The sequence below is a fragment of the Rhizobium cauense genome (assembly GCF_019511525.1).
Taxonomy (GTDB): Bacteria; Pseudomonadota; Alphaproteobacteria; order Rhizobiales; family Rhizobiaceae; genus Rhizobium; species Rhizobium cauense.
In genome coordinates this window covers 284465-515150 of record NZ_JAEUAT010000003.1, presented here as the reverse complement: position 1 = coordinate 515150, position 230686 = coordinate 284465, and the positions used below count along the sequence as shown (strand labels likewise).

Genomic DNA, 230686 nt, shown 5'->3' with positions numbered 1-230686 from the left:
CGAACATGAGAAGCGAACTGGCGGGAAGCACGACGAGAACTGGCCGGATTGGTACTCAGAATACATGACCGCGGAGCAATCCGGTTCAGAGCTTCCGACCTGACATCTACTTTGCAGTCCGGTCTCGACCCTTCTCGGAGTCCGCAAAGAGTTTTCGGTATTCGGCTGTCGGGAGGCCACCCCAACCCCAGTTGTCGAGATCGACTTCTTCGATGACGACATAGGTGGACTCGAGAGGCTTGTTCAGGACATCGAGCATGACCTGGCTCACTCCGGCAATTATCCGGGCCTTTTCTTCCGCGGTTACCGAAGTGCGGTCGGGCGTCGTGCCCTCCCGGGTAACCTGAACCGTGACGATAGGCATCTGTCTTTCCTTTCATCGATTGTCCGAGATGGACGGGCGCCGATCGAATCTGATCGGCACCCCTCCACCCGTTACCAGCGACCAGCGTTTTGCCCGCCATCAACATGGAGGATCTCTCCGGTAACGAAGCTGGCGTTCTCCAGATAGATCACCGCATCGACGATATCGCTGATTTCGCCCATGCGACCGACCGGATGGAGAGATGACATAGCGGCATGCGTTTCAGGCGCGTGCATCGGAGTCTTGATGATGCCGGGTGAAACGGCATTAACGCGAACGCCCGTTTTGGCGAACTCGATTGCGAGCTCTTGCGTCACCGAATTCAGACCACCCTTGGTGAGCGAGGCGAGCGCCGCTGGCACGCCAGCGATAGGCTGGTTCACGAGGCTGGTCGTGATGTTGACGATATGGCCGGAACCCTGCTCGAGCATGACCCGCGCTGCGCGCTGAGTGATGTGAAAGAAGCCGGAAATATTGACCCCGAAGTTGTAGTCGAAGTCTTCCTGGGTGAAATCAACGAACGGCTTCGCCGTAAACACGCCTGCATTGTTGACCAAGGTGTCGATCCGGCCGAACCGATCGATCGCCTCACGTACCGCGCGTTCCGCGGTTTCAGCCTTCGCAATATCTCCCGCGACCGCATGGATACCAGAGTCGGTGCTTGGTTTGATCGAGCGGGATGTAGCGACGACGTTATAGCCGCGCTCGCGATATGCCTTTACCAAGCCTTCGCCAATGCCCTGTGAGGCACCGGTGATGATGACAACCTTCTGTTGACTGCTCATGATTTGCATCCTTTCCAAGTGCTCGGCCATTTTCCGGCCGTGCCTACGCTCTCGGCGTCGGTGCATTTGATTTAGATGCAATTGGCATTCGGGAGAATTGCCGTCGCAAGGGCGACAATCAACCGATTTTCGGCATAATTTGCGCCATGGCTCCGGAGTCTGCGGCGATCTTCGAGAGAGCTGCCTTTAGTTTTGGACCTGCGAAATCGACGAAAGCCCGAACCTTCGGTACGGAAATTCTTCCCTGCGGGGTTAGGAGATGGACCGGCAGCGCCAATGGCTCGAACGCGGGTAGTATTATCTGGAGGGCTCCATCTCGGACCAGTTCCGCTACGTGATATGAATAGAGCCGTGTTATCCCCATGCCTTCGGCGGCCGACGCCGCGGCCGCACGCACACTGTTCACGACATACCGCGGCGAGAAATGTACGGTTCTGGGGATCGTCGCTTCGCCGACGGGGCTGAAGCTCCAGGAATCGATCCCAAAATTCGAGAATGCAATGATGTCGTGCCCCAGGAGGTCGGCAGGCTCTCGAATTGCCTTATGATTTGCAAGATAGCCCGGTGACGCCACGACGACCCGCCGGACGTCTCCTCCGATACGGGTCGTAATGTGCGTTGAGTCCGTGAGGTTGCCTATGCGGAGCGCAATATCGACCCCTTCATCGACCAGATTGACGAAACGGTCGAGCATCAACAGCCGGACGGACACGCTCGGATGCTGCTGCAAGAATTTGTCCAATATCGGTCGAAGGACTTCCTCCCCGAGGATGGGAGGCGCCGAGATTGTCAGCACGCCGCGTGGCGACGACCGCTCGCCGCCTGCAATGATGTCGGCCTCTTCAAGGTCGAGCAGAACCCTGCGGCAAACCTCTACGTAACGCTGTCCGGCCTCGCTGAGCTTGAGACTGCGCGTAGTGCGGTGAAGAAGTTCGACGCCCACGTGCTCTTCAAGCAGACCTAGAGCTCGGCTGATCGCGGTAGGCGAACGCTTCAACTTCCTGGCGGCCGCAGCTAGACTGCCCTCCTCTACAGCGGTGACAAAAACCTTCATCGCATCAATGCGATCCATTACTCGGCTCCGGCAGATGGTTACCCTTTCATCCTTGCAACAGATGCCGAAGCAAAACCAGCGTCGACAACCACCATTCATCCGATACCATTAGACAATAGACAGCAGAAACCCAAAGATGCATGCGTTGGGCGCATAGGCTTGGAATGGCGTGCGGATGGACAACGATTGCAGCCAGATAACATCGGGATTTTCGATACGACGAGGCGTCCCGTGACGGCGACGCACCATGGCCACATCCGCTTGGCTGGCGCGAGCCTTGGTCGCCATCGGCACATTTGCGCATTTTTCCACAATTCAAAGGAGGGCTTTGAGATTCTCGGCCCGTTCATCCTTGATGGCCTTCGTTGCGAACACAAAGCTGTCCATCTTGTGAGCGCGGACAAACGGGAAGACCATATCACTCGCCTGCGGTGCGAAGGGATCGACACCGACGCGTCGCAGCTCACCGGGCAACTCGAAATTCGGACTACAGTCGACGCTTATCTCAAGGATGGACTATTCGACCAAGATCGAATGGTGGAAGAATTCTCCGCAATGGCGAGCGGTAACGCAAGCGGTGCGTTTCCATTGAGCCGTATCGTATGCGACATGGATTGGGCGGCCGACACTCCAGAGCATCTTCAGGACCTCATCGAGTTCGAATCCCGGGTCAATGAACTATGGGAGCAACACGACGACATTGTTGTCTGCGTGTATGACCTCGCCAGATTTGACGGCGGGACGGTCGTGAACATCATGCGAACGCATCCACTTGTTTTGATCGGCGGAATTCTCCGAGAGAATCCATTCTACATCCCGCCGACGCAGTTCCTCGCGGAACTGAGCGAGAGGCGCTCGGAAAAAGGGGGGCAGTCGGCAGCTGCTGAATAACGATATGCCAGACATGGTCATGGTCGCGTCGGAGAACGAAAGACTACGGCGTTGCATGAACAATATCCTGAGTATTACGGCGCTCCCGGCGGTATGGACTGGGGGGAGCGTCAATGAGATTTGTACTGCCCTGCTTGATGGGTTGAGGGCGATCCTGGATGTCGATTTCTTGGTTCTCAAGGTCGGCAGACACGAGGAGCAAGATGCAGTGCTGATGCAGCGTCCCGATAGGGGATCGGTCCGCGAAGCGTTCAGTGACTTGTTGAGGACTCTAGGGACGAGCGTAGCTGACTGGCCCCGTGAGGCCGAGGTAGAGCGAGATGGTTCTACATCGAGGGTGCTGATCGAAAAGATAGGCATGAATGGCAGGGCGAGAGTTCTTGTAGCCGGATCGACTGCAGCATCCTTCCCCACCGAGGAGGATCGCATCGTTCTTCACGTTGCCGCCAGTCAGGCTGCCGTCGCCATCGCAGAAGCATTGCGGTTTCGCGACGACACCCGCGCCTTGGCCGCGCGCGAGCTAAGCAAGGTCGTGGATGCTATTCCGGTGATGGCTTGGTCGACCCTGCCCGATGGCGAGGCGGATTTCTTCAACGAGCACTTCCTAACCTATCTCGGAATAACGAGCGAACAGGCCGCAGGATGGGGATGGACGGCTTCGCTCCATCCTGACGACTCTGGGGCATTGCAGACCGTATGGATGCAACTGCTCGCTTCTGGAGCGCCGGGGGAAACCGAGGCTTGGCTCCGTCGCTGGGATGGACAGTATCGATGGTTCCTGTTCCGCGCCAATCCGGTATACGGCGACGACGGATCAGTCGTTCGGTGGTACGGCACCAACACCGACATTGATGATCGGAGACGGGTTGAGGAAGAGTTGCGCCGCAGCGCGGCATTGATGACACAGGCGCAGCGTCTGACCGTGACGGGGAGTGTGTGGTGGAGACCCGCAACCGAAGAAATATACTGGTCCGACGAGGCATACCGGGTGGCTGGGCAAGTGTCGGGGATCTTGCCCAGCATGGAAATGATTTTTGACCGCTGCCATCCCGAAGACTTTCCGATCGTCCGGGAATCAATCTCAAACGCGATAAGCCGCGGCGAGAACGTCGACATCGAGCATCGGCTCGTCATGCCAGACGGCGCCACAAAATATGTCCATGTGGTCCTGCAAAATATCGGTGCCGACCCCGCGGATCCGGAGTTCATCGGTGCCGTCGCCGACATCACGGATCGGAAAATCGCCGAGGAAAATCTGCGACGAAGTGACGTTCTGCTGAGCGAGGAACAACGAATTAGCCGAACCGGAACGTTCTCTTGGAAAGTTGACACTGACGAGATCACTTTCTCGGACGAGCTCAACCGAATCTTCGGCTTCGAGACTGGTCGTGTGATCGACTTCGAGGGCATAGGTCAGAGGGTCTATGAAGAAGATCTTCCGCTGCTTGCGACCAAGATGGCTGATGTCAGGCAGGGAGGTGACAATCCGGACTACGAGATCCGCCTTTTCGTTGATGGCGAAGTAAAACATGTCCGGGTGGTTGGACGAATAGTGCGGCACCTCGACGGCAGCATGGAATGCATCGGCGCAGTTCAAGACGTCTCGGCTCAGCGAATAGCGGAAATGGCCCGCGACAAACTTCGTACCGGAATCGCCCAGCTTGCCAGGGTCACGAGCCTTAGTACCATGGCGGCATCTATTGCCCATGAGGTCAATCAGCCTTTGTCGGGCATCATCATGAATGCGAGCGCATCCCTCCGCATGCTTTCAGCGACCCCGCCAAACATTGACGGGGCGGTCGAGACGGCGAAACGGACGATCCGCGATGGCAATCGGGCATCGGACGTGATTATGCGCCTGAGAAACCTATTCAGGAGAGGAACGGCGACGGTCGAGCAGTTGGATCTCAACGAAGCCATCCGCGAGGTTATCGGGCTGCTGTCCAGTGACCTGCGGCGGGGAAGAATTCTACTGATCGAGGAACTTTCCGATCCACCGCCATTTATCCTCGGAGACAGGGTTCAACTACAGCAAGTAGTAATGAACCTCCTTCGTAACTCGATCGACGCAATGATCGATACTGCCCAAACGCAGAAGAAGATATTCATTCGCACGGGCGTGGGCCCGGACGAGGTCAGAGTTGTGGTCGAGGACCATGGGGTCGGTCTCGAACTAACTGACGTGGAGCGGCTGTTCGACGCATTCCACACGACCAAACCCAACGGTATGGGAATAGGGCTGTCTGTGAGACGCTCGATCATCGAGGCACACAAAGGAAAAATGTGGGCCGAGGCCATACCTTCTGGTGGCGCGATATTCGGCTTCGCTTTACCGTTCGATAAGGACTCGGTCGACAGACCATCGCCCCCGGGAATGAAGACATCATGAAGACGCAAGAGCCGCTCGTTTCAATCGTGGATGATGACGAGTCGGTCCGAGAAGCCTTGCCCGACTTGATCCGCATATTTGGCTTCGACGTCCGTGCGTTCTCGTCAGCTGGCGAGTTCCTTGCGTCCGAATGGTTGAAGAAGACCGACTGCCTCGTTCTGGACGTTGCCATGCCTGGTATGTCCGGCCCGGAATTGCAGGAAGAACTTGCCCGGCGAGGCGAGAAGATTCCCATCGTCTTCATCACCGCGCATAAAGATGAGAGCGAGCGAATTCCGCTGCTTCAGAGCGGCGCCGTAGATTGCCTGTTTAAACCATTCAGCGACGTTGCATTGCAAGACGCACTTGATCGAGCATTGCGCTGATGCGTCGTTACTCTGCGCCCCCGCCACATCCAACACCTTAGGACAATATACGAAAGGTTGTCGAAAACGTACGCTGTCCAAGCAAGCCGAGCTCGAAAGGACAGTCATGGAAGCGGGGCTCGTTGGAGTTCTCGACACTTTGCCGGGTATGGTGTTCAGCATCAACCCCGGTGGCGTCATCGATTTTGTAAATCGGGCGCTCGCGGATTACATTGGCATTCAATTTCAAAGCGAAAAGGACTGGAATTGGCCGATCGCCATCGAGCATCCTGATGGCTCGACATTCCACTCGAAACTCCGATCGATGTTGGATCAGAGCCAACCATTCCAGATGGAGGTTCCCCTCACCTTTCCAGACGGGGTTAGCCGCTCGCTTCTTCTGCGCTGCAACCCCATGAATGATGGCGCGGCCGAACGGCGATGGTACGGCATCGCTACTGAGTGTACCGTGGATAGCCGTCTCCGTGACAAAAACGACTTTCAACGTATCGTGGACAGCATTCCGGTACCGGTGGCGGTGACGACGCCCACAGGCGATGTGGAGGCTCTCAACAATCCGGCTCTCGACTACTTTGGCATGGCACTGGAGGAGTTGAAGAACTGGAAGGCGACGGAAGTCGTTCATCCGGAGGACCTCCAAGCGACCATTGAGGACCAACTAAATGCGCATCTCACTGGGACATTTTACAACGTCGAAAGTCGACACCTGCGCCACGATGGAATCTATCGCTGGCACAACGTTCTCGGTCTCCCACTTAGAGACGTCGACGGCACAATACTGAGATGGTTTCATCTCCTGGTCGACGTCGACGACCGCAAGCGCGCGGAACTGGAACTAGCCGCGCGCGAACGCGAGGCGCGATTGGTCCTCGAGAGTATTCCCGCGGGCATAGGCGTTATCGGCATCAGTGGCGAGGTTGAGACGATAAACGGTCCGCTTCTGCGCTACTACGGACGCACGATCGAAGAGCTTCGGGATTGGGCTAACACGGACGTCGTTCATTCCGATGATATGCCAAGGATGATCGATGCAGTCGATCGTGCCGTTACGTTCGGTCAGCCCTACGATCTCGAGGTTCGGCTCCGAAGGGCAGACGGGATCCATCGCTGGTTCCAGGTTACAGGTTCCCCACTGATCGACGATGGTGGACGGATCGTTCGCTGGTACGCCTTGCACGTCGACATCGACGATCGCAAGCGAGCCGAAGAGGCACTTGCCGAGCGCGAACGGGAATCAAGGTTCATAGTCGACGGCATTGCCGGGATGATCGCCATTTTCTCGCCTGATGCGAAACTCATCGGCGGCAACCAACAGATAATTGACTACTTCCGGCGCCCAATTGATGAGCTCGACAACTGGGCCACTAACGGTATCACTCATCCAGATGACCTACAGCTGTGCATCGACAGCTTCATGGATTCCATTGAGACTGGGGAGCCGTATGACTACGAAACCCGGTTCTTGCGCCACGATGGGGTTTGGCGATGGTTTCAACTCAGGGGTCTTCCGCTCCGCAACACCGACGGTGAGATTATCCGCTGGTACGGGCTGTTGACTGATATCGATGATCGGAAGCGAACGGAGGAGCAACTTAGACGCAGCGAAGCATTCCTGGCGGACGCACAGCGTTTAAGCAAGACTGGCAGCTTCTCACTGCGACTGGAGACCAGCGAGATTGTTTGGTCGGCAGAGACTTATAGGATATTTGGCGTTGATCCGGCCAACCCCGTCACCCTTGAAACTGTGCTGTCGCGGTTGGATCCTGAGAGCGTGCTCAAAGTTTGCAGCGTGATCGAAACTGCTCGCGCAGGAAATGGCGACTTTGACTACGATATCCGGCTTGTAATGGCGGATCAGTCCATCAAGCATGTTCGTGTGCTCGCACACAGTGAAAAGACCAAGGACGGCGAGCAGGAGTTAACTGGAGCGGTCCAGGATGTCACAGAGAGCCGCAAGGCGGAGGAAGCAATAAACGAGGTCCGTTCAGAACTTTCATACGTGACCCGGATAACCAGCCTTGGAGTGCTAACCGCCTCCATTGCCCACGAAGTAAACCAGCCCTTGGCTGGAATCGTGACTAATGCGAGTACGTGCCTTCGTGTCCTCAACACCGAGCCCCCCAACCTCGAAGTGGCCAAGGACACGGCTCGGCGCATGATCCGCGACGCCAACCGCGCTGCGGATGTCATCGTCCGGTTGCGAGCGCTCTTCAGTCGTAAGCCGCCGTTGATCGAACCCGTTGACATGAACGAGGTCGCCACAGAGGTGATAGCCCTCGCATTCAGTGAGATCCAGCGAGCTCGGGTTTCGGTCACAACAGAATTCGGCAAGGCACTCCCCACCGTCGCTGGCGCGCGAGTACAGCTGCAACAGGTGATCATGAACCTGCTTCGCAACGCTATCGAGGCAACTTCAGCCGTCGAGGGCCGCCCGGCCCGTATCGTCATTAGAACGGAAGCCAGAGACGTAGAGGTCCGTTTGATCATCGAAGATACCGGGATCGGCTTCGGGATGGATGGTACAAAGCGGATCTTTGATGCCTTCTACACAACCAAGCCCGATGGAATGGGCATCGGGCTATCCGTCAGCCGCTCTATTATTGAAAGTCACAGTGGTCGCCTGTGGGCACAGAGCAATGCCTTGCACGGAGCGACAGTCGGTTTCTCCGTGCCGATCCACTTACCCGGGCACGAAGTTGAAGGTGCTGAGCCAGATGGTCCGGATGCTCCACGAGAGAATCCGGAAAGGGGGGAGCGATGACGAAGCGGAAACAAATCTCCGTGGTTGATGATGACGAGTCCGTTCGAGAGGCACTGCCAGACCTTCTCCGTTCGTTCGGATTTGATGTCCATACCTTCGGCTCGGCCGAAGCCTTCCTGCGTGCTGACGCCTTCGCATTCAGCGATGGCATGATACTCGACATTGCCATGCCAGGCATGACCGGACCCGAGCTATTCAAGGAGCTTACGAGGCGGGGGAACCAGGTTCCGACGATATTCATCACTGCGCTCAAGGATGAGGTCCTGCGGACCCGACTAATGAAGGACGGCGCTGTAGAGTGCCTGTTCAAACCATTCGGCGATGAGGAACTTCAAGTGGCACTGGCAGCGATAGACTAGATTGGTCACGTTCGCAAAGTGGGTGATCCGCAAAAGGCACAGCGATAAGCCTCCTGCTTCAAAATGATGTAATTTCAGGTATCGAGATGGGCGCGGATCGACCATGGAACCGGATTTCGGCGAAATCTTAAATGCAATTCCAAGCATCGTGTTCACTGTCGGCGCAGACGGACGCGTTGATTTCGTTAACGGGCGGTGGGAGGAATATACGGGCCTGCGATGGTCGGCGAGAGACCGTTGGCGATGGGAGGAGGTCGTCGAACCTGATGACCTCCCAGTTCTATTGCGTGCAAGCAGCGAGGGCTCGAGCCGTCGTGAAGTTCGCTTGCGTGGCTCGGACGGCAACTTCAGATGGTTTGTGATCGACTTCAGGCCACTCAGGACGCCAGCTGCCAGCAGCCCGAAGTGGTGCGCGATAGCCACCGATATCCAGGATCAACGAACAGCGGCCGAAGCGCTCTTTGAGAGTCAAACGAAGCTTCAGCTGATCGTCAACTCCCTTCCCGGCTTGATAATCGTCCTCAGATCTGACGGATCAGTCGAGACCGTAAATGACCAGTCCTTGCGTTTCTTCGGCTACGATTTTGCTGAGCACCAGCGATGGCAGACGAACGACATCATCCATCCGGACGATCGGGCGCGAGGTGTCGCGAAGTTTGCCGAAGCTGTCGCCATCGGCCAGTCTTACGAGGTGATCGAAAGGTTGCGCCGCTATGACGGCGTCTATCGTTGGTTCCAAATCCGTGGAAACCCTGTTGCGGAAGACGATGGTACGATCGTGCGATGGTACTTCTTTCTCAACGACATCGATGACCGCGTGCGCGCTGAGAAGGCCCTGGCTGAAAGCGAACGTGAGTTTCGTCACATCGTCAACATGGTGCCGGGGATGATCATACTCTCGAGACCGGATGGCACTCTGGACGGAAGCAATCAGCAACTCCTCGATTATTTCGGCATAACGCTGAACGAAGTCCAGGACTGGGCAACGAATGGCATCACCCATCCCGACGACGTGCAGATCAATATCGACACCTTTATAGGTTCGCTGAAGAGCGGTGAGCCCTATGACTACGAAAGCCGCTATCGGCGCCACGACGGCGTTTTCCGCTGGTTTCAGGTTCGTGGCCAGCCTCTTCGGGATGCCGAAGGCAGCATCGTGCGCTGGTACGGCCTGCTGACGGATATAGATGATCGCAAGAATGTTGAAGAGGAGCTGAAGCGTAGCCAGGCCTTTCTGGCTGCGGGCCAAACAGTGAGCAGCACCGGAACATTTTCCTGGAACGTGCAGACAGACGAACTTCGCCTTTCCGAGGAATGGTTGAAAATCTTCGAGCTGGAGGGTGAAGAGGTAACACTTGATAGAATCAGGCAGCGGGTTCATCCCGATGACTTGGCGTTTCTGGCAGAAAAAATGAGTTCGGTTCGGGAGGTTGGGGGCACTCTCGACTATGAGCTCCGATTGGTGAATCGCGATGGCACGATCAAGCACATCCGGGTGATCAGCCAAGCGATCGACCATCAGGACGGACACAGGGAGTCGCTTGGCGCCATTCAGGACGTAACGCAAAAGCGTCAGATCGAGGAGGCAACCGACCAGCTTCGAGCGGAACTGGCACGGCTGACAGGTTTTCTCAGCCTTGGGCAGATGTCTGCGGCGATCGCTCACGAAGTCAACCAACCGATATCGGGGATCCTCACCAACGCGAGCACCTGCCTGCGAATGCTCTCGACGGATCCTCCTGACGTGGCAACGGCATTGGAAACTGTCCGACGGACCATCCGCGATGCCAACAGGGCGACAGAAGTCATAACAAGGCTTCGCGCCCTGTTCGGCAACAGAGCCATTAGCTTCAAGGAGCTCGATCTCCATGATGCAGTCAGAGAGGTCACGACGCTGCTCGCCAGCGAGCAGAGAAGAAGTGGCGTGGTCATTCGCACCGCTTTCGCGCCAGATCTTCCTTTGGTGAACGGAGACCGAGTGCAATTGCAACAAGTCGTCAGCAACCTCATCCGCAACGCTATCGACGCGGTCAAAGAGGTTAGAGATCGGCTTAAAATGATTGAGATCTCGACCCGACTGGACCAAGAGGGATTCGTGATCCTAGCTGTTGCCGACAATGGCGTTGGTATCGATACCGATTTTGCCTCACGGATATACGAACCATTCTACACGACGAAAGCAGATGGAATGGGCATCGGACTTACAATTTGTCGGTCGATCGTCGAGACCCACGGCGGCAAGCTGTGGATGGAGGCCAACACTGGACCCGGTGTTACAGTCCACTTCTCGGTCCCAACATGTGCGGTTAAGGGCGAAGTGTCATCTGCCTCCAAATAGACACCGCTACCGATACCAAAGTGTCGTCCATACCATCGTGCAATAGTGGCAACGCTCCAAAGATGTGACGCTCCTCCGGGCTAAAACGAGCAACATCCCAGGAGGATGCCATGTCGCAGATACAGGCACAGGTTACCCGTCGAACTCTTCTTGCCGCTGCCGCGACGGCAGGCGCAGTGGGGATGATTCCCCAAGCTTTTGCCGCCAGCCAGGCTCCGGCCATCAGGCCGTTCAAGTTCAGGGCTTCCGATGAACAGCTAATTGATCTCCATCGCCGGGTGGCAGCCACCCGTTGGCCTGACGAGGAAAACGTAGCAGACGATTCCCAAGGGGTGCGTCTCGAAACGATAAAGAAGCTCGCGAAGCATTGGAAACATCATGACTGGCGCAACGTCGAGGTCCGCCTTAACGCGCTTCCGCAGTTCACCACGGAGATTGATGGTCTCGACATTCACTTCATCCATGTGAAGTCGAAGCATGAAAACGCGCTACCGATCATCATCACCCACGGGTGGCCGGGCTCCGTGATCGAGCAGCTGAAGATCATCAAACCCTTGACCGATCCGACCGCCTACGGGGGCACCGAAGCAGACGCCTTTCACGTCGTTATTCCATCCCTACCCGGTTATGGCTTCTCCGGAAAGCCTCGGGAAACCGGATGGAACCCGCCGCGTATTGCGAAGGCTTGGGCCGTGCTCATGGAGCGTCTGGGATATACCAAGTACGTCGCCCAAGGCGGTGACTGGGGTAACGCGGTGACTGAACTCATGGCCGTCCAGCAGCCCCCAGGCCTCCTTGGCATACACACCAACATGGCCGCCACCGTTCCCGCCGAGATTTCGAAGTCCCTGGCTGCAGGGACACCCCCGGAAGGCTTGTCTGCCGACGAAAGGCGGGCGTGGGATCAGCTCGACGATTTTAACAAGAATGGCCTCGGCTACGCGATCGAGATGAACAACAGACCGCAGACGCTCTACGGCATTGTGGATTCGCCGATCGGTCTGGCAGCCTGGATGCTTGACCATGACATCCGCAGCTATCGCATGATCGCGCGGTCGATCGACGGAGAGAAGGAAGGTCTCTCCCCTGACGACGTTCTCGACAACGTAACCCTTTACTGGCTGACTAACACGGCGATCTCGTCGGCGCGTCTTTACTGGGACAACGCACATCACCCGAGTGGCGGCTTCTTTGATCCGCGCGGCATTAAGATTCCGGTCGCAGTCAGTGCCTTTCCGGACGAAATCTACCAAGCGCCCCAGAGCTGGGCCGAGAAGGCATATCCGAAGCTCATCCACTACAACCGCCTGCCGAAAGGCGGCCACTTCGCGGCCTGGGAGCAGCCCGAGCTGTTTACTTCGGAACTCCGCGCCTCGTTCAAGTCGCTTCGCGACCAGATCTGACCAAGCGGCGCGGACCGTCCGCGCCCACCCCTCTTAGCCTCGCCAACTCAACAAGGAGAATGACTATGCGTGAAAATCAGATTGTGGACTCCAGCTTCACCGCCATCATCAACGCCCCGATCGAGAAGATCGACATCCCGGCATGGTGCTTTTCGCTGCCGGAAAAGGAATACCAGGGTTGTTCGCCTGCTCACATTGCGGCTGGGTTCACGACTGCGCCCGACGGCACGCGGATGTCGATCAACGTCGAGACGATCGGTGGCAGCCTGATGGTGCAGCACTATCACGAGACGCTCGGCGAGAAGACTCATCTCATCCTCGACTCCGACTCCGACGTCTTCACTCCGACGGGGCGCGTGGTCATTCACGTTACCTGGGAGCTAAGCGTGAAGGCGCTGGACAAGAACCGTTGCGAATTCACGAACCGGGTTCAGTCCTTCGCGACCGACGAAATGATGGCGGGGCTCGACCGCCAGGGCATTCCGTTCGAGATCTTCAAGACCCAGCGGCAGCCGATGTCGATCGCTCACAACAAGGGCGAGACCCCGCTGTTCGCCGCGAGCATCGAACGCTTCGCACTTCGTCAGAACCCCGCCAAGGCAGCCTAGCCCGGGAGACCGTCATGACCCATCTGACCGTTCCGTACGATATCGCGAACACTGGCCTGCTGGTTGTCGACCCCTATAACGACTTCATCTCCGAGGGCGGCAAGATCTGGCCCCGCATTCAGGCCGTCGCAGAAGCAAACCACTGCGTCGAGCACATGGCGCAGATCCTGCAGGCGGCGCGTGATGTGAAGATGCCTGTCTTCTTCGCCATGCATCATCGCTTCCGCGAGGGTGACTACGAGAACTGGAAATACATAGCGCCGATCCAACGTGCCGCCTGGCACCGCAAGAGCTTCTCATATGGCACCTGGGGCGGCGAGTTCAGAGCGGAATTCGTTCCAGTCGCTGGTGAGAGCGTTGCGCAGGAACATTGGTGCTCCAGCGGATTCGCGAACACCGACCTCGACAATCTCCTCAAGCGCCGGGGGATCCAGCGGGTGATCGTGATCGGCCTGATCGCGCACACCTGCATCGAAGCGACTGTCCGGTTTGCGGCTGAGCTAGGATATGATGTGACTGTCATAAACGATGCGGTGGCCGATTACTCGGACGAGATGATGCGGGCGGCGCTCGAGATCAACATGCCGAACTACGCGAATGCCATCATCTCTACAGAAGAGGTCCTCCAGGCGATTGCCTCGGCCGCAGCGCCTGCGGTTGCTGCCGAATAAACGGCTGCGCCCGCTGTTCGCTCGGCTGACACCAAGCGTATCCCTAACGTAAACTAACGGAGCATAAGATGGATCAGCAATCCAAAGTCCTCTATACGGCAAGAACCCATGTCAGCGGAGGCCGCGAGCACGGTGTAGCCCAAAGCTCCGATGGTCAGCTCGATCTCAAGCTCGGCGTGCCCGGCACTCCGAGGCCCGGAACAAACCCGGAGCAACTTTTTGCAGCCGGGTGGTCTGCCTGCTTCGAGAGTGCCATAGGCATTCTCGTCAAGCAGAAGCATCTCAAGCTCTCGGGTGAAGTGACCATCGATGCCGAGGTCGACCTCAACCTGTCCCCAATAAGCGGATACTCCCTCATAGCGCGCCTAGCTGTCAGGATACCCGGCGTGGATAAGGACGTCGCGCAGCAGCTAGTCGAGGAAGCGCATGCGATATGCCCCTACTCGAAGGCCACACGCGGGAATATCGCGGTCACGCTCACGGTTGTTTGACGACGACTCCTCACGAAATTGCGAATATCGCTGGCGCTCTCCAGCGCTATTTTCACTAATCATGCAACGTCAGCGGACGCGTCGCGGCTTCATTTCATGGCTGGAGAGAACAATTTCCCAGGTGATCAAATTTTCGAATTTCGCAATGTTTTCAATGGCATGGTTCATCGTTTGGGCAAGATGTGGGTGCGCGTGTCATCTATTGCAAGGACGATGCAACGAAGCGCACCTACTCTCAGATTGGATTGGACGAACGCCGTAAGATTGCCCGTTGGAGAACGATGTTCCCGATCTCAATGGCTACACAAGCTCGCCACGCCTTGAAATTCGTGATTACTATAAATGGAATTACTATAATCGAAATTATGTTAGCGAGTACGTTTCATTTGGTTGAGGATGCAACCCGCTGAAAGGCAGGTTTCCTTTTCCGCCCGCCCAAGGCCGAATTAGAGAGGATAATGACCTGAACATCCCCTGATCGAGCTCGTCAGAGATGCGGTGGACTCTGCGTCCTCGACCACTCGTATGGGACTGCGCTGCTGGATGAGTGAGGTTAGGTAGTTGCGAAAACCCTGATCATGTCGAAGCTCACTGGGCGGCGGCGATCCAACGCAAGGCCGTCGCGGATTTCCATAATATGCTCACGCATCAGCGCGACCGCCTTTTCAACCCTGCCCGCCTCACAGTGCTGAATGAGGTCTTCGTGATGGTCGTGCCAACCGGCTAACCCCGTTTGATTTTCGAAGAGATTGACTATCAAGCTGGTGCGGGCAACGAGAAGCCTTACCTGCTCCGCAAGGACTCGATTTCCTGACAGTTGGGCCATTTTCACGTGAAAGCCACCGGAGAGATGAATCGCTTCGCGCACGTGGCCTTGGGCTCGGAGCTTGTGCTCCTTCGCGATATTGTCCCGAAGACTTGCCATGACCCTGGGGTCTGCAGCTCGCGCGACGGCCTCAGTCGTCCCAGCCTCAATTGCAACTCGCGCCGCAAACACGTCCAAGGCTTCCTCGGTATCTGGTGCGGCTACGTAGGCGCCGCGGTTCGGAATGAAAAGAACCAGCTTTTCCCAACTCAGTCTCTGTAACGCAGCAGCAATCATCCGCCGTCCAACACCAAAGGCTTCGACAAGCGCCATCTCGGTGAGCTTGGTTCCTGGCAACAGACGTTGATCGACGATGGCGTCGAACAAATGCTGATATGCGTCGTCCGCGTCATCAGTCTGAGGCCGGTTGCGGTCGTTCATAATGCCTACCAGTTGTTTGTTCTTCTGGCTCATCTTTAGCCTCTCAGATGAAACTGCGCTCACTGGATTGTGCACAATCTTGCGCACAGGTTGGTTTCTCGGACTTTTGCAGCTTGGCACAGGCCTTGCAAAACCTTTCTGCGACAACAGCAGGAAGGGAACAGACATGAATAGCTTTACTACTTCGAGACGCGTCCTTTTGCAGGTCGCGCTGGCCACACCATTCATCATGAAGGCGAGACGAAGCCTTGCCGCCACACCCGTGAAGTTCTCATTTGCGGTGCCGTTCGACGGGTCGATTTCCATGTACCTGCTCGCTCAGCAGAACGGCTGGTACAAGGAGGCCGGCTTGGAATGCCAGTTCGACACCAGCGGCGGCTCCGGCGAGGCAGCCTCACGCACTGGGTCAGGCGTTTACGACGGGGGCACCGTCGACATCAACAACTTGGCGGAATTCAACTCGAAGAACCCCGACGCGGATGTCCGCGCCGCCTACATGATCTACTTCAAGAGCCCACTTTCAGTCGCTACCCTCAAAAAATCCGGAATTACCAAGCCAGCCGATCTGGAAGGACGTACGATTGGTGCGGCCGCTGCCGACGGCGCGTATCGGCTCTTTTCCACCTACGCCAAGGCCACCTCGCTCGACGTCACTAAGATCAACTGGAACATGGTCGGTTTGCAGCTGCGCGAAGCGACCCTCGCGGGCGGTGATGCGGATGCCATTCTCGGCTTCGATTCAACCATCTACTTCGGCCTTCAGAAGGCGGGGGTCGCGGCTGACGACATTAACCTCCTCTACTATTCGGATGCAGGCCTTGATCTCTACGGCAACGCCATCGTGCTTTCTAAGAAGTTCCGCACCGAAAACCCTGAAGCGGCCAAGGCCTTCATCGCAGTCAGCGCTCGCGCCTATCAGGCAGCGATCGCCGACCCTTCAGCGGCGATCGCGGCGCTGAAGGCCCATTCGCCACTCATCAAGGCGGATCTCGAAGAGCAGAAGTTGCGATGGCTTATTAAAAACCAGTTCACTACTGACGAAACTCGTAAGAACGGCATGGGTGGCGTCGATCCGGCACGCCTTTCGAAATCGATGGAAGCGGTTGCTGCAGGTTTCGGCCTGCCTTCCGTCCCGAAGCCCGAAAGCCTCTTCGATCCCTCCTTCTTGCCCTCGGCAGATCTCCGGAAACTGCCGGCATGACCTTCGACTTGGTAATCCGCGGTGGTACGATCGTGACCGCTTCCGACGTAACGAAAGCCGATCTTGGCGTGAGAAACGGCCGTATCGCGGCCATCGCGGAACATATCTCGGAAGGTAACATGGTCATCGATGCCGGTGGGCGCCTGGTTCTGCCCGGTGGTATCGACGCTCACTGCCATCTTGATCAGCCGCAGGCCCCCGGCCTTGCCGCCAAGGGCGCCAAGATGGCGGACGGTTTCCGATCAGGAAGCATCAGCGCCGCCTTCGGGGGAACGACGACCATCGTTCCCTTCTGCGTCCAGCATCGCGGCGAGTCCCTAACTGCCGCGGTTGCCGACTACCATCGCCGCGCCGAAGGTCAGTCGGTTACAGACTATGCTTTCCATCTGATCGTGAGCGACCCGACGCCGGCAGTGCTTGGCCAGGAGCTGCCCGCGCTGATCCGGCGCGGACACACCAGCCTCAAAGTGTACATGACCTATGACGCTATGCAGCTCAGTGACCGCCAGATCCTCGACGTCTTCGAAACCGCCCGGCAGGAAAAGGCTGTTATGCTCATCCATGCAGAGAATCATGAGATCATTGGCTGGTTGGCCGACAGGCTCGAATGCCAGGGCCGGACGAAACCCGTGGCGCACGCCACGTCGCGTCCCCTTCCAGTCGAGCGAGAAGCGACGCACAGAGCCGTAACGCTAGCGGAGATCGCCGGCGTGCCATTGGTAATCGTCCATGTTTCGGGTGGCGAACCCCTCGAAGAGATACGCCGTGCGCGGGCTCGTGGTCACGTCGTCATCGCCGAGACCTGCCCGCAATATCTCCTTCTCACTGAGTCCGATCTGGAGATGCCAGGTATGCTCGGCGCAAAGGCGATGTGCAGCCCTCCTCCGCGTGACAGGGAGGCTCAGGCAGCATTGTGGCGCGGAATAGAAGACGGCACGATAGAAATCTTCAACTCCGATCATGCACCCTATTGCTTCGACACCGATGGCAAACTCAAGGCCGGGCCGAATCCTTCATTTCGCGCCGTCGCGAATGGCATTCCCGGACTGGAAACCCGCCTGCCAATCCTTTTCAGCGAGGGTGTCGTCAAGGGACGTATCGATCTGCCCCGCTTCGTGGCGCTGACCGCCACCAACAATGCAAAGCTCTATGGCCTTCATCCACGCAAGGGAACGATCGCTGTTGGCGCCGACGCAGATCTCGCAGTCTGGAACCCAGAAAAACGCATGACCATCACCAACGACATCCTGCACCATAATGTGGACTACACGCCGTTCGAGGGCATGGAGGTCCAGGGATGGCCTGAAACCGTCGTGAGTCGCGGCCAAGTCATCGTCCAAGACAATAAGTTGATTGGCAAACCTGGCAGAGGACGGTTCCTGGCTCAGGACTCGTCGTCCGCGTGGAAGACACGGGAGATCAGTGCATGGATCTGAGGATCAAAGGAAAACGTGCGTTGGTTCTGGGAGGCAATCGCGGCATGGGTCTCGCGATTGCCACAGCGCTCGCGACGGAGGGCGCCGAGGTCCTGATCGCCGGGCGAGACGAAGCGGCGCTCGCTTCTGCAGCCGCCGAAATCAGCGCTGCGGGAACTTTTGTCGTCGATCTTGCCGACACGACTAACCTTGCTGGCTTCGCGGCGGACGTTGGCGACCTCGACATCTTGGTCAACAATACGGGCGGCCCACCGTACGGCGGTGCGATCGGGCGAGACATGTCAGATTGGGAGGAAAGCTTCCGGGCGATGTCGATGTCCGTCATCCGCCTCACCGATCTCTTCCTGCCAGCTATGCGTGCCCAGAACTGGGGCCGCATCGTAACGGTCGTCAGCACGGGTGCCGTGCAGCCGATACCGGTCCTAGGGATATCCAACACCATTCGCGCCGGTCTGATCGCATGGTCGAAGTCAATCGCTCCCGAGGTGGCGAAGGACGGCGTGACGGTGAACGTCCTCATGCCTGGGCGCGTTGCGACGGAGCGTGTCGCTATGACCGACGGGGCGACGGCAGAAAGAGAAGGCGTCTCCGTGGAGACAGTCCGCCAGCGATCGCTCGCGCAGATCCCGGCCGGCCGTTACGCCGAACCGGAGGAAGTCGCGTCCGTCGCCGCCTTTCTTTGCAGCTACCCGGCATCCTACGTGACCGGCAGTGTTTATCGCGTGGACGGAGGATACGTGCGCCATGTCTGACTCTCTAGTAAGGCCAGCGATCAAGCTCACTCACAAGGCCGCCATTTTGGTACTGAACGCAGCGATTGAGACCGCAGAAGCCATGGGAGTGCCGCAGTGCATCGCCGTGGTCGACGAAGGCTGCAACCTGATGGCTTTCGCACGGATGGACGGCTCGCGCGTGCTGTCGATCGAAAGCGCGACGCGCAAGGCGATGACGGCAGCGACCACCGGTCAGCCGACCGGTGGCATATCGGCGGACAAGGCACTCCTACTGGCGGAAGCGACGTCGGGACGGATGACAAACCTTCTCGGCGGATTGCCTCTTATCGTTGACGCTCAAATCGTGGGCGGCATTGGCGTCGGCTCAGGCACGGGAGAACAGGATCTGGAGATTGCCAAAGCGGCTGTGCATTTCCTTGAAGGTGTAATCGGCGGAGCCCAGAACAGATGACAGTCAACGTCGCTCAGACAGAGGCAGGAAACGCCAAAATAGCGCAGCTTGAGAATGTAAGAGTTCGCTTCGGTAAAGGCGATAGCACTTTCCTTGCGCTGGATCGGACAAACCTGACCGTCCGGCAAGGTGATTTCGTGGCCATGGTCGGTCCGTCCGGCTGCGGCAAGTCGACGATCCTGAAATTGGTCGCGGGTCTGTTGCGTCCAACCGAGGGCGTCGTGTTCGTGGCCGGTCGCGAGTTGGGCGCAGAACAGATCGGCATAGGAATGGCGTTTCAGAACCCAACGATGCTGCCTTGGCTGACAATCCGCCAGAACATCATGTTGCCCCTCAAGATCGTGAAGCCATATGCCGAAACCTACCAGCGAGATAAGGATACGGTGTTCCGCGAGCGTGCAGATGCTCTGCTTGCCAAAGTGGGTCTTGCCGGTTTTGGTGACCGCCGTCCATGGGAGCTGTCCGGCGGCATGCTTCAGCGCGCCAATCTGTGTCGGGCCCTAATTCATTCGCCGAAACTGCTAATGCTCGATGAGCCGTTCGGCGCGCTCGATCAGTTCACCCGTGAGGAGCTATGGGCAGTTCTGCAGGACCTGTGGATTGAGACGAAGCCAACCGTCTTCCTCGTCACGCACGACCTCAGAGAGGCTGCGTTCTTGGCGAGCCGTATTCTGGTCATGAGCGCCCGGCCAGGGCGCGTAACGCAGGACCAAACGGTGGACTTCCCTCGTCCCCGCAATCTGGAAACGACGTTCAAACCGGCATTCACCGACCTGACCAACGATCTTCGGCGCCTCATCTTCGCTGCGCGTCAAGGTACGGAGGGCTCTGCATGAGACTTAACCCGAAAATTGTAGAAATAACAAAATCCGGTTCTTTTATCGTCTTTCTGTTCCTTGCATGGGAACTGGCCTGCGTCATCTTCCATATCAGCCCGATCGTCCTTCCTCGGCCGAGCGCCATCCTTTCAACGCTCATAACCGAAATGCCGGCGCTCTGGCCCCACATCCTCCAAACGCTTGCCACCACAATGGTGGGTTTCTTGCTTGGGGTAGTGATCGGCGTGGCGCTTGGCGTTTTTGTGGGCATGTCACGCACTGCCTACAACACCGCCTACCCGCTTCTGGTCGGATTTTCGTCTGTTCCGAAGGTCGCGGTCGTGCCGATCTTCGTCCTTTGGTTCGGCTCCGGCACGGTTCCCGCCATTCTGACTGCGCTTACAACCTGCATCTTTCCGATAGTCGTCAACGTCGCGACAGGATTGGCGACAACTGAACCGGAAATGGAAGATGTACTGAAAGCGTTAGGTGCGACACGTTCACAGGTACTGCGGAACGTTAGCTTGCCGAGGGCCATGCCTTACTTTTTTGCATCCCTTAAGGTGGCTGTGACCCTGGCCTTCGTCGGAACGGTTCTCTCAGAAACTGTCGCCGCGAACCGTGGCATCGGGACCGTCATGATGATGGCTACCTCAAGCTTTGACGTACCATTGGCTTTCGCGGGATTGTTCGCTCTCGCCTTCCTGGGCATCGTGCTCTACGCGGTCTTTGCACTGCTAGAGCAGCGAGTTTGCGGGTGGGCCAATCGAAAGCAGGACTTTGCCGTCGTGTAGTTCTTGAAGAAGCCCTCCGCCGTCGACGGTCTACAGAGCGCGGGCCTTGGAGTAGTTTTTCTCCAACGAGGCAGCATGCAACCTCTCTCCCGATATTGTCCATCGAAGGTGCCTAGCCGCGAGCGGCTTACGCCGACGTTTCCCAAGGATTGATCACGGAGGCATCGGTGTCTTCGAAGTCCTTGACGTTGCGTGTGACAAGGATGAGGTCGTGAACGATGGCGGTCGCGGCGATCAACCCGTCGATATCGCCACGGGGCCGGATTGCCGCGATGCGGCCCCATTCGACTGCGATTTGGTCAGTTATCGGCAAAATGCGGTCACGATGGTTGTGGCGCAGTTTGCGTAGCCATTCGGTGAGGTGCGCGGCAGTCTTCGGATCCGACTTTTGTTTGAGGGAAATGCCCCGCATAATCTCCCCGAGTGTGAGCACACTCAAGTGGATGCTGAGCGGATCGACAGAGCGGAGCCAAGACACGGCTTGCGACGTCCCTCGCCGAGCCTCCGAGACAATGTTTGTGTCAACCAGATACATCAGAAGGCCAAGTCGCGGCTTGGTGTCTTGGTACGTACATTAACCTCATCAGCGAGTTGATCGTCCCAAGTGGGACCTTCAAGCAGATCATCGACCAACGTCGGCCGGCCAGCGCGTAGGGCGTCGTAGTCATGAGCGGACAGCACGACGGCGGTTCGCTCGCCGCGCAGCGTGACAATCTGCGGCCCCTCATGGCGCGCCTTCTGCACCACCTTCGAGAATTGGTTCTTGGCGTCCTGTAGTTGCCACTCCATGGCTCGCACTCCATCCTAGCTAGACAGTCTAGCTATATATCCCTGTTTGCCTGCCATTGAAAGGGTCGATTTACCAAGCAGCCGATCGGAGACCTGGGCGCAATGCCGCACGATCGGCAACCTCACGCCATGGAATTACGGCCAACCGAAAATCCGATCCTGCGGTCTCCAGGCGATCGATTAGCGAGGAAATCTTTTCTATTTAGTGATGGGACAATTGGGTCAGAAGATACCGCCCGAGGTTTTTGTGCCGCATTTGCGCGAGGATAGGCGATCCCCTATCCTCTTAAAAATTGCATAAATGCACCCGGGTTAGCTTCTCTCTCCAAAGTTAGAATGTCCTGACTCCGCAAAGTAAGAATGTCACGCTCCCTTTTTTGATGAGGCGGAGATTGGCGATGGGGTTGGCAGCGAGGGGCGAGCGTGACCAGCAGCGGACGGATGGAGCTTGAATTGCGTCGTATCGGGTGGGCGTTTCTCGCTTTTCTCCTCACAATCCTCATGGTCTTAGCCGCTGCTTGGGCCTCACTCGCTTTGTGGTACCGCCTTCCCGCCACCGAGTTCGCCAGGGGCTTTGCTGCCGGGCTATTCGCTCTACTTGGGGTGTTCGCAATCATTTCATTGTTTGGCCGGTGGCGCTTCAAAGCCATCGTCATATTCGCAGCGGCGCTCGCACTGGTTCTGATCTGGTGGAACACGATCAAGCCCGCCGAGAACGCATCGTGGGCACCCGATGTCGCTCGACAGGTCACAGGTGAATTTAACGGCGACCTCCTGACACTAACAAATGTGCGGGACTTCGATTGGCATAGCAATACTGACTTCTTGGAGCGATGGACCACGCGCTCCTATCATATGAGCAAGCTCCAGACGGTCGACCTTTTCATGTCGTATTGGGCTGGACCAACAATTGCCCACGTAATTTTCAGCTTCGGTTTTGAAGGTGGCGAGCAGCTTGCCTGGTCAATCGAAGTGCGTCGCCGGGTTGGCGGTGCATTCTCGCCCGTCGCCGATTTGTTCAAAAGCAATCCTTTGGTGATTATCGCAGCAGACGAACGGGACGTGGTCGGCGTCCGTTCAAACGTCCGTGGCGAAGACGTCCAAATCTACCGTCTGAAAGCGTCACCGGAACAGGCGCGTGCGCTCCTTCGCGAGTATGTTGCCGACGCCAACGCCCTTGCCGCGACGCCGGTGTTCTACAACTCACTCACGAGCAACTGCACAACGACGGTCGTTAAAATGATGCGTGTGGTTGGAGCCACGGTTCCATTCGATTGGCGCCTCATCGTCAATGGCTATCTCCCGGACTACGCTTACGATCATGGGGCTTTGGATACGTCAGCGTCGCTCGCTGAACTTAGGGCCGCCGCTCATATCGACCAGCGGGCGCGGGTCGACGCACTGTCGCCGGACTTCTCAAAGTCGATACGCGTCGGCGTACATTCGCCGGCGCCGGCGTTTCCACAATAAGCGAACGACGGCCGCTGTTTTGATTTCGCTCGGAAGCTGCAGACGCTCCGACAGGAGAGTGGCTTCACTTTGGCGGCGACGCAGGTTGGCTAGTGAGGTGAAACTCTCAGCTCGAGAGTCGTGCTTCTTGGACCGCAGCTAAGTATGATCGCCCAAGTTTCTGGCCCGCGGTTAGCGATGGAAGGTAAGATGGATGGTGCCACTCGGTGCCGTTTCAGATTTGACTTCGTAACCCGCCTCCAAGCCGCGCAGATCATCCCATAAGCGCACGCCGCGACCGAGCAGGATTGGCGCAATTGCTACATGAAGGCGATCTACAAAACCTGCTCTTAGAAAGTCACGAACGACAGTTGGCCCGCCGCCGATCCGCACATCTCTGCCGTTCGCCACCGCAACAGCCTGCTGGAGCGCATCAACTGGAGTGGGATTGAGGAAATGGAAAGTGGTGCCACCAGCCATCTCGATGGAGGGGCGAGGCTTGTGTGTGAGAACGAAGACCGGAACACGGAACGGCGGCTCATCGCCCCACCAACCACGCCAGTTCGGATCGTTTGGGAAATTGTGGAGCCCGAACATGCCCGCCCCCATAATCTCGGCGCCCACGTCGGCGAAGTATTGCCTCGCGTAGTCGTCATCCACGCCGGTGGTTCCGGCTCCACTAGTATCCTTGAGCACGCGCTCACGGAAAGTTCGCGTTCCCACATATGCGCCGACTAGGCGCGGCCAGTCCTCCCCGAACGGGACTTCGGGCGTTTGATCGGTCGTTGTCGCGAAACCATCGAGTGAGATCATGAGATCGACGCGAACAGCCATGGAGCTCTCCTTGCGAGGGGTTGTACCTGGCTGTCCAGCCAGGGGTCGATACTAAGGTAGGTGCCTTTATAAATGATTGTCACACTAAGGCAAGTGCCTTATTGTCCTTGACCGTCGCCCCAATGCGTCTTAACAATTCGCATGCCCTATCATTCGACCCCTCTCGACCTTGCCTTTCACGCACTAAGCGATCCGACCCGTCGTGCGGTCGTGTCACGGCTTGCTGACGGCGAGGTGCCGGTCAGCGTTCTGGCCGAGCCATTCGACATGGCGCTGCCCTCCTTCGCCCAACATCTCAAGGTGCTTGAAGACTGCGGACTGATCGCCAGCGAGAAGCGTGGACGTAGCCGCTGGTGCCGGTTGGTACAGGCGCGCTTTGACGAGGCGGCGGACTGGATGATAGCGGAGCGGAGGCGCTGGACCGACCGATTGGATCGGCTGGAGCTGTACCTGGACAAAGCGGGAGCGGATGATGAAGACCACGGCAACCCTGTTTGACACCTGGTCGCTTGATCGAGAAATTGTGCTGGTGAAGCTGCTCGATCACCCGCGCGAAAAGGTCTTTGCTGCCTGGATGGACCCCAGGGCGCTTGCCGAATGGTACGGTCCAGCCGGTCTTAGGATCGAGAGCCATGAGGCTGATATCCGTGAGGGTGGGCTCTGGCGGTTCGACATGGTGGGTGTGTTCGAGGGCCAGGAGCAGCGCTTCCCGAACCTTATGCGCTTTCTTAAGGTCGTGCCGAACGAGCGGATCGTGATGGATTATGGCACGCCCGATCCGGACGACCCCGACCGATTTCGCGTCACGGTGACTTTCGATGAGCAGGCCGACGGAAAAACAGTGCTGACCTTGCGTCAGCTCCACCCCAGCCCAGAACGGCGTCGGACCGTCATCGGCTTTGGCGCAGTCGAATACGGACTGCAAACCCTGGATGGCCTTGCGGCCTGGCTGGACCGCTGAGCGTTGGCGTGTCGCTCACCTGTGACGTAGTCCGCTTCATTGGTTCGCGTTCGCGAGGGCGTGACCAATGCGGTCCGGATCTATCCGGATGCGATTTCGTCACCCGAGATCGATGTATGGCGACGATCGACCGGTAGGATTTCAGTCAGACCGAGTCGCGCTGGGTTCGCAGATTGGAGACAACGCGTCGGTTCTGCACCTTGCAGGAGCGACTCGTGCAATCACGGACTTCGCGATCATTGCCGTAGCCCTTGGCCCATACGCGACTAGGATCCACGCCCTTCGAGACGAGATAGCTCATAACCGCATCGGCGCGCCGCTGCGATAGCGACGTCATTGCGGAGGCGGATCCTGAATCGTCGGCAAATCCCTGGAGCTTGACCAGCCACTGCGGATTGCTGTTGAGCCAGATTGCCTGCTTATCCAACGTTGCTTTGGCGACGGAGTCGAGCGTGGCCGAATCCTGCGCAAAGTAGGTCCGGCGACCGACGTTCAGAATAAAGTCCTCTTCGGTGCCGGCCGCGACGTTCTCGAAGCCAGGCGCCGGATCGTTGGTTTGCCCGGTCATCGGCGGGGCGGCGGGTTCCTCAACCTCAGCTATATCAGTGGTGCTGCAGGCGACCAGCGTCAGGAGCATCGCCGCAGCAGCGAGCGACCTCGAATATCTAGTCAAAACAGACATCAAGGAATTTTCCTCACTCGACTGGGGTTGCTTGGGCGGCATTTTGAGCCTGATCCGCAATATGGGGCAGTACTTGTACCGCCGTGCCGATTGGGCACCGCTGATAGAGATCGATTGCATCTTCGTTGAACATGCGAATGCAGCCGCTGGAGGCATCCTTGCCGATGCTGCCTGGCTCCAGAGTGCCGTGGAAACGATAGCCGGTATCGACACCGTCGCGGAGCAAGTACATGGCGCGCGGGCCAAGTGGGTTCTTCGGAGATCCGCCGTCAACCGATTCCGGTAGCTCCGGGTGGCGCTGGCGCATCTCTGGCGGTGGTGTCCAGCGCGGCCAAAGTGCTTTCTGGTCGATCGTGGCCCGGCCATACCATTTGAAGCCCTCGCGGCCAACACCGACGCCATAGCGAATGGCCGTCTTGTTCTCCATGATTAGGTAGAGAAAATGGTGCGTCGTATCGACGACAACGGTGCCAATTGGCTCGCTGCTGAAATATTTGACAACCTGGCGGTGCCACTTCCTGTCGATCTTGGCAAAGTTCGTGCTTCGGAATGTTACGCCATTGTCGACGGTCGTGCCGGAAAAATAGGAGGACGCTGCAGCAAAACCCGGCTTCTGCACCGCCAACGTGCCGACCGAAGCCAAGCTACCGAGCATAATTTCCCTGCGCGTCCACCCCATCGGCATCCCCTCGAAAGCCAAGCAGCGAAGCCCTCATGTAAAGCAGATTTTTCGTAACCGACAAGATTAAATTGTAGATTATCCTGTTCATACACGGATATGCCGCTAGTAGCTTGTCGTTTGCGCTTTGCCTGCAAATAGGCGAGCACTGGCCGCGGCACCAACGACCGACGTCACTGCATCCGCTCGATGACGCGTGTCGTTGCGGATGGGATTGTTAGCGATGAGCGCGCAGTCTTCAGCGGATCGAGATCTCTGCGACGTGTGTGCTTCATCTGAGCGACCGCCAAGTCCGCCGTCTTTGCAGCGGATGTGCAGTGACAGTGCGGCGTCGAGCCGGTACAAGGCGATCGGCCGGCCGCCAATAACCGGATCAGCGACGGTGCTTGGGATGATGTGGTGACGCTTGTTCGCGAACGCTATACGGACTTTGGGCCGCCCTTGGCGACCGAGGGCTTTGCCGAGCGCGACCGATTGGGTATCGCGTTCGCCGACGTGCGGCTTGAAGTCGGATGCCGGCATTGGGCTGTCGCGCGAGTAATTGATATGGTCGTCAGGATATAAGCTGGAAGTGGCATTTTTTGCCCATTCGGTGTTCGACAAGGACCAATTTGGGGCGTGCGGTGATCGCCGAGAATACGCGGCTCGGCGGTGTGCTGCGTGCTAGCGAAAAAGTCCGTAACAGGGTCTGCGTCCAAGCTGATACGGTTGTTGAATACGAGCGGCATAAGGTGGCGTCGTAGGTCCATCCAGGTCGTGAATCGCTCTCCACTATAAAGCCGTAGTTGCGTGTTTTTGTTCTGGCTGCGGGCTCGTGTTCAAGCGGTTGTTCTGATTGCACATAGGCTACTGCACTTTTGAAACATCGTCCGCGCTTAGCTTTATGTTCCCTGAAAATCTGAAGGAGACAGCTATGAGACGCGCGATCGTAGTCGGAATTGCATTATTTTCTTCGGCGCTGGTTGCGCCTCAAGCTATGGCGCAGACGAAATTCGGCTCGGAGGCTGGATGGGACATTATGGTCAAGCCAGACATGGGGCCTGGATGCTTGATCACCAAGGCAAATGCTGACGGTACACAGATTCAGATGGGCATCGATGCAACAGGTGCAATGCGAGGCTACATGGCCCTCTACACGAAGGCTGACGCCAAAGTCACCGCAGGCGAGAAGCTTCAGGTTCTGTTCGATGTCGATGGCGAGCAATTTAAGGGAGAAGCCAAGGGCCAGGTCATGGATGGTTATAGAGGAGCATTCGCGTGGGTCACCAACGCGGACTTTATCTATGATCTCGCCAAAAAGAACGCGGTGACAATTACGCCACAGGGAGGCTCTCCAGTCGTTGTCAAGCTGGCTGGCACCGATGCCGCTTTCAAGGCGTTGAGGGCCTGCCAGGCTGCACAGTGATATTGGTCGGTGCGCCCAGACGGGATAACGGCTAACACGTTGCGATCGTTCGTTGCTGATGGGGCAACAGTCTCGCGAGTGGTGCTAAATCATCTGTCACTTCAATCAATGGAGTGGCAGATGGTGCGGTATGCTCCAATAGGTGCGGGTGGGTTTTCAGCGCCGAGATGCGGGCGGAAAACCTTCTCGCGGCGACCGTCCGTCAGCCGTGCCGATTGATTCAGGCCGAGTTTCATCTTCGAGTGAGAGATCTTCTTCAACGTAGCAGTGGATCCTTTACATACCACCTTTCTTGATAACCGCATCAACGATGTAACTGGGCCGGCGGATTAGGTTTGCAGCGGATTTCTGTTGCAGGTTGCAGCCGACCGTCGACAATTGTGGGGGGTGCGCCAGGTCTGCGCGCTGGCGGTGTTGGCGTCGTTCCGGGATCGTTTCGGTCATTCGCCCGACTGGACGCTCTAGAACGAACCATGAGATTAGCTTGCGTGGCGCAAATTGGCCTTAAAAAGGCGCGGAGTGAACATCCCTTTCCTAATAAGAAAATAAAGTCCGCGTCAACGAAAGAATACGCGCGTGAATCGCGCGGGGAACGCACTAAAATGACCCCGTCGGAGTACAGGGCGGCGCTGGCAGTCATGGGTTTGACGGCCAGCACCGTGGAAGAGCTTTTTGGTGTTGATCAACTTACCAGCCGAAGATGGGCGGCGGGCGAGCAGGCGGTTCCGCGCGCGGTAGCCCTTAGTTTGCTGCTGATGGCTTCAAACAGTATTCCGGTGACGCAGGCTCTCATCTTGGCTGGAAGCCCACGGTATCTTAAATCTGCTTGAACGTGTCGGGCTGTCAGCTCTCAGTAGCTGCAAGGGCGGTCATTGTTGAAACCAAGCGCACAAGCTGAATTTAATGGAAGACTTCCATCCCGCTGCGAAGTCTGAGTTGTGCAGCTGGCTGCGATCGTCAGCAGGCTGCTCAGGGCGGCAGTCAGTGCGAGGCGACGAATTCGGTTCATCTGACTTTCTCCTTCGGCGGATCAAGCATCGGTCGATCCCAACCCCGCAACTCTACCACGCCATTGCAGCGCTGGGCGAGCGGCAGCGGTTGCCCCAATAGTTCGGTCGCAAACGGATCGTGAACACGTGGAGCCAGGATCAATGAACTCTGAGCCGCATGGTCGCATGCGGCTCAGGAGTAGTCGGCCAACTGCTGTTGGGCAGTGGTATTGCCCTACCCGATCGACATCAGGCTTGCGTTACCACCGGCTGCAGCGGTGTTGATAGATGTCGAGACCTCTTCCAGAAGCCAGTTGAGGCAATAGGCGTCCGGATTGCGTTCGAGCTCAGCCGTTGAAGCCGACTGCGTCAGCAGCAGTGGACCGGGCATCGCTGCGATCTTTTCAAGAATGGCGGAGACGCGATCTCCTTCTCCTTCGATGAGGGCGCCCGCCATCGGTTCCGTCCCGGGGGATTGATCCAGCCAAGAGATACGCTGTGCAACACTGGTCGGCAGCCCGCTCAACTTCTTTCGCAGACTGTCGTCGCCTTCGATAGCAGCGCGATTGCCAGTTGCAAGAACCGCCGACAGTTGGTGAAGCAGGCCGGTCACGGAGTGTGGGGCGCACAGGATCGTCCCACGGGCATGCAGCGCGTAGAGATTGCGTTCGCCGACCGGGCCGGCCAGTTCGACCTGGAGGCCGAGAGCCGACTGACTGCCGAGATGCCGCGCCATTTCGGCGTTGTCTGCAAGCCCCTGCTGGTCCAGCCACTTCGCAAAGTCCGATAGAGCGGGATCGCTGTAGACGGAGCTGTGCTGCGGTGGGATTGGCGGCGTTGTTACGAGCCGTCCGAGGTAAAGCGGGCCTCCGGCCTTCGGACCTGTGCCCGAGAGGCCGCGCCCTCCAAAGGGCTGCACGCCGACAACTGCGCCGATCACGTTGCGATTTACGTAGAGGTTGCCGGCCCTCACCTGGGCGGTCACATTGGCGATGGTCTCGTCAAGGCGTGTATGGAGACCGAATGTCAGTCCGTAGCCTGTGGCGTTGATCTCGTCGATGAGACGACCAAGATCCTGGCGTCGCCACTTGATCACGTGCAGAACAGGCCCGAAGACTTCGCGCTTCAGTTCTGAGATTTTGTTGATTTCGATAATGGTCGGCGCGACGAAAGTTCCCAATTTGGTCGCATCCGGCAATTCGACACGTTCGATGGCGCTACCGGCGCGGCCCATCGCGGCAACGTGCGCCTCGATGATGTCCTTTGCTTCGGAGGTGATCACCGGACCAATGTCAGAAGCCAGTCGGTTGGTGTTGGCGATCGACAGCTCGCGCAATGCACCCTTCAGCATTGTCAGGGTGCGGTCGGCCACATCTTCCTGCAGGCAGAGAATGCGAAGTGCCGAGCATCGCTGTCCGGCACTATCGAAAGCAGATGCGATCACGTCGCCGACGACCTGTTCGGCAAGCGCAGACGAATCGACAATCATGGCATTCTGGCCGCCGGTCTCCGCGACCAGCGGTATCGGCTTGCCATCCTTTGAGAGACGCTTTGCCAGTTCGGTCTGAATGATCCGAGCAACTTCGGTCGAGCCGGTAAACATGACGGCGGCGGTCTGTGGTGCTGCCACGAGTGCCGCCCCTACCCTGCCGTCGCCGGGCAACAGCTGGACAACGTCGGCGGGAACGCCGGCATCATGCAGGATGCTAACCGCTTCAGCCGCGATCAGGGGTGTTTCTTCGGCGGGTTTGGCAAGAACGGGATTGCCGGCGACCAGTGCTGCGGCGACCTGCCCGGTGAAGATGGCTAGCGGGAAGTTCCAGGGGCTGATGCAGACGACTGGTCCAAGTGGCGCGTGCGACGGGCCGAGTGTGCGGCGGGCTTGCTCGGCGTAGTAGCGCAGGAAGTCGATCGCCTCGCGTACCTCGGCCACAGCGTTGAGCAGAGATTTTCCGGCCTCGCGGATGATCAGGCCCAACAGCGTCTCCATCCTTGCCTGCATGATGTCTGCGGCCCGATCGAGCAACGCTGACCGTTCAGCGGGAGCGACTGTTGCCCATGAGGGTGCAGCTTTTAGCGCGGTCGCTGCCGCGGCGGCCGCTTCCTCCGCGGTAGCCTCGCGCACAATGCCGACCGCATCCCGGTTGTCGGCGGGGTTAAGTACCTGGCGCGAGCCCGCTCCAGTCTTGGTCTGACCGGTTGGAGCTGCTGTCCATGACATCGTTGCACTCGCCTTCAACGTCTCCGTCAGCGCCTGCAGAGACTCTTCGTTGGAGACGTCGAGGCCGGCGGAATTTTGCCGTTGGCCATAGAGTTCGGCAGGGAGCGCGATCTTGTCGTGCTTTTGACCGGGTACCGGCATCTTCGCGACGATTTCGACAGGATCGGCGACGAGCTCGTCGACCGAGACGGTCGGGTCGGCAATCCGGTTGACGAAGGACGAGTTGGCGCCGTTTTCGAGAAGGCGCCTGACAAGGTAGGCGAGCAAGGTTTCGTGGGTGCCAACAGGCGCATAGATGCGGCACGGTCGGTTGAGGTTCTGCCGACCGACAACCTCGTCGTATAGTGGTTCACCCATGCCGTGCAGGCATTGAAACTCGTATTTTCCGACATGATAGTCGCTGCCGGCCATGTGGTAGATGGTGGCGAGCGTCTGCGCGTTGTGGGTCGCAAACTGCGGGAAGACCGCGTCCGTGGCGGCAAGCAGCTTTTTTGCGCAAGCAATATAGGACACGTCGGTGTAGATCTTGCGGGTAAAGACGGGGAAGTCCTCCAGGCCATCAAGCTGCGCGCGCTTGATTTCTGCATCCCAGTAGGCGCCCTTGACCAGGCGCACCATGATCCGCCGGCCGGCACGGCGAGCAAGGTCGATGATGAAGTCGAGTACGAAGGGGCAGCGCTTGCCGTAGGCCTGGACAACGAAGCCCATGCCGTTCCAGCCGCCAAGATCCTCATCCAGGCAAAGCGTTTCGAGGATATCAAGCGACAACTCCAGCCGGTCGGCCTCCTCCGCGTCGATGTTGAGGCCGATGTCATAGGACTTGGCGATGAGCGCCAGCGCCTTTACCTTCGGCAGCAGCTCGCTCATGACACGTGCACTCTGGGCTCGTGAATACCGCGGATGCAACGCGGAGAGCTTGATCGAGATACCCGGACCTTCGTAAATGCCGCGCCGGTCCGAAGCCTTGCCAATCGCGTGGATCGCCGTTTCGTAGTCCCTGTAGTAGCGTTCGGCATCCGCGCCCGTGGTCGCCGCCTCGCCGAGCATGTCGTAGGAATAGCGGAAGCCTCGCTGTTCCAGGGGCTTGGCCCGCTGCAATGCCTCGTCAATCGTTTCGCCGGTGACAAATTGCTCACCCATCATGCGCATTGCCATATCGACGCCGCGCCTGATGACTGGTTCGCCGCAGCGCGCAATCAGCCGCGTCAGAGCTGCTGACAGACTGCGATCATTAACGGTCGACGTGAGCTTGCCGGTTACCACCAGTCCCCAGGTGGCTGCGTTGACGAAGAGCGAACGGCCACCACCGAGATGTGCCTTCCAATCACCTTCTGCAATCTTGTCGCGGATCAGCGCGTCACGGGTCGCGGTATCGGGAATCCTCAGCAGCGCTTCGGCGAGACACATCAGTGCAACGCCTTCCTGGCTCGAAAGCGAATATTCATGGACGAGCCCCTCGACGCCTGTCCCCCTGTGCTTGGCGCGCAGCGCCTCGATGAGCTTGCGGGCGGTTGCCGTTGCGCCGAGCCTGACCTTGTCCGGAACTGACGCCGCATCGACAAGGCGCGGGACACATACCGTCTCAGGTGTGCGGTAAGCCGCGGTTATTGCGCGACGCAGATCACTCTGCGGGCGAACCGCCGGCGCGAAACCTTCGAATGGATTTAGGGCGCTGTGTGATTCATTGGTGGTTTCGTTCGCCACCGCGTCGTTGGTGATCGTCATGTCTCTTGCTCCGGGTCAGGATGATTGCAGAACATAGCAGATCTATTGAGGTAATTTCTCTTGATAATGGCCATGACGGTGGCTATTTGACTAATATAGGCCAATGACGAAGAGGATATCATCGGTATCATGGCAAACGGCAGGGAAATTGACCAGTTCGATTACAGGATCATCGAGGCTCTTGTCGCGGACGGTCGCATGTCCATTACCGACCTTGCGAAGAAGGTCGGTCTGTCCAACACGCCCTGCCAGGTGAGACTAAAGCGATTGGTCGAAGATGGCTATATCTTAGGCTTCCGCGCTATCGTCGATGTAAAGAAGCTTGGCAGGAATCATGTGGCCTTTACGGAAGTGAAGCTGTCCGACACTCGGGAGCATGCGCTCAAGGCCTTCAACATAGCTGCGCGAAAGCTGCAGGAGGTTGAAGAGTGCCATATGATCGCTGGGGCCTTCGACTACCTTTTGAAGATTCGCACGTCCGACATTGCCAACTACCGTCTGGTCCTCGGTGAGAAAATATCGACGCTTCCTTTCGTGGCCAGCACTTCGACGTTTGTTGCCATGGAAGCTGTCAAGGAAAACGGTGCCTGACTGGACGCAATCGTAGTCGGCTAACGGGCCGACCCCGTGGCTCGCAATCCCTGCTGGGTCTCTGGCATATTACCTATTTACAACTAACATGTTAGTCTGCTACGTCTGACCTATTGATTTGGGAGGATTGATTTTGAGTGAGAAGTTCGGGCTTTCTGTTGCGCTGACCACACCATTCGATGGCAAGGGCGAAATCGCCATCGATGTCATGATCGCGCAGGCCAAGCGAAGCCTGACTGCGGGATGCAAAAGCGTCACGCTCTTCGGCACCACCGGGGAAGGGTCGTCGATCGGCACGCTAGAGCGCGAACGGATCATCAACCAGTTCCTCGATACGGGGATTGCGCCCCATCAAATCGTTGTGGGTGTCTTGGTAGACGCGGCCGAGGACGCGGCTGCGCAGGCCGGCTATGCCCTTTCCAAAGGTGTGCGGAACATCCTGCTTGCGCCTCCTTCCTACTTCAAGAATGTCAGCGACGACGGTCTTTTCACATGGTTTTCCGCCGTGTTTGCCATCCTTGGTGACAAGGCTCGCGATGTCATTGTCTACAATATCCCCTCCGTGACGATGGTGCCGCTGACAGTATCGCTGATCGGGCGCCTGCGTGCTGCATTTCCTTCGGTCGTCACTGGCATCAAGGATTCCTCTGGCGACTGGCCGTTTACTGAAGGGCTTCTAAAGGAACATGGCGATATCGCCATTCTGATCGGCGATGAGCGCCATCTCGCAAAAGGCGTGCGCCTCGGTGGTCAGGGCGCGATTTCCGGAATGGCGAATTTCCTGCCTGCCGAAGTCAAGGTAATGGCGGAAGAAGGCATGGATGATGTTCGCGTCGAGGACTTTGTCGCCGAGCTTTTGAAGTATCCGGTGACCGCGGCCGTCAAGGTCATGGTTGCTCGCCTTACTGGTGAGGACGTGTGGCTTTCTGTTCGGCCGCCGCTCGTTTCGATTTCCGCGGAGGGACAGGCGCAGCTTGCTCTTGCCTTCGATGCGCTTTTCCGCTCCAAAGCAGCATAGGCGTCATGTACGAGGGGGAGGCAATGGACGGGATGGACGAGCAGCCGACGCTGCGGGAAAAGGCGTATGAAAGCTTCACGCGCCACCTGCTGGCTCGTGACGTACGTCCGGGTCAATTCGTCTCCCAGCGACGTCTCGTAGAGTTGACCGGATTGACGCTTGCAGCGATCCGCGAACTTATCCCGCGTCTTGAGGCCGAAGGATTGATCAAGACAGTTCCGCAGCGGGGTCTGCAGATCGCTCATATCGACCTGAACCTCATTCGGGAAGCCTTCCAGCTTCGGCTCTTTCTGGAAAAGGAGGCCGTCGCACTCTTCACCCAATCTGCATCCGATGAGACGGTGGCGGGACTCATCAAGCAGCATTGCGACATTGCCGATGCCATCCTGAACGGCGACGGCTCTCACGAGCTGGAAGTGCGCGCGCAGGCCGTGGACTGGGGTATGCATGACGCTTTTATTGACGCCCTTGGTAATACCATCATCTCGAACGCGTATCGCGTCAACTCAATCAAGATGCGCTTGATTAGCCAGGAGCGCTTTCGCATCGACGGGCGAGTCGGCCCGGTCATGGGAGAACACCTGAAGGTCTTGGAGGCGATCGAGAGAAGATCAGCGCAGGACGCTGTTACCAACCTTGCCGCCCACATCAATCACGCGAGGGATCGCGCACTTAGGATCTAGTTGACAACAAGCCGGCGATGAGGAGATCGGCGGCAACAAGAGGAGGAGTTACATGCCATCATCATTCTTAAATCCGACCCGACGCGGCTTTCTCGCCGGTACCGCGGCTCTTGGCGCGAGCGGGCTGATCGGCATCCGTCCGGCAGCGGCCGCCGTTGACTGGAAGCGGTTTGCTGGGACCACGCTCGAGGTCAATTTGGTCAAGAGCCCACGCAGCGAAACGCTCATCAAGTATCTTCCCGAGTTTGAAGAACTGACCGGGATCAAGGTCAATGCGGAGGCCACGCCCGAGCAGCAGCAGCGGCAAAAAACCACCATCGAATTGAGCTCAGGCAAGCCGAGCTTCGACGTGGTGCACATGAGCTATCACGTCCAGAAGCGACAGTTTGAGAAGGGGGGCTGGCTTGCCGATATCAGTGGGTTCCTCAAGGATCCATCACTGACGGATCCATCACTGGTCGAGAGTGATTTTGCCGAAGCCGGCATGACCTTTGCCAAGGATTCTGACGGCGTTTTGAGGTCCCTGCCCTTCTCGGTCGACTACTGGATCGTCTACTGGAACAAGGCGCTCTTCGAGAAGAAGGGACTTTCCTATCCAACCTCCTTTGATGAGTTGGTGAGTGCGGCCGAGGCGCTGACCGATCCCTCGACCAATACCTACGGTTTCGTTGCTCGCGGTCTAAAGAACGCCAACACGCCGGTTTGGACGACACTGCTGCTTGGCTACGGATCTAGCCCGCTTGGCCCTGACGGCAAACTCCGCACCAATTCGGACGAGGCCGTTGAGGCCGCCAAGCTCTACCAGCGCCTGATGACCAAGGCAGCACCTCCCGGCGTTTCCGGCTTCAACTGGGCAGAAGCGCAGTCGGCCTTCCTGCAGGGCAAGATCGGCATGTGGCTTGATGGTGTCGGCTTCGCTCCTCCGATCGAGAACCCCGAAAAATCGCGTGTGGTTGGCCAGGTCGGTTATGGCATCATGCCGAAGGGCCCAAAGGCGCAGGCAGCGGCGACAACCGGAGATGGCCTCGGTGTTGTGGCTGCGAGCCAGAAGAAGGAGGCCGCATACCTCTTCTGCCAGTGGGCAATCTCCCATGACATGGGTGCGCGCCTGCTTCAGGCCGGTGCCGGTGTTCCGTTCCGTCAGTCCGTGCTCGAAGACCAGAAGGTTCGTGAGGGCGTCAAGATGCCGGCTGCCTGGCTCGATGCCGTCGCAGGTTCGGCGAAAGTGTCGCAACTTGCCTTGCCGATCATCATTCCGGTCACGGAGTTCCGTGATATTTATGGGGTTGGTCTCACCAACATGATCGGTGGCGCCGATCCAGCCTCAGAGCTGAAGACTGCCACAACTCAGTTCGAGCCGGTTCTGGCACGAAGCGAGGGATAATGGCCTCAGTGAGCATGGAAACCGCAACCGCGGTCAAAGCCAAGGCAAAGCAGGGGAGCAAACCGGGTCGGTTTGCTCCCAACTACTGGCCGTTCGTCATTCCCGCCCTGGTCGTCGTGGCGGCTGTTATCGTCTTTCCATGGGTCTTTACCCTCTGGATGAGCGTCAACAGCTGGACACTCGGGCAGGCACAGGTCTTTGCCGGGTTGGACAATTACCTCCGCTTGGCGACGGACATGCGCTTCTGGGATTCGTTGTGGCATACCGTGCTCTATACGACCTTGTCGGTCGCAGCCCCCCTATTCCTGGGGACACTGGCTGCGCTCATCTTTGATGCGCAATTTCCCTTGCGCGGAATACTGCGCGGAATATTCGTGATGCCGATGATGGCGACGCCTGTCGCCATCGCGCTTGTCTGGACAATGATGTTCCATCCACAGCTTGGTGTTTTGAACTATCTTCTCTCTTATATCGGAATAGGCCCGCAGGAATGGATCTACAATCAGACGAGCGTCATTCCGTCACTTGTGCTCGTTGAAACCTGGCAATGGACACCGCTGGTCATGCTGATCGTGCTCGGCGGTCTGGCGGCAGTGCCACGCGAACCGTACGAGAGTGCGGAAATAGACGGCGCCAACGTATGGCAGAAGTTCCGTTACCTCACCCTGCCGATGATCGCGCCGTTTCTGATGATTGCTGTCATCATACGCAGCATCGACGCGGTCAAGAGCTTCGACATCATCTACGCGATGACACAGGGCGGACCGGGCACGGCATCCGAAACGATCAACATTTATCTCTACAACACAGCCTTCTCTTACTATGACATTGGCTATGGTTCGGCGATGGCCGTCATCTTCTTCATTCTCATCGTGGCACTCTCCTTCGTCCTCCTGATGGTGAAGCAGCGTGCCAACTGGTCCGATGGGGGGGCAGGTTAATGAAGCGCAAGGCAATCGATCGCATCGGGCTCCTTTTCGTCGCCCTGGTCATGGTCTCGCCAGTCATCCTCTTCTTCCTGTGGATGATCTCATTATCCCTGAAGTACGAGATCGACAACGGCGCCTATCCGCCGATCTTTATTCCGGAGCGCTTCGCCTGGACCAATTACCTCAAGGTTTTCGAGGAAAACAACTTCTTCCTCTACCTGTGGAATTCGGTTCTGGTCACTGGCGCGGCAACGCTCCTGGCGCTTGTGATCGGGGTTCCCGCCGGCTACGGCATCGCTCGTCTTAAGGCCGAGAAATCGGCTGTCGTCATCATGATTGCCCGCATGACGCCCGGCCTCTCCTTCCTGATACCGCTCTTCCTGCTGTTCCAGTGGTTGAATTTGCTGGGCACACTTTGGCCCCAGATCATCATTCATCTGGTGGTCACCGTTCCGATCGTGGTCTGGATCATGATCGGTTATTTTGAAACAACGCCTATGGAACTCGAGGAAGCAGCAAGCATTGATGGAGCGACGCCCTGGCAGGTCTTCCGCCTTGTGGCGCTTCCGATCGCAAGGCCGGGCATTGTCGTGGCATTCATCCTGTCGGTGATTTTTTCCTGGAACAACTTCGTCTTCGGCATTGTCCTTGCAAGCCGTGAAACGCGCACGCTGCCCGTCGCGGTCTACAACATGCTGTCGTTCGAACAGGTCAGTTGGGGACCGTTGGCCGCTGCGGCCCTGATCGTAACCCTGCCAGTCCTGGTTCTCACTGTCTTTGCTCAGCGCCAGATCGTTGCCGGTCTGACGGCAGGTGCCGTGAAGTGATGCAAGGGGACGTTGCGAAAGAGCAGTCGACACGGCGGCGCCACGTCCTGTGCGTGGGAGCAGCGGTCCTCGACACGCTTTTCAGGGTACGGATCATGCCGACGGGTCAGGGCAAAGTCCTGCCGTATGAGATGCTGCAGATCGCGGAGGGCATGGCCTCGAGTGCCGCCTTTGCAGTTGCCAGACTTGGCGGGGAGGTCAGTCTCTGGGGAGCTGTTGGGGACGACGAGATCGGAAAGCGCATCGTCGACGATCTATCTGCTGCGGGTATCGATACGGTCGGTATGAGGTGTGTCACGGGCGCTCGCTCGGCGGTATCGACGATCCTGATCGACGACAATGGCGAGCGCCTCATTGTCCCCTTTTATGATCCACGGCTGCATGAGCTGACGGAAGCGGTTTCGAGCGTGGATGTTTCGGCTTTCGATGCAGCCCTCGTCGACGTTCGATGGCCGGAGCTTGCTCGGCAGACTTTGATTGCGGCGCGTGAAGCAGGCAAACCAGCAGTTCTTGATGGTGACGTCGCGCCGGACGGCGTAATCGAAATGCTGGCACCTGCAGCCAGTCACATCGTCTTTTCTCAACCAGCCGCCGAGCGCCTGGCGGGCAGCGTCAATCCCATAGAGATGGTCCGGCTTTTGAAGCAGCGGTTCGGCCATGCCTTTGTCAGTGTGACGCTTGGAGAAAAAGGGTCCTACTGGTTTGATGACGACAGGGCCACTATCCGACACCTCGAGGCGCCGCGCGTCAAAGCCGTGGATACATTGGCGGCGGGCGATATCTTTCATGGAACCTTCTTACTGACACTCGCCGAAGGCATGGCGATCGACGATGTGATGCGTCTCTCGTCAATGGCGGCCGCAATCAAATGCCAGATATTTGGCGGGCGCATCGGGGCGCCCGATCGAGGGGAGCTCGAGAGTGCCCTCCTCGCTTGGCCTGCCAAGGCGGTCGATGTTAGCGCAGCTGTGAGATCGAGATAGCGTTCAGGGGCAAGCGGCCTTGGAACGGTCATGGTGCACCGCTCAACCGATGGTTCGCCACCGCCCGCTGAGGGAGGCAAAGGGTTAGGCGAATGCGAATGCATCAGGCTCATCAATGGCTAAGAGAAGGGCAGCGCGTTGCCGCAATCGCCGAGCGCCTGGGCTATGATTCAGAGGCTTCGTTTAGTGGAGCATTCAAACGGATCATAGGCGCTTCACCGGTTACTTTCAGGAACCGTGTAGCGAGCCCTATGCATTAGCGAGTTGCAATATGCGGCAATTGTGGAATACTACATTAAGACGAATTTTCGTCCATTATCCCGGAATGGTTTCGGAGCCTTCCCAGTCCTCCGAGACCTAAACTCGTACGGCCTAAGCCGAAGTCGGTTTCGGCCGTACGTGTCTAATACCTCAATCAACCGAATGGTCAGCTCGCCAACAATAGGGGAAATTCTATATTTAATACGAGTAACCGGCGGTCACTTTTGGAAGGTAGGCCGAAGCATGTCAAACATCTCGGTAACATCGGATTTTGTCTCGGAACTCGCTCGCGCGGTAAATCAAATTCACCTGTTGACGCTCGAGGAGCGGAAGGGGTTGGTCGCTCGCGGGATCAACTGCATCCATGAGCTGAAACATGCGCTTGACACTAGTGGAGCCGATACACCCATGGCATCTCGTACGTTGAGGGATATTGAGACGCTGATCAGTGAGATGGAAGATACTCCCGACGAACTCGTGGCCGCTGCATTCCTCGTTTTGTGCGAGCAGATCAACAGGATGCTCTCAATCTGTGAAAGCGTATCTGAGACAAAGAAGAGGTAGTCGTGATGCGGGTTTGCGCGGTTCCGGTTGGGTCCGCTCCCGTTCATTCATGCCCAGGCTACCACCAGCGAGTTGATTCCGGGCCTCAAGATCGGCGCTTGCTATAGGCTAACTACGTTCTGCAGTTCGCGGACCAATCACTTCCAAACGCCTTAGACCACTGTTATGTTAGCGACCGTGAATTAACGCTTGCGACGGTATTGGATTTGGGGAACCTTCCTTCAGGAAGTCGAACAACCGTCCCGCCATTCTGGATCATAAGGCTCGTGGTATTCTGCTGCGTCCCCATTGTCGGTGCCTTTGCACTGTGGAGCGCAGGCTATTGGTATTATCCCGTCACAGACAAGACTTATCCGGTTTACCACAATGAGGCCCTCTCCTCTCAGCCGCCTGGCGATGCAATTGCCGAGGATGTTGGCCCACGATCAATAGAGTTCAATCTCGCACGCCTTTTCGAGGCCCCAATGCCTGAGCTGACCAGCCAGTTCATGCGCACGTGGCGGATCTCTGGACCCCAAGTCTGTGCAGCGTTTCGAGACGCCGGTATCGAGGCGACAGAGTGGCGCGCCGCTTCCATGCGCAGTGTGAGTTGTGAATGCTACTTTCAACGCATCTACGAACGTGACGAGATTCGTCCTCTACGCTCGACCTTCCTGCGCGTTCGCGGCAACGCGTGGGGTGAGGTTCTTGAGATCAGTGGCAGAATTGTTGGGCCCACAACAGATGATCAGGGAAGCCTCGATCCGTCCGTCATGCGCATCTTCAATGTTCTCGTCAGCCAAGCAAAATGGGGAGACTTCCAGGACACGCTGGTCCCGATCCAGAAGCTTATGGATGTCCGATCGGAGCGCTTCGGTGCAGCTTTCGAGTTCACACGGACACTGAGCCAGGAAAAGAGCTACGATTTTGCCCTGGTCCTTTCCCAGAATTCCAACGAGCAGTCTCGTACGAAAGCTTATTTCTCCAAGGAGAGATGGATGGCCAATCCTAACTACACGCGGAGACGTCCTGTGCTTCAAGTGGAAACGCCGTGAGAGTGACCTTCCCAGTATGAGGGTGTTGCGGAAGGTCTCGTCCGCTAGCGGTGCCGATTTTATGGGTGACAGGGGCATTCTTCTCTGTCACAAGAAGCCGATGAGAGACAGGGGCGCCCGCCGGAAGGTGGGCTGAGAAGAACCCTTTGAACCTGAACCGGATAATGCCGGCGGAGGGAGTCGCTCGGGACTTGCGCAGCCCGCAACGGTCCCCGCGCCTTTCTTCTCCAGCTGAAAGGCACGCAATGGAAGATCAAATCTCGCCAGGATTGCTGTTGCGCGAATTGCGCTCGCAACCACCGTTGGTCCATTGCATCACCAACTTCGTTGCGATGAACATCGCTGCCAATGTGCTCCTTGCTGTCGGCGCGTCTCCTGCCATGGTGCACGCTGAGGAGGAGGCCGGTGAGTTTGCCGCGATAGCTGGCGCCCTTACAATCAATATCGGTACGCTCTCGTCGGGCTGGATGCGCGGTATGGAAGCTGCTGCCAGCGCTGCCAGGGAGTGCGGCAAACCTTGGGTTCTCGATCCGGTCGCCCACTACGCTACAGGCTTTCGTCGTGCAGCCGTTGACCGTTTGCTGGAACTCGGTCCGACCGTCATTCGCGGCAATGCCTCCGAGATCATCGCGCTTGCAGGTGGCAGCAGTCGTGGGCGGGGTGTCGATAGCCACGATGGCGTTGAGCAAGCGGAAGAGTCCGCTCGGTTGATCGCTAGAGCACATGGAGCGATTGTTGCGGTAACCGGCGTCGTGGATTTCGTGACCGACGGATTGCGCGCAGCTCGCATCGCGGGAGGTTCTGCGTGGATGCCGCAGGTCACCGCGCTTGGCTGCTCGCTGACCTGCGTGGTCGGTGCCTTTGCAGCCGTCCGACCTGAAATGCCCTTTGAAGCAACGGTTGCAGCACTTGCAACGTTTGCTGTTGCCGGGGAGACGGCGGCCAGCAGGGCCGATGGTCCGGGTTCGTTTTCCTGGCGGTTCCTCGATGCTCTTGCCGCACTCGATGTCGCTTCTCTCGATCATCAGGCGAAGGTTTTCGCGGCATGAACAGGCTCGATCTGTCCTTATACCTCGTCCTCGACCCGGGTCTCTGTGCCGCGTTCGGCATGGTCGAGACGGCGCAGGCCGCGGTTGCCGGTGGGGCGACTGTTGTGCAGTTGCGCGACAAGCTTGCCGACACAGCACGGATGATTGAGACCGGGCGCGCCATCAAGGGGGCGCTGTCGGGTACCGGCGCGCGCCTTATCGTCAATGACGACGTGGAGGCGGCGATCGCTATCGACGCTGACGGACTGCATATCGGTCAGGACGACATAAATCCGGTCACGGCGCGACGGTTGATCGGGCCTGACATGATCCTTGGCCTCTCGGCCGAGACCGAGGCATTGGCCGCCGCAATCGATCCGTTGATCGTCGACTATGCCGGCTTGGGGCCGGTTTTTGCGACACCAACCAAGCCAGACCACAAGCCCGCGCTGGGGTTTGAGGGGCTTGCGCGGTTGGTACGGGCTTGCCCGGTGCCGTCAGTCGCAATTGGCGGTTTGAACGCCCGCCACGCGCGAGACGTCTTTGCTGCGGGCGCACAGGGCCTTGCCGTTGTCTCGGCCATTTGTGGCACACGCAATCCCTGCGGTGCAGCCCGTGAGATCACTGAGAGCATTGGAAAGGCAAGAGCATGATCCGCAATGTGCTGTCGATTGCAGGTTCCGATCCTTCAGGCGGAGCCGGCGTCCAAGCCGATCTCAAAGCGCTTTCCGCGCGCGGTGTTTATGGCATGGCAGTGCTGACCGCCTTGACCGTCCAGAACACGCAGGGTGTTTCCGGTGTTCACCTCGTACCAGCCCGCTTCGTTGCGGATCAGATCAGGGCTGTCTTTGCCGACGTTAAGGTGGATGCAGTCAAGATCGGTATGATCGCGACGGCCGAGATCGCCGATGCTGTCGCCGACGCCCTTGCGCCCCACCAAGATGTTCCAATCGTTCTTGATCCGGTAATGGTTGCAAAGGGTGGAGCGGCCCTTCTCGACGTTTCAGCGGTCGACGTACTGACCCGGCGCCTTTTGCCCCTCGCGACGCTTTTGACACCGAACCTGCCCGAGGCTGCCGCACTGCTGAAAGAAGAAGCTGCCGAAAGCCGAGGCCAAATGGCGGATCAGGCCGACCGCCTACGCGGATTCGGGCCGGTGGCCGTGCTCGTGAAGGGAGGACACCTTGGAGGCGTTGAGAGCCCGGATGTGCTGGCGACAGTTTCGGGTGTGACATGGTTCGATGCCAAGCGGGTTCCGACCGCAAACACACATGGAACGGGGTGCACGCTTTCGAGCGCGCTTGCTGCGGAACTGGCAAAAGGGGCGTCTCTTGAGGAGGCTGTTACCCGTGCAAAGGCCTATCTTGCCGGCGCGGTTGCCCATGCCAGTGGACTGAGGGTCGGGTCCGGTCATGGCCCCGTCCATCATTTCCATGCACTCTGGTCAGAACGATCGGTCTAGCGCGCAGCCTCGGCTGCCTAGCGAAACGTTCAGCATCAGGATTTAACCGCTCCTGCCGTCAGGCCCGCGATGATGTGCTTTTGCGCCAGGAAGAAGACGATAACCGTAGGCATAATGGTCAGGGTGATAAAGGCGAGTACCAGCTGCCAGGCCGTTCCGAACTCACCCCGATAGACCATGATGCCGAGAGGCCACGGATACATTTTCTCCGAGTTCAGCATGATGAGCGGCAGAATATAGCTGTTCCAGCTGCCGACGAAGGAGATGATGCTGACGGTGGCGATGATCGGACGAGAGAGGGGCAGCGAAATGTGCCAGAAGAACCTGATATAGCCGCAACCATCGACGATCGCTGCCTGGAACAATTCTTCCGGAAGGTTTCTAAAATAGTTTCTAAACAGCAGAATGCTCATCCCAAGGCCGAAGGACACCTGCGGCAGGACGACACCCCAGTAGGAATTCAACAGTCCAAGGTCCCGGATCCTGATGAACAGCGGCAGGATAGCCGTTGCGGCCGGGAACATCAGGCCGATAAGAAAGTAGTTCAGAAGGAAATCAGAGCCGAAGAATTTCACATGCGCGAAGGTGAAGGCGGCCATGGCCGAGACCGATACCGTTAGGCAAACCGTCAAGGTGGCGATGATCAGTGAATTCATCATCTGCCGCCAATAACGGTCGCCAAAAAGGATGTCGGTATAGTTTTCGGGGTGCCAGGCAACCGGCAGTCCGAAAGGGTTGGTGCGCAGGTCGCCGAGATCCTTGAAGCCACCCAGTGCTGTCGTCATCAAAGGGACAAGCACGATTGCGGCAATGATCGTCAGCGAGACGTAAAGGTAGATCTTTGTGCCGGTCGGAACCCGGGATGTTGATGCCATGTCAGTCATTGCGCATGAATATCCGTTTGTAGCCAAAGGCGAGGGTCACGCAGATGACAAAGAGGACCACGCCTACGGCACTGCCGAGACCGACCTGCATGCGGGTGACGCCAAAGTTGAACAGGAAGGTGACCATGGTCTGTGTCGCATTGAACGGACCACCGCCGGTCAACGGCATGATGAGGTCAAAAAGCTGCAATGAGCCAACGACGGCAAAGAAGACGGACAGGCGGACCGTGGAACCGAGAAGGGGTAAGGTGATGAAGCGGAACCGCTGCCAGCCGCTTGCGCCATCGATCTCGGCCGCCTCGAGGACACTTTTGTCAAGCGACTGCAGGCCTGCAATGAAGAGCATCATGTGGAAGCCGAAATACTTCCAGACGATCACGGCAAGCACTGCATAAATCGCCAGGTCCTTATCTGCCAGCACATAGGGGGTTTCAACACCGATCAGATGGGCGGCCGAAGCAAATAGGCCATAGTCGCCGTCATAGACAAAGCGCCAGATCAGACCGGCTGCGACCTCCGCGAGCACGTAAGGCAGAAAGAAGATCAAGCGGAAAATGACGACGCCGGCGATCCTGTGGGCGAGCATCATGGCCAGCCAGATAGCCAGCGGAATTTGAATCAGGATCGAGATGAAGATGATCAGGGCATTGTTTTTCAGCGCCGTCAGGAAGGCGCTGTTCTTGAACAGCACCTCGAAATTCCGCATTCCGACAAACTGTGTCGGCAATCCGTAACCATCCCACTTGTAGAGGCTATACCAGGCCGCCTCCCCCATCGGCAGAATGACAAATATCGTAAACAGCAGCAGCGCTGGCGGGAGAAACAACAGCAGAACCGGCAGGCGCCGCGCCAGGCTTGGATCCTTGGTCCGCACCGGCGCCTTTACGGCCGGGCGCGCCCGGATGGCGCTCGTTTCTGTGATGGTAGTCATTGCCGATCCCTGTTGCATTGCCTCGAAAGGCGGCGCGGAAGCGGTTCCGCGCCGCCGTGGTCCAGATCAGAGCTGATCCTGCTCGAAGGCTTCCTGGATTTGCTGAGCACCCTCGGCGGCGCTCATCTGTCCCGATACGATTGCAACAGAAACATCGTTGACCACACGGCCGACGGACGGACCGAGATCCTGATCGAAGAAGTTCTGATGCCAGGTTGAGTGCGCGAGCTGTTCGGCTGCCTGGTGCATCAACGGATTGGTCACCCCGTCGTCAGCACCGACGGCGACGGGGATGAGCATGCCGGCCTTGGCCATCTCACGCTCGTTCTCGGCATTCGTCAGATAGGCAAGAAAGTCGAGGGCCTCAGGTGGTGCCGTCTTCGTAACGGCCCAACCGTTCAGACCACCCAGGGTGTCCGTCACTGTTCCAGCGCCGCCGGAGACTGCCGGGAACGCGAAGCGACCGATGTTTTCTGGATCAAGGCCTTTTCCGTCGCCCGAATTGGTACGCTGGTTGGCAGCCGTGTTTTCGAACCCGAGGATCATCGCAGCCTTGCCGTCGCCAAAGACGCCAAGAGCTTGTGGCCAGGTCGCGCCGAGATAGCCGGGTTGGAAGGGTTCAAGTTTGCCCAATTCGGCAAGTTGCTCGCCCGCCTTGATGATCGCGGGATCGTTGAAGCCCTCGCCCTGCCCGTTCTTGGCCGCGTCGAAGACCTTCTGGCCGCCATCACGCATGACAAGATAGCTCCAGTAGAAGTGGATCGGCCATTTTTCGCCGCCGCCGCCAGCGATCGGTACGATGCCTGCATCCTTAAGCTTCTTGACGGCTGCGAGGTAGTCGTCCCAGGACTTGATGGATGCTGCGTCGACACCGGCCTTTGCAAACATCTCCTTGTTATAGAAGAAGGAAACTGTTCCCATCTTGTAGGGCACAGCGCCAATCTTCCCGTCAAAGGTCAGGCCGTTGATGGATGCCGGATTGTAGCTCTTCAACCACGCGCCATCCTTGGCATTCATCGCGTCTGTAAGGTCCATGAGCGCACCTGTTTGAAGCTGCTGCTTCAAGACGCCGCCACCCCAGCTGAAAAACAGATCCGGGGCATCGCTCGACTGTAGCAATGTGGGAAGCTTGGCCTTGAAGGCCTCGTTCTCCAGGAACTGCATTTCGATCTTTACGCCGGGGTGTTCGGTCTCATACTTGTCTGCGATCTTCTTCCAGACCGCGAGATAGTTCGGGTCGATCTCAAGATGGAGCCACTTGACGGTCGTGTCGGCCGCGGCACTTCCTGCGGCAATCAGGAGCGCCAGTCCGGTCGCCGCTGAACGTGCGATGAAACGGCTGCGCAACAAGGCTTTCGCCCTCATATGATCAAACATGATTTCTCCTCCAAAAAAGGGAAAAATCGTCCTCTTCAATTTTTTCCCTTATGCGGATTAAATCATCGGGAGGTTTCGCAGAATGTCAACTCCCCTTGGTGAAATTGGTAGATTCGCCTTGACAGAGGGGGTTGCTGGCGCGCTATTTAATTCGCATACCGTTGAAAATATCAGTCGCCGCAACTCGCGGAAAATGGAAGAACCCGGCAACACCTCATGAAGACCGCAGATCCGGAATTGATGCGCGCGATCAATCGCTTGAACGTGCTGGATACGATCCGCCGTCATGGGCCGATTTCCCGGGTCGAGATCAGTGAACGCACGCAGTTATCAACGACGACTGTTTCCGCCATCACTGCCTCTCTGCTCGATGACGGCCTGATCCTGCCTCGCCACGAGGGTGATATCCGCAACGAAGCGGCCCGTGGGCGCCCGCGTGTCATGCTTGAACTCAATCCGGATGCTGCGCGCGTCGTGGGTGCCAAGATCGCAGCCAACCGCCTGGTATTCGTGGTGACCGATTTTCGTGGGGATGTGCTCTCCAACCTCACCCTGCCTATCCGGATCGATCGTCAGCCAATCGGAGTTATTGCAGACTTGGTCGAGGACGGTGTGCGTCGGTGCGTCGTCGACGCCGGTCTGTCACTTGAGGACGTGGACACGGTTTGCCTTGGCCTTCCCGGCGTCATCGAACACCGAACGGGTCATATCCGCAGCAGCCCCATATTTCGTGACACAAACGTCGATTTTGCCAGCGAGATGACAAGCCGGCTCAATACACCGACGATCGTCGAAAGCGATGCACACGCAATCACGCTTGCCCACCATTGGTTCGGGAAGGCCCGCGATCTCGAAGATATGGTGGTGATTTCGCTGGAGCAGACGCTTGGGCTTGGGGTTTTGCACGACAATCAGCTTTTCCGAGGCGCCGGTGGGCTCAGTCACAATCTCGGGGATCTGGTTCTTGGTATGGGACCGCGCGGCATCGTGCGGCTGTCGAGCCAGGCCGGCGAAAGCGAAATCCTTGGCGAACAGCCCGTTGGCGGACGCTTTGCAGAGGCGATCCGACTGGGACGCGGCATGACGCATGCTCAGGCGCTGATCAGGGCAGAAGACAGCGGCCTGATCAATGCAGCGATCCGCGCGGGTGAAGCGGTCGGGGTTGCTATCGCCAATATTGTCACCCTGTTTGCGCCGCCGCGCGTGATCATTGTCGGGTCCAGCCTGGCACTTGGCGAGCCGTTTCTCGACAGCCTGCGCAACGCTTTCGCTCTTGCCATTCCGCCCTCGCTGAAGGGCGTTGCCGAACTCGTATTCGACGACTCGACAGACAATTTCTGGGCTCAGGGGGCCGCCGCGGTAGCGCTTTACGAGCTCTACGAGTCGCCCTGGAACACCACCGGCCCAGCGCTCTGAGCCACAAAATCACGACATCCAACGGGAGGAAATCATGGAACGAGTCGGTATCGGCATCATCGGGTGCGGAAATATTTCTGGCGCTTATCTGAAGGCGATGGCGTCCTTTCCCATTCTTGATGTTCGAGGGGTGGCGGACCTCAATCATGCGCTTGCGGAAGCAAAGGCTGGCGAATTCAATGTGCCCGCAAAAAGGATCGAGGAGCTTTTTGCTGATCCGACAGTCGAGATCATCGTCAATCTGACAATCCCGAAGGCGCATGTTGCGGTTGGTCTTCAGGCCCTCGATGCCGGCAAGCACGCCTATTCCGAGAAGCCACTCGGTATCACTTTCGAGGAAGGAAAGAAGTTGGCGGACGTCGCCAAGGCCAAGGGCCTTCGCATCGGCGCGGCCCCTGACACGTTCCTTGGAGGCGGACACCAGACGGCTCGCGCCCTCATCGATAAAGGCGTCATCGGCCAGCCGGTTGGCGGCACGGCAACCTTCATGTGCCCTGGGCACGAACGATGGCACCCTAACCCGGCCTTCTACTACGAGGTTGGTGGTGGGCCGATGCTCGACATGGGCCCGTACTATATTACCGACCTCGTCAATCTTTTCGGTCCAGTAGCAAAGGTCGCTGGCTTTGCGGTGAGCCCACGAAAGGAGCGCGTTATCACCAGTGAGCCAAGAAACGGCGAGCGCATTCCCGTGCATGTTCCAACCCATGTTGCTGGTCTTATGGCTTTTGAGAATGGGGCAGTGGTGCAGATCGGAATGAGTTTTGATGTTGCCGGCCACAAGCACGTGCCGCTGGAGATCTACGGCACTGAAGGCACTTTGATTGTTCCGGATCCGAACCACTTTGGCGGCGATGTTGAATTGCTGAAGAAGGGTGGTGTTTTCGAGCAGCAACCCCTGACGGCGCCTTATGCCGATGGGAACTACCGTTCGATCGGTGTGGCTGATCTCGCCCATGCGATCCGTTCCAACCGTCCGCATCGCGCCAGCGGCAGTCTGGCACTGCACGTTCTCGAAGTTATGGAGGCTTTCCATACGGCTTCCGAGACCGGAAGAACGGTTGACATAACCACACAAACCGAGCGGCCGATGCCGCTGTCGGAATCGCTCGTCGACGGCCGCTTGGCCAAGTAACCATCTGGAGGAAAATATGCGGGAAGCACTTATCGTCTGGGGCGGCTGGAGTGGCCACGAACCACAGGAGTGCGCGGCTATCATCAAGGACATGCTGGAAGAGGACGGCTTCAAGGTCTATGTTGAACATACGACCGAAGCGTTCGCGGATCCGTCGGTCCATGACCTCAGCCTCGTCGTACCGATCGTGACGATGTCGAAGATCGAAAAGGAAGAGATCAAGAACCTTGCGGCGGCGATTGAAGGTGGTGTCGGCATTGCCGGGTACCATGGCGGCGCTGGTGACAGCTTTCGAGAGTGCGTCGAGTACCAGTTCATCATCGGCGGGCAATGGGTCGCCCACCCGGGTAACATCATCGACTACATGGTCAATATTACGCGGCCGGACGATCCGGTCATGGAAGGCATCACTGACTTCCCCTATACCTCTGAGCAATATTACATGCACGTCGACCCGTCGAACGAGGTGCTTGCAACGACGAAGTTCACAGGCGACCACGCCTATTGGATCGATGGTGTCGTCATGCCAGTCGCCTGGAAGCGCAAATACGGCAAGGGGCGTGTCTTCTATTCCTCGCTCGGTCACCAGGCAAAGGAATTTCTCGTGCCAGAAATGAAGGCGATTTTCCGGCGTGGTGCGAACTGGGCGGCGCGCTGACAGCTGGATAGCTAAAGGCACCTGTGCCATCGCGCCCAGCCTCTAACTGAAGAGGCGAACTGGTTCTTGAAGCCAAACCGCTTGTGTTGAAAAAGGTGCAAGCGGTTTTCTTCTCCGGAGACGTGCCATCAATCGCGTTGTCTGCCATCGCTCGCAACAGCCGGCTGGTGACCGAGGCCCGAATACCCGTTTCGCGCCCCCCGCATCTCGGACATAGCTTGCCGATCAGATCTCGAAGCGTCTCCAGTCCATTGGAGGAGCCATCCACAGCATCACGAGCGAACGTTGCTTTGAGAGGGGGTGCGTGCGATGCAAGCGCGAGGAGTCTGCGTCCAGCGGGGTCACTTGTGCGCAAGCACTGTCGTACCCGATGTGAATTGAAGATCGTAGAAAATCCTCACGGACAGGACAACACCAGCGATCAGGACGACGACCCCCGCACCTTCAAACGGGGTGGGCCAACGTTCATGCGCGATAAGTCCGCCCACCACACCGAAAGCTGTTTCGGAGACGATCAATTGCGCGGCCAATGCAACGGGCAGTGTTCGTGACGCGATGTTCCAGGCCCAAACCCCGCATACTGTTGCAAGCAGGGCCAAAGATGTTCCCCAAACATATAGATTGCCAGCAGCGCTCCAGCCGAAACCCAACATCGGAAGCTGGAAGAGGTCCATCGCGGCACCGACAGGATAGAAGGCCAGCATCAAGACGCCGCCGCTGACCAAAATCAGCGCCGTCCATACGCCGTTGGGCATTTCTGGTCGGGCGGCCAGTGCTCCCTGATTGGCGAGGGCAAACCATACCCAAAGCCCTACGGCCGCGAGTGCGAGCGGCACGCCAAGCCACAATGAACGGACAAAATTCAATCCTTCAGCCGTGAAAGCCGTACCGTTGACGAGAAAGAGGCCAGACAGCACCAGCACCAAAGGGATCACAAGGGATCGCCATGGCAGTGATCCCTGACGCTGATTGCCAATGACCATCAAAACGATCGGCACAAGACCGAGAAAGGCCGGAGCGACGACCGGGCCGGCAAAGATGGCCGCTCCCGTCACGGTCAGGAAATAACCAACCATATCCGATGAAGGCGAGCCAGACGGCCTGCAGGTAGTTCCGAAACGTGAGATGACGCATGACGCGTTTTTCCGAGAACAGAATGCAAAGGCCGACAAAGGCTGAGACAACATGGCGAACAAGGGCAAAATCGAAGGTGGAAAACTCACCGATGATGATGGGGACAACGAAGTTCAGCGAAAAGGCAAAGGCCGCAAAGAGAGCAGCGAACACACCAACGTAAAAGTGCCGGTTCATCATGGTCACCCCTTTTGAAATTGCATCGCCAGAGTTTGACCTCCGCGACGCCCGACGACGTCGGTTCGCAATCAAGCGAGACCTTGAGGTCGGGCGAGTGGCAAATTACCGGCCGCACGCATTGGCCGATACCCAGCCAAAATGAGAACCACCCTCTCGTGGCTCGTCGGTGGGATCAACACGTCCGGGCTCCGCCCCGTCGGAAGAATCTTGGCGCGCAAGTGCGTTACGGCAAATCAGAAGGCTGAAGGGCTCCCCAGTGAAGGCGGAGAGTCCGCGTTAGGCCGTGACCAGTCATCCGGGGAATAGTTGATATAGCTTAGAGGCCGCTCGCCAAATACGCAAGAAACCTCCGCAGTTTGCTAGATCTAGCAAGCCCACGGCAGCATCGCCAAGCCCTATATGACCCGTGTGCAGGGGGTCATGCCTGCGTTTGCCCCAGCAGTTCCGCCAATCGTTCTTGCCAATGCGGATTAAGCCGTCTTAGCGGTTCTAAGGTATCGCCTGGCGGGTTCTCCATTTCGCTCATCAGTTCGTGCGATGATCTTGCCTCTGCAAGGCGCCCGACAGCCACATAGCAGCAGGCTAGCGTTTCTTGGACCGGCCGCCACGCGGGGCGCACCTTTCGGGCTCTCACCGCAGCAGCTAGCGCGTTGGTTCCGTCGCCTGCAAACAAGTGGGCCAGCGCCAGAAAATTGAGCCAAACGAAGTTCTGTGGGTCGTTGGCATTCAACATGAGGCCATGTTCTAGTGATGCAATGGCACTGGGTGCACTACCCCTAAAGAGCTCCGCCATTCCCAAGACAAGGTGGCCAAGCGCGAAGCTCGGGCTGATTTCGATCGCCCTTTCGGCGGCAAAGATCGCCTGTTCGGGTGCATTCGCGTACGCGCTGCAGATCGCCAACGCGTAATGAGTGTACGGGTTCTTTTCGTCGAGCCGAACTGCCGCCAAGGCGGCGTCCAATCCTTCCCTGATGTCCTCGGGAGGATGCTCGCTCCATCCATAGGCGACGATGCCTGCGCTCACGCGACCAAGCCAGAGATGGGCTTCGGCAAGTTCGGGGTCAAGCCGACACGCCTCCCTGAATAGTTCTCGTGCCACTAGGTGGGTCTGCTGGCCAACGTGGTGGAAATGCCAGGTCCCCTGCCGCACTATCTCCCACGCCGTCATATTTCCAGTGTGCCGCGCCGCCGCGGGGAGTGACGCCGTCTTTAGCAATTCTGGCTCAATCGCGCCTGCGATCCTCTCCGCGATGGCGTCTTGAACTGAGAATGCCTCTTTCATTTCCACATCATAGCGTTCGGCCCAGAGTTCACTGGCCGAGGTGGTCTCGACCAGTTGAGTTGAGACCCGAAGGCGACCTCCAGAGCGGCGCACGCTTCCTTCGAGCACATAACCGACACCCAGTTCTTGGCCCACCTGCTTGGCGCTGACAGACTTGTTCCTGTAGACGAAACTTGAATTACGCCCGATCACTCGAAACCACCGAAATCGCGTGAGTGCAGTGATTACGTCTTCGGTGATGCCATCCACCAGATACGCTTGTTGCTTGTCATTGCTCAAATTGGCAAACGGGAGGACCACAATCGATGGCCTGCCGGAATTTACGGGCGAACCGGGCGACGCCGCTGGCGGATCAGGGGCAGCAGAGTGCAGGCTCTTCACCCGGCCGGCAAAGCGATATCCCGTACGAGGTACCGTGGCGATCCAGTGGGGCCCCTCCGGTTGGGGGCCTAGCATCTTGCGCAAGGCGGCGATCTGAACCGAGAGATTGCTCTCCTCAACGATAGCGGCGGGCCAGGCAGCCTCCATCAGCGCGGATTTGCTGACGACCTGCGTCGAGGCCCGCACGAGCGCGTGCAACAGCAACAAGCCCTTATAGCCAATTGCCACCCGCCGCCCTTCACAAGTCAGTGTGCCGCATTGCATGTCGAGAATGAACGCCCCGAACTCGAACCGCTGCGGAGCGACGCTCTCGGCCACCGCCTCTTTGGAAGATTTCAGAACTTTTCGCCCTCCCATTAAGGACTCCAGTTGGTCTTTTTGTGATCCTTTGCGCAGGTCGACCAGACTATCACAGGGGAGATCAAAATGACGATTTCAAAAGAACGAACCGATGCAGGTCCAGGCCTCTCGGGGGGCAAGGCCTTGGTATCCAAAGGGGACGCGGGATACCGAGCTGAACAGGGATCCGATTACCTGCCTGGCGTCAGTGCGGAGTCAGTTGGCTCAACAGCACTGTGGCTCGGTATCGCTACGATCCCGCCTGGGAGACGCACCAAGGCGCATGCGCATGAGCGTCACGAGAGCGCCTTCTACATGTTGAGCGGTGAAGGGTTGGAGCTGTGGAGTGGCGACGAACTCCAGCACCGCGATGTTATGCAACCAGGAGACTATCTGTATATACCCGCGAACGTCTTGCACGTGGCCGTCAATCGGGGAACCCAACCCGCCGTGTTTGTCGGGGCGCGCAACGAGCCAACAGCGCAGGAAAGCGTTGTTCTTTATCCTGAAATGGATTCCCGAGTGCCGTGACAGAAGGGAGACTGCTTGGTGGGTTAGCAGTCATCCGGTGCTAATCCCTTGCATTCAACTGTATCCATCAAGTTTGCAAACGCAAAAGCGAAAGGCTGTTCGAGGCCAGACCGGTGGATCGCCCTCTGTGAGACAGACGTAGCTAGTTGTTCGTATTGCTAAAGCGCCGCGTAGCTACGCCAGAGAACGTAGAGGCTGACGCAAAGTATCACCCACCTGAAGACCTGCGCGAGGACGTTCCTGTAATTTGCCAGTCGCGTGGCGGCAATCGTGCCGACAATACCACCACCAATGCCACCTAGAATGAAGTAGCCCGCAGTCAACCAGTCGACAAAGCCCGACGCGGCATAGTTCACAGCCGTCGCCAATCCGAAAGTGCCAACCGCAAGCAGCGAGGTCCCAATCGCGTTTATGAGGGGCATGCCCGTTGCGACGAGGAGACCGGGGACGATAAGGAAACCGCCCCCTATTCCGAAAAGGCCGGAACATCCGCCGGCAAAAAGCGCGATCAGGCTTGTCTTTCCGTGTGCCCGTATCGTCAGCGACTGCGCCGTCACGCCCGCTTGGCTCCTCGTCCTTTTCATAATGAAACTCACGAGCATCATCAGGAGGCCAAACATGAAAAGCAGGCTTTGGCCGTCGATGAGTTTCCCCAGACTGGACCCCAGGTAGGCACCGAGACATCCGGCGATCGCAAAAATCAATGCGCATCGCCACCAGACATGACCCTTCAACGCATGGCCGGCCAAATTGAGATACGCGTTGGCCGAAACAGCGAGAGCCCCTGTGCCAATCGCCGTGTGAACATCGCGCATTCCGACAACATACACCAGCAACGGCGTTGCGAGGATTGATCCGCCTCCCCCGAGCAAACCGAGAATGCAGCCGATCAGCGATCCTGAGCCGAGAGCGAGCATAAGTTGGGGGAGAGTGCCATCCACGTTGTTACGCGCCCCACGCCGATCCCGACAATGCATTGAGGGGGATTTTTAGATAACGACGGCCGTTGTCCTCGGTCGGCGGCAGTTCCCCTCCCCGGATATTCACCTGCAGCGCGTGCAAGATTAGCTTCGGCATGGGCAGGATCCTGTCGCGGGCTTCGCGCAAGCTGATGAAGTCGCTTCGCGATTGGCCGGCGACATGCGGGTTATTCCTACGCTGCTCTGCAACCGAGCTTTCCCACAGGGCCTGACGTCCTTGCGGCATGTAATCATGGCCGGTGAAGAGGCGTGTCTCTTCCGGCAGGTTCAGGATGTTCTGGATCGACTGCCACAGGCTTGCTGCGCTGCCACCTGGAAAATCAGCGCGGGCGGCCGCTATCGGGCATGAAAAGCGTATCATGGATGAAGGCTGCGTTGCCAACGACGTAGGTAATCGACGCCAGGGTATGGCCGGGCGAATGCATAACGCGAACGTTGAGCTCGCCGATACTGAAAGTGTCGCCATCACAAAAAAGCCGATCCCATTGCGAACCGTCGCACGCGAAATCATGCCAGTTGTAGATATCTTTCCAGATCTGCTGCACTGCCGTCACATGCTGACCGATCGCTGTCGGCGCTCCGGTCTTTGCCTTGAGAAAACTGGCCGCCGAAAAGTGATCTGCATGAGGATGAGTGTCTAAAATCCATCCAAGCTTCAGGTCGTTTTCCTCGATGTAGTCGAGGATGATCGTCGCATTGGTCGAAGCAGTCGTGCCGGACTTCTCATCGAAATCAAGCACCGGGTCGATGATGGCGCATTGCCTTGTTTTCGGGCACGACACGACATACTGGATGCTGCAAGTGCGAGGGTCGTAAAATCCCGCGACCTCAGGCTTTTGCATAGGTGCTGCCCTCTCGTGCTCCTCCACGCGCAAAGAAGATCGCGCGGCTCGGATCGACGTCGTAATCCTTTTCGAAGGTCGTCGCGTCAGCAGCGATAGTTGCTACTGAATCGAGAATGAACTGCACCTTCTCGTCTGGTAGCAGCACACTAAAGTTCAGCCGTACAAAGCCGGGCTTCTTTAGTTCGTCTCCCGAGAGAATGGCCTGTCTGATCTCTTCGGATTGCTGTTCATCAATCGAGAGCAGTCGGTGGACATAGGGCCCGGCACAAGCGCAGCCACCGCGCGCCTGGATCCCGAAGCGATCACTTAGCATTCGCGTCACCAGTTGTTGGTGCACGTAGCCGCCTTTCCCGTTCCTCACTCTGAAGGAAAAGATCGGCAGCCGATCGATATTGGACAGACCGAGCAACTCCAGTTGTGGGAGGTCCTTCCATGCTTTGAAGGCACGTCGTGCAACGTCGTGATTGCGCCTCGTCATCGCATCAGCCCCGATCGCATCCTTGACGATGAATGCAAGGGCCGCGCGGATATCACCGACCACGTTCGGCGTGCCGGCTTCCTCGCGGGATTCGAGACTGTCGCTATAATCGTGCGCTTGCGGTGAGACGAACTTCACCGTACCACCACCCGGCCACGTCGGTTTTCTCATCGAAAGTCCGGCGCGCCGAAGGATCAGGATTCCGGAGGCACCTGGACCACCGATAAACTTGTGCGGCGAAACAACGATCGCGTCGATTTCCGCATCAGCGGCGGGTGACATGGAAATCGGCACATAGGGGCCGGCCCCCGCATAGTCCCAAATCATCTTTGCGCCATGAGCTTTGACCATCGCAGTAATCGCCGCAACGTTGCTGGTGATGCCGGTGATGTTTGATGCGGCGGACAGCGTGCACACCGTCAATTCGGCATTGCCGTCCTTCAGCGCATCTGTCAGCAGCGACAGGTCAGGCCCGCCCGATGGGCTCTCGGCGATTTCGACAACCTCAGCACCACTTTCTCGCCAGGGCAGAATGTTGGAGTGATGCTCGTAAGGGCCAACAATAATGCGAACGTGCTTACCTGCCGAAACCGCCTCGGTGATGCCATACAGATTGATGAGGCGATTAATGCCAGACGTCGCGCCCGAGCCCGTGAAAATCACCGCATGTTCTTCATTCGCCCCGCAGAATTCCGCGATCGTCGCGCGAGCTTCCCGGCGCATACGGGTCATGAACGCTCCGCAGTAGGAAGCCTCCGTGTGACTGTTGGCGTAGTAGGGGAGGATGTCTTCCAGAATGAAACGTTCGATTTGGTGGAGCGCACGACCGGATGCAACGTAGTCTGCATAGACCATTTCCTTCACCCCGTACGGGCCGGCGATCTTCGCGTGCGATCCGACGAGTCCCTCCCGCAGGTCGTCCATCACGCCGCTCCGTTTCAAACTCCTGCGAAAGCTGGAAATTGGGGATTCGGTTTGTCGTGTCGCAGGTGGTGCAAAGTCCACGATCGTTCTCCTCGGCCTCGTGCGTTGACACCGATCGTATCCTCCTTCACGTTCAATTGAATCACCTAATTTTTACGAGTTCTTACGAATGTTGGGTCAGATGAACGAAGAACATACCAAGATAGACGATTTTGATATGAAGATTCTGAGTGCGATGCAGCAAGACGCCAATCTTTCTCAGCGCGATCTCGCGGAGAAGATCGGCTTGTCTCAAAATGCCTGCTGGCGACGACTGCAGCGGCTGCATTCAATTGGCCTGATCAAAGGCGCACACTGCGATATCGATCTCCAGGCGTTGGGGTTTGACCTGACTGTCTTCGTGATGATCCGGACTCGCCACCATTCAAAGGAATGGAGCGAAGGGTTCCGCGCGCATGTCGAGGGTCTGCCGGAGGTGATCGATTTTTATCGGATCGGTGGAGATTGGGACTATCTGATCAAGGTCATCACCAAAGGCATGTCCGGCTACGACGCATTTTATCAGAAGTTGATCACGAACTTCGACCTTGCAACGGTCACAGGCTTCTTTTCCATGGAAGCGATCATCAACAATCGGCCGGCCGATCTGAGAAAACTGACCTCCAAGGCCCCGGGGTCCACCCGGCCGAAACCTACCCTGACGCGTGACCGCCTCTAGTGCCTCAGCAAACACCCGAATTCTTCCGCGAGCGTTAAGTTCTCACCGCAAATGCGCGCTTTGGGGGAAGCAAGCAGCAACATTTTCGGCCGGATCAGGAACGCCATTTTGCGGAAGGCATAGGCAATGCGTCCCGCTCAGCCCGCTTCTCCTCGATACGACTTGCCTCCCTGAAAACGGCGGGAAGGTGCCGCCAACCTCCTCGTCAGAACCGTCATGGCGTGGGGGGTGACTAGATAACGAATTCCTCCGCGTACGTCTGTGGCTCAGCAACAACCGTAACCTCTACCGGAATGATCCAGTTGGCCGCGTAGCTCTCGGAGTCGGAGCGCTGGAGGTCGGGCTGCACGGACCCCGCCTCATCGATCGCGCGACATCGCAGTGTGTATCGCCCCACTTTCTCAGGGGTCCACACATACTCCCACAAGCGCCATGCAAAGGGATGTTCTGTTTCAAGGAGCCTTCCCTCGCGCCAGCCGCTGCCATCTCCGGTGCACACCTGCACCTGACGGACAACAGCCTCTCCACTCCAAGCTGCTCCGAAAATCCGATACGGTCGGCCGACGATGAGATGCGCCCCCTGTACGGGACGCGCGATCTGCGCTTTGACCTCCATCTCCGCAAGGGGGACCAGTCTTGGCTCCCCGAGGCTACGCTCCCAACGGAAATAGTCGCGTGCCTGCCAGTAGCCAAGGAACGGTCGCTCCACAACCGTGATATGAGTAATCCACTTCACCCAAGCCATGCCGAACCAGCCACCCACGACCGCGCGTAGCGGGTAGCCGTGATCGCGCGTTAACGGTTCCTCGTTCATCGAATAGGCAAGGATCGTGCTGTCAGCGATTGCCTTCTCAAGCGGTAAACTACGCGCAAAAGCGATGGGGCCGGGAGAGGCCGTTTTCTTGTTCGTGTCGACGATTCCACTGTCTGCGCCTGCGAGCAGAACCTCACATGCGGTTCGCTTAACGCCCGCCATTTCCAAAATCTCGCGCAGACGAACACCTTTCCATGCGGCATTGCCGACCGCGCCGTTCTGCCACTGCAACCCCTCCTTCGGCGGCACATAGTAGACGCGCCCATTCCCTGCGCACTCAACAACGGCGGTGAGGGTCGTGCTGCGCATCGCCTTGATGGTGTCGAGGTCAAGCTCGATCGGCCGCTCCACCGCTCCGTCAACCCGCAATCTCCAGTCTCGCGCATCGAGGTCCGGCGACGGGAAATGGTTTCGCACGAAGAACAGCCCGGTTGGGATCAGCCAGTCGGAGAGCGACGCAAACGGAAACTCGATGTTCGGTGGGGATTTCTGTCGAACTATTAGACTGGGCTGCTCTGGTGTCGGCATCGCTTTCGTCTCCCCTTCCAAGAGCACAACCTCGGCTCTCGCTCGCGAATTCCGGTTTGATCACACCGCCCCTCGCCGTGCGTCTGTAGCGTTAGGCCTTTGGCCGCATCCTAACACATACCACACGTTCCTCGGATCGCCGTCTAACGGCAGCAAGCCGCCCCCAGTCCGGCCGTTCAGGCCATGCGCCGAAGCTCCTGAAAGCCGCTTCGCTGCAGTAGGAAGCTTCGGAACGCGTACTCATCGCTCGCCAGCGAGATTGAACTCTGATCTTGGAAATGGGCGCCTGGGCAACGCTGGGGATACCGGTCTTGGGCTGTTACCAGACGGCAAATGGTCATGCGCTTCTATCATCAAAGTCGTGCAGATTTCCATATTTCGATCTTCAAGGTAACATTCGCAGGCGCATTGGGCGCGACACAGGAGATGGCTGGTGACCCGCGTGCAAATTTCGCAGGACGTCTGACATGGGCGCGACCTCAAGCCGGAGACCCACTGGTGTGCGGCAATTCCTTGACCTTGTGCAGCAGCGGGAGTGGATAGCGGGCGAGATCGAGTTGCCGGACGCGAGCGACCGCGTAGAGTCTCTTGAACAGCGTTTCAAGTATGTCGCTCGATTTGAGAAGCTCCGTACCCGCCCGCAAGCAGGGGCAGCCCTGGAGATTCTCGGGCTATACGGTCCAAGCTGTATTCCGATACTGCGCAAGACCGAGCGCTATTACTGGTCGGTGTCCTGTCTGCCGTCGACTTCGGACAAACCGCTCATTCGCGTCAATGCGAGCTGGATGGAGCTTTTCACGCTCTATGCCAAGGGTGACGATATCAGCGCCCGATTCATCGTGCACCTCTCGGATTTCACTACAGATCGTTCAGCCACGCCGAGCCGAGTGGACGAAGCTTTTCTCGTGCAAAGCGTCGTAGAGGCAGAGGACGTCAGTTATTTCTTCCCGCGTGGTGAGGACATTTTCGGCATCAATGTGCGTGGCGCTGGGTCGATCCGCAAATTCCTCGCGAGCCGCCGCGTGGTGAGTGCCATTCGCACGTTCAATCTGACGCATATGAACCGTGGGCGGAACGCCTATCAGGCGAGCCACTGCTACAGCGTGGCCGACTACATGCAGGCAGATTGAAGGGTTTGTGCACGCCATTCGACGTCGCAGTGCCACTTCGCGATGCCCGCGCCCGCATACCAAGCGGCTTTGCGCCCTCATCTCGGCCGTTGAGGTGAGCTGCCGTCGCCTGAAAGCGAACAATGCCATCGCAGGGGTAACCTGGGACGATTGTTGTTCAGGCACTACGGGTGGAGAAGACCAGCAACATATTGTTGGTAGGCATGTCGATCGTCTCGCGGAGTTTAAGTCCAGTGGCCCCACCCACTTGCTCAAGGTCAGCGATATCACGCAGGCCCCAGGATGGGTTTTTCTCCTTTAGAGCCGCATCGAAAGCAGCGTTCGAGGGAGCATTGTGTGCGCCGTCGCGCATGAATGGGCCGTAGAGAACAAGAAGCCCACCAGTGCGAAGCAAACGGCCGGCTCCTGCGAACAACCCTAAGCTTGCTGCCCATGGCGCGATATGGATCATATTGATCGATACGATGGCGTCAAAACGCCCCGTCTGTTCGACGCCCCATCGTCCTGAGCACACGTCGATATCCAGCGGTGCCAGCACATTCGTCAGCCCTGCGAATTTGATCCAGCTTGAGGTGCTGGTGCGCGCGTCGGCATCCGGATCGCTTGGCTGCCAGGTGAGGTTGGGCATTCCTCCCGCAAAACACACGGCGTGCTCGCCGGTCCCGCAACCAATCTCCAGTACGGCGCCATGTGTTGGAAGGACACGTTTCAGGGCCGCGAGGATCGGTGCCGAATTTCGGGCAACGGAAGGCGAGAACATGCGCTGGTCGGCGCTTACGTCGCGCAGTTCCAGCGCAACAGGCGAGCGGTCATCCTTTTCTGTGGGCATGGGTCGTGAATCCCTTTGGGCGATGTCTCCCACCCTATAGCTGAAATGGTGGGAGAGAAACCAAGGATTCCGGACTTCAGAAGGCTGCGTCAGCGATTGTCCCTCCTGTCACATCTCTGGCAGGCCGGCCTTTCGGAAACCGTCGACAAAGTGGTCTCGTACAGATGCATCACGCAGCGGTTGGGAGCCGACCCAATGGCCGATAGTGAAATGAGGGTGGGCGATCAGGAACAACTCTGCTTCTCGGCGCGCCTCCTCAAGGTGGCCCAACTGCGCAAGCGCAGCTGCCAGGAATTTGCGAGAGTTGGTACGGTATGTGTCTTCCCTACGGAGCGTCGCTGTTGCCGCCTCATAGTCACGCGCAGCATATTGCGCCTGCCCGAGATGACAAAGATACCAGCAGGTTGGATAGGGATTGAGCCGCAGAGCCTTTTCGATCTGCGCTACTCCGTCGGCAATCCTGCCGTCCAGCACGGACATGTCCGACATGGCGGCCCAGGTGTCGGCGTGGTTGGGGTCCAGCTCCAGGGCCTTGGCGAAGGCGGCCTCCGATTCCTCCCATCGGCGCTCATAAGCCAAAATCGTCCCCAGAACGTAATGGCAGCCGGCATCGTTGGGATCAAGGTCGACCGCCCTCTGCGCGAACGCCACCGCCATCCGACGATTAGGATCTTCGGGCTCGCCGAAGTGGGTCCAAGCAAGCCAACGGTTATAGGCGAGTAGACTGAGCGCCTCTGCATAGGATGGCTCGAGCTTAACCGCGCGTTGGAGCAGCATATAGGCCTCACGCTCAGTTTGCGGCGACTCTTCCGTCAGACGGCGGGCGCGCACGCACAGATCGTAGGCCTCAAGGTTCGTCGGCCGATTGCGCTGGGCCGGGATGGTCAGACGGCCTACGAGGGCCTCAACTATCTTGGCGTTAACTTCATCCTGTAACTCGAAAACATCTTCCACCGTCCTGTCAAACCGGTCGGCCCACAATTGCTCACCGCCAAGCGTGTCGATCAATTGGGCCTTGATGCGGATACGGCCCATTGCGCGTCTGGCACTCCCCTGGAGGATGTAGCGGACGCCGAGGTCCTGGGCGACCAGCCGTATGTCAACCGGCTTGCCCTTGTAGCCGTTCACGGAATTGCGCGCGATGACGAAGAGGCCAGCCGTTCGGGAAAGATCGATGATCAAGTCCTCGGTCAGGCCGTCCACGAAAGGCGCGTCCGCTTCATCCCCGCTCATATTCGTGAACGGCAATACAGCAATCGAGGGACATTCGGGCAGCGGCAATATGCTCGGCAGCGCATCTGGCCAATGCCACACGTGCACGGGGCGAGACAGGTTCTTCAGGTAGCGCTCGCCTCCATCAATGAACCGGTCATCAATCTTGCCGATGATCTCGCCGTGAACATTGGCGGAAATGCAGATACCTCCGGGTGCGGCCTGCGTCTCGAGGCGTGCCGCGACATTGACGCCGTCGCCGAGGACGTCGGAACCGTCGTCAACGACATCTCCGAGATTGACGCCTACACGCAAAAGCATGCGCCGGTCTCCGGAAACAACAGAGGCGGCCCGTTGCATTTCCAATGCTGCTGAAACCGCACGGACCGCGCTAGCGAACTCGATCAAGAATCCGTCGCCCATGATCTTGAAGATGCGGCCGTTGTTGCGCATCACCGCCGGCTCAATAATGCCAGAACGGAGTTCCTTGAGGTTCGCCAGCGTTGCGACCTCATCAGCCTCCATCAGGCGTGAAAATCCCACCACATCGGCAACGACGATGGCAGCAAGGCGACGCTGAAGAGATTGATCCGTCATAAGAGGACAAGCCTAACGACTGAGTTAGCAAGTTATTGTTCAACTGCGGGTGAGTCAACAAGCGGTAAAAGAAAGTGTGCAGGCGATCTCCACCTTCATCGCCGCAGATGGAGCGCGCAGGAAGTTTAGCTTAGTTCGCAAGGTCCCGGCAAATATCAGCCTCAGTTTCCCGCCAGCAGGTTTCGAGTCCCCACCAAGGGTTGAGCTCGGTTATCGTTAGAATGGCGTCCGGGGCGGCTGGGGCAACCTCGTATAGTTCGAATATCTCCAGCAGCGATCGTTCGCTGGCCTCATGCAACTTTTGCCGAACGGCCGGAAGCCGCAACATAAGGCGGGCTCTCCCGCGATTCGCTGCTTCCCTATCAATAGAATCCTGCGCCATCGAGCGTACCCCTAGAGGAAACATGGCAGCGCCGATCGCTACATGGAAGTCAGAGGCCTCCTGTCCGCAATGGGGCCGTAAGCAGACCTCCACGTCATGGGCTATGATGTCCGCTTTGGTGGTTGGGTGTCTTCCCAGTGGACGGTCGGCCATTGGCCCCAACACGGACAACTGGCGACCTTGGGCCCGAACGACTACTTTGCGCCCCCATTTCGGTCGTTGAACGAACCATGGCGTCCGCTCGAAAGCGGACAGCCGAACAACTGGACGAGGTGGCATCTTTTGCGCCCGCATCCCGGACATAGCTTGCACCCCAGCAAAATCCCATAAACGGACATCTCGGCTGCCAAGAGCTGCCATACCTAGACGCTGGCCGCGTTGATCGCTTCTGAGAGGGCGACGGGCGACTTCTCGCCGCCATTGCTCGGTCAACGGCGACACACATCGCGGCCCGGCCGCGTTCGGGATCCAAGGAGACGCCATGATCATCGCACCATTGGCTGACAACATCGCTGACCGTCTGAAGGTCGTAGTCATCCAACTCAACGAAATTGAGGAGAGACATAGCGGGTGCTCCGATTCGGCAAGAGCACGTATCAGCTCCCAAGCGGTCTCAGCCGATAGAATGGAACCGATGGCGACATCATACTCTGAGCTCGGAGCTTAGCAACGAACGCCTAACCCCGTCGCAGGGAATTTGACGATCGCGCCAAAAGGCTCCATTCATCCCGACAGTTCACCTCAGCACTAATGTCTTCGCTCATGCGATTTCCAACGGCTACGCGGTACACTCCTCGCAATGCCCAACGAACGAGGCAGTATCGATCGCAAAAGTGAACAAGCCACTGAGCGCTCGATTTCGTAGAACAGAATTCGCCAGGAGCGTTGGTGAGATGGCCTAGGCTTTGCATCTTGATCAGCGGACTCGCCAATAAAAAAAGGCCGGGGCGAAACCGCACCGACCTTCCTCCCATCGCTACTCATACCAGTGCCAGTACATCCGTGGTCAAAAGCGGAAAGCGATTGCGGCAAATTGCGAGCGGCAGACACGTTCCAGCGCTCATCAGCAATGCCGATGAGAGGCATATAGGCACTCGATGCATGAAACACAAGCACAATTTTTGGTTTTGTTCGCCAAGTCTGATAAAAATAAAAATTGCATGAATTACATTGCATCCGGAGCCGCGCTCAGGCATCGTCATTTCTTCAGCAGCCAATGTCACGGGCGCTGCTGCATTAGGGCTCAGAGCCCTTGCCCCAAATTGAAGGAGGACCAATATGTCTTCCGAGTTCGGCTACGTCTTACATTCCAGAGACCTCACGATGCTGCAAAGCGTCTTGGATGCGGCTGGATACAGTACTGCCAGTAGTGTTGCTCATCCTGAGCGATACAACGTCGCAGCGAAGCTGCTTTTTGAACGTTTCCAACACGGGATGACCTCCGCCGACGACCTATCCAGGGAACTGGAAAGGCATTTTGGCGGGGCGATTTCGGCAATATCTCCACCAAGCTTCGAGCGGACGCGCGCCTCCATTCAGGGGCGGCCTGTCCGGTAGAAATTCCTGGATTGTAGAATTTCTCTTCCTTCCCGATGCAGCAGGCCGATGGCATGGAACATCGCGCTAAGGCGGGGGTTGAGTGAGTGGATCGCACGGGTGAGGAATGTTTCTCCCTCATGTCGTACGCTTGCTAACTGTGGGATCCACTATTCTTGAACGTGGAATCGGAGACCCTGTGTCGGTACCGGGTTGGCTAGTCTTAGTCGTTGAACGCAACCGGGTGCTGCATACCGTTGCATCCGCAGAAGAAGCCCTTGATATGCTTTATGCGAATTGGCCGGTGACGAACGGTCGCGCCTTCTTCTCGGCAATGCAGGCCTGTGCTGGCACGGCGGCGGGTACAGTATCCCAGGGGGAAGCGCAGTCAGCATTTCTCGCAGCGGCTCTTGATGCGCGGGTCGTGTTTCGAACCGCCTAACCCAGGCCCTCGTTTTGGGATCTGTGTGCTCAAATAGCAGTATCGTCCTGCTTCTCGACGATCGAACCGAGGTGACCACTCCGCGACCGGCTACCCAATCTTCCCCTTCATTGCGGACTGCCTATGCCTATTTATCTGGAGACGGAAACAAAGCTCGGTGCCGTCGATAGTGAACTCCCACACGATTGGAGTGCGGCCATGTTAGGACACAGATGGGAAAAACCTCTCGTGCTGGGAGACAGCCGCATTCGTATGTTGTCGGCTCCCCGGAGGAGGCATTGACCTGGCTCATTCATGAACCGAACCAGAGTGCGGCCAAATGGCAGCGAGCATGGAAAGCGTGCCAAGCGGTCGTTGAGGGTCGGATGAAAACCGAAGACGCCAAGTCCACTGTTCGGCTCGCGGCTGCGCGCTGAGTCAGTCACGCACCTGGTGGCTGGCGTGAGCGCCAAAACGATAAGCTTTGACATTTCCCGTCTTACAACTTTTGCGGTCCATTACTCGCTCCGGATCGAGTGCCCATTAGCTCCAGCGATATTGTGAACACATCGGGGAGCGGCGCAAAGGCAGGCGGACGTCAGCTAGGGGTCGATCCCCGACCTTGGCGGCAAAAGCCCCTATGTCCTCCCAGCAGACGGTCCGAAAGCGGCCGCGTGAATCCTTGATCTCACGCTTTTTCCTGAAGGCCATGATGGCCGAAAGGAGAACTAAAATGGGTATTGCACAATACGATCCTGCCGCAATGGGCCGACCGGCCTGGAACGCCTGCCGAAAAGTCGGCGTCAAGAAGCCCTTGAAACAGCGCAGATTTGGGCGATCCGCTTCTTGCTAGACCGAGAGGGGCGCATGAGAGATCGCGCGCTGTTTGATCTCGCGATCGATAGTAAGCTCCGGGGCTGCGATCTAGTTAAGATCAAAATTGGGACTCTTGTCACAGGTCAAGAAATTCGAACCCGCTCGAAAGTGGACAGCCGAACAACTCGACGAGGTGGCATCTTTGCGCCTCGAAACAGTGATTGCTACTTGGCCGCCTTGTTGGCCTCTTGCTGAAGGCGCTTAGCCCTTAGCTGCGCGGTCTTCTCATTCCTCGCTTCGACGACAGGGTCGATTTTAGGGTCCTTACCGGTACGGGAAAGGAATTGTGTCTGGGTCAACCCAAATTCCGTTTCGGCGCGTTCTCGGCTCTTGCTCATCCGTTCATTCATTGCTGGGTACCTACCGTTAGGAAGTTAAAACGCGCGGCCTTCCGGCTGCTATCTAAAATCAGCCCGTTTAAGAACGATCAGGTTTTTGGGTTTTGACGTATATACGCGCTCCGCCACGCCAATAATTCTAGCTCGAAGGCTGTCAAACGCCGCGAGATAGGCTTGTTCCGATGTCGCTATCTCGCACGGTCCTTTCGCCAATACGTCGATGTCGACGAAGAAGCGAATTTCGAACATGCCATCGTGGCCGAGGAAGCGAACCCGCCTAGCGGACTCGTCATAGCTTCTGGCTCGGTTGGGAAACTCAATTGCCACGGAAGACCTCCCAATCTTCTGGTCGCGCAACACGCGTTGCCGACAAAGTGCCAAACCACTTCACAGTCGAGGCTGCTACATGCGGGGGCCGCATTTTAAACGCCCCGCGCTTACCAGAGGACACCCTTGAACGTGACATAGACGATGAATGCGAGGCTGATTGCCGGTGTCGATTTGACGAGAAAATCCACGTAGCAAAACCGTAGAGCGGATCGCACTAAATTGTCCGTGGAGAAAATAATAGTAGCGGAAGACATACCGTCCTCCCATGTTGGGGCTGGAACGCTTTCTGCGTCCCCACCCGGCAGCGCCCGTTTCAGAAGCTGCCGATGACTTGCATATGGTATGCCGGCAGAACAATTGCAATGCCCATCTGCATACTTGGTCGCCAGAACGAGAGGGCACCCGTAATCATACTCCGCCTTCGGCAAAAATCTCTATCAGTTGGTGGGCGATGGTGAGCCGAATTGACTCGCTATTGTCCTGCTTATGTGAGCAAGTGCTTATGCCCGGTCTAGTTCTGTTCCTGGGATCGACCACTGAGCTTTTTGGAGTCCGCTTCCCACCCCTTAGCGGACTCCTTCTGTCGATGATGGGGAAGTGGTGCTAGGTGAGGCGTATTTGCCCTTCAGACCAGCGACGGCTCTTTAGTCATCCCAGGCGTCCTGGCTGATTGATAGCGAATGCCAAGTCACCCTTGTCGGCCTAAAGAGCTGCGAATGCGACCATAAAAGTGTACATTTAATGGCGAGGACTTCGCCGCGGTGAAGGCGATACAGAGGTCAACGTTGGTGCCACCCGAAAAACGGCTCGCCTTCAATCTCTCCAAGCGAGCCGCCAATATATTACTGCCGTAGGTCTATTTGCGTCCCCCTCCCGGACGGGATTTGCCACCTGCTCCACCTGCTGTCTTGGCGTCAGCGGCCTGCCCGAAGTTTGTGCCTCCTAAATGACCCCCGCCGCTCGTATTCGCGACTTGGCGTTCTGTTCTGCGCTGGATCTCAGCCGCATCGGTTTTGCTCATTCGAAATTCACTTTTCGTTGGAGGAGTGATCGCTGCCGGACGCAGTCCGGAAGACAAAGATCGATTTTGAGAGAAAAGGTCTGCTTGACGCCAAGTGGCGCGAAACGAAGCTCGACTAGCAAACTCGATGTGGCACGCTGAGCCGCCATTGTGTTTAAACAAAGTTCGCGGTCAGCGGACGCGCTAACAAAAAGGCCGGGGCGAAACCGCACCGACCTTCCTCACATCGCTACTCACACCAGTGCCAGTACAACCGTGGTCAAAAGCAGAAAGCGATTGCGGCAATTGCGAGCGACAGATGCTTCCCAGCGCTCATCAGCAATGCCGATAGCGATCATGTAGGCACTCGCTGGATGAAACGTAAGCGCAATTTTTGGTTTTGTTCCGGAAGTCTGATGAAAATAAAAATTGCATGAATTGCATTGCGTCAGGAACCGCGCTCATGCATGCGGTGTTAAGCCCGGAACGGAGGGCACCTCGCCGCTTTCGCCAGGACGGTCCGCTAGTATCATGATCAATGCATCGCGCTCCGGCCCAAATGGGCGCTGCTTCAAAAACGAACTCAGGGTAGTTGTTGTCTCATGACCGCCCGACGACGGGTTCCCGAGGTGAACAACGACCTCTGTATGGGTCACCTCATCGTGGCCCAAGAACCACCGATCACCATTCGTGCTTGAGGCGAATTCTCTTAGATTTTCCAAGTTGACGCTCCTTCTTTGAGGAGGAACTAAGACTCTGCAGCGGAATTACCAGCAGAATTCTTGCAGACGCATTCTCCTGCCATGCAGGTTGTCCTAGAACCGCAGGCGAGCAGTCCCAAACTTCAGTTCGTCGGCGTGTCTCTTTCCCCAGCTGACCTCCGTTGTACTGGTTGAACGCATGCTCAAATCGTGATGTCGTTCAACTTCTCGGCGATTGAACTGAAGCGGGCACCCAGAGACCGACGCATTTCCTGCCTTTCATGCGTGCTGCGAGCACCCATTTATCTGAAGGTGGAACGAATACTCGATGCCGCGATAGTGAATACATTGGAGTGCGGCATGCTGGTACATCGATGGGGAACGCCTCTCGTGTTTGGAGACAACCGAATTCGTATTGTTGTCGGCTCCCCGGAGGAGGCATTGACCTGGCTCATCCACGAACCGAACCAGAGTGCGGCCAAATGGCAACGAGCATGGAAGGCGTGCCGAGCGGTCGTTGAGGGTAGGATGAAAACGGAAGACGCCAAGTCCGCCGTTCAGCTCGCGTCGACGCGCTAAGTCATTCGTGAGCGTACGCTGTATGGTCCGCTCCGCTTACTAGGCTCGCCAATTTCGATGATGCGGACCTCAGGCGGCTGCCGGGTCGAGGTCCGGCAGCCGCCTCTGCTTGATACCATCTCGACGGCTGCGCGTGTTTGGCGCTCGCTGCTGCGCGCGCGTGCATTCTCCATTGACCTGGGCGGCGGCAGTCAAACCGGACGCCGCTATAGCCCCAAGACCGAAACGGCAACTGCTGCATAGAGATCCGATCTCAACATCATCTGTCTCCTATATCGCCAAGCGGAACGCAACAACGAGCAAGCCGCAGTGGCAGAGACAAGCAGGAGCAGGTAAATGGAAGTACGTTACGGTAAACGCATGCGTAAACGCGGGTTCTGAAGTTGCTTAGGGGGCAGATTCGGACATCGACTCCGAATACTTGGATTTCCGCATTCGTCTGTGATGTCCTAGGACCGGACGTCTGGTGCCGGCCCTAATTTGGACGTCTCTCGTTGGTGAACTCACCACGTCTGTTGGGCGCAAAGCAGGCATCCCGAGCCCACCAAACGGGCTCGCAGAAAGCAGCGTTTTCGGAGCCGTCCTACCTTCGGGTTACCAGTGACGTTAGGAAAATTCCCCATTTTGGTTAGGTGCTGGGCGATCGGTCGGCATTTTACCAGGATGGCGGACTAACTCTCCAATCTGCTCAGCCATAGCGGCTGAGATCCAGTCCTTCTGTCGATATCTGGGGCCTGGTCTTGTTAATGAGATCCGTTAGCAAACGACCAGAACCGCATGCCATTGTCCAGCCAAGCGTACCGTGCCCGGAGTTGACGTAAAGATTATCAAGGACCGTCTTGCCGATGATCGGTGTTCCGTCGGGCGTCATCGGGCGCAGCCCACACCAGAACTGGGCCTTGCTTTGGTCCCCTGCTCCGCCGAACAGGTCCTCAACCGAATGCACAAGTGTTGCTTTACGACTGATCGGCAAGTCTCTGTTAAAACAGGAAATTTCGGCCATGCCGCCGACTCGTATGCGATCACCGAGGCGGGTGATAGCAATCTTGAAGGTCTCATCCATAATCGTAGAAATGGGCGCGCGGCTCTCATCGACGATGGGGATCGTGATTGAGTATCCCTTCACCGGATATATGGGGACCTTCAGCCCAAGCGGCTTCAGCAAGATTGGAGTGAAGCTGCCGAAAGCGGCGACGAAGACATCACCGTCGAATGTGCCCTTCGAGGTTTCAACTGCAGTGATCCGTCTGGTTTCGATGCTCAGCCTTTTTACGTCAATTCCGTAAGTGAAACGTGTGCCGAGCAACTCGGCGCGCCTGGCGAGTTCGTTTGTGAACTTGAAACAGTCCCCGGTCTCGTCGTTGGGCAGCCGCAATCCACCAACGATCTTGTGCTTCACCGGCCCAAGTCCTGGCTCGGCTGTGACACATTGCGTTGCGTCGAGCACTTCGAACGGCACGCCGTCCCTGGCAAGAACCTCAATGTCCTTTGTGATCGACTCGAGCTGGTCCTCGTTGCGGAAGAGCTGCAGGGTCCCTTTTGTCTGTTCGTCGTAGGGAATGGCGGTCTCGCTGCGAAGCTCGATCAGACAGTCGCGGCTGTATTCGGCAAGCCATGCGGGTCTTGTTGATCGCGTATCGTGCTGAGGTGCAGTTGCGCAACATCGCCGCCATCCAGGCCCAGGTGGCAGGGTCAAATGTTGGCCGAACGATCAGGGGCGCGTGCTTCATGAAAAGCCATTTGATGGCCTTCCGAGGAATGCCCGGCGCCGCCCAGGGCGACGCGTATCCCGGAGAGATCTCGCCCGCGTTGGCATAACTTGTCTCCAGCGCCGGGCCACTCTGGCGTTCGAATACCGTTACCTCGTGTCCTGACCTTGCAAGATAGTAGGCGGTCGTGACGCCGATAACGCCAGCTCCAAGAACGATGATCTTCATCACAAACTCCAGGAGAAAGATGCCGGATCGAATTGGTATCGGAGGTAGAAGTAACGATATCGGGGCGCAACTTTTGTGGTAGATGATATCGGCGATACGGCCAGGCTCCAAGTCTCAGGTCGTGCCTCAGGATGGTCTATTTGCCCTTCGTTTCATGAAAACCAACAACAGCGGCAGCAAGCTTGCAGCTTTCAGATCGCACCGGCTGTCTTTCACTCGTCCCGCTACTCCGAAGCTGATGATGCGTCGACAACGCGGTTGTTGACCCGATCCGCAGCCGGTCAGCGATTATGGCTAGCGGCAGAGCGTTCGCCTACGTCATTAAGATGCAGGACGGAAAGGGTTCCGAGTGCTAGCTTGACATATGTGGGGTTGGAGTTGGGCGTCGTATGTATGACTTTTGCATCATAGGGGGTGGGATCGTCGGAATGGCGGTCGCCATGGCGCTGCAGGAAAAGGTACCCGGCGCCACCATCGTCGTCCTGGAGAAAGAACCCGATCTTGCCAGTCACCAGACGAGCCACAACAGTGGCGTCATCCACGCCGGGATTTATTACGCTCCGGGGTCACTAAAGGCAAAACTGTGTCGCGAGGGCGCCGAGGCAACGAAACGCTTCTGTATGAAGAACCAGATCCCTTTTGAAACCTGCGGAAAGTTGTTGGTGGCGACCAACGAGGATGAAATGCAGGGCATGGAGGCGTTGGAACATAGGGCAGGAGAAAACGGGATAGGATATACGCGGTTGACGACGGCGCAGTTGAGAACAGACGAGCCCAATATTGCCGGTCTCGGCGCGCTCCTTGTTCATTCCACAGGTATCGTTGACTACGCTGTTGTATGTCGAGCCATGGCACGAACCGTCGAGGAGCGAGGCGGTGAAATTAGAAGTGGTGCCGCCGCCAGGGCCATTCACGAGCATGAAAAAGGTGTCCGTGTCGAATGCGCGACCGGGGTTGTCGAGGCTCGCAGACTGGTGGCGTGTGCGGGCCTGCAGTCCGACCGTGTAGCTTTGATGGCTGGCTTGAAGATTGATCATCGTATCGTACCGTTTCGGGGCGAATACTACCGACTGCCTCAATCCATGGCGAAGGTCACACAGCGTCTGATCTATCCAATTCCGGATCCCGACCTGCCGTTCCTTGGCATTCACCTGACGCGAACGATAGACGGCGGCATGACTGTGGGTCCGAACGCGGTGCTTGGGTTTGCGAGAGAAGGTTATGAGAAGGGTAGCGTCGCACCGGCGGACGTTAGCAGCATGGCAACGTTTCCCGGTTTCTGGAAGATGGCGCGCAAGAACTGGCGGTCAGGCCTATCCGAGTTTGCGAACTCCCTGTCACGGCGAACCTATCTACGTGAGTGCCGGAAATATTGTCCATCATTGACAATTGATCATCTGCAAAACCCGCAGGCCGGCATTCGCGCGCAGGCGGTCATGGCCGATGGAAGCCTGGTTCATGACTTTCTCTTCAAGCAGACTGATCGAATGCTGCACGTGTGCAATGCCCCATCCCCCGCAGCGACCTCCGCCATGCCCATCGGCCACATGATCGTCGATCGGTTGTTTGATGGCAGCATCACACAGACCGCTGCTTCAACGTCCCTTAAAGAGGCTTGAATGTGGTCCCCAGGGAGCCTGCCCGGCTTTGGTCAGCATCGAGGCGGGAAAGGCCGATGTGTCACCGTCGCCTATGCAGGAATACGTTGGATAGCTACCGAAGGTGGTCTGACACCTGAGCGCTCCGTCTGTTGCGGATCCTAGGAAACGGAAACGGGCTTAGAGCGAAATCGACCGACCGTCATGGGATCGGCCCTTCTGCAAAGTTGTGGGGCCAAGCCCTTCATGATCAGTTCGGCATCAGCGACAGCCATGGCGCCGAGGGCATAAAAGGCGTCGCGCGTTCCCCCGGTTCTGTGGGCAGAGAGAAGAATGCCAGGCGTCGAGCGGATAGGGTCGTCGCTGGCAACCGGTTCTTCTGGAAAAACGTCCGTTGCAACAAGGATATGACCTGTCTCGGCAGCCCTCACCATGGCCGGAAAGTCGACGACAGCAGCTCGGCTCATGAGGAGGAACGCCGCCCCGCGCTTCATCAAGGCAAACTCGCGCGCGCCAATGAACGCCTGATTGTCACTGGTAACGCTGGCGAACACGAAAATGACCTGGCTCTCGCTCATCAATTCTTCCAGTGTTGCAGGAGCGCAGTCAGCCCTCGTGATTACCTCCGCTGGAAGCCACGGATCAAAAACGCGGACGAAGTTCTTGAATGGCCTGATGAGATCTCTGAACTGGCGACCCAGATCCCCGAAGCCGATGATGCCGATTGGCGCGCCGGCAAAGCGGAACGTTGTTTTGTTCCCCGCCAAGCCATATTGCTCATTGCCTGCCCGAAATTCGCTGTCGGCCTGTGTAATCCCACGCGCAAGGTCAAGCGCCATGCCTAATGCGGCTTCTGCGACCGGAGGGGCGAACGCTGCTGCTGGAGTGATCACCCAAATCCCGCGCTCAACACACGTCTGGTAGTCGACATTCGGTAGAAAATTCGACTCGACATTGATGATTGCCTTCAAGTTTCGCGCCCTGTCCAAGCGCTCTCTCGGCATGTCGGTCTGGCCGAAGATCAATACGGTGTCAGGAAGAAGTTCCTCGACCTGTTCGGCAGGCATTGGGCGATCTTCTGAGATGACTACCCTTCCGAGCCGCTCAAGGCGATTGCGCACGTCGGGTTCCATGATCAGATCAACGATCCGCGGCAACGGATCGACCAAGACGACGCCACGTGTCATGTATGCCTCTCAACAACGGCCTCAGGTGCACCTATTACCCAACATGCGGGTTGAAGTGTCAACGCGTCCGGTCCTCCAAGCACCAAACTGCCTTCATAAATTATCCCGTCCCGTCTATCGCGCGCTGTGCCCTTTCAGTGCTAGCCTGCGGCAAAAGAAGAATGCCGGAGGATGAAATGACGAAGAAGACGCTTGGTGACTGGCAGGCACTCGCTGAAAAAGAGCTGCGCGCTGCGCCCGATGCGCTTGTCTGGAACACGCCCGAGGGTATCGACGTCAAGCCGCTCTATACGGAGGCTGATATAGCAGGTGCCGAGCACCTGGGTTCGCTTCCCGGCTTTGCACCCTTTACCCGCGGCCCGCGCGCGACAATGTATGCTGGGCGCCCCTGGACAATTCGCCAGTATGCCGGTTTCTCCACTGCTGAAGCTTCAAACGCCTTCTACCGCAAGGCACTTGCAGCCGGTCAACAGGGTGTCTCGGTTGCTTTCGATCTTGCGACGCACCGTGGTTATGACAGTGATCATCCGCGCGTCGTCGGGGACGTTGGCAAAGCAGGTGTCGCAATCGACAGCGTCGAGGACATGAAGATCCTGTTCGACGGAATTCCGCTCGAGAAGGTCTCGGTCTCGATGACGATGAACGGCGCAGTCATTCCCGTTCTGGCAAGTTTTATTGTGGCCGGTGAGGAACAGGGAGTTCCCCGTGCCCACCTTTCCGGAACCATACAGAATGACATTCTCAAGGAGTTCATGGTTCGCAATACCTACATCTATCCCCCCGAGCCCTCGATGCGGATTGTTGCGGATATCATCGAATATACGGCGAGGGAAATGCCGAGGTTCAACTCGATTTCGATCTCGGGCTATCATATGCAGGAGGCGGGTGCGACCCTGGTGCAGGAGCTTGCCTTCACACTCGCAGACGGGCGCGAATATGTGCGGGCTGCACTCGCCAAGGGCCTTGATGTCGACGACTTCGCCGGTCGCCTCTCCTTCTTTTTCGCGATAGGAATGAATTTCTTCATGGAGGCCGCCAAGCTGCGGGCAGCACGTTTCTTATGGACGCGTATCATGGAAGAGTTTCAGCCCAAGAAGGCGTCATCATTGATGCTGCGTACACATTGCCAGACCTCGGGCGTGTCGCTGCAGGAACAGGATCCCTACAACAACATCGTCCGGACAGCCTTCGAGGCGATGTCGGCAGTGCTGGGCGGTACACAATCGCTTCACACGAACTCCTTCGACGAAGCGATCGCCTTGCCCACCGAGTTTTCGGCCCGCATAGCCCGCAACACACAATTGATCCTGCAGCATGAAACCGGTGTCACGAAAGTCGTCGATCCGCTTGCAGGCTCTTACTATGTGGAGAGTTTGACAAAGGAACTTGCTGACAATGCATGGGCGCTGATCGAGAAGGTCGAGGCACTCGGTGGCATGACAAAGGCCGTCAATGAGGGGCTGCCAAAGCGGCTTATCGAAGAAGCGGCTACGAGACGCCAGGCGGCGGTCGACAAGGGCGACGATGTGATCGTCGGAGTAAACAAGTATCGGCTCGAAACCGAGGAAGAGATCGAGATCCTGGCGATCGACAATGCCGCAGTGCGTAGCGCTCAGATCAAGCGGATCGAGGAGACAAAGCGCCGACGTGACAGTACTGCCGTGCAAGCGGCGCTAGAAGCGCTTGCCGCAGTCGCCAGCAGCGGTAAGGGAAACCTTCTTGGAGCAGCCATCGAGGCTGCGCGCGCACGCGCGACAGTTGGCGAGATGTCAGATGCCATGCGCCGCGCCTTCGGTGACCACGCGGCCGAACCCGAGGTCATCAAGGATGTTTATGGTCACGCCTACCGCGATGAGCCGGAACTTGCCGTGTTGAAGAACCGGATGACAGATGTTGGCAAGATCCTCGGCCACAGGCCAAAGGTGATGGTCGCCAAGCTCGGTCAAGATGGCCACGACCGTGGCGCAAAGGTGATCGCCTCCGCGTTTGGCGACATCGGATTCGATGTCCTTGCCGGACCGCTCTTCCAAACTCCAAAAGAAGCGGCGGGCCTTGCTGTCGCCAGCAAGGTGCATGTCGTTGGCATGTCTTCACTGGCTGCCGGGCACAAGACGCTAGCCCCCCAACTCGTGGACGAGCTAAAGGCGCTGGGCGCAGAAGACGTGATTGTCGTCGTTGGAGGCGTCATTCCCCGGCAAGACTACGAGTACCTCATGGAACACGGCGTCGCAGCCGTGTTCGGCCCGGGTACGAATGTTCTCGATGCGGCGAACTCGGTCCTCGACCTGCTTGAAGGGAAGCGACGAAACCGCTGATCTTCGAGCAGTAGCGGCGCTTGCGAAAGGCGAATTTTCACCGCAGTACGTTCGTCATAATGGATAGCGAAACTTCTGGGTTGTTGGACGCGCACCGGGGCCGCCACTCGCATAACAAATATCACCTAGGACTTTCCCAAAAACTGCGGAACATGAAAATCAATTTCATAGTTCCAACTTTTTTCGGGATTCATGTTGACGGGTTCGAATTTTTGTCTCAACTTGACGAAAATAAATTACGTAAGTGGGAACGAGAATAGCATGAAAGTGGGAATTATCGGGCTCGGTTTCCGGCTCGGCTACCTTGGCTACGTCTTTAAGTCTGTCGATGAGAGCTTCGAGATCGTCGGTTATGTCGATCCCGATCCTGCGGGCCTTCCTGGCCTTTTGGAGAAAGGCATATCCGCCGGTACCGCATATGCCTCCCCCGAAGAGCTGATCGCTAATGAAAAGCTCGACCTGCTGATGATCGGTTCTCCGAACCACATGCATCTCGACCACATCCGCCTCGGTCTTGAAAGCGGACTGAAGGTTTTCTGCGAGAAGCCGATTGTCACGACCATTGGCGAGAGCATCGAGCTGGCGCGACTGATGGCGAAGTTCGGACACGAACGTCTCATGGTTGGCCTCGTGCTGCGCTACTCCTCTCTCTACAAGGACCTGCGTGCCATTCAGGCGGCGGGAAAGCTTGGCCAGATCGTTTCGATCGAAGCCTCCGAGCACATTGAGCCTTATCATGGTGCCTTCTTCATGCGCGACTGGCGCCGCTACGAGCGCTATTCCGGCAGTTTCATGCTCGAGAAGTGCTGCCACGACCTCGACCTCTACAATGGCGTCGTCGGCGCGCGTCCCGAACGCGTTGCGAGTTTCGGCGGCCGCAAGAGCTTTACGCCGGTGAACGATCCGGCGCGCGAAGGCATCAATGATCTCGAATTGTTCCATCGCAAGCCGAGTGGCTGGATGGGCTCCGACAAGGTTTTCGACAGCGACGCTGACATCATCGACTACCAGGTCGCGATCGTCGAGTATGCGAACGGCGTCGGCATGAACTTCCATACCAACCTCAACGTCCCCGATCAGTTCCGCCGCTTTGCCATCATGGGCTCGCGCGGGATGGCTGAAGGCGACTTCGTGCGCGGTTATCTTGATGTGCATGAGCAGTTGACCGGCAAGAAGGTGGTCGAGAACAAGTACGTCGCGACCGAACTGTCCCAGCACTATGGTGCTGACGAACAGATGGCCGCGGATCTTCTCGAAAGCGTGCGTACCGGGACCGAGCTTCCTGTCTCGACGCTCAATGCACTTGAGGCCGGTATCCTTGCGCTGTCCATGGACGAAGCGCGGATGAAGAAGGCGGTCGTCGACCTGCGCCCGGTGTGGGACAGGTTCGACGAGGCGCTACACGCAAGAGCGGCTTGAGGAGGACGGCAAGATGGGCGTCCAACGCAACGCAGTCATCTTCGCCTGGATCCTTCTCCTTCCGGCAGTCCTCTACGTCGCAGTGATCGTTGCCTATCCGCTGGTCGACACGTTCATCCTGTCCTTCACCGACGCGTCGCTGAAGAGGGTGACGAACTGGGTTGGCTGGGCGAACTACCAGAAGATATTCAACGAGACCTTCGCCGAAGTCATCATCCGCACCTTTGTGTGGACGTTCTTCTCCGTCTCCATAAAGATGATCATCGGCGTCTTCGGCGCGACGATGCTGAACTCTGCGGTTCCCGGGCGAGCACTCTTCCGGGTGCTGACGATGCCGCCTTGGATCGTCCCGATGGCTATTGGAATTTTCATGTGGGGCTGGATGTACAACGGCCAGTTCGGGATGATTTCCGGCATGCTTCAGCGCTTTGGCTTCGTGGACGCGCCGGTTGCTTTTCTTGCTCAGGGGTCAACGGCGTTCTGGGCGACGATCATCACAGACGTCTGGATCGGTGTTCCGCTGGTGACGCTCTATATGCTCGCGGCCATGCAGGCTATCCCACAGGACCTATACGAGGCTGCCTGGACCGATGGGGCCGGACGCTTCTATCGCTTTCGACGCATCACCTTGCCGTTGATCGTCCCTTCGATGATCACGATGTCGATGCTTTCACTGATCGCGACATTCAACTCGTTCGATATCATCTGGATCCTGACGCGCGGCGGCCCGAGCGGTGAAACGACGACGATGATCATTGATACCTACCGCACCGCGATAGGCTCGAACAAATATGGCGAGGGTGCTGCGCGTGCCGTGTTGATCTGCATCTTCCTGTCGATCTTCTGCGTCTGCTACTTCCGTCTGACCAGCCGCGTGGCTTCTGGAGGCAAGCGATGAAACAACCCCCACAGCTGATCAATCGCTATAAATGGTATGAGATCGTTGGCATCTATGCCGGGATACTGGTGTTCCTGACCTTTGTACTGGCGCCGTTCGTCGAGGGCTTCCTGGTCTCGCTCAAGCCGCTCAGCCAGCTCTTCTCCTCGCCTTATCGGTTCATTCCCGAAAACGGTTCTTTCGAGGCGTACCGGACCATGTGGATCAGCGTGCCGGGCTTTGCGCGCTACATCTTCAATTCGTTCTTTATCTCGACGGTCGTGACGGCCGTGGTCCTGGTACTTGTCATACCCGCCGCTTATGCGTTCGCTCGGTTCGAGTTCAAAGGTGCAGGATTGTTGCTAGGTGCCTTCCTGGCGGTCAACATGTTTTCGGGGGCGGTGCTGCTTATTCCGCTTTTCCGTCTGATGCGGTCGCTCGGCCTGCTGAATACCTACTTTGCAATCATGGTACCAGGCGTTGCCTTCCTGATCCCGTCGGCGATCTGGCTGCTCAGAACCTACATGATGCGCATTCCGCGTGAATTGGACGAGGCTGCCTTCGTCGATGGGGCAAGCCATTTCTATACGCTTCGCCGCGTCATCCTGCCGATTGCCATGCCCGGGATTATGGTGGTTGCGATCACTACCTTCATCGGCTCGTATGCCCAGCAGTTCATTTTCGCTCTCACCTTCAATTCCAAGACCGAATATGCGCCGCTGCCGGTTGGGCTTTTTGCCTACTTCGGCCGCCAGGAAGTGGTCTGGAATGAGCTGATGGCTGCAAGTTTCGTCGGCATTGCGCCGGCCATGATCGTGATTTTCTTCCTTCAACGGTATCTCGTCAGCGGGCTGACTGCTGGCGCGGTGAAACAGTAAGTCAACCACCAGAGAAAAACGGGAGCAACTACGTGACGATTCAATTCAAGACGGGGCTGATGGCCCTTGCGCTGCTCGGCTCGACCGCGCTCGGCGCCATGACAGCACACGCCGCTGACCAGGAAATCAGCTGGATCTATTGCGGCGACAAGATCGATCCGATCCACGAGAAGTATATCAAGGAATGGGAAGGCAAGAACCCAGGTTGGAAGGTGACACCCGAAGTCGTCGGCTGGGAACAGTGCCAAGACAAGGCCACCACACTTGCTGCTGCCGGCACGCCTGTTGGCATGGCCTATGTGGGTTCGCGCACGTTGAAGGAATTTGCCCAGAACGAGCTCATCGTTCCGGTGCCGATGACCGAGGACGAAAAGAAGAGCTATTATCCGAACATCGTGGATACGGTGACCTTCAACGACACCCAGTGGGGCGTGCCGGTCGCCTTCTCGACCAAGGCTCTCTACTGGAACAAGGATCTCTTCAAGCAGGCTGGTCTCGACCCGGAAACCCCGCCAAAGACCTGGGCTGAAGAAATTGCCGCCGCCAAGGCAATCAAGGAAAAGACCGGCATTGCAGGCTACGGCCTCCCGGCCAAGACCTTCGACAATACGATGCACCAGTTCATGCATTGGGTTTACACCAACAACGGCAAGGTTATCGACGGCGACAAGATTGTTATCGACAGCCCCGAAGTCCTTGCGGCACTTCAGGCCTATAAGGACATCACGCCTTACTCCGTCGAAGGCGCAACCGCCTACGAACAGAACGAAATTCGTGCGATCTTCCTTGACGGCAAGGTTGGCATGATCCAGGCAGGTTCGGGTGCCGCCGCCCGTCTTAAGGACACCAAGATCAATTGGGGTGTCGCGGCGCTGCCGCTCGGTCCTTCGGCAAAGGGTGAAGGCACTCTGCTGATCACCGACAGCCTGGCCGTGTTCAAGGGAACTGGCGTCGAGGACAAGGCGATCGAATTCGCAAAGTTCATCACCTCGCCAGGTCCACAGGGTGAGTACGAGCTCCAGGGTGGCGCGGGCCTGACGCCTTTGCGTCCGTCGCCAAAGGTTGACGAGTTCGTCAAGGCCGATCCTTCGTGGAAGCCGTTCATCGACGGTATCGCTTTCGGCGGTCCCGAGCCGCTCTTCACCGACTACAAGGGTTTCCAGAACTCGATTATCGAAATGGTCCAGTCCGTCGTGACAGGCAAGGCCGAACCGGCTGATGCCCTCAAGAAGGCTGCCGGCGAGATCGAAGCGTTCAAGTAAGCCTTTGTGGGGATCGCGGGCGCAACAACCGCGATCCCTTCTACTATCGCATGCAGTGCCGCAGTGGTGGCGACCGGAGACAGGTTTTGGGACAGCTTCTTCTCAACAAGGTTCAGAAGTCTTACGGCGACTTCGAAGTGCTCAAGGGTGTTCAACTTGAGGTCAGGAACGGTGAGTTCGTGGTCTTTGTTGGTCCATCTGGCTGTGGCAAGTCCACGCTGTTGCGCATGATAGCCGGTCTCGATGCCACGACTTCAGGCGACATCGTCATCGATGGTCTCAGGGTCAACGATCTGCCTCCGGTCAAGCGCGGCATTGCAATGGTGTTCCAGTCCTATGCGCTCTATCCGCACATGTCGGTGTTCGAAAACATCGCCTTCCCGCTGCGTGTGGAAAAGATGGAAGAACAGAAGCTGAAGGCCAAGGTGGAGCATGCCGCGCGCATTCTTCACCTGGATCAGCGCCTGCAACAGAAGCCCGGCATGCTTTCGGGTGGCCAACGTCAGCGCGTGGCGATTGGCCGCGCGATCGTGCGGGAGCCCAAGATCTTCCTGTTCGACGAGCCACTCTCAAACCTTGACGCGGCATTGCGCGCCGACATGCGCATCGAACTTGCCAAGCTTCATCGGCAGCTGAAAGCGACGATGATCTATGTCACGCACGACCAGATCGAGGCCATGACAATGGCCGACAGGATCGTCGTGCTCAATGCGGGCGAGATCGCGCAGACCGGTGCTCCCCTCGAGCTCTATCACAAGCCTGCGAACATTTTCGTCGCCGGCTTCATCGGTAATCCCAAGATGAACTTCCTGCCTGTCAGGTGCACCGGTGTCAGTGATGCCGGCGTCGAGATTGACTACAGAGGGCAGAAGGCCGTTATTCCGGTTGCGCCACGTCCGGATGCTGTTGGCAAGCCGCTCACACTCGGAGTGCGCCCCGAGCATATCCATATTGGTTCGAGCGATATCACGTTCACCGTTACGCCGAGCGTCATCGAGCGCCTTGGCGCGCAAACGGTTGCCTACGCATCGCTTGATGGCGAAGGTGAGAATTTCTGCGCGACCCTGCCAGGAAGTGCCGGCGTTCGTCCGGAACAACCGTTGGTGGCCGGGATCAACGTTACTGACTGCCACCTGTTCGACGAGGCAGGCATCGCTTTCGAACGGCGGGTGGAACTGACGGATATCGATATGAACCTGCTCGACCCGACGGCGGCAGCCTGACTGGTCGACGCAGTCAGGCCAGCTCCTCAGTAAAGAGGATAAAAGAGCCTGTTGGCGGGGTATGAGTATGCGCCCCTATCCACTATCCCCAATCGATACAAGCAGCTGCGAAGTGCCGTGACGTGCCAGGGGTGGGCAGGATAGGGCGAACCCCGATAATTGGCTTCGGGCAAGCAATAGCGATATGCCCTGTCGTACCGCGCCAGTAGTACCTGACTGGAATCCATCCGAACGCCGTGATAGGTCTGCCATTGCGCCGGCGGCTCGGCCGCCGAGATTGCCAACAGACTTGCCGCTACTCCCAATACCACTGAGATTCTCATCGACATGACCTCCCGCGTGCCCAATGCGCGCGTAAAATAAGATGCTTTTCAATTAGCTAAGGTCAAGGGGGATACGCCAAAGGAAGGCGCATGGAGCGGGGCTTCGAAGCCATGCTGCGCTCATAATTGCATTGAAGATAAGAGCTCCGGGTTGGCCAATGCCGTCCTGGTAGACGGCATTGGCTCTATGCAAATGGTGGCTTCCTAAAGAAAGAGGCGCGTACTCCTCGGTAGCCCCCGACATCAGCGCTGGCTGTTAGTTGCCAGGCTTGTTTTTGATGGCCGCATCGATCTGCCGCTTGACTGCATCCAGATTGAAGGATGCCGGGTCTTGCATCGGCGGGTAGTCGACTGCGGTGAGTGCCAGTTTCCCCACTTCCTGCTGGACGCTGACGAAGCGCCAAAACTCACGTGCAAAGAAGTCATTCATGTAACCCCCACCCAGATCATTGAGGCTCTGTTGACCAATCGAGGGTGTCCGCTCGAATGGATCCTGCCGGATATTGACCATGGTGGGCATGTCCGTCGTTACCTTTCCGCCGGGCCAGCCCTGAGGCTGTTGGAAGAACTGGAATTTGAAGTTGTCGATCCTGATTGCGCCTAGAGCAGGGCCGGCAAAGTAGAAGAATTCATGCCGCGCGGACGGCGATTTTCCGAGCAAGAGATCCATCTGATTGTAGCCATCAAGGTGGTTCTTGTAGGTTCTGTCGCCCCATTTCACACCATTGAGCAATTGGTCAGTGATCTCCGTGTTGCCAGCTGCTGCTACGAGCGTCGGGAACCAGTCCAGAGCCGAGAATATGCCATTTTCGACTGTGCCCGGCTTGACCTTGCCTGGCCAGCGAATGATGGCGGGTGCACGGAAGCCGCCTTCCATTACAGTACCTTTGGTGCCCTTGAACGGTGTCATACCACCGTCGGGCCAAGTGAACACTTCCGCCCCGTTGTCGGTCGTGAAGATGACGATGGTGTTCCCGGTCTCGCCCGCATCTTCCACGCATTTCAGGAGGGATCCGACACTGTCATCCAACTGTGCCACTCCAGCTTCCTCCAGCCCGTAGTTCGTGTCGCTGTTCATCAGGGCCTGATACTTGGGTGACAGGAACGTCCAGACGTGCATGCGTGTCGTGTTATGCCAGACGAAAAACGGCTTATTATCTGTTTTGGCCTTATCCATGAAGTCGCACGATGCCTTGACGAGCACCTCGTCAAACGTGCCCATGTCGTACTTGGCCTTGGGCATGACGTCATGCATGTTCGGCACATTGGACATGTCGGGGTAAGGTGCCAGTGGACCTTCATCGATGATCCGTTGCTTGCCGATCTTGCCCCAACGCGGCTGCTCATTCGTGTCGTCTGTGTCCGTTGCAAAGCTGTGGACCAAATTCCGCGGTCCCACTTTGTCTCGGTAAGATTGGTCATTCGGGAACGAATACCAATAGGGGTCCGACATGGCATCGAGGTGATAGAGGTAACCAAAGAACTCATCGAAGCCGTGCAGTGTCGGCAGATACTTGTTCAAATCACCAAGATGGTTCTTGCCGAACTGGCCAGTGGCATAGCCCTCGTTCTTTAGCGCTGCGGCGATGGTAATGGCCTTGTCGGGCATGCCGACATCAGCTCCAGCCTGACCAACGGTCGTTAGGCCGGTGCGCAATGGAATTTCTCCCGTGATGAAGCTTGCCCGGCCCGCAGTACAACTTGCCTCCGCGTAGTAGTCGGTGAACATCATGCCCTCGGACGCCAGCTTGTCGAGGTTGGGCGTTTTCCCAGACATTATTCCTCGATGATAGGCCCCGAGGTTGAACCAGCCGACGTCATCGCCCATGATCACAAGGATGTTGGGCTTTGGTTGTGGCTGCTGGGCGGTTGCCTGCATGGGGAGCGCGGATGTCAATGCGGAAGCCAATAGACCAAAGCAGAGATTTCTCATGCTGTTCATGGCGTGTACCCTCCGTTCAATCACCCTGGATTTTGATCGGCCCCTCAATGCCAGAGGCGGCCCCCTCCGGAAAAAATCCATGGAATCACGTGGCATGCCCGCCGGAGTGGGCTGGATGGAAGTTTATGCTGCTTCGAATAGTTCGCCCTAGGGTGGCGATGGTTTTCGCGCCACCTAAGAGCGGTGGCTGGCGATAAAACACGCGCTTGGACGCGCCCGCCTCAGAGATCGACGGTCGTCCAGCGCGAGTATCGCACATCCTGGCTTTCGCCGCCAGATTGAAAGGTCGTAAGAGCTAGAAGGCGACTTCCCGAGATGCCGATGCCTGAGGAGGCAAGGTTCAAATCAGGGCAAAGGCAACCGTCGTGGAGGCGTCAGCGTTGTTTGCCGCCCTACCAGACCAGTCCCCGGGCGGCTACATTTTCGACGCGCGTCACCACCCCATCACGATGAAACACCATGGTGTCGAAGAGATTGGAGACGACGCAGGTGTGGTTGGGGATAATGCGGACTTTGTCGCCGATCTGCGGGCGATGGTCACCACATTTCGACAGGTCGATGACGCCGTGTTCTTCCGAAAGGCCGGTGATGACAGCGTCGGGGTAGCCAACAACAGTCCCGAAGTCTGCAAAGCCTAGAAGATCGGAGGTAAGCGCTTTTGAGCCTGCGTCGATGACAGCGCGATCAGCGGTCGGACGCGACACGACCGTCGCCAGGACATGCATGGCACAGTCCGCCTCATCGCAGTGGCCGGCACGCACCATGGACCGATCGTTGTAAATGTAGGTGCCGGCGCGATGCTCGGTCGCCGCGGTAACGAGATGTGCGTCAAAGAGGCTTGGCGTGCCGCCGTTACTGACGATTGGGCACGCGATACTCTCTTGCTCAAGCAGTCCCAACGTATTTACGAGGAATGCCTGCACGGCCTCGGCGGCTGCGGGCTTCGGATAGTTCAGCAATCCGGCGAAGGAAAGACCGGGAGCCGCCTGAATCCGCTGGGCAAGCGCCTTTGCCTCCTCGGGCGTCTGGACACCGCAGCGCCCCCCACCAGTGTCGCATTCGACCAGAACTGCCAAGGGGCGGCGAAGCGCGAAGTATTCCGAGAGGCCGTCGACTGTCACGATGCTGTCGGCAACGACTTTGAGATCCGAGATCCGGTCGTTGAGTGCGGCCAGTCGCTCGAGCTTTTGCGCGCCAAGGATGTTGAAGGTGATCAGGATGTCCTGGAAGCCGGCTGCGGCAAAGACCTCGGCCTCGCTGATCTTCTGGCAATTGATGCCTTTTGCCCCGGCTGCCACCTGCTCGGCGGCGAGCGCTGGGATCTTGTGCGTCTTGATGTGTGGCCGGAAGTTCAGGCCATGTTCATCCATGTAAGCCTGACACCTGGCAATGTTTGCAGCCAGCCGGTCTTCGTCGATGATCGGCCTCGGCGTCGAGAGGTCACAGACCCTGTCGCCCCGCTTGGCCACGACCGCGAACTGGTTTTCCTGCATGGACAGCTCTCCGCTAAAGGCCGTAGGGGTCAGCGACCATCGGCCAGATGTTCTTCGGCGCTCGACGGTATGCTGTCTTGGCCGGATTGTTGGGATAGGGCGTTCCGGCCGAGCAGTAAATGATCTCCGCTGCAATTTTCGAGAATGACGCGTAAAAATGGTTGGTGGATTTGATGACGAGGATCTTCTTCGACAATGGGTCGATCCCCATGACTGAGAAGAGACTTGGGTCAAAGCTCTGTGCACGTGTCGAATTCAGGATGATATCAATGCCATCAAGCGTGATGTGTACGGCGTCCCCGAATGGTGCAAAGCTCTCGCCAAACTTCATCTCCGCATTTTCGACGAGCTTTACGACCTTGACGACACCGTCGACCGGGTTGCCGGTGCCAGGTGCAGACTTTGCGCCGAACCGCAACGGGATCTCAGCGCCCTCCCCCGCAGCCATGCAGATCTGTACGGCCATCGGATCCCAGATTGTACCGATTGCTGCATCTGTTACGCCACGTTCGAGAAGCTCCTGAAGGAGAACCGTTGCGTCGCCCGCAGTGCCGCCGCCGGGATTGTCCCACACGTCGGCGATGACAACGGGCCAGGAAGTCGCAGCCTTTGCCCGTGTCACGGCCTCGATTTCGTCAATCTGCGGCATGATGAAGGTGCCGCGCTTGGAAAATAGCTCAAGGCCGAGTTCTCGCGCCAAGGCCTCGCCCTTCTCTGGCTTGCCGTTGGTGACGACAAGCATCTTGGTACCCATTTCCGGTACGTCGCCTGCCATGAAGCCATGGATGACCGAGATTGAAAGGATGTCCGCGTCTTCCTTTTCCAGTCGCATGATCCTGTCGACAAAGGAGCGCATTGGATCGCGTGAGGTGGGATAGACGTCTATCATCCGGCAGTCGAATACGGACATGACCGGGTTAAGGCGCCCTTCCAGGGTCTCGACAGCGATGCGCCAGAGGTCTTCTGCCCGATCGACGAAGTCGGTGTGCGGAAACTCCTTGAAGTAAACAAAGAAATCTGCGGCTGCGAGCCGTTTGGCGGTCAGGTGGCTGTGCGGATCAAGTTCGGCACAGACGAGAATATCCGGCCCGACGATCTCGCGCACACGCGCCAAAATGTCGCCCTCGGTGTCTTCGTAGCCGGCGGCAACCATGGCGCCGTGCAGCCCGAGTATAACTGCGTCGACTGGCATCGCAGCCCTGAGCTGGTCCAGCACCTCGTCGCGCAGCCCTTCGTAGGTCGAGCGGTTTACCAATCCGGCCGGGTCAGCCCAGGCGGCGGTCCCCTCGATCAGCTCCCACCCCTTCTTTGCGCAGACGCGGCGTCCCACCGTAATGGGCGCCGAGCACAATGTCGGGGTTTCCGGGTGCTGACCGGGGGGCGCGTAGAGGGATGCTTCAAACGCGCGCCGATCGACGCAGATGGGGGAAAAGGTGTTGGTCTCGGTCGCGAGCGCCGCCGTGAAAATGCGCAAGGGTTCGGCCTTTATGTTGGTCAGCCCATCGGGTTCGGCAGATAGCCGGTAAAGCCGGATATCTTCCAGCGACCTTCATGCAGGCGGCAATAGTACAGTGTCTGCCACTGCATCACATCGCGCGTGCCGTCGGCCTTCATGATTCCGCCGTCGAACTTTTTGCGCACCAGCGCCACGTCGCCTTCGATCTCGATGTCCTCGAGCGTCGTTGTGGTGAAGATTGCGGTGCGAGTGTCCTCTGAGAAGGACTGGGTTGCAAAGTCCTTCGCCTGGCGCAGCCACTCGTCGCGGTAAGCGGATAGCGTTGGAAAGGCCAGACGCCACTTGTCGGGGCTTACCTGCTTGCGCCCGTCGATGCCGATGAAGCCTTCCTCGACGAAATCATGCTCCACCATCGACCAGTCAGTCCCTAGGAAGGCGTCGATGTCACGGGGGACGAGCATCTCCCAGATCGAGTGCCGCGCAATGTCGGACGCCGGAAATGGGTTTTTAAAAGGATCGCGCATTATCTCCCCCGGATTGAAATTCTTTTCATGAATAGCGTTTTTCACTGGCCAAATTCTGCTTTCTATGGTCACTTGTCAACTTAATACGAAAATAATTTGCAAGGATCGGTCGATGTCCATCAAACGCTATGGCACGGTTCAAAAGGGCGCTGGCGGCAAGCCCCTACCCTTTGCGCGTGCCGTCGAAGCCGACGGCTGGCTCTATGTCTCTGGTCAGGTTGCCATGGAAAATGGCGAGATCATCGACGGCAATATCGTTGCCCAGACCCACAAGACGATCGAGAACGTGCTGGCGATTTTAAAAGAGGCTGGCTATGGCGTTGAACATGTCGTGCGCTGCGGCGTGTGGCTCGATGATCCTCGGGACTTCTGGACATTCAATGCGATCTATCAGCAATATTTCGGCGAACACCCTCCGGCGCGGGCCTGCGTACAATCGTCGATGATGGTCGATTGCAAGGTCGAGATCGACTGCGTCGCATATAAGCCCAAGGCTGAATAAGAGAGCTGCCGAGGAGGCCGGGATGGATATTTTTTCCACATTGCAGGAAGAGAAGGCCCGGCTTTCGCCCTCGGAAAATCGTATCGCGGACATTCTCCTCAACGACTTCGAATTTGCGGTGAACGCCTCGATCATCGAGCTTGCCGAGAAGGCCGATGTGTCGCCCCCAACCGTAACGCGCTTCTGTCGGCGGCTTGGCTGCGAGAGCTTTTCTGACTTCAAGGTTCAGCTCGCGCGCACAGCCTATGTCGGGATGCGTTACCTCAAGCCGGAGCCCAAAAGCACCAATCCGGGGGATGTCGCGCAAGACATCATCACCAAGGCGCAGAACGCTCTTTTTTTGCTTCATCGATCGCTTGACCTCGCGGCAATAGAGCTCGCTGCCGAGCGGCTGTCGCGCGCCGACATGATATATGCCTTCGGCTCTGGTGGTAACTCGTCAATGATCGCAAACGAAATGCAGAACCGCCTCTTTCGTTTCGGTCTGCATGTAACGGCGAGCTCAGATCATGGCATGCAGTTGATGCTGGCGGCCGCTGCCAAGTCAACGGACGTCTTGATTGGCTCGTCCTTTACGGGTCGGAATGCGGAACTTGTGCGCGCGTTTACGTTGGCGCGTGAGGCACGGGTGACGACGATCGCACTAACCCAGAGCGATAGCCCTGTTGCGCAAGTGGCGGAAATTGTCGTGCCCATCGACCTTCAGGAAGGAAGCAATATCTTTCGGCCGACCTCGACGCGCATCGCCTATCTCGCTGTTGTCGACATTCTCGCGAGCCTCGTTGCCTACGCGATCCAACCAAAGGCAGCCGTGTCGCTGCGCCGCATAAAGCAACAGCTCGTTGCCCACCGCGATGGTGACGACAGACAGCTGCTCGGAGACTGAAGAATCCATGGCAGGAAGGGATGCAGAATGACAAAGGCGATAGCGATCGTAACTGGCGCTGCGGGTGATATCGGCCGAGCCATTGCGGCCCGGCTCGCGGTCGATCACGACGTCATCCTGATGGTCGATATTGACGTTGCCGCGGGTGAGAAGGCCGCACGCGCTCTCGGTCCGGCCGAGCGTTTTGTCGCGCAAAGCTGCGACGTGACCAATGAGGCAAGCGTTGGTGAAATGGCCAAGCGGGCGGCCACGCTCGGCTTGGTCCGAACGCTCGTTAACAATGCGGGGGCTGCGCGCGCCGTCAGCCTGCATGATACGACCGCGGAGATCTGGCGGATGGACAACGCTCTTAACCTGGAAGCTGCGTTCCTCTGCTTCCGGGCGGTAGAGGATCAGCTCAAGGCGTCGAAGGGTTCTGTGATCAACATAGCCTCTGTCAACGGCATGAACGTCTTCGGCCACCCTGCCTATAGTGCCGCCAAGGCAGGGCTTTTGCATCTGACCAAATTGATTGCTGTTGAGTATGGCAAGTTCGGCATCCGCTCAAACGCTGTCGCGCCAGGTACGGTGCGGACACAAGCATGGGAGGCGCGTGCGGCGGCCAATCCGAACGTATTTGAGGAAGCGCGGCGCTGGTATCCGCTCCAGCGCGTCGTCGATCCAGCCGACGTTGCCAATGCGGTTTCGTTTCTGGCCGGGTCGCAGGCTGCCGCTATCACCGGTGTCTGCCTGCCGGTGGATTGTGGCTTGACCGCCGGTCAGGCGGAGCTTGCCCGCACATTCTCCCAATCCGAGCACTACTGAAATACATCATATGAGAGGAACCGATATGGACATGGCGTCCTACCGCCTGGAGAGCACGTGGCAGCCGGACGGTGGTCCGAATGGCCGCTTCACTTTTTCCCTGTTCAATCTTTCGGACGTCGCGCTGTCTGGCTTCAAGCTGGTTTATACGTCGTTGACGCGCGTGATCGATGCAAAGGCCTGCGATAATGCGACCTTCCTGCGCCGCAATGCCAATTTCCACGAGTTCGCACCACCGGCCGGCCTTTCGCTTGACCCCGGCAAAAGTTGGTCGTTTACAGTGAGCGGTCTTCACAGGCCCGCGCGCCATTGCACAGATGGGGCCAAGTCGGCCTATATCACGCTTTCGGATGGGAAGCATGTGGCGGTTGCGGTGTCCGATCTGCTTCTTGAGGGTCGCGTCAACGAGCCGCCACCGGTGCTCCTGCCGGAAGGTAAGCTCACCTTGCCTTTTTCGCTGCAGCCCTGGCCAGCGGCGATTGACGCAACGCCGGGCGACGGCTTTCCCGTTGTTCTTTATCCAGCGGACGGTTCCTCGCAGGATGACCTGCGCGCCGTCTCGACCGTGCTTCAACTTAGCCGTCGTCTCTATGAGAGCGCACACGCGCCCTTCAGCCTTGCCGCCTCCCCACAGGGCCGCGAATTGCGGTTTGCGTTGGATACGGCGATCGCCGGTGAAGGCTACAAGCTTGATTTCTCGTCCTCGCAAATTACGCTGTCGTTTTCCGATGCTGCTGGGCGTCAATATGGGCTGACGTCGCTGGCGCAGCTTCTGCATGGTGCCCGCAGTCAACCGCAAACGTTCCGTTTTCCGATCTCAGGCACCATATCGGACAGACCCCGATACGGTTGGCGCGGATGCCATCTTGATGTGTCTCGGCAGTTCTATCCCGTAGCCGACGTCAAGCGCCTGATCGACATACTGGCGTGGTTGAAGCTCAATATCTTCCATTGGCATCTGACCGACGACGAAGCGTGGCGCCTTGAGATCAAGGCCTATCCGGAGCTGACAACGACTGGCGTCTTGCGTGGTCCTGACGAACCCCTTCTGCCACAGCTGGGCAACGGGGCTGAGCCTGTCGGTGGCTTCTATTCGCAAGTCGACGTGCGCGATATTGTGGCTCACGCCATGGCGCTGAACGTTGAGATCATCCCCGAGATCGACATACCGGGCCACAGCACCGCGACGCTGACCGCGTTGCCAGACCTGACAGACGGTCAGGAGGCGCCCGAGAGCTACCATTCGGTTCAAGGATATCCCAACAACGCGCTTAATCCCGGCGTGCCGCTCACCTACGAATTCCTTGAGAACGTACTCGATGAGATGGTCGAGCTGTTTCCCTCCCGTTACCTCCACATCGGCGGAGACGAGGTGGCCAACGGGTCCTGGCTGGCATCTCCACTTGCAAAAAAGCTGATGGAGCAGGAAGGCATCTCGGGCACATTTGCCCTGCAGTCCTATTTTCTGAAGCGCGTCAAGGCGATGCTGACGGCACGTGGCCGCAAGTTGGCAGGCTGGAATGAGGTGGCGCATGGCGGCGGCGTTGCTGCCCAAGACACGCTGCTGATGGCCTGGGAAAATCCTGAGGTCGGTATCGATCTCGCAAAGGAAGGCTACGAGGTCGTCATGACGCCTGGCCAGGCGTACTACCTTGACATGGTTCAGGCAGAGGCATTCCAGGAGCCCGGCGCAAGCTGGGCTGGAACCGTGCCCCCGGCACACACCTATGCGTATGAAGCAGAGGGTGATTTCCCGGAAGACCTGAAGGACAAGTTGAAGGGCGTTCAAGCCTGCATATGGTCGGAACACTTCCTGTCGCGCGGCTATTTCAATCGCCTCGTCTTCCCGCGCCTGCCGGCGATCGCGGAGGCTGCATGGACGCCCAGAACGATGAAGGACTGGCATCGCTTCGCCGCTATCGTCCCCTTGAATCCTGAATTGTGAGGTCTGTTATGCGGATTGCTGTTGGTGGAATCCACACGGAGTGCAGCACCTATTCGCCGGTGCTGATGGCGGTCGAGGATTTTCGCGTGTTGCGCGGACAAGACCTTCTTGCTGCAGACTATTTCAGCTTTCTCGATGCTGATGGCGTAGAGCATCTTCCGCTCTTGCACGCGCGGGCCGTACCCGGCGGTCCGGTTTCGCGGAAGGCATATGAGGTCTTCAAGGCAGAATTTCTTGAACGGCTCAAGGCGGTCGTGCCTGTCGACGGCCTCTACCTTGCCATGCACGGTGCCATGAATGTCGAAGGCATGGACGATGCAGAGGGAGATTGGATTTCCGCTGCCCGTTCTGTCGTTGGATCAGATTGCGTGGTCGCGGCAAGTTATGACCTGCACGGCAATGTCAGTCAGAAGATCGTCGATCAACTCGATATCTTCGCGGGTTATCGCACAGCGCCACATATCGACGTACGGGAGACAATGGTGCGTGCCTGGTCGATGCTTGTCGAGGCGCTGCGGTCGGGCACGAGGCCGGGTATCGCCTGGGCGCCCGTGCCTGTTCTATGGCCAGGTGAACGCACCTCGACCGAGGATGAACCCGCCAAGAGCCTCTACAATGCGTTGCCGGATTTCGACCGGCGGGACGGCGTACTCGATGCGAACCTCATGATCGGCTACGTCTGGGCGGATGAGCCACGCGCAACGGCCTGTGCGGTCGTGACAGCAACGGACAGGTCCGCGGCGGTCGTCGCTGCCGACGAGATTGCGTTGTCCTATTGGAAGGCGCGCGAGGACTTCGTTTTCGGCCCGGTGACCGGTCCACTTGAGGCAATGCTCGATATCGCCGAGGATACCGCGACAGCACCTGTCATTCTGGCCGATTCAGCCGACAATCCAACGGGAGGCGGCGTTGGTGATCGGGCTGATGTGCTAAACGCGCTAATCGCGCGCGGATTTGAAGGAGCGCTCTTGGCGGGCATTACTGACCAGCCGGCCGTCGAGGCGTGCTTTGGCGTTGGTCCAGGAGCACGGATCACGCTTGATGTCGGTGGTACGCTGGACCCGTCCAGCACGCCGGCCCATATCGAGGCCGAGGTCGTTTTCCTCGATGATCCCGGTAGCCCGGCCGAGCGTCAGGCAGTCGTGCGTAGCGGCGGCATTACAGTGGTGCTGGCTGCGCGACGGCGCCCGTATCATAATATCGCGGATTTCGTACGCCTCGGGCTCGATCCGAAAGCAGTGCGCATGCTCGTCGTGAAGTCAGGCTATCTCTCACCGGATTTGGCGCCGATTGCCAATCCAAACCTGATGGCCCTGACACAGGGCGTCGTAAACCAGGACATCGAAGGTCTGGTCAGCAAGCGACGCGCGCGACCGGCTTTCCCTTTCGATCGCGACTTCTCTTATGCACCGCAGGCGCGCCTTTCTGCCCGCTGGAATGACTGATTTCTCCTTGCTGGCAGGTTTCGGCTTTCAGCCGGACCTGCTAGAGCACTCCGCACCCACCACCGGGTGACTCGCCACCTCGACCTCGAAAATGACCCGTCTCCTGCCTGATGTATTCCGCAACCCGACGATCCGGGGCAGCATGCTTGCGATCTTCGCGTTCGGTTTCGGAGGCGCCGCAACGTCTCCGTACCAATCGGTGATCGGGATTCGCGAGCTTGGCCTTAGCAACGGTCTCTATTCGGCGCTGATATTTGCTGCGGCCGCCGTCAATGTCACGGTCAGTATCCTGCTTGGTAATCTCGCCGATCGGCTTGGAGAGTACCGGTCCTTGATGCTGACGGTCGCCGTCTTCGGCATCTTCGGCTATGGCGCGGTCTACTTCTTTCCTGCGCAGGCGACGTTCATTCTCAGTGCGCTGGTCTTCCTGCCTATCTATAACGCACTCAATTCCCTGCTCTTTGCCAATGTGCGGGCAACAACCAACAGTATGGCGCGAGGGGACGTTGCGACCGTGAATTCCGGCGTACGCGCTATGATCTCACTGTCATGGGTGCTGGTGCCCGGGTTTGTCGGAGCGCTCCTCTCAAGATCGGAGAGCATGCTGCCAGCCTACCTCCTGGCGGGCCTGTCCTGCGTGATCTGCCTGGGGCTGATGGCAGCGCTCCTGCCACGCCACAGGGGAACTGACAAGGCTGCGACACATCATCTTTCCTATCTTGCTGCGCTTGGTGAAGTCGTGTCGCCGCGTGTCTTCATCCGCGTCCTTGCCATATCGCTGATCAGCAGCACCCTTCATGTCAATGGTGCTATCCTGCCTCTGATCGTTACTGGAGCTGCTGGCGGGACAGTCGGCGATATTGGCATTTTAGTCGGCATCGTCGCGCTCCTGGAGGTCGTCTTCATCGTTGTCTGGGGGCGCGCCCAGCGCATCATGAACCATGTCACTGCACTCGCCATTGGAACGATTATCTACGTCGTCTATCTCCTGGTTCTGGGTGTCGCTTCGGCACCATGGCACGTGTATGTCCTGACCCTGCCGAGCGGTATTGGTGCAGCGGCACTGATCAGCATCCCGATAACCTACCTGCAGGATCTGATCGCAGAAAGACCCGGCCTCGGGAGCGCGCTGATTTCCGTCAACATCTTTCTCGGAGCTGGTTTGAGCGCCCTTCTCTTTGCGTTTGGGACCGGCGTCTCCAGCTATTCTGGCACGGCCATGATTGGCGCTTTCGCGGGCTTGGTCGGGCTTGCAATGTTGTTGTTTGTCGACGGACGCAAACGCCGGCGCTGACGTCCTACAGTCAGTCAAAAATGACGATGCCCGCCGCGAGACCGGCGGCGGGCATCTCTTGCTAGGCTCGGGAGAGAGTGTGAGCCTTAGATGTTGGCGAGCAACTCGTTGATGCGTTGCTCCATGTCAGCAAGGGCTGCGTCAACCTCTTTCTGACCGGTGATTGCCGCGCTCATCTCCTGGCCGATGATGTCCTGGATTGCGAACTGCCGCTGGACGGTCGAGGGAAGCGGCGTGCCAAGCGTGGCAATCGCGGAAATCGTGTCACGATGTGGCAGGGCCTTGAATTGGTCCGAATCCAGCACAGCCTTGACCGAAGGAAGATGACCTGTGCGCGACCAGTCGAAGTCGTTGTCATGGAAGAACTTCAAGAACTTGCCGATCGCAGCTGTTTGCTCGTCCGAACGGTCTTTTTGCGAGACTGCCCAGCTGTGGCCATCAGCATACTGGGACTTCTTCCCCGGGAAAAGCTGTGGGTAGGGGTAAACCGCATAACCGCCGGCGTTCAGTGCGGTGCCAGCCTTTTCGGAGGAAGCCGTGTAATCGCCGATAACCCAGGTGCCGTTCAGGTGAACGCCGCCCTCGCCTGCGAGGAAGGCATTGATACCGGCCGCATAGTCGAGATCTTTGGTGGTGTCACCGTTGTCGTAGATCGCTTTATACATCTCGACGACCTTTTTGGCCTCGGGCGTGTTGATTTTGACCTGCTTCGGATCGGCAAAGAAGTTGGAGTCCTGCTGGAACAGGTATGTGTAGAGATTGCGCGTATAGAGCGCGACTTCGTTTGCGAGGTTCTGGACGAAGTACGGCTTGCCGGTTTTCTCCTTGAACTGCTTGGCCTGTGCGAGAAGTTCGTCAACGCTCGTTGGCAGCTTAGGCGTGCCATCCGCATTGACGAGGTCTGCCTTTTTGAAGAGGTCCATGTTGATGTGATAGAGCATGGTCCAGTTGTCGATCGGCAGCCCGTAGATCTTGCCGTCCTTGGTCACGCCATTCAGGCTGGCATCGGTGAAGTCTGACGAGGCAACCCCAACGGATTTCAGCACATCGTCCAACGGCAGCAGGAGGCCCTTGGATTGATAGTCGGCGAGAACCGACTGGTGGATGGTGACGATATCGGGTGGGTCGCCGGCAGCAAACTGCGCGGTCAACTGATCATAACCCGGCCACTCGACAGTCGTCACCGTTACATGGACATCCGGATTGTCGGCGTTGAACTTGTTGATCATCGACGTGATGATACCGCACTCGCCGACGGCTTTGCTGACGTCGGTATTGGTGCCGAAATCTGCGTCGCAGGCACCGAAGAAGCGCTGGACGGTCAGTTCAGTCGCCGCAAAGGCCGGGCTTGCGCCGGCAATGGCGATCACCGAAGCCGCCGCCAGCATGTATTTTCTAAGGGTAAGCGTCATTTCCATCTCCTCCTTCATGGGTCTTCGACCCTTGGCTTGAAGCCCCCTCCCCGGGAGCAGGTTGCAACGCAACGTTGGGCGTCAGCGCACGGCGGCGCCGGAGACTGCCGTCACGATGTATTTCTGGAAAAACAGGTAGAGAACGAGGATTGGCGCGCCAGCAAACACGGCCTGCGACATCAGGAAGCCAAGGCCCTCAGATTGCGCAAAATTGGTCTGGGTCGACGCAATGCCAATCGTCAACGTGTACATTTCTTTCTTGGTGCCCGAAATCAGCGGCCAGAAGTAGTCATTCCAGGCCCCGAGGAAGGTGAAGATGCCGAGCGTTGCTTGCGCTGGGATCGTCAGTGGCAGGAGGACCTTCCAGAAGATCTTGAAACGGCTGGCGTTATCAAGGAGGGCCGCTTCGTCAAGCTCCTTCGGTATGGCGCGAAAATACTGCGTCATCAGGAACACGCCAAACGGCGCGGACAATCCCGGAAGGATCAGGCCGTGATAGGTGTTGTGGAACTTCAGCCAGCTGAAGATCTGATGGCGTGCAATCAGCACCGCTTGCTCGGGGATGGCAAGACCGAGCAGCACGATGATGAAAAGTGTGTTGCGGAACGGGAAATTCAGACGCGCGAAACCGTAGCCGGCCAGTGATGCGAGGACCAGCGTGAAAATCGTCAGCCCGCCAGCGACAACAAAGCTGTTCAAGATCCAGCGGAACACCGAGGAGGTTGCCAGAATGTTGAGATAGTTGTTGATCGTGTAGGGAGCATGGAAGACGGAGTTCATGTCCGCCATCAATTCCTTGTTGTCCTTGAGGGACAACCCGATCACCCAGAGCACTGGCGCCATCATGACCAGCGCGCAGACAAGGGCCAGAATAAGTATCACACGGTCGCCGGTCGAGCGGCCGACCATGTTTCCACCCGATACAGCGGTCATCCTTCTTCCCCTTTGCGGCGCGAAATGAAGTACTGCGCCATCGCAGCAATCAGGATCAGTATGAAGAGAACTTCAGAGGCGGCAGCACCAAGACCGAGGTCCCACTTGGTGAAGGCTGCTTCGTAGATGTAAAGCACGATCGGCTTGGAAACATTGTTCGGACCGCCGAGGGTCATCAGCTTCGCCTGGCCAAAGAGCTGGAATTGCAGCACGACCTGGATGATCAGGACAAGCACAAAGGTCCGCCGGATCGAAGGCAGCGTGATGTACCAGAGCGTTCGCCAGCGGCTGGCATTGTCGAGTGCCGCTGCCTCATAGATTTCTGCCGGCACCTGCTGCAGGGCTGAGAGAAAGAGCATCATGGGCAGACCGATGCACCACCAGACGGTTGCGATCGCAATGCCGATCATGGCGAGGTTCGGGTCGGAGAGAAAGGCAGGTGCTGGCACACCGAACCAGCCGTAAATCGTGGCAAGAAGACCGAAATTGCCGATGAAGACGATACGCCAGATCAGCGTGACGATCGTGACCGACAAGACAGATGACGAGAAATATACGGCGCGCAGTGCTGCTGCCATCTTCGTCTTGCGGTTCAATGCTAGCGCCAAGAGCAAACCCAAAAGGGCCAATGTCGGGACTGTGAGAAACACGAAATAGAATGTGTTTCCAACGGCCTGGAGGAAGATCTTGTCGTTAAACAGCCTGATGTAGTTGCCGAGACCAACAAAACGACCGGTCCCGAAGGCATCAGCCTTGTGAAGGCTGAGCCAGATACCCCAGAACAACGGCACGACAAGGAGGGTCACAAAAAAGAAGAGGTATGGCGCGACGAAAAGCGCGTTTCGCCAGAGCGGTGCATTGATGTTTTGCACTTTCACTCTCGCCGCGACACCGGTCGCATCTCTCGCAGGTGAGAGTGTCGCCTCAGCCATGGCCAACCTCCTCATTGTGCCAGGCCTTGCCAGCATCGTCGAAGAGATGCGTGCGCGTGCCATCGAGATTGAGCCCCACTTCGTCGCCGATAGCGACCCGGCTGTTGCCGATATCCTCGGCGACGATGACGCTCCCATCGCTCAGGCGAGTGTAGAGAAGGGTGCGGTCGCCTAGGCGCTCCAGCACATCAACCTTGCCCGTTGTGGTCGGGGCAGCACCGTTAGCCCGCTTGACTGCTTCGGCACGAATGCCGAGGGTATACTCGCCTGCCTTGACGCCCTCCGCCCGGATCGCCGTCTGCAATTCGGTTCCGTCTTGAAGCCTGGCGCGAACGAAGCCATTTTCTTCGGAAAGACCAACATTGAGGAAATTCATCGTTGGTGAACCGACGAAGGTTGCGACGAAGCGACTAGCCGGACGAGAATAGATCTCCATCGGCGTACCGATCTGCTCGATCTTGCGATTGTTCATGACGACGATGCGATCGGCGAGCGTCATCGCTTCGATCTGATCGTGCGTGACGAAGATCATGGTCGATCTTACCCGGTTGCGCAGTTGCGCAAGCTCGACGCGCGTACGAACGCGAAGCGCAGCATCCAGGTTTGACAAGGGCTCATCAAAAAGGAACGCTTTTGGTTCCTTGACAATCGCACGACCGATGGCAACGCGCTGGCGCTGACCGCCGGACAACTGGCCAGGCTTGCGCTCAAGCAGATGACCGATTTCGAGCATCCGGGCAGCCTCGGCAATGCGTGCGGAGATCACCTCGGTCGAAACGTTGATGTTGCGTAGCCCGAAGGCCATGTTGTCGGCAACTGTCATATGCGGATAGAGCGCGTAGGACTGGAATACCATGGCGATGTCGCGCTGACCGGGGGGCAGCGTATCGATACGCTCGCCGTTGATCGAGATCGTGCCCTCGTCCACGCTCTCAAGGCCCGCGATCATTCGAAGAAGCGTAGATTTGCCGCAACCAGACGGACCAAGGAACACCATGAATTCGTTCGCCTTGATCGACAAGGAAAGGCCGTCGAGGACGGTGATCGAGCCGTAGCGCTTGGTGACATTATGGATTTCGATATTAGCGGTCATCCGACTGCTCCTGAATTGCAGTCAGAACCCGAAAAACCGATACCAAACAATGAATGGCATGCATCCGCTGAGAGAGCACCGGCCTGGAAAAGCCGGTCTCTCTCAGTTCGTGATTGTGCCAAAACAGAAGCGTTTGCTCCCATCTTTTCCTCCCAGTGGCACGTCAAAACCGGTGTGCTGACGTTAAATCATACAATTGTTTTGTCAACATATCGTTTGATACGTATCAAGAAACACGATTTAGATTATGCTTGAAGGCGGATCATTCGATATGAGAGCGGAGCGATCCTGGCGCTAAGCTTGCCATCAACGAAGCTCGAGCCGGTGACGGCCTTCGGTACGACGTTGTCGGGCTTTTCAGCGGTGTTGGTGATGGTGAGGTCACTATGGACGACGACCTGATCATCGATGACCCGCAAGGCGCCAAACTCGAGCAGGCTCGCATCGAGATCAAGCGTCTCCGTGCCGTGACGATTGACGATGAAGAAGGTAACGGTCTTCTTGTCCGCATCATGAACGGCCGACACGTCGAGATAGGGCACGTCGCCGAGGTCGTCGACCTTGTAGGTCGGGCTGTCGACCATCAACTTCAGAGCAGTCCCGCGCCCGTAAACGGAAGCAAAATAGTAGGGATAGTAGATCGTCTGGCGCCATGCCGGGCCACCTGGAACCGTCATGATCGGCGCGATCACGTTGATGAGCTGCGCCAGGCAGGCAATCTTTACGACGTCGGCCCGGTTGATGAAGGTATTGAGGATGCAGCCAACCTGAAGCACATCTTCGAAGTTATAGTCATCCTCAAGCAAAGCAGGCGCATGCGGCCAGCCATTGGCGCCTGCAAGTGTTGCCTTGTCGCGCTCCTTGGAGTGATACCAGACGTTCCATTCGTCGAACGAGATGTAGACGTCCTTGGTTGAGCGCTTCTTTGCCTTGATGTAATCGATCACGCCGGCGACCGTGCCGATGTAGTTGTCGAGTTCGATGCTGCGTGCGAGATAGTTGGCCGTGTTCTTGGCGCGGTTTTCGAAGTACATGTGCAGCGAGATGTAGTCGACCTCGTTATAGGTGTGATCGAGGACAGTCGCCTCCCACTCCGGATAGGTCGGCATGTGTGCGTTCGATGACCCGCAGACGACCAGCTCAAGCGAGCTGTCAAAGGCGCGCATTGCCTTGGCTGTCTCATGCGCCAAGCGACCGTACTCGTCAGCCGTCTTGTGGCCGATCTGCCAGGGGCCGTCCATCTCGTTACCCAGGCACCAGAGTTTGACGTCCCATGGCTCTTTGCGGCCATTCGCGATGCGCTTGTCGCTCCACTCGCTTCCGCCGGAATGATTAACGTATTCAAGGAAGTTGCGGGCTTCATCAAGGCCGCGCGAACCAAGGTTGACAGCCAGCATCATCTCGGTGTTGGCCGACGTGCACCAGTCGGCAAACTCGTGGATGCCGACCTGGTTGCTCTCGGAGGTGTGCCAGGCAAGGTCGAGGCGGGTCGGGCGGCTCTCTTTTGGGCCAATGCCGTCTTCCCAGTTGTAGGCCGACACGAAATTGCCACCGGGGTAGCGGACCATCGGGACATTGAGCTCCTTGACGAGCTCGATGACATCCTTGCGCATGCCACTCTCGTCAGCGGTCGCATGGCCAGGCTCATAAATGCCTGTGTAAACGGCCCGACCGAGGTGTTCGATGAACGAACCGTAAAGCCGCGGGTCGATGTCCGAGATTGTATATTTGCTGTGCGCTGTGACCGCAGCCTTCATGATATCCTCCACTATATCCTTATTTGTGATGTGTATCACAATTTGAGTTGAATAAAGCGGATGCCGGCAGCTCGGTCAAGCCTAAAGTTCACAAAACCGGATAGACTCACCGGGTCTTCAAGCGAAGCAGGATGTCCTGGTCGTAGTTGCCGAAACCTCGGCCGAAAATATTGACACCGCCGGGGTGCTTGGCATCGTCTCGCACTCCGATGCGAAGGCGAATCGAGTGATGCTCATCGAGTTTCAGGTTTGCGAGCGTGACATCGGAAATGCGCAAGCCATCGACGAATGCGCCGTCGTCGTTGATGCGGAAGTTCTTGAGCTTGCCATATTGCGATCCCTTCAACTTCCACCAATCCGGGGTGAAAACCCCGCGTTTATCGCCAAAGTCGCCAGGCGACGTCCAGGTGCCGATATCGGCGCCGTTGACGGAAAGCGTTATGTCGGATGGCCAATCAGCGCTTGTTCCAGGAACCTCGGAGCTAAGCTCCATCACGAATTCGATTTCCCGAATGCTCGTATTCGTCAATCGCGCATTGTTGGGAAACTGATATTCGACGTAGCCGCGCGTAAACCAGATAAGCCCAGCCTTCATGCGATCCGGATCAAGGAAGGTATTCGGAACGTCAAGCAGCCCGATGATGCCATCGGCGGAACATAGCCCGCAAGGCGCCGTCACTTCGAAGCTCGTATAGAGCCCCAGCGGCATGGATACCTCGATTGCATCTGGTTCAGTTTCTTTGATTTCGTTCTTGAAGACGACCAGAATCTCATCATAGACGCTGCGGCAGACCTTCTGGTTGCCCTTTCGCGCCTTTAGAGTTTCCGTCTGGATCAGTCCTGCTTCTTCCAGCATCTGGACGTTCGTAGAAACGCTGGATTGCGGCAGTTCAAGTATGTCAGCAATTTCATTGACGTTCAGGGCCCCTTTCTCATGCAGGAGCTTCAACACCGCGACACGAGCCGGTGATGCGAGACCCTTGAGGATAGGCATGCCTGCTTCGGGGTCGACGACAAGGAAATTCCGGCTCATGGGGTTCCGATCTGCGAAGGTGATCGGTTTTCTATATCAGAAAAACTGATCTTATCAATAGGCGATTGCTGGAGATCTGTGGGAACTGAACTGCTTCGCCGTGCGGGGCAATGCTGAAGAGCGGATTCGTGCTGGCCTAGGACATGAACCGGGTTACGTAAGCAAAGCTTCTGGCTGCGAATTCATAGGGCTCTTGTGGATTGTCGTGTTCGACGACCAAGGTGCGGGCGCCGTTTGCAATGGCTGTGCGCCATAGCAATGGCCAGACGAGAATACCCGAGCCGACGTCCGACCATCCCTCCTCCTCGGCTTTGGCGCCATCCGGCGCCTGGTCCTTGACATGTGCCGATGCGAGCACGCTTGCGTACCTGTGCAACCACTCGCCCGGAACCACACCAGCACGAGCCAGCCAGGCGATATCGGCCTGCCATACGAGTGGACTTCCCCTCGCTGTGTCAAACATCAACTCGAAGCCATATCGACCTCCGTGGAGGCGAGTGAAGCCAGCGGTCTTGTTGTGATATCCGAGTTGGACGCAATCCCCCTTAAACCGGTCTGCCAGTGCACCTAGCTCACGGCCGAGGCGTTGCCAGGCGCTCGCAGTTTCCTGTGCGCCAGACGGTGCCGGATGAGGAACAAACAATTCGCCGATCCCGCAGCTATGACAGGCGTCAACGAACATTGCTCCCTCGGTCCTCAATGCTTCCAGGCTGACATGCGCAGTCGGCGCGGTCAGTTGATGGCGACGCAAGCCGTCCCTTAGCTCGCCAACGTCGCGCAAATGGCTTTCGAGAGGCTCTACCGAACGGAACCCGGCGCGGGCCGCTGCCGACAGTTGTGCCTCAAGCGACCCAAGTCCCCTCAAAGAGAAAAGCTGCAGGGATAGTGTCGGTTTCATCCTAGAGCCTCCGGGCGACCCGTCCCTGCCCTCGGTTGGTCGGTGGTGATTTGAAATAGCATGCCTGCGGCGGGGTTTGAACGCGTGGCATCAATTTCTAGACCAATCCCCCCAAGTTGTTTTGCAAAGCAAGCTGAAACCCAACATTGGAGACCACCTTCCCCAACCAGTATCGGGCACGTTGCGGCCAAACCCATTAACGAAACCCATCCGACGCCGGTCGCGTTCCAAAGGCGCTTTCAGATCAACCCCTCGCTCAAAAAGGTCCCGCGGCAGTGCCGCGGGACCTCATGTGGCCGTGACCGGGAGAGAGATGGTCAGGCGGCCTGAACCTTCCGGCTGTTATGCGCCCATTCCGGCAGCCAGTTACCGTGAGCAGCGAGTAGATCGTCGACCATGGACCAGATCTGGTCAAGGTCGAGTTCGGCCGCAGTGTGGGGGTCCATCATTGCGGCATGATAGATGTGTTCGCGATTTTCGGTCATCAGCGCCTGGACAGTCAACTCCTGGACATTGATGTTGGTGCGCATAAGTGCGGTCAGTTGCGGCGGCAGATCGCCGATGAAGGTTGGCTGGATCCCGGAAGCATCGACCAGGCATGGAACTTCGGCGGCGCAATTATATGGCAGAGAGGTGATGCAGCCGTTGTTTCGGACATTTCCGTAGATGACGGACGGTTCTCCGGTCCAGACCGAATTGATGATCGACGAGGCATACTCCTTCGATTGCTTCACTTCGATCTTGTCGGCGGACCGATAAGCCTCTGCCTGTCCCTTCCACCGTTCAATCTGCTCTATGCAGCGCTTCGGATATTCATCGAGTGGAATACCGAATTTCTCAATCAGATCTTCGCGGCCTTCCTTGATGAAGTATGGCGTGTATTCCGCGAAGTGCTCCGAGCTCTCGGTCACGAAATAGCCAAGGCGCGTCAGCATCTCATATCGGACCTTGTTGGGGCAACGAGGATTCCAGCCGGGCTTTGGTGCACGGCCTTCGCGATAGGCGCGAACGAGATCCGGATAAAGATCCCTGTAGGAGCCGTCGGCCTGGCGATGCTCGAACTTGAGATAGAAGGCCATGTGGTTGATGCCAGCGGAACGGTAACGGATGTCCTCGTAAGGGATATCGAGATCGTGCGCGAGCTCCATCGCCGTGCCCTGCACCGAGTGGCACAAACCCACCTGTTTGATCGTCGGATACTTTTCCGCGATCGCCCAGGTATTGATTGCCATTGGGTTCACATATTGCAACATGATCGCGTCCGGGCAGACGGCGAGCATGTCCTCGCAGATTTTCCAGAGATGCGGCACCGTGCGCAATCCGCGCATGATCCCACCGACGCCAAGTGTGTCGGCAATCGTCTGACGCAGCCCATACTTCTTCGGGATGTCGAAATCCGTGACGGTGCAAGGCTCGTAGCCGCCAATCTGGAAGGCAACGACGACGAAGTCAGCACCCGTCAGTGCCTTGCGCTGATCAGAGTAAGTCTCGGCCTTTGCCTTGACACCGAGTGTCGAGATCAGCTTGTTGACGACAACGGCACTTTCCTCGAGGCGCTGGGGATTGATATCCATGAGCGCGATCGTTGCGCCCGATAGCGCTGGGCGCTGCAGCACGTCGCCGATAATGTTTTTCATGAAGACGGTGGAGCCAGCTCCGATGAATGTGATCTTGGGATTTCTTGCCATTATAACCTCCGGCATGTGCAATCAGGCTACTTCGAAAGCGGCTTTGACAAGGCGCTCCGTGTAGGCGGTCTTGGGGTTGGTGAGAACTTCGTTGACGGGTCCCTCTTCCATGATCTTGCCATGCTGCATGACGATCACACGGTGGCAGAGAGCACGCACGACCTTGAGATCATGCGAGATGAAGAGGTAGCTGAGGCCGCGTTCGTCCTGCAGCTTGCGCAAGAGCTCGATGATCTGGGCCTGGACGGACAGGTCGAGTGCCGAGGTCGGCTCATCGAGCAGGATGAATTCCGGTTCGAGTGCGACGGCGCGGGCGATCGCGATGCGCTGGCGCTGACCGCCGGAAAACTCGTGCGGAAAACGCGACAGAATATTGCCGGGCATGCCGGCTGCAATCAGCGCCTCGCGAACACGGTCGAGCCGTTCTGCCCTGGTCGCCCCAAGCTGATTGACGATCAATCCCTCCTCGATGATCTGACCGATCGTCATGCGTGGGTTGAGAGAGGAGAACGGGTCTTGAAACACGACCTGCATTCGCGACCGCAGGGGGCGCATTTCAGCCCGCGACTTGCCGTGGATCGGCAGCTTGTCGAAGAAGATCTCGCCGCCATCAGGATCGTTCAATCTGAGCAGCGCCTGCCCGAAGGTCGTTTTCCCGGATCCAGACTCCCCGACAAGTCCGAGCGTCTCGTGCCGGCGAAGCGTCAGGTTCAGGCTGTCAACTGCAACCAGTTCCTTGAGCTTCGGTTTAAAGAAGCTGCCATGGCGCATCATGAACGAGACGCGCACGTTGCGTGCATCAAGGATGACATCCGACCCCTCCGGCAACGGATTGGCCTGGCCGCGCGGCTCGGAGCCCAGAAGATGCCTGGTGTAAGTATGCTGCGGGTTGGCAAAAAGCCGCTCCGTCGTGTTGTGTTCGCGCATTTCACCATGCTGCATGACGTAGACATAGTCGGAGAACTTGCGCACCACTGTCAGGTCGTGGGTAATGAGGATCACCGCCATTCGCAGTTCTGTCTGAAGGTTGCGAATGAGATTGAGGATCTGGGCCTGCACGGTGACATCGAGCGCCGTCGTTGGCTCGTCTGCAATCAAGACGTCTGGATCGTTGGCAAGGGCCATGGCGATCATCACACGCTGGCGCTGTCCGCCCGACAACTGATGCGGATACTGCTTCAGGCGTGCTTCCGGGTCGGGGATCTGAACGTGCTTCAAAAGCTCCAGGGCGCGCGCTTCGGCCTGCTTGCGGCTGACCTTGCGGTGAACGCGGATTGCCTCCACGATCTGGGTGCCGATCGTATAGATCGGGTTCAGCGAACTCATGGGCTCCTGAAAGATCATCGAGATCCGGTCGCCGCGCAATTTTCGCCGCTGACGCTCGGAGAATGTCAGGATATTCGTGCCGTCATATTGGACGCTCGACTTGTCGGAGACGGTCGCACGCTTCGACAAAAGCCCCATGACTGTACGGGCCGTCACCGACTTTCCCGAACCGGATTCGCCAACAATGGCAATCGTTTCGCCCCGGTAAAGCTGAAAGGAGATATCTTTTACTGCATCGACAATGCCGTGCTCGACCTTGAATTTGACGCCGATGTTTCGGGCATCGATGACAGGTTGTTCCGAATGTGCCTCGTGGTCGTGACGTACGGGTGGTGCGAAGGAGTTGACGAGCGAGAGTGCCATCTTCAATACCTCAGTAAGGATCGACCGCGTCGCGCAGACCATCACCCAACGCGTTAAACGCGAAGACGGTGAGCAGCACGAAGCCGACTGGCGTAAGGATCCAGGGATAGGTCCCGATGACGGAGTAATTGGCGGTATCCTGCAGCATCAGTCCCCAGGAAATCAGCGGCGGCTTCACGGCAAAGCCGAGAAAACCCAGGAACGATTCCAAGAGCACGACGCTTGGGATATGCAGGGTGACCGCAACAATCACATGGCTCATTACGTTCGGAAAAATGTGCTGGAAGATGATGCGTCGGTCGGTTGCGCCAACCGCCATCGCCGCGCGGACATAGTCGATCCTTGCAAGCGCCAACGTTTTTCCGCGGACCTCGCGCGACATCTGCGCCCAGCCGAGTGCGGACATCACGACGATGACAAAGGCGAGAAATACGTTGGTCGGCGCGGTGACGGGGATGAGCGACGTCAGAGCCAGATAAAGTGGCAATTGCGGGAAGGCCAGAACGATCTCCACAAAGCGCTGTACCCATGCATCGAACGTCCCACCGAAGTAGCCGGAGACCATGCCGACGGTGGTGCCGACAATCGTGACGATAAACACGACGGTCAGCGCGATCATCAGCGAGATGCGAGAACCGATGATTGCCCGCGAGAGGATATCACGGCCAAACTTGTCGGTTCCGAGGAAATGGACCGGCTGACCGTCGATTGTACCGAAGAAGTGGCGGCTGGCAGGTATCAGACCAAAAACCCTGTATTCCGAACCCTTTACGAAAAAGCCGAGCATACGCGGATTTTCGTAATCGGGACCGACGATTGGCTGGAAGGTCACCGGGTCTAGCTCCTCGGATTCTCCAAGCGCATAGACGCGGGGCGGATAGGTGAAATTGCCGTCCTTGTCGTGAAAGCTGATCATCTGTGGCGGCGCGAAACCGACGTCTGTTGCCTTGGGGTCCATCGGTGCGAAGAAATCGGCGAAGACTGCCATCAGGAGAAGCAGACCGACGAGGATCAGGCCCATCATGCCGGTCCAGGAGCGTCTCAGCCGGCGCCAGACAAGCGAAAGGTAGCTCTCGTTGCCATGTGGGGCGTTCTTGACCGTGTCTTCGTGTGGCGGTGGTGGAGCGGAATCAAAGGCGAGCATGTCAGGCTCCTCCGTACTGGCGGACGCGCGGGTCCAGCAAGGCAAGCAGCATGTCGGCGATGATGTTGCCAACGATGAGTGTCGCGGAAAGAACCATCATGAACGTTGCCGTCACATAGACGTCGCCGATTGCCATGGAGCCAACGATCGCCGGCCCGACAGTCGGGAGTGAGAAGATGATGGCAGTCTCGATTTCGCCGGTCAGCATGTAGGGGAGTACCACGCCCTGGTACATGACGAGCGGATGCAGTGCGTTCGGCACCGCATGGCGCATCACTACTGCGCCGCCCGACAGGCCCTTGGCGCGTGCCGTTTCGACATATTGCGCATTCAGGGTATCCAGCAAATTGCCCCGCATGACGCGCATGTTGTAGGCGAGGCCACCGAAGGTCGCGATGGCGACCACGGGCCACACATGGCTGACGAGGTCGACGAATTTCGCCCAGGACCAGGGAGCACCGCCATACTGTGGCGAGAAGAAGCTGCCGATTTCCGAGACGTTGAATTGGAAGACAAGCAGGTAGACGATAATGAGCGCCATCAGAAAGCGCGGCACCGTCATCCCAAGGAAGGAAACGCCCGAGAGCAGGCTGTCGATCCAGCTGTACTGGCGCGTGGCGGCCCAGATTCCAAAGCCGATGCCAAGCACCGAGGCGAAGATGTGGCAGACGAGCGCCAGCGCGAGTGTGCGCGGCAATCGCTCGGCCACGACATCGGCGACCGGCTTGTTGTAGAACATGCTATGGCCGAAATCGCCTTGGGTTACGATGCCCTTGATCCAGTTGAAGTATTGGATGACCATCGGCTGATCGAGCCCGTGGGCGACACGGTAGGCCTGAGCCTGTGCGTCTGCCTGAGCAAACGAGGCGCCACTCTGATTGATCAGCTGAGACCGGATGTAGTCGGCATAGTCACCGGGCGGAGCCTGTATGATCGCGAAGGTCACGATGCTCAAAATGATGAGGACAGGTATCGCAGAGGCTATGCGCACGAGCAGGAATCGTAACATCGGACGGTTCGCTTCTCCTTGCCGCCAGTCGCGCCTGTCGGTGCGGCCGGCTTGTTGATATTGCCCGGCCGCGCTTCACGCGCGACCGGAGTGCTCGGTTGGGAGGGAGCTCTTAGTTGATCGGGCCCTTTTCGCCGGGCTTGCCGGGCAACTGTTCCGGGAACAGCTCGTATTTGCCCTGCTTGTCGGCGGCCACCCACAGACGTTCGCGGATGACGGAGTCTTCAGCCCAGTTGAACATGAAGATCGGGGTACCTTGAGGCACGTTCGAGAAGCGCTTGTTGATGATCAGCGCACCCGGATACTCCGTAAGGCCGACGGTATCGACATTTTCGGTTGCAACCTTCTGGTACTGCTTCATGAGCTCGACACGCTCGTTGTTGTCCTGGCTAGCCTGGAACTTCGTGACGATGTCGACGAGCTTTTCTTCGTAAGGCATCAGGTCAACCTTGCCGTCCTTGCCAGCGCGGTGCTGCCAGCTGGTGCGTGGGCCGACCGGCGCAAGCTGCTCGGTGTTCTGCACAACCGATGCAAGTTCGGGCGAACTGCGCTGGATCAGCCAGTCGAAGCGGCCGGCATAGTGGGCATCGTCACGCTTTGGTCCATCCAAGGCATTGAGAATGACCTTGATCCCAAGCTTCTCCATTTGTCCGATGACGCCTTCGGCGAGGCTCTTGTCGGTCGCGTAGCCGTTGTTGACGAGGAGTACGATCTCGACGTTCTTGCCGCCTTCCGTGTTGGCCGGGAAGTTGACAAACCCGTCTCCATCCGAGTCCTTAAGTCCAGCCTTTGCAAGCAATTCCTTGGCGCCCTTCAGGTCGAAGGGGTAATAGACCACAGAGTTGCGATCGTAGAAGCTTGTACCGGACGAGATGCCACCGGGATAAATCGCCGTGAATGGACCCTTCACCAGGGAGTCGCCGATCGCCTTGCGGTCGAGACCCATGGTAATTGCCTTGCGGAAGTCCTCGTTGCGGTTGAGTTCGCGGATCGCCTGGCCCCGTGCGTCAGGATCACCCCAGCCGTTCGCGGACAGGTTCATGCGCAGGTTATAGCCGATCAGGCGGGGACCAAAGGCGAGACGAGCCGGTGCGGTTTTCTCGGCAGCGCGCTTCAACGACGCCACGAAGTTTTCCGGCTGCTCGAGGTTGGAAATGTCACCCGATCCGGCAACGGCCTGCACGTCACGATCTGCCCAGGTCGACAGCTTGTAGTGCAGTTCGTTGAGGTAAGGCAGCTGGTTGCCCTTCTCGTCGACCTTCCAGTAGTAAGGATTGCGGCGCATCACGATGATGTCGTCAGGACGGTACTCGACAGGGACCCAGGCACCCATGACCGGCATATTCATGTATTCCGGGGGGAAAGCATTCTTGAACTGGTCGTAGGTGTTCTTCGAATACTTCGGATGCTGCGGCTTCAGGATGTGCGACGGGCCAGGGCAGAAGCTCGGGTAGGCCATCGTGTAGAGATACTGCTTCGGGAAGGCGTCCTTGAACGTCCATTCCACCGTATAGTCGTCGATCTTCCTGAGTGTCGTGCCCTCTCCGAAGGCTTCAGGCGACGCGCCACCGCCGAGCGGCGAGACGTTCGGGTCGATGACCTCGTCTTCCCAGTAGAACATGATGTCGTCAGCGGTAAACGGAACCCCATCAGACCATTTCGCACCTTCAACAAGGTGCATCGTCAGCTTGTGACCGTCCTGCGACCAATCCCAGCTCTTTGCGAGGTTTGGAAGCGGTTCGGTGTCCTTGGCCTCCACCTGGAAGAGTGGTGCCGTGCGGGTCAGGCATTCCGAAAGACCAATGTCGATACCGCCCCAGCCCTGTGTCTGGCCAGCGCCGTAGTTCCAGCCTTCGGGCCGGCCGCCGATAACGTGACGGAGGGTGTCGCCGTAGACGCCTATTCCGTCGACCATGTTCTCGGTCTTGAAGACGAGCGGCTCCTTGGGCAGGCGATCCTTTACCGGCGGAAGCTTGCCGGCGTCGACGAAGTTCTTCTTCACCCAATCCGGTTCATTGTATGCAGGAAGCGCTTTGAACTCCTCGATGGAGTCTCTCGAGACGTACTTGATCTTGCCCTCAGCCGGAAATTGCGGCGGAGCGGGCGGATTGGTCGGCTCTGATGCGTAGGCACTAAGGGCCGAAACGGAGACGCTGAGCGCCAGTCCGGCCATGATGCCAATGTTGCGATAGTTTCTCATCGTTTCTCCCTCTTGCTTCAGGGTGCCTCAGGCAGCCCCGCTTCTCCTCAAACGATCCGGCGACGGGCTTAGGGCGATGTGGTCACTCCCGGGACCCCATCGCCACCCGTCCTCCGGGAACTCAGACAGCCTGTTTGAGCGCCGCCTTTTCGGCGCGCAGCTCGTCGATCGAGCGAACGTTACGGCGCGCTGCACCAGCCCATTCACGGGTCTTGACGGTCGACTTCGCCAGACGCTCCTTGGCGGCTGGGACCGCATCGGCGTATTGCGGCAACCACCGGGCCTGGGCGACGACCATCTCGTCGACCATCTGCCAGACCTCCTCAGGAGTGGCGACTGCGCCGACAAGCGGGTCGTGCAGTACGGCGAGCTTCAAGAGGTCGATATCGCCGCTGATCGCGGCATGAACCGACATGCGCTGGACATTGATGGATGCGATGCAGGTCGCAGCGCAGGCTTCCGGGATGGTGATACCGGAGACCATGTTGATGCCGAAACGGTCGACGAAGCCGGGAGACTCGATGATGGCGTCCGACGGCAGGTTCGTGATGACGCCATTGTTCTTAAGATTGAAATGTCCGCGGTAGACGCGACCTGTCTCAAGTGCTTCGAGAATATGGCTCGCATGTTCGTTCGAGCGCTTGGCGCGATCGATCGGCTTGGTCGCCGACTCCAGGAACTGCGGGAACTCGGTTTCGAACCAGTTGCGGGTCTCTGTCGAATGCCTGAGGTAACCGCCAGTTTCGCCGTGGATCCAGTCGGACATGTCAATCCACTTGGTGATTTCGTCCGGGCGCTTGCGGTACCAGGGCAGGTATTCGGACAGATGGCCATTGCTCTCCGTGGAATAAACGCCGAACCGCTTCAAGACATCGATCCGGAGCTTTTCCTGTTGCGAGAACACTGGGTGTGCTTCGAAGGCGGCGATCAGCTCGTCCTTGCCGATCTTTCGACCGTTGAGCTTCAGATCGACGAACCAGGTCTGATGGTTGATCCCCGAGCATATGTAGTCGAGTTCGTTCGCAGACTTGGCGCCAAGCACTTCGGCGATCTGTTCGGCGCCGTGCTGAACACCGTGGCAAAGACCCACAGTATCGACCTTGCCGTACTCGATTGCCGCCCATGTGTTCATGGCCATCGGGTTGGCATAGTTCAGGAACTTGGCACCAGGTTCGGCGACCTTGCGGATGTCCTTGCAGAAGTCAAGGATGACGGGAATATTGCGCTGTCCGTAGAGAATGCCGCCTGCGCATATCGTATCGCCAACACATTGGTCGATGCCGTATTTTAGTGGAATGCGGATGTCGTCCGCATAGGCCTCCAAGCCACCAACGCGCACGCAGCTGATGATGTAGCGCGCGCCAGTCAGCGCCTCGCGGCGATTGGTCGTGGCACTGACCTTGGTTGGCAGTTTGTTGGAGGCGACGATGGTGTCGAGGATCTGCTTGATCATCTGCAGATTGTGTTCGCTCATGTCAGTGAGGGCGAACTCGACGTCCTGAAACTCGGGCACGCAGAGGATGTCGGTAAACAGTTTTTTCGTGAATCCGACGCTGCCTGCGCCGATGATAGCGATTTTGAAACTCATAATCCTTGCCTCTATGCGATCAATTTGCAGGCGCTGAGCGATGAGAAGAAGAATAGGACGCGGGCTTGCGCTCGACGCCAAAAAAGGCCAGAAATCCGGCTTATTCTCCTCCCCGCCGCTCCTCGGTGCTGGCGGTGTTCTCTCTCTTGAGGGCGGATTATGCTTAAATTTTTCGAGGTCGCCAGAGAAGGATTATGCTTTCATGGGTAATTCTGTGCTGCAGAAATTGATTGACAACGGCCCTGTGATGCGGACGGTGTCGCTACCGCGTGGCCGGCAGAGCTTGCACACCATGCCGACAAGTACTGGCTATGAAATCCGCGAGAATGCGACCTACGACTGGGATGGCCGCAAGCGCGGGCAGACGCCCTTTACCGTTCTGCAGCACACGATTGGGGGCGCGGGAAACCTCAGATACGAGAATCGGCAGCTTCGTGTGAGGGAAGGCGAGACGCTTTTGGTCCTCGTTCCGCACAATCATCGCTATTGGCTGGAGGATGGCGATCGCTGGGAATTCTTCTGGATTTCGATGAATGGCGAAGAGGCGTTGCGCATCCACCGATCGATCCTCGCTGTGACGGGACCAATTCTGAAGCTTCAACCAAAGACGATCGAGCACCTTGCTGATTGCAGCTTGCGACTGATTACTGGTGGTGAGACGCCGGGACTTGCGTCCGCAATTGCCTACGAGGCGGCGATGGCACTTTACGACGACGTTTTTGGGTCGCACCCGGTGTTCAGTGAAGAATATCGGACGATGCAGCACGTCATCGACTATATCATGGCCAACCTTGAACGCCCCCTACCCGTCGAGGATCTTGCGCGGGTTGCTGGCTTGAGCAGAGCACATTTCTCGCGCATGTTCGCCGCCAATGAAGGATTGCCACCAGCCGAATTCGTGTTGCAGAAACGGTTGAAGCGCGCGGTGAAGCTTTTAACAAAAACGGCCAACATGCCCGTGAAGGAAGTCGCAATTCGATCGGGCTTCGAAGACGCAAACTATTTCTCCAAGGTGTTTCGGCGTGTCTACGGCACCAACCCGACCGAATTTCGTACGACAGGCATGTATGCGAGCGTCGGCAAATCGCACTGACGCTCACATATGTTGGTTCCTCTTGTTACTTGTAGGACAGGCTGGGATACCAGGTGGGCGGGCGCCCTTCCGGTGTTGTGTCGAGCACGGTCCATAGTGGCATAAAGTCAGGGGCGCCGCGGGGATCCTGGCCCGGATCGGCTGTCGCTTGCCCCATTTCTGGGTTCCAGAAGTGCCGGATCGTACTGTCCTTCATCGTGAAGACATTGTAGGCCGCATCGTCACTGCCATCAGGTCCAATCGCATGATAGTCCCGGCTGAACTCATCAGTAATGTCGTGGTATAGAGGCAGGTGATTCCAACCGCGCTCCTTCTTGAAAGCCAGGAGTCGATCGATCGGCGAACGCGCGACAACGGCGAAGGCGACCTGCTGATGGATATCCGGCATCTCTCCGTCAAGCGCCGACAGCATCGACGTACACATCGGGCATGGTCTCTCGCGCTGCGGCCCGTACATGAAGCTGTAGACCACCAACGTAGGCTTATCTCCGAACAAATGACCTAAGGTGACCTCGCCGTCCGGACCCTGGAAGCGGTAGGCCTTAATCACCTGTCCGCCTGGAGGTAGCGCACGGCGCTTTTCGGCAACCTGTTCGATATGCCGGCGCAGTTCGATTTCCTCTGCGAGCAGGTCATCACGAGCTTGCCTGTATTCCGGGCTCTCGTTTGGAAAGCTGAGGCCATTTCGTCTTGCCAGTTCCGTTGCTGAAACAAGGTTGCGCACATCCATCGCAGGATCCTCCTCTGTTTTTCGACGGTACAATGCGACGGATCTTGCAACAGTACCCGCCGCCCAGACAAGGAACGTATGACGTTAGGTAAATTCGACACCCTGTTTGAAAAAATTTCATCCGGGGGCCTCTAACTGCACTTTCTAGGCGCTTGAATTTGCTGCAATACGATCGTTCGTTGCAGCCGCGCAGAAAATCGTCAATCTCGAGCTTTAATGCCTCTTTCCCATCCAGTTTCGGGGCCTATGTCCACTTCATCCTCCATCTCCTGGAAGGACGAGGGGAGGCTCAAGGCATCGTGGCAACCGGTGTGCGAGCCTCCCTCCATGGAGACAACGATGCGATCCTTCATATCCTTGATTGAGGCCGCCGTCATCGCGGCGGGGTCACCTGTGGCATCCGAAGATGGCGGAGGCTTCGAGCGCGCCAGGGCTGTGTGCTCCTTCCTCCAAAATACCGGGCTGAATGGTAATTGCTCTGTCGATGCAGACCAGACGATTATCGAGGTCTCGCTAGCGGGCCACTACGACAGTCCCGCTGACTGTCCGAAAGTTGTCGACATGCTGCGAGCGCATGGCTTCCAGCTGGGTTCGGGCTGGGAGCTGCGCATCAGGGCGAGCGTCAAGGACGAACCCGCCGTCATGGAGTGTGGCCTGGCGCCCCAAGGAGAATAGTCGCACCCCTTGCGCTCACTAGCATGGATCCCGGGCTATTGTCCGGCTTTCGGCGCAATCGTCAGCTGGGATCCATGCGCATCGCGGAGTTCGTTGTCGCCAGGCATGCGGTCCCTTGCCTTATGGAGGAGGACTGCTCGGTGGCCGCCTTGTTGGGCCGGCTCGATCAATGTGACGTCTGAATTGCCGGGATTGTCGGAACGCTCGAACCAATCCACCGTGTGGCGCAGAAAGTTCATTTCGAATGCTCTGTTCGTGACGCCGTGACCGACGATGACCAGGTCGTTTTCGGCCTTGGTTAAGTCATTCATCACGGTTTGAAGAAACAAACGCACTCGTTGGGCGACATCGGCCCTGCTTTCACCATCTGGTGGCCTTGCATAGAACTTTCCACTGGTGCTGCGCAGTCTCGCCCATTTCTCGAATTCGTCCGGAAATTTCTGCTTGCGTTCTGCATGGTCGTAGATCTCGGTGAAGAGCCCAAAATCCTGCTCGCGCAACAAATAGTCTTCCCTAACCTCTTCGATCCATTCAAAGGCAGGGCTTCGAGCAATGCGTCCTTGCTTTGCCGTGTTCTCAGATAGGGAGAATACCAGACGCGTAGTTTGGGCGTCTCAAGTCGGCGCAACTCAGCGACATAGTCTGCCAGTGCCCGTCCGGCCACGAGTGCCTGTTGGTACCCCCATTGTGTCAGGGGAACGTTATGATCGCCAAACTGCCGGTAGGCCTGCTCATTGATGTTGCCCAGTGATTCACCGTGGCGGACAAGAAATATACGCATCAGCTGCCGTTTTCCGTTATCAGCGCTCGTCTATCATGATGGTTGAGCGGGCCGGCTGCAACCTTCGGAGTGAGCATTGTCAGTCGATTAGGGGTGAGTGGAAGTGAACGCGATTGGTTTTCGGCTATCTTTTGGGTGATCCTCCTGAAGATCCGCGTATAGAAGGAAAACTACGGACGATTGGCAGGAACGACTACTTTACGTGCCATGTCGGCCGTAGAGACCAGCTTGGCCGCTGCCCCAAAACAGACGTCACCAGCGATTGGGCGGGACGACCTGATTGCGCTATATGTAGCGACAAATGCTGCCCCAGGCGGTGAGCCAATCTGCCCCTAAACGCTGCATACGTTTTGGCGCCAGGACACCATAATGAGACACGGAATCACTAAATTCTCTTTTCAGCAGGTTGATGTCTTTTCCGCCAAAGCTTTGCTGGGCAATCCGCTGGCGGTTGTCATTGGAGCAGATTCGTTAACGGCATCTGAGATGGCTGCCTTTGCGCGCTGGACGAACCTTAGCGAAACGACTTTCCTCCTACAGCCGAGGTCGGCAGATGCCGATTACCGCGTTCGCATATTTACACCTGTTGCTGAGTTGCCCTTCGCGGGTCACCCCACTTTGGGGAGCTGCCACACTTGGCTGTCGTCCGGTGGGAAGCCAAAGAGTGCCGAGATTGTCCAAGAGTGCGAGGCGGGACTAGTCCACATTCGGCGCAACAATGGACGACTTGCTTTCCAAGCCCCCGAACTGCGGCGATCAGGCCCGGTGGAACTCGACACACTGACGCTAGTTCTCAAAGGCTTGCGGTTGACATCCGGTGACATCGTCGATGCCAACTGGGTGGACAATGGCCCTGGCTGGCTCGCTGTCCGACTGCGATCCAGGGCTGACGTCCTCGCGCTTCGTCCGGATTTCGCCATCCTGTCTGGATTACGGGTCGGTGTCGTTGCCCCCTGGGATCCAGCAAAAGATGGGCGGGAAGCGGATTTCGAGGTGCGTGCCTTTTCCGCGGCCGGTTTTGAAGACCCGGTAACCGGCAGCTTGAATGCAGGCATCGCTCAATGGCTGATTGGTAACGGCATCGCTTCTTCATCATACATTGCCAGCCAAGGTACCGTCCTTGGACGGGAAGGACGTGTTCATGTGGAGCTGGTCGAAGATCAGATTTGGGTCGGTGGCGACGTTACAACTTGCATAGAGGGCGTGGCAGCCCTTTAAAGCAGCTGGCCACCATGATCGTATCGCTATCGATGATGTCCGCAAAGTCGGATTTGAGATGAGGGACGATCTTGGCCGGAGCATCACCGTGGACGTGATAGCGCCTAGCGCCCCGAATCGAGACGATGCTGCATCAGCATCTGCATGTCGATAATGACAAGCGCTTGTTCCAATTTCCAATTCTCTCAGGATCCGTGAGGTGACGGAAGGGCCTGCCATTGGCCAATCATGCCCGGAAACGGCCTAATTCCAGACCTTCGGTTGGTAGGTGTGATGGCAGCGGACGGTCTACAAACGGCTCCGAAGCTGCCAGCGCCGCAGATCTCTCAGTTGGCGGAATCTGCAATGTAAATCCGGAAAACTATTGCGATTGCGCAACACAGCGACCTTTAGTCCCTTAATATGAGGTAAGACTTATATACGAGGTATTGCCCGCTCAGGACCGGTCCACATAGTCTCCAGCCCAGACGGAGGGGAAAGCCATGATACAGATTGATTGGCCCAAGCCGATGCTGCAATCAAAGATCACTGATCTGATTGATCGGGTTTTAAGGGCATGGTGCGCCGAGCATGGGCACGGGTTCGGCAGCAAGGAAGTAAGAGACAAGGCAAGGAGCCTTCTCCAGTGGATCGAATTTGGGGTCACAGACGAATGCGAGCTCGCGGACCTCATCCGCGACGATGTCGTGCTCACCCGGCGTTAAGTTCGGCACCTCTGACAGTTATGTAGACCGCGTCCGCTGCAGCCTCATTGGCGCCATCCGGTCCTATCACCCAATGTGGCAGTGCTGTTTCCCGCGTTGGCGCTAGAAATGCGCCATTGGGTTACGGGCGGATTCCATCGGAGAAATCTTTAGAGCTCAAGCGGATTCCGAAATAGCCCACAGATTCGGCAGACAGGCGAATTTGACATCGCGCGCCGTCGGGGGGACCCTTGAGGAACAGCGATTCGGATCGCTCCGGCTTGCAACAGCGATCCGCCGTGCCGCGCGTCAATCCGTCTTGTCGAGTCCAAAGCTATCGGGAGAAACACCATGATACCTTCGAGTCTCTTCTATGATCTCATTGATTCCCAAATCGCGTTTAAGATCGTGCAGAGGAATTTCAACAGCCCCAACTTCATCTTCAGCGTACCGCGCGCGAAAGATGGGCAACTGCGAATGACGATACTCGGGGGGCAGGCCCTGGTCGGATCCGCCGATGCCATACTGGCCCGCCTGAATGCACTCCTATGCGCGCATCCCTCGTCTCAGCCGCAGCATTCCTTCAGGCAGGTTGCCGACAATGGAAAGGTGATAACCTATTCGCTCTTCCCCGAAGGGGAGAAGAGCAAGCATCACGGTATGCCTGAAGAACTGTCGGTCGAGTGCCGGATCATGCCCGCCGATGATCCAAGCTCAGACCGAGAAACGGTCATTGTCAACGTAATCATAGATGGAAGGCATAGTCTTCACCTTATGGAAAAGATCGGCAACGATAACTTCCAGGAGGTCAGTCGCCTTTCGGCGCATGCTCTGCCAAAAGATATTCATCAGAGGCTGGCGGCCAATGGATACTATCAACAGAGCTTCGTAGCCTTGTATGGCGAAGAGGCGCTCGAAGAGGCCAAATCAAAGCTCAAGGCTACCAGCAATCGATGGGCGCGCCCCAATGTCGACCCGCCACACGCTCGTCATTGAGCGCGGGTTCCTGGACGCGCGCGCAGCTGGCTCGGTATGGCGCACCTAGCCTTGCGTACTCATAAACTGTCACCTTCGGCTTCAGCGCCGAGTGAATAGGCACTCTACGGCTCGTCGTGTCTAAGATGCGGACGAAGTTGCAGAGGATGGTCTGCTGCTTATCGCGCCGCAAGCATTGGCAAAATCAAGCCCCAGCGCGTCTCTTGAGGTGGTCCGGATGGTTCGAAACCGAGTTTCTTGTAGACGGCAATCGCGCGTTCGTTGGCCGGGTGAGGATCAGTCCCGATAACCGGTACACCAGCATCGAAGAGAGCCCTCATTCTCGCACCGATAAATGCTGATCCGTGCCCAACGCCGATCATTTCGGGGTCTCCTATGAATTGATCTATCCCTCGCGATCCCTCGGGAAGCCCGGCAAAATGGTGATCTTCCCAGCCGTGGACGGTGTAGTCCTGCATGAACGCGAAGGGGCGTCCGGCGGTTGAAACAATGAAACGCGCTACACGGGAATCGGCCAAATCTTCTGCATCGTAAGGCTGATCTGAGTCCCACCATGCGCGGACATGCGGGTTCGATTGCCATTTTGCAAGCAACGGGAGATCACCCAACGTCGCTTTGCGAAAACTGTATTGGTCGGCGGCCGTCATTTAAAAAGGGACCTAGCCGCCATTCATGAATGGATCCGCTAGCGCGGCCGCGGGTCGGCTGATCGGATATTTTGTGGTCGATATTCTCTTGGAGAATTTTGCCGCACCGTCCCTCTCGAGCAGAGTACGAAAGTTCGGGTGCATTCCTCCGTCCTCGTAAGCCAATGGCTGAGGAGAATTAGCGGTAATCAGATCCGCCTTTTCGATGTCGGAGTTTGTCTTGGCCGTGACTGCAAGATCAGGCTGGTCGATCCTTGGGGGGCAGGCGTCCAAAGGATTGCTTGGCTCGCCACCCGCAAACGTGGCATTGAAAACGTACTTTTTGCCGCAGAGGGAGACCCTCGGCTCCCGACGGGTGACCTCGAATGCGTCGTAGCCCTCCTTGAGGTTTTTCCAGAAGGGCATGTTGGGGTCGTTGCGGTACATCGCAAGATTTTTCGGCGTCATCCGAAAAGGATAGGCCTGGACCTGAAAAGCGGTTTGGCGACCGTGGAGCGCATTCTCAACGACGGCATAAATCTCGCCGATACCTTGGTCGCTCATGGCGTAGCATCCTGACGAAGAGCATGCGCCATGCACCATCAGCGCTTCACCGGTATACCCCAGTGCTTCTTCCAGCCGGTTGGGATAACCAAGATTGAACGAAAGAAAGAACTGAGACTTCGGATTGAGACGGCTTGTCGAGACGCTGTAAAAACCCTCCGGCGCCTGCCTGTCACCGTCGGTGGTCTTCGGCCCCAGCTTTCCTGACCAGCGACACATTGGGTACTTTTTCAGGAGGGCATACTTGCCCGAGCGATCAACCTTCCAGATCTCAAGTTCGCTTTCCATCTTGAATATGCGGACCAGGACCGGGGATTGTTGGGACATGCCCCTTGCCTTCATATCGGAAAGCAATTTCGGAGGGACTTCGCGAGCCTCCTCGCGCAGGTCATCGAGTGTCTGAGTGCATCCGGCAAGCGACAACGCGGAGAGGCAAAAGGCGATCCCGTGCAGAGTTGCGCGCTCAACATGAGGTTTCAGTAACCGCCGCAAGCGGTTGTTCCAATTCGCAAAGGCTTGCATGTGACTTAGCTTCCCTGTTTCCCCGCCGTCCTCATGGGAACACTGACGCTGGCCAGCGACGTCCGGCTGGCGATTCACGAGCCTATAGTGATGGTGTTCGAGGGATGCGTCAACGATCCTCGAAAATTGAGCCACGCTGGGACCGTTCTGCCATTCGAACTTTCAGATCGGATGACTGACGTTTGTCTTCATGATCCGTTTGCTACTGCGACGCTGGTGTGAATCGGGCGACCAGTGCATGCCGGTCACCGGGATAGGTAAAGCGCACATGGGTAACCGGCCCGCGGTTGCTCCAGGTGCGGCGCTCGACGACCAGACAGGCGGTGTTGCGTGGGATGCCGAGGGCTGTAGCCTCGTCCGAACCGGCCGACACCGCTTGAATGCGGTGCTCGGCACTGCTCCACGGGATCTGGTTGATAAGCCAAGCACCCGGCGCCATTTCCGAAAAATCGGCATTAGCCGCCTCGGGGACTGTCGAGAGGCTGATCAAGCGTTCCTCCAGGCAGAAGGGGCGCCCGCCTGCTTCATGGATGCAGGCGACATCGACAACCGATGATCCTGGCGCAACGTCGAGGCGGCGGATGTCCTCAGCCTTCGCCTTGCGTTGCTCGCGTTTCGATACGGCAAAGGAATAGGCAAGGTTCAATGATTGGACCTCGGCCCGGATGTCGTGAATCTCCAGGACGGCGGATTGTGCCTGTGGCTGCGTGACGAAGCTGCCGGATTTCTTGCGGCGCTCAATGAGGCCTGCTTTGGCAAGCTGGGTCAATGCCTTGTTCACGGTCATGCGTGAACAGTCGTATTCCTTCGTGAGGTCCACTTCAAACGGGATGCGGTGACCCGGCGGCCACTCGCCAGAAACGATGCGGCCTTCGATGTCGCTCACGATCCGTTGGTGCAAGGTTGCATCCTTGCTTTGATTCATCGTCACGCTCCGTTTGGTACCTCCCGCTCTACTGTCTCTGTCGCGGTGTGGAAAGTCCTATGCTGCCAGAAGCTCGCCCATCGCCTTCAGGAAACGTCGGTTGATCGCGTCGCGCGCGACGTGACGCCCGCCGGTGACCTGCTTGCGACCAAGGGCCCAAACGCTGTCGATCGCCACCCCTCCTGCGAAAACCCAGTGATCCAGCAATTGGTCCCCGGACAGATAGGGAACAGCTGACGTATCCAATGAAATGAGATCAGCATGGCTTCCGACCGCGATACCGCCCGGCGCCTTCAGCGCGGCGCCCCCGCCCGCGATTGCGTGATCGAAGAGGCTGCGAGCCGTCGAGCCTCCCGGTACTGCGACCACATTGCGCGCCCTCAGTGCCAGACGCTCGGAGTATTCGAGCTGCCGCAATTCGCCGGAAAGGGAGATCAGCACGTTTGAATCCGAACCGACGCCCAGGCGGCCACCCTCTTCAATAAAGAGCGGTGCCTGGAAGGTGCCATCGCCGAGATTGGCTTCGGTAATCGGGCAGAGGCCGGCGATTGCTCCGCGTCTCGCCATACCGCGCGTTTCATCCTCGGTCATGTGCGTCGCATGGATCAGGCACCAGCGCTCGTTGACCGGAGCGTTCGCCAAAAGCCATTCAACCGGTCTCGCCCCCGACCAACCGATGCAATCCTCGACTTCCTTAACCTGCTCGGCAATATGGATATGGATCGGGCCATCGCCGGCAAGCGGCACGACCTTTGCGAGTTCCTCGGGTGTTGCAGCGCGCAGGCTATGAGGCGCCACGCCAAGCTCAGAACCGGCAAGTGCGCCTGTCACCTTGCTGCAGCCATCCATCAATGCAGCAAACCTGTCGAGCGAGTTGATGAAGCGCCGCTGACCGTCGATTGGTGCCGCGCCGCCGAAACCGGAATGGGCATAGAACACCGGAAGCAGCGTCAGCCCAATTCCACTCGTGCTTGCCGCCGCCCCGATCCGCTCCGCGAGTTCGGCAATGTTTGCATAGGGTGTCCCATCCCTGTCGTGATGCAAGTAATGGAACTCGCCGACCCTTGAAAAACCGGCCTCCAGCATCTCCATGTAGAGTTGGCCCGCCACGGCCTCGACATGCTCCGGTGTCATCGACAGGGCGAACTTGTACATCACAGTACGCCAGCTCCAGAAGCTGTCGTTTGCCGGCCCCCTCACCTCCGCAAGTCCAGCCATCGCGCGTTGGAAGGCGTGGCTGTGGAGGTTGCTCATCGCGGGGACCAGGGTGTCGTGGTGCTCGTCGCCGGGCTCAGCTGCAACGCCTGTTTCAACGCTTGCAATACGGCCATCGACGATCGTCAGGCTGACGTTCTCCTGCCATCCCGACGGAAGAAGTGCCGCACTTGAATGAAGTCTGGTCGTTACCGTCTGAGCCATAACGCTTTTTCTCCTCTTTGGCGCCGCGCATCTTTCTTTTCGATGGAGCCGCACAAAATTTCACTTGTCACCCGTTTATTATGTATATACATGTTTCCACATAAAGGAAGGCGCAAAGCTGATGAACGGGAACAAAATTTCAAGCCATGAAGCGTTTGGAGACCTCCGCCAGCATCTGTGGCGGAATGCGCGGCTGGCAACGCTCGACCCGCAAGAGCCGGGTCTCGGGGTCATCGAGAAGGGCGCCATCGTTACACAGGGTGGCCGCATAAGTTTTGTCGGCCCAGAGGCCGAATTGCCGGTGTCTGCGATCGAGCGTGCCGAGATTACCGATCTTGAAGGTCGCTGGGTCACTCCCGGTCTCGTCGACTGCCACACCCATATCGTCTACGGCGGCAATCGTGCCCGTGAGTTTGAAATGCGACTGGAAGGCGCGACCTATGAAGAGGTCGCTCGCGCAGGCGGCGGTATCGTCTCTTCCGTCAAGGCCACGAACGCACTCACGGTAGACGGGCTTGTCGAAGCAGCACTCCCACGTCTTGATACGCTCATCTCGGAAGGTCTGACGACGATCGAGATCAAGTCGGGCTATGGTCTGAATATCGACGGCGAACTGAAAATGCTGCGCGCTGCCCGCCAGCTGGAACGTGTCCGACCGGTTCGCGTCGTCACCTCATATCTCGGCGCTCATGCCACGCCCGTCGAATACAAGGGCCGCAACGAAGACTACATCACCGATGTCGTGCTCCCAGCGCTTGAGCGCGCTCGAGCCGAAGGGCTTGTCGATGCAGTTGATGGTTTTTGCGAGGGGATCGCTTTCTCGACAGCCGAGATCGCGCGCGTCTTTGACAAGGCCGTGGCGCTTGGACTTCCAGTGAAGTTGCATGCCGAGCAGTTGTCGAACCTGGGCGGAGCAAAACTTGCGGCATCCTACGGTGCCCTCTCCGCCGACCATCTCGAATATCTCGATGCAGAAGGTGCCGCCGCGATGGCCGCTGCTGGCACAGTGGCCGTCCTGCTGCCGGGCGCATTCTACGCCATCAATGAAAAACAGGTCCCACCCGTTCAGGCGTTGCGGGATGCCGGAGCCCATATCGCGATTGCAACCGATTGCAATCCCGGCACCTCTCCTCTGACGTCGTTGCTGCTGACGATGAACATGTCCGCGACGCTCTTCAGGCTCACAGTCGAAGAATGCATCGCTGGCGCTACACGAGAAGGCGCACGCGCCCTCGGCGTCCTCAACGATACCGGAACGCTTGAGCCCGGCAAGTCGGCGGACTTCGCCATATGGGACGTCGAAAGCCTCGCCGAGCTCGTCTACCGCATCGGCTTCAACCCGCTTCATGCACATGTCTTCAAGGGCGAAAGGATCGACCGTTGACCATTACCCTTCATCCCGGCTCTGTCTCGCTCAAGGATCTGGAAACGATCTACTGGACCAGCGAACCGGCAAAGCTCGACGTTTCTTTCGATGCCGGCATCAAGAAGGCCGCCGCACGCATCGCCGAGATCGCCGCCGGCAATGCCCCCGTCTATGGCATCAATACCGGTTTCGGCAAGCTCGCCTCGATCAAGATCGACAGCGCCGACGTTGCGACACTGCAGCGCAACCTTATTCTGTCCCATTGCTGCGGCGTTGGCGCTCCGCTTCCTGAAAATGTCGTTCGCCTGATCATGGCCCTGAAGCTGGTTTCGCTTGGCCGTGGCGCCTCTGGCGTTCGGCTGGAACTCGTGCGGCTCATCGAAGACATGCTTCAAAGGGGCGTCATCCCCGTCATCCCTGAAAAGGGTTCCGTCGGCGCCTCTGGCGACCTCGCACCGCTCGCCCACATGGCGGCCGTCATGATGGGGGAAGCCGAAGCCTTCTATGCCGGCGAACGTCTTTCCGGCAGCGCAGCGCTTGAAAAGGCAGGTCTCAAGCCTGTTGTGCTCGCCGCGAAGGAAGGCCTCGCGCTGATCAACGGAACGCAGACCTCAACTGCGCTGGCACTTGCCGGTCTTTTTCGGGCCCACCGTGCTGCACAGGCCGCACTCATTACCGGTGCGATGTCAACAGACGCAGCAATGGGATCGTCTGCTCCATTCCACCCGGATATCCACACGCTTCGCGGCCATCGGGGCCAGATCGACACTGCCTCGGCGCTTCGGGCACTTCTTGAAAATTCCGTCATCCGCGAAAGCCACATCGAAGGCGACGAGCGGGTGCAGGACCCCTATTGCATTCGTTGCCAGCCCCAGGTCGACGGGGCCTGCCTTGATTTGCTCAGGTCCGTGGCGCGCACCCTTGAAATTGAAGCAAACGCAGTTACCGACAACCCGCTCGTGCTCTCGGACAATTCGGTCGTCTCGGGCGGCAACTTCCACGCGGAACCTGTTGCCTTTGCCGCCGACCAGATCGCGCTTGCTGTCTGCGAGATCGGTGCAATCGCGCAACGGCGCATCGCGCTCCTGGTTGATCCGGCCCTCTCCTACGGGCTGCCGGCCTTCCTGGCAAAGAAGCCTGGTCTAAACTCGGGCCTGATGATCGCAGAAGTAACGTCGGCCGCCCTGATGTCGGAAAACAAGCAGATGTCGCATCCGGCCTCGGTCGACTCGACACCGACCTCCGCCAACCAGGAAGACCACGTGTCGATGGCTTGCCATGGCGCACGCCGCCTGCTGCCGATGACTGAAAACCTCTTCAATATTATCGGTATCGAGGCGCTGACCGCGGCCCAGGGCGTGGAGTTCCGCGCACCTTTGACGACGAGCCCTGAACTTCAGAAGGCTATATCGACGATCCGCAGCGCAGTGCCGACGCTGGAACTCGATCGCTATATGGCGAACGATCTTAAGGCTGCCGGCGAACTGATCGCAACGGGCGCGCTCAACGGAGCTGTTTCTTCCGGAATCTTGCCGGTTTTGGAGAGCTGACATGGCGGTATGTGAAGTCAAACAAGGTTCGTCGCCTGTTATCCTCGGGTTTCCACACACCGGTACCGAGGTTCCAGCAGGCATCTGGGAACGTCTGAACGACAACGGAAGAATTCTTGCTGATACCGACTGGCACATTCACCATCTCTATGACGGGCTTTTGTCGGATGTAACGACGGTTCGGGCGACATTCCATCGCTACGTTATCGACGCGAACCGCGATCCGGCTGGTGTGAGCCTTTATCCCGGCCAGAACACAACAGGCCTGGTTCCAGAGACGGACTTCGACGGCAAGGCGATCTGGAAGGATGGAGAGACCCCTACGGAGGCCGACATTGCAACGCGCCTGCGGGATTTCCACGCACCCTATCATGCGGCACTAGCGGCCGAGATCGCACGGGTGAGGTCAATCCATGGGGTGGCGATCCTTTATGACTGCCATTCGATCCGTTCTCACATCCCTTTCCTCTTTGAGGGAAAACTCCCGGACTTCAACATCGGCACGGATATGGGCAAGACCTGTGACAGTGCTATCGAAAAGGCAACGCTGACTGCAGTTGAAGCTGCCGACGGTTACGACAGCGTGCTCAACGGCCGCTTCAAGGGCGGATGGACCACGCGGCACTACGGCCAGCCGGAGATCGGCGTACATGCCATCCAGATGGAGCTTGCCCAATCGACGCATCTTGAGACCGAGGCACCACCATTTGCATACGACGCAGCAAAGGCAGAGCGCCTGCGCATCCATCTCAAAGATATTCTGGTGCGCATCGAACAGATCGCGCCGGGCCTGAAACGATAACAATCACTCGACAGGGGGAACCCACATGACCTCAAACCCACGCCACAACATCCGCGAGATCCGCGCGCAGCGCGGCAACGAGCTCACCGCCAAGAGCTGGATGACCGAAGCGCCTTTGCGCATGCTGATGAACAACCTCGATCCCGACGTCGCCGAAAATCCGAATGAACTCGTGGTCTATGGCGGTATCGGCCGGGCCGCTCGCACCTGGGACGACTTCGACCGGATTGCAGCGACGCTGAAGACACTGAACGAGGACGAGACGCTCCTGGTCCAATCCGGCAAGCCGGTCGGCGTGTTCCGCACCCACAAGGATGCTCCACGCGTCCTGATCGCCAACTCCAACCTCGTACCGCACTGGGCGACATGGGATCATTTCAACGAGCTCGACAAGAAGGGCCTTGCCATGTACGGCCAGATGACGGCTGGCTCATGGATCTACATCGGCACGCAAGGCATCGTTCAAGGCACCTACGAGACCTTCGTTGAGGCCGGCCGCCAGCATTACAATGGCAGCCTCAAGGGCAAGTGGATCCTGACCGGAGGCCTCGGCGGTATGGGTGGTGCCCAACCACTTGCAGCTGTCATGGCCGGCGCATGCTGCCTTGCCGTGGAGTGCGATGAGACCCGTATCGATTTCCGCCTGCGGACCCGCTATGTCGACGAAAAGGCAAAGACGCTCGACGAAGCGCTGGCACTGATCGACAAGTGGACGAAGGCTGGCGAAGCCAAGTCCGTCGGCCTATTGGGCAATGCCGCCGAGATCTTCCCGGAACTCGTTCGCCGCATGAAGGCCGGTGGCCCGCGTCCGGATATCGTTACCGACCAGACTTCGGCCCACGATCCGCGCAATGGCTACCTGCCTGCCGGCTGGACTGTCGAGGAAGCAAAGGCCAAGCGCGAGAGCGATCCGAAGTCTGTGGAAGTCGCAGCGCGTGCCTCCATGAGACAGCACGTCGAGGCCATGGTTGCCTTCTGGGACGCCGGTGTTCCGACGCTCGACTATGGCAACAACATCCGTCAGGTCGCCAAGGACGAGGGTCTCGATAACGCTTTCGCGTTCCCCGGCTTCGTACCTGCCTACATCCGTCCGCTGTTTTGCCGCGGTATCGGTCCGTTCCGCTGGGCAGCCCTGTCCGGCGATCCTGAGGATATCTACAAGACCGACGCCAAGGTGAAGGAGCTGTTGCCTGATAACAAGCACCTGCACAATTGGCTCGATATGGCCAGGGAACGCATTTCCTTCCAGGGCTTGCCGGCGCGCATCTGCTGGGTTGGCCTCGGCGATCGCCATCGTCTCGGCCTCGCCTTCAATGAGATGGTCAAGAACGGCGAATTGAAGGCTCCCGTCGTGATCGGGCGCGACCATCTGGACTCCGGCTCGGTCGCCTCGCCGAACCGCGAGACGGAAGCAATGAAGGACGGGTCGGATGCAGTCTCCGATTGGCCGCTGCTCAACGCGCTTTTGAACACTGCATCGGGCGCGACCTGGGTTTCGCTCCATCACGGCGGAGGCGTTGGCATGGGCTTCTCGCAGCATTCGGGCATGGTGATCTGCGCCGATGGTACGGATGATGCGGCACGCCGGCTGGAGCGTGTCCTGTGGAACGATCCGGCAACCGGCGTTATGCGCCATGCTGATGCAGGCTACGAGATCGCCCTCGATTGCGCCAAGGAACAGGGCCTGCGTCTGCCGGCGATCCTCGGGAACTAGTCTTTCGACCCGGGCCTCACTACCTCTGGGGCCCGGTTACCGTCTTGGGAGCCCACCATGGTCCGCGCCACCGTCATCAGGTCAGCCACCTATCGCCGCATGCCGTGGAAGAATGGCGGCGGTGAAACTGTCGAAATTGCGGTTTCGCCGGAAGGTGCAGCACTGTCTGAGTTCAACTGGCGCGTCAGCATGGCGACAGTTGCAACGGATGGGCCGTTCTCGATTTTTACCGGAATAGACCGCACACTCTCGATCCTCGAGGGAAACGGCATGTCGCTGACGATAGATGGAAAGGCCCCGGTCCTTTTGACTGGGACAAGTGATCCCCTCGCCTTTGCCGCCGATGTCGTTGTGTCGGCGACGTTACCCGACGGGCCGATCACAGACCTCAACGTCATGACCCGACGCCAGAGTTTACGCCATACGGTTGAAAGACTGGTTGTCGGTCCGAGTGCAACGGTGCGGCTATCAACGCCGACGTTCCTACTCCTCTGCCGTGGCGCCCCTCTTGCCGTCGAGTGGAATGACCAGCGCGCCGATCTCAAGGCTGACGATACACTTCTCCTCGAAGGCGCCGAGGGTACTGATATCAGGTTGGTCGGTAAGGCAACCTGCTTTCTGATCTCAATCGGGTCCATCTGAGCGCAAGCGTCAGCAGCGCCATTTGGGGGCTTTCCTTCGGCCAAGGCGCGAATGTTCAAGGCCCTTTGCGGCGCGAAAACAATATTGTTCTTATAGTCTATAAAATAGATAGTTTTATCTGTGTACCTTTGTGTGGCCGCCCTAGTGTTTCCATGTCGAAACAAAATTCGTGCGCTGGAGCCGATGCTCAGCCACAAGGGGGCGAAACATGAATATCAGGACACTATTGACGGCCATTACTCTCGGTTCCGCCAGCTTGCTGGCGCCTTTTGTTGGCCAAGCCGCTGAAAAGAAGGTCGTTGTTGCCTATCAAACCGACGCGCTGCCTTCTTCAGTCGCGATTGCCAATGGCGACTTTGCCAAGGCGACCGGTTATGAAATCGATTTCCGCAAGTTCAATTCCGGAGCAGAGATCTTCGCAGCCATCGCATCCGGTGATGTGCAGGTTGGCTATGTCGGCTCAAGCCCATTCGCTGCTGCGACTTCGCGCGGACTGGAAGTCAAGGCCTTCTACCTCTCCTCGATCTCGGGCATCGACGAGGCCCTCGTTGTTCGTAACGGCTCGGGAATTTCATCGCTTGCTGATCTGAAGGGCAAGAAGCTTGCCGCAGCACCGGTCTCTACCGATCATTATCAGCTCCTGGCGCTCATCAGGTCGCTGGGATTGACGGAAAAGGATGTCGAGGTCTTTGCAATTCCGCAGCCCGAGATCGTCGCCAGCTACAACAGGGGTGACATCGACGGCGGCTTCGTCTGGGATCCCGCACTGACGGAACTGAAAAAGAATGGCAAGGTTCTCGTCACATCCAAGGATGTTGCGGATAAGGGCGCTCCGACCTTTTCGGCCTGGGTTGCAGCATCCGGGTTTGCCGATGAAAATCCGGAATTCCTGAAAGGCTTTGCCGGAGTGATCAACAAGTACTACGCATCATTCGCCTCCGACAAGAAAGCCTGGGATGCAGATGGCGACAACGCAAAGCTGCTTGCCAAGACGCTTGGCGGAACACCTGAGCAGCAGGCCGCAGCACTCAAAAACCTGACGCTGCTGACGCCAGAAGTCCAGGCTTCTGAGGCTTGGCTGGGTGGCGGTGAAAAGTCCGGAGCAGCAAAGATCCTCAAGGATACGGCTGCCTTCCTTAAGGGCCAGGGCAAGGTGAGCGAAGTCCTGCCAAGCTACGCGGCATTTGTCACGCCGGATGCGCTCGTCAACCCAAGCAACTGATAAAAAACGCCAATCATCCATTCGGTCACGCTGGCGCTTGAAAGGCGCCGGCGTGCCACATTTGAGAGACAGCTATGCTCAAAGTCGATCACGCAAGCGTCTATTTCCGGACGCGGGACGGCCAAACGGTCCAGGCCCTCGATCGGGTTTCCCTTGAAATTCCGGACGGCGGTTTCGTTGTGGCGCTCGGTGCCTCGGGTTGTGGAAAATCCACGCTGCTCAACGCGATTGCGGGTTTCCTGCCGCTATCGGCAGGCACAATCACACTGGACGACCGACCGGTCAAAGCTCCCGGTGCGGATCGCGGTGTCGTGTTCCAGAAGGATACGCTCCTGCCGTGGAAGACGGTCGTCGACAATGTGGCGCTTGGCCAGAAATTTGCCGGAGTACCAAAGGCGGCACGGCGTGCACGTGCCGAGGAGCTCCTCACTCTGGTCGGACTGAAGGATTTTGCCAAGGCCTTCCCTTACGAATTGTCCGGCGGCATGCGCCAGCGTGTCGGTATCGCCCGAGCGCTTGCGGCCGACCCCGACATTCTTCTGATGGACGAGCCTTTTGGTGCTCTCGACAGCCTGACGCGCGAACAGATGCAGGAACTCCTCGTGTCGGTCTGGAAGGAAACCGGAAAGCGGATCTTCTTCATTACCCACTCGATCGAAGAGGCTCTCTTCCTCGGCACGCAGGTGGTTGTGATGTCACCGCGGCCCGGTCGGATCGTGGCACGCTTCGACCTAGATTTCGTTGGCGACTTCGCGCGCAGCGGCGATGCGCGGTCAATCAAGACAGCACCGGAATTTGGCAATTTGAGAGAAGAGATACGGACCATCCTGCATGGTTCCGAGGCGTTCAGGAGTGCGGCGGAATGAGCAGCGTCAGCGAAACAAGGGGCGTTGTCGTGACCGCCCCGGTCGACCAGCCGAAAACTGTTCAGATGAAGGGTTTTGGTGTCAGGGAAGGCAGTACCCTTGTTATCAGCCTTGTGACTGCAGCAGTCCTGGTTGCCATTTGGTGGGGTATTGCAAAGCTCGGATTGGTACCCCGACTATTCCTGCCGACACCGCAGGAAGTGATCACGCAGATCGGTGCCGTCTATCGCGATGGCTATGCCGGCGCGTCCCTTTGGGAGCATGTTTCGGCGAGCCTGTTCCGGATCGCAACAGCCGCGGCGATTGCCATGGTGGTTGGCATCCCGGTTGGTTTGCTCATGGGGCTGAACAGGTGGGCAAAAGGTATTTTCGATACACCCATCGAATTCTATTGGCCCCTGCCGCCGCTTGCCTATCTGCCGCTGATGATCATCTGGCTCGGCATCGGCGAAACATCGAAGGTAACGCTCTTGGTGTTGGCAATGTTTGCGCCAATCTGCCTTTCGGCCCAGTCAGGTGTGCGTTCGCTTCCAATCGAGCGCGTCAACGCTGCGCGCTCTCTTGGAGCAACGCCATTCCAGCTTCTTGTCAACATTGTCTTGCCATCGGCGTTGCCCGAGATTCTCACAGGTATCCGCATCGCGCTTGGCATCGGCTGGGGCACACTTGTCGCGGCCGAGCTGATCGCTTCCAATCGTGGTATCGGCTATATGATCATGTCTGCTTCGCAGTTCCTGGCAACGGACGTGGTCTTCGTCGGTATCGGCATCATCGCTACCTGTGCATTTGCCTTCAGCGCTGCGGTTCGCCTCTTGGAAGCCACCCTCGTTCCGTGGAAAGGTAAGAGCTGACCGGCGAGCGCCTTCAGGGGAAGATTACGTGCAGCAAAAGCAGATGCAGATCTACGCGTTCGACATGAACTGCGTCGGGCATATCAATCATGGCCTGTGGACCCATCCACGCGATCGATCGCTCCACTATACGGACCTCGACTACTGGGTGGACCTTGCCCGCACAGCCGAGCGCGGCAAACTGGATGGCATATTTCTTGCGGATATCGTCGGCGTCTATGACGTTTACAAAGGCAGTCCGGGCCCGGTCATCGAGGCCGGCGCGCAGATCCCCGTCAACGATCCACTCATGCCGATTTCGGCGATGGCTTATGCCACGCAGAATCTGGGGTTCGGAGTTACGGTCAACACCACCTATGAGCCGCCCTTTCTGCTTGCGCGGCGCATGTCGACGCTCGACCATTTAACGAAGGGGCGCATCGGCTGGAACATTGTCACCGGCTATCTCGACAGTGCCGCGCGTGCGATGGGCTTTGAGCAGCTTCCCGAGCACGATCAGCGCTATGATGCGGCTGAGGAATACCTTGAAATCCTCTACAAGCTTTGGGAGGCAAGCTGGGACGACGGTGCGGTAGTTTGCGACAAGTCACGGGCCGTCTTTGCAGATCCGTCCAAGGTGCGCGCAGTCAGCCATGCCGGCAAATACTATCGGATGGAGGGAATCCACCTGTCACAACCGTCGCCGCAGCGGACACCGCTGCTCTTCCAGGCGGGAGCGTCTGCACGCGGGCAGGACTTCGCCGCAAGGCACGCCGAATGCGTATTCATCGCAACGCCAAGCCCCCAGGCGGCCAAGCCGACAGTCGATGTATTGCGGCGCAAGGCTGAATTGAACGGGCGTGGGGCCGAGGCTTTGCGTGTACTCAGCCTCGTCACGGTCGTTGTCGGGCGCACGGAAAAAGAGGCACAGGGCAAACTTGAGGATTACCGGAGGCATGCCAGCGTCGAGGCATCGCTCGCCCATTACTCCGCATCAACAGGTGTCGATTTCTCGAAGTATGGGCCCGATGATCCGATCGAGCAGACATCCACCAATGCCAACCAGTCTGCACTGGCTGCAATCACCAAGGAGGCGTCAAGGCCGGTGACGTTGCGCCAGATCACCGATCAGATGGTGCTTGGCAGCCGGATGAAGCCGATCGTCGGCTCGCCAGAGCAGGTCGCGGATCGCCTGGCGGAATGGGTTTCGCAGGGCGGTGTGGATGGTTTCAATCTGGCGCGCACCGTGGCGCCGGAAAGCTTGCGCGACTTTGTCGATCTTGTCGTGCCGGTGCTGCAGGAGCGCGGTCTGTTCAAAGCAGACTACGCTGAAGGGCCGCTTCGACAAAAGTTGTTCGGCGGCAGCGGCAGGCTGCCGTCTTCGCATCCTGCCGCCGCATTTCGCACTTGAATCATTTGTGGTCGAGGCGAGCGACCAGGCGATCGCCGAGCCACTGGATTCCGCAGACCAACACGATAAGCACCGCAACGACGGCAACCATGATTGTCGTCTCAAAGCGCTGGTAGCCGTAGCGGATGGCAAGGTCGCCGAGGCCACCAGCACCGATTGCGCCGGCCATCGCGGATGCTCCGATCAGGGTAACCAGCGTCACGGTGAAGCCTGCGACTATCCCCGGCAGTGCTTCGGGAACCAGGACCTCACGGACAATCGTCCAGCGATTGCCGCCCATGGCCCGCACTGCATCGATCAGGCCGCGATCCACCTCACGCAGTGACACTTCCGCGATGCGCGCGTAGTAGGGCGTTGCGGCAATCGCAAGCGGCACGATGGCTGCCCAGGTGCCGAGCGCCGTGCCGACGATCAGCCGCGTAAGCGGTATCAGGGCAACCAGCAGGATGATGAAGGGTACCGAGCGGAAGCCGTTGATGATCGCGCCGAGGACACCGTTGATCCAGGCGTTCTCGGCAATTCCTCCCTTGTTGGTCAAGACAAGGGCGAGACCGAGCGGCAGGCCGAAGACAAGCGAAATCAACCCGGAGGCACCCGTCATCAGGATCGTCTCCCAGAGGGAGCGAAGCAGAAGATTAAACATGATCGGTGTCATAGCCGAGAACCTCCACCCGCGCCGAGCGGGCTTTCAGAAATTGCAGAACCTTGTCCTTGAGTGCCGGGTCGCGCATCGGGACAGCAATGAAGAACCGTGCGACGGGCTGGTTCTGGATATGATCGATACCGCCATGGACCAGCCGAAAGGACTGCGGCAAGGCAGTTGACAGGTCGGCGAAGACGGCGCCTTGCGCGGCCGGCCCTGCCATGTCGATGCTGAGGATCGCCTCCTGCCCTGACGTCGGCGAGAGCCGTGCTGCGATATGCTCCGGCAACTGCGGGCGGCTTCCCGAAAGCAGGCTCTGGGTAATCGGCGCTTTCGGATCGGCAAAGACCGACCACACCTCGCCCTCTTCAACGATGCGGCCTGCGTCAATCACGGCGACGCGATCGGCAATGTTGCGAACGACCTCCATCTCGTGGGTAATCAGCAGGATCGTGAGACCAAGCTTGCGGTTGATATCCTTGAGCAAGGTCAGGATCGAACGGGTCGTTTCAGGATCGAGAGCGGATGTCGCCTCGTCCGAAAGTAGCAATGCCGGGCGTGCGGCAAGCGCTCGAGCGATGCCAACGCGCTGCTTCTGGCCACCTGACAGAGAAGATGGATAGGCCTTTGACTTGCCGGCAAGCCCGACGAGCTCCAGCAATTCCTGGGCGCGCTTCAGACGCTCGGCCTTCGAAACACCGGCGATCTTGAGCGGCAGAGCTACATTTTCCTCGACGGTCTTCGATGACAGCAGATTGAAGTGCTGGAAGATCATGCCGACGCGACGGCGCAGGGGCTGCAATTCCTTTTCGTCGAGGCCGACGATGCTCTGGCCTTCGATCTCGATTTCGCCGCTGTCAGGCCGCTCGAGACCGTTAAGGCAGCGGATCAGCGTGGATTTGCCGGCACCGCTGCGGCCAATGATGCCCAAGATCTCGCCTTTGTGAACGGTTAGCGAGATACCATCGAGTGCGGCTGTGGCGCCAAAATGCCGATGCACGTCAACGAGGCGAACCACCTCTTCCGGCACGACTTCCGGCGGGGCCTCTATCGCGGAGGCCGATACAACTGAATTCATAGTCTTTCCCTTCGGAAACGCCCAAGGCGGCCCGGGCAAGGAACGCCCGGGCCGCCTTGTTCAAACGCGCCTAACCCCCGGCGCGAATAGTTGATTAATAGGCGCTGACGCCGGTTCCCTTATACACCTTGTCGAACTCGGCCTTAACCGCATCGTTCTGGTAGGAGGAAACCAGTGTTTTTACCCAGGCCTCGTTCTCACTGCCCTGCTTGACCGCGATGAAGTTGCGATAAGGGTTGTGGGCGATCGGCTCCTGTGCAATGCGATCGGAAGCAGACAGTCCGCTCTTCAAGGCCCAGTCGGTGTTGACTACGGCGGCATCAAGATCCTCGATGGCACGGCCAACAACGCCGGCATCGAGCTCCTTGATCTCGACGTTCTTCGGGTTCTCGGCGATATCGGTCACAGTGGCAAGAATGCCTGTGCCATCCTTCAACTTGATGATGCCTTCGTTCTGCAGGACCCGCAGGGCACGGCCTTCGTTGGAGGGATCGTTCGGAACGCCGATTGTCGCACCTTCGCCGATTTCGGCGACAGTTTTGTGCTTCTTGGAGTAAAGCCCGATGGGCCAGACGGCGGTGTATCCGACCGGGACGATATGATAGCCGTGCTGCTCGACCTGATTGTCGAGATAGGGCTTGTGCTGAAATGCGTTGGCGTCAATTTCACCACGCTCGAGCGCTTCGTTCGGCTGGGTGTAGTCGTTGAAGACGACGGTCTCGATTTTCAGGCCGTTTTTTGCAGCCTCGGTGGTCACAACCCGCCAGACGTCTTCGTCCTCGCCGCTCATGATGCCAACCTTGATCGACTTGTCTTCAGCGAAAGAGGCAACAGGTGCGGCGAACGCAACGAGTGCAAAGGTCGACGCTGCGATCGCGGCAAGGCTTGCGCGACGTGTCAGGCTTGGTGTGGCGGACGTCTTCTTGTTCATTTTGGTGTTTCCCGTCTTCTATTTGATGTGTGCTGGAACGGCTGAGATAATTTCAAAACTGCTGATCGTAAACCAAGCAATCCGATCTCTATTGCGCTGCAGCACGGAAAAACTCTTCGGTGCTTGCCCGGAGTCGCGGGATAAAAATTCTACTGATTTTATAGAATATTGTCGTTGCCGGCCCGCTTGCTGCTCACTAAATTAAACCATCCGAGCGCGAAGGACAAATCTGTGCTCTGATTGTCATAGTGATTTTCTACCGCGGGCATTGACGGCATGATAGCAGAGGGCAGTAGCGGCGGCACGATCCGCCGACCCGTGGTCGCGATTATCGGCGGAGGCGTTTCGGGCGCCGGGGTGGCCTACCACCTGACACATTCCTCGATCGGCACACCACCGGCAATCCTTGTCTTTGAACCGCGCGGTGAACTCGGCCGCGGTCTCGCTTACGATACCGCCGATCCGGCCCATCGCATCAATGTTCCCGCCGCCCGCATGAGCCTTCTGCCTGACAGGCCGGAGGATTTTGTCGAGTGGATCGGCCGTACTGATGCTGTTGCGGATGACCCTGATGCTCACAGGCCTGATGGCAGCCTCTATCCTCGCCGTCACGTTTTCGGTGCCTATGTCGCCTCTGCACTGTCGCCGCTCCTGCGCAATGGTAGCGTACGCCATCGTCGCGCGAGGGTTACGGAGGTACGCCGCGACGGCACGCTCTGGCAGATATTTGATAGCCAGGGCGGGCAATGTTTTGCCGATTTCGTGGTGATCGCCACCAGCCATCCAGCGCCCTCGACGCCGGGCGCTCTGAGAAGTCTTGAAGGCCATCCACGGTTTGTCGCCGATTCAACGGTTCCTGGGTCACTTGATGCCATCCGCCCTCTCGATCGATTGCTGATCGTTGGAAACGGTCTGACGGCGGCCGACATTGTGGCATCGCTTGCAAGGACCGGGCATCGAGGACCGGTTACGTCAATCTCGCGACGGGGACTGAGATCGAGGGGGCACGCGCCGAATCCGCAGGATCCATTTGGGGAGTTCGAGGCCGCTCCCGCCCATAGCGCCGCAGCGTTGCTGCGCAGCGTCAGGCGCACAATTGACGATGCGAAGCTGGCGGGGCTGACCTGGCACGCCGTCATCGATCAGGTGCGCAGCCACGGGCATGCGATCTGGCAAAACCTGCCCGTTGCCGAGCGCTGCCGGATTGCACGTCACATCAGGCCGTACTGGGACGTTCATCGCTTCCGGATCGCACCCCAGGTAGAAGACGTGCTTGAGCAGGCCATTGCTGAAGGCAGGATGGAGGTGCTGGCGGCCTCAGTCCTCAATGCGAAGCGTGACGATGAAGCCATCCACGTTGAACTGAAAAGGCGTAATGGCAGCCCGGTGGAGCGGAGCTTTGACGCCGTTGTCGTGACGACGGGACCGGCGCATGGTGGCATCCTGAAAAGCCAGGCATGGCTTTCAAAGTTACACGATCAGTCGCACTTGCGGCTCGATCCTACAGGTCTCGGCATTGCCTGCACCGACCGCTCAGAAGCGATTGGAGGCGACGATCGGCCAGATCCGACCTTGTTGATCTCTGGTCCGCTGGCACGCGGCACATTCGGAGAGTTGATGGGCCTACCGCAGATCAGTGAGCATGCCGCCTTCGTGGCCAATGAGCTTGCGAGAAAGGTAAGTGCGAGGAACGTGCGGACCTAGCTGCTGCTGCGGTGGGTGTCAGGAAGACGAGTTGGCTGCAGTTTCCGCGAAGGCCTCAAGTTCTGGATCGAAGTCAATCTCAACGACATTGTTGAAGACCGCTGTGGCGAGCATGATGCCGGCAAAAGCGACCAGATCGACCAGTGTCTTGGTATCATAGCGGGCCTTCAACCCGGTCCAGATCTCCGCGGGGATTGCATTGGAGTTGGCAACGATTGCCTTTCCGAAGGCATCGAGGAGAGCTTCCTCCTCAGAGAGCGTCAGTGCTTCCGGATCAAAGCCTGCGGTAATCAGGGCCCGTCGAAAGAAGGTGATTGCGATCTTCGAACCGGCAGCTTTCGAAATGGCGTGCGAGAAGATCCAGATCGATCTGTCGTCGATTGCCTGAAGTTCGCGGCGGAGCGTGAACCACTCGGCATAGATACGGTGGGCGACCGGGGAATGGAGCAGCGTACGCTTCATGTTCGTCATGCGTCCGCGCACCCGCACCTCCTCGTCATGCGCGGCCCTAACCTCTTCGGAAGCCGTCGGGTAGTCGATCTTCGGGATGTGGCTCATGACAAATCTCTCAAGTCCGGCACTTTGGGAAGCGGTAGTGTGTACGTTAGGCCGACGACTTTCGCTCGCCGACTTTCATATCGTCGCGGGCTGTGGTCGCGACGACACCACCGTTGTTCTTCGACCGCATCAGGCGACCCATCGTCTGCAAGCGTTCTATGAGGTCGCTACCGTCCTCAGAGGCGCGCGTCAATTCGAGTTGCTTATACTCGGATGCGGCCTGTTGCCAGTGATGTCGCTTCGTCCCGCCGGACGGCCTTCTGCTTCCCAGAGCGCGTAGGCACGCTGATTGATCCAATCGTCCTTACTGCGTGACATGCCAGCCCCTACCAATGAAAGGAAATTGTCGCCTTCATCAAGCTGACAAATGGGCATTACGGAGTCGTTACTGCAGTGCGGAAAATTCGATCCGGCGGTCAATCTGTTCTCGCGCGAGGACCGTCAATCCTTCGGGGCGTGGCGACGCTCAGCCAACTCCACGATGATCCCGTCGGGATCACGAACGAAAGCGACCCTGTCCAGCACCTCCGAGTTGACCGCGGCACGTGGTCTTTCCTTTATCTCGACGCCAGCCGCTTCCAGCGTCGCGAAACTTTCATCAACGCTGTCAACACGAAAGGTGATATGCAGCACGCCTGATGTGGACGCCGGCAGGTCCCCGGCACGCGCGCTGCCGCCCGGCGGCGCAAATATCTCGAGCATGCCGCCACCGGCGTCAAGGAAGGCCACTTCCGTACCATTGGCCATGGTCTTGCGCAGGTGAAGGCTGAGGCCCAGGAGATCACAATAGAAGGCGAGCGACTTGTCCATATCGCCGGTCACCATGCCGACATGCTCGAAGCCTTTGATCATTGCATTAGGCTCCCGTGGCCAGGCGGCGTTCTTCTTCCGGCAGCCAGGAGTGGTAGAGCGGATGGTCGGCGAGGATAGGCAGAGGCGTCGGCAGGCCGGTGCGTTGCGAATGGTAGGCGGCTGTAACGAGCTCCAGTGAGTTGCGCGCATCCTCCAAGCTTACCGGCAACTCGCCACCGGTGGTCAATGCGTGGTGGAACAGTTCAAACTGGCGGGTATAGCCGTCCTCGTTGACAACATAGGCAGCAAGTGCTTCGTCCACGCGCCTTTGATGTTCTTCTGTCCCCGCAATGAAGGTCCACGGGTCGCGGCCCATCGTATAGGGTTCGAGAATGCTCTCGACGACAAGATCGGAGAAGCAGAACCGCAGACGGGAGATTTCCTTGCGCGATCCCAGCGTCATCGACAGCGTCGCCAGCGACCCATTCTTCATCCTTACCGACAATGCGGCCGTATCCTCGACCTGGATCGGATTGACGAGTGTCGCCCCAAAGGAGAAGACTTCAGCGCATGCGCCATGCACGTAGTTGAGCATATCGTGGGCGTGAATGGCATGGCCGAGGAGGCCGCCGCCGAGCTCGGTCACCCACTTGCCGCGCCATGGCACTGCGTAGTAGTCCGGTCCACGCCACCAATGGGTTTCGATCGTCGTCAGAAACGGGCTCCCGGTCAGTCCGAGGTCAATCAGCATCTTCAATTTCTGAAGCCCGGAGCCATAGCGGTACTGGAAGATCGGCATGAGCTTCGGGCCTTCGGCGCGCGCGACAATGCGGGCCATTTCGTCCACTTCGGCGATTGAACCAAATAGCGGCTTTTCGCAGATCACATGCTTCCCAGCCTCGATTGCCTTTCGGCAAAGCTCGAAATGCGAGCTCGGCGGTGTGCAGATGTCGATAATGTCGAGATCGGAGCGAGCGATCATCGTTTCAGCATCCTGCGTATATTCAGGAATGCCGAATTCTTCACATAGCGCCCTGCCCCGATCCTCGTCCAAAGAACATAGGACAGTGACATCAAACAATTCCTTGTTCCAGGCAAAACCCGTCAGGTGGCGTGCGGCAATGCCCGCTCCGATGACGCCGACACGAAACTTCTTGGACATGACCCGGCTCCTCAGCGATGACCCAGACGGGCAGCCTTTGCTTGTGCTTCCAGTGACAGGCGGCAGACTTCGTAGACATGATCTTGGGACATCGCCGTCTCGGTGCGGTCGCGCACATCGGCAGCAAAGGCGTCGAAATACTCGAGCTTCTCGCCGCTGCAATCGATATGGACCATTTCCTTGCCGTTGACGAGGAACAAGTGGTCCTTACCCGGACGCCCGGCGATATCAATATATTTGCGCAGTTCGATATAACCTTCGGTGCCGAGGATTGTCAGGCGGCCGTCGCCCCAGGTTGGCAGAGCTTCCGGCGTAAACCAGTCGACGCGAACGTAGCCCGACGCCCGCTCCGAGCGAAGGAGGACTTCGCCAAAATCCTGAAAAGCCGGCTTGTCCGGCATACCAAAATTGCCGACTGAGCTTGCCACCACTTCGCCGCTCGTCGAGCCTGTGTAGAAGAGGAACTGGTCGACCTGATGGGATGCAATATCGACAATGATGCCGCCGAACTGTTCGGGATCGAAGAACCAGCTTGGCCGTGTTGGCAACTGTAGCCTATGCGGTCCCATGCCGAGGGTCTGGATAACCGTGCCGATCGCGCCTTGCTTTACCAGTTTTCCCGCCTTGACTGCGGAGCGCACGCAATGACGCTCGGAAAAGCAGATCGAGAAGATTCGGCCGGTCTCGGCAACTGTGCGTCTAACCTCTTCAAGCTGGGCGAATGTGGTCACGCCAGGCTTGTCAGTCATGACATCCTTGCCGGCCTTCATGGCCCGGACGGCCAAACCTGCGCGGTCGCTTGGGATCGCGGCGATGCAGATCACGTCGATCGAGGGATCGGCGAAAATAGCGTCGCGGTCGATCTGCGGGGCGTCCGGGTAGGTCTTCTGGAATGTTTCCAGCAGTGCGGGCACTGATGTCTGTGGGCAGTATCCGGCGAATTCCGCACCTGCCGCAAGCAACCCTTTCACGTGATCAAACGTGTGTCCATGATCGATCCCGACGACGGCAAATCTCAACATAACGGCAATGTCCTCCTGGGGAGTTCATAGGGTCCGGATTGTGAGTCCGGGAACCTCCTCCGGCCGAAACAGATCCTGAAACCCAATCGCTGTCAAGATTGAATAGCTGGCGCAAGAGGCGGAGCAACCTGCTAAGTTACGGAAAATACGCGATAAAAAGTTGTATCTAAATAGTTATTTATTTGTGTGCTGTCGCTGCTTCCTCAGCACTGGCGGGGTGTTGATTTGCGCTGAGAGCTGACCCGGGACAGCGGGAAAATATCACTGAGAATTGACCCATGTTTCAATCATCCCCTGTGGTTTCAGCGGGGGCTCTGGAGTGATCGACATGGCGTTACTGAGCGTAATCCGACGCTGGCATTTTCGGGATCAGCTATCGATCCGGGAGATATGCCGCAGGACGGGCTTATCCCGGAATGCCATCCGCAAATATCTGCGTGCCGGCGGCGTTGAACCGAAGTTCAATGTTCCGGAGCGGCCGAACAAGCTTGATCCATTCGCGGATCGGCTATCCGCTTGGCTGAAGACCGAATCCAAGAAGAGCCGCAAGCAGAAGCGGACGATAAGCAGTTACATTCTGATCTGGTGAGCCTCGGCTATGATGGTTCCTACTGCCGCGTTGCAGCCTTTGCTCGAGAATGGAGATCGGACCGACAGAGAGAACTCCAGACGACAGGACGTGGCACGTTTGTCCCGCTGGCATTTGAACCGGGTGAGGCGTTCCAGTTCGACTGGTCTGAGGATTGGGCCATCATTGGTAATGAACGCAGCAAGCTGCAGGTGGCACATACAAAGCTGAGCTACAGCCGTGCCTTTATCGTCCGGGCCTACCTGCTGCAGACCCACGAGATGCTGTTCGACGCGCACAATCATGCGTTCCGCGTCTTCGGTGGAATTCCTGGCCGTGGCATCTACGACAACATGCGCACAGCGATCGACAAGGTTGGCCGTGGAAAAGAGCGTGACGTCAACGTCCGCTTCATGGCGATGGCCAGCCACTACCTGTTCGAGCCCGAGTTCTGCAATCCGGCTTCAGGTTGGGAGAAGGGGCAGGTCGAGAAGAACGTTCAGGATGCGCGTCATCGCTTCTTTCAACCGATCCCGCGCTTTCCATCATTGGAAGCCTTGAATGATTGGCTTGAGCTTCGGTGCAAGGAGTTCTGGGCAAAGACACCGCATGGTCAGGTACGCGGCACCATTGCCGACATCTGGGCTGAGGAGGCTCTGGCTCTCATGCCTGTTTCCAGGCCGTTCGATGGCTTTGTCGAATATACAAAGCGTGTCACGCCGACCTGCCTCGTGCATCTTGAGCGCAAGCGCTACAGCGTCCCGGCCTCTTTCGCCAATCACCCGGTAAGCCTTCGGGTCTATCCGGATCGTGTCGTTATCGCAGCGGAAGGTCAGATCGTCTGCGAGCATCACCGCGTCATCGATCGTTCCCATGACTGCCCGGGACAGACCATCTACGACTGGCGGCACTATCTGGCTGTCGTACAGCGCAAACCCGGCGGTCTTCGCAATGGTGCTCCGTTCGCCGAGCTACCGGACGCACTCAAGAACCTGCAGCAATACCTGCTCAAGAAGCCGGGTGGAGACAGGGAGATGGTCGATATCCTGGCGCTTGTTCTTCAGCACGATGAGCAAGCAGTCCTGTCGGCCGTCGACATGGCGCTGAAGTCCGGGGTTCCGACCAAGACTCACGTGTTGAATCTGCTGCATCGCCTTGTCGATGGCAAATCCTTCACGCCGCCGACGCTCGACGCACCCCAGGCACTGGTGCTCACCAATGAGCCTAAGGCCAATGTCGAACGCTACGACACCTTGAGAAAGACGGAGGTTCGTCATGCGTCATAACCCGGCAAGCGGTGCGATTGTCATCATGCTACGGCAATTGAAGATGCACGGCATGGCTCAAGCCGTCGGAGAGCTGACAGAACAGGGAGCGCCGGCGTTTGAAGCTGCCATTCCGATCCTGTCACAGCTTCTGAAAGCGGAAACGGCTGAACGAGAGGTGCGATCGACGGCCTACCAGCTCAAGATCGCACGCTTTCCTGCATACCGCGATCTGAACGGCTTCGACTTCGCCAGCAGCGAGATCAACGAGGCGCTCGTGCAACAGCTCCACCGCTGCGAATTCTTCGATGACGCCAATAACATTGTCCTGGTTGGCGGCCCCGGCACGGGCAAGACGCACATTGCCACGGCGATCGGTGTCCAGGCCATCGAGCATCACCACAAGCGGGTTCGGTTCTTCTCGACCGTCGTACTGGTCAACGCACTGGAACAGGAAAAGGCACAAGGTCGCTCCGGGCAGATCGCTAATCGCCTTGTCCATTCCGATCTCGTCATTCTCGACGAGCTGGGATACCTGCCATTCAGCGCGTCAGGTGGTGCGCTGCTCTTCCATCTGCTGAGCAAACTCTACGAGCGCACCAGCGTCATCATCACCACCAATCTCAGCTTCAGCGAATGGGCCAGCGTGTTCGGCGATGCAAAGATGACAACCGCGCTGCTCGACCGGCTCACCCATCATTGCCACATCCTCGAAAGCCCAAAACAGCAAAGGAGAAACGCAAGAGCTTGACCATCAAGACCGACACGCACGATATCTAAAAGGCGGGTCACTTCTCAGTGCAAATCCCCGGGTCAACTCTCAGCGCAAATCAACAGGAAGGATGCTATCCCGTAGCTAGCTCCCAAATTGAGAGGAATGCTCGTAGGTCCCACGGCGGGGTATTTTGTTTTGGCGCAACTTCTCTACCGAAGCCGCGCCAAAAATTGCCAAATCAAGCGGCCTTGAAGGACAGGCTGGACGTCCTGTAAGCAATCAAATCTTCAATGGTAATAAGGTGAAGACCGTGTCTCTCGGCAAACACTTCCAGCTCTGGTAGCCGAGCCATCGTTCCGTCGTCGTTTGCCACTTCGCAGATCACGCCCGATGGAGAGAGACCAGCAAGCCGGGCAAGGTCAACCGCCGCTTCTGTGTGGCCTGGACGCGAAAGAACCCCGTTTGGATGGGCTCTAAGCGGGAAGATATGTCCTGGACGTGCAAAATCCTCGGGACGGGAACCGTCGGTGACGAGAGCCCTGACGGTCGCTGCGCGATCGGCAGCGGAAATCCCGGTAGTTGTTTCTGGGATATAGTCCACTGACACAGTGAACGCCGTTTTGAGTACTTCGGTATTGCGCGGAACCATCAGGGGAATATCGAGTTCATCGAGCCTCTCGCCCTCCATCGCGACACAGATGAGGCCACGGGCGTAGTTCATCATGAACGCAATCGATTGGGGAGTAACTGCCTCGGAGGCAATCACGAGGTCCCCTTCGTTTTCACGGTCGCGGTCATCGACTACAACGACGATTTCGCCACGCGCAATCGCGGCGATCGCATCATCAATCTTGGAAATTGCCATTCTCTTCTGCCTTTCAAGGGTTGCCGCGGGAGCGGCGAGCATGGCCTTTAACAGCCACAATTTTCCCTTGGGCGAACAAGCATACAAGTCGTCGTCGAACACGGCGACCCCTGCGTTGCTCTCTTCCATCCGGACTATGACCGTCGGCTCCGGCATCTCACCGGATCTGCTGACCCTTCGCTTTCACGAAAGCGCTCGCGGGCTCCGAGTTGCCTCGATACCGCCGGTGGGGAGTTACACCCCGCCCTGAGAACATGAGTAACATAGACATTCACTGTATCAGATCGCAAGAGGAACGGTGCGATAAACTCGCGAAAAAAACCTTCGCGCCATAAACGCACCGTTCCCCATTGTCGAACGGGGGGGCTAGGACATGATCAAGCCACCATCAACATTGATCGTCTGGCCAGTGATGTAAGTGGCATCGTCGCTAGCAAGGAAGGTGACGAGGCCAGCAACGTCCTCGCCCGATCCGGCACGCTTCATAGGAATACCTTCAACCCATTCCTTCATCAACTCGCCCGGGCCATAATTGCCGAGCAGCTTGCCCCAAGCCTGATCGTTGTAGGCCCACATATCTGTCTCTATGATACCTGGGCAGAAGGCGTTTACGGTGATGTTTTCCTTTGCCACCTCTTTGGCGAGACTTTGAGTGATGCCAACAACGCCCATCTTTGAGGCAGCATAGTGCGGGGTGAAGATGAAACCGTCACGCGCCTGACCCGACGCTGTATTGATGATACGGCCACCACGTCCATGCTTGCGCATCCGCAAAATCGCTTCCTGTGCACACAGGAAGACGCCTTTAGTGTTAACCGCCAGGACCTTGTCCCATTCGCCTTCGGTCATATCCTCGATACGGGCAATCGTAATGACGCCTGCGTTCTGGATCGATACGTCGATGCTGCCGAATTCCTTTTCCGCCGCGTCGTAGAGTGCTTTAACGCTGGCCTTATCGGTGACGTCTCCGACGAACGAGATAGCTTTGCCACCGTCCGACTTGATCTGCTCAGCGACGGCATGGACCGAATCTTCGTTGGCGGAAACCACGAGGTTGGCTCCTTCTCGCGCGAACCGCTTGGCGATTGCAGCACCAATACCGCGGCTTCCGCCGGTGATGACGACAGTCTTGTTTTCGAAGCGTCTCATAGTCTTTCCTTCTGATTGTCTGACGATGTTGAAGCTCAAAAGCGGCAGCCGAAATTCGCTAGGCTGCCATCAGGAGGCGGCCAAAATGATCTCGGCAAAATCTGCAGCCTTCAATGAAGCGCCTCCAACCAGGGCTCCGTTCACGTTGGCGATCCTGAGGATATCGGCAGCATTTGAAGCCTTTACCGAACCCCCATAGAGAATTCTCACCTCACGACCGTCCTCGCCTAGACGCTCTTCGAGCATCCGCCTGATGGAGGCATGGATCTCCTCGATCTGCTCCAAGGTCGGAACAAGGCCAGTTCCTATCGCCCAGACGGGCTCGTATGCGATTGCCATGTTGGAGCTTGAGGCACCAGCCGGAATTGACCCACGCAATTGCCCATCGATGATCTCAACTGCTTTCCCCTGGTCGCGCTCACTGCGGGTCTCACCTACGCAGATGATCGCCGTCAGTCCGGCCTTTTGAGCCGTAGTCGCCTTGCTGGCAACCGTAGCGTCGGTTTCATGATGTAACACGCGACGTTCGGAATGGCCGACAATTACGAAACGAGCACCCGCATCTGCAACCATTTCTGCTGAGACATCCCCAGTGTGTGCACCTGAAATTTGCGGGTGGCAGTCCTGGGCGCCGATTACAATGTTCGACCCATTGGACAGCACAGAAGCTTTTTCAATCAGCGTGAAGGGCGGGCAGACGACGATATCGCACGCCGCCGTGCCCGTTAGTCCCTTCAGCGCCTCGATCTCAGCCAGGGAGGAAGCGAGACCGTTCATTTTCCAGTTGCCTGCAATAAGCTTTCTCATGGCATCACCAGCAGCAGAACCCACCGTCGACGAGGAGGTCGACGCCGGTCACGAAACTTGCAGCATTCGACAAAAGGAACACAGCTGGACCTACCATCTCATCGACCGTTGCCATACGCTGCATCGGTGTCTGCTCTTCAAACAGCTTTGTCTGATGAACCATCTCCGGTCGTGTGTTCATAGGCGTCGCAGTGTACCCAGGAGAAATCGTGTTGACACGGATCCCGCGCTCCACCCACTCCATCGCCAACGACTTCGACATATGAATTACGCCTGCTTTGGAGGCGTTATAGTGTGCTTGGCTCAGTCCCCGGTTGACGATCACGCCAGACATTGACGCAATGTTGACGATGGCGCCTCGCCCGTTCTTCAGCATCGCGCGAGCCTCGGCTTGGCAGGAAAGAAAGACGCCCTTGAGATTAATATCCATCAACGTCTGATACTGGTCCTCCTCCATCTCTTCCGCGGGATTGGCGTTGGCTATACCAGCCGCGTTGACAGCAAGTTCCAATGGGCCCAATTCATCCTCTGTCCGCGCTACAGCCTCGCCGAGAGATGACTTGCTGGTGACGTCAGCCGCGATTTGTAGTGAACGTCGACCGGCAGCCTGAATGAACCTAGCTGTATTGGCTAGACCGTCATCTGTGCGACGATCAAGCAGCGCTACGTCTGCACCGCACTGCGCAAGACCGATAGCGATACGCTGGCCAATTCCGCTTCCTGCGCCGGTCACGAGGGCAACCTGGCCGCTGAGATCGAATAGCTTTGGGGCGTTCAGAGAGATGTCGGACATCGCTCTTCCTTTCTATAACTGCATTGTTTCGACTATTTAGATTGTCGCTAGTTCCATGACGGAGACATCGTTCGCCTCGTCACGGTTGAGAATTCCTGCCTGCTTGCCCTGCGCGAGGACCAAGATGCGGTTCGATACCCCGAGAACTTCCTCGAGGTCCGAGCTGACGACGATGACCGCAACACCCTGTTTGGCGAGATTCGCAATGATGTCGTAGATACCCGCGCGGGCGCCGACATCGATGCCCCGGGTAGGCTCGTCGAGGACAACAACCTTCGGATCGCGCATCAGCCATTTGGCGATGACTACTTTTTGCTGATTACCGCCCGAGAGGTCGGAGGCATACTGCTCCGCCCGACCTTTCACGCCAAACTTGGCGACGGCCTTCTCTGCGAATGTACGCTTAGCGCCTGGCGTGATCCAACCACCACCCAGCTTGTCCAGATTGGCGTAAATTATATTCTCGCCGATCTTGTGACCCACGACCAGCCCTTGATCCTTGCGATCCTCCGGAACCATGGCAATGCCCTTGGCAATCGCGTCGGCTGGGTCGCGCAGTGTGAGCTCTTGACCTTCGAGCTTTATCGAGCCTGCGCTGATCGGATCCGCTCCAGATATGGCACGAACTAGTTCAGTACGACCCGCTCCCACCAGTCCAGCAATCCCGAGGATCTCGCCCGCCTTGACGTCAAAGGTCACGTCGCGAAATGAATTTTCAGGCGAACTCAAACCCGAGACCTGCAGCACAGGTCGGTCGGTCGGTACTGGGAGCGTCGGAAACATCCGTTCGAGCGAGCGTCCGACCATGCTCTCGACGATGGTGCGGACGGGAGTGGAGCTGTCCGCAAATTCCTGCACGCGCTCGCCGTCACGCAACACCACGATCCTGTCGGTGATTTTCTTGATCTCCTCCATGCGGTGAGAGATGTAGATGATGCCGACGCCCTCCGAGCGGAGCTTTCGGACCTGCTCGAATAGAGCCTCGGTCTCCGCGCCGCCAAGGGCAGCCGTCGGTTCGTCGAGGATCAGCAGCTTGGCATTGAGAGCAAGTGCCTTGGCGATCTCTATGAGTTGTTGATTTGCCGTAGAAAGTCCCTCGACCTTCCGGGTCGCAGGAATATGCAGGTTGAGGCGGGCCAGCTGTTCTTGGGCGCGGCGGACCATCTGCGCACGATCAACAACACCGTTCTTCATTGGCCAACGGCCAATGAAGACGTTTTCTGCAATGGAGAGCTGTGGCAAGAGTTGCAGTTCCTGATGGATCAGGACAACGCCCTTGTCGATCGCCTCTCTTGGGGTGGCTGGGGCATAGGACTGCCCCAGCCAAGTCATGGATCCTTCGGATGGCGTGCGCGACCCGGCGATGATGCCGGAGAGCGTTGACTTTCCCGCTCCGTTCTCCCCGAGAAGTGCGACCACTTCGCCGGGATAGACATCCAGGCTGACGTTCTTCAAGACCTGAAGTGGTCCGTAGCGCTTGGATATGCCTCTTAGTGAAAGAACCGGATCAGTCATGGCACACCTCCTCAAGATCTAAACGCTGTTACGGGTGATTGGCGATAAAGCCTGCGACGTTTTCCTTGGTCGTCAGCGTCGCGTCGAGGAGTTGCACTGGCGGCACCTTTTCACCAGCGACAAGCTTTGCGGCGTTTTCGACAGCGTCCCGGCCCATTTTCTGTGTCTGCTGTGTGGCAGTTACGTCAAAGACGCCCTTGCTCAACGCTTCAAGGGCAGCAGTATCACCATCGAAGCCACCGACCACTATCTTCTGGGAAGGGTTGGCGACTTTGATCGCCTGGGCAGCCCCGAGCGCAAGTGCGTCGGCCTGGGCGAAGACGATTGAGACGTCAGGATTTGCCTGCAGCATGTTCTGCATGATCTGGAAGCCTTCGTCCTGGCTCCAGATGTTCGAGTACTGCTCGGCAACGACCTTTACATCAGGGTTAGCCTTGAGCGATTCAGCGCAACCCTTGGAACGGTCGACTTCTGGCGTTGTCCCCTTCTGGCCGTGGATGATAACCATCTTACCCTTGCCGCCAGCCTGCTTGAGAATGTAGTCGCAGACGTTCTTCGCGGATGCCACCGAATCCGTTGCCAAGAAGGTGTCGCCAGGTGCACCGTCGGCGTTTCGATCGACGTTGACCACAGGAACACCCGCACTCTTGGCGAGCTTGACTGGAACGGTTGCGGCGGCAGCGCCTGCCGGAATGTAGATCAGTGCGTCGATGTTCTGTGTCAGAAGGTCCTGGATCTGGTTGACCTGTGTTGGGCCGTCGCCCTTCGCGTCGACCGTTACGACCTCGATGCCACGCTTTTTGGCCTCGGCCTCTACCGATTGTTTAATCTGGTTGAAAAAGTTTGCCTGCAGGTTGGCAACGGCCAAGCCTACTTTCTTTAGTTCAGCCGCATGAACGGGGCTGAGCGCGAGACCGAGCAGGGCGGCAGACGCGAGCATGGTACGTGCAATTTTCATAGTAGTTCCTCCGTTGTTGGATACGACCCTCGGGTAATCCTCCCCCTTGGGGTATTGATCCGCCCCAGGCATGGGACGGAATTCCTGAGGCCGCCGATCTGCGGCAGCCGTCGTCAGGCGCGACGCCGACGAATGGTCTCTGCGCCGACAGCAAGGACGATGACGATGCCGATGATTACTTGCTGCAGAAACGGCGAAACATTGAGAAGGTTGAGCCCATTGCGAAGAACCCCGATGATCAGGACGCCGATGAGCGTGCCACCGATTCCTCCGGCGCCTCCGGAAAGTGACGTCCCGCCAATTACAACTGCGGCAATGGTATCCAGTTCGTAGCCGAAACCGCTGGAGGGCTGCACCGAGTCCAGGCGTGCGGCAAGTACGATACCTGCGAGACCGGCGAGGACCGCGCTTACGACGTAGACGCCAATCGTCACGAGCTTGACGTTGATACCAGCGAGACGTGCCACTTCTGGGTTTCCGCCGACTGCATAGAGCATTCGGCCTTCCGAACGAAAGTGCAGGAAGAGCCAAGCCACGAGGACCACAGCAAGCATCAGGAAAACGGTTGCTGTAAGAACTCCAAAGTGCCGGTCGATAGCTAGCATCATGAACCAGTCTGGAAAGCCGACGATCTGCTGGCCGTCCGTAATCATGTTCGCCACCCCGCGTGCAGCCGACATCATCGCCAAAGTAGCGATGAACGCCGGGACCCTGAACTGCGTAACAAGTAGCCCCACAATCAGGCCAGAGATCGCTGATGCGATAAGCCCAAACACGATCCCTATTGGAAGCGGCAGACCCGCGACGTTTGCAGTCCAGCCCATCACCATCATGGCAAGGGCGAGCACCGAGCCGACAGAAAGGTCGATACCCCCGATGAGGATAACGAACGTCATCCCGACCGCCATAATCCCGAGCACGGTGATCTGATCGAGAATGTTCAGACCGTTTCGGACGGAAAGAAATGCGTCAGTGCTGAAGCTAAGAAAGATGCAAAGCGCGAGCAGGCCCACAAGCGGACCGGTAGCTCCCTTTAGCTTGCTTAGCCAGTTCCCGGACGGAAGTCGCTGTTCATGGATATCGAGCGCCACCATCGTTCCTCCCTAGATCTAGGTTGGTAGCCAATAATCGTTCAGGTACGCATAAATATTCATACCTGCTGGAAAATTCATTAACAAGTTGCTTAGGCGGTGTCAACTCGTTTTGATTAGGGTCCATTCGCGCAACCTTCACCGAGAGGGCTTGACTAAATCGGAACTTGTGCAAAAATATTGATATGTGAATATTTATGCATGAGAGAGGAAATCATGGATATCCAAGAGCTAGAGCGGAAGGCTCGCGAGATAAGATTGCGCGATCTTCAGGCGGTCTTTGAAGCTGGCGCCGGTCACATCGGCGGCGAGATGTCGGTAATCGACATTCTGACGGCTCTCTATTTCCGCGTGCTGAAGATCTGGCCCGAACAGCCAAAGAACCCAGACCGCGACAGGTTCGTACTGTCAAAGGGGCATACGGCGTGCGCACTGTACGTGACCCTTGCGAAGCGAGGCTTCATCCCGGAAGAGGAAATCGCGACATTTCTGAAGCCCCATTCGAGGCTCAACGGTCATCCGAACTGCAACAAGGTTCCTGGTGTCGAGACGAACACGGGTCCTCTGGGCCACGGCTTGCCAGTCTCGGTCGGCATGGCGAAGGCCGCAAAGCTTTCTGGCGCCACGTATCACACCTATGTCGTCACCGGCGACGGAGAGATGCAGGAAGGCTCGAACTGGGAAGCCATCATGGCTGCAGCACAATTCAAGCTGGACAACCTTACGCTTATTATCGACCACAACAGGTTTCAGCAGGGCGCGGCCTTGGCGGATACGAACGATCTTGCACCCCTTCGCCCAAAACTCGAAGCTTTCGGCTGGGAGGTCACAGAAATCAACGGAAACGATATGAGCGAGGTCGTCTCAGCGCTAGAGCATCGCGGGACAGGGCCGCATTGCATCGTTGCTCACACCAACAAGGGTCATGGAATTTCGTTCATGCAGGACAAAGTCGACTGGCATCACAAAGTTCCGAGCAAGGAACAATATGAAATTGCTTTGGCAGAACTATCGGAGGCAGTGTGATGAACGCACCAGTAGCCACACCAAAGCTCTATGATTGCCGCGATGCGTTCGCAGCGACCCTCGAGCGCCTGGCAACAGAGAATGAAACTATCGTTGCGGTTTGCAACGATTCCGTGGGTTCGTCGAAGCTCGGAGGTTTCAAATCAAAGTTTGCGGAGCGCCTGGTAAACGTCGGGATAGCGGAGCAGAATATGGTCGGTGTTGGAGCTGGCCTGGCAAATGGGGGGCGCATTCCCTACGTTTGCGGCGCATCGCCCTTTCTTACTGGGCGGTCGCTCGAGCAAATCAAGGCCGACATCTCCTACTCGAATGCAAATGTGAAGCTCGTTGGTATTTCTTCCGGGATGGCCTATGGCGAACTCGGCCCAACGCATCATTCTATCGAGGACTTCGCTTGGACCCGCGTCCTGCCCAATCTTCCAGTGATCGCGCCCTGCGACAGGATTGAGACCGCAGCGGCGGTCGAATGGGCGGCGACCTATGCGGGACCGTGTTTCCTGCGCCTGTCACGCGTTGGCGTTCCGGACCTTCTCCCGGAGGGCCATAAGTTCGAATTGGGCAAAGCGAACCTGTTGCGTGAAGGATCGGATGTCACGCTCATTGCCAACGGGACCCTCACTCATCGCATCGTGAAGGCCGCAGAAATTCTTTCTGAGCGCGGTGTAAGCGCCCGGGTCCTCAATCTTGCTACAGTTCGTCCAATCGACGAAGAGGCGATCATCAAAGCGGCTAAGGAAACAGGCGCCATTGTAACGGCCGAAGAACATTCCATCTTCGGTGGACTCGGTTCCGCGGTAGCCGAAGTGGTGGTCGACAACGCTCCTGTTCCAATGAAGCGTCTTGGCGTGCCGGGGATTTACGCGCCGACCGGGTCGGCCGAGTTCCTGCTCGATGAGTTTGGCATGGCCCCGACCGCAATCGCCGATGCCGCCGAAGCTTTGATCAAGCGTAAGTAGCCTGGACGGCAACTGCCAAACCGGGGCGCCGGTGCTTGCCGCCCCGGTTCATGTAATTCGGAGGAAATCATGCGGGCTATTCTTGCTATCGACCAGGGAACAACCAATTCAAAGGCGGTTCTCGTTAGTGAAGTGGGAGAAGCGGTGGCGAGGGGCTCGGCTCCTGTCGGCATCTCCTATCCCAAGCCTGGCTGGGTGGAGCAAGATCCTCGTCGCCTCTACGCATCCGTCTGCGAGGCAGTCGAAGCCTGCTTGGCAGCGGCGCCTGGCGTCACGGTGGAGGCAGTCGCCATCTCCAATCAAAGGGAGTCGGTTACCGCGTGGGATGCGGAAACTGGTGAACCGCTTGGTCCTGTCGTTAGCTGGCAGTGCCGCCGCACTGCCTCAGACTGTGAGCGCTTGGTCGCCCAAGGGCGTCTTGATCGTGTGCAAACGCTCACCGGTCTTCCGCTTGATCCAATGTTCCCAGGTTCCAAATTTCGGTGGCTCCTCGACCGCGTGCCTACCGCTCGCCCGGTCCGCTTGGGAACAATCGACAGTTGGCTCATACATTGCCTGACCAATGGGGACCGCCATGTCTGTGACGCGTCGAACGCGGCAAGAAGTCAATTGTTCGATCTCAAGCAGCAAAAGTGGAGCGAGGAACTCGGTGAGATCTTTGGAGTCGATACATCGCTTTTGCCCGAGGTGCTGGATAGCTCGGCAGATTTTGGAGCGACCAAGGGGCTTCCAGGGGTACCCGACGGCACTCCCATCAGGTCCGCGATCGGGGACAGTCATGCGGCTTTGTTCGGGCACGGCGCGTTCAAGCCGGGAGACGGCAAGATAACGTTTGGAACGGGCTCGTCGGTAATGACGACACTTCCGCGCTTCATTGCGCCCCAGAACGGTGTCACGACCACCGTCGCGTGGCGTATCAACGGAACACCCACGTTCGCTTTCGAGGGCAATATTCTGGTTTCAGCAGCCAGTCTGCCTTGGATGGCTGGCATTCTTGGCCTGCCAGACGTGGCAGCGCTCGTCCATCTGGCGGAGACCGCAGAGCCGGGCGGACCCGGTTTTGTGCCAGCTTTTGTTGGACTAGGTGCACCCTACTGGAACTCTGATGCCCGGGCCCTATTCTCGCAGATCAACTTCAGCACGACGCGTGCGCAGATGGCACGAGCAGTGACCGACTCGATCGCTCTCCAAGTCAACGATGTGATCACGGCGATGCGGAAACAGAGTGGTGGAGTACTTGGCGCCCTTTATGTGGACGGTGGTCCCAGCCAGAATCGGTTCCTGATGCAGTGCGTGTCGAACCTCATCGAACATACGGTCATCCAATGCGAAGCCCCAGAAGCATCGGCGCTTGGCGCCGCCTATTTGGCGGGTTTGTCCCTTGGGTTATGGCGCGATCTGTCTGTCATCGAGAGACTTCCCAGAACCACACAATTCATCTCGCCGGTGACTGTCGATCGAAAAGACCTTCTCAATACTTGGAATGATGCGCTTCACCGCTCGACTGGTAGTCAAACACCGGCTACATGTGAATAAAAATTCACACCGGATCAGCAATGTCTCGCCTAAACGAACTACGGCTTATTTCGCGAGTTGCCCAGATGTACCACATCGAGGGGCGGCGACAGGCGGACATCGCACAGCATCTCCGCCTCTCACAAGCCACAGTATCGCGTATGCTGAAACGGGCAGAAGCGGAAGATATTGTAAGAACGACCGTCATTCCGCCGGTTGGGACCTACAGCGATCTCGAACAAGCTTTGCGAGAGAAATACCAGCTACCTGAAGCGGTTGTAGTAGAGTGTTCGGAAGACCGGGACGGCGCTATCATGGCACGTATCGGTGAAGCCGCAGCTCATCTTCTTGAAGTGACGCTTACCCCAGGCGAAATCATTGGGGTTTCGAGTTGGAGCCAGACCATCTTTAAAATGGTTGAAAACATACATCCGCAAAAGAGTGCGAACGCCAAATATGTCGTCCAAACCCTCGGTGGCATGGGTGATCCCTCGGTACAAACGCACGCAACTCAGTTGACTACGCGTCTAGCTCGTTTGACCGGCGCCGAACCAAAGCTGCTGCCAGTACAAGGCGTGACGTCGTCGCGAGAGGCAAAGTTGCTGATGCAAACTGATCCGTTCGTCAGAGAAACAATCGACCTATTTGGCGCGATAACGTTGGCGATTGTGGGCATCGGCGCCGTCGAGCCGTCAGAGCTTCTCGCGCGATCCGGCAACATCTTTTCATCGCGCGAACTGGCCGATCTAGCTGAAGCCGGGGCAGTCGGTGATATATCACTTAGGTTTTTTGACAAAGAAGGAAGGGGCGTGAAAACGCCTTTGGATGAGCGGGTAATTGGATTGCCGCTCGAGGATCTGAACCGAGTGGATCGAGTTATCGCCTTAGCAGGCGGATCGAAGAAGACAGCTGCAATATCTGGTGCCCTACGAATTGGTGTCATCGACACTTTGATCACCGACAAGTTTACCGCGCAGCGCCTAGTTGCTGGGTGACAGTCGGGGCGAGTGCGCCGGATTTCCGATCCGCTGGGCGGCAATTTCTGAATGCTATTGCAAGAACCCCTGTTCGGTGAGCAGTCGGCCTGCTTCTTCGCGCTTCTAACTATGCGCACCACGGCGCCATTCTTCTGCTCGACAAAGGCCTGGTCGTTCTTGCGGTAGGGGCGGCAACGCGTGAAGACGATGTTGGCGGCGTCACAATAGGCCTTCAGCGTCTCGTTCATGAAGACGGTGTCGTTGTCCGTATCCAAGCCGAGAAGCGCGAAGGGCAGTTGCTTGCGCAATTCTGTGAGCACACTGCTCAACAGTGTCTGTTCGCGAACCAGCAGCGGCGCACATTCCGTCCAGCCAGTCGCGATGTCGGTGAGAACAAGGGTTTGGATGAAGCTGCCGCGGGCCGAAGCGCCGCAATGGGCGACGAGATCCGCCTCAACGAAGCCTGGCGCCGGGTTGTTCCAATCCGCCGAGGTTCTAATGGGAATGCTCCGTCGCAGGGCATGTGCCGCGGGCTGCCGTCGAGGACGTCCCAAACCCTCTCTGATCGGTGCCAGCGTCCTGTCGATCGTGGCCGCGCTCATCGCCAGCAATTTGCCGCGGATCTCAGGCGCGAGGTCAAAATGACCGTGCCGTTCCATCGCCTCGACAAGGACGGGCAGCAACGCCTTCAGCCGCTTCCCGCAGAGCCGATCAGACGCCTCCCACAGCAATATGAGCGCGTTGCGTTCCGCTTCATCATAAACCCGCGGCCGCGCTCGCCGGCCTGTAGGTTTTCTCTCGTGATGCCGCAGCAGCCGCATCGCGTGCTTGCGGTGGAAACCCGTGATGACGACAAACTCATCCAGAATTCTCGCCTTTTCCGCTCGCGTCGAAGCACGGTAACGCTCCGAAACCGCCGCCGTCAGTTCTTTCCTTGTCGCCATGCTCAACTGCCCCATAGTCGCCCCTGTTCATCCACTCGGTAGGGAGCAAATTATGTGAGGCAACGGTTGAATATTCGGGAACAGTTTCGACGAGGCAATGCGGGTGGACGAGACGATCGACGGCGGCGAGTGTCATGGCGGGATCGGGGAAAACCCTGTTCCATTCGCCAAAGGGCTGGTTGGCGGTGATCATGATCGATCGCCGCTCGTAGCGCGCTGAGATGAGCTCGAAGAGCACGCTCGTTTCCGCCTGGTCCTTGGTCACATAGGCGAGATCGTCGAGGATGAGCAGATCGAACTTGTCGAGCTTGGCGATGGCGGATTCGAGCTGGAGTTCAAGCGAGGCCTTATAGGACCTCGCGCACTTCAAGCTAGGTTGGTTACGCCCGGCGCTATTTCGCTCGTCGGCGTTGGCTGTAGTAATTACAGCGGTTCCCTTCCTGCAAGGCGCCAAAAATTTGCCAGAGGCTTTGTTTCTTATCACCATGGCGGTCTCAAATGCCAAAGTCCCCTTTTGCGCTTGCTTTTTGGGTAACCTTTCTAGCACTGGCAAACTGGACGAATGTGTTTGCGGCAAGTCTCATCTTTTCGATGGGGGTGGCCGCTGGTCATATCGTAGGCTTCCAATGTGGGAGCCTAGCCAACGAATCGTAGGTGCCGAGACAACGGCTTTCGACAGAGTACCATTAGGACCGTCAAGGCAACCAATCAGCTTCCGAAGATCCCCGGGGGACTTCGGCGAGCGGGACGTGGCGGCAAAGCCGCGATTCGTTATGTGAGCTTTATCTTTTGATTGCCGGTCGTTCCGCTTCGCGGCCGATAGCCGCCATTCGACTTTCGTTGTGCCATCAAGGTGACCTTCCAAGTCTGACAAAAGGAACAACAAGTGTCACCGTTTGTTTTAGCGTTTCCAGCACGCCTTGGTGGCTGGAGAGAACCATCGCCGCACAATGCAAGGAGACGACGTGATGGGCGCGGACATACACGAAGAAATAAGATGGCGTGCTTTCGAGATCTGGGAGAACGAGGGTTGCCCCGTGGGCGCCGATGTAAAACATTGGCTCCAGGCAGAAGACGAGTTGCTCGGGGACGACGAGCACGAAACGATGCAGGAACTAATCGATGAAGACGACCGAGATGACGATGCGGTCGAACGTGGGGTGAAAACAAGTGCCGAAACTTTGGTTCCGGAGGTGGAAATCACTACCGGAGAGAAGCAATCTGATAGTCAGATTTCGAAAACCGAGGGGCCATGAAACGAGACCGTCCGCCAATTAATAGGCCCTCCTCGTTGCACTCTACGGCAACTCCGTCACTTGCTGCGGAAGCGTTTGACCCGATTATGCGTGCCGCAACTTGCGTCGGAGCACCATATTCGTCTTCCACCTTTGGAATGATCTAGGAAAAGCCAGCCACAATTATCGCCCTTGCATTCCTTGACCGGCCTGCGTTCTTTTCTGGCGGTCAGCAGCTCGTCGGTGGCTAGGACGAACAGGAAGAAGAGATCTGGGAGTTCGCGCAATGGCAGCTTCCAGCCCAACGCACCGTTCGCCAGTTCGAGCCGCTGTCCCGCCCGAGCTGCAAGGACTTCATTTTCTACCGTCGCAACATGATCAAGCCCCAAGTGGCCCGACCGATCCTCTTCCAAAAACAGGTTGTATGATGCCTCTCGAAACGCGATCGCCCGCTCAAGCAGTAATGCCGCTTCCTCGGGCTCTTCCTTCGCCTTCTCTCTCAGGTAGGTGGCGTCGCCTGGAGTTAAAAGAGCAACCCGACCAGCTAAGATGACGAGGTCATCGTAGGAAAGCAGGAGATCGGGTCCGATGCGCCCTCGCCTGCTATCTACTGTATTTACAAAGTCGAGCGCTGGATGGCCGCCACTCAACCGCATGTCGTGGACCGACTTCGCCATATTTGTTTCCTTGGAACCGCCGCCACTTCCAATCGTTGTAACGAAATATACCGGTTTTACACGTTACGGGAAAGAGGCGGGATATGCCCTCGATCAACACGACAAAGTTCCTCGTTTTGTGTCTCGTGTGGGGCCTAACTTGGATTGGCGTCAAGGCGGGAATTCAGTCGGTTCCCCCGATCATTTTCGCCGCCACCCGGTTCATCGCCGCCGGGCTTATTCTTCTCGCCTATGGTTGGACCAGCGGCTCCGTCCACGGAATTTCCACCAAGGATATCAGCCGTCTTCTATGCGCAAGCCTCTTGATGATTACTTTTTGCTATGGTCCCCTTTTTTGGGGCATGCAATTCATTGCGTCGGGGACTGCGGCCGTGCTGGAAATGTCGCTAACACCCCTAGCACTCCTTGCCTTTGGCTTTTTGCTCGGCCAGGAAGTCTGGAACTGGCGCCGGGTTGTGGCCATGGCCGTAGGCACTCTCGGATTGGTCCTTCTCTTTGAACACACTGCCACCCGCCCAGAGGTAAACTCGATGACGGGCGCGGTAGCGGTTAGTGTAGCGGCGCTCTCCTCCGCACTAGGCTCAGTTATAGCTCGCCCGCTAATCGCACGATATGGCAGCGTGCTCATTTCGGGGTCAACGACCTTTCTGGGCGGTGCCATGCTACTATTGTTCGGTTTGGCAAGTGGGGACAGCCCGCGTACTCTGGTGGCGTTCCTTTGGCCATGGTCTGCCATAGGCGGCTGGTTGTTCCTGATCTTTTTCGGATCTGTGGCTGGCTACAGCCTTTACTTACAGCTCCTTCGCGACATCGGACCGGCTCGCGCTGGCAGCTTCGCCTTTGTGTCGCCGGTCATCGCCGTGATCGTTGGAGTTATTGTCGCTGGCGAAACCGTTGCCGTGATAAATATCGTAGGCATGGTTCTCCTCCTCTTCGCGGCCGGTGTGTGTCTTTACGCTGGTAAAACAGAGGAAAAGGGGGTCGGTCAACCCGAGGCCGATCTCACACCTTTGATAGGAAAAAGCTGCCTCGCAAGTCAATCGGCCGGTATTCGAGGGAGGCGCTGACGGCAAGTCGGTTCCCCCTTGCCACGGGTTGGTTCCCTCACGGCCGCCGACGGGTTTGTTGCCAGGATTCGACATTAGGGTAAGGTAGCCATCAGGCCCCATATCGGCTGAGACCGCTTGGGAGACTATACATGCTCTTGCCTGACGAGAGCGCCTTTCATGTCTCTTCTCAATTTCGTTGCACTGGATTTGGACGATCACGATCTTGAGATGGTGATCGATATCGTCCGTCATTGGTGCAATGATCACGGCGACGCTACGCTCATAATGGCAGGCATCTTCTTTGCGTACGAGCGGACAGACTAAGCTCCGCTTCCGAAGAACGAGAGCTTGAAAACAATGCGACGACTTGAGGCGAGTCGATCAACCTCGGGAGGAGATGAGGTCTAGCATCGGGAAGCTGACCTCGACGGGTGTCGATGGTTCCCGGGGGTATCGGAAGTCAGCTCGCACGACAACTGTCGCAGAAATCGCATCCATTGTCGCTCATTCAGTGGATAACCACTCGAAGGCTCTTCCGAGCGTAGTCAACCTCCCGCGATTATTTCAACGGTCGGTTCCGCCGTGGCGGTCCGGAAGGAGAGGTAGAGGGTCGCAGCGGGCCCTTCCCCATCGTCGAAGATCGAAGTTGCTATAACCGGCGAGGTGCAGCCGCATACCGGTGGCAAGTGCTTGCTGGCGGGCATCGTCGTCGGTTTCGGCAAAGATGTTGACATTGAGGATGCTCTCAGCGGGCAAGCCGGATGCAAGGAGTGTGTAACGGGTCATGTGGCGGATTCTCCGTTAGGTTTTCTTCCTGTTGGCGGGCACTCTGAATTTGGGCGCTTTCGGCTGGTCGGGACTTGGCCTTATCGCGCTTGCTCACAAGCAGGTCATGGCGGAGCTTGGACACACCGGATTGAGCTTGCTCCACTCTCACCATGCCATGAGGTCGGGTAGTTCTGGCGCATTGTAGATTGTTCGCGCTCTTGCCGTTAACCGGAGGGCACGTTCTTGCTACACACCTTAGCCTCACTCGAGCGACAAGTTCATGGCTGGAAGTGGTTGGATGTCGTTTGCGCCTAGGGAACATTTTGCACCGTCCTTAGTTTCTCGGATGCAGCGGTTCGCGTAATAACGCTGTGGACCCTTAAAGCATCCGCCCAAATGCTGGTCCGTCTAAAGGCCCGGCGGGAGCACTCCCCGCCGGGCCTTTGCTTGTTTGTTCGCCTCTGCCGCAAACTTCGCAGCATATTCGGTGGTAGTTGGAACTTTATTCCCCTTCGCCTGTTCTCGTAATGCGGCGTTCCAAACACGTCGTAGGACCCAGCATTGATCCTTTGTAAGGTCCGCAACAGGCCCGGCGCCCGCAACCAAGCACGCCGGGTTTGCTTTTCTTCCCTCACCTTTGGAACTTTCGACCGGCGCGCCGGTTAGCGGTTTGCAATGGGATTTGACAGGTTCATTGCGCGCTGGCGTCCAGTCCCTCTAGTGCCAGCGGAAAAGGCTCGTCGCTCCCAGCGTCGGGCCTTTTCAGTCTTTGGAACTTCCCCTCGCGCTGGCGGTTCATTTAGATGCAGTGCAACGTACCGCGAACGGATTCGCAAGCCCTCGCGGATCCGCCCGACGTAGACGCCCGTCCCGTGGGGCTTTTGCATTCGATCCCCAAAATAGTTCACTTCCGACTCCGTCGATCGCCGCCTAAAAGGGATTCGCTGCGGTCAGCAATGAACAAAGGAAATCGGGATGTTCGAGCCATGGGTGGGATCCGATTATGCGGATCGGGGGAATATTATAGGCGGCGCACGTCTGCTTGTACTGGGTGAAGCACACTATGATGCCAATTCGGAAATTGGGGATGGAAGACCTGAACTCACCAGAGATGGTCCAAAGCTATATCCACGGTAGGCTAGGATCAAATGCGACATTCTTTCGGCGCATTGAGAGGCTGGTGACGGGGCGATTCGATCGCGGGCTTAGTCCGGCTGAATTGGCAGCATTTTGGAACTCGGTGGTCTTCTACAACTACATCCCAGTAATCGCCGGCAACAAACCTGGCGATCGCCCTCCAGAGCATCTCTGGGAAGGCAGGACCCCGCATCTGTTCTTTGGCTTGGTGAAGCGGAGAGAGGCCGAGATCATCCTCGTATGTGGGCGCGAACTCTGGCGGAAGAAGGCTCATCAAAAGGCAAAAAAGGCTGCCTATCGCGTCGGCGCCAGGCCCTTCGAGGCCCACGAGATAAACTGGTCACCGGAGTGGGGTGCAGTTGCAACCCACATTCTCCATCCGTCAGGATCGCGCGGCTGGGGCTACGAGGAGAACGTTCCGCCTGTGGACTACCTCTTTGCAGAGATGAACAGACGGCGCTTGGCAAAAGGCATCGATCCCGTGGCGACGTGGCGGTTGGCCTAACTTCTTACCGCAAGGATGGTGCAACTAATCTCGGAGCGGTGCGTTTCCTCACGTGCCAATCCGAGGAACCACAATGAAAATCATCATAACTGTAGCCGCCATAGCGATGGCCTTGTCCAGCGGCGTTGCCTTCGCCCAGCAGCCTAGGGATACACCGTCTCCGCCCCCTAACGCCACGACTGCGGCTCCCGAAACGACAGCGCCTCCGCAGCAAGCAGCACCTTCTTCAAGTGAGGACCGCCAACGTTCTGATTGGCATAGAGGACGAGGCGATCGGCCACGGTCGCCACGGGCCGCCCGTTTTTACGTTCAGGATGGAGACGTCAAAATTCGCATTCAGTGTGCCGATGACGAACCAACAAAGGTTTGCGCCGACCTCTTATTGCAAATGCTGGACAGATTGGAAGGATCGTCATCGTACGAGCGCGACCGTGCTCGCGACAGAGACCGCGATAGCGACGACTAACGAAATTGCTGACAAAAAGACCCGCCAGCATTGGCGCTGACGGGCCAGTTTCCTCTGTGGTGCGCCCAGGTTGGGGCGATGCCGCTGGTGGCGGCTAATAAAAAGGCACGCCATCACGGCGGCCGGCGCGCATGAACGCGCCTAAGGCTTCTTGCGTGGCGTGATGAGGTCCCAAAGTAGCTCACCGAGCCGGTATGACTTGAACATCAGCCAATCCATCGTCGAGCCGCGTAATCCGGGCGGTTCCACCCTTTCTTGCGCCCTACCCGCAGATGCTCGAGCGTTGCAGCATCTGCCGGTTACGATCTGCTGCCGTGCAGCAAAGAACCATCGGCCCCTCGCAGTAGCAGCAAAGACCGTTCTGGTTTTGGAAGATTTCGACCACGTATTGCCGCTTCACTTTCGACTTCACGGCGGTGCTCCGCGGCGAGTGAGTGGGTTTGAGCGCCGAACCGAGCACGTCCTTACGGGGCGGTCGTGGCATTAAGGAGGAGGATCTGATAAAGCTCGCGACCCATTGCCGAGCGCGAGCGGGAAATGACAGTGGCGAATTCGCGATGCAACTGGACTAGTTGGCCGACCCGAGATCGGGCTCGAGAAAGCAAAGCGTATCGATTTTAGGCTCTGCCATTTTTTTTGGAGGCCCGCGGCTCAAATTCGCGGGGGAAACCACGACGCTTTCGCCAACCCTTAGCTGGGTTCGCGCCTGAAGCAACGAACTGGCGCGGTCGCTCGAACCGACGCATGCAGTCGATCGACAGTCGCTGTTGGCGACGCCGCACCTCATCAATGAACTCGACCTGTGCGCAAGCAGAACCCGACAATCAAAATGAGTTGATAGGTTCATGGGGCTGCTGCAATGTGCCAGAAAGGGCTGAAAAGCGCCGCGATACAACGTAATGGAGTCCGATTTGCAAGAAGATCCGGTGATTGTCTATTCGCCCCTCTGCACAAAGTTTGAGAAAGATGGACGAGTAGTCGAGGTGACCATCTTCAGGCTGGAAGCCGAAGCCTCCTGGCACCTGGAGGTCATCAACGAGAATAACACTTCGACAGTGTGGGAGAGTTCTTTCGCGTCAGATGGCGAGGCTTATGCCGAATTTCTCTCGACGGTCGCAGACGAGGGTATGGGAGCATTCGAAGATGTGCCCATAGTGCTTCACTAATTCATTACAGGAGGCCTGAACGGCTCCGATGCTGTGCGCAATGCGTAGTCGCGTGTCGCCTCGGTAAGCCGGAGAGAGCTATCTCCTCATGCGTGTTGGAGTGTGTTGCCAGCATTGGTGGTCAGCGCAATCCTCGACTTTCGAGCCACGACAAAAAGGAACTACAGCGACGCTTCAAGGCCGGTTTTACCACCGGTCGGAAAAACAAGCTTCGTCGCTTCGCATTCATGGCGGGCAAAATGAGGGTAACCGTTTGGGTTGGTGCCAATGGGACGGCAAGGCGATGGCGTCGCAGGAGGCAGACAGGAGCGCGGTAGCGATCGGTGTTTCCCCACCGCGAACCGGTTGGACTTTGCGTGGTCGGCAGTGACCGGCCATGAGCATTTACGGGCGAAGCAGCGCGGCGGCGGCCTCGGCCCATCGACCGTGTCCCCGGCGAGTGAGCGGTTGAGGAGCCGATACTGATTTGACCGGTTAACGAAAGAGGACCGAGTTGACGAAGACCGAAATCATGCCGCCTCCCGACGACCCATCTGATCGTTGTCTCCGCTGCCAGGAAGCTCTTGAAGAATACTTTTTGCAGTTGGTGCGATCGGCCGTGCCTTCTCGTTGGAGCAAGGAAGAGGTGGCGGTCGCGCTGGCAGAGCTAGCCGATCACAACGTGCTTTCTATCCTAGCGTACCAGCAAATCGAGAACGATCTCCAGATTTTGAAGTCTCGCAAGTCAAGTTACGGAGGCGGTCATACTTTTGGGTGAAGCTAGGCTGATTGCTGCTCCGTAAATCGCTCTCTATAGGTAATATAGCCAGTCCTTGCTCTGGCTGGAGCCACGGCGTGTGTTGTCTCCCCAGGCAATCCGCGCCGTGGTTTCAATCTAATCCCCCACGCGGCTTGCGCCTAATCGAGCCACAAGTTGCCTTCCAGATCAGCTTTCCATTGTCGTGGGCAGGTTTTATCCGGCCGGAAAAAAGGCGGGGATAGCGAGCCTAGACCGAAGCTGCGACGGGGTTAGGACCAATGTCAACTCATTAAGGGTGGCCGCGATACCCAGGGCTCGTGGCATTCTCACCGGTGAAACGGAATGGTTCAATACGGTCGGGCCGGGCGCATGTCTTTCGTGGATGAGCCTGCATGATTTGGCAGAGCCAAGCGTCCGCGCGGGTTCGGCCACGGATCGAGTAGTATCATGACGCGCGCGCCATTAACCGACAGCCATACACTCTACGCCCAAGATGTTGTGGATGCGACGTCTCTCTTACCGGGAGAACATTGCCTCGAGTCCGGGCAGCATTCAATATAAGACAACACTAATGTTGCGTGATTGGAGAATGCCTTTGGCAAATAGTCGAACCCGCAAAAACGTTAGAAGTGCCACCGCCTTGGAGCGCGCGGTTGTCTCGGTCTGCGCAGAGAGTGTGATCGAGGACCTTCGAAACACGCTCAATAGGGCATCCTCCGTCATAAGAAGGTTTAAGGAAGACGGAGACTCGGAGGCGATTGCCGCCGCCATGGATTCGATCAGATACGTGCTCCCCTCGACCGCGGTACAGCTGAGGAACGTCAAGCGAATGGTTGGCTTCGGACCGGGGTCCACAATAGCTCGTCGACGCGGCAAGCGCAGCCATGAAGGGCTTAGGTCGGCGAAGGCGTGAGCGGGTCGCCGCTTGCGGGAATCTCACCTTCCGCGAAAGCAATCGGCACCGGCCGAATTACCAGCCCGTACGTGGATCGTCGCTCGCGGGCCACTCCCTATGCTCCGGGAGGATCAAGCCAAGACTTAGTTTAGATTGGCGCAATATGGGGGAGTGTTAGCGTCCGGCCCAAATCGTGATTGCTTCAATTACCGGGACGCTGAGACGGAGGAGCAAACCACAGAAAACAGTGAAGTTGTGTATTTTAGGAATAGCTTAAACTGCCGCCTGTGCTAGCATTTGACAACACGACAGCGATGGAGGGAGCGCATGTCGGCATACTCGACGTTTGTTTGCACAGTAGCGGTAACTTGTTCGGTTGCGCAGGTCGCGATTAGCCAGCCTCCCGCGCGAGCGCTTGACCAAATCGAGTTGGCCCATATTGAGCGCAAGGATCAAAAGCATGCCACTGAGGAACGAGAGGCAGAGATAAACGAGATGGCCAGGGTAGCGCTTTTGAAAGCGCGGCACCTCTCAATCCAGGCAGTAACCCCGTAATCTGGAACTCCACTTGCGACGGGCGCGAACATACGCACCTGGCATTAGCGGGTGGTTATTCACGTAGCAAGGCGGCGGCGGAACCGTTCGCCCTCAACTTCAATACACCGGAATTCCCGGTCGTCGTTCTTCGGCCCAGGTTCGCCTGGGGTCGACGACGATACCAATGCCGGGTTGGGTCTCGACTGACCTCAGCAATGGTACCGATAACGGCGCTGCTTTGACTGCTTAGGCCCAGCGTCAACTGTCGTTCACGGCGGATTGCCAAGTGTGCGAGGAGATCAAGATCGGATTCCAGGATTCGTTCCGGCAGGCCGAGCAGGCGAGGTAAGTCCACGCATCAAACACATCGAGTTCAAAAGCAAAGGAGCTACAGCTATGAACTCAGCCCTAAAGGCGCTGTTTGTGTCAGCCACTGTCAGCCTGATTGGCCCTTGGCGGTTGCCGCCGACAACGGCGTAACCGTCACGCCGCTCATGAACAAGGTCCTTTCGGATTACCCCGGCAAGGAAGGACTGATGATCTTGGTGGAGTATGGGCCGGGCGGCGCGGATCTTATTCACAAGCATGATGCACATGCTTTCATCTACGTCCTGGAGGGCACGATCGTGATGCAGCTCAAGGGAAAAAAGGAAGTCGCTTTGTCGCCGGGTGATACCTTCTATGAAGGCCCTTCGGACATTCACCTGGTCGGTCGCAATGCAAGCACGTCTGAACCGGCGAAGTTCATCGTCCTGTTGCTCAAGGACAAGGACGCTCCTCAAATCGGTGGAGAATTGATCGGCACGTGTCGGCTAAAATGGCCGCAAACGCCCGGAGCGGTTACGCGCTATGTCCGAAAACGACCATAGTACAACTTCCATCTTTCGATTTCTTGCTCATTGTACCACACCATCTTTTCTACGGCCGCTGCAAACAGCGCAGCGGCTCAGCGGCAAAAATGGCGTCGACGCGGCAACATCGAAGAGAGTGACGCGGCAAGGAGCCATTCCCCAATTGACCGAATGCGTGGTACGGACGACTACATCCTGAGAACACTGTGAGCTAGGGCAAAGCGCCCTCTGCCTTGAGAACCTCGTAGATCCCAAACAGCGCATTCTGGATATCGCCGTCATATTCGACCCAAAGCGGCTCGCGCGTTGGTTGCCCCGGCTCCAAAAAGAAGCCGCACGCAATCCCATGGGCAGCATCCGCAGCGATCTCGATACCCCCACAGGGCGCGGCCGACGGGATTTCAAAGACAGCAGAATAGTACAAGGTGAACTGCCGCTCCGGTCGTGAGACGACCTCTTGTATAAGCCGCGGATGCGTCTCTGCTATTTCTATTTCCTCGGGAGGTGTGGCATAGGCACCGGAAAGGTCGTCTTCATCGAGTCCGTTCTCAATCACACGCGAAAGCATAACCGCTCTCCGTCTTCAGAGCATAAACAGCTAGGAATTCCGTTTGGAGGTTCTTAGTATGTTCTCATTTTTCAGATTGTCAACGGATGCTTTCGTCGAGGAGAATTTCGAACTGGAACGGCCGTCTGCGCTTCTAGGAAGCCTAACGGTGGGACATGGATATTTGGCTAAGGGTCCGGTCGGGCAAGAGGAGAACAGCAGCTATCTGCAGCGTGGAACGAGGCGAATGCGCTAAAGTGGCGCCGGCGCAAAGCTACAGGCGGGCGAGGACCAATGAGCGCGGACGGGGTGAATACGATGGTTTCCGCGATTCCCTGTCCCGCCTATTTACATCTGAATTCAGGGCCTGCGTGTAGTCACCCCGTCAAAGCTAACCCGCCGATATTAACTCAGGACGTGACTCTACCTCACATATATGCGATAACGCTAATATGCTCAATCAGGGGGGGAGTAGAGATGCGGAAAGTGCTGGTAGCGGCGCTTTGCCTAGTGGCGCCATTCTTGGTATCCCATCAACGTGCTAGTGCGACTGAATGCAAAGCAGAGGTCGCGCCGGATCTTTTAAATCCTAAAATCGAGAGTAAGAACCGGGACCTCGCAAAAGGAATTGTGTGTTTCGCGTTACCTATCAACATTGAAGTTTCAGTGACCCCAACTCCCGACGATATCAAGGCAGCCCGAAACATCGTAATCCTCGCAGGCAAAATCATCGGGAACGGGTCCCCTATTGCGTCTACCGGAGCGAAAATTATAAGCCCAGGCGCGCCGAAGGCCGCCGCTATTTCGGCTTGGCCTTCCGGCGGAAGCGGAGGGGCGTCCCTCCAAAAGAAGAAGCTGACCGCCGAACAAATACACTCGATCGCCTCCGCGCTTGAATGCCGATCACTTGCGCTGATTGGCGATCCACCTCCTAGATGCGGTTCTATTGGCTGGGATAAGGCCGCGGTGATAGAGATGGCGGGCAAGATCATTGGCAATGGCTAAGTGAAAAGGGGGATCGGAGTTGGCGGTCCCATCAGCCCCGCTGCCTTGCAAGACCGAGGGGCGGCCTTTCAGGTCGCTGCACGTCCACTTCAGCAATGAAGCAAAGGACGTGGAGTCGTGAACTCAAAGAACCGCATGAAAAAGCTCAGATGTCAGGCAACCGAGAGCCAGGGCGGGCGACGCTACTACTGCCGCTCCGCCTTGTGGGAACGCGACCCCGAAGCGTTCATAGCAGAGTTTGGATTGTCGAAACGGGCTGTCTCGTCCTTTCGGTGTACTGCAGAGCACCTACAGGCCGGTGTGACGGAGGGGGAGATAGCAAGAAGAACGTCTTCGCGGCCTGCCAGTTCTGCAATGGGAACCGCCACCCGACGAAGCGGCGGAAGTACGCCGCATCCTACGCGAATTTTGTTCGATTGCGGGTAGAACAAGGTCGATGGCGTTGGACTACGCTGCAGGGTAGCCCAGCGGGCTGAATCATAGCGAAAGGCGACACGTCTCCGACACGATGGACATTCACCGGTAGCGAATGGCCGGAGCGGAAAACTCGCGGCCCAAGATCTTGGCAACTGGCGGCATACAATTGGCTGGATAGCGCAAGCGATGAATTCAGTCGCCAACTATTTGCAAGACGTAGCAGCTTGAACGCCGAAACCGGGAATACAAAACGAGTCTTAAAAGCTCGGCGAAGCCGCAAAGTCGGCGATCAGTTTCACCGACAGCAATAGTAGCGTTATCTCCACAAACCGGAAGAAGGCCCCGTCAGGGATGACCTGCGTAAGTCTCTTGCCGACAAACGTTCCGATGAACGCCGCAGGTGCCAGCCAGAGGACCAAACGGGTGTCGAAGTTTGAGAACTGTTGCAGTTCCCAGTAAGGTACGATCTTTGCCGCATTTATGATTGCGAACAGGATCGTCGATGTCCCGGCGAACTTCATTTTCTCAAGCCGTTGCGGGAGAACGTACATCTGAAAGGGTGGCGCCCCCGAATGCGAAACAAAGCTCGTCAAACCGGTTACCGCACCCCAGAATGCCCCCGAGGGAACGTCGGCGTCCCTCGCCTGCTTCCGATACCGCTTCCCAAGCCAAGCGTTGAGGCAGAACAGAATTCCCACTAGACCAACCAGCATCCCGATGAAGACGCTTGAGAGATAGGCACTAAACATCCAGCCTATCAGCACGCCGACTAGCGCTGAGGGTACGAGGATCGCCAAGTTTCGCGCAGAGTAAGTATGTCGGTACAGGTAAAGTCCGACCATGTCGCTTGCCACGAAGATGGGCAGCAACAATGCGGCGGCTGTGACGGGAGAAATGACCAAGGCCAAGAGTGGAACTGACAGTGTCCCGACGGACGGTAACCCGCCCTTTGAAAGGCCGACCATAAATGCCGACAAGGCAGCAATAGCAATTATAAGGGGTGTGTGCTCGATCATAGATACTTGTGTTTAGAGGCGGGTGCCGCGTGAGGTCAACGCGCGGTCTTGTCCGAATGCTTGCGCTCGATCATGCGAGAGAGTGTAGTGGCAAGCTCGCTGTCATTCGACCGATCAGCGGCCATCTGGCGGTAGACACCCTCCATTCCCACAAAAATCTCGGCGGCAGGGTTTTCCGGACCAAGGAAGTCGGCGATTTCTTTCATCTCGGCTACCCAGCGATAGGCCTTCGGATACATGTCAGGAATGCTTTTCGAGAGCTTGGCGAGCAAATCCCCTTGGCTCTCGTTCATTTCCGCCATCAGAGCCTCATCGGCACCTCTTTCAGCCGCAGCCAGAAGCATTGCAGTAGCTAATCCTGTCAGCCCCTTATTGATGCCGGCATAGCACATCTTCAGCGCCGAAGCGGCGCCTACCCCACTTTGCAGTAACCTAGCGTCCAAGCCGTGGCCATTCAGTGTATCGACCACATTAATCCCGCCGCCACTTACGTATAGTCTTGGACCCGCGTGGCCAACTTTCGGCGGGCCACCAATAATGCATCCGTCGAGTACGCGGCCAAGGTTGCCGCCGAACGCATGTGCGACGGCAGACATCGTCTCTGGCGAAATTGCGTTGCAATCCACAAAGTGTGCCGGGGATATCGAGCCGGTCATTGCGTCAGCGACCTGATGGGCGACAGACGGGGCTTCCGCAGGTGGCACAATTGATAGGATGATGTCCGCCTCGACAACAGTCGCTAGATCGACGCTCCGGATACCAATTGCCGCTGCACGAGCCCGAGTCTCCGAGGAGCGACCGTCCAGGATGGTTACCACTTCGGCACCCTTGGACAGGAGAACTGCTCCAACCGCGCTTCCCATTGCACCCATTCCGATCACAGCAATTCTCGTCATGTACCGTGCATCCTTTTCTTGTTTCCTGTTACCTGCCGCAGCGTGAGGTGAGCATCGTGTGGCCGCTAATGTTCAAGCTGCGAAAATACCGACAACCAATTGTAAAGACGGAGCAAAGAATTAGAGAGATCGACCACATGGCTTGTCTCCTGCGGGGGTCGAACGCGCCTAACCTTGCCTATGGCGAACACCTGCTTTAGCTCATTGGCAAATGGAGCAGGACAAATGATTTTCCTAGTGGTTGCCGTCCCGATTATTCTTGTGTTTTTTCTTTTGTCCCCCCGGCCGACGCTGATTGCACTGATCATTGTCCTGTCCGTAGGTGCGGTCGTGGCCATCTATCTCTATTTTCAACAATCCGACCGGAACGGTGTAGCCGCCATGGTTTCCGGTAGCAGCACCGGCACAGGTGGCTGCGATGACCACGCCCGCACAGTCCTCGTAAAACTGTCGAATGCATCAGACAGACAGGTGAACGTCATTCGCTTCCGGTTGATCGCGAAACGCGCTGGCTACAGCAATGAGACATATTCGGACTACTTTACCAGCAACAAGATTATCACGCCGCATAGCGACTTCGAGTCCTGCTGGGCGCTTAACCAATATCGGGGCCTCGAGACATTGCCGGGTAAACCTTTAGCCAGTGATTTCGAATGGTCCGTTGAAATCTCGTCAGTGGATTTTGGTAGCTGATCCGCCTCCCCCAGGATGGGCTTGTGGCTGGAGCGCCCACACGTTGCACTCGATAGCGCAAAATCAAGGCCGCGAATTGACTCGCGACCTCACGCCTGACGATACTGCAGCGATCGCGGTGTTTCGTGGGCGAGTTTGCAATGTCTGATCCCGCCGCCGCGGCTAATCCGCAACCCCATAAACCCCTACGGGTGCCTCTAAGCCCCTGAGAGAATGTGATCCAAGATCAACAAACTCCTCCGATGCGCCAAGTATTTCGACGAAATCCGATGAGAGCAGCACTGGTCTTTTAATCACCTTGGTCAGTTCCTCCAGCCGGGACGCCACATTGACTGCAGGACCAATCGCGGTGAAGTCCAGGCGCTTTCTCGATCCAATGTTGCCATACATGACATCGCCGACGTGGACGCCGATACCGTATCGGAGCGCCGATTTGCCACTCTTCGCAAGCTCAACATTCAGCGCTGCCATTCGTTGCCTGCCGTCTTCGATAGCTTGCAGAAGGTCGGCACATGCATTGGGCTTGCTAAGCGGGAAGATTGCCAGAAGGCCATCCCCCATGAATTTCAATATCTCGCCACCACGGGCCTCGACTGGTTCGCATAGAGCGTCAAAGTAACCGTTGAGGATTTCGATGATATCGTCGCGGGGCCACAGGTCGGACAGCGCGGTGAAATCGCGAAGGTCGCAGATCATAATTGCGGCGCTGACGGTCTTGCCGCTACCGCGCGTCGTAGCTCCTGCAAGGATTTCTGCACTCGCATGTGGGCCAACATAGGTTTCCAAGAGCGTGCGGGCCATTGCATTCTTCATTCGGATTTCGCTTGCTAGCGCGAGCGCCGGCAGCAAATCCTTAAGGTAGGTAATCTCGTATTCTTTGAAGCCACCGTGCTGCTTCGTCGCGAAGGTAACAACGTGCCGTTTGCCCCACGTATGCTGGATCGGCCAGGCCACGTAGTCGGTGAAGCCGTCTCGCTGAAGCTCCTCGAAAAGCTGATATCGGACAACGTCGATACTATTAGCATGAAGGTGTTGCCGGACCTCCGACGCTCCATTGTATATCTCGGTGGCCGGTCTGCGGAGAAACAGTTCAGTGGTGTCAACGTCGTAGTCGAAGGTGTCGATATGGGCTTCCTCGACACCGGGCTGCCACAGGATACGCGCACCTTGCCATTGCGGATGTTGGATCCTCAGGTGAAGCGATGACCTCGCAACGGGTACCCCCGCAACCACTAGACGCTCGCACATCTCGACCAGCAGATTGTCAAGGAAGCGCTGCGAACTGGTTTCATTCATAAGCCAATCAAGGACTGGTCGACGCTCGATCGGCCACGTGCCAGCGCTCGAACCTGACGGAAAATGCGAAATTGTACTCATTAGAATCCTCCGAGGCACGCATCTTAAGGTCGCAGCAGAAGACGGGGAAGAAAAATATCTGTCAGGCATCGGACACCGGGCAGGTACGAGGCACCGTTTACGAAATGGAGCTACTCGAACCCTAATCCACCACTCGGCCTAGCTGCATTCGGACCTGAGGAGTTGCCAGGTAAGTGGTTGGCAATTGCCCAACCGCACTACGTTGGGAGGGGGTAGGACGCGTAAGACCGTCGTCTAATAGCGAGATTTGCAAGCGCCTTTTAGCGACGGATGGCTGTTTGCCGGGAGCATGGTCGTCTACGCGGTCGACATAGGTCGCCGCATTATGGTGCTTCGCGGGACAGTCCTTCCAATGTATGTCTCGCACGCTGCGAGCAAACTCGCGGTGCAACGGTCTTAACGGAATGGACCAGCCTCGGTCCCGGCAGGGACGCCTCTTCACGCCATGGGCGCTAACAGACCTGTAAGGTTAGGTGGTGGCTGTCGCCCTGTTGAAGATCTCACCGGAGCGAAGCATCGCATGCATAATGACTGCGAGCTTGCGGGCAACAGCGACAGCAGAACGTTTGAAGCCGATCTTCTCGCGTAGTTTTATACCCCAGTTGCGCAAATCGCTGTCCGCCCGGCTGCGTGTCAGGATCACGACCGCGGCTTCATAGAGAAGCGAACGCAGATGGGCATCTCCACGCCGGGAGATATGGCCATCATAGTCTACCTCGCCGGACTGATAGCGCCGCGTCGTCAACCCCAGCCAGGCGCCGACCGAGCGCGACCGCTTGAAGTTCGCTGGATCCTCGACGGCAGTTAGGTAGGCAGTCGCTGTGATAGCTCCAATGCCGGGAATCGACATCAACAACTGGCATTGCTGGCTTCTACGCGCTTCGGCGAGGAGCTGTCGCCCTAGCTTTGCCGCCTGGTGTCGCAGGCTACGCCACGCTTCGAGTAGGGGCAGAACTATCTGCGAAAGGCCGACATTGTTAGTCAGGAGGGAACGAACACTTGCCTCAAACTTGCCACCCATGCTGCATGGAACAATGAGCCCGAACGTCTTCATCACTCCTCGAATCTGATTTGCTAAGTCCAGCGTCGTGCGCATAAGTTTCGTTCGAGCCGCGACCAATGTCCGAGAGAGCATGCTGTCATAGCCCTTTACCCGAACTTCGCGGAAGAAACCGACCTCCGCCAAGTGCGCGAGCCCATCGGCGTCATTGGCATCAGTTTTGTTGGCGGCCATGTCGAGCGCTGCTTTGGCGTGACGGGCATCGACGCAAATGGCAGGGAGTCCCTTGGCGCGAAGGGCATGATAGAACCATACCGAGAGAGGGCCCGTTTCGAACACCACACGCTCCGCATTTGGCGCTCGCCTGCGGATAAGTTCGGCAATGGTGGCCGGATCAGATGCGCACTTCCCACGCCAAATCCGCTTACCCGCGCGTCGGATCGAAATTGCCGTCTCTTTCATTGACACATCGAGACCGATATACTCTGTCATGGCTGTTCTCCATTGATGCTGGGCCAGGCGTCCAGTCGAGAGCCCGTATCTCATCATATCGGGGAGCAGCCACCTTCCAAGATCAAGCTCGGATCCAGAGGGGTCTCGTGCCCGCGATTACACCATGTATGTCCTTCTTCGTAGCTGAGGTGGCTCGCCCTACACTGGTCTTCCGAGGGTTGCTCGGATAGCCCGAGCCGATCCTCATCACAGGAGGACGAGCCGTGGCACATTATAGAGAAGCTTTCGTCGGAATCGACGTTGCGAAGCTAAAGAATGCGATTGCTGTTGCCGAGTTCGGGAGAGACGGAGAGATCCGGTATTTCGGTGAGGTTGAAGCATCAGATGTCAGCATGCGTCGCGTTATCCAGCGGATCGCTGCTAAGTTTGATCGTGTGCATTTCTGCTATGAGGCCGGCCCCACGGGCTACGGCCTGTATAGGCTCATCAAGGCACTTGGCCATGAATGCACGGTTGTTGCTCCGTCCTTGATCCCTCGGAAGCCAGGCGACAGGGTCAAGACGAACCGTCGCGATGCGCTCGCGCTCGCCCGGCTATTGAGGGCCGGCGAGCTCACCGCGGTCTGGGTTCCCGACGAGGGTCATGAAGCAATGCGAGATCTCGTTCGCGCCCGAACTGCCGCCGTCGAGACATTGCGGGTCCACCGGCAACAGATCAGTGCCTTTATGCTCAAGCACGGGCGCATCTACCCACGCAAGAGAGGGTGGACCATGCGATACTTGATCTGGCTGCAAGAGCAGCACTTTGATCATCCAGCGCATCAGATAGCGCTACAGGAAATGGTCGACGCAGTGCGCGTCTCAAGGGAGCGTGTTGATCGACTGGAGAAGGTGATTGAAGAGTTTGTCCCGAATTGGTCCCTCGCACCGATTGTTCAGGCGCTACAGGCCTTGCGTGGCGTTGATCTGGTCGTTGCGGTGACATTTGCTACAGAGATCGGCGATGTCAGTCGATTTGAGAGCCCTCGTCAGTTGATGGGCTATCTAGGCCTGGTGCCTGGAGAACGGTCGACTGGAGAGACGACTAAAAGAGGCGGGATAACGAAAGCCGGAAACAGCCGCGTCCGGTCGCTGCTTGTTGAAAGCGCCTGGACTTACCGGATCCCCCCGCGAATTGGCTCAAAGAAGCTTTACAAGCTGGAGAAGGTTCCATCGTCGGTCCGCGAGATCGCTTGGAAGGCACAAACTCGGCTCTCAGCACGGTATCGCTTACTGACCTCGCGCGGAAAGAAATCCACCGTTGTTTGCACTGCGATTGCGCGCGAGCTCGCTGGCTTTATGTGGGCTGTTTCGAAGGAGGCACTCCAGCCCAGACTCTAGTCACAACCCACTTCTCGCGCATTGGCGGGGGCGGGGCAACGGTAGGGGAACTTCCGTTCGCGCTTTGTGGCCGGTATGACCGACGCCCGCAGTAAGACAGGAACAGCCCCGGACGCAAAATCGGGAATGCGGTATCCAACCCGCGTATCAGAGCTTGATCACCGACGTCCATCAGTTCCGCCTCCACCAATACGCGTTCATCGTAATCGGCCGACCATTCGAGCGGAGGCTATCTATGCCCAAATCATTGACAGCGGACATCAGAGCGCTCATCGTGACGACGGCAGAAGCTGCGACACGCCACAAACCTTGCGGATAAGGCATCACTTTCATTGCTGGAGAGGGTCCGCCCAGAGTGCGGGGCAAGCTTGGTGTCAGTCGTTTGTTTCGGGGCCTTCATCGCAGTTCGGGAGTGATGCCCCCTGCTTCGGGTGCCGGGAACGAATCTTGCACGGTTACCATTGTGTTTATCGTGTAGAGGCGTTTTGTAATGAATTGGCACAGAAGCGACCAATTCGCTCCCCTGATGCTGCTAATGGGTGGTCGAGAAAAATACAGGCTGGTGAGTTCACTCAGGGAGGTGGCGGAAACGCTGATAGCCGCGTGGCCGTCTGACGATGGCGAGGAATACATGGCGGCAGTCAAAATCTGCCTGGAGGCTATCCACGGGAAGCTTTCGGCCCAAGACGCTCGCGAAGCGCTCATCAGAGCTGCTGACGAGGCAGGAATACCGGTGATCCGCGTCGTGCACTGACTTGCATGGCTGAGAGAACGCACAGGTTGCGTCTGAAAGAGATATTAGTGCGTGAAGCGATAGCTTTCGGTATGCTACCATGGGTTCAAGACAGCTGGTTTTGCGTTCTGCATCTGGGAGGCGTCGTTGGAGCAGGTCCAGACCGTTATCGAGAGCCTGACCTCGTGTCCGACCGCAAGTGGCCTGGCAACGAGATTGGCTGCAAGGCACCTCGAACGAAAAGGCATAAATCCAGAGCCCTTCCTGGCGAAGGCCGGTATCTCGCCTCGATCTGTCGTGGAACGTGGACGCATTAACGCGAAGTCGCAGACACTTTTCCTGGACTTGGTGTCGCGTGCTGCTGGAGACGAATTCCTTGGACTAACCCTTGCGGGGGAATGTGATCTCCGGGAAACGGGCATGCTCTACTATGTGGCCGCCTCGTCTCCTGACTTGGGAGACGCCCTCGATATGCGCGGCTAGGAAACGAGGCTCTGGTCCTGCGATTGCAGCAGAAGCAGAACTGGTCTGTTGAACTGTCCTATTCTGGCCTACCACGCCACCAGGACCGTCATCAGATGGAGCTCTTTGCTTATTCTTGCCTTCGTCTGTGCAGAAGACTCGTCGGTCGAAATCTAAGCCCGGTCAGCGTGAAATTCATTCATCACAGATCCGGCGACACGGGTCAGATCCGCCGGCTGTTCGGTTGCGACATCGAATTCGACGCCGTGATGTCGACGAGATATCGTTCGACATCAGAATAATGGAGCTGCCCTTGGTCGCGGCGGATCCCTACCTCAACCAGCTGATGATGAAGATGTGCGACGAGACAATGGCTGTTCGCTCGACCAATATCAGCCCTTTTCGTACTATCGTCGAGAACACCAACGCACCGCTTTTGCCGCACGCTGAAGCAACCACACGGACCGTCGCAAAGCGACTTGGTCTCAGTGAGCGAACCTTTGCAAGGCGTTTGGCGACCGAGGGATTGAGCTTCGGAGAGATCCTTGACCAACAACGGCGCGATCTGGCGTTACGTTACCTTGGGGAGGATCTTCAGGCCTCACAGATTGCATGGTTGCTGGGGTTTCATCAGCCGAGCTCGTTCAGCCATGCCTGCCGCCGCTGGATCGGAAAGAGCCCATCTGAGTTCCGGCGGGCTCGTGAAACTAGCCCCGCACTGGAGCTAACGAAATAAAGCCGGCGTCGCATCGGGCGTCTCCTCGCCTGTATCGTGCGAAAAAGCAATTCGACCGCCCGGCCCGGAAACCATGTATTCCATTTCATGCACGATGCCCAGGCTGATAGTACGGTATGGCATCGAACCGCAAGCATTTGGCATCAGCAAGCAAGCCACTTACATCAGCTTACCCTATCTTTCCTTTGGCCCAGGCGAAGCCGATGAGCAGTTTCCTAGATGGTCTTTGTAAGCAAGGCATTTCCCCAGACTGAAAGTCGGCCCGGATAGAGCCGGTGCTGACCGTGGCGTCCCGTGGATGCGCAGCGCGATCCTGGTGAGACCGAGGCGTGCAAGAAAATTTGGCAATCTGAGTTCCGAGGATGGCTAGGCCATCTTGTGTGTAACTCATGCCGCGTTGGACATGAATGGGGATTGGAAATGGATAGTGATTCTCCGATGGAGGACGAGGTCAGGTTGCTGGCTCTCCTCGCCAATGAAAAGCGGCTTCTCATCGCATGCCACCTTCTCCGCGGGGAATGTAGTGTCAGCGATCTTGCAGAAAAGGTAGGACTGTCTCAATCAGCCGTTTCCCAACACTTGGCGATCTTCCACGCGGCAAAAATAGTCACCACACGCCGTGACGCACAGACGATCTACTACTCAACCTCGGACTACGGCATTCGGAGGCTCTTGGAAGCAGTAAAACTGACATTCGTACAGCCGGCATGACGGAAATTCCCGACCTTGAAATGGAGTTCTCCGTTGCGGCTGACGATGCACGCGGGAGCGTCATTGCGCTAATCACCATGATTTACCGGATCTGCGAGTATAACGGCCGTGGGACTGCTGACGCCCTCTTGACGGCGTTGATTGCGGCGACGACTATCTGGACGCGTCATGCGATTGATCCGACCGACATAAAAGGCTTTTGCGCCTATATCGATGAAGCGTTTGTCTTGTCGTGAGATTGGTTCCCTGTCGCCCGGGAAAACCTGCAGTGAGTTACAGAGTCGAAATTGCGCCTGTGACGTTCGCGGCAAGCGGGCGCACCGCCAACACCATCCACGTATTCTGTTGGGGGTGTTTATAGGCTCGGCCAACCAATCCCGGGCGGCAGCTAGTCTATTGACCGATCGAAATGTGCAGCTTGCCGACGCGCTCGCGGCAATCGATCAAGCTAGAGCGGCGCATAAACAACAAGGCTCCGAGTCGGGAGCCAAGTCATCGTCCCAATCCATCGTGTGACGAAATTAGTGTCGATGGACTGCGAATAGGGATACGTCATGCCAAGCGACAAGCAAGACCGGTTTTTCGTCTCTCGCGGTGCTGACAACATGTTTGCCGTAATCGATCGCAACACTGGGTCGCCTGCAGACCTTGGTGTGACATCGATCAAGCTGCTGCAGAGCGAGGCCGAGGAGCTTGTGAAGCGGTTGAACAGGCACGCCATAGTCGGTGGGCCTCTCAAGGGAAAAAAGTGATCTTTCTCGACCAACCAGCGCTTAACCCAATTCTTTGGGGTCTGGGAAGTCATCGTCCATGGCATCGCTTTTACAGCAGAAGGAGCATTGGCATGAGTGAGAAGCGTAAGCACGTGTACGAAGCACTCCTGGAGGGAGCCACGCAGGGCCTTTCGGGCAAAGCACTTTACGAGTTCGTCCTTGAACGGTGCCCCAAAGCTACGAGCAAGAAGATCGTTCGCGCTTCGTTGCTGGCATTTGCAGACCCGGATCTCAAGGATCGAAACGTCCTGCACACAATTTATGCGTCGCCATTGCGCATCGACTGAACGAAGTTGGCGACATCGGCGATTCGGATGAGCACGAGAATTCCGCGGAGAAAAGTCCCTTACTCGGAAAGACTAAAAAGCTTCGTGCGCCCATCACGGTGCCAGAGGCTGCCAAGGAAATCTGAAAGGAGCGGCTGCTTACGTAGGCAGTTGCGCTTTTGCATAACCGACCCGAGAGCAACTTAGTCTCCCGCCCCTCGTTTTCAGCGCCGAATTAAGCCCGTCCAGTCGCTTCGGAAGGCGAGCCAGTTGGCGCGGAGGCTATCATCGAAACGAGCATTGCGCTGACAAACAGTGACGAATGTGAGTTGATAATCCTTCCGGAGCTCAGCTTCAGTAACGGACCATCGATGTCGACCACGAGATCCGTGAAGGTCTCCTCGCCCCAGCCTTCCGACGTTCCCTGGATCCAGACAAAATTGTAAGTCGCGCCAATATCAAACATTTGTTTCCCCTTATGCCGCCCTGGAGCATACATGCCATTGTCGCATGTTAGGATCCTTGCGGAAAGTCGGTCTAGGCTACTCCGGAACTGAAGCGATCTCCCCGCCCGGGGTTGGGTCGTGGACGCCTGCATGGCGAGCGATGGTTGGACAGTAGCTTCCCCTGTCGCCAGCAATTACCGGAATGTCAGCGGGACTTCCTTTTCGCGCAGATAGGCGGCAGTGTCCGCTTACATGGTGTCTCGATTGGGGAACTCTGCAGCGGCGGTCTCAATTCGTCGGTACGCAGCCCTGTCGTCCAAATCGATCGGCTCCAACGACACAGAAATGGTCTCCTGCTCATGGCAACAGAAGAGGATTAGCAGGAACGACGGAGCCGGAGGGTAGCAAGCGAAGTGGAGGCGCCAAAAGCAAATTGAAGCAAAGCATTGCGAACGAACCAGGCGAGGATCACCCGTCCATGCGCTGCAACGCTAGAACTAATCATTGTCAAAAGTCGCGCACTCGCGTATACCGTGCATTGTTGCAACATTTAGGTGTTTCCTCCGCGCCGTTGCAGCAGTTGTTCCCCTCGAAGGCGGCGGCCTTCGCACCTAAAGGCCCTCGAGATTCGATGGGCCTTTTTTCTGATCTCCGCAGTGCTTGGCCAAGAGGTAGGCGCTCCCCTCTCTAGGCTTTGGAGGAGGTCCTGGATAGGCGACCCGTGAAGGCCAAAGATGCGAAACGCCATAGCGCGTTCTATGGGACCGCTTTCACGAGACGGTTTGGGTGAAACTGGAAGATCTCGATGAATGGCGCAGGGTTCCGCCCAGCGAACAGCAGTCGGCTCAGTTTCCCACGCTAGTTCCTTGGATGGTGTGGCAAACTATCCAAAATTAACAATAGCTGGCCAATCATATTAGCACGACCTTGCAAACCCTTTGGCGCGTGATAGCTTGTGTTGACGAGGGACAGACATTGACTATCGAGGAACTGATCAACTTGCAGGAAGCAGGCTCCAGGGCGCGAGTTCTTGGGCTTGGGTCCGATGAAAATCCTTATCTCAGTCCAGATTGCACCCCACCCAATGATAACGCTCAAGAGGAACGGCAGGCACGTCTCGATGCGTGGAAGTTCGGCTGGGAGGCGGAAAACGCGAGTTGTGAAGGCACGCTCTCCACCTTCGTGTCCAGTTTGCTCCAGTCGGATGCGCCCTGACTATTTCGAGTTTTGCTGTGTTCGCCAAGCGATGTCCCGACGACGCAATAAGTCGATATAGCGTTCCCGGAGGGTGCCAATATCGATCTCACGCCGCACCCATTCCTCCAGCCATTCTTCAAACTCGGGAGATCGCTCTACAGGAAGTCCTGCTCTCTCCGCGCGTCTGAACGCTCTTTCGATAATGGCTCGGCGATCCTCGATCGGTTTATCATTCTGCATTGTGCGAAAGTCTCCAGATCGCATTGCACCAACGCCTTAATTGGGCGCAAGGTGGTCAAAAGGCCAACCTTTGATTTGCGGGCCGTATGACGGTCAGCAACATCGCCGACGCGAGACAGCTCGATAATGTTCGTCACCTGGGAATCGGCAGTCGGCTGCGTCAAGCGATCAGATTGAGGTATCAAGCGTCATCCGACCGGAGGGTTGCGACGAGAGGATATCGTTCCCCTCTGTCGGTTTCGACAAAATGGGCGAGCGGCCGACGATCTGTGAATTTTTGGAATCTCATTTTTCAAACCGTACCGAAACGTCTGAATTTGCCCTATTAGGTTCGCCTCACATATCGTAGACAGCACGGGCTTCTCTCTCCCCGATTGAAGCTCAAACTGAGCCTCGCACAGCGAGGCTATTTTTTTGTGATCAGGGAGGCGCGGCAGGTTGGCGGCCCCACAAGATCACCGAAAAGGTCGTTGGATCGCGCCTACGTGGGATCTGTTGAGTGGACCTTTCCTTCGGCGTTGAATGCCTAAGTCTCTGTTGAAAATACGCAAACCCCGAACGGTAGATTGATGGCGACAGCGGTTATTATCGGCATTCTAATTACCTTCCTTGTAATCGTCCTGGTACTGTATCTTGTTCAGCGTCTTCCCGTTGACGCCAAAACAAAGCAAATTGCGCAAATCATCGTAATTATCATCGGCATCGTATCGCTTCTGAAGTACCTCGCCGTCTGGTAAAGCAGGAAAAATCAAAAGCGACATCCGCTCAACAGGTGCTCGACGGCTGATTAAACTCACCTTAGACGATCGGAGCAATCTTCAAGGAGTTGTCTGGGCTGCACGCGTACATAATGGTCATGCGCTTCCTAACCCGGGGTAGCTGCCGAAAGGTTGCTTGGTCGATGGCATGGTTCTGGATCAGCTCGTGATTAGGATGGAGCAAGAGCCGTCGGCGGCAGTAGATCTCCGGATGGCAACGAAATCACCAGCAAGTCCCTTGATGGTCTTACCACAACCTTCGACGAGATGCGGCGCTCGGAAAGCCACGCTAAGACGCTAGCCGGTTCGGAGCTCCGAAAGCTCGAAGCGCAATGTGTCTACCGACCGGTTCCACGAGTGGCCTGATTGACAAGTGGCGACTTTCGCTTGGGGCGCCACAAGCAATTGGATGGTTCATAGTGTCCGCTTTCGTCGAGGCGGGCAAGAATGGTACCGGAGGGACGTGTGCCCATGTCCTTGAGGAAGGCCGCGAAACTAGTGGCCCATCGCTCAGTCATCTGAACCCCTACTGCACCGAACTTGCCATACAGTGGATCGGACGGGTTCGTGCATCGGCTCTTCGCTTCCGCATAGGATCGTCTGGTCGGCGTGACTTTGTAGTCGACAGAGTGTCCGTGTATTAGCGATCGCTGCCGGGTGCGCTCTGCTCGCAGGCAGCCGCAGCTTTTGCTGTCTCCACGTTTTACGGATGCGAGGAACATCGAGCGTTCGTTGCCACAATCACACCGGAAAAACCAATGCTTATGGCGCTCGGGTGCACGGTCGCGATGGAGAGCAGTTAGACGACCAAACCTCCGACCGGTGACATCTTCGCCGACAGGCATTCCGTTTCCCTCCGTTTAGAGCGCGGTATGCATATTAGAGAATAAGCATACAGGGGTCGGGTCCGGCAATAGGCTGAAACCCCGGACAAGCGTTAAACTGGATAGAAAAGGCTCCACCGCCGCTAGGGTGGGATCGCATTGGGATCGCGAGCGTACCATCGCCTCGCGCGGCTATGCGCTCAGGACCTTGGCAGCTCGCTACAAGCGATTGTCTCGACGGAGCAAGCGACGCAGCCGGATATCGCCTATTTGCTAGACGAGTGAACGCCGAAACCGGCTCGCCGGTCACACGCATTGAGCATGGCGTGTCTTGATGATGGCTGCTCTAAATGGTTGGAAACACCACAAATGAAAAAGCTGGCGTTCGCCGCTTTGGCCGAGTGTCCGTCCGCGTCCCGCCGCCCTGCCGATGTCTGTTCATGTCAGAGCGGCAACCACCTCTTAGCCGTCTCCGCGGCCAAGGTGTATGAGCTTGAAAGGCAGATTCTTGCCGGGGTGGCGAAGCTAACCTTATTCCTCCTGTGCCTTGTCGCTAGCACAGCCTATTTCGCCCGCCTCAAGACGTACCGGATCGATGCTTTCTACGAGGCCAAGCCGTTCACCCACACCTTCTATCACGCCCTCATGCAACGCGAATGGTGGGGGGCGATTGTTGCCACTATCCTTTTCGCAGTTGGCGGACACGGCACCAGCTCAGGGGACATAGGATCATGATGGTCACGATAGACGACGCGGCCGGGTTCGCTATGGCCGCCGTCAAAGCGGGCACTGTTGCCCGGCGCGACTACGGCAAGCTGGTGGAGGCGTACAACACGCTTGCCGAGCTTGGCGAGGAAGCTGGCGCCCCGTTCGCCATCAGGCTTGCCGACACCCTCATGCGGAACTACCGCAACATTATCCTCAACCATGACGAACGCGGTTTGTGGATCGGCACGGTGGCCCGGGAGTATGGGTGGACGCCTGACGCTTTGCAACCACGCATCTACGAAATGTCCACCGGGAAGATTGTCCCGAGCGTCCATGTTCGGCTCTCGGCGCTTTCCTGGGACAGCGTAGCGGCAAGTTCCTCTATGCTGGAGGATGACCGCCCATCGAAGTGGGACGCCCAACCAGCGGAATTCGAGGGTATTCAACACTAGATCCGGGACCATCGGCTGGCGGGATGCATAGCTGCGCTGCAGAAATAGGGGTTGCCCGACTCGGGTAGCTTCGATACACAACCAGCCCAAGCGAGCGGCCTGCCACACAGTTGGTTTTTGCCGCTAGCAGCAACACAAGGGCGCTCCCCATTCGGGTTGAGCGCCCTTAGTGTTTTGTGGACCCCGAAGCGTCTACTCGTTGTTTCTTTCGGAGAGCCGAGGCAAAGCGCAAACCCGCATCTTGCAAACGTGACATTGGTGGGTATTTTGCGGATCGCAACTCAACCGAGGATTTACATTGGCTACTGGCACAGTGAAATGGTTCAACTCTGAAAAGGGGTATGGTTTCATCGCCCCTGACAATGGTTCTCCCGATGTGTTCGTGCACATTTCGGCGGTAGAACGTTCGGGACTTTCAGGCCTCAAGGATGGTCAGAAAGTTAGTTTTGAACCGACGCAGGATCGACGTTCGGGCAAAACAGCGGCTGAAGATCTCCGCGCGCTTTGATCAAAGGCTGCCGCGCAAGACGCGGCAGCTCCTTTCTTCGGACTCGGGACAGCGTGGCCCTTATTTAGCGCTGTGGGGCTCCGGGCAGCTTCATCGGCGGCGCTTTTACCGAACGCGGTGGCAGCGGCTTGCTCGCGACGGCTTACTGAATTCGCTCACCACGATCTTTCAAATGCTCGTTGCGCCTCCAGGGTAGAGGAAGCAGGGAGCTAACCGGCCGCCGCGCATCTGTCGAAGGACACCACGCGTTGGGTCGGTTGTGATCGTCGCCAAGATTGATATCTCGGGGCAGTACCTCAGCCAAGGCAACTGCGGGTAGACCCATGACCGGTATACCTTTCCCTAGCCACGCTTCAAGAATGCTCTTAATCCGCTCAGATCCATCTTGAGGTCGAACCATCTTGAGGTTGGGACGTAGGACTGACGGAGGGGTTGTCCCCTCTCCCAATGACGAAAAGATCGCTTGTGCCAGTTCAGCGCGGGTGTGGGTGGGGGTGTCCCTAGACGCCGACTCCTTCGTGTGACGCGGTGCTCCCATTCGACTGCAAATGACCTTTGCAGTGACCGCTTCGCAGACCCTCTTCTTGTGAACGGCGGCCTTTTCGCGGAGCGTCGCCATACGACCGTCTCAGTGATATCATGGGGAAGCACGGTCGCGGCGTCCTCGGCGAGGACCGGGCGCGCCTGATCGAGGGGCTTGCTCGTGCCGGGCTGAATTGAATGGCTGGATTTGTGTGTACTTCTTCAGCTCTGCCGCCTACCTAACGCCAATTGCAGGACCAGCGCATTCCCTGCGCAGGACGGCGACAGGTAAGGTCGCGGCCACAGGAATGTGTGACGGTCATTGCGGTTCGCCCACGACCACTGCCGCGTGGAATTGCCTCACGGGCAGCGATGTGAGCATCCGCCGGGCAGGTGCTTAGGCTTGCTTTCTGTGAGTTTGTTGGTGGTGCAACCGCATTCCGAAGCGTCGGTTTCGCGGGTGCCTGTACGGCCACGCAGCGACCATCTCGTTCCTTGAAATTTTGCGCGCAGGCGAGCGGGCAGATCCGGATTTTCTGCAAGCGAAGTTGTTCGAGAAGCGTCATTGATGGTTCCAAGGATGCAACTTCGAATTTACTGTGTTTGGTGAACTGTGCCAGAGCACTTCGACTTGCAGCGCCCCATAGACCGTCCTCATTGCCTGCTCTGCAGCCGACCCGATTGAGTTCTTTCTGAATCGAACGTGCAAGTTCGCGATCCTCCTTCTCAAGATTTGATCTATCGGCTTGCGGCGGGAGCGCCGCGAGTTGACCTTGTGAAGCTGTGAACCCCCCGGTTTCATTTCGCTGTTGGGTGGTCGCGCCTGGTGCGTTCTTCAAATTCGCGACGGCTTGGTCACCAGCAAGCCGCTCGATGTTCCGGATCTTGGCCTTCGCAAGCGCTACAAATGCCCCGTTTGGATATTGCTGGAGATAGGCGTCGAGTTCATCCCGATCAGACGATGCCTTGATAGTCTCCCAGAAGACAAGCTCGGCCGCACCATCGATCGGCCTAGGATCGGGGCTTCCTGTGGCTTGCTTTGATATAGGTTTCAGAACTACCTCGCCGGTCAGCGACGAACTATCCCAAGGTACCTGTCTGCCGTTGGTGGCATCAAGCACATCTCGCCTCACATCTATCAGTTCGCGCGTGATGTCTCGCCCTGGCTTTCCAAGATGACGTAGGAGGGCTGCGGTGAACGGTGAGTTTCGGCCGACACCATCGAGCGCGACATTCCCAGGTTGGGTAGCGAAAGCGATGAGGGAGCCGATGCCGCTCCCGACCTTAGCTAGGCCTCGCCCGATCGAAAAGGAGCGGGTGCCCATGGACCGGGCAAGATTGATCGCAAGTGGATTATCCCGGCAAGCATCAAGGAACACCAAGTTCACGTGCGTCTGCCGCTCCATCGCGGACAGGACCATGTTCATCGGTACAGCTTCGAACTCCAAGTCGATGTAGGAAGCAAGCGTAGCGTCGACAGGTGCGATGTAGTTTTCGCCATTTACCTGCAATCCATGCCCCGCATAGTAGAACAGTGCGATGTCAGCGCCCTCGAGTTTGGCGACGAACTGGCGGATTGCTGCCCTCACACCAGCAAGATCGAGGTCACGCCCAACAATGACTTCGAAGTCGAGACTACTCAGCTTGGATGCCATGTCACTGGCATCGTTAGCTGGGTTCGGCAATTCCGGTACACTGCGGTAGGCAGAATTTCCAATAACCAGCGCCACGCGTGTTTCAGCAAGCGCCTCTGCGCACGTAAACATCACCAAGATTGAAAGGGCAATTCGAAGGCTTCGCATAACCTACCCCCGGGGTGCTGTCGTTATGGTCTTTGCAAACCAGACTACACAGATCAAAAAGAGTCTTTCCTGTCCGGCTGTACCTACTTGACCTCCATGTCGGGTATGGAACCTGAGTTCCGTCTACTGGTTGAGAAAGTCGAGGCCGATCTTGTTCGCAGGTGTTTTCGCAAGCTAGATATCTACCTTGCCGTGAGACCGCTCCTTTCAGCGTGCGTCGGTTTCACGGGAGGCTTGCCTACTTGCCCTCTCGGACAAAATTCGTTCAGAGCGAAAACCCTAGCCGCTCGGCGTCTGACTTTGTGACAATGCCGGTTACGGCCTGACCCTTATCGTTCTGCCACGAGAGGTAGGTGCCCAGAGTCGAGCGTAGAAAATTTCCGTCGATGCTGTCCGGTACCATCTGCAGCTTTTCCTGCAGGGCCGCCACTGTAGGTCCCGACGAGCCATATCGGAGAGCTCTGAACTCAAAATCCGGGCGAGAACTGACAAGGGAAGCCTCGTCCCCTGTCAGGAGGAAATAGGTAAATGTCCTTCCGTCGTCGCTCGTTGCTCCGCGGGCTCCATCCTTGATGACAGGCGGATGGACCAGGCCTGCGTCTTGGCGAAATTTCGCCCAGGCCCCAATCGGAACACCATTCTTGTATCGCCCCGCAACAACCTGACAGCCCGCCGAGGAGAAAAATGGTGGCTTAGCGCGGTAGTTGAGTATTGCTGCGTGAATGTTGTCGAAGGGTAGATTCCCGTTGAGATCATCCCAGATTGCTGAGCGATCATTGGCGGCGTAGCTTAGACTCTTCGGTGACCGCAGGACCCAGAGCGGTTGTTGCTGACGGAATGCGCCTGGCTGTCTGTTTCCCCGATGGGGGCCCACCTTGTATCGATGCACGCCAGTAGGAAGCATGTTGCACCCCACGGCACCACGAATATATGCGTCCATAAGATCCACGTTTGGAACCGTGGATCCGCGACACAAAGAGATCGTGCCGCCCGTTCTATTCCATACACCTATCAGGCACTTCATGTTCAAGTGGTCGGGCCGCGCGGTGACAACGGTGTGTTTGGCAGATGCAGGCGAATAGTCCTCTCCAGATGGGACTGTGCATCCCCGCAATCCAAAAAGGATGATGGAGCTCTCACCAAGGTCAAAGGCATTTCGCTCGGCGAGTACTTTGAGAGTCTCGCCTGACAGCTCAAATTTTGTTCCAGGAGCGGCAAATTCCGCAAGTGGTCGATAGTCAAACGACACGTCATCGGAAGGCCAGTGTGGGGAAGGCCGCTCGTTGGACGATTGCTGGAACCAGAAGTTCGAGATCGTTGCGCGAGCAGCGAAATCTGGTTCACCTTCTTCTTTAAGTAGTTCAACGATTTCAGCGTCCGAAAGGGGATCCGTGGCTTCAGGCAGCTCATCTGCTGTCCCGCCAGTCTGCATATCGAAGCTCAAGACCAGCGCTCCAACAGCTGCGGTCACGCCTCCAGAAAGCAGGTTTCTTCGAGACAGTATTGCGTTTGCGCCGTCATTTTCGGTCATGGTCCAATCTCCCTCCAGCCCCTGTCAAAGGTTCACCCACGGTTGCTTCACACGTCTGTGGTTTGCAGGCTTCCGGTCCGGCTAGCGAACTTCCTGCACGCTGACGGACACGAATGGGAACGCTCGTCATCGTCCAGGTCGTATCGTCGCCTTGGGCGGCGGTAATCTGGCCCCTCGCCCCGCTCAAGTATCGATCGAGCGTTCGATGCAGCGTCCCGACACTATCGGCCGGCGCGCCTCGATTTGTTAGAGTTAGATCACTCCATCTGACAGGGTTTTTTTCCTGGGTTCCAAAGACCAGGATCTGATCCTGTACCTCATATGGACTCGTCGCGATCAGCCGTTCGTCTCTGTCGCGAAACTCGTAAGTCGATCCCGGCGAAACGAGCTCCACTCTTCCGTTGCTCGGGAAGCCTATTATGCTGCCGTCGGAGGACAGAACGAGACCGCCGACCAAAAGTGGATAGGGTGATTGCGGATCGACCTGAACCCTGATGTGGGTTTCATAGCATTCGGGTACAATCTGCTCCGTGTTCGGTGGCGCCTGCGACCAAGTTGCGCCCGCGCAACTTGTTTGTCTTGCCTCTGGAACGATTTGGACCTTCAGCGTCTCTTGATCGATAAAGTCGCTACCACCCTCTCCCTTCAGGCGCAGGAGAACGCGCTGTCTCGCATGTGATCTCAGTATTTCGGTCAGTTGCTCCGCCTGCCTGTCTGGCGGCCCCGATGGTATCATATTGCGGATCTCGTTTGTTGGGCCCCTCAAAACAAGGGCGTTGTCTCGATCGAGACTAGCCTGCAGCTGCCCGCCATCCGTAAGGCTGACCAACCCTTTCAGTTCATCGTTCGACAAGATCGCTTTTCGCAATATTGCGGCAGTGTCCGCGGGGATGCCGCCGGCTTCTCTTTCGGGCATGAAGCTGATGGTCAAAGCGTGGTATTTGTTGGAGGGGCGGACCAAAACCGCAATATCACCTTCGATCACCGGCGGTGCGCCTTGTTGTTGAACCACTGTTGCTGTCGCGTTGAACCCGCTGAAGGATCGCACCACCGCAAGGCCCTTAGCCTTCCTGGGATCAAATAGCTCCTGGCCATCAATCGCCCCTTCGTATATCCGCAATTCCGCATTTGGTCCGATTCCAGGCAATGGCGGACCGGTCAACTCGATTTGCGGCGGTCCAGAGCGGTCGCCATGCGAGAGCGATCGGATAGTCCAGGAAATTGGAGCCTTTCGGGCAAAATTCTGGAAGACGAGGCTCTCTATATCCCCCTGCACAGAGGGAACCTGTGGCGTTCCCGCGGCGCTGAGCAGTGGCGGAAGCCGTTTGGCAACCTGCGCATAGGTCTGGCGGGGAGAGCCGGACAGAATGTCGACAAGCGCCTGCGTAAAAAGGCCTACACCGTTCTCCTCCATTGCGGCGGTGCCATCGGTAGCAGCGGAAAGTATGGTGAGCCCTGAAAACGATGTCGGTGTCCAATCGGTCGCATCGCCATCGCTTACTTTAACCGAGCTACCGGCTATAGGACGAATCCACCGCTTTTTTAACCCCGAGCGCCCCCTCGCAGCGCTTCCTGAATTACATGAATCGAGGATCAGTGTTACGTGCGATGATTTTTCGCTGAACTTGGCGAGCCACCGATTGAGGTCGTCGTCTAAGAGGTCGCCATGACCACCCATTCGCGAATCATGAAGAACGATTGTTTCATCCCTGCCATCGGATTCATCACCACTAAGGTCATCGGTCTGTGATCCGTGGCCGGCGAAATAGATGACGACGACGTCATCCTTGGTGACAACACGGTCCAGCATTTTCTGGAAAGCATCTTCCACGCCGATAATAGTTGCGCGCTCGTCCGTGACTACGCAAATATTCTCGCGGGGAAACGCGTAACCGGTGACGAGGAGGTCCCGCACTCTATTCACGTCATTGACGGGCCCATCGAGCCTGCTGATTTCAGGATCGAGGTAATTTCCGACGCCGATGAGGAGCGCTAGCCGCACCTGGCCGCCAACCGAGATTGGTGAAGCGACGGCGCAGTTTTCCGATGCGAGAGCCACCATCGGACTAATCGAAACTCCGAGGGTCACGAACGCAAGCAGGATCGTCACGACACGTCGTCCCTTGCGCCTCATTGCGCCCTCCGACGCTCACACGGACTAACTGTATCCTCCCAAAAATAATATCAGGACGAGCGCCGGATTGCAACTTTGCGTTACTTATCGAGCGGATGCACTTTGGAAAAGCACTTGCTTTTCACTGCAATACGCTAGAGCAAACCGTTACATCCGATGTGGCGAGCGCAGGTTGACTGCAACTTGTCGATTACCGCCAATCTATTTCAGTCCGCGACGGAGTCGGTGATCCGAAAGCGGGCGACAATATCGCCCTCGCACCACATGGGGAAATTGGTTCCCCACTTATTGTTGTGCAGGTTGAAGCGGATGCCCTCGGCAAAGCTCGGGTGGGTCTTGCAGAAGGTCATAAAGTCCCAGCTCTGCGGTGCCACCAGCGGCGTATCCAACGGCTCGATCATCAAGGTGGAGGCCTCCCGTACAGCTGCAACGGCCTGAAGCTGTGCCCCGCCACTTTCGGCAATGCGGTCAGATGAGTGCCAGAGGCCCATCTTGCTGAAACTCCAGTCCGACGCACCGGCCGGCGTGAAGGTAAGGAAGCTTGCCTCCGGCATTCTGTTCGCAGGCTTGTCGCGCAACACGAACGTAAGAAGCAAGGCCTCTCCAACTTCCTCCATATGCACAGACAAGATTGGAGGTGCCCCATACTGTGCGCTTGCCTGGGGAGGCATCGAGAGCATGGCAGAGGATCCCTCTGCAGCCGTCAGCGCCGGCGTGAAGACCTTGGAGATGCCAGCGCCAGAAGCGCCAAGGCCCGGCTTGTCGTGATCGAGGATCGCCCACTCTTGCCGATGCGTCAGGTAGGTGTCCATATGCCGCGCAATGTCGGTAGCGTCGTAACTCTCGTAGCGGTATGCGATCAGCGACGCGCGCCCATTTCCGTCAATTCGGCCGTCAATTGTGCGTCCGGCGGGCGTGACAAGTGCAGTGAGATCGCCGGTTGCTGGATCGACACGAGCCTCCCATCGGCCGGCACGGATCGTCGCGGCCCGAGCCGAAATCGTAGGCAGGGCGGGTGCCGATAGACGAGCGAGCGCCGCATCAGCAGTCTTGCGGTCATCACCTTCCAGCACTGAGACGGCGCTTTCGATGTAAGCGCGCTGTTCAGTCCAGGACGCTTCCGAATAGGCAAACCTGTAATCGGATGCCCGTGCTATTTCGAAATCCTTCCGCGACCAGGCTTTGTCGTCCCGGAGATAGGTCTTGATGTCAACGCCGCAGGTGTGCTCAGCGACCATCGCCAGGCCCCGCCCGAATGCGAGCCGGTTGGGTGTCAGTCCGCCGTCGACAAAGCGGTCATACTGGCGCTGCAATGCTAAAAATCGGGCGGTCTTTTGTGGGTCCGTGGCGCTTCCGTGGATCCAGCTGTCGCCGAGTTCGATGTCGAGGATCGGAAACTGTTCGCGGGCATCCCAGAGGATGGCACCATAGTCTTCGAGTGTTGCTGCACATACGATGGCGCCTGGTGCCTGGTGCCGCATCTCGCGATAGACATCCACGGTCTGAGCCACGCTCTGCGGGCCGATGTTGTCGCTGGTGTGGGCGAAACTCAGCGCGTCGCTCATCCCTTCCAGAAAATAGGTCTCGCCATAGGAGCGTTGATACATCACGACAATCTCTTCGCCGCCTGGCGCGCGCCACCGGAAGACATCTGGCACGTTCGGTGGTGGCGAGGCTGTGTTGACGCCGAGATGCAAAAAGCGAATGCCGGCCTCGGCAAGGACCGGCACCATCCCAAGCGTATGGCCTGGGACATCGGTCATCTTGGCGGCGATCGTCTTCTTGCCGAAACGGCGGTCGAGCTCCTGCGAATAGGACAGTCCCGCGCGGAAAAGCGCCGGAGACATAAGTTCTGTATGGGTCGTGTAGGGCAGCCCATGCCACCGTATAAGACCACGCTCGATCGCCTGTTCCAAACGCCTCATCTCTGCCGGTGAGCGGGTATTAAGGTGATCCCAGATCAGCCAGGCGCCGGTCGTCCAGATAAAGCGCGGCTCATTCGGGTTCTCGGCGAAGAAGTGTTCGCCAGTCTCGATTGCCTGCGGAATGAACCGTTCGTGATACTGTTTGCGAACCTTCTCTGCGTGATCCGTGAAGCCAATGTCTAGATGCGTCTTGAAGACAAGATGCACGCGCTTTTCTGTCATTTCCATTTCAATCAGCCAGCCAGTTGCAATCAACCCACCGTGCCGCGCACGACAAGCCGGGTACCGAGCGTTTCGGTCAATGGACCGTCTTCGGGGTTTCTGAGACGCCGGAGGATGAGGCGAACGAGAGCGCGTACGCGGTCCTCGAGATCGATCCGGACGGTAGTAAGATTGTAAGCTTTCCAGTGCGACTGCGGAATGTCATCGAATCCGATGACCTTCACGTCGTTCGGCACCGAAAGGCCGAGATCGTGACGCAGCGCGTCGATCGCCCCGAAAGCCCCGACGTCATTGGCGGCAAAGATCGCATCTGCACCGTCCTCGACCCGGAAGAGGTCTAGCGTGGCGCGATAGGCGGTGTCGTACGTATAGTCGCCATCGATGACCGTCGGCGGCTGCATGCCACGCTCGACGAGGATTTGGGTGATCATTCGCTCGCGCTCTCGGTTGGCAAGGGACTGGCGCTTCCCGCCCAGATAGGCAACGCGTTGGGCGCCAAAGCCCTGCAGCAGTGCCACCGCTTGCTCGATGCCGTCCCGCTGGCGCACGAGTAGCCGGTCGTAGAGGCTGGAGGACTTGTCCCCAAATTCCGTACCGTCGTCGTAGATCACGTAGATCGGTACGGCTCGGTCGAGAAATCCGGTGAGCACATCGGCGTCGACATTCTCCGTGAAGGCGATGACTGAATCGGGGTTGAAGCCGCGCATGTAGGTGAGCAGTGTCTGATCCATACTGAAATCGGCCTTCGCCTTGAACAGCAAGGTCGCGAAACCTTCGGCCTGCAGCGCAGTCGTCAGGGCGTCGATCTCCTGGCTTTCCCAAGGCGAACAGACATCAGGCACGATCATGCCAACCAGATGTGAGCGGCGGGTGACAAGCGAACGCGCCGCCACGTCCGGCGTGTAGTTCAGGTCACGGGCAATCTGCAGGATCCTGTCGCGCTTTTCCGGCTTCAACGATGCATTCGGGTTGAACGCACGGGATACGGCGACGCGCGAAACATTTGCTTCGCGCGCCACGAGATCAGCCGTGGCACGGGCGCCTCTTCTGTCATTTCGTCCGGTCATGATCTCATCATCAAAATGAAAACGTGTGCAATGAGCATGAGGTTTGAACAGTAACGCGTCAAGAGGCAATGATGATGTCGTGCCGATAGGGGTATTATGCAGCTGTTTTTGGTCCCGTATTTCATTCTCTATCGATGTTGGAACTGTTGACAAAAATGAAAACGTGTTCACTCTTAGAGGGGTAAGAGGTGAGGTTCGCCAGGAGGAGGGATCCGGCAGCCACTCTCGCACCAACACTGCTTGTCCGGCCAACGGACCAATTGGGAGGAATTCACATGCGCAAGGACATACGTTCTCTGTTGCTGGGCGCTTCGGCGGCGATTGCGCTGTCGAGCCAGGCTTTGGCGGCGACCGAACTCAATATCACCTGCCGTTGTGTCATCGGTGGCGTCAACAGCGGCATGGCGGAGTGGATCGAGAAGAAGGTTATTCCCGCCTTTACCGCCAAGATGAAGGCGGACGGGAAAGACGTTACCGTCAAGCTGACGCAGTTCGGCGGCGCTGATGAGCAACTGACCCAACAGCTGGCGCTGGACTTTTCCAGCGGCGCCGGCGCTGATGTTTCCGGCTTCGACGGGTTCCTCATTCCAAGCTTCGTTCAGGGCGGCCTCCTGAAACCGCTTGATGAGATCGGTGGCGCTGATGTCGCAAAGTGGGATGGCTGGGGCCATATCTCTGACGGCACCAAGGCGCTGATGAGCTATCAGGGCAAGCCCTATGGCATTGCGCTCGGCACCGACGCCCGCATGATCTTCGTGCGCAAGGACCTGTTCAAGAAAGCTGGCATCGACGCCGATAGCTGGCAGCCGAGTTCCTGGGCAGAACTGCTCGATGCCGCCCGAAAGCTGAAGGCGGCGGATCCGGCAAGCTTCCCGTTGCAGATCAATGCTGGGGTCTCGATGGGCGAAGCCACCACGATGCAGGGCTACTGGATGGCATTGCTCGGCACTGGGGAGCAAGTGACCGACGAAAGCGGCAAATATATCGCTTCGAGCCAGGGGATCCTTGATACATTGAACCTCTACAAGACTGTCTACGTCGACGACAAGCTCGGCGATCAACGAGCCCAGATGCTCGGTGATGGCCGCAACCGTACATTCGCGAACTTCCGCGATGGCAAGACGGCGATGCTGATCGAAAGCGACTGGTTCTATCGTTCGGTCACCCGGCCGGGCGCGGAATTCGAGGTTGCAGACCGCGACAATGTCATGACCTGGAAGAAAATGCCGTCTGAAAAGCCGGGCCGCGGTCTGCGCGGACAGGATTTCGTGACGATTTCCGGCGGTACCGGGTTCGTTATCAATCCGCATTCGGACGCGCCAAATGAGGCCTGGGCGCTGCTCTCCTTCATGAATAGCCAGGAGCAGCTCACCGCTTTTCAGGAAATCCAGCCGGCCATCCGTATCAGGAATGACGTGGCAATCCCGAATTCGCCCTTCCTGACCGAAACCGCCAAGACGCTGCTGCCGTTGACGACCGCGCGCCCGAACGATGCCAACTATAACAAGGTCTCGGCTGAAATTCAGCGCATGACCGAGGCTGTCGTGTCCGGCGAACTGACGCCCGAAGCCGCAATGAAGCAGTACAAGGAAGCGGTCACCGCAATTGTTGGCGAAGAGAATACGGTCAGCCGTCTCTGACCGTCAGAATTAACCGAGGGCCGACCGACAAAGCCGGCCTTCGCGTCGCGGCGGGCGCTGCTACAGGGTAATCGCGCATGAAAAAATTCTCCCTGCTTTCCACGCGCGCGGGCGCAGTGTTTCTTGCTCCCGCTGCCGCGCTGGTCGGCGTTTTCGTCATCATCCCGTTCTTCTGGGTGATCGTCGTCTCCTTCACCAACAGAACGTTGCTCGGTCGCACTGCTATCGATCCCGATTTTGTCGGGCTGCAAAACTATTTCACGCTGTTCAATCCCGCGACCTTCTTTACGCGGGGCCAGTTCGGGTTTTCGCTGATCCTGACTGTCCAGTTCGTGTTATTTTCAGCGCTGATCGGGCAGGCATTGCTCGGTCTTATCCTTGCTTGGCTCAGCCAGTCGGTTTCGCCGACGCTCAAGAATTTCCTGCAGACTGCTGTCATCGCTGCCTGGATCCTGCCTGAAGTGGTCATCGGTTTCGCCTGGTTCGCGTTTCTCGATTACGACAATGGCACACTGAACATGATCATGCATGGCCTCGGCCTGCCGCCCGGTGATTGGTTGCTACAGCAGCCCTTCTGGGTGATCGTGATCTTCAACACCTGGCGCGGCTCCGCCTTTTCGATGATGCTGTTCAACTCGGCCTTCCAGTCGATCCCGCCGAGCTATTTTCAAGCCGCCGATGTTGCCGGTGCAAGCTCCTGGCAGAAACTGCGCGATATCGCCCTGCCGCTCATTCGCGGTCATGTGGTAACAGACCTGATACTCATCACCATGTGGACGTTTAACGTCTTCACCCCCTTCCTTTTGACAAACGGCGGCCCGTCTTATCGGACCGAACTCCTCTCGATCTACACCTACCGAGTAGCCTTCAAGGACTTTGAATTCGGCCGGGGTGCTGCCGTCGGTGTGGTCATCATGCTGATCAACCTCGCATTTGCGCTGGTCTACTTGCAAATCGCCAAGAAGAAGAAAGCGGAGGCAGACTGATGCAGGTTTCTCGCAGCATTTATGTGCGCCGCTCGGTCTTCTCGGTCGTCGCTTCGCTGATCGGTGTGGTCTTCGCCCTGCCCTTGGTCTGGTTCATATTCGCTCCGTTCAACGCGCGCGCCGAACTGGGACTTGCTATCCCCTCGCCGTTTACACTCTCAAACTTTGCGACAGTGTTTGAAAACACCTTCGCCATGCGTGCGCTGCTCAACAGTCTGATCCAGGCTTTTGGCGGTGTGATACTTGTCGGCGGCGCGGCGACGTTGGCAGCCTATGCATTGTCGCGCTCGTCAATTCCTGGCAAGGGCGCAGTTACTTATATCCTCCTGCTTTTCTCCTCGGTCGTGTCGGGCTCGGCGGCGATGGTGCCGATCTTCCTGATCGTCTCGGCAATGGGGCTAATCGATACACATCTCGCGGTCATCCTGGTCTTTGCCGGCGGCCTGCTGCCGACCGCCATGTTCATCCTGCGCGATTTCATCGACGCCATTCCGCGATCCTATGAGGAGAGCGCGATGGTTGCCGGCGCGTCGCCGATTCAGGCCTTTTTTGATGTCGCGCTTCCGGTCATCCGGCCAGGCATCGTCGTAGTCGTCGTCTGGGCATTTGTGAACATTTGGGGCAGCTTCCTGATCCCGTTCATCTTGCTTCGCAAAGATACCCTGATGCCGGCTTCCGTCGCCATCTACTCCTTCTATTCGGAGGCGGGCACGCCAATCGTTACACTACTCGCCGCGTATTCCCTCATCTACTCGCTGCCCGTCATCGTGCTTTACCTATTCGTCAACTGGAAGTTCGGCTTCCGGTTCTTCGGCGGCATCAAGTCGTAATTGGACTTTTCTCATGGCTTCAGTCGAATTCCAGAACGTCTCCAAAACCTTTGGCTCGTTTACTGCGGTGCCGGACATCAGCCTCTCGATTGCCGATGGCGAGTTTGTCTGCCTGCTCGGCCCTTCCGGCTGTGGCAAGACCACAAGCCTTCGAATGATCGCCGGGCTGGAAACGCCTTCCGCCGGCAAGGTGCTGATCGGCGGCAAGGACGTCACCTACCTGCATCCAAAGGACCGGCAGATCTCGATGGTGTTCCAGGACTATGCACTTTATCCGCACATGAACCTCGCGGACAACATCGCCTATCCGCTAAAAGTTCGCGGCGAGTCCGACGACAAGCGTCATGCCCGCGCGAAGGAAGTGGCGGACGTCTTGAAAATCGGGGATCTGATGAAACGTCTGCCGAGCCAGATCTCCGGCGGCCAGCAGCAGCGCACCTCGCTTGCGCGTGCGCTCGTCTACCCGAGCCAGGTCTATCTCTTCGACGAGCCGCTTTCAAACCTCGATGCCAAGCTTCGTCTGGAAGCACGCGGCTTTCTCAACCACCTGCAGCGCGACATGGGTATGACAGCCGTCTACGTGACCCACGATCAGGCCGAGGCAATGGCGCTTGCGACTCGCATCGCCGTCATGGATAAAGGCCGCATCGTGCAGTTTGCGCCGCCCATCGAGATTTATCGCCGGCCGGCGACGACATTCGTGGCGAACTTTGTCGGCAATCCACCGATGAACCTGGTTCCAGTGGAGGCCATGGTCGACGAGGGGCAATTGCGATTGCGGGCCGATGGCCTGACGCTATCCAGCCTTCCTGTTTCTGAGGCCATCGCCAAAGCCGCAGCGCAAGGCAAGATGACGCTTGGGATCCGTCCTGAACACCTGCGAATGGCGCAAACCGGCGAGGCCAACACAATTGCCGGAAGGCTGTTTGCCAACGAGAATATGGGGCCGGAAAGTCTGGTGACGATGGAGCGTGCGGATTCTGGCCGGGTAACAGCGCGCATCTTCACCGACGACGAAATCCGCGTCGGCGATCAAGTCAATCTCGCCTTCGATACCCGCCACGTGACGTTGTTCGACGGGACCGGCGCCCGCATTCCGGCAATAGGTGAGTAAGCCGTCATGGTCGACATTGCCGTTCACGTGACCCGTGCCGATCAGGCAGCCGATCCGTATTTCTATGTACCCGTCGATATACCTGACGGCACGACACGCATCGACGTGACGATGAACTACCCAAAGGCTGACGATTGCATCATCGATCTCGGGGTGCTCGATCCTCGCGCTACTGATTATCCGACTGACGCCGGTTTTCGTGGCTGGAGCGGCGGAGCGCGTGATCGGTTCTTCGTTGCGAACGATGATGCGACGCCGGGCTACATTCATGGCGACATCCCCGCCGGTGTGTGGAAAGTAATGCTCGGTCTTTACAAGGTACCGCCCGATGGCGCCGATGTGCGGGTGACGGTGACCTTTGACAGCGAGCCTCGCGACCTCTTGCCGCCGCCGGCACGGACGTTCCCGGTGCGCCAGGGCGCGGGCTGGTATCGCGGCGACCTACATTGCCACACGTTCCACTCAGACGCGGCCGGCTCGCCCGAACTCCTTCATGCAGCCGCAAAGCAGGCAGGCCTCGATTTCCTCGCGGTCGCGGACCACAACACGATTACCCAGCGGCGTTATTTCCACCCAAATTCCTCCGCCGACCTTGTTTTTGTGCGTGCGATGGAAATCACCACGGCGGTCGGACATGCCAATGTTTATGGCGTTGATGATTGGATCGATTTCCGCATGACCAAGCCGGAACATGCCCACACTCTGTCGCGCCTCGTCCATGAGCATGGCGGGCTTCTTTCGATCAATCACGACAAACCGACGATCCAGTGGGACTATGAGCTGCCGAGGATCGACTGCATGGAAGTTTGGCAATCCCACTGGATGGCCTGGAACTGGGTGTCGCTAGGCCGCTACCAGGACCGGTTGGCCTCGGGTCTGAAGATTTCCGCGATTGGCGGCAGCGACTTTCATCAGCCTGCGCGGCTGTTGCCTGAAGGTCCGCTTGTTCTCGCCCGACCGACGACAGTACTGTGGCTCGCTGAACTTTCTGAAGACGCCGTCCTCTCCGCCATGAAGGCAGGGTGCGGTTACGTGACAGAAAGCCCAACCGGCCCGCACCTGGCGCTTTCCGCAAACGGCCAGCCGATGGGTTCGACAACGCGAGGTGAAGTTGCCGCGATGGCAGAAACGAAACTGGCGGAAGGCGATACGCTTGCGTGGATTGATGCGACCGGCGTGATTTCGACCGAGACGATAGGATCCGATGACTGGACCGGTCGTTTCACTGGCAGGCCAAAGGCTTTCTTACGCGCCGAGATCATCGCCGCTGCCAGCCGCAAACGCTTGATGTCTGAATTCTCTGCGGCGCTCGAAGGGCGTTCGCTTCCTTGGCAGCTCAAGGGCGTCGACATGGCAAATCAGCCGATCCGCCGGGCTATCAGCAATCCGGTCTATGTGGAAGATGAGGTGGGCGTCGGGCCATCGCGCTAGATAGATACGCACGCATGTAAGGCCGTGACGGGATTTGAACTGTATTGCCGCGAATGACAACAGGTGAAGCGCCTGAACGGTCGATCGTTATGGCGTCAGTCCGCATTAAGACGAGGGCGATCGAGTTGACGAGGCGGATCATCTCGCCAAGGTAGAAGAGAAACGCATCGCCTTGCACCATCTGCTCTGGCATCGCGTCTTCCATGCCAACGAAAGGGACTGCTCGGCCGTTTCGCGGCTTTGCACTAGCTTCGCAACTACCGGCCAGGAATATCGAAGGGTAGTCACCTCGAAGATCAACCGCGCAGCGAACCCGCGGCACGTCCGAAGTATGGCTGGCGTTCTGTGGTCGGACCTAGCGCGAGTTAGCTGGAGAGTTCCCAGTTCTTGGGGCATCTAGCGGCTCTAGACCTGACGCAGCCCTCAGTGATCAGCTGTGTGTCACGCTCGACGACTGGGGCATCATAACAGAGCCAAATTCCGATCCCGCTAAAGACAGGCTTGCGAAACGCATAAGTGTGTGCTTATGTGTGGCGATGATGGAACACGATATTTTCCGCGCTTTGGCGGATCCGACCCGCCGCGCGATTTTCGAAAAGCTGGCGAATGGGGGCATGAATGCCAGCGCGCTGCGTCAGGGCATGGATATCAGCCAGCCGGCGATGTCCCAGCATCTCGCCGTATTGCGGGCGGCAAGGCTGGTGCGCGAACAAAAGGAAGGCCGCTTCGTCAACTATGAAGTCGATCCGGACGGGTTGGCGCTTATCGCGCAGTGGCTGGCGAAATACCGCGCTTATTGGCCGGCTCGCATCGATGCTCTCAAGCTCTTGCTGAAGGATATGGATCAATGAACGACATGAAAACCGAGGTGCAGGAAAGCGGTTTCGAGCAGCGATACGATCTCGACGCGTCGCCGGAGAAGGTCTGGCGGGCGATCAGCATTGCGGAATTCCGGGAAAAGTGGTTGCCGAGGGAGGCGCTGGCCGATCCATTGTCGCTCTCGGCGACGCCGGGCAAGGAAATCCGCTACAAATTGCGTGACGATATCCCGCCCCATCTCGAAAGCACTGTCACCTTCACGATCGCACCGAATGAATCGGGAGGAACCAGCCTGCGGATCGTTCACGAGTTGACCGGCGCAGCCTTCGAGCGGCTTGCGAAAACGGCCGCCAACGGCAACACCCAGGCTCTCACGCTCGCCGCCTAACGCGGCAAGCCCACCCGACAAATCTCGAATGATTGGAGTTCGCCCATGCGCGAAGCAATGCAACTCGTCCCTATGGTCGTCGAACAATCCAGTAGAGGCGAGCGGTCGTTCGACATCTATTCCCGCCTGCTGCGTGAGAGGATCATCTTCCTCAACGGCGAGGTGAACGACACCCTCTCAGCGCTTGTCTGCGCACAATTGCTGTTTCTCGAAGCCGAAAGCCCCAAACGGCCGATCCATCTCTACATCAATTCGCCAGGTGGTGTCGTAACCAGCCGTCTCGCGATGTACGATACGATGCGTTACATTCACGCCCCGGTGCATACGCTATGCATGGGAACCGCCCGCTCAATGGGGTCGTTCCTGTTGATGTCCGGCCAGGCGGGCGAACGCACTGCGCTTCCCAATTCCAGCATCCACATTCACCAACCTCTGGGCGGATTTCAAGGACAGGCATCGGACATGCTGATCCATGCTGAAGAAATTCAAAAAACAAAGCATCGCATGACTCGGCTCTACGCCAAGCATTGCGGCCGCACCTACGAAGAATTCGAGCAAGCAATGGATCGCGACCGCTTCATGACGGCGGAAGAAGCATTAGAATGGGGCCTTATCGATCGGATCCTGGAGGTACGGGAAGATGCCACGGACCATGTCGGCGCGACGTGAATGGGGCCCGCTGCTATTCGAGGCCGGCGTGACTTCGCGGGTCTCAACGTTCCCAGCGATGGCAAAGTTTGTCGAATCAGTGAAATGTGTAAGAGGTCTTGATAAAATACGAACTGCCGACCGTGCGTCCCGTCTCCCCCGTTCTTGCAAGAATGCCACCCAGCATTATGGTCAACTAGGTTATTGGTGAGGCAATGCAGACATCGACGCACGATGATATGAGCTGGACTGTTGCCGCCGCGAAGGCCAAGCTTTCGGAGGTTATGGAGCGTGCGCAATTGGTACCTCAGACGATTACCCGCAACGGAAAGCCGAGCGTGGTCGTTGTCTCTGCGGAAGAATGGCAGAAGAAGACCGCACGCCGGGGATCGCTTGCGGAGTTCTTGGTGGCGTCACCTCTGCTTGGCGCAGATCTGGATATTGAGCGGCAACATGACGAGCCGCGTGACTTGTCCCTATGAGACATCTTCTCCATACAAAAGTTCTGTCGGAGGTGACAAAACCCCGCCCCGCTGAAGGTGTCTCGAATTGGCTCACGGTCTGGACGAGGATCGCACATTTATCAGCATCGTCTCGATCTGCCCCAGCGTTTCGAAAACAGGATTGTTCCGGTGGAAGGGGCCGTCGCCCTGGTGTGAGGCGACCTGATGGCGCTTGCCAAGCGAAGCGGCCCGGGGCTCGCATCAATGGACGGTCTCATCGCGGCTACGTCTATCGCTCATGATTTGACACTTGCGACACGCAACATCAAGGATTTCGATGGCTTCGGAATAGATATCATCGACCCATGGGCCGGCTGATGAGGCCCCTTGCGTTTGGGACTGAAAAGATTTCCCCGTCATCATTACCTACGAATGCGCCACAGACCAGGATCCCGGATTGCACCGCATATCCCAGGAAGATCTTTTCCCACAATGAAAGCAGAAGCCCGGACCGTCGTCGTTATTTCCCATGACGATCGGTTCTTTGGTGCCGCGGACAGAGTGGTGAGGATACAGAATGTAGGTGTCGCTAGCGACACCGCAAGCCTGGTTTCGATCAAAGACGGTGCCATTGAACATGGGTCGCCGATCATCGGTTGCGGGCACGCAACCGAGAAGAACAAGATGAGCTGGGCAGAAAAACTGGTCTTTTCCCAACAAAACAAGCGAGGCATGGGGTCGCGGCTCCACTTCTCCAATTGTCTATTGGGAGGTAGGTTGCAGCGTGTTTTTCTCTCATCTAACTGCGCGGAATCTGCTGCATGTGCCGGCGAAAAGCGCATCCTTTCCACTATCGACCTTATCCTTTCGGCGGTCTCGTCGACATGGGACTAGAGGCAGACGCTCTTCGCTCAACTGCTCACATCGTCTGGACTGCATACCCTGTGTGCAAGTGGCTAACCTGGCTCTCGACGCCGAAAACGTTGTGACATTTGAGCGACATAGGCAAGGAATGCAACAGCTGCGACCGGCATATCTTGACTCAAATAGTAATGTTTTTATTGATCCGCGCGAAGGCGACTCGCCTTTCGGCAGTGCAAAAATACTGCCCTGAAATCTTTGTCTTGCGTCAGATGTCCACTGGCGCCTCTGCTCGCCGGAAAGGGTCGCGCGATGTCAACTTCTTTAAAACGAATCTCTCTGCGTCGCGGTCTCTTGAGTTCCACCATGCTCATCGGCGTTGTTGCTGCGACCGCGCTCAACGCGGGTTTGGCCCTTGCTCAGGACAGCGGCGCCACTGAGTTGCAGAAGATTACCGTCACCGGCGACGGTTCGAACCCTCAGTCCATCCAAGAGGACAACGCAACGGTCGTGCCCAAACGCGCGATTTCGGCCACGAAGACGGATACGCCGCTGCTCGAGACACCACGCTCCATATCGGTTGTCACCCGTGAAGAAATGGATGAGCGCGCGGTGACCGACATGATCCAGGCGGCTCGCTACGCCTCTGGCGTCACCACGGGGGCGTTCGGCTACGACCCGCGATTCGACCAGATTTACATCCGAGGTATAGAGACCACGACCGCCGGCGACTTCCGCGATGGCCTGCGCCAGCCGATTATGAACTACGGCTCGTTCATGACCGAGGTCTATACGCTTGATCGCATCGAGATCTTGAAGGGTCCGGTATCAGTAATGTATGGCGCAGCGAGCGCCGCTGGCATCGTCAACCGCATCTCAAAGCTGCCGCTAGAGGGTGAGCACCACGAAGTCGAGCTGCAATACGGTACGATCGGCCGCAAGCAGGCGGCCTTCGACTTTGGCGGACCGATCAACGATGAGATAGATTACCGTCTGGTCGGATTGGCCCGCGAAGGCGAAGGAAGCTACGACATTGCCGATGATCGCTATCTCCTGCAGCCGTCGGCCACCTGGAGACCGAGCGAAGATACGACCTTCACCGTGTATGGCCTGGCGCAGAAAACCGAGACCGGCGCAAGCGCCTGGAGCTATCTGCAGGATGGCGACGTCTTCCTCTACACCGACCCGGACTTCAACAGCCAAAAGGTCGAGCAATATCAGCTCGGCTACCAGCTGGAGCACAAGTTCGATAACGGCATGACCTTCCGCCAGAATGCCCGCGCGGGTGACACGGACCTAAAGGCGCATTACCTCAACCGTGTTCTTGTCAACGCGGACGGCAGCTGGCCGACGACCGCAGTGACCGAGGACATGCGTGCCTATCAGATCGACAACCAGCTCGAAAGTCAGTTCGATACCGGCAGCGTCTCGCACACGCTGCTCGGCGGCCTCGACTACACATGGGTCTCGTCGGACTTCGCCATGGGTAGCAGCAGCGTCGCGGCGAATACACCCGGCTCCATCGTGCCGGTTCCTGCGCTAGACTACTTTACTGGCAGCAGCCTCAATCAGACCGGCATTTATGCTCAGGATCAGATGGAACTTGGCAACTGGCGCGCCGTAGCGGGTCTTCGCTACGACTGGGCGCACCAGGAATCCACAATTAAGGGTACTGGCGGCTCGACCAGCGAGAAGGATGATGGCGTCCTCTCCGGCCAGGTGGGGCTGCTCTATCTGTTCGACAACGGCATCGCGCCATATGTCAGCTATGGCACTTCGTTCGTCCCATCTACTGCGCTAGCAGAAGATGGCTCGGTTCTGGACCCGACCAAGGGACGCCAGATCGAAGTTGGCGTGAAGTACCAGCCCGAGGGTGAGAGCTATTCCCTGAGCGGCGCCGTCTACCGACTGGTAGAGACTGGCAAGCCACAATATGCCTCAAGCTTCCTGTTTTCCGAGAATTCGGGAGAGAATACCTACACGGGATTTGAGCTCGAAGGGCGCACCCAATTCGACAACGGCATCAGCTTGATCGCCGCCTACACCTATGCCCATGCCGAAATCACTGGCAACAACGACGCCACATTGATTGGAAACGTGCCTTCGACGGTACCGCGCCACGTCGCCTCTTTGTGGGTGAACTATGAAATGCCGGAAAGCTCCACCATTCCTGGGCTCACCATCGGTGGTGGTATCCGTGCGATGAGCAATTCCTTCACCAGTGACGCGAACACGTCACGGAACCCTGGTGCCGCGTACTTCGATGCGGTGATATCCTACGACTTTGGCGCGAGCTCCCCGGATCTTAAAGGCCTGTCGCTCGCCGTAAGTGCCACCAACCTGGCCGATCGGCGCGAACAGGTATGCACAGATGGCTATTGCTACACCGGCCAGGGACGCACGGTCATGGGTTCGCTGAAGTACAAGTGGTAACGCACCTTTCAACTCCTGCCGATCGAAAAGAGCGACATGGGATGAACATGACTGAAGAAGCATATGCCTTGCCCGGAACCGTTCATTTTGACTTGGAGCCCATGGATGGTGGCGATCCTTACCGGATCTTCCTGTTCATACCGAAAGGGGAGCCGCCTGCTGGCGGCTGGCCTCTTCTGGTCACCACCGACGGCAATGCGACCTTCCCTTTCGCGTTCGCCAGCGTAGTGACACAGGCGCCGTATCCAACCGGGACCAACGTCGACTGGGGTGTCATTGCCGCGATCGGCTATCCTTCCGACGAACCATATGACGCATTTCGGAGGGCCTGGGACCTTGGTCCTCCACCAATCAAATCCTATCCGCCCTATTTCGACGGAGGACCTCCTGTTCGCATCGGTGGCAGCGGTCAACTCCTCGACTTTATCGAGCATCGGCTTTTCCCGCGGCTTGAGGCAACGACACGGATTGACCCGACGCGCCGATCGCTTTTCGGGCATTCCTTTGGAGGGCTTTTTGCACTTTATGCTCTCTTCGAACGCCCGAAACTCTTCGCCAACTGGATTGCTGCAAGTCCGACGATTTACTGGGAAGGGAGCGAAATCCTGAACAACGAGGCCGGCCGGCAACCGGTAACCGGTCCGTCCGTCTTCCTGCATTTGTCAGCCGGCGAGTATGAGGGCGATGACCTCGCTCCCTTCCAATACCACAACGAGGATGCCGCATCCCGTATCGAAAAAAGGAAGGTGGAGCGCACCGTCGCATTGGCGCAGGAAATGGCAGATCGGCTGAATAACCCGGCAAGTGGCATTCGGACGCAATTCGAACTCTTCGCGAGAGAGACCCACATGTCCGTGCTTGGACCAGCCGTCAACCGAGCCGTGCGTATCGCGTTCGAACGCAGTGTCGGCGTGTAATCGTCCCTGTCATCGGCATGAGCGAGCGAAAGTGAGGCGCGCAGGCAATCGGTGTTCCCCGCGCCAAAACTTCGCGGTTAGGAAGTCGCCAAGTCCGCCAGCGATCAGCTGAAGGACCTCGGTCGGCTTGCCTTGGGTAGCGTGACCCACGCCCCGAAGAGTTGGCGGCAGTCATGGTTATTTGGGTCATGGACAACAGCTCTCGATGGTGGAGCGTCGCCCGGTCAGTATGCCGGTCCAGCGTTCAAGTATCAGGGGCGAAGCTCGTCTGCTCCTTTGCCGAGACAATGATGTGGCCTTTGGCACCCAATATTCGCGAGACGATCTCCTCCCTAAATCCATTCATCACGGACATTGTCAGGATCAAAACCGCCACCCCGAGGATGATGCCGAAGAATGACAGGACTGCGATTGTCGAAAGTGCGGTCCCTTTCCCCCGTGAAGACAGATTCCTCCAAGCCAAAATGCGCTCAAAGTAGGAAAACGGCTTAACGGCGTGCATTCGACCCCACAGAAAGTGAAAATTGCTGAGCGTTGATTGGTCGCTCGAACGACGGTCAATCAAAATTTCGACTACGGCATCAGGAAGACGGGATGCGGCTTCGTTCGGCACTATGCTTGCTCAATGACGATCAACCCGGATTTAGTTCAGCAGCAGGGCATAACGTGTGTGCCGACGTTCGCCCGTGCGCGTTAGGGCACCAAGCTCTACGAGTTGCTGAAGGTCGCGTGTGGCTGTCGCGCGGGATGTGGCTGTGATTGAAATGTAGTTCTCCGCGCTTAGGCCTCCCTTAAAGCCCGCTATCCCCTCTTTGAAAATGCGCGCGATTACCTTTTCCTGCCGCTCGTTCAGGCGGCCTCTAAACCGGTCGTAGAACTTTGTTTTTTGAATGAAGAAAGCTATGCGCTCAAGCGTCGCCAGTTGGGCGGCAAGGATCGTCTCTGAGAAAAAAAAGACCCAGCCCGTGATATCGAGTGTACGCTGGTGGCGCTCAAGCTCGGAATAATAGGCCTTTCGGTTTTTCTCGATTGTGGAGGCAAGCGAGATCAGGCTGGGCTGCCCTATGTTTTGAGCGAGGGACTTCTCGGCGAGGGCGCGTCCAATGCGGCCATTCCCATCTTCGAATGGATGTATGCTTTCAAAGTAGAGATGACCAACCGCTGCGCGCGTCAAGGCCTGGAGTGGTGTTTGACCTGTTGGTCCGGATTGATTGAACCATGCGGTGAAGGCCTCCATCTCAGTGGCAACTTGGTGAGATGGGGGAGCCTCAAAATGTATTGTTGGCTTATCCAGTCGGCCTGACACGATCTGCATGGCATCGGCATGCACGCGGTAGCCGCCCACCGTTTCAATGGATCGATTTCCGGCCATCAGCATTGCGTGCCAACGGAACAGCTCCTCATGACAAAGCGGCTGATGCCAGTTGCGATAGACGTCCGCCATCATCTCGGCGATCCCCCGCTCTTGGGGGCGAACCTGTCGATCATCTGTGGTGAGCCCGAACTGTCGGCGCAGTGATGATTGAACGCTTGCGCGGTCGAGATATTCTCCCTCGATCTCTGAGGTTTTGATAGCCTCGTCACTCAGCAGCTCAATACGAAGCTGACTACTGTCGTCCTCATTGAAATGCCGAACAGCACCGATCACCTCGCCGGCGGACTGAAGAAATTTCTGCTCCAACGGGATCAAGCTTGCAACATCGTACCTGAAACTCGGCCAATCGCTGCTCTGCCAGTTCCATTGCATGAGTTATAGCCCACCTTTCTATAACTCATGGTTATTCGCATTGATGAGCTATGGCAAGCTTTTCTATGGCTCAGTCGCGAACCTCATGTGCTCAACCGAACGGCGACGACCGGCTGGAAGCCGCCTGTTGCCGAACACATTCGTTACGTTGCCCTCCTATTCCCGCTCGCCTCGGCATCGGCGCCGCGATCTCTCATCAGGCGGATGCGTTCAGGACAGCCTGCGCCCACCCCTTCGGTCGTTCGAGAAGCAAGGATTGCGGCCCCCACGCTTTGACTCGTCCCGCCAAGTGCCGGCAGCTTCGGGAACTGGCTTCAATTTTTCACCGGCCCGGCGGACCGTCGTTCGACAATCCGCGACACCACACGAATGCTACGTGCCGGCTGATCCGGCAAGCGCGGCCGTCGAATGCGTTCGAGGAGCAATTGCAGCGCCGCGGCACCCGTTTCCCGTCCTTCTTGTCTGACCGTTGTGAGGCCTGGGGATATTTGCATCGCCGCTGAGAAGTCCCCGAAGCCGACGACGGAAACGTCGTCTGGAATTCGAAAGCCCTGCCCCAGAAGTTCGGAAACGACGGTCACGGCCAGTCCATCATGAGCGCAGAAGAAGGCAGTCGGATGCATGCCCTTTCCTCGCAGTTCGCCGAGCGCTGTTGCAAACCCGGATTGCTCTTCGAACTGCATGACATGCAGTTGATATTCACTATTCTGCTCAAGGATCTCGCGCATGCCGTAGTAGCGCTCGTGGCGACCGCGATAGATCGGCAAGCCGTAAACATATGCAATCGATCTATGCCCAAGGCTCGTCAGGTATCGCGCCACCGCCTGGCCGGCCTCATGATCTGACCCGCTGACGCTGTCGATCTGTTGCAGAGGATCGGTCCAGCCCAGTCGCACGATGGCGGCGCCGCCAGCCGCGGCGGCCCGCGCTATCCCCTCCGGTGTGTGGGGACCGACAAGGATAAGCCCTGCGAAATTGGCGCTAAGTTCCTCCAGCGCGAGCTCGCTATGTGTCCAGCGTATTCGGATGCCAACGCCAAGCCTCTCAGCCTCCTCCTGGACTCCGGTCTGGATCTGCACATTGAGCTCACTGTTGACGGGGTCGATGTCATAAAAGACGACAGCGATCTCCTCGCTGTCCGACGGCTTGTTGCGGTTGACGGGCTTCGTATATCCAAGCCTTTCCGCTACTTCCGAAATGCGCTTTCGCGTTTCTTCACTGACGCCAGACTTGCCGGCGAGAGATCGCGAGACGGCATATTTGGAAAGTCCGACCTCGTCTGCGATACCCTGGATAGTAACTTTCGTCTTGGTCTGCATGTCCGCCTCTTTTCTCGCCACCGCTATTGGATCGGCCTTCGCGGAAAATAATAGAACATAACGCTTTACCTAACAAAACGCATATGTAAACCTCATAACAGTCCAAACAATAACAAAATTTATGGACGTTTTTAGGAGGAGATACCCATGCTTAAGCTGAAACGCCGTGCGTTTCTGGCCGGGACTTCGGCCGTCTTCATTCTTCCAGCCCTGCCGAGCTTCGCCGGCGGCTACAATGAGGCCGCCAGCCTCAAGGAGCAGACCTCCAAGGGCGCGTTGCCACCGATAAAGGACCGGCTTCCTGAAAACCCGCTCGTGGTCAAGCCGGTCGAGAGTGTCGGCAAGTATGGCGGCGACTGGAAGCTCGCCCTTGTCGGTGGTGGCTCCTTGTCACACCTGTTCCGCTACCAGGCATATGAGCCCCTGGTGCGCTATACACCTGATTGGTCGGGTATCACCCTTAACGTTGCCGAGGCATTCGACGGCAACGAGGATGCAACGGTTTACACCATCCGCCTTCGCAAGGGCATGAAGTGGTCGGACGGCCAGCCCTACACGACGGCCGACGTCAAATTCTGGTACGACACGGTTCTGTCTGACAAGCGCGTTGCCATTACAGGACAAGGCCATTGGAAAACCGACGGCAAGCCGGCCAAGCTCGACATTGTCAACGAACAGACGTTCAAGGTGACGTTCCCGAGACCAAACGGCCTCTTCCCCCTTCAAATGGCCTGGTCGAACAATGACCACACAACCCGCTGCCCCAAGCACTATCTCGAGCAGTTCCACATTGACTACAATCCCAAGGCCGACGAGGTGGCCAAACAGCGCGGCTTCCAGAGCTGGATAGCTGCGTTCCAGTCGATGGCCGGTTTCCAGGACGACAATTCCTTCTTCCTGAACTCGTCGGCAAAACCCTGTCTGTTTGCCTGGAAGTTCACGGTTGCCCCCGGTGAAAACACCGAACGGGCGGTCGCCGAGCGAAACCCTTATTACTTCAAGGTCGACACGGAAGGGAACCAGCTCCCTTACATGGACCGTATCGTCTACCAGATGGTCGCCGATCCGCAGGTCTTGCTCCTGAAGACGATGCAGGGCGAGATCGACATGATGGACCTGTACATCGCCACGCCGAACAACAAGGCGGTCCTTTATGATGCACGCCAGCAGGGCGGATATGACTTCTACACGCTGACCTCGACCGAGGCCAATGTGATGACGTTCATCTTCAATCTCAATCACGAGGACGAGACAAAGCGGGCCCTCTTCCGCAACAAGAATTTTCGTGCGGCAATGTCGACGGCACTTGATCGCCAGACATTGATCGATGCGGTTCTCGTCGGGCAAGGCGCGCCAGCACAGCCATCGATCAAGCAGGGCGACCCTCTCTACAACGAACAGCTTGCCACTCAGTTCACGGCCTACGATGTCGAAAAGGCAAACGCCATGCTCGACGAGATCATTCCCAAACGGGATGATCAGAACTACCGGCTGGACGACAAGGACCGTCGCCTGACGATCATCTTCGAGATCGATCAGGCACGCGCAATCTTCCTCGATCTGTTCCAGCTTGTGATCCCCATGTTCCAGGCTGTTGGTATCGACGCGCAAATGCGCACCATGGACAGGTCCCTGTGGGAAACGCGTGTCAGGCAGGGACGCAGCTTCGACGCAACAGCCCACCAGTTCGGAGCAAATGGCGGCGTCGCTGCCATGCTCGACCCGCGCTATTACGCACCGACCGACAGCAACGCATTTTACGCGCCGGCCTGGGCTCTCTGGTACGTTGACCCGACGAATGCCAATGCAGAAGAGCCACCCGCAGAGACCAAGAAGCAGCTGGACCTCTACAACCAGCTCAAGGCGAAGCCCGATAAGGCTGGGCAGCAGGAAATCATGAAGCAGTTGCTTCAAGGTGCGGCCGAGAACTTCTACGTCTTTGGGGTTTCGCAGCCTCCGGACAGCTACGGGATCGTCAAAAACGAGATGAAGAACATCACGAAGACCATGCCGAGCTCGTTCGGGTGGCCGACCCCGGCCCCGACCATGCCGGAACAGTTCTACAAGGCCTGAGGGCTACAAACAATCAGACCCTGCCAAGGCGCCTGCAACTGCAGGCGCCGAGCGCTACCTCTTTGTCAACAATTCGGATCACGGATATGCTTGAAGCAAGACGACAGAACATGGACACTCTGAGGACGCCGGAGTGGTACAAGACCGCGACGCGCTGGACGCAGTTGACCTTCGTTGAAGACGACCCCGTCCGCTACGACCCGGCGTTCTGGATCGACGTGTTCAAGCGTACCAAGTCCAACGCAGTCTGCCTCAGTGCCGGCGGTTACATCGCGTTCTATCCGAGCGAAATTCCATTTCACTACGTATCGCAGCATCTCGGAGACACCGACATCTTCGGTGCGCTCGTCGATGCCGCACGCAAGCTCGACATGCATGTCATGGCCCGCGTCGATCCGCACGCAATTCACAGCGACGCTGCGAAGGCGCATCCGGAATGGGTCATGGTCAACGCCAACGGGACACCTCGCGAGCACTGGGCCTATCCTGATATTTGGGTCACGAATGCCTACGGCGAATACAACACCGTCTTCATGCCCGAGGTCGTCAAGGAGATTGTCCGCAAATACGATATCGACGCGATCTTCGCCAATCGCTGGCAGGGACATGGCGTCGACTACAGCGAAGACAGCGCCCGTCGTTTCAAGAACATGTTTGGCCACAACCTGCCCGTCAAGGCAGACACCCAGGATCCGGCCTGGCAGGCGTGGCTGCAATGGCGCCGGCGTGTCCTGACGGATATCATCGCCCAGTGGGACGATGCCGTGAAGGCGATCAAGCCCCATGCGAGCTTCATTCCGAACATGGCGGGATCGTCACTGATGGAATTCGATCTCGACGTCATCAAGAAGCATTGCCCGTTCCTCGTCGTCGACCATCAGGGACGCCGTGGCGTCGAACTTGGATGGTCGGCCGGCCGGAATGGCAAGCGGATCCGCGCCACCTTCCCCGACCGCCCCGTTGTGCTCATTACCTCGATCGGACCGGAGGAAGAATACCGTTGGAAGGATGCTGTGACAGCACCAGAGGAAATGCAGCTCTGGGTCAACGACGGGACAGCACACGGGCTCTATGCCTGGTTCACCAAGTTCAACGGCGTCGTGCCCGACAAGCGTTGGGTGGAGCCGATCACTGACTCCTTCCACCTTCAGGCTGCCGTGGAACCGGTTTTCGAGGCGACCTCGCCGTCCGCCGAGATCGCGGTCATCGATCCGTCGACGACGCTTCGCCACTGGGCGCCGGAAGAGCGGAGCAATGGCGAAAAGCACGACCTCGGATTCTACCATGCGCTGGTCGAGGCACGCCTGCCTTTCGAACTTCTGTCCGACCAGGTTTTGACAAAAGAGAACCTTGATCGCTTCAAGGTGATCGTTCTTGCCAATGCCGCATGCCTGTCCGACGCTCAGATCGAGGCTATCCGGCAATATGTCGATCGCGGGGGCAGCGTTGTTGGCACCTTCGAGACATCGCTCAGGGACGAGAACGGAAAGCTGCGAAATGACTTCGGACTGTCGGACGTATTCGGAGCGACACTCGTTTCCGGACCTCGCGGCATCGTCAAGAATACCTATGTCGCGCTGTCGGGAAACCACCCGCTCAACGAAGGTTATGATGGCGCCGAACGGATCATGGGCGGGACGCGCCTCATCGATGTCGACGTCAAGGGTGATGCCGTTACACCCTTCCTCTATGTGCCTGACTTCCCGGACCTGCCAATGGAGGAGGTCTACCCCAGACAGGAACCGAAGGGGGCCGGGGTTATCGCACGCGAGACCGGCAATGGTGGCCGCGCGGTTTTCATCCCATGGAACATCGGCGAGATCTTCTGGGAGGTCATGGCTGCTGACCACGGCCGGCTGATCGCAAATGCCGTTCGCTGGGCGCTCGGCAAGGACCCGCGCATCACGGTCAAAGGCTCAGGGGTTCTTGATCTTGCCATGAGAGAGAACGCTGAAGGCGTGGCGCTCTCCATGCTCAACCTGACAAACCCGATGATGATGAAGGGACCAGTTCGCGAGAACTACCCGCTTCCGGCACAAACGGTTTCCCTGGAGGTTCCTGACGGAAAGTCCGTTGCGAAGGCGTGGCTCGTCCTGGCGGATCGTGCAGCACCCTTCAGCATCAAGGACGGTCGCGCAGAAATCGAGGTTGCCGCGATCGACCGGCTGGAAGTGGTGCACGTCACCTGGAAATAATGGAGCAAGATTCTCCGCCCCGGCTTGGAGGAAGCCGGGGCGGAGAGAAAACCTGGCAACAGGCGCCTGCAGACGCCTGTCTCGAGGGAGGAGATACCACCTCATGCTTGCCTACATTCTGAAGCGCATGTTTTACATGATCCCGACCTTGATCGGCATGTCGCTGATCTCCTTCATGATCATCCAGCTACCCCCTGGCGACTATCTGACCTCGATGATCGCGACCATGAGCGAAAGCGGCCAGGCCGTTGATCCGGCCCAGATTGCCAGGCTGAAGGAAATCTACGGCTTCGATGACCCGTTCTACATCCAGTACCTCAAGTGGATGTGGGGGATCGTGAGCCGCGGTGACTTCGGATGGTCCTTCGAATGGAACCAGCCTGTTTCAGGACTGATCTGGGCGCGCATGGGATCGACGCTGGTCATTTCGCTTCTGAGCCTCATCTTTGTCTGGATCGTTGCCTTGCCGATCGGAATTTATTCAGCGGTTCGCCGTCATTCTGTCGGCGATCACGTCTTCACCTTTCTCGGCTTCATCGGACTTGCGATCCCCAATTTCATTCTTGCGCTGGCGTTGATGTACGTCGCGTACCGTTTTCTCGGCCAAAGCGTCGGAGGCCTGAATTCCCCTGAATTTGCCGAGGCGCCATGGTCTTTCGCAAAGGCCATCGACTTCCTGCATCATCTTTGGATTCCGATCATCATCATCGGCGCATCCGGTACCGCCGCCCTGATCCGTATCCTGCGCGCAAACCTGACCGACGAGTTGCATAAGCCCTATGTCGTGACGGCGCGCGCCAAGGGTCTTCCTGAATACAAGGTCATTCTGAAGTATCCCGTGCGCATCGCATTGAACCCCTTCGTCTCGGCAATTGGATGGGTCCTGCCCCATCTTGTCTCCGGCGTTACAATCATTGCCATCGTGTTGAACTTGCCGACCGCAGGCCCACTCCTCTTCCGCGCTCTTGTCTCGCAGGACATGTACCTGGCCGGTAGCTTCATCTTGCTTTTGTCTGCGCTGACGTTGGTGGGCGTTCTGCTTTCCGACCTGTTGCTTGCGCTCCTCGATCCGCGCATCCGGTTCAACTGAGGAGGCGGCCATGACAGCGAACAAGAACATTTCCGTCAACGACGTTCACCCACAGGCCGCTCTCGAAGGTCCCTCGATCAGCCCGCTCAAACAGGGGCGTGCCGTGTCGACCGCGGCCGTTGGCCCGTGGCGGCTGGTCTTCGGCAAACTGATCCGTCAGAAGGTTGCCATGGTCGCGGGTGCGATCATTGCGCTGCTCTATCTGGTCGCCCTCTTTGCAGAGTTCCTGGCACCGGCCCTGCCCGCAACCGCAAAGCCCCAGTACACTTATGCTCCACCGCAGGCGATCCGGTTCTTCGTCACCAATCCCGATGGCAGTTCCGAGTTCAATCTCCACGTAAAGGGCTACAAGGTAGAGATCGACAAGGTCGCACTGCGTCGTACCTTTGTGACTGATGATACAAAGGTCGTCCCGATCGGGTTCTTCGTGAAAGGCCCGGCCTACAAACTCTGGAACCTCTTTCCAACTACCACGCATTTCATCGGACCGATCAATCCGAATGATCCGATGTATTTGCTGGGCGCGGACAGACTGGGGCGCGATGTCTTCTCCCGGCTCATCTATGGTACGCGTATCTCGATGTCGATCGGTCTCGTCGGCGTTGCAATGTCCCTTGTCCTCGGTGTGGTCATCGGTTCGATCTCCGGCTTTTACGGCGGTTGGGTTGACACCGCGATCCAGCGGGTCATCGAGGTCATCAGTGCAATGCCGACAATTCCGCTGTGGCTCGGATTGGCTGCCGCAATTCCACTGACATGGTCTCCCGTCAGCGTCTACTTCGTCATCACGGTCATCGTCTCCCTTCTCGGTTGGACGTCACTTGCCCGCGAGGTGCGTGGTCGTTTTCTGGCCCTTCGAAGCGAGGATTTCGTCACGGCGGCCAAGCTCGACGGTTCAAACGAAATGCGGTTGATCTTCCGGCATATCCTTCCGTCACTGACGAGCCACATCCTGGCCGTCGTCACCCTTGCGGTGCCAACGATGATCGTAGCCGAAACCTCTCTCTCGTTCCTCGGTATCGGCCTGAAGCCACCGGTCGTCAGTTGGGGTGTCCTCCTCCAGGATGCACAGAACATTCGCACGGTGGCGACCGCTCCCTGGCTGCTGATCTGGCCCTCGTTGGCGGTGGTGGTCGCGGTCCTTTCGTTCAACTTCTTCGGTGACGGACTGCGCGATGCAGCCGACCCCTACGACAATTGAGGAGGAAACAAATGTCCGACCTAACAGATGACGTCGTCCTCAGCGTCGAAAACCTGTCGATCGACTTCAGCCTTCGGACCCACATCCTGCACGCCGTGGAAAAGGTCAGCTTTCAGCTGCGTCGCGGCAAGACCCTTTGCCTTGTCGGGGAAAGCGGGTCGGGCAAGAGCGTGACAGCCCGGTCGCTTCTTCAGATCGTCGACAGACCCGGCCGCATTGTCGCGGGTCGCATTGTCCTCACGGAGGCTGGCGGCGAGACGGATATTGCCTCGCTTGCGCCGACCAGCCGCGCAATGCGTGCTATTCGCGGCAAGCGTATCGGTCTGATTTTCCAGGAGCCGATGAGTTCCCTGTCACCCGTCCATACCATCGGCTCCCAGATCGTGGAGGCGATCAGGCTGCACAGCGACCTCGACAGGAAGGCGGCCCGAGCCCGCATGATCGACCTCTTGCGCCAGGTGGAGATTCCAAACCCCGAGACGATGGGCGATCGCTATACCTTCGAATTCTCCGGCGGCATGCGGCAGCGGGCGATGATCGCAATGGCGCTGGCGGCAAACCCGGATATCCTGATTGCGGACGAACCGACGACAGCGCTCGACGTGACTACCCAGGCAGAGATTCTCGACCTCATCAAACGCCTTCAGGTCGACCGTGGAATGGCGATGCTTCTCATCACCCACGACATGGGCGTTGTGGCAGAGGTTGCCGATGAGGTCGCCGTGATGCGCTTCGGGCGGATTGTCGAGGCGGGCACCGTCGATGCGATCTTTCATGATCCGCAGCACTCCTATACCCGCCAGCTTCTTGCCTCGACGGTCAAACTTACGCATCACGCCGAAGGCGTCGTGCCTGCCGCGCCCGCCGCGAGCGCACCGCCCGCGCCCGTGCTTTCGGTCCGCAATCTGAGCAAGGTCTTCGGCTGGCACGGGACGACCAATACACTCAAGGCCGTCGACGATGCGAGCTTTGACCTCTATCCCGGAGAAAACCTTGGCATCGTTGGTGAAAGTGGCTCCGGCAAGACGACACTCGGACGGTTGATCCTGAGGACAGTAGAGCCGACCACTGGTTCCGTGATCTTCCGGGGAAAAGACGGTCACGAGACGGATGTCACGAGACTTGGAAAGAAGGAGCTTCGCGCCTTCCATCGCGAGGTGCGGCTGGTCTTCCAGGATCCGTTTTCCTCCCTCAATCCACGCATGACCGTAAAAGAGGTGATCGGCGACCCGCTCGTCGTCAATGGCTTGGCAAAGGGTAAGGCCTTGGAAGAGCGCGTCGCCGAACTGATGCGGCTCGTCGGCCTCGATCCGCTGGCGATGGAGCGCTATCCGCATGCGTTTTCGGGCGGGCAGCGCCAGAGGATCTGCATCGCCCGGGCGCTGGCACTTGATCCGAAGATCATCATTGCCGACGAGGCGACAGCAGCGCTCGACGTATCGATCCGCAGCCAGATCCTCGATCTCCTGCTCGACATCCGCCAGCGGCTTGCCCTGAGCTTCCTGTTCATCTCGCACGACATCTCGGTCGTGCGATATTTTTGCGACCGGGTCGCGGTCATGCATCGTGGCAAGATCGTCGAAATCGGCGACGCCGCCCAGATCTGCACGGATCCGCGCGAGGCCTACACCAGAAGCCTGATCTCAGCCGTTCCCAACCCTGATCCACGTGACAAGCGTCTCATGCACCGTCAGCGTTTCGTTGCGCCGGCCAATGCATAGGAAGGAAAATACGTGCCAAAATTTTCTGCCAATCTTTCATTTCTATACCAGGACCTGCCGTTCCTCGATCGGTTCGAAGCCGCTGCAAGGGACGGGTTCGGAGCACTCGAATATCTTGGCCCCTATGCTGAGCCGAAGGAGAAGGTGGCGGAAGCATTGACGTCAAGCGGACTTAAACAGGCGCTCTTCAATGTCCCCTCCGGCGATTGGGCGGGTGGCGAACGTGGCATTGCCTGCCTGCCCGATCGTGTCGAGGAATTTCGGGCGGGCGTCACGCAGGCGATCGACTACGCGACAGTGCTTTCCTGCCGACAGTTGAATGTCATTTCCGGCCTTGTCCCTGCAGGTGCCGATCTTGGCAGCCTGGAGGAGGTTCTTGTCGAAAATCTCAAATACGCTTCGGTCCGATGTGCGGATGCCGGGATCCGACTGCTGATTGAGCCAATCAATCTGCGCGACATCCCTGGCTTCTTCCTGTCGCGGACGGATCACGCCGAGCAGATCCTCGACAAGGTCGGTTCGGACAATCTCTATATCCAGTACGATTTCTACCACATGCAGATCATGCAGGGCGACCTGATCCCGACCTTCGCGCGACTGAAGGACAGAATCGCCCATGTCCAGATCGCAGATAATCCGGGACGAAACGAACCCGGCACCGGCGAGATCAACTACCCCTTCATCTTCGCAGAGCTTGACCGGCTTGGGTACGACGGTTGGGTCGGCTGCGAATACAAATCGAAATCCGGCACCAGCGAAGGCCTTGGCTGGATGACCCCCTATCGGAAGTGAGCGAGACATGAACATTGGTTTTATCGGACTGGGCGTCATGGGACGCCCGATGGCTGAACACCTGATCGACGCGGGCCATCAGGTCAACCTCAGCCGTGTGAAGCAGGCATCGGAGTATCTCGTCACCAAGGGCGGCAAAACCATCGACAGCGCCAAAGCTGTGGCAGAGACTTCAGACATCATCATCCTGATGTTGCCGGATACGCCAGACGTCGAAGCTGTCCTTTTCGGCGAGAACGGCGTCGCCTCGGGTCTTTCGGCGGGCAAGCTGGTCATTGACATGAGTTCGATTTCGCCGGTCGCCACGAAGGATTTCGCGACCCGCGTTGAAGCACTCGACTGTGACTATCTGGACGCGCCGGTATCGGGAGGCGAAGTTGGTGCCAAGGCGGCCTCGTTGACGATCATGGTCGGTGGCAAGGAACACGCTTTTGAACGGGCAAAGCCACTTTTCGAGACGATGGGTAAGAACATCACTCTCATCGGCGGTGTCGGTGACGGTCAAACCGCAAAGGTCGCCAACCAGATCATTGTCGGACTGACAATCGAGGCCGTGTCCGAAGCACTTCTATTTTCGAAACGGGCCGGCGCCGATCCCGCGAAGGTGCGCCAGGCGCTGATGGGCGGTTTTGCTTCGTCCCGGATCCTCGAAGTTCACGGCGAGCGAATGGTCAAGGAAACGTTCGATCCGGGTTTTCGGATCCGCTTGCACCGAAAGGACATGGCGCTGGCGGTGGACGCTGCCCGTGCACTTGATCTCGCTCTGCCCAACACTGCGGCGACCCAGCAGCTCATGAATGCGGCGGTTGCCTCGGGAGATGGCGACCGCGACCATTCCGCATTGATCAAAACACTCGAACGGCTCTCCGGAGGCGCCCGCTAACCCTATCCACTGACGCTCGGCTTATGCCTCAGCAACCGACGCCAAACCGTCGGACGGCGAAGCCATGGCCGGCATTTCCCAAATCTTGGAGGACCATAGAATGCTGCGTGATGACATCCAGTTCCCCTACGGGGCCGTATATTTTCGAAAATCAAATCCCCCGCAGGAACATTGGGACCGCGACTATGGCGTTGCGGCTGAAGACGGCTTGAACGTCTTTCGCCATTGGTTCATGTGGGGCGCGATCGAGACAGCACCCGGCGTCTATGACTGGGAGGAATATGATCGGCAGCTCGATCTTGCCGCGAAAAATGGGATCAAAACCATCATTGCCGAGATGACACAGACGGTGCCTGATTGGGCAGTGCGCAAGTATGCCCATGCGAACCAGATCACGTCAGATGGCCGGAAACTTAGTTCGAACATGGGCGTGTCGTCAGCGACCGGCGGCTTTGGAAAGAATGGTGGTGGAGTCCTCACCTTGAACTGCCCTGAAGTCCGTGAGGCAGCTGGTCGTTTCCTGACGGCGATGGCCAAGCGCTACAAGGATCATCCGGCTCTTTATGGCTACGACATCTGGAACGAATGCAACTACGCCGAGGACGTCGATTACAGCAACTATACGAAGGCAGCGTTCCGGACTTGGCTCGAGGCAAAATACGGAAACCTCAAGGCGCTCGCCAAGGCATGGTACCGCTACAGTTATGCGGAATGGGACGATATCGAGCCCCCGGTCCAGATGGCAGCCTACCCGGAATGCATCGACTGGCTGCAGTTCAAGCGGGACAACTTCTATGAGCAGATGCAATGGCGCATCGACACGATCCGGTCGGTCGATAGCAAATGCCTGATTGCCGCGCATGGAGTCTCGGGCGCTATTCCCGACATGGCCTCGCATGGCTGCGACGATTGGCTGGCGGCGTCTAAGGTCGAACTCTACGGCTACACCTGGATCCAGGCACGAAAAGGGACTGAACCGTGGAAGACCTGGTACGGCGTCGACATCAATCGCGCTGCAGCCCGTGGAAAACCATTCTGGCACGCAGAGCGCCAGGCTGGACCTCTTTGGCTGCAGCCCCAAGTGATCGGGCGTGACAAGGAAGATGGGCGGGTCGCCGAGCCGGAAGACATTCGGATCTGGAGCATGACGTCTCTTGCCGGGGGTGCACGAGGCATGATGAACCTGCGCTACAGGCCATTGCTCGACGGTCCCCTGTTTGGCGCCTTTGGCGCCTACGGCATGGACGGGTCGCGCACGCCGCGATCCGAGATGCAGGCGTCGCTCGGGAAGTGGGCCAATGACCCTCCCCAGGCATCCCTTTGGGCCGCAAAACCCGTTCGCGGAGAAATTGGGATCATTGTCGTGCGCGAGACGCAGGAGTGGGACTATCTTCTCAACCACGACCGCCAGGAAAAGCCCTACAAGGATGCCATGTGGGGTGCCTACAGGGCGTTCCTCGACCAGGGTGTTCAGCCTGACTGGGTGCATATCGACGACATCGATGCCTACACTGTACTCTACTTCCCCTACCCGATTATGTTTACCTCGGATCAAGCCGACCGGTTGAAAACCTGGGTCGAGAATGGCGGAACGCTGATCTGCGAGGCCTGCCCCGGATATTTTGGCGACCGCGGACATGTAGGTCAGCAACAGCCGAACTTCGGTCTCGATGTGATGTTCGGAGCACGTCAGGTCGATGTCGAGTACATGCCAGATATCGGTGACCGGATCCGGTTCAGTTTCGGCGGCCAAGAGGTCCAGGGCGGAGGCATGCTCCAATCCTATGAGGCAACGAGAGGATCAGCGCGCGGGACGTTCGACGACGGCCGCCTGGCGGTTGTCGAAAATGCCTACGGTGAAGGGCGTACGCTGTTGGTCGGCACAAACCCGTCGGTCGGATACTTTGCGACCAATGGAAAGGCCAACTGGGCGTTCTTTGGAGCGTTGATTGACTGGACCGGCATTGAGCGTCATGCCGCGCTGTCAAATCCGGCGCTTTTTGCACGGGTGCACAGTGGCGTGAAAGGCAGCTTCCTATGGCTTGTCAATCCGACGCGGGAAACTCAATCGACAGAAGTCAAACTCGCCGAGGCCCATGGGCTCATTCAAGCGGGGAAGACCGTTCGATGGCCACTCGGTCATCAAATTCAAGGGGGTAAAATCGAGGTCCCGCCTCGAGACGTTGTCATTCTGCAGATTGGCTAAACCAAAGAAGATACTGGAAGGCGAGCCGCACTGAGCGGCCCGCCTCTAAGCCGACATGGAGTCTGCTGGTTACAATGCTCGTCTCATCTCCTCGCCTGTTTCTCTCGTCCTTGTTTGAAGCCGCTGTAAAAGCGGCTGATCCGTTGACGGGCATGCTTGCCCACCTGCCCCGAAAACCGAAGGGGCGGACGGTGGTTGTCGGGGCTGGGAAGGGAGCTGCCCAAATGGCAAGAGCTCTGGAGACGGTCTGGAACGGACCGCTCGAAGGCATTGTCGTGACCCGCTACGGATACGGATGTCAAACTGACCATGTAGAGATCATTGAAGCGGGCCACCCGGTGCCTGACGCCGCAGGCCTTGCCGGCTCGAAACGGCTGGTCGAGGCTGTAAGGGACCTGTCGGCAGATGACCTCGTCATTGCGCTAATCTCCGGTGGCGCCTCGGCGTTGCTACCCTCGCCACCGGAAGGTCTGACGCTGAAAGACGAAATTGAACTCAACGAAATGCTTCTTGCGTCCGGTGCGCCAATCTCGGCGATGAATGTCGTTCGCACACACTTGTCGACCATCAAGGGCGGACGGTTGGCTGCAGCAACGTTAGCCCCCGTTGTCAGCCTGATCGTCTCGGATATCCCAGGTGACAATCCAGCCTATGTCGGTTCGGGCCCTACCGTGCCCAACCAATCAACCCGGCACGAGGCGCTTGATATCATCGCCCAGTACGGCCTGAAGTTGCCCGAGGCGGCGCTGAAATACCTCAATTCCGAACATGCCACTTCGCCTCGACCGGATGCCCCTGTCCTTAGCCGAAACAGCCACCATATCGTCGCCTCTGCGGCAGTTTCGCTTGAAGCCGCAGCCTCGCTCGCCCGTCAGCAAGGACTTCACGCGGTGATCCTTTCGGACGCAATCGAGGGAGAATCCCGCGATGTGGCGCTCGTCCATGCCTCGATTGCCAGGGAAGTGGTCCTTCGCAACCGACCCTTTGTCAAACCCGTGGTTATCTGTCCGGTGGCGAAACGACCGTGACACTACGCTCGAGAGGCGGCAGGGGTGGCCGCAATGGCGAGTTTGCTCTCGCTGCGGCTCTTGCGCTGGATGGTCTGAATTTCCATTTGCTCGCCGCCGACACCGACGGGATCGATGGGTCTGAACACAATGCTGGAGCCTTCGCCGATGGCACTACCGTCAAGCGATTGCGCGCCTTGGGCGTTGATCCGCGGCGTATCCTTGATGCAAACGACAGCTATACTGCCTTCAGATCGATCGATGACCTTTTCGAGACTGGACCTACTGGAACAAACGTCAATGATTTCCGAGCGATACTACTTGCGTAAGACCCTGTGGGAGCCGCCCAAGTCCAACATCGATTACTCTCGTCTTGTCAAAAAGATGTAGCACGGCCTGTCCCAGCCGGAATTTGATGCGGTCGATATTAAGGGTCGCGGGGGGCTCGAAGGACAATCGTCGCGGTCTGCTCGAATGACGGCCGCGCACTTGGCTCGCCAGCCGACGGATTCATCGTCCTGAAGACAGCTGGAGCACTCCTCAAGCCTTAATGCCCTAGGCAAACATATTTGGGCCGATCTCCTCGGCAACTTCAATGATTACATCCGCAGGGACGTTACTCCTCCTTGCCGCGGCGCGAATGGCTTCAGGATTTGGCGCCTCGTAGAGGCAGTAGGTCTTTTTCCGGTCGGCGCTGAGGAAGGAATAAATCCACTTCACCCCTTCGTCGTCATTGATCAGATTGATTTCCTCGACGCCCTCTTTCGAGAGTTGGAGTTGTTCGGCAAAGTTTCTTTCGATGATATAGCGTGGCATGATAAGCCCCTCTTCTCACCTCTCGCGGCAAACTTCTGATTTCAGTGAATAGTAGACTTCAATCGTTGTTGCAGTCTGACCATTCCCAGTTCGGCCGCAGTTGACCGGGCATGTTCGGATAGAGACATTGCTCTCTTTATCGCGGCTCGGCTACCAATTTTCATTAGGAGTTCTGAATATTCGGCCTCTGCATGCGCGAGCCACGGTCTCGAGCGGATCGCCGAGTTCATCTCAAGGGCATGCTCATAGTGTTTGGAAGCCCGATCAAACTCTCCTAGTGCGACGGACAACATGCCCAGATAGCGGCTTGCTGCACCGAAGCAGACAGTCGCCATGCCGATCGTGACGGTCATCTCCTTGTAGTCGAGCATCAGGTTGTAGAGTGCCCTCGATGCTTCCACGTCCCCCAGACCGGCAGCGACTTCCGCCAGGAACGATAGAGATGCGCTTCGTTTTCCGTCGAGCGGAAGGACGAAGCGTGTGCTGGAAAGGTCTTCCAATCTCCGCTGGGCCGCTTCTCGATAGCCGAGGTCAAAAGCGACCAACGCAAAACCCGGTAGCCAGGTGACTTCGTCCGGGTTTTCCTCGATCAACAATTTCATGACCGGTGCGACTTCTGATAGGCGGCTCTGCTCCCGGCGGATCGCGAACATCTGCATCCCGTAGACACCTTCGGGGGCTACACCAAGAGTATGCTTCCCCAGTTTCAGCGCATCTTCGGCGATCTCTTCCGCTGCAGCGAACCTTCCATCTAGAATTGCCATCATCGCCCGCGCGATCCGAGCGTAGAACTGGACATTGAGATGCTGGCGCTTGGTGCCGAGGTTCTCCAAGGCGTCGACCGCGCGATCCGCTCGTGCGCGATCGCCCAGCTCGGTTGAAACGTAGGTGTCGATAGAAAGCACCCTGGTTAGCACATCGTCATCATCGATTTCCCCCGCCAAGCGCCTTATTTCATCCACGCGGGCTATCCGGTCGTTTCTCTCAACGATGGATTTGACAGGGGAAGCTGTTAGGAATGGCAGAACGGAGAGTTCCACAAGGGAGGTCTTATCGCCAACATCCCGGGCAAGTTCTATTCCAACCTTACTGCATTGTGCGGCTTTCTCACTGTCACTCAGGTAGGCATATGCACGCGCGAGGTGGCTGAGAAGCTGGCAACGCGATCTCTTGTCCTCTGGTTGAACCATAGCCATGGCTTCCTCGAGTAGCGGCAAAGTCTCGGAAAGCGAGTTCGAGGAGAGAAATTGGGAGCCGTCAAGGCCGACCACCGCGCGAACAAAGCCCAGCGTGTCTGCGGCTTTCCGTGCCAATGGGGCGGCCAGCCGATATTTCACCACGGAATCCGTCATGCGGCCTGCAGCGTACAGGGCATCGCCAAGCTTGAGAACTGCGGCGAGCAAGTCCTTCTGCCGATTGGGTACCTCCGGTGCCTGTTCCACGATCGTCAGTGCGTTTTGGAAATGATCGACCGCCTCGTAGTTGGCCGATCTTGCAAGGGCGCGTTCTCCGGCCTTCATCCAATAGGGAAGCGCCAGCTCTATCCGTTGCGCGTTTTCATAGTGCTGGGCAATGAGCTCAGGCTGCGTGACGGTGACGTCCGGATACTGATCGACGAGAACCTTAGCGATGTTCTCGTGGAAATGCCGCCGTCGTCTGTTGAGGAGCGATTGATAGGCCGCGTCCTGAATGAGGGCATGGCGAAAAACGAGAGCGTCGTTGCGCAAGGCGCCGCCGGCGACGACGATTTGGCTAGTCTCAAGGTGGGCTAATGCGCCCTCAAGTGTTCGCTCATCGAGCCCTGCTATCTTCGATAGAAGGTCGCGATCGAACTCCCTACCTATCACCGAGGCAATTTGCGCGACCTCTTTAGCCGTCGTCGGCAAGCGATCCAGACGTGTCATCAGCGATCCCTGCAGACTGTCCGGGATTTCTAGGTTGAGCGAGGTTAACTTTCCGCTCTCCGTGATCGAGCGGGTCAATTCCTCGATGAACAGGGGTATGCCGTCCGTTCGCTCGGAAATCATTTCGACGAGCTCTTCAGGAATGTTGCGGTCCATCGATTCGATCAGCTCACGCATCTGCTCCCGGGTAAGACGACCAATGGAAAGCGTCGTTGCGTGAGCTAGTCCAGTTGTCCAATCCGCGCTCCATTCGGTTCGATGGGTTACGACGATAAGGGCGGATGTCCCATGGAGCCGACCGACGAGTTCTTGCAATACTTCGCTTGTGGACGGGTCCATCCAGTGTGCGTCTTCAACGACCATGAGCACCGGAGCGATCCTGGTCGCAAGCAGCAAACGGTTCGCTATTGTACGGACGAGAATTTCCTTGCGCTGATGGGCGGAGAGCGCAGGCGGCCTGAATTCGTCACCAAGGTCGAGCGAAAGCAGCTCGGCGTATATCGCGCCGACCTCGGAGGGATTCTCGCCGTAGCGGCTCACCAGCTTACGAAACTTCTCGACGCGTGTGTTCTGATCGTCCGTCGGCGCAAATTGCGCGACCCTACTCAGCCGTTCGACGATTGGGTAAAAGGCAGAGGTAGCGTGATAGGGCGAACACTGCAGTCGGATAAGTTCGTGCTGGGTCTCGCGCAGGCGCTCTTCCAAGGCCTCGACGAGGCGCGATTTCCCGATGCCTGCTTCCCCGGACAGGAAGATCATCTGGCCCTGGCCGGATTTCGCCAACTCCCACCGTTCCAGCAGCAAGCCGATCTCGCTGGCGCGGCCGACAAACTTCGAAAGCCCGCTGGGATGCGCGGCTTCGAAGCGGCTTTCCACCTCTCGCTCGCCTCGGACTTCAAATACCGCAACGGGTGAGATGAACCCTTTGAGTTCCCGCTCGCCGAGGTTCATGATTTCGAAGGACTGCCCGGCTAGGCGGCGGGTGCTGTCGGCGACCAGGATTTGGCCGGGGGCGGCGGCCCCTTGTAGGCGTGCCGCCAGATTTGGTGTGTCCCCGGCGATCGATCCGCGTTCATTCACATTGCCGACGGTGTTGCCAACCACCACGTGTCCAGAGGCGATACCGATCCTGGCCTTCAGTGCCTGCGCGTTCGGCGACTGTAGCACGTCGACGGCCGCCATCGCTTCTAGGGCGGCCCGGATCGAGCGCTCGGCGTGATCCTCGTAAGCCATGGGCCATCCGAAATACGCGAGCACGCCATCACCAAGATACTTGGCAACATGTCCTCCGAAACGCGTTACCGCGCCGGCGACACTGTCCTGATAGCGGCGGATCAACTCGTGCATGTCTTCCGGGTCGAGCTGCGCCGACAATGGGGTCGATCCGACCAGGTCGCAGAAGAATACGCTGAGCAGCCGCCTGTCAGCAACTGCGTCAGACGCTTCGGCGGAAGGCGGCTGTTGGTTCGAACGCTGCTGCGTGAGTCCGCTTATCGCAGCCAGGATAATCTTCCTGTGTCCAAGCGAGACCCCGATTTCTCGCAGGTCCGATTCCGCGATGTGAGGTAGCGCTCGCAGATCGACGTCATTCTCAACGAAGGCCGCGGCGTACTTGCCGAGACCAAGTTGGGCTAGCCAATCCTCAATCGTCTGCATCGACCTCAATCCGCTCAACGGTTCCCCAAAAAAAATATCACGAAGGGCGGTATCTTTCCACGCCGTGGCACTGGCAACTCCGCCTCGGGGAATAGAGGGCCTGAAAGTTCGGTTTGGATACCGCCGACAATCGTTTTTAGGGCCAGCGAATAGTAGGATTGTGGACTATCCGCGTCTTTCAGCGCATTCTTTGGGCTCGCAATCGACGGCTTTGGGGAGCGGTTCCGTCGTCTGCGCATCCGTAAACGCCTCTCGTCAACATTCGGAAGCTCGGCTTCAGGAGGGTGTTATGATCAGCGAAAACATCGGCAAGCTGACACAGATTTTTCGCGGTGCTCTTATCGGGCGCGACCATAGCGAGTACGAGGACGCGCGTAGGCTCTACAATGCGATGATCAACAAGCGGCCGCTCTTGATCGCTAAGTGTACGGATGCTGCCGATGTGATTGCCGCCGTAAACTTCGGACGTGATAACGAGCTTCCAATCGCTGTGCGCGGAGGCGGCCATAACGGAGCTGGGTTTGCCAGCGTCGACGACGGTATCGTCATCGACCTGTCGCTAATGCGGGGTGTGCGCGTCGACCCGGCAAAGCGCACAGTTCGCGTTGCTGGCGGTTGTACAACTGGCGAGGTCGACCACGCCACCCACGCCTTTGGACTTGCAATCCCCTTTGGTGTCGTCTCGACTACAGGTGTGGCGGGTCTGACCTTGAACGGCGGCCACGGGTACCTCACCCGCCAATATGGACTTGCCATTGACAATCTAATCGAGGCTGACGTGGTCTTGGCGGACGGCACATTCGTCACCGCCAGCAAAACCGAGCGCTCCGATTTGTTCTGGGGGCTGCGCGGGGGCGGCGGCAATTTTGGGGTCGTCACCAGTTTTCTGTTCGAGGCGCATCCTGCGGACACCGTTTATGCCGGTCCGATCTTTTGGGAGTTGAAGGACGCTCAGAAGGTGATGCGCTGGTACCGCGATTTTTTGGAGACCGCGCCGGACGAGTTCTACGTCTTCCTCGGGCTGCAGACAGTCCCCTCCGCCGATCCGTTCCCAGTTGAGCATCGCGGTAAACGGATCTGCGTACTACTGGTTTCCTACAATGGAGCGGTCGCAGACGGGGAGAAGGCAGTTAACACCGTGCGCAGTGCGCTTCCGCAGCCGATTGTCGACTTTGCCGGTCCGATCCCGTACCCGACACTTCAAGGCATGTTCGACGGACTCTTTCCGAAAGGCCTTCAATGGTATTGGAAGGGCGATTTCGTCAAAACACTCCCGGACGCGGCAATCGATGCGCACATCGAACAGGTGGCTAAGGCGCCCAGCGAAGCTTCGTGCATGCACCTCTACCCGATTGATGCCGCCGTTCATCGCAAGGGAAGAGATGAAACGGCGTGGAATTGTCGGAATGCCACATGGTCGATGGTTATTGCCGGCGTTGACGTCGATCCACACCAGGCGGCGACGCTGAAAAAGTGGGCGACCGACTACTGGCAGGCGGTGCACCCATTCAACCTCGCCGGCGCGTACCCGAACTTCATGATGGATGATGAAGGCGAGGCGCGCCTGAAAGCCACGTACGGCGACAATTACGAGCAACTTGCCGATGTCAAAAAGAAATACGACCCGAGGAACCTGTTCCGGACGAACCACAATATCCGCCCTGCCGGGTGACCGCCAAGGGGCGAAGCCGATTAGTGCGACTTCTATCCTGGCGGCCATTCTGATCCGTGGCTGCCAATTCTCTGCTCTGGCAGCGCAAACTCTTTATTGGCCAAGACATTCATGCCTTGAGGCCGAGCCCACGACCCGCTCTCAGACGAACTCTTAGAGACGTAAGAGGCATTCCAGTCCTCGTCCTCGGCCGTCAATGCCTTGTTGTGAGTGATCTCGATGGATCCGCCTGCCCAGTGATCGCCGTGAGGTTGCCGACGAGGATCGGGATCAGCCGAGCGAGAAGGGGGCGGACCCTCGAGCTTGCAGCCGTTATCCACTCATCTTGCCGCTCAACAGGAGCTGGCACCCCGCGCGCTCAGCCTCGTAAACATGGCGAACGGCTTCAGCCTTTGCTCGACCCGCAACGAGAGCATTCCCTGCTTCCGATTTGGATCACCGACACTTCACAACCTGCTCCCATAGCCCGGTGCCTATGGCTGCATCTTGCGATCCTATTAGACAAAAAATGCGCAAATATTCAGTCTCGTGCCTAGAATTTAGTCTCTGAAGGATAGCAATAATGACATTTGAAGCGCAAAAGCCGCTGTGGCTGTACACGGCGGTCGAGCTTGGCAAAGCCTATCGCCAGGGGCAGCTCAAGCCCAGCCAGGTGGTCGAAGAGGTCCTAGCGCGCGCGGCGCAGGTCGATCCTATTCTCAATCTCTTTGCCGTTCTCGATGTCGAAGGCGCCCGCAAGGCCGCAGCCGAAAGCGATGCCCGATTTGCAGCAAAGACGCCGCTCGGCGATTTCGACGGTGTGCCGATCACCATCAAGGACAATATCCCGGTCAAGGGTCTGCAGCTCGCCTGGGGCAGCAATCTCTACAAGGGCCAGATCTCCGAAAGCGACGAGACGCCGGTCGAGCGGCTGCGCGCCCAAGGCGCCGTCATCCTCGGCAAGACCAATGTCTCGGAATTCACGCTCGGCCGTGGCAATGTCAACACGCTCGCCTTCGGCGTCACGCGTAACCCCTACGATCCGGCACTGACCTCCGGCGCTTCGACCGGTGGCGGAGCGGCCGCTACGGCGTCCGGCATCGGCACCGTGGCAATCGGCACCGATGGCGGCGGCTCCATCCGCCGCCCAGCCTCCTACAACAATCTCGTCGGCCTGAAGCCCTCGACCGGACGCGTCGCCCGCGTCAACGGCCTGCCCCCGATCCTCGGCGACTTCGAGATTATCGGCCCGCTCGCCCGCACCGTGGCCGATCTCGCCCTGGCGCTGTCGGCCATCGAAGGCCCCGATGCTCACGACCGCGCTTCCTACGGTTTTCTAAAGGGCGGGATCGAGCCGGTTCGTAGTGGCCAGAAGGTGCTCTTCGTGCGCGACGTCGCCGGTATGACGGTGGAGGAGCCGATTGCAGCCTCGGTAGCCGAGGCGGCCGAAAACCTCAAGGCGCTCGGTTTCATCGTCGTAGAAGGCCCTGCTCCCTTCGATGCCGCCTTGTTCGAAAAACATTGGCCGGTCATGGGCGCAACCGGACTTGCTTGGCTGCTGAAGGATACGAATTGGGAAGGCAAGGTCGGAGCGCCCTACCCGCCGATGATCGAGAAGGGCCGCTCGCTGACGGCTATAGAATTCTTCGATGCGCTGATGGCGTATCGCGCGATCTACGAGCAGTTTTCCCGCGCCTTCGATACCTACGATCTTGTGCTGACTCCCGCAGCCGGCGCCATGCCGTGGAAGGCCGAGGATTTTGCGCCGCCCTATCACCGGGCCTTCACCGGTTTCGTCAATGCCGCCGGCCTGCCGGCGATTTCCATACCGGCTTCGCCGTCTTCGAGCGGCATGCCGATCGGTTTCCAGCTCATCGCTCCCTTCGGGGCCGACTGGTCGCTGGTTTCCATCGCCAAACTCTATGAGGAGGCTCATCCGTGGATTCAGAACGCACCCGCGATCTGATGTACACCAGGAAGGAGAACAAGATGGATTCGGTGATCAGGGGACGGATCGTCACGCCGGACGGCATTCTGGAAAACGGCTGGATCGCCGTTCAGGGCCAAAAGATTGCAGCGCTCGGCACTGGCCCCGCCCCCCAGTGCGAGGAAGTGACGGACTATGGCGACCGTCTCGTGCTGCCTGGTATTATCGATGGCCAGACCCATGCGACGAACAGCACCGGTCTGTCCGGTTTTGCGCCGGCCACCGCCTCGGCACTGGCCGGCGGGGTGACTACCATCGTCGACATGCCCTACGACACGCCGCTGCCTCTCGATAGGCCGGAGCGGCTAAACGCGAAGATCGCGGCGATTGCGGCGCACGCTCATTGCGATGTCGCCCTTTATGGAACCGTCACGGCGGAAAGCGCCCTCGATCATGTGGACAGCCTGATCGAGGGCGGCATTTGCGCCTTCAAGATATCTTCCTTCGAGAGCAGTCCGGTACGCTTCCCCCGCATTGATGAGGCGCTGACGCTCGATCTTCTGGAAAAGCTAGCAGGGCGAGACCTGCCGCTCGGACTGCACAACGAGGACCAGGAAATCGTGCGCGCCCGCACCGCAAAAGCGCAGGCCGCAGGGCGAGACGGCATCGGCGCCCATTCTGACAGCCGGCCGCTTGCGGCCGAACTTGCCGCCACTGGCCAGTTCCTGGCGATCGGCCAGGCCACCGGCGCCCATGCCCATATCGTCCATATCTCGCACGAAGAGGGCTTTGCCCAGGTCGGTGCCTTTGCCGGTATCGGCGCTGCCGTCACCGGCGAGCTTTGCGTCCACTATCTCTGCTTCGATCCCGAGCGTGACGGGGATGCCCTCGGCGCGCGCATGAAGGTCAATCCGCCGATCCGGCCAAATGCGATCGATGGTCTCTGGCGGGCGCTACAGCGCGGCGAGATCGCCTTCGTCTCCTCCGACCATGCCAGCTGGCCGATCGACAACAAGCTTGGCGTCTCGATCTATGCAGCCGGAGCCGGCATTCCCGGCCTCGAAACGCTTGTGCCTGCCTTCTTCACAGCGGCGCAGGCGCGCGGGCAGGATGCGGCACTGCTGACTGCGGAATATCTTGCGGCGCGGCCTGCCCGCTTCTTCGGTCTTTCCGAACGCAAGGGCACGCTTGCCGCGGGGCTCGATGCAGACGAACAGGGCGATTTCACCTGGGACGCCGCGCAGGCCCATGACGGCCTGAACTGGAGCCCCTTCGACGGACGCCGGTTCAGCGTCCGGATCTCGGCTACATGGCTGCGCGGAAAACCGGCCTGGAATGGTTCCGAAATCCTGCTTGCGCAGGGCAGTGGCCAATACCTGCGCAGACAGGGCCAGGGTTGGTTCTCAACACATTGAAAGGTTACGTCTCATGGCGCAAATCACAGCCGTTTCGGGCGGCGTCTACGTCATCGCGGTCACGCCGTTTCTCGAAAACGGCGCGATCGACATTGAAAGCCTCGACCGGGTGACGGATTTCTATATCGAATCCGGCGCGACCGGCATCACCATCCTCGGCATGATGGGCGAAGCTCCGAAGCTGACCCAATCCGAGGCGCGCGAGGTGGCGCAGCGCGTCATCTTGCGGGCGGGAGATGTTCCCGTCGTCGTCGGCGTCAGCGCGCCGGG

202 protein-coding genes, 14 pseudogenes and 2 riboswitches (2 of these 218 cut by a window edge) are annotated in these 230686 nt (G+C 57.7%); of the genes and pseudogenes, 129 read left to right on the top strand and 87 right to left on the bottom strand.

All coding sequences use genetic code 11. From position 1 onward, the window contains the following. Window positions 1–103, top strand: the 3' end of a protein-coding gene (locus tag JNB88_RS08440) for a VOC family protein (protein WP_148177899.1). It extends 566 nt beyond the left edge of the window; the window shows 103 of its 669 coding nt (coding positions 567–669); the start codon falls outside the window, past its left edge; it ends in the stop codon at window positions 101–103. 3 nt (window positions 104–106) lie between these two features. Here JNB88_RS08440 and JNB88_RS08435 read toward each other — a convergent pair whose 3' ends face one another. From JNB88_RS08435 to JNB88_RS08425, 3 genes are all read right to left on the bottom strand, one after another. Then, complete coding sequence (locus JNB88_RS08435; RefSeq protein WP_148177898.1) at window positions 107–364, bottom strand: tautomerase family protein; 258 nt, start codon at window positions 362–364, stop codon at window positions 107–109. Window positions 365–435: 71 nt separating this feature from the next. Beyond that, window positions 436–1149: an SDR family NAD(P)-dependent oxidoreductase gene (locus JNB88_RS08430; RefSeq protein ID WP_148177897.1), complete on the bottom strand. Its 714-nt coding sequence runs from the start codon at window positions 1147–1149 to the stop codon at window positions 436–438. A gap of 118 nt (window positions 1150–1267) precedes the next feature. After that, entirely contained in the window at window positions 1268–2221 is a 954-nt protein-coding gene (locus tag JNB88_RS08425) for a LysR family transcriptional regulator (protein WP_148177896.1), read from the bottom strand. Window positions 2222–2434: 213 nt separating this feature from the next. Between JNB88_RS08425 and JNB88_RS08420 the strand changes: the two genes are divergently transcribed. The 10 genes from JNB88_RS08420 to JNB88_RS08375 all read left to right on the top strand — a co-directional run bounded on the left by JNB88_RS08420 (window position 2435) and on the right by JNB88_RS08375 (window position 14479). Then, entirely contained in the window at window positions 2435–3094 is a 660-nt protein-coding gene (locus JNB88_RS08420; protein WP_220355051.1) for an MEDS domain-containing protein, read from the top strand. 4 nt (window positions 3095–3098) lie between these two features. Beyond that, window positions 3099–5483, top strand: coding sequence for a PAS domain-containing sensor histidine kinase (locus JNB88_RS08415; protein ID WP_220355050.1), 2385 nt, complete (start codon window positions 3099–3101; stop codon window positions 5481–5483). Continuing rightward, complete coding sequence (locus JNB88_RS08410; RefSeq protein ID WP_113409351.1) at window positions 5480–5848, top strand: response regulator; 369 nt, start codon at window positions 5480–5482, stop codon at window positions 5846–5848. Before JNB88_RS08415 ends, JNB88_RS08410 begins: the two co-directional genes overlap by 4 nt. A gap of 106 nt (window positions 5849–5954) precedes the next feature. After that, window positions 5955–8609 (top strand): PAS domain-containing protein, encoded by a 2655-nt coding sequence (locus JNB88_RS08405; protein ID WP_223217114.1) that lies wholly within the window; start codon window positions 5955–5957, stop codon window positions 8607–8609. Next, window positions 8606–8968, top strand: a complete 363-nt coding sequence (locus tag JNB88_RS08400) for a response regulator transcription factor (RefSeq protein ID WP_148177893.1) — start codon at window positions 8606–8608, stop codon at window positions 8966–8968. Before JNB88_RS08405 ends, JNB88_RS08400 begins: the two co-directional genes overlap by 4 nt. A 103-nt stretch (window positions 8969–9071) precedes the next feature. Beyond that, a complete protein-coding gene (locus JNB88_RS08395) occupies window positions 9072–11306 on the top strand; it encodes a PAS domain-containing sensor histidine kinase (RefSeq protein WP_220355049.1) in 2235 nt (744 codons plus the stop codon). 110 nt (window positions 11307–11416) lie between these two features. Then, complete coding sequence (locus JNB88_RS08390; protein WP_220355048.1) at window positions 11417–12709, top strand: epoxide hydrolase family protein; 1293 nt, start codon at window positions 11417–11419, stop codon at window positions 12707–12709. Between the two features lie 65 nt (window positions 12710–12774). Then, complete coding sequence (locus JNB88_RS08385; protein ID WP_420832174.1) at window positions 12775–13317, top strand: hypothetical protein; 543 nt, start codon at window positions 12775–12777, stop codon at window positions 13315–13317. Window positions 13318–13331: 14 nt separating this feature from the next. After that, a complete protein-coding gene (locus JNB88_RS08380) occupies window positions 13332–13988 on the top strand; it encodes a cysteine hydrolase family protein (protein WP_220355046.1) in 657 nt (218 codons plus the stop codon). Between the two features lie 68 nt (window positions 13989–14056). Next, window positions 14057–14479, top strand: coding sequence for an organic hydroperoxide resistance protein (locus JNB88_RS08375; protein WP_113409358.1), 423 nt, complete (start codon window positions 14057–14059; stop codon window positions 14477–14479). Between the two features lie 553 nt (window positions 14480–15032). On the opposite strand, the gene JNB88_RS08370 is transcribed toward JNB88_RS08375, so the two are convergent. Next, window positions 15033–15758: a GntR family transcriptional regulator gene (locus tag JNB88_RS08370; RefSeq protein ID WP_220355045.1), complete on the bottom strand. Its 726-nt coding sequence runs from the start codon at window positions 15756–15758 to the stop codon at window positions 15033–15035. Between the two features lie 133 nt (window positions 15759–15891). On the opposite strand from JNB88_RS08370, the gene JNB88_RS08365 reads away from it, so the two are divergent. The 6 genes from JNB88_RS08365 to JNB88_RS08340 are packed head-to-tail and all read left to right on the top strand — an operon-like array spanning window position 15892 to window position 21159. Then, window positions 15892–16926 carry an ABC transporter substrate-binding protein gene (locus JNB88_RS08365; protein ID WP_220355044.1) on the top strand — a complete coding sequence of 345 codons (1035 nt, stop codon included), beginning with the start codon at window positions 15892–15894 and terminating at the stop codon, window positions 16924–16926. Then, window positions 16923–18362 carry a dihydropyrimidinase gene (gene hydA / locus JNB88_RS08360; protein WP_220355043.1) on the top strand — a complete coding sequence of 480 codons (1440 nt, stop codon included), beginning with the start codon at window positions 16923–16925 and terminating at the stop codon, window positions 18360–18362. The genes JNB88_RS08365 and hydA overlap by 4 nt, the downstream gene beginning before the upstream one ends. After that, window positions 18353–19114, top strand: a complete 762-nt coding sequence (locus JNB88_RS08355; protein ID WP_220355042.1) for an SDR family oxidoreductase — start codon at window positions 18353–18355, stop codon at window positions 19112–19114. The genes hydA and JNB88_RS08355 overlap by 10 nt, the downstream gene beginning before the upstream one ends. Then, on the top strand, window positions 19107–19547 hold the full coding sequence (locus tag JNB88_RS08350; RefSeq protein WP_220355041.1) for a GlcG/HbpS family heme-binding protein: 441 nt from the start codon (window positions 19107–19109) through the stop codon (window positions 19545–19547). The genes JNB88_RS08355 and JNB88_RS08350 overlap by 8 nt, the downstream gene beginning before the upstream one ends. Further along, complete coding sequence (locus JNB88_RS08345) at window positions 19544–20383, top strand: ABC transporter ATP-binding protein (protein WP_220355040.1); 840 nt, start codon at window positions 19544–19546, stop codon at window positions 20381–20383. The genes JNB88_RS08350 and JNB88_RS08345 overlap by 4 nt, the downstream gene beginning before the upstream one ends. Then, window positions 20380–21159, top strand: a complete 780-nt coding sequence (locus tag JNB88_RS08340; protein ID WP_220355039.1) for an ABC transporter permease — start codon at window positions 20380–20382, stop codon at window positions 21157–21159. The genes JNB88_RS08345 and JNB88_RS08340 overlap by 4 nt, the downstream gene beginning before the upstream one ends. Window positions 21160–21286: 127 nt before the next feature. Here JNB88_RS08340 and JNB88_RS08335 read toward each other — a convergent pair whose 3' ends face one another. Further along, entirely contained in the window at window positions 21287–21694 is a 408-nt protein-coding gene (locus JNB88_RS08335; RefSeq protein WP_220355038.1) for a type II toxin-antitoxin system VapC family toxin, read from the bottom strand. Continuing rightward, window positions 21694–21948 (bottom strand): type II toxin-antitoxin system Phd/YefM family antitoxin, encoded by a 255-nt coding sequence (locus tag JNB88_RS08330; RefSeq protein WP_220355037.1) that lies wholly within the window; start codon window positions 21946–21948, stop codon window positions 21694–21696. Before JNB88_RS08330 ends, JNB88_RS08335 begins: the two co-directional genes overlap by 1 nt. Window positions 21949–22449: 501 nt before the next feature. Between JNB88_RS08330 and JNB88_RS08325 the strand changes: the two genes are divergently transcribed. Next, on the top strand, window positions 22450–23418 hold the full coding sequence (locus JNB88_RS08325; RefSeq protein WP_223217124.1) for an Lnb N-terminal periplasmic domain-containing protein: 969 nt from the start codon (window positions 22450–22452) through the stop codon (window positions 23416–23418). Window positions 23419–23589: 171 nt separating this feature from the next. On the opposite strand, the gene JNB88_RS08320 is transcribed toward JNB88_RS08325, so the two are convergent. After that, on the bottom strand, window positions 23590–24231 hold the full coding sequence (locus JNB88_RS08320; RefSeq protein ID WP_220355036.1) for a dihydrofolate reductase family protein: 642 nt from the start codon (window positions 24229–24231) through the stop codon (window positions 23590–23592). A gap of 141 nt (window positions 24232–24372) precedes the next feature. On the opposite strand from JNB88_RS08320, the gene JNB88_RS08315 reads away from it, so the two are divergent. Together JNB88_RS08315 and JNB88_RS08310 are read left to right on the top strand one after the other, a co-directional pair. Further along, window positions 24373–24729 (top strand): ArsR/SmtB family transcription factor, encoded by a 357-nt coding sequence (locus JNB88_RS08315; protein ID WP_220355035.1) that lies wholly within the window; start codon window positions 24373–24375, stop codon window positions 24727–24729. Beyond that, window positions 24704–25192, top strand: a complete 489-nt coding sequence (locus tag JNB88_RS08310; RefSeq protein WP_220355034.1) for an SRPBCC family protein — start codon at window positions 24704–24706, stop codon at window positions 25190–25192. The genes JNB88_RS08315 and JNB88_RS08310 overlap by 26 nt, the downstream gene beginning before the upstream one ends. A gap of 145 nt (window positions 25193–25337) precedes the next feature. Here the strand turns inward: JNB88_RS08310 and JNB88_RS08305 are convergent, their stop codons facing one another. The 3 genes from JNB88_RS08305 to JNB88_RS34560 all read right to left on the bottom strand — a co-directional run bounded on the left by JNB88_RS08305 (window position 25338) and on the right by JNB88_RS34560 (window position 27075). Next, window positions 25338–25874: an OmpA family protein gene (locus JNB88_RS08305; RefSeq protein WP_220355033.1), complete on the bottom strand. Its 537-nt coding sequence runs from the start codon at window positions 25872–25874 to the stop codon at window positions 25338–25340. A 13-nt stretch (window positions 25875–25887) separates the two neighbouring features. Then, window positions 25888–26553 carry a L,D-transpeptidase gene (locus tag JNB88_RS08300; protein WP_220355032.1) on the bottom strand — a complete coding sequence of 222 codons (666 nt, stop codon included), beginning with the start codon at window positions 26551–26553 and terminating at the stop codon, window positions 25888–25890. 105 nt (window positions 26554–26658) lie between these two features. Next, a complete protein-coding gene (locus JNB88_RS34560) occupies window positions 26659–27075 on the bottom strand; it encodes a hypothetical protein (protein WP_220355031.1) in 417 nt (138 codons plus the stop codon). A gap of 391 nt (window positions 27076–27466) precedes the next feature. Between JNB88_RS34560 and JNB88_RS08290 the strand changes: the two genes are divergently transcribed. After that, window positions 27467–27958, top strand: coding sequence for a hypothetical protein (locus JNB88_RS08290; RefSeq protein ID WP_037135994.1), 492 nt, complete (start codon window positions 27467–27469; stop codon window positions 27956–27958). Between the two features lie 488 nt (window positions 27959–28446). Then, complete coding sequence (locus JNB88_RS08285) at window positions 28447–28788, top strand: hypothetical protein (RefSeq protein ID WP_223217113.1); 342 nt, start codon at window positions 28447–28449, stop codon at window positions 28786–28788. 394 nt (window positions 28789–29182) lie between these two features. Here the strand turns inward: JNB88_RS08285 and putA are convergent, their stop codons facing one another. Beyond that, window positions 29183–32893 carry a trifunctional transcriptional regulator/proline dehydrogenase/L-glutamate gamma-semialdehyde dehydrogenase gene (gene putA / locus JNB88_RS08280; RefSeq protein ID WP_220355030.1) on the bottom strand — a complete coding sequence of 1237 codons (3711 nt, stop codon included), beginning with the start codon at window positions 32891–32893 and terminating at the stop codon, window positions 29183–29185. A 129-nt stretch (window positions 32894–33022) separates the two neighbouring features. Between putA and JNB88_RS08275 the strand changes: the two genes are divergently transcribed. The 13 genes and pseudogenes from JNB88_RS08275 (at window position 33023) to thiD (ending at window position 43657) form a co-directional block, all read left to right on the top strand. After that, complete coding sequence (locus tag JNB88_RS08275; RefSeq protein ID WP_037135991.1) at window positions 33023–33484, top strand: Lrp/AsnC family transcriptional regulator; 462 nt, start codon at window positions 33023–33025, stop codon at window positions 33482–33484. 133 nt (window positions 33485–33617) lie between these two features. After that, window positions 33618–34502, top strand: a complete 885-nt coding sequence (locus JNB88_RS08270) for a dihydrodipicolinate synthase family protein (protein WP_220355029.1) — start codon at window positions 33618–33620, stop codon at window positions 34500–34502. Between the two features lie 5 nt (window positions 34503–34507). After that, a complete protein-coding gene (locus JNB88_RS08265) occupies window positions 34508–35185 on the top strand; it encodes a GntR family transcriptional regulator (RefSeq protein WP_220355028.1) in 678 nt (225 codons plus the stop codon). A gap of 52 nt (window positions 35186–35237) precedes the next feature. Further along, on the top strand, window positions 35238–36569 hold the full coding sequence (locus JNB88_RS08260; RefSeq protein WP_220355027.1) for an ABC transporter substrate-binding protein: 1332 nt from the start codon (window positions 35238–35240) through the stop codon (window positions 36567–36569). Further along, the gene (locus JNB88_RS08255) at window positions 36569–37510 is read left to right on the top strand and encodes a carbohydrate ABC transporter permease (RefSeq protein ID WP_220355026.1); all 942 of its coding nucleotides are present in this window, start codon (window positions 36569–36571) and stop codon (window positions 37508–37510) included. Before JNB88_RS08260 ends, JNB88_RS08255 begins: the two co-directional genes overlap by 1 nt. Further along, entirely contained in the window at window positions 37510–38325 is an 816-nt protein-coding gene (locus JNB88_RS08250; protein WP_037135985.1) for a carbohydrate ABC transporter permease, read from the top strand. The genes JNB88_RS08255 and JNB88_RS08250 overlap by 1 nt, the downstream gene beginning before the upstream one ends. Continuing rightward, a complete protein-coding gene (locus JNB88_RS08245) occupies window positions 38325–39308 on the top strand; it encodes a sugar kinase (protein WP_220355025.1) in 984 nt (327 codons plus the stop codon). Before JNB88_RS08250 ends, JNB88_RS08245 begins: the two co-directional genes overlap by 1 nt. An 83-nt stretch (window positions 39309–39391) precedes the next feature. Then, a pseudogene (locus tag JNB88_RS08240) lies at window positions 39392–39568 on the top strand (helix-turn-helix domain-containing protein); the annotation flags it as partial. A 244-nt stretch (window positions 39569–39812) separates the two neighbouring features. Beyond that, window positions 39813–40133 carry a hypothetical protein gene (locus tag JNB88_RS08235; RefSeq protein WP_220355024.1) on the top strand — a complete coding sequence of 107 codons (321 nt, stop codon included), beginning with the start codon at window positions 39813–39815 and terminating at the stop codon, window positions 40131–40133. Between the two features lie 266 nt (window positions 40134–40399). Further along, on the top strand, window positions 40400–41167 hold the full coding sequence (locus JNB88_RS08230) for a DUF6030 family protein (protein ID WP_420832173.1): 768 nt from the start codon (window positions 40400–40402) through the stop codon (window positions 41165–41167). Between the two features lie 99 nt (window positions 41168–41266). Beyond that, a riboswitch (TPP riboswitch) is annotated at window positions 41267–41363 on the top strand. Between the two features lie 49 nt (window positions 41364–41412). Continuing rightward, window positions 41413–42216 carry a hydroxyethylthiazole kinase gene (gene thiM / locus JNB88_RS08225; protein ID WP_220355022.1) on the top strand — a complete coding sequence of 268 codons (804 nt, stop codon included), beginning with the start codon at window positions 41413–41415 and terminating at the stop codon, window positions 42214–42216. Next, a complete protein-coding gene (gene thiE / locus JNB88_RS08220) occupies window positions 42213–42848 on the top strand; it encodes a thiamine phosphate synthase (RefSeq protein WP_220355021.1) in 636 nt (211 codons plus the stop codon). Before thiM ends, thiE begins: the two co-directional genes overlap by 4 nt. Next, the gene (gene thiD, locus JNB88_RS08215; RefSeq protein WP_220355020.1) at window positions 42845–43657 is read left to right on the top strand and encodes a bifunctional hydroxymethylpyrimidine kinase/phosphomethylpyrimidine kinase; all 813 of its coding nucleotides are present in this window, start codon (window positions 42845–42847) and stop codon (window positions 43655–43657) included. Before thiE ends, thiD begins: the two co-directional genes overlap by 4 nt. A 35-nt stretch (window positions 43658–43692) precedes the next feature. Here the strand turns inward: thiD and JNB88_RS08210 are convergent, their stop codons facing one another. The 3 genes from JNB88_RS08210 to JNB88_RS08200 form a co-directional block, all read right to left on the bottom strand. Then, entirely contained in the window at window positions 43693–44541 is an 849-nt protein-coding gene (locus tag JNB88_RS08210; protein ID WP_037135978.1) for a carbohydrate ABC transporter permease, read from the bottom strand. Then, window positions 44534–45472: a carbohydrate ABC transporter permease gene (locus JNB88_RS08205; RefSeq protein ID WP_220355019.1), complete on the bottom strand. Its 939-nt coding sequence runs from the start codon at window positions 45470–45472 to the stop codon at window positions 44534–44536. Before JNB88_RS08205 ends, JNB88_RS08210 begins: the two co-directional genes overlap by 8 nt. Window positions 45473–45538: 66 nt before the next feature. Further along, window positions 45539–46849, bottom strand: coding sequence for an ABC transporter substrate-binding protein (locus JNB88_RS08200; protein WP_220355018.1), 1311 nt, complete (start codon window positions 46847–46849; stop codon window positions 45539–45541). Window positions 46850–47065: 216 nt separating this feature from the next. Here JNB88_RS08200 and JNB88_RS08195 point away from each other — a divergent pair, with 216 nt between their 5' ends. From JNB88_RS08195 to JNB88_RS08185, 3 genes are read left to right on the top strand one after another with little or no spacing between them, the layout of a single operon-like run. Next, complete coding sequence (locus tag JNB88_RS08195; RefSeq protein ID WP_220355017.1) at window positions 47066–48265, top strand: ROK family transcriptional regulator; 1200 nt, start codon at window positions 47066–47068, stop codon at window positions 48263–48265. Window positions 48266–48299: 34 nt separating this feature from the next. Continuing rightward, the gene (locus JNB88_RS08190; protein WP_220355016.1) at window positions 48300–49400 is read left to right on the top strand and encodes a Gfo/Idh/MocA family protein; all 1101 of its coding nucleotides are present in this window, start codon (window positions 48300–48302) and stop codon (window positions 49398–49400) included. A 16-nt stretch (window positions 49401–49416) separates the two neighbouring features. Next, window positions 49417–50058: a ThuA domain-containing protein gene (locus tag JNB88_RS08185; protein WP_220355015.1), complete on the top strand. Its 642-nt coding sequence runs from the start codon at window positions 49417–49419 to the stop codon at window positions 50056–50058. Between the two features lie 341 nt (window positions 50059–50399). Here JNB88_RS08185 and JNB88_RS08180 read toward each other — a convergent pair. After that, window positions 50400–51309: pseudogene (locus JNB88_RS08180) on the bottom strand (DMT family transporter). On the opposite strand from JNB88_RS08180, the gene JNB88_RS33510 reads away from it, so the two are divergent. Then, complete coding sequence (locus tag JNB88_RS33510) at window positions 51244–51387, top strand: hypothetical protein (protein WP_223217127.1); 144 nt, start codon at window positions 51244–51246, stop codon at window positions 51385–51387. The pseudogene JNB88_RS08180 and the gene JNB88_RS33510 overlap by 66 nt on opposite strands. A gap of 403 nt (window positions 51388–51790) precedes the next feature. On the opposite strand, the gene JNB88_RS08175 is transcribed toward JNB88_RS33510, so the two are convergent. Next, window positions 51791–53392 (bottom strand): winged helix-turn-helix domain-containing tetratricopeptide repeat protein, encoded by a 1602-nt coding sequence (locus JNB88_RS08175; RefSeq protein ID WP_220355014.1) that lies wholly within the window; start codon window positions 53390–53392, stop codon window positions 51791–51793. A 69-nt stretch (window positions 53393–53461) separates the two neighbouring features. On the opposite strand from JNB88_RS08175, the gene JNB88_RS08170 reads away from it, so the two are divergent. Further along, a complete protein-coding gene (locus JNB88_RS08170) occupies window positions 53462–53905 on the top strand; it encodes a cupin domain-containing protein (RefSeq protein WP_220355013.1) in 444 nt (147 codons plus the stop codon). Window positions 53906–54063: 158 nt separating this feature from the next. Here the strand turns inward: JNB88_RS08170 and JNB88_RS08165 are convergent, their stop codons facing one another. The 3 genes and pseudogenes from JNB88_RS08165 to JNB88_RS08155 all read right to left on the bottom strand — a co-directional run bounded on the left by JNB88_RS08165 (window position 54064) and on the right by JNB88_RS08155 (window position 57213). Further along, window positions 54064–54882: a sulfite exporter TauE/SafE family protein gene (locus JNB88_RS08165; protein ID WP_220355012.1), complete on the bottom strand. Its 819-nt coding sequence runs from the start codon at window positions 54880–54882 to the stop codon at window positions 54064–54066. Next, window positions 54851–55727: pseudogene (locus JNB88_RS08160) on the bottom strand (MBL fold metallo-hydrolase). The gene JNB88_RS08165 and the pseudogene JNB88_RS08160 overlap by 32 nt, the downstream one beginning before the upstream one ends. Then, window positions 55714–57213, bottom strand: a complete 1500-nt coding sequence (locus tag JNB88_RS08155; RefSeq protein WP_220355011.1) for an aminotransferase class V-fold PLP-dependent enzyme — start codon at window positions 57211–57213, stop codon at window positions 55714–55716. Before JNB88_RS08155 ends, JNB88_RS08160 begins: the two are co-directional and overlap by 14 nt. A gap of 100 nt (window positions 57214–57313) precedes the next feature. Between JNB88_RS08155 and JNB88_RS08150 the strand changes: the two genes are divergently transcribed. Beyond that, window positions 57314–57850: an Lrp/AsnC family transcriptional regulator gene (locus tag JNB88_RS08150; protein WP_220355010.1), complete on the top strand. Its 537-nt coding sequence runs from the start codon at window positions 57314–57316 to the stop codon at window positions 57848–57850. 232 nt (window positions 57851–58082) lie between these two features. Here JNB88_RS08150 and JNB88_RS08145 read toward each other — a convergent pair whose 3' ends face one another. Beyond that, window positions 58083–59192: a sulfite oxidase gene (locus JNB88_RS08145; RefSeq protein WP_220355009.1), complete on the bottom strand. Its 1110-nt coding sequence runs from the start codon at window positions 59190–59192 to the stop codon at window positions 58083–58085. 467 nt (window positions 59193–59659) lie between these two features. Here JNB88_RS08145 and JNB88_RS08140 point away from each other — a divergent pair, with 467 nt between their 5' ends. Continuing rightward, window positions 59660–60322: a hypothetical protein gene (locus JNB88_RS08140; RefSeq protein WP_220355008.1), complete on the top strand. Its 663-nt coding sequence runs from the start codon at window positions 59660–59662 to the stop codon at window positions 60320–60322. 157 nt (window positions 60323–60479) lie between these two features. Here the strand turns inward: JNB88_RS08140 and JNB88_RS08135 are convergent, their stop codons facing one another. Together JNB88_RS08135 and JNB88_RS08130 are read right to left on the bottom strand one after the other, a co-directional pair. Continuing rightward, window positions 60480–61151, bottom strand: coding sequence for a DUF938 domain-containing protein (locus JNB88_RS08135; protein ID WP_220355007.1), 672 nt, complete (start codon window positions 61149–61151; stop codon window positions 60480–60482). Window positions 61152–61259: 108 nt separating this feature from the next. Beyond that, entirely contained in the window at window positions 61260–62960 is a 1701-nt protein-coding gene (locus JNB88_RS08130; protein WP_220355006.1) for an adenylate/guanylate cyclase domain-containing protein, read from the bottom strand. A 1660-nt stretch (window positions 62961–64620) separates the two neighbouring features. On the opposite strand from JNB88_RS08130, the gene JNB88_RS08125 reads away from it, so the two are divergent. The 4 genes and pseudogenes from JNB88_RS08125 to JNB88_RS33500 form a co-directional block, all read left to right on the top strand. Beyond that, window positions 64621–64899 carry a hypothetical protein gene (locus JNB88_RS08125; RefSeq protein WP_220355005.1) on the top strand — a complete coding sequence of 93 codons (279 nt, stop codon included), beginning with the start codon at window positions 64621–64623 and terminating at the stop codon, window positions 64897–64899. Between the two features lie 178 nt (window positions 64900–65077). Continuing rightward, on the top strand, window positions 65078–65320 hold the full coding sequence (locus JNB88_RS33505; RefSeq protein ID WP_338110970.1) for a DUF982 domain-containing protein: 243 nt from the start codon (window positions 65078–65080) through the stop codon (window positions 65318–65320). A gap of 212 nt (window positions 65321–65532) precedes the next feature. Beyond that, window positions 65533–65736: a DUF982 domain-containing protein gene (locus JNB88_RS08115; protein WP_223217111.1), complete on the top strand. Its 204-nt coding sequence runs from the start codon at window positions 65533–65535 to the stop codon at window positions 65734–65736. A gap of 296 nt (window positions 65737–66032) precedes the next feature. Beyond that, a pseudogene (locus JNB88_RS33500) lies at window positions 66033–66307 on the top strand (integrase); the annotation flags it as partial. Between the two features lie 32 nt (window positions 66308–66339). Here JNB88_RS33500 and JNB88_RS08110 read toward each other — a convergent pair. Both JNB88_RS08110 and JNB88_RS08105 read right to left on the bottom strand, forming a co-directional pair. After that, window positions 66340–66513, bottom strand: a complete 174-nt coding sequence (locus JNB88_RS08110) for a hypothetical protein (protein ID WP_223217110.1) — start codon at window positions 66511–66513, stop codon at window positions 66340–66342. A gap of 60 nt (window positions 66514–66573) precedes the next feature. Further along, on the bottom strand, window positions 66574–66840 hold the full coding sequence (locus JNB88_RS08105; RefSeq protein WP_220355002.1) for a DUF1488 family protein: 267 nt from the start codon (window positions 66838–66840) through the stop codon (window positions 66574–66576). Between the two features lie 1917 nt (window positions 66841–68757). Between JNB88_RS08105 and JNB88_RS34360 the strand changes: the two genes are divergently transcribed. Continuing rightward, the gene (locus JNB88_RS34360) at window positions 68758–69123 is read left to right on the top strand and encodes a DUF982 domain-containing protein (RefSeq protein ID WP_338110969.1); all 366 of its coding nucleotides are present in this window, start codon (window positions 68758–68760) and stop codon (window positions 69121–69123) included. Between the two features lie 688 nt (window positions 69124–69811). On the opposite strand, the pseudogene JNB88_RS08095 reads toward JNB88_RS34360, so the two are convergent. Then, a pseudogene (locus JNB88_RS08095) lies at window positions 69812–71060 on the bottom strand (D-amino acid dehydrogenase). Window positions 71061–71449: 389 nt separating this feature from the next. Here JNB88_RS08095 and lhgO point away from each other — a divergent pair. Then, window positions 71450–72679: an L-2-hydroxyglutarate oxidase gene (gene lhgO / locus JNB88_RS08090; RefSeq protein ID WP_220355000.1), complete on the top strand. Its 1230-nt coding sequence runs from the start codon at window positions 71450–71452 to the stop codon at window positions 72677–72679. Window positions 72680–72819: 140 nt separating this feature from the next. Here lhgO and JNB88_RS08085 read toward each other — a convergent pair whose 3' ends face one another. Then, on the bottom strand, window positions 72820–73845 hold the full coding sequence (locus JNB88_RS08085) for a hydroxyacid dehydrogenase (protein ID WP_220354999.1): 1026 nt from the start codon (window positions 73843–73845) through the stop codon (window positions 72820–72822). A 176-nt stretch (window positions 73846–74021) separates the two neighbouring features. On the opposite strand from JNB88_RS08085, the gene scpA reads away from it, so the two are divergent. From scpA to JNB88_RS08055, 6 genes are all read left to right on the top strand, one after another. Continuing rightward, window positions 74022–76160 carry a methylmalonyl-CoA mutase gene (gene scpA, locus JNB88_RS08080; protein WP_220354998.1) on the top strand — a complete coding sequence of 713 codons (2139 nt, stop codon included), beginning with the start codon at window positions 74022–74024 and terminating at the stop codon, window positions 76158–76160. A gap of 261 nt (window positions 76161–76421) precedes the next feature. After that, on the top strand, window positions 76422–77579 hold the full coding sequence (locus JNB88_RS08075) for a Gfo/Idh/MocA family protein (protein WP_220354997.1): 1158 nt from the start codon (window positions 76422–76424) through the stop codon (window positions 77577–77579). A gap of 13 nt (window positions 77580–77592) precedes the next feature. Beyond that, complete coding sequence (locus tag JNB88_RS08070) at window positions 77593–78477, top strand: carbohydrate ABC transporter permease (protein ID WP_220354996.1); 885 nt, start codon at window positions 77593–77595, stop codon at window positions 78475–78477. Beyond that, window positions 78474–79334: a carbohydrate ABC transporter permease gene (locus JNB88_RS08065; protein WP_037135947.1), complete on the top strand. Its 861-nt coding sequence runs from the start codon at window positions 78474–78476 to the stop codon at window positions 79332–79334. The genes JNB88_RS08070 and JNB88_RS08065 overlap by 4 nt, the downstream gene beginning before the upstream one ends. A 59-nt stretch (window positions 79335–79393) precedes the next feature. Further along, window positions 79394–80596, top strand: coding sequence for an extracellular solute-binding protein (locus tag JNB88_RS08060; RefSeq protein WP_051977116.1), 1203 nt, complete (start codon window positions 79394–79396; stop codon window positions 80594–80596). An 86-nt stretch (window positions 80597–80682) separates the two neighbouring features. Beyond that, window positions 80683–81819 carry an ABC transporter ATP-binding protein gene (locus JNB88_RS08055; RefSeq protein ID WP_220354995.1) on the top strand — a complete coding sequence of 379 codons (1137 nt, stop codon included), beginning with the start codon at window positions 80683–80685 and terminating at the stop codon, window positions 81817–81819. Window positions 81820–81845: 26 nt separating this feature from the next. On the opposite strand, the gene JNB88_RS33495 is transcribed toward JNB88_RS08055, so the two are convergent. The 5 genes from JNB88_RS33495 to JNB88_RS08035 form a co-directional block, all read right to left on the bottom strand. Further along, window positions 81846–82142, bottom strand: a complete 297-nt coding sequence (locus JNB88_RS33495) for a hypothetical protein (RefSeq protein ID WP_081931078.1) — start codon at window positions 82140–82142, stop codon at window positions 81846–81848. A gap of 256 nt (window positions 82143–82398) precedes the next feature. After that, window positions 82399–84084 carry an arylsulfatase gene (locus JNB88_RS08050; protein WP_220354994.1) on the bottom strand — a complete coding sequence of 562 codons (1686 nt, stop codon included), beginning with the start codon at window positions 84082–84084 and terminating at the stop codon, window positions 82399–82401. Window positions 84085–84476: 392 nt separating this feature from the next. After that, on the bottom strand, window positions 84477–85577 hold the full coding sequence (locus JNB88_RS08045; RefSeq protein ID WP_220354993.1) for a D-TA family PLP-dependent enzyme: 1101 nt from the start codon (window positions 85575–85577) through the stop codon (window positions 84477–84479). A gap of 13 nt (window positions 85578–85590) precedes the next feature. Then, entirely contained in the window at window positions 85591–87051 is a 1461-nt protein-coding gene (locus tag JNB88_RS08040; RefSeq protein ID WP_220354992.1) for a M81 family metallopeptidase, read from the bottom strand. Between the two features lie 20 nt (window positions 87052–87071). Further along, window positions 87072–87557 carry a hypothetical protein gene (locus JNB88_RS08035; RefSeq protein ID WP_220354991.1) on the bottom strand — a complete coding sequence of 162 codons (486 nt, stop codon included), beginning with the start codon at window positions 87555–87557 and terminating at the stop codon, window positions 87072–87074. A 112-nt stretch (window positions 87558–87669) separates the two neighbouring features. On the opposite strand from JNB88_RS08035, the gene JNB88_RS08030 reads away from it, so the two are divergent. The 6 genes from JNB88_RS08030 (at window position 87670) to JNB88_RS08005 (ending at window position 94433) form a co-directional block, all read left to right on the top strand. After that, entirely contained in the window at window positions 87670–88059 is a 390-nt protein-coding gene (locus JNB88_RS08030) for a RidA family protein (RefSeq protein ID WP_220354990.1), read from the top strand. Between the two features lie 22 nt (window positions 88060–88081). Continuing rightward, window positions 88082–88945: a MurR/RpiR family transcriptional regulator gene (locus JNB88_RS08025; protein ID WP_220354989.1), complete on the top strand. Its 864-nt coding sequence runs from the start codon at window positions 88082–88084 to the stop codon at window positions 88943–88945. 27 nt (window positions 88946–88972) lie between these two features. Next, window positions 88973–89749, top strand: coding sequence for an SDR family oxidoreductase (locus tag JNB88_RS08020; protein WP_220354988.1), 777 nt, complete (start codon window positions 88973–88975; stop codon window positions 89747–89749). 25 nt (window positions 89750–89774) lie between these two features. Further along, entirely contained in the window at window positions 89775–91694 is a 1920-nt protein-coding gene (locus JNB88_RS08015) for a beta-N-acetylhexosaminidase (RefSeq protein ID WP_220354987.1), read from the top strand. Between the two features lie 8 nt (window positions 91695–91702). After that, the gene (locus JNB88_RS08010) at window positions 91703–93139 is read left to right on the top strand and encodes a M81 family metallopeptidase (protein ID WP_220354986.1); all 1437 of its coding nucleotides are present in this window, start codon (window positions 91703–91705) and stop codon (window positions 93137–93139) included. Between the two features lie 91 nt (window positions 93140–93230). Further along, window positions 93231–94433, top strand: coding sequence for an MFS transporter (locus JNB88_RS08005; RefSeq protein ID WP_220354985.1), 1203 nt, complete (start codon window positions 93231–93233; stop codon window positions 94431–94433). An 86-nt stretch (window positions 94434–94519) separates the two neighbouring features. Here JNB88_RS08005 and JNB88_RS08000 read toward each other — a convergent pair whose 3' ends face one another. From JNB88_RS08000 to melA (JNB88_RS07940), 13 genes are all read right to left on the bottom strand, one after another. Further along, entirely contained in the window at window positions 94520–95845 is a 1326-nt protein-coding gene (locus JNB88_RS08000) for an extracellular solute-binding protein (RefSeq protein ID WP_220354984.1), read from the bottom strand. Window positions 95846–95926: 81 nt separating this feature from the next. Further along, window positions 95927–96778 carry a carbohydrate ABC transporter permease gene (locus JNB88_RS07995; RefSeq protein WP_220354983.1) on the bottom strand — a complete coding sequence of 284 codons (852 nt, stop codon included), beginning with the start codon at window positions 96776–96778 and terminating at the stop codon, window positions 95927–95929. Next, entirely contained in the window at window positions 96775–97710 is a 936-nt protein-coding gene (locus JNB88_RS07990) for a carbohydrate ABC transporter permease (protein WP_037135932.1), read from the bottom strand. The genes JNB88_RS07995 and JNB88_RS07990 overlap by 4 nt, the downstream gene beginning before the upstream one ends. Next, window positions 97703–98803 carry an ABC transporter ATP-binding protein gene (locus JNB88_RS07985; protein WP_220354982.1) on the bottom strand — a complete coding sequence of 367 codons (1101 nt, stop codon included), beginning with the start codon at window positions 98801–98803 and terminating at the stop codon, window positions 97703–97705. The genes JNB88_RS07990 and JNB88_RS07985 overlap by 8 nt, the downstream gene beginning before the upstream one ends. Before the next feature lie 245 nt (window positions 98804–99048). Continuing rightward, entirely contained in the window at window positions 99049–100560 is a 1512-nt protein-coding gene (gene arfA, locus JNB88_RS07980; protein WP_220354981.1) for an arabinosylfuranosidase ArfA, read from the bottom strand. Window positions 100561–100666: 106 nt separating this feature from the next. Next, window positions 100667–101593 carry an ArsR/SmtB family transcription factor gene (locus tag JNB88_RS07975; RefSeq protein ID WP_220354980.1) on the bottom strand — a complete coding sequence of 309 codons (927 nt, stop codon included), beginning with the start codon at window positions 101591–101593 and terminating at the stop codon, window positions 100667–100669. Window positions 101594–101729: 136 nt separating this feature from the next. After that, window positions 101730–102491 carry a sugar phosphate isomerase/epimerase family protein gene (locus JNB88_RS07970; protein WP_220354979.1) on the bottom strand — a complete coding sequence of 254 codons (762 nt, stop codon included), beginning with the start codon at window positions 102489–102491 and terminating at the stop codon, window positions 101730–101732. A 317-nt stretch (window positions 102492–102808) separates the two neighbouring features. Beyond that, window positions 102809–104179, bottom strand: a complete 1371-nt coding sequence (gene melA / locus JNB88_RS07965; RefSeq protein ID WP_220354978.1) for an alpha-glucosidase/alpha-galactosidase — start codon at window positions 104177–104179, stop codon at window positions 102809–102811. Window positions 104180–104200: 21 nt separating this feature from the next. After that, the gene (locus JNB88_RS07960) at window positions 104201–105868 is read right to left on the bottom strand and encodes an ABC transporter ATP-binding protein (protein ID WP_220354977.1); all 1668 of its coding nucleotides are present in this window, start codon (window positions 105866–105868) and stop codon (window positions 104201–104203) included. A 10-nt stretch (window positions 105869–105878) separates the two neighbouring features. Beyond that, a complete protein-coding gene (locus JNB88_RS07955) occupies window positions 105879–107012 on the bottom strand; it encodes an ABC transporter permease (protein WP_220354976.1) in 1134 nt (377 codons plus the stop codon). A 1-nt stretch (window position 107013) separates the two neighbouring features. Further along, complete coding sequence (locus JNB88_RS07950) at window positions 107014–108021, bottom strand: ABC transporter permease (protein WP_220354975.1); 1008 nt, start codon at window positions 108019–108021, stop codon at window positions 107014–107016. Window positions 108022–108133: 112 nt separating this feature from the next. Then, window positions 108134–110221, bottom strand: coding sequence for an ABC transporter substrate-binding protein (locus JNB88_RS07945; protein ID WP_220354974.1), 2088 nt, complete (start codon window positions 110219–110221; stop codon window positions 108134–108136). A gap of 121 nt (window positions 110222–110342) precedes the next feature. Next, window positions 110343–111809 (bottom strand): alpha-glucosidase/alpha-galactosidase, encoded by a 1467-nt coding sequence (gene melA, locus JNB88_RS07940; protein WP_220354973.1) that lies wholly within the window; start codon window positions 111807–111809, stop codon window positions 110343–110345. A 202-nt stretch (window positions 111810–112011) separates the two neighbouring features. Between melA (JNB88_RS07940) and JNB88_RS07935 the strand changes: the two genes are divergently transcribed. Then, on the top strand, window positions 112012–112902 hold the full coding sequence (locus JNB88_RS07935) for an AraC family transcriptional regulator (protein ID WP_220354972.1): 891 nt from the start codon (window positions 112012–112014) through the stop codon (window positions 112900–112902). A 25-nt stretch (window positions 112903–112927) separates the two neighbouring features. Here the strand turns inward: JNB88_RS07935 and JNB88_RS07930 are convergent, their stop codons facing one another. Beyond that, window positions 112928–113632, bottom strand: coding sequence for a DUF899 family protein (locus JNB88_RS07930; protein ID WP_220354971.1), 705 nt, complete (start codon window positions 113630–113632; stop codon window positions 112928–112930). 339 nt (window positions 113633–113971) lie between these two features. Between JNB88_RS07930 and JNB88_RS07925 the strand changes: the two genes are divergently transcribed. Next, window positions 113972–114307 (top strand): hypothetical protein, encoded by a 336-nt coding sequence (locus JNB88_RS07925; protein WP_220354970.1) that lies wholly within the window; start codon window positions 113972–113974, stop codon window positions 114305–114307. Between the two features lie 35 nt (window positions 114308–114342). Here the strand turns inward: JNB88_RS07925 and JNB88_RS07920 are convergent. Then, window positions 114343–115088, bottom strand: a pseudogene (locus JNB88_RS07920) (histidine phosphatase family protein). Window positions 115089–115457: 369 nt separating this feature from the next. On the opposite strand from JNB88_RS07920, the gene JNB88_RS07915 reads away from it, so the two are divergent. The 3 genes from JNB88_RS07915 (at window position 115458) to JNB88_RS07905 (ending at window position 117985) form a co-directional block, all read left to right on the top strand. Continuing rightward, complete coding sequence (locus tag JNB88_RS07915) at window positions 115458–116306, top strand: PhzF family phenazine biosynthesis protein (protein ID WP_220354969.1); 849 nt, start codon at window positions 115458–115460, stop codon at window positions 116304–116306. Window positions 116307–116788: 482 nt separating this feature from the next. After that, complete coding sequence (locus tag JNB88_RS07910) at window positions 116789–117010, top strand: hypothetical protein (protein WP_220354968.1); 222 nt, start codon at window positions 116789–116791, stop codon at window positions 117008–117010. 330 nt (window positions 117011–117340) lie between these two features. Beyond that, entirely contained in the window at window positions 117341–117985 is a 645-nt protein-coding gene (locus tag JNB88_RS07905; RefSeq protein ID WP_220354967.1) for a hypothetical protein, read from the top strand. 158 nt (window positions 117986–118143) lie between these two features. On the opposite strand, the gene JNB88_RS07900 is transcribed toward JNB88_RS07905, so the two are convergent. The 4 genes from JNB88_RS07900 to JNB88_RS07885 all read right to left on the bottom strand — a co-directional run bounded on the left by JNB88_RS07900 (window position 118144) and on the right by JNB88_RS07885 (window position 122041). After that, entirely contained in the window at window positions 118144–118632 is a 489-nt protein-coding gene (locus JNB88_RS07900; RefSeq protein ID WP_220354966.1) for a GNAT family N-acetyltransferase, read from the bottom strand. Between the two features lie 12 nt (window positions 118633–118644). Continuing rightward, window positions 118645–119697, bottom strand: coding sequence for a L,D-transpeptidase family protein (locus JNB88_RS07895; RefSeq protein WP_420832172.1), 1053 nt, complete (start codon window positions 119695–119697; stop codon window positions 118645–118647). A gap of 202 nt (window positions 119698–119899) precedes the next feature. Then, complete coding sequence (gene hutC / locus JNB88_RS07890) at window positions 119900–120622, bottom strand: histidine utilization repressor (RefSeq protein ID WP_220354965.1); 723 nt, start codon at window positions 120620–120622, stop codon at window positions 119900–119902. A 57-nt stretch (window positions 120623–120679) separates the two neighbouring features. Then, window positions 120680–122041, bottom strand: a complete 1362-nt coding sequence (locus JNB88_RS07885; RefSeq protein WP_220354964.1) for a formimidoylglutamate deiminase — start codon at window positions 122039–122041, stop codon at window positions 120680–120682. Between the two features lie 121 nt (window positions 122042–122162). Here JNB88_RS07885 and hutI point away from each other — a divergent pair, with 121 nt between their 5' ends. The 9 genes from hutI to JNB88_RS07840 all read left to right on the top strand — a co-directional run bounded on the left by hutI (window position 122163) and on the right by JNB88_RS07840 (window position 132444). After that, the gene (hutI, locus tag JNB88_RS07880) at window positions 122163–123425 is read left to right on the top strand and encodes an imidazolonepropionase (protein WP_220354963.1); all 1263 of its coding nucleotides are present in this window, start codon (window positions 122163–122165) and stop codon (window positions 123423–123425) included. Continuing rightward, window positions 123422–124957, top strand: coding sequence for a histidine ammonia-lyase (gene hutH / locus JNB88_RS07875; protein ID WP_220354962.1), 1536 nt, complete (start codon window positions 123422–123424; stop codon window positions 124955–124957). The genes hutI and hutH overlap by 4 nt, the downstream gene beginning before the upstream one ends. 1 nt (window position 124958) lies before the next feature. Beyond that, window positions 124959–125759, top strand: coding sequence for an N-formylglutamate deformylase (hutG, locus tag JNB88_RS07870; RefSeq protein WP_220354961.1), 801 nt, complete (start codon window positions 124959–124961; stop codon window positions 125757–125759). 25 nt (window positions 125760–125784) lie between these two features. After that, window positions 125785–127473, top strand: a complete 1689-nt coding sequence (hutU, locus tag JNB88_RS07865; RefSeq protein WP_037135888.1) for a urocanate hydratase — start codon at window positions 125785–125787, stop codon at window positions 127471–127473. 57 nt (window positions 127474–127530) lie between these two features. Next, window positions 127531–128115, top strand: a complete 585-nt coding sequence (locus JNB88_RS07860; protein ID WP_220354960.1) for a HutD/Ves family protein — start codon at window positions 127531–127533, stop codon at window positions 128113–128115. Between the two features lie 208 nt (window positions 128116–128323). After that, on the top strand, window positions 128324–129337 hold the full coding sequence (tauA, locus tag JNB88_RS07855; RefSeq protein WP_220354959.1) for a taurine ABC transporter substrate-binding protein: 1014 nt from the start codon (window positions 128324–128326) through the stop codon (window positions 129335–129337). 74 nt (window positions 129338–129411) lie between these two features. Beyond that, entirely contained in the window at window positions 129412–130203 is a 792-nt protein-coding gene (locus tag JNB88_RS07850) for a taurine ABC transporter ATP-binding protein (protein ID WP_037135883.1), read from the top strand. Beyond that, window positions 130200–131054: an ABC transporter permease subunit gene (locus JNB88_RS07845; protein WP_220354958.1), complete on the top strand. Its 855-nt coding sequence runs from the start codon at window positions 130200–130202 to the stop codon at window positions 131052–131054. The genes JNB88_RS07850 and JNB88_RS07845 overlap by 4 nt, the downstream gene beginning before the upstream one ends. Window positions 131055–131097: 43 nt before the next feature. Beyond that, window positions 131098–132444, top strand: coding sequence for an LLM class flavin-dependent oxidoreductase (locus JNB88_RS07840; RefSeq protein WP_220355082.1), 1347 nt, complete (start codon window positions 131098–131100; stop codon window positions 132442–132444). A 1-nt stretch (window position 132445) separates the two neighbouring features. Here JNB88_RS07840 and JNB88_RS07835 read toward each other — a convergent pair whose 3' ends face one another. The 3 genes from JNB88_RS07835 to JNB88_RS07825 all read right to left on the bottom strand — a co-directional run bounded on the left by JNB88_RS07835 (window position 132446) and on the right by JNB88_RS07825 (window position 135096). Further along, window positions 132446–133099 (bottom strand): methionine ABC transporter permease, encoded by a 654-nt coding sequence (locus JNB88_RS07835; RefSeq protein WP_037135880.1) that lies wholly within the window; start codon window positions 133097–133099, stop codon window positions 132446–132448. After that, a complete protein-coding gene (locus JNB88_RS07830; RefSeq protein WP_220354957.1) occupies window positions 133080–134165 on the bottom strand; it encodes a methionine ABC transporter ATP-binding protein in 1086 nt (361 codons plus the stop codon). The genes JNB88_RS07835 and JNB88_RS07830 overlap by 20 nt, the downstream gene beginning before the upstream one ends. 94 nt (window positions 134166–134259) lie before the next feature. Then, window positions 134260–135096: a MetQ/NlpA family ABC transporter substrate-binding protein gene (locus JNB88_RS07825; RefSeq protein ID WP_220354956.1), complete on the bottom strand. Its 837-nt coding sequence runs from the start codon at window positions 135094–135096 to the stop codon at window positions 134260–134262. 276 nt (window positions 135097–135372) lie between these two features. Between JNB88_RS07825 and JNB88_RS07820 the strand changes: the two genes are divergently transcribed. Beyond that, on the top strand, window positions 135373–136800 hold the full coding sequence (locus JNB88_RS07820; protein WP_220354955.1) for an FAD/NAD(P)-binding protein: 1428 nt from the start codon (window positions 135373–135375) through the stop codon (window positions 136798–136800). An 18-nt stretch (window positions 136801–136818) separates the two neighbouring features. On the opposite strand, the gene JNB88_RS07815 is transcribed toward JNB88_RS07820, so the two are convergent. The 6 genes from JNB88_RS07815 to JNB88_RS07795 form a co-directional block, all read right to left on the bottom strand. Next, window positions 136819–137358 (bottom strand): carboxymuconolactone decarboxylase family protein, encoded by a 540-nt coding sequence (locus JNB88_RS07815; protein WP_220354954.1) that lies wholly within the window; start codon window positions 137356–137358, stop codon window positions 136819–136821. Window positions 137359–137404: 46 nt separating this feature from the next. Continuing rightward, window positions 137405–137551, bottom strand: a complete 147-nt coding sequence (locus JNB88_RS34555) for a hypothetical protein (protein ID WP_420832171.1) — start codon at window positions 137549–137551, stop codon at window positions 137405–137407. Next, window positions 137548–137676, bottom strand: coding sequence for a DUF2934 domain-containing protein (locus tag JNB88_RS34550; RefSeq protein ID WP_420832170.1), 129 nt, complete (start codon window positions 137674–137676; stop codon window positions 137548–137550). The genes JNB88_RS34555 and JNB88_RS34550 overlap by 4 nt, the downstream gene beginning before the upstream one ends. 123 nt (window positions 137677–137799) lie before the next feature. After that, window positions 137800–138210, bottom strand: a complete 411-nt coding sequence (locus JNB88_RS07805; RefSeq protein ID WP_220354953.1) for a VOC family protein — start codon at window positions 138208–138210, stop codon at window positions 137800–137802. A gap of 4 nt (window positions 138211–138214) precedes the next feature. Next, window positions 138215–139312: a Gfo/Idh/MocA family protein gene (locus JNB88_RS07800; RefSeq protein ID WP_220354952.1), complete on the bottom strand. Its 1098-nt coding sequence runs from the start codon at window positions 139310–139312 to the stop codon at window positions 138215–138217. Window positions 139313–139323: 11 nt separating this feature from the next. Then, on the bottom strand, window positions 139324–140334 hold the full coding sequence (locus JNB88_RS07795; protein ID WP_220354951.1) for a Gfo/Idh/MocA family protein: 1011 nt from the start codon (window positions 140332–140334) through the stop codon (window positions 139324–139326). Between the two features lie 328 nt (window positions 140335–140662). Here JNB88_RS07795 and istA point away from each other — a divergent pair. Then, window positions 140663–142188: pseudogene (istA, locus tag JNB88_RS07790) on the top strand (IS21 family transposase). After that, entirely contained in the window at window positions 142178–142918 is a 741-nt protein-coding gene (istB, locus tag JNB88_RS07785; protein WP_220354950.1) for an IS21-like element helper ATPase IstB, read from the top strand. Before istA ends, istB begins: the two are co-directional and overlap by 11 nt. A gap of 202 nt (window positions 142919–143120) precedes the next feature. Here istB and ribB read toward each other — a convergent pair whose 3' ends face one another. From ribB to JNB88_RS07750, 7 genes are all read right to left on the bottom strand, one after another. After that, window positions 143121–143747, bottom strand: a complete 627-nt coding sequence (gene ribB, locus JNB88_RS07780) for a 3,4-dihydroxy-2-butanone-4-phosphate synthase (RefSeq protein ID WP_220354949.1) — start codon at window positions 143745–143747, stop codon at window positions 143121–143123. Window positions 143748–143860: 113 nt separating this feature from the next. Then, window positions 143861–144005: riboswitch (FMN riboswitch) on the bottom strand. A 108-nt stretch (window positions 144006–144113) separates the two neighbouring features. Continuing rightward, the gene (locus tag JNB88_RS07775; RefSeq protein WP_220354948.1) at window positions 144114–144896 is read right to left on the bottom strand and encodes a glucose 1-dehydrogenase; all 783 of its coding nucleotides are present in this window, start codon (window positions 144894–144896) and stop codon (window positions 144114–144116) included. A gap of 69 nt (window positions 144897–144965) precedes the next feature. Then, on the bottom strand, window positions 144966–145703 hold the full coding sequence (gene tpiA / locus JNB88_RS07770; protein ID WP_220354947.1) for a triose-phosphate isomerase: 738 nt from the start codon (window positions 145701–145703) through the stop codon (window positions 144966–144968). A 4-nt stretch (window positions 145704–145707) separates the two neighbouring features. Then, complete coding sequence (locus JNB88_RS07765; RefSeq protein ID WP_220354946.1) at window positions 145708–146496, bottom strand: SDR family oxidoreductase; 789 nt, start codon at window positions 146494–146496, stop codon at window positions 145708–145710. 36 nt (window positions 146497–146532) lie between these two features. Further along, entirely contained in the window at window positions 146533–148011 is a 1479-nt protein-coding gene (locus JNB88_RS07760; RefSeq protein WP_220354945.1) for a sugar ABC transporter ATP-binding protein, read from the bottom strand. 28 nt (window positions 148012–148039) lie between these two features. Beyond that, entirely contained in the window at window positions 148040–148969 is a 930-nt protein-coding gene (locus JNB88_RS07755) for a sugar ABC transporter substrate-binding protein (protein WP_220354944.1), read from the bottom strand. Window positions 148970–149082: 113 nt separating this feature from the next. Continuing rightward, window positions 149083–150063: an ABC transporter permease gene (locus JNB88_RS07750; protein WP_220354943.1), complete on the bottom strand. Its 981-nt coding sequence runs from the start codon at window positions 150061–150063 to the stop codon at window positions 149083–149085. Window positions 150064–150276: 213 nt separating this feature from the next. Here JNB88_RS07750 and JNB88_RS07745 point away from each other — a divergent pair, with 213 nt between their 5' ends. From JNB88_RS07745 to JNB88_RS07730, 4 genes are all read left to right on the top strand, one after another. Further along, a complete protein-coding gene (locus JNB88_RS07745; RefSeq protein WP_220354942.1) occupies window positions 150277–151086 on the top strand; it encodes a transketolase in 810 nt (269 codons plus the stop codon). Next, window positions 151086–152042, top strand: a complete 957-nt coding sequence (locus JNB88_RS07740) for a transketolase family protein (RefSeq protein ID WP_220354941.1) — start codon at window positions 151086–151088, stop codon at window positions 152040–152042. The genes JNB88_RS07745 and JNB88_RS07740 overlap by 1 nt, the downstream gene beginning before the upstream one ends. A gap of 69 nt (window positions 152043–152111) precedes the next feature. After that, complete coding sequence (locus JNB88_RS07735; RefSeq protein ID WP_220354940.1) at window positions 152112–153578, top strand: FGGY family carbohydrate kinase; 1467 nt, start codon at window positions 152112–152114, stop codon at window positions 153576–153578. A 20-nt stretch (window positions 153579–153598) separates the two neighbouring features. Next, on the top strand, window positions 153599–154552 hold the full coding sequence (locus JNB88_RS07730; protein ID WP_220354939.1) for a sugar-binding transcriptional regulator: 954 nt from the start codon (window positions 153599–153601) through the stop codon (window positions 154550–154552). Window positions 154553–154665: 113 nt separating this feature from the next. Here JNB88_RS07730 and JNB88_RS07725 read toward each other — a convergent pair. Together JNB88_RS07725 and JNB88_RS34545 are read right to left on the bottom strand one after the other, a co-directional pair. Beyond that, window positions 154666–155493 (bottom strand): annotated as a pseudogene (locus JNB88_RS07725) (ISNCY family transposase); the annotation flags it as partial. Window positions 155494–155563: 70 nt separating this feature from the next. Next, window positions 155564–155824: pseudogene (locus JNB88_RS34545) on the bottom strand (ATP-binding protein); the annotation flags it as partial. A gap of 622 nt (window positions 155825–156446) precedes the next feature. Here JNB88_RS34545 and JNB88_RS07715 point away from each other — a divergent pair. Continuing rightward, window positions 156447–156734 (top strand): DUF2934 domain-containing protein, encoded by a 288-nt coding sequence (locus JNB88_RS07715; protein WP_220354938.1) that lies wholly within the window; start codon window positions 156447–156449, stop codon window positions 156732–156734. A gap of 56 nt (window positions 156735–156790) precedes the next feature. Here the strand turns inward: JNB88_RS07715 and JNB88_RS07710 are convergent, their stop codons facing one another. Then, the gene (locus JNB88_RS07710) at window positions 156791–157390 is read right to left on the bottom strand and encodes a CGNR zinc finger domain-containing protein (protein WP_220354937.1); all 600 of its coding nucleotides are present in this window, start codon (window positions 157388–157390) and stop codon (window positions 156791–156793) included. A gap of 83 nt (window positions 157391–157473) precedes the next feature. Here JNB88_RS07710 and JNB88_RS07705 point away from each other — a divergent pair, with 83 nt between their 5' ends. Next, a complete protein-coding gene (locus JNB88_RS07705) occupies window positions 157474–158457 on the top strand; it encodes a DMT family transporter (protein ID WP_220354936.1) in 984 nt (327 codons plus the stop codon). A 159-nt stretch (window positions 158458–158616) separates the two neighbouring features. Further along, window positions 158617–158763 carry a hypothetical protein gene (locus JNB88_RS07700; RefSeq protein ID WP_220354935.1) on the top strand — a complete coding sequence of 49 codons (147 nt, stop codon included), beginning with the start codon at window positions 158617–158619 and terminating at the stop codon, window positions 158761–158763. 240 nt (window positions 158764–159003) lie between these two features. Here the strand turns inward: JNB88_RS07700 and JNB88_RS07695 are convergent, their stop codons facing one another. Beyond that, window positions 159004–159225, bottom strand: a complete 222-nt coding sequence (locus JNB88_RS07695) for a hypothetical protein (RefSeq protein WP_220354934.1) — start codon at window positions 159223–159225, stop codon at window positions 159004–159006. 1162 nt (window positions 159226–160387) lie between these two features. On the opposite strand from JNB88_RS07695, the gene JNB88_RS07690 reads away from it, so the two are divergent. After that, window positions 160388–160849, top strand: coding sequence for a hypothetical protein (locus JNB88_RS07690; RefSeq protein WP_223217109.1), 462 nt, complete (start codon window positions 160388–160390; stop codon window positions 160847–160849). Window positions 160850–161016: 167 nt separating this feature from the next. Here JNB88_RS07690 and JNB88_RS34120 read toward each other — a convergent pair whose 3' ends face one another. After that, window positions 161017–161139 carry a hypothetical protein gene (locus tag JNB88_RS34120; protein ID WP_262928065.1) on the bottom strand — a complete coding sequence of 41 codons (123 nt, stop codon included), beginning with the start codon at window positions 161137–161139 and terminating at the stop codon, window positions 161017–161019. A gap of 1087 nt (window positions 161140–162226) precedes the next feature. Here JNB88_RS34120 and JNB88_RS07685 point away from each other — a divergent pair. From JNB88_RS07685 to JNB88_RS07675, 3 genes and pseudogenes are all read left to right on the top strand, one after another. After that, on the top strand, window positions 162227–162481 hold the full coding sequence (locus JNB88_RS07685; RefSeq protein ID WP_220354933.1) for a hypothetical protein: 255 nt from the start codon (window positions 162227–162229) through the stop codon (window positions 162479–162481). Between the two features lie 493 nt (window positions 162482–162974). Further along, window positions 162975–163238, top strand: a complete 264-nt coding sequence (locus tag JNB88_RS07680) for a hypothetical protein (protein WP_220354932.1) — start codon at window positions 162975–162977, stop codon at window positions 163236–163238. A 1837-nt stretch (window positions 163239–165075) separates the two neighbouring features. Continuing rightward, window positions 165076–165437, top strand: a pseudogene (locus JNB88_RS07675) (cupin domain-containing protein); the annotation flags it as partial. 277 nt (window positions 165438–165714) lie between these two features. Here JNB88_RS07675 and JNB88_RS07670 read toward each other — a convergent pair. Continuing rightward, on the bottom strand, window positions 165715–166071 hold the full coding sequence (locus JNB88_RS07670) for a hypothetical protein (RefSeq protein ID WP_220354931.1): 357 nt from the start codon (window positions 166069–166071) through the stop codon (window positions 165715–165717). Window positions 166072–166527: 456 nt separating this feature from the next. On the opposite strand from JNB88_RS07670, the gene JNB88_RS07665 reads away from it, so the two are divergent. Beyond that, window positions 166528–167055, top strand: coding sequence for a hypothetical protein (locus JNB88_RS07665; RefSeq protein WP_220354930.1), 528 nt, complete (start codon window positions 166528–166530; stop codon window positions 167053–167055). Window positions 167056–167729: 674 nt separating this feature from the next. Here JNB88_RS07665 and JNB88_RS07660 read toward each other — a convergent pair. Continuing rightward, window positions 167730–168488 (bottom strand): sulfite exporter TauE/SafE family protein, encoded by a 759-nt coding sequence (locus JNB88_RS07660; RefSeq protein ID WP_220354929.1) that lies wholly within the window; start codon window positions 168486–168488, stop codon window positions 167730–167732. Between the two features lie 35 nt (window positions 168489–168523). After that, the gene (locus JNB88_RS07655; protein WP_220354928.1) at window positions 168524–169384 is read right to left on the bottom strand and encodes an NAD(P)-dependent oxidoreductase; all 861 of its coding nucleotides are present in this window, start codon (window positions 169382–169384) and stop codon (window positions 168524–168526) included. Window positions 169385–169609: 225 nt separating this feature from the next. Between JNB88_RS07655 and JNB88_RS07650 the strand changes: the two genes are divergently transcribed. Then, a complete protein-coding gene (locus JNB88_RS07650; RefSeq protein ID WP_220354927.1) occupies window positions 169610–170077 on the top strand; it encodes a hypothetical protein in 468 nt (155 codons plus the stop codon). Window positions 170078–170239: 162 nt separating this feature from the next. On the opposite strand, the gene JNB88_RS07645 is transcribed toward JNB88_RS07650, so the two are convergent. Further along, the gene (locus tag JNB88_RS07645) at window positions 170240–171454 is read right to left on the bottom strand and encodes an adenylate/guanylate cyclase domain-containing protein (RefSeq protein ID WP_220354926.1); all 1215 of its coding nucleotides are present in this window, start codon (window positions 171452–171454) and stop codon (window positions 170240–170242) included. 469 nt (window positions 171455–171923) lie between these two features. After that, window positions 171924–172946, bottom strand: a complete 1023-nt coding sequence (locus JNB88_RS07640; protein ID WP_220354925.1) for an IS110 family RNA-guided transposase — start codon at window positions 172944–172946, stop codon at window positions 171924–171926. 224 nt (window positions 172947–173170) lie between these two features. Between JNB88_RS07640 and JNB88_RS07635 the strand changes: the two genes are divergently transcribed. From JNB88_RS07635 to JNB88_RS07605, 8 genes and pseudogenes are all read left to right on the top strand, one after another. Continuing rightward, window positions 173171–174286, top strand: a complete 1116-nt coding sequence (locus JNB88_RS07635) for an IS110 family RNA-guided transposase (RefSeq protein ID WP_220354924.1) — start codon at window positions 173171–173173, stop codon at window positions 174284–174286. Window positions 174287–174776: 490 nt separating this feature from the next. After that, window positions 174777–175040 (top strand): DUF982 domain-containing protein, encoded by a 264-nt coding sequence (locus tag JNB88_RS07630; RefSeq protein WP_220354923.1) that lies wholly within the window; start codon window positions 174777–174779, stop codon window positions 175038–175040. A gap of 276 nt (window positions 175041–175316) precedes the next feature. Beyond that, window positions 175317–175783, top strand: a pseudogene (locus tag JNB88_RS33485) (AraC family transcriptional regulator ligand-binding domain-containing protein). Then, window positions 175783–176217: a helix-turn-helix domain-containing protein gene (locus JNB88_RS33480; protein WP_223217108.1), complete on the top strand. Its 435-nt coding sequence runs from the start codon at window positions 175783–175785 to the stop codon at window positions 176215–176217. Before JNB88_RS33485 ends, JNB88_RS33480 begins: the two are co-directional and overlap by 1 nt. Window positions 176218–176637: 420 nt before the next feature. Next, a complete protein-coding gene (locus JNB88_RS07620; RefSeq protein ID WP_220354922.1) occupies window positions 176638–176928 on the top strand; it encodes an ArsR/SmtB family transcription factor in 291 nt (96 codons plus the stop codon). Beyond that, the gene (locus JNB88_RS07615; RefSeq protein ID WP_220354921.1) at window positions 176925–177164 is read left to right on the top strand and encodes a hypothetical protein; all 240 of its coding nucleotides are present in this window, start codon (window positions 176925–176927) and stop codon (window positions 177162–177164) included. The genes JNB88_RS07620 and JNB88_RS07615 overlap by 4 nt, the downstream gene beginning before the upstream one ends. A 318-nt stretch (window positions 177165–177482) precedes the next feature. Further along, complete coding sequence (locus tag JNB88_RS07610; RefSeq protein WP_037138791.1) at window positions 177483–177680, top strand: hypothetical protein; 198 nt, start codon at window positions 177483–177485, stop codon at window positions 177678–177680. A 92-nt stretch (window positions 177681–177772) separates the two neighbouring features. After that, window positions 177773–178113: pseudogene (locus JNB88_RS07605) on the top strand (hypothetical protein). An 89-nt stretch (window positions 178114–178202) separates the two neighbouring features. On the opposite strand, the gene JNB88_RS07600 reads toward JNB88_RS07605, so the two are convergent. Continuing rightward, entirely contained in the window at window positions 178203–178433 is a 231-nt protein-coding gene (locus tag JNB88_RS07600; protein ID WP_220354920.1) for a hypothetical protein, read from the bottom strand. Between the two features lie 955 nt (window positions 178434–179388). Between JNB88_RS07600 and JNB88_RS33475 the strand changes: the two genes are divergently transcribed. Beyond that, window positions 179389–179628 (top strand): CrpP-related protein, encoded by a 240-nt coding sequence (locus JNB88_RS33475; RefSeq protein WP_223217107.1) that lies wholly within the window; start codon window positions 179389–179391, stop codon window positions 179626–179628. Here the strand turns inward: JNB88_RS33475 and JNB88_RS07595 are convergent, their stop codons facing one another. Continuing rightward, window positions 179629–179850: a hypothetical protein gene (locus JNB88_RS07595; protein WP_220354919.1), complete on the bottom strand. Its 222-nt coding sequence runs from the start codon at window positions 179848–179850 to the stop codon at window positions 179629–179631. 569 nt (window positions 179851–180419) lie between these two features. Between JNB88_RS07595 and JNB88_RS34355 the strand changes: the two genes are divergently transcribed. The 4 genes from JNB88_RS34355 (at window position 180420) to JNB88_RS07580 (ending at window position 183100) form a co-directional block, all read left to right on the top strand. Beyond that, entirely contained in the window at window positions 180420–180587 is a 168-nt protein-coding gene (locus tag JNB88_RS34355) for a Thivi_2564 family membrane protein (protein ID WP_197066815.1), read from the top strand. Window positions 180588–181801: 1214 nt separating this feature from the next. Next, window positions 181802–182167, top strand: coding sequence for a hypothetical protein (locus JNB88_RS07590; protein ID WP_220354918.1), 366 nt, complete (start codon window positions 181802–181804; stop codon window positions 182165–182167). Continuing rightward, window positions 182164–182592 carry a hypothetical protein gene (locus tag JNB88_RS07585; RefSeq protein ID WP_220354917.1) on the top strand — a complete coding sequence of 143 codons (429 nt, stop codon included), beginning with the start codon at window positions 182164–182166 and terminating at the stop codon, window positions 182590–182592. Before JNB88_RS07590 ends, JNB88_RS07585 begins: the two co-directional genes overlap by 4 nt. Window positions 182593–182890: 298 nt before the next feature. Continuing rightward, entirely contained in the window at window positions 182891–183100 is a 210-nt protein-coding gene (locus JNB88_RS07580; protein WP_018859663.1) for a cold-shock protein, read from the top strand. Between the two features lie 761 nt (window positions 183101–183861). Here JNB88_RS07580 and JNB88_RS07575 read toward each other — a convergent pair. The 5 genes from JNB88_RS07575 to JNB88_RS07555 form a co-directional block, all read right to left on the bottom strand. Then, on the bottom strand, window positions 183862–185388 hold the full coding sequence (locus tag JNB88_RS07575) for a caspase family protein (RefSeq protein ID WP_223217121.1): 1527 nt from the start codon (window positions 185386–185388) through the stop codon (window positions 183862–183864). Window positions 185389–185689: 301 nt separating this feature from the next. Then, window positions 185690–186955 (bottom strand): hypothetical protein, encoded by a 1266-nt coding sequence (locus JNB88_RS07570; RefSeq protein WP_220354915.1) that lies wholly within the window; start codon window positions 186953–186955, stop codon window positions 185690–185692. Beyond that, complete coding sequence (locus JNB88_RS07565) at window positions 186942–189089, bottom strand: caspase family protein (protein WP_220354914.1); 2148 nt, start codon at window positions 189087–189089, stop codon at window positions 186942–186944. The genes JNB88_RS07570 and JNB88_RS07565 overlap by 14 nt, the downstream gene beginning before the upstream one ends. Before the next feature lie 206 nt (window positions 189090–189295). Continuing rightward, window positions 189296–191236 (bottom strand): DUF5054 domain-containing protein, encoded by a 1941-nt coding sequence (locus JNB88_RS07560; RefSeq protein ID WP_220354913.1) that lies wholly within the window; start codon window positions 191234–191236, stop codon window positions 189296–189298. 29 nt (window positions 191237–191265) lie between these two features. Beyond that, window positions 191266–192303, bottom strand: a complete 1038-nt coding sequence (locus JNB88_RS07555) for a LacI family DNA-binding transcriptional regulator (RefSeq protein WP_220354912.1) — start codon at window positions 192301–192303, stop codon at window positions 191266–191268. Window positions 192304–192578: 275 nt separating this feature from the next. Between JNB88_RS07555 and JNB88_RS07550 the strand changes: the two genes are divergently transcribed. The 13 genes and pseudogenes from JNB88_RS07550 (at window position 192579) to JNB88_RS07490 (ending at window position 204813) form a co-directional block, all read left to right on the top strand. Further along, complete coding sequence (locus JNB88_RS07550) at window positions 192579–193943, top strand: extracellular solute-binding protein (protein WP_220354911.1); 1365 nt, start codon at window positions 192579–192581, stop codon at window positions 193941–193943. 77 nt (window positions 193944–194020) lie between these two features. Then, a complete protein-coding gene (locus tag JNB88_RS07545; RefSeq protein WP_220354910.1) occupies window positions 194021–194929 on the top strand; it encodes a carbohydrate ABC transporter permease in 909 nt (302 codons plus the stop codon). After that, on the top strand, window positions 194929–195759 hold the full coding sequence (locus JNB88_RS07540; protein ID WP_220354909.1) for a carbohydrate ABC transporter permease: 831 nt from the start codon (window positions 194929–194931) through the stop codon (window positions 195757–195759). The genes JNB88_RS07545 and JNB88_RS07540 overlap by 1 nt, the downstream gene beginning before the upstream one ends. A gap of 13 nt (window positions 195760–195772) precedes the next feature. After that, window positions 195773–196873 (top strand): ABC transporter ATP-binding protein, encoded by a 1101-nt coding sequence (locus JNB88_RS07535; RefSeq protein ID WP_220354908.1) that lies wholly within the window; start codon window positions 195773–195775, stop codon window positions 196871–196873. A 6-nt stretch (window positions 196874–196879) separates the two neighbouring features. Beyond that, window positions 196880–198304: a CehA/McbA family metallohydrolase gene (locus JNB88_RS07530; protein ID WP_220354907.1), complete on the top strand. Its 1425-nt coding sequence runs from the start codon at window positions 196880–196882 to the stop codon at window positions 198302–198304. Window positions 198305–198840: 536 nt separating this feature from the next. Continuing rightward, window positions 198841–199155 carry an ArsR/SmtB family transcription factor gene (locus JNB88_RS07525; RefSeq protein ID WP_220354906.1) on the top strand — a complete coding sequence of 105 codons (315 nt, stop codon included), beginning with the start codon at window positions 198841–198843 and terminating at the stop codon, window positions 199153–199155. Then, on the top strand, window positions 199152–199511 hold the full coding sequence (locus tag JNB88_RS07520; protein ID WP_220354905.1) for an SRPBCC family protein: 360 nt from the start codon (window positions 199152–199154) through the stop codon (window positions 199509–199511). The genes JNB88_RS07525 and JNB88_RS07520 overlap by 4 nt, the downstream gene beginning before the upstream one ends. 45 nt (window positions 199512–199556) lie before the next feature. Then, window positions 199557–200180 carry an ATP-dependent Clp protease proteolytic subunit gene (locus JNB88_RS07515; protein WP_220354904.1) on the top strand — a complete coding sequence of 208 codons (624 nt, stop codon included), beginning with the start codon at window positions 199557–199559 and terminating at the stop codon, window positions 200178–200180. Window positions 200181–200374: 194 nt separating this feature from the next. Then, the gene (locus tag JNB88_RS07510) at window positions 200375–200641 is read left to right on the top strand and encodes a type II toxin-antitoxin system Phd/YefM family antitoxin (RefSeq protein WP_220354903.1); all 267 of its coding nucleotides are present in this window, start codon (window positions 200375–200377) and stop codon (window positions 200639–200641) included. Then, window positions 200638–200980, top strand: a pseudogene (locus tag JNB88_RS07505) (PIN domain-containing protein). Before JNB88_RS07510 ends, JNB88_RS07505 begins: the two are co-directional and overlap by 4 nt. Before the next feature lie 114 nt (window positions 200981–201094). After that, window positions 201095–201496 carry a hypothetical protein gene (locus JNB88_RS07500; RefSeq protein WP_220354902.1) on the top strand — a complete coding sequence of 134 codons (402 nt, stop codon included), beginning with the start codon at window positions 201095–201097 and terminating at the stop codon, window positions 201494–201496. Between the two features lie 333 nt (window positions 201497–201829). Then, window positions 201830–203896, top strand: a complete 2067-nt coding sequence (locus JNB88_RS07495) for a TonB-dependent siderophore receptor (RefSeq protein ID WP_223217106.1) — start codon at window positions 201830–201832, stop codon at window positions 203894–203896. A gap of 47 nt (window positions 203897–203943) precedes the next feature. After that, a complete protein-coding gene (locus JNB88_RS07490) occupies window positions 203944–204813 on the top strand; it encodes an alpha/beta hydrolase (protein WP_220354900.1) in 870 nt (289 codons plus the stop codon). Between the two features lie 643 nt (window positions 204814–205456). Here the strand turns inward: JNB88_RS07490 and JNB88_RS07485 are convergent. Both JNB88_RS07485 and JNB88_RS07480 read right to left on the bottom strand, forming a co-directional pair. Further along, window positions 205457–206560, bottom strand: coding sequence for a Fic family protein (locus JNB88_RS07485; protein ID WP_220354899.1), 1104 nt, complete (start codon window positions 206558–206560; stop codon window positions 205457–205459). A 314-nt stretch (window positions 206561–206874) separates the two neighbouring features. Next, a complete protein-coding gene (locus JNB88_RS07480) occupies window positions 206875–207879 on the bottom strand; it encodes a LacI family DNA-binding transcriptional regulator (RefSeq protein ID WP_220354898.1) in 1005 nt (334 codons plus the stop codon). A 147-nt stretch (window positions 207880–208026) separates the two neighbouring features. Between JNB88_RS07480 and JNB88_RS07475 the strand changes: the two genes are divergently transcribed. From JNB88_RS07475 to JNB88_RS07435, 9 genes and pseudogenes are all read left to right on the top strand, one after another. After that, window positions 208027–209952: an ABC transporter substrate-binding protein gene (locus JNB88_RS07475; protein WP_220354897.1), complete on the top strand. Its 1926-nt coding sequence runs from the start codon at window positions 208027–208029 to the stop codon at window positions 209950–209952. An 86-nt stretch (window positions 209953–210038) separates the two neighbouring features. Next, on the top strand, window positions 210039–212147 hold the full coding sequence (locus JNB88_RS07470) for an alpha-amylase family protein (protein WP_220354896.1): 2109 nt from the start codon (window positions 210039–210041) through the stop codon (window positions 212145–212147). Between the two features lie 103 nt (window positions 212148–212250). Beyond that, the gene (locus JNB88_RS07465) at window positions 212251–213237 is read left to right on the top strand and encodes an ABC transporter permease (protein ID WP_220354895.1); all 987 of its coding nucleotides are present in this window, start codon (window positions 212251–212253) and stop codon (window positions 213235–213237) included. Between the two features lie 10 nt (window positions 213238–213247). Continuing rightward, on the top strand, window positions 213248–214438 hold the full coding sequence (locus JNB88_RS07460) for an ABC transporter permease (protein ID WP_220354894.1): 1191 nt from the start codon (window positions 213248–213250) through the stop codon (window positions 214436–214438). Window positions 214439–214449: 11 nt separating this feature from the next. Next, on the top strand, window positions 214450–216159 hold the full coding sequence (locus tag JNB88_RS07455) for an ABC transporter ATP-binding protein (protein ID WP_220354893.1): 1710 nt from the start codon (window positions 214450–214452) through the stop codon (window positions 216157–216159). Between the two features lie 12 nt (window positions 216160–216171). Further along, window positions 216172–216951: a 2-oxo-tetronate isomerase gene (gene otnI / locus JNB88_RS07450; RefSeq protein WP_220354892.1), complete on the top strand. Its 780-nt coding sequence runs from the start codon at window positions 216172–216174 to the stop codon at window positions 216949–216951. Between the two features lie 7 nt (window positions 216952–216958). Continuing rightward, window positions 216959–217834: a 2-hydroxy-3-oxopropionate reductase gene (locus JNB88_RS07445; protein ID WP_220354891.1), complete on the top strand. Its 876-nt coding sequence runs from the start codon at window positions 216959–216961 to the stop codon at window positions 217832–217834. Between the two features lie 100 nt (window positions 217835–217934). Continuing rightward, complete coding sequence (locus JNB88_RS07440; RefSeq protein WP_220354890.1) at window positions 217935–220040, top strand: beta-galactosidase; 2106 nt, start codon at window positions 217935–217937, stop codon at window positions 220038–220040. Between the two features lie 74 nt (window positions 220041–220114). Continuing rightward, a pseudogene (locus JNB88_RS07435) lies at window positions 220115–221376 on the top strand (glycerate kinase type-2 family protein). A 226-nt stretch (window positions 221377–221602) separates the two neighbouring features. On the opposite strand, the gene JNB88_RS07430 reads toward JNB88_RS07435, so the two are convergent. Further along, a complete protein-coding gene (locus JNB88_RS07430) occupies window positions 221603–221863 on the bottom strand; it encodes a DUF4242 domain-containing protein (RefSeq protein ID WP_220354889.1) in 261 nt (86 codons plus the stop codon). Between the two features lie 41 nt (window positions 221864–221904). Beyond that, window positions 221905–225423 carry an adenylate/guanylate cyclase domain-containing protein gene (locus JNB88_RS07425; RefSeq protein WP_220354888.1) on the bottom strand — a complete coding sequence of 1173 codons (3519 nt, stop codon included), beginning with the start codon at window positions 225421–225423 and terminating at the stop codon, window positions 221905–221907. Window positions 225424–225814: 391 nt separating this feature from the next. On the opposite strand from JNB88_RS07425, the gene JNB88_RS07420 reads away from it, so the two are divergent. From JNB88_RS07420 to JNB88_RS07405, 4 genes are all read left to right on the top strand, one after another. After that, window positions 225815–227095: an FAD-binding oxidoreductase gene (locus tag JNB88_RS07420; RefSeq protein WP_223217105.1), complete on the top strand. Its 1281-nt coding sequence runs from the start codon at window positions 225815–225817 to the stop codon at window positions 227093–227095. 562 nt (window positions 227096–227657) lie between these two features. Then, window positions 227658–229040, top strand: coding sequence for an amidase (locus tag JNB88_RS07415; RefSeq protein WP_220354886.1), 1383 nt, complete (start codon window positions 227658–227660; stop codon window positions 229038–229040). After that, on the top strand, window positions 229013–230416 hold the full coding sequence (locus tag JNB88_RS07410; protein WP_220354885.1) for a dihydroorotase: 1404 nt from the start codon (window positions 229013–229015) through the stop codon (window positions 230414–230416). The genes JNB88_RS07415 and JNB88_RS07410 overlap by 28 nt, the downstream gene beginning before the upstream one ends. 13 nt (window positions 230417–230429) lie before the next feature. Continuing rightward, on the top strand, window positions 230430–230686 hold the start of the coding sequence (locus JNB88_RS07405; protein WP_220354884.1) for a dihydrodipicolinate synthase family protein. 670 nt of this gene lie beyond the right edge of the window; 257 of the gene's 927 nt are visible here — the first part of the coding sequence; the start codon lies at window positions 230430–230432; its stop codon lies off the right edge, out of view.

Excerpts from the sequence above, each read along its gene's own strand:
- JNB88_RS08250 (WP_037135985.1), top strand. The coding sequence starts at position 37,510 with ATGAAGCGCAAGGCAATCGATCGCATCGGGCTCCTTTTCGTCGCCCTG.
- hydA (WP_220355043.1), top strand. The coding sequence starts at position 16,923 with ATGACCTTCGACTTGGTAATCCGCGGTGGTACGATCGTGACCGCTTCC.
- JNB88_RS34355 (WP_197066815.1), top strand. The coding sequence starts at position 180,420 with ATGGCGACAGCGGTTATTATCGGCATTCTAATTACCTTCCTTGTAATC.
- JNB88_RS08025 (WP_220354989.1), top strand. The coding sequence starts at position 88,082 with ATGGATATTTTTTCCACATTGCAGGAAGAGAAGGCCCGGCTTTCGCCC.
- JNB88_RS08150 (WP_220355010.1), top strand. The coding sequence starts at position 57,314 with ATGAACGAAGAACATACCAAGATAGACGATTTTGATATGAAGATTCTG.
- JNB88_RS07480 (WP_220354898.1), bottom strand. The coding sequence starts at position 207,879 with ATGCAGACCAAGACGAAAGTTACTATCCAGGGTATCGCAGACGAGGTC.
- JNB88_RS08255 (WP_220355026.1), top strand. The coding sequence starts at position 36,569 with ATGGCCTCAGTGAGCATGGAAACCGCAACCGCGGTCAAAGCCAAGGCA.
- JNB88_RS07700 (WP_220354935.1), top strand. The coding sequence starts at position 158,617 with ATGTCTCTTCTCAATTTCGTTGCACTGGATTTGGACGATCACGATCTT.
- JNB88_RS08075 (WP_220354997.1), top strand. The coding sequence starts at position 76,422 with ATGAAAGTGGGAATTATCGGGCTCGGTTTCCGGCTCGGCTACCTTGGC.
- JNB88_RS07860 (WP_220354960.1), top strand. The coding sequence starts at position 127,531 with ATGGTCCGCGCCACCGTCATCAGGTCAGCCACCTATCGCCGCATGCCG.
- JNB88_RS07960 (WP_220354977.1), bottom strand. The coding sequence starts at position 105,868 with ATGGCACTCTCGCTCGTCAACTCCTTCGCACCACCCGTACGTCACGAC.
- JNB88_RS07765 (WP_220354946.1), bottom strand. The coding sequence starts at position 146,496 with ATGTCCGACATCTCTCTGAACGCCCCAAAGCTATTCGATCTCAGCGGC.
- JNB88_RS07835 (WP_037135880.1), bottom strand. The coding sequence starts at position 133,099 with ATGACACCGATCATGTTTAATCTTCTGCTTCGCTCCCTCTGGGAGACG.
- JNB88_RS08175 (WP_220355014.1), bottom strand. The coding sequence starts at position 53,392 with ATGGGAGGGCGAAAAGTTCTGAAATCTTCCAAAGAGGCGGTGGCCGAG.
- JNB88_RS07735 (WP_220354940.1), top strand. The coding sequence starts at position 152,112 with ATGCGGGCTATTCTTGCTATCGACCAGGGAACAACCAATTCAAAGGCG.
- JNB88_RS07850 (WP_037135883.1), top strand. The coding sequence starts at position 129,412 with ATGCTCAAAGTCGATCACGCAAGCGTCTATTTCCGGACGCGGGACGGC.
- JNB88_RS08245 (WP_220355025.1), top strand. The coding sequence starts at position 38,325 with ATGCAAGGGGACGTTGCGAAAGAGCAGTCGACACGGCGGCGCCACGTC.
- JNB88_RS07820 (WP_220354955.1), top strand. The coding sequence starts at position 135,373 with ATGATAGCAGAGGGCAGTAGCGGCGGCACGATCCGCCGACCCGTGGTC.
- melA (WP_220354973.1), bottom strand. The coding sequence starts at position 111,809 with ATGAGTTTCAAAATCGCTATCATCGGCGCAGGCAGCGTCGGATTCACG.
- JNB88_RS08275 (WP_037135991.1), top strand. The coding sequence starts at position 33,023 with ATGGCAAACGGCAGGGAAATTGACCAGTTCGATTACAGGATCATCGAG.
- JNB88_RS07900 (WP_220354966.1), bottom strand. The coding sequence starts at position 118,632 with ATGACGGCCGCCGACCAATACAGTTTTCGCAAAGCGACGTTGGGTGAT.
- JNB88_RS07530 (WP_220354907.1), top strand. The coding sequence starts at position 196,880 with ATGGTCGACATTGCCGTTCACGTGACCCGTGCCGATCAGGCAGCCGAT.
- JNB88_RS08020 (WP_220354988.1), top strand. The coding sequence starts at position 88,973 with ATGACAAAGGCGATAGCGATCGTAACTGGCGCTGCGGGTGATATCGGC.
- JNB88_RS08115 (WP_223217111.1), top strand. The coding sequence starts at position 65,533 with ATGGGAAAAACCTCTCGTGCTGGGAGACAGCCGCATTCGTATGTTGTC.
- JNB88_RS08035 (WP_220354991.1), bottom strand. The coding sequence starts at position 87,557 with ATGCGCGATCCTTTTAAAAACCCATTTCCGGCGTCCGACATTGCGCGG.
- JNB88_RS07650 (WP_220354927.1), top strand. The coding sequence starts at position 169,610 with ATGATTTTCCTAGTGGTTGCCGTCCCGATTATTCTTGTGTTTTTTCTT.
- JNB88_RS08030 (WP_220354990.1), top strand. The coding sequence starts at position 87,670 with ATGTCCATCAAACGCTATGGCACGGTTCAAAAGGGCGCTGGCGGCAAG.
- thiD (WP_220355020.1), top strand. The coding sequence starts at position 42,845 with ATGATCCGCAATGTGCTGTCGATTGCAGGTTCCGATCCTTCAGGCGGA.
- JNB88_RS33510 (WP_223217127.1), top strand. The coding sequence starts at position 51,244 with ATGGCGAACAAGGGCAAAATCGAAGGTGGAAAACTCACCGATGATGAT.
- JNB88_RS07590 (WP_220354918.1), top strand. The coding sequence starts at position 181,802 with ATGAAAAAGCTGGCGTTCGCCGCTTTGGCCGAGTGTCCGTCCGCGTCC.
- JNB88_RS08435 (WP_148177898.1), bottom strand. The coding sequence starts at position 364 with ATGCCTATCGTCACGGTTCAGGTTACCCGGGAGGGCACGACGCCCGAC.
- JNB88_RS08125 (WP_220355005.1), top strand. The coding sequence starts at position 64,621 with ATGTCTTCCGAGTTCGGCTACGTCTTACATTCCAGAGACCTCACGATG.
- JNB88_RS34360 (WP_338110969.1), top strand. The coding sequence starts at position 68,758 with ATGTCGTTCAACTTCTCGGCGATTGAACTGAAGCGGGCACCCAGAGAC.
- JNB88_RS08190 (WP_220355016.1), top strand. The coding sequence starts at position 48,300 with ATGGAACGAGTCGGTATCGGCATCATCGGGTGCGGAAATATTTCTGGC.
- JNB88_RS08380 (WP_220355046.1), top strand. The coding sequence starts at position 13,332 with ATGACCCATCTGACCGTTCCGTACGATATCGCGAACACTGGCCTGCTG.
- JNB88_RS08305 (WP_220355033.1), bottom strand. The coding sequence starts at position 25,874 with ATGTCTGTTTTGACTAGATATTCGAGGTCGCTCGCTGCTGCGGCGATG.
- JNB88_RS07995 (WP_220354983.1), bottom strand. The coding sequence starts at position 96,778 with ATGACCGCTGTATCGGGTGGAAACATGGTCGGCCGCTCGACCGGCGAC.
- JNB88_RS08050 (WP_220354994.1), bottom strand. The coding sequence starts at position 84,084 with ATGAACAGCATGAGAAATCTCTGCTTTGGTCTATTGGCTTCCGCATTG.
- JNB88_RS08310 (WP_220355034.1), top strand. The coding sequence starts at position 24,704 with ATGAAGACCACGGCAACCCTGTTTGACACCTGGTCGCTTGATCGAGAA.
- JNB88_RS07515 (WP_220354904.1), top strand. The coding sequence starts at position 199,557 with ATGCGCGAAGCAATGCAACTCGTCCCTATGGTCGTCGAACAATCCAGT.
- JNB88_RS08410 (WP_113409351.1), top strand. The coding sequence starts at position 5,480 with ATGAAGACGCAAGAGCCGCTCGTTTCAATCGTGGATGATGACGAGTCG.
- JNB88_RS07705 (WP_220354936.1), top strand. The coding sequence starts at position 157,474 with ATGCCCTCGATCAACACGACAAAGTTCCTCGTTTTGTGTCTCGTGTGG.
- JNB88_RS07840 (WP_220355082.1), top strand. The coding sequence starts at position 131,098 with ATGCAGATCTACGCGTTCGACATGAACTGCGTCGGGCATATCAATCAT.
- JNB88_RS07470 (WP_220354896.1), top strand. The coding sequence starts at position 210,039 with ATGCTTGAAGCAAGACGACAGAACATGGACACTCTGAGGACGCCGGAG.
- JNB88_RS07550 (WP_220354911.1), top strand. The coding sequence starts at position 192,579 with ATGCGCAAGGACATACGTTCTCTGTTGCTGGGCGCTTCGGCGGCGATT.
- JNB88_RS07885 (WP_220354964.1), bottom strand. The coding sequence starts at position 122,041 with ATGGCTCAGACGGTAACGACCAGACTTCATTCAAGTGCGGCACTTCTT.
- JNB88_RS07620 (WP_220354922.1), top strand. The coding sequence starts at position 176,638 with ATGGATAGTGATTCTCCGATGGAGGACGAGGTCAGGTTGCTGGCTCTC.
- JNB88_RS07815 (WP_220354954.1), bottom strand. The coding sequence starts at position 137,358 with ATGAGCCACATCCCGAAGATCGACTACCCGACGGCTTCCGAAGAGGTT.
- JNB88_RS08195 (WP_220355017.1), top strand. The coding sequence starts at position 47,066 with ATGAAGACCGCAGATCCGGAATTGATGCGCGCGATCAATCGCTTGAAC.
- JNB88_RS07915 (WP_220354969.1), top strand. The coding sequence starts at position 115,458 with ATGAGACACGGAATCACTAAATTCTCTTTTCAGCAGGTTGATGTCTTT.
- JNB88_RS07655 (WP_220354928.1), bottom strand. The coding sequence starts at position 169,384 with ATGACGAGAATTGCTGTGATCGGAATGGGTGCAATGGGAAGCGCGGTT.
- lhgO (WP_220355000.1), top strand. The coding sequence starts at position 71,450 with ATGTATGACTTTTGCATCATAGGGGGTGGGATCGTCGGAATGGCGGTC.
- tpiA (WP_220354947.1), bottom strand. The coding sequence starts at position 145,703 with ATGAGAAAGCTTATTGCAGGCAACTGGAAAATGAACGGTCTCGCTTCC.
- JNB88_RS08300 (WP_220355032.1), bottom strand. The coding sequence starts at position 26,553 with ATGGGGTGGACGCGCAGGGAAATTATGCTCGGTAGCTTGGCTTCGGTC.
- JNB88_RS08265 (WP_220355028.1), top strand. The coding sequence starts at position 34,508 with ATGTACGAGGGGGAGGCAATGGACGGGATGGACGAGCAGCCGACGCTG.
- JNB88_RS07600 (WP_220354920.1), bottom strand. The coding sequence starts at position 178,433 with ATGTTTGATATTGGCGCGACTTACAATTTTGTCTGGATCCAGGGAACG.
- JNB88_RS07970 (WP_220354979.1), bottom strand. The coding sequence starts at position 102,491 with ATGAAACCGACACTATCCCTGCAGCTTTTCTCTTTGAGGGGACTTGGG.
- JNB88_RS07925 (WP_220354970.1), top strand. The coding sequence starts at position 113,972 with ATGCGATCCTTCATATCCTTGATTGAGGCCGCCGTCATCGCGGCGGGG.
- JNB88_RS07670 (WP_220354931.1), bottom strand. The coding sequence starts at position 166,071 with ATGCTTTCGCGTGTGATTGAGAACGGACTCGATGAAGACGACCTTTCC.
- JNB88_RS08290 (WP_037135994.1), top strand. The coding sequence starts at position 27,467 with ATGAGACGCGCGATCGTAGTCGGAATTGCATTATTTTCTTCGGCGCTG.
- JNB88_RS07510 (WP_220354903.1), top strand. The coding sequence starts at position 200,375 with ATGCAGACATCGACGCACGATGATATGAGCTGGACTGTTGCCGCCGCG.
- JNB88_RS08330 (WP_220355037.1), bottom strand. The coding sequence starts at position 21,948 with ATGGAGTGGCAACTACAGGACGCCAAGAACCAATTCTCGAAGGTGGTG.
- JNB88_RS07905 (WP_220354967.1), top strand. The coding sequence starts at position 117,341 with ATGATACCTTCGAGTCTCTTCTATGATCTCATTGATTCCCAAATCGCG.
- JNB88_RS08060 (WP_051977116.1), top strand. The coding sequence starts at position 79,394 with ATGGCCCTTGCGCTGCTCGGCTCGACCGCGCTCGGCGCCATGACAGCA.
- JNB88_RS07570 (WP_220354915.1), bottom strand. The coding sequence starts at position 186,955 with ATGACCGAAAATGACGGCGCAAACGCAATACTGTCTCGAAGAAACCTG.
- JNB88_RS08260 (WP_220355027.1), top strand. The coding sequence starts at position 35,238 with ATGCCATCATCATTCTTAAATCCGACCCGACGCGGCTTTCTCGCCGGT.
- JNB88_RS07585 (WP_220354917.1), top strand. The coding sequence starts at position 182,164 with ATGATGGTCACGATAGACGACGCGGCCGGGTTCGCTATGGCCGCCGTC.
- JNB88_RS07455 (WP_220354893.1), top strand. The coding sequence starts at position 214,450 with ATGTCCGACCTAACAGATGACGTCGTCCTCAGCGTCGAAAACCTGTCG.
- JNB88_RS07775 (WP_220354948.1), bottom strand. The coding sequence starts at position 144,896 with ATGAGACGCTTCGAAAACAAGACTGTCGTCATCACCGGCGGAAGCCGC.
- JNB88_RS08335 (WP_220355038.1), bottom strand. The coding sequence starts at position 21,694 with ATGTATCTGGTTGACACAAACATTGTCTCGGAGGCTCGGCGAGGGACG.
- JNB88_RS07730 (WP_220354939.1), top strand. The coding sequence starts at position 153,599 with ATGTCTCGCCTAAACGAACTACGGCTTATTTCGCGAGTTGCCCAGATG.
- JNB88_RS08165 (WP_220355012.1), bottom strand. The coding sequence starts at position 54,882 with ATGCATTGTCGGGATCGGCGTGGGGCGCGTAACAACGTGGATGGCACT.
- JNB88_RS07615 (WP_220354921.1), top strand. The coding sequence starts at position 176,925 with ATGACGGAAATTCCCGACCTTGAAATGGAGTTCTCCGTTGCGGCTGAC.
- JNB88_RS07895 (WP_420832172.1), bottom strand. The coding sequence starts at position 119,697 with ATGCAAGCCTTTGCGAATTGGAACAACCGCTTGCGGCGGTTACTGAAA.
- JNB88_RS08010 (WP_220354986.1), top strand. The coding sequence starts at position 91,703 with ATGCGGATTGCTGTTGGTGGAATCCACACGGAGTGCAGCACCTATTCG.
- JNB88_RS08205 (WP_220355019.1), bottom strand. The coding sequence starts at position 45,472 with ATGACTACCATCACAGAAACGAGCGCCATCCGGGCGCGCCCGGCCGTA.
- JNB88_RS07560 (WP_220354913.1), bottom strand. The coding sequence starts at position 191,236 with ATGACAGAAAAGCGCGTGCATCTTGTCTTCAAGACGCATCTAGACATT.
- JNB88_RS08405 (WP_223217114.1), top strand. The coding sequence starts at position 5,955 with ATGGAAGCGGGGCTCGTTGGAGTTCTCGACACTTTGCCGGGTATGGTG.
- JNB88_RS07610 (WP_037138791.1), top strand. The coding sequence starts at position 177,483 with ATGCCAAGCGACAAGCAAGACCGGTTTTTCGTCTCTCGCGGTGCTGAC.
- JNB88_RS07990 (WP_037135932.1), bottom strand. The coding sequence starts at position 97,710 with ATGGCTGAGGCGACACTCTCACCTGCGAGAGATGCGACCGGTGTCGCG.
- JNB88_RS08000 (WP_220354984.1), bottom strand. The coding sequence starts at position 95,845 with ATGACGCTTACCCTTAGAAAATACATGCTGGCGGCGGCTTCGGTGATC.
- JNB88_RS08170 (WP_220355013.1), top strand. The coding sequence starts at position 53,462 with ATGACGATTTCAAAAGAACGAACCGATGCAGGTCCAGGCCTCTCGGGG.
- JNB88_RS08370 (WP_220355045.1), bottom strand. The coding sequence starts at position 15,758 with ATGAGCCAGAAGAACAAACAACTGGTAGGCATTATGAACGACCGCAAC.
- JNB88_RS07955 (WP_220354976.1), bottom strand. The coding sequence starts at position 107,012 with ATGCTCGCCTTTGATTCCGCTCCACCACCGCCACACGAAGACACGGTC.
- JNB88_RS08185 (WP_220355015.1), top strand. The coding sequence starts at position 49,417 with ATGCGGGAAGCACTTATCGTCTGGGGCGGCTGGAGTGGCCACGAACCA.
- JNB88_RS07440 (WP_220354890.1), top strand. The coding sequence starts at position 217,935 with ATGCTGCGTGATGACATCCAGTTCCCCTACGGGGCCGTATATTTTCGA.
- JNB88_RS07645 (WP_220354926.1), bottom strand. The coding sequence starts at position 171,454 with ATGAGTACAATTTCGCATTTTCCGTCAGGTTCGAGCGCTGGCACGTGG.
- JNB88_RS07430 (WP_220354889.1), bottom strand. The coding sequence starts at position 221,863 with ATGCCACGCTATATCATCGAAAGAAACTTTGCCGAACAACTCCAACTC.
- thiE (WP_220355021.1), top strand. The coding sequence starts at position 42,213 with ATGAACAGGCTCGATCTGTCCTTATACCTCGTCCTCGACCCGGGTCTC.
- JNB88_RS08345 (WP_220355040.1), top strand. The coding sequence starts at position 19,544 with ATGACAGTCAACGTCGCTCAGACAGAGGCAGGAAACGCCAAAATAGCG.
- JNB88_RS08395 (WP_220355049.1), top strand. The coding sequence starts at position 9,072 with ATGGAACCGGATTTCGGCGAAATCTTAAATGCAATTCCAAGCATCGTG.
- JNB88_RS07800 (WP_220354952.1), bottom strand. The coding sequence starts at position 139,312 with ATGTCCAAGAAGTTTCGTGTCGGCGTCATCGGAGCGGGCATTGCCGCA.
- JNB88_RS07935 (WP_220354972.1), top strand. The coding sequence starts at position 112,012 with ATGGGTAATTCTGTGCTGCAGAAATTGATTGACAACGGCCCTGTGATG.
- JNB88_RS34550 (WP_420832170.1), bottom strand. The coding sequence starts at position 137,676 with ATGTCACGCAGTAAGGACGATTGGATCAATCAGCGTGCCTACGCGCTC.
- arfA (WP_220354981.1), bottom strand. The coding sequence starts at position 100,560 with ATGAAGGCTGCGGTCACAGCGCACAGCAAATATACAATCTCGGACATC.
- JNB88_RS07795 (WP_220354951.1), bottom strand. The coding sequence starts at position 140,334 with ATGTTGAGATTTGCCGTCGTCGGGATCGATCATGGACACACGTTTGAT.
- JNB88_RS07425 (WP_220354888.1), bottom strand. The coding sequence starts at position 225,423 with ATGCAGACGATTGAGGATTGGCTAGCCCAACTTGGTCTCGGCAAGTAC.
- JNB88_RS07640 (WP_220354925.1), bottom strand. The coding sequence starts at position 172,946 with ATGACAGAGTATATCGGTCTCGATGTGTCAATGAAAGAGACGGCAATT.
- JNB88_RS07475 (WP_220354897.1), top strand. The coding sequence starts at position 208,027 with ATGCTTAAGCTGAAACGCCGTGCGTTTCTGGCCGGGACTTCGGCCGTC.
- JNB88_RS08085 (WP_220354999.1), bottom strand. The coding sequence starts at position 73,845 with ATGACACGTGGCGTCGTCTTGGTCGATCCGTTGCCGCGGATCGTTGAT.
- JNB88_RS07950 (WP_220354975.1), bottom strand. The coding sequence starts at position 108,021 with ATGTTACGATTCCTGCTCGTGCGCATAGCCTCTGCGATACCTGTCCTC.
- JNB88_RS08135 (WP_220355007.1), bottom strand. The coding sequence starts at position 61,151 with ATGCCCACAGAAAAGGATGACCGCTCGCCTGTTGCGCTGGAACTGCGC.
- JNB88_RS07750 (WP_220354943.1), bottom strand. The coding sequence starts at position 150,063 with ATGGTGGCGCTCGATATCCATGAACAGCGACTTCCGTCCGGGAACTGG.
- istB (WP_220354950.1), top strand. The coding sequence starts at position 142,178 with ATGCGTCATAACCCGGCAAGCGGTGCGATTGTCATCATGCTACGGCAA.
- tauA (WP_220354959.1), top strand. The coding sequence starts at position 128,324 with ATGAATATCAGGACACTATTGACGGCCATTACTCTCGGTTCCGCCAGC.
- JNB88_RS07760 (WP_220354945.1), bottom strand. The coding sequence starts at position 148,011 with ATGACTGATCCGGTTCTTTCACTAAGAGGCATATCCAAGCGCTACGGA.
- JNB88_RS08210 (WP_037135978.1), bottom strand. The coding sequence starts at position 44,541 with ATGACTGACATGGCATCAACATCCCGGGTTCCGACCGGCACAAAGATC.
- JNB88_RS08340 (WP_220355039.1), top strand. The coding sequence starts at position 20,380 with ATGAGACTTAACCCGAAAATTGTAGAAATAACAAAATCCGGTTCTTTT.
- JNB88_RS08375 (WP_113409358.1), top strand. The coding sequence starts at position 14,057 with ATGGATCAGCAATCCAAAGTCCTCTATACGGCAAGAACCCATGTCAGC.
- JNB88_RS07420 (WP_223217105.1), top strand. The coding sequence starts at position 225,815 with ATGATCAACAAGCGGCCGCTCTTGATCGCTAAGTGTACGGATGCTGCC.
- JNB88_RS07830 (WP_220354957.1), bottom strand. The coding sequence starts at position 134,165 with ATGAATTCAGTTGTATCGGCCTCCGCGATAGAGGCCCCGCCGGAAGTC.
- JNB88_RS08235 (WP_220355024.1), top strand. The coding sequence starts at position 39,813 with ATGTCAAACATCTCGGTAACATCGGATTTTGTCTCGGAACTCGCTCGC.
- JNB88_RS08415 (WP_220355050.1), top strand. The coding sequence starts at position 3,099 with ATGCCAGACATGGTCATGGTCGCGTCGGAGAACGAAAGACTACGGCGT.
- JNB88_RS07520 (WP_220354905.1), top strand. The coding sequence starts at position 199,152 with ATGAACGACATGAAAACCGAGGTGCAGGAAAGCGGTTTCGAGCAGCGA.
- JNB88_RS34560 (WP_220355031.1), bottom strand. The coding sequence starts at position 27,075 with ATGCCGGCATCCGACTTCAAGCCGCACGTCGGCGAACGCGATACCCAA.
- JNB88_RS08325 (WP_223217124.1), top strand. The coding sequence starts at position 22,450 with ATGGTCTTAGCCGCTGCTTGGGCCTCACTCGCTTTGTGGTACCGCCTT.
- JNB88_RS08320 (WP_220355036.1), bottom strand. The coding sequence starts at position 24,231 with ATGGCTGTTCGCGTCGATCTCATGATCTCACTCGATGGTTTCGCGACA.
- hutG (WP_220354961.1), top strand. The coding sequence starts at position 124,959 with ATGGCGGTATGTGAAGTCAAACAAGGTTCGTCGCCTGTTATCCTCGGG.
- JNB88_RS07565 (WP_220354914.1), bottom strand. The coding sequence starts at position 189,089 with ATGAGGCGCAAGGGACGACGTGTCGTGACGATCCTGCTTGCGTTCGTG.
- JNB88_RS07660 (WP_220354929.1), bottom strand. The coding sequence starts at position 168,488 with ATGATCGAGCACACACCCCTTATAATTGCTATTGCTGCCTTGTCGGCA.
- JNB88_RS08015 (WP_220354987.1), top strand. The coding sequence starts at position 89,775 with ATGGACATGGCGTCCTACCGCCTGGAGAGCACGTGGCAGCCGGACGGT.
- JNB88_RS08140 (WP_220355008.1), top strand. The coding sequence starts at position 59,660 with ATGGGCGCGACCTCAAGCCGGAGACCCACTGGTGTGCGGCAATTCCTT.
- scpA (WP_220354998.1), top strand. The coding sequence starts at position 74,022 with ATGACGAAGAAGACGCTTGGTGACTGGCAGGCACTCGCTGAAAAAGAG.
- JNB88_RS07540 (WP_220354909.1), top strand. The coding sequence starts at position 194,929 with ATGCAGGTTTCTCGCAGCATTTATGTGCGCCGCTCGGTCTTCTCGGTC.
- thiM (WP_220355022.1), top strand. The coding sequence starts at position 41,413 with ATGGAAGATCAAATCTCGCCAGGATTGCTGTTGCGCGAATTGCGCTCG.
- JNB88_RS08045 (WP_220354993.1), bottom strand. The coding sequence starts at position 85,577 with ATGCAGGAAAACCAGTTCGCGGTCGTGGCCAAGCGGGGCGACAGGGTC.
- JNB88_RS08430 (WP_148177897.1), bottom strand. The coding sequence starts at position 1,149 with ATGAGCAGTCAACAGAAGGTTGTCATCATCACCGGTGCCTCACAGGGC.
- putA (WP_220355030.1), bottom strand. The coding sequence starts at position 32,893 with ATGACGATCACCAACGACGCGGTGGCGAACGAAACCACCAATGAATCA.
- hutI (WP_220354963.1), top strand. The coding sequence starts at position 122,163 with ATGAACGGGAACAAAATTTCAAGCCATGAAGCGTTTGGAGACCTCCGC.
- JNB88_RS07465 (WP_220354895.1), top strand. The coding sequence starts at position 212,251 with ATGCTTGCCTACATTCTGAAGCGCATGTTTTACATGATCCCGACCTTG.
- JNB88_RS07695 (WP_220354934.1), bottom strand. The coding sequence starts at position 159,225 with ATGACCCGTTACACACTCCTTGCATCCGGCTTGCCCGCTGAGAGCATC.
- JNB88_RS07975 (WP_220354980.1), bottom strand. The coding sequence starts at position 101,593 with ATGAGCCGGAATTTCCTTGTCGTCGACCCCGAAGCAGGCATGCCTATC.
- hutU (WP_037135888.1), top strand. The coding sequence starts at position 125,785 with ATGACCTCAAACCCACGCCACAACATCCGCGAGATCCGCGCGCAGCGC.
- JNB88_RS33480 (WP_223217108.1), top strand. The coding sequence starts at position 175,783 with ATGGAGCTGCCCTTGGTCGCGGCGGATCCCTACCTCAACCAGCTGATG.
- JNB88_RS07745 (WP_220354942.1), top strand. The coding sequence starts at position 150,277 with ATGGATATCCAAGAGCTAGAGCGGAAGGCTCGCGAGATAAGATTGCGC.
- JNB88_RS07500 (WP_220354902.1), top strand. The coding sequence starts at position 201,095 with ATGAAAGCAGAAGCCCGGACCGTCGTCGTTATTTCCCATGACGATCGG.
- JNB88_RS07710 (WP_220354937.1), bottom strand. The coding sequence starts at position 157,390 with ATGGCGAAGTCGGTCCACGACATGCGGTTGAGTGGCGGCCATCCAGCG.
- JNB88_RS08005 (WP_220354985.1), top strand. The coding sequence starts at position 93,231 with ATGACCCGTCTCCTGCCTGATGTATTCCGCAACCCGACGATCCGGGGC.
- JNB88_RS07740 (WP_220354941.1), top strand. The coding sequence starts at position 151,086 with ATGAACGCACCAGTAGCCACACCAAAGCTCTATGATTGCCGCGATGCG.
- JNB88_RS08355 (WP_220355042.1), top strand. The coding sequence starts at position 18,353 with ATGGATCTGAGGATCAAAGGAAAACGTGCGTTGGTTCTGGGAGGCAAT.
- JNB88_RS07555 (WP_220354912.1), bottom strand. The coding sequence starts at position 192,303 with ATGACCGGACGAAATGACAGAAGAGGCGCCCGTGCCACGGCTGATCTC.
- JNB88_RS07665 (WP_220354930.1), top strand. The coding sequence starts at position 166,528 with ATGCGGAAAGTGCTGGTAGCGGCGCTTTGCCTAGTGGCGCCATTCTTG.
- JNB88_RS08400 (WP_148177893.1), top strand. The coding sequence starts at position 8,606 with ATGACGAAGCGGAAACAAATCTCCGTGGTTGATGATGACGAGTCCGTT.
- JNB88_RS07485 (WP_220354899.1), bottom strand. The coding sequence starts at position 206,560 with ATGCAATGGAACTGGCAGAGCAGCGATTGGCCGAGTTTCAGGTACGAT.
- JNB88_RS07490 (WP_220354900.1), top strand. The coding sequence starts at position 203,944 with ATGACTGAAGAAGCATATGCCTTGCCCGGAACCGTTCATTTTGACTTG.
- JNB88_RS07985 (WP_220354982.1), bottom strand. The coding sequence starts at position 98,803 with ATGACCGCTAATATCGAAATCCATAATGTCACCAAGCGCTACGGCTCG.
- JNB88_RS07495 (WP_223217106.1), top strand. The coding sequence starts at position 201,830 with ATGCTCATCGGCGTTGTTGCTGCGACCGCGCTCAACGCGGGTTTGGCC.
- JNB88_RS08350 (WP_220355041.1), top strand. The coding sequence starts at position 19,107 with ATGTCTGACTCTCTAGTAAGGCCAGCGATCAAGCTCACTCACAAGGCC.
- JNB88_RS08130 (WP_220355006.1), bottom strand. The coding sequence starts at position 62,960 with ATGACGGATCAATCTCTTCAGCGTCGCCTTGCTGCCATCGTCGTTGCC.
- JNB88_RS07845 (WP_220354958.1), top strand. The coding sequence starts at position 130,200 with ATGAGCAGCGTCAGCGAAACAAGGGGCGTTGTCGTGACCGCCCCGGTC.
- JNB88_RS08065 (WP_037135947.1), top strand. The coding sequence starts at position 78,474 with ATGAAACAACCCCCACAGCTGATCAATCGCTATAAATGGTATGAGATC.
- JNB88_RS08145 (WP_220355009.1), bottom strand. The coding sequence starts at position 59,192 with ATGCCGACACCAGAGCAGCCCAGTCTAATAGTTCGACAGAAATCCCCA.
- JNB88_RS08110 (WP_223217110.1), bottom strand. The coding sequence starts at position 66,513 with ATGAGCAAGAGCCGAGAACGCGCCGAAACGGAATTTGGGTTGACCCAG.
- JNB88_RS07460 (WP_220354894.1), top strand. The coding sequence starts at position 213,248 with ATGACAGCGAACAAGAACATTTCCGTCAACGACGTTCACCCACAGGCC.
- JNB88_RS07445 (WP_220354891.1), top strand. The coding sequence starts at position 216,959 with ATGAACATTGGTTTTATCGGACTGGGCGTCATGGGACGCCCGATGGCT.
- JNB88_RS08385 (WP_420832174.1), top strand. The coding sequence starts at position 12,775 with ATGCGTGAAAATCAGATTGTGGACTCCAGCTTCACCGCCATCATCAAC.
- JNB88_RS07910 (WP_220354968.1), top strand. The coding sequence starts at position 116,789 with ATGATACAGATTGATTGGCCCAAGCCGATGCTGCAATCAAAGATCACT.
- JNB88_RS07630 (WP_220354923.1), top strand. The coding sequence starts at position 174,777 with ATGAATTGGCACAGAAGCGACCAATTCGCTCCCCTGATGCTGCTAATG.
- ribB (WP_220354949.1), bottom strand. The coding sequence starts at position 143,747 with ATGGCAATTTCCAAGATTGATGATGCGATCGCCGCGATTGCGCGTGGC.
- hutC (WP_220354965.1), bottom strand. The coding sequence starts at position 120,622 with ATGAATCAAAGCAAGGATGCAACCTTGCACCAACGGATCGTGAGCGAC.
- JNB88_RS07545 (WP_220354910.1), top strand. The coding sequence starts at position 194,021 with ATGAAAAAATTCTCCCTGCTTTCCACGCGCGCGGGCGCAGTGTTTCTT.
- JNB88_RS07945 (WP_220354974.1), bottom strand. The coding sequence starts at position 110,221 with ATGAGAAACTATCGCAACATTGGCATCATGGCCGGACTGGCGCTCAGC.
- JNB88_RS07575 (WP_223217121.1), bottom strand. The coding sequence starts at position 185,388 with ATGTTTACGTGCGCAGAGGCGCTTGCTGAAACACGCGTGGCGCTGGTT.
- JNB88_RS08425 (WP_148177896.1), bottom strand. The coding sequence starts at position 2,221 with ATGGATCGCATTGATGCGATGAAGGTTTTTGTCACCGCTGTAGAGGAG.
- JNB88_RS08070 (WP_220354996.1), top strand. The coding sequence starts at position 77,593 with ATGGGCGTCCAACGCAACGCAGTCATCTTCGCCTGGATCCTTCTCCTT.
- JNB88_RS07415 (WP_220354886.1), top strand. The coding sequence starts at position 227,658 with ATGACATTTGAAGCGCAAAAGCCGCTGTGGCTGTACACGGCGGTCGAG.
- JNB88_RS33495 (WP_081931078.1), bottom strand. The coding sequence starts at position 82,142 with ATGAGAATCTCAGTGGTATTGGGAGTAGCGGCAAGTCTGTTGGCAATC.
- JNB88_RS08390 (WP_220355048.1), top strand. The coding sequence starts at position 11,417 with ATGTCGCAGATACAGGCACAGGTTACCCGTCGAACTCTTCTTGCCGCT.
- JNB88_RS08200 (WP_220355018.1), bottom strand. The coding sequence starts at position 46,849 with ATGTTTGATCATATGAGGGCGAAAGCCTTGTTGCGCAGCCGTTTCATC.
- melA (WP_220354978.1), bottom strand. The coding sequence starts at position 104,179 with ATGGCAAGAAATCCCAAGATCACATTCATCGGAGCTGGCTCCACCGTC.
- JNB88_RS07805 (WP_220354953.1), bottom strand. The coding sequence starts at position 138,210 with ATGATCAAAGGCTTCGAGCATGTCGGCATGGTGACCGGCGATATGGAC.
- JNB88_RS07595 (WP_220354919.1), bottom strand. The coding sequence starts at position 179,850 with ATGCAGAATGATAAACCGATCGAGGATCGCCGAGCCATTATCGAAAGA.
- JNB88_RS07755 (WP_220354944.1), bottom strand. The coding sequence starts at position 148,969 with ATGAAAATTGCACGTACCATGCTCGCGTCTGCCGCCCTGCTCGGTCTC.
- JNB88_RS07535 (WP_220354908.1), top strand. The coding sequence starts at position 195,773 with ATGGCTTCAGTCGAATTCCAGAACGTCTCCAAAACCTTTGGCTCGTTT.
- JNB88_RS07930 (WP_220354971.1), bottom strand. The coding sequence starts at position 113,632 with ATGGATGTGCGCAACCTTGTTTCAGCAACGGAACTGGCAAGACGAAAT.
- JNB88_RS07525 (WP_220354906.1), top strand. The coding sequence starts at position 198,841 with ATGATGGAACACGATATTTTCCGCGCTTTGGCGGATCCGACCCGCCGC.
- JNB88_RS08365 (WP_220355044.1), top strand. The coding sequence starts at position 15,892 with ATGAATAGCTTTACTACTTCGAGACGCGTCCTTTTGCAGGTCGCGCTG.
- JNB88_RS07715 (WP_220354938.1), top strand. The coding sequence starts at position 156,447 with ATGGGCGCGGACATACACGAAGAAATAAGATGGCGTGCTTTCGAGATC.
- JNB88_RS07825 (WP_220354956.1), bottom strand. The coding sequence starts at position 135,096 with ATGAACAAGAAGACGTCCGCCACACCAAGCCTGACACGTCGCGCAAGC.
- JNB88_RS08315 (WP_220355035.1), top strand. The coding sequence starts at position 24,373 with ATGCCCTATCATTCGACCCCTCTCGACCTTGCCTTTCACGCACTAAGC.